General features: G+C 70.0%; 173 protein-coding genes, 4 tRNA genes and 10 pseudogenes. 99 read left to right on the top strand and 88 right to left on the bottom strand.

Going from position 1 to position 212,644, the window contains the following annotated elements; genetic code table 11:
- Positions 1-126: 126 nt before the first annotated feature.
- The gene (gene grpE, locus ACGF2V_RS02000; protein WP_362630931.1) at positions 127-780 is read right to left on the bottom strand and encodes a nucleotide exchange factor GrpE; all 654 of its coding nucleotides are present in this window, start codon (positions 778-780) and stop codon (positions 127-129) included.
- Positions 777-2,618 (bottom strand): molecular chaperone DnaK, encoded by a 1,842-nt coding sequence (gene dnaK / locus ACGF2V_RS01995; protein WP_389043444.1) that lies wholly within the window; start codon positions 2,616-2,618, stop codon positions 777-779. Before dnaK ends, grpE begins: the two co-directional genes overlap by 4 nt.
- 516 nt (positions 2,619-3,134) lie before the next feature.
- Here dnaK and ACGF2V_RS01990 point away from each other — a divergent pair.
- The 3 genes from ACGF2V_RS01990 to ACGF2V_RS01980 all read left to right on the top strand — a co-directional run bounded on the left by ACGF2V_RS01990 (position 3,135) and on the right by ACGF2V_RS01980 (position 7,624).
- Positions 3,135-3,866, top strand: coding sequence for a sugar transferase (locus ACGF2V_RS01990; protein WP_392910419.1), 732 nt, complete (start codon positions 3,135-3,137; stop codon positions 3,864-3,866).
- 102 nt (positions 3,867-3,968) lie between these two features.
- Complete coding sequence (locus ACGF2V_RS01985; protein WP_362629640.1) at positions 3,969-6,251, top strand: (Fe-S)-binding protein; 2,283 nt, start codon at positions 3,969-3,971, stop codon at positions 6,249-6,251.
- 398 nt (positions 6,252-6,649) lie between these two features.
- On the top strand, positions 6,650-7,624 hold the full coding sequence (locus tag ACGF2V_RS01980) for a Yip1 family protein (RefSeq protein ID WP_362629643.1): 975 nt from the start codon (positions 6,650-6,652) through the stop codon (positions 7,622-7,624).
- Positions 7,625-7,765: 141 nt separating this feature from the next.
- Here the strand turns inward: ACGF2V_RS01980 and ACGF2V_RS01975 are convergent, their stop codons facing one another.
- The 3 genes from ACGF2V_RS01975 to dcd form a co-directional block, all read right to left on the bottom strand.
- Complete coding sequence (locus ACGF2V_RS01975) at positions 7,766-8,371, bottom strand: DUF2690 domain-containing protein (RefSeq protein WP_362629646.1); 606 nt, start codon at positions 8,369-8,371, stop codon at positions 7,766-7,768.
- A 500-nt stretch (positions 8,372-8,871) separates the two neighbouring features.
- Positions 8,872-9,372, bottom strand: a complete 501-nt coding sequence (locus ACGF2V_RS01970; RefSeq protein ID WP_362629649.1) for a phosphoribosyltransferase — start codon at positions 9,370-9,372, stop codon at positions 8,872-8,874.
- A 6-nt stretch (positions 9,373-9,378) separates the two neighbouring features.
- Entirely contained in the window at positions 9,379-9,954 is a 576-nt protein-coding gene (gene dcd, locus ACGF2V_RS01965; RefSeq protein ID WP_362629652.1) for a dCTP deaminase, read from the bottom strand.
- Between the two features lie 513 nt (positions 9,955-10,467).
- Between dcd and ACGF2V_RS01960 the strand changes: the two genes are divergently transcribed.
- The 5 genes from ACGF2V_RS01960 to ACGF2V_RS01940 all read left to right on the top strand — a co-directional run bounded on the left by ACGF2V_RS01960 (position 10,468) and on the right by ACGF2V_RS01940 (position 15,326).
- Positions 10,468-10,541, top strand: a tRNA-Gly gene (locus tag ACGF2V_RS01960).
- A 340-nt stretch (positions 10,542-10,881) separates the two neighbouring features.
- Positions 10,882-11,130, top strand: coding sequence for a type II toxin-antitoxin system CcdA family antitoxin (locus tag ACGF2V_RS01955; protein WP_362629655.1), 249 nt, complete (start codon positions 10,882-10,884; stop codon positions 11,128-11,130).
- Positions 11,127-11,528 (top strand): DNA-binding protein, encoded by a 402-nt coding sequence (locus tag ACGF2V_RS01950; protein WP_362629657.1) that lies wholly within the window; start codon positions 11,127-11,129, stop codon positions 11,526-11,528. The genes ACGF2V_RS01955 and ACGF2V_RS01950 overlap by 4 nt, the downstream gene beginning before the upstream one ends.
- A gap of 333 nt (positions 11,529-11,861) precedes the next feature.
- Positions 11,862-14,027: an AAA family ATPase gene (locus ACGF2V_RS01945; protein WP_362708808.1), complete on the top strand. Its 2,166-nt coding sequence runs from the start codon at positions 11,862-11,864 to the stop codon at positions 14,025-14,027.
- Positions 14,028-14,051: 24 nt separating this feature from the next.
- A complete protein-coding gene (locus tag ACGF2V_RS01940) occupies positions 14,052-15,326 on the top strand; it encodes a PE-PGRS family protein (RefSeq protein ID WP_362629663.1) in 1,275 nt (424 codons plus the stop codon).
- 164 nt (positions 15,327-15,490) lie between these two features.
- Here the strand turns inward: ACGF2V_RS01940 and ACGF2V_RS01935 are convergent, their stop codons facing one another.
- The 3 genes from ACGF2V_RS01935 to ACGF2V_RS01925 form a co-directional block, all read right to left on the bottom strand.
- Positions 15,491-17,539 (bottom strand): fibronectin type III domain-containing protein, encoded by a 2,049-nt coding sequence (locus ACGF2V_RS01935; RefSeq protein WP_362708811.1) that lies wholly within the window; start codon positions 17,537-17,539, stop codon positions 15,491-15,493.
- A 585-nt stretch (positions 17,540-18,124) separates the two neighbouring features.
- Positions 18,125-18,835, bottom strand: coding sequence for a DUF4232 domain-containing protein (locus tag ACGF2V_RS01930; protein ID WP_362708814.1), 711 nt, complete (start codon positions 18,833-18,835; stop codon positions 18,125-18,127).
- 581 nt (positions 18,836-19,416) lie between these two features.
- Complete coding sequence (locus ACGF2V_RS01925) at positions 19,417-19,887, bottom strand: GNAT family N-acetyltransferase (RefSeq protein ID WP_362629672.1); 471 nt, start codon at positions 19,885-19,887, stop codon at positions 19,417-19,419.
- Between the two features lie 697 nt (positions 19,888-20,584).
- Here ACGF2V_RS01925 and ACGF2V_RS01920 point away from each other — a divergent pair.
- From ACGF2V_RS01920 to ACGF2V_RS01890, 7 genes are all read left to right on the top strand, one after another.
- Entirely contained in the window at positions 20,585-21,817 is a 1,233-nt protein-coding gene (locus ACGF2V_RS01920) for an ATP-binding protein (RefSeq protein WP_362629675.1), read from the top strand.
- On the top strand, positions 21,814-22,218 hold the full coding sequence (locus ACGF2V_RS01915; RefSeq protein ID WP_362629678.1) for a roadblock/LC7 domain-containing protein: 405 nt from the start codon (positions 21,814-21,816) through the stop codon (positions 22,216-22,218). The genes ACGF2V_RS01920 and ACGF2V_RS01915 overlap by 4 nt, the downstream gene beginning before the upstream one ends.
- Positions 22,215-22,589, top strand: a complete 375-nt coding sequence (locus ACGF2V_RS01910) for a DUF742 domain-containing protein (RefSeq protein WP_362629680.1) — start codon at positions 22,215-22,217, stop codon at positions 22,587-22,589. The genes ACGF2V_RS01915 and ACGF2V_RS01910 overlap by 4 nt, the downstream gene beginning before the upstream one ends.
- Positions 22,564-23,154 carry an ATP/GTP-binding protein gene (locus ACGF2V_RS01905; RefSeq protein WP_362629682.1) on the top strand — a complete coding sequence of 197 codons (591 nt, stop codon included), beginning with the start codon at positions 22,564-22,566 and terminating at the stop codon, positions 23,152-23,154. The genes ACGF2V_RS01910 and ACGF2V_RS01905 overlap by 26 nt, the downstream gene beginning before the upstream one ends.
- 233 nt (positions 23,155-23,387) lie before the next feature.
- Complete coding sequence (locus ACGF2V_RS01900) at positions 23,388-24,788, top strand: cytochrome P450 (RefSeq protein WP_362619685.1); 1,401 nt, start codon at positions 23,388-23,390, stop codon at positions 24,786-24,788.
- 533 nt (positions 24,789-25,321) lie between these two features.
- A complete protein-coding gene (locus ACGF2V_RS01895) occupies positions 25,322-26,452 on the top strand; it encodes a cytochrome P450 (protein ID WP_362619713.1) in 1,131 nt (376 codons plus the stop codon).
- Positions 26,449-27,270 carry an enoyl-CoA hydratase/isomerase family protein gene (locus ACGF2V_RS01890; RefSeq protein ID WP_362619683.1) on the top strand — a complete coding sequence of 274 codons (822 nt, stop codon included), beginning with the start codon at positions 26,449-26,451 and terminating at the stop codon, positions 27,268-27,270. The genes ACGF2V_RS01895 and ACGF2V_RS01890 overlap by 4 nt, the downstream gene beginning before the upstream one ends.
- A 271-nt stretch (positions 27,271-27,541) precedes the next feature.
- Here ACGF2V_RS01890 and ACGF2V_RS01885 read toward each other — a convergent pair whose 3' ends face one another.
- On the bottom strand, positions 27,542-27,994 hold the full coding sequence (locus tag ACGF2V_RS01885) for a VOC family protein (protein ID WP_362619681.1): 453 nt from the start codon (positions 27,992-27,994) through the stop codon (positions 27,542-27,544).
- A gap of 416 nt (positions 27,995-28,410) precedes the next feature.
- Here ACGF2V_RS01885 and ACGF2V_RS01880 point away from each other — a divergent pair, with 416 nt between their 5' ends.
- The 4 genes and pseudogenes from ACGF2V_RS01880 (at position 28,411) to ACGF2V_RS01865 (ending at position 33,593) form a co-directional block, all read left to right on the top strand.
- Complete coding sequence (locus ACGF2V_RS01880) at positions 28,411-29,895, top strand: sensor histidine kinase (RefSeq protein WP_362708817.1); 1,485 nt, start codon at positions 28,411-28,413, stop codon at positions 29,893-29,895.
- A gap of 286 nt (positions 29,896-30,181) precedes the next feature.
- Complete coding sequence (locus ACGF2V_RS01875; RefSeq protein WP_362708820.1) at positions 30,182-30,979, top strand: VOC family protein; 798 nt, start codon at positions 30,182-30,184, stop codon at positions 30,977-30,979.
- Between the two features lie 216 nt (positions 30,980-31,195).
- A pseudogene (locus ACGF2V_RS01870) lies at positions 31,196-31,822 on the top strand (phosphoribosyltransferase); the annotation flags it as partial.
- 922 nt (positions 31,823-32,744) lie between these two features.
- Positions 32,745-33,593 (top strand): GNAT family N-acetyltransferase, encoded by an 849-nt coding sequence (locus ACGF2V_RS01865; protein ID WP_362708823.1) that lies wholly within the window; start codon positions 32,745-32,747, stop codon positions 33,591-33,593.
- Positions 33,594-33,751: 158 nt separating this feature from the next.
- Here ACGF2V_RS01865 and ACGF2V_RS01860 read toward each other — a convergent pair whose 3' ends face one another.
- Positions 33,752-34,024 (bottom strand): DUF1876 domain-containing protein, encoded by a 273-nt coding sequence (locus ACGF2V_RS01860; RefSeq protein ID WP_362619674.1) that lies wholly within the window; start codon positions 34,022-34,024, stop codon positions 33,752-33,754.
- A 186-nt stretch (positions 34,025-34,210) separates the two neighbouring features.
- Between ACGF2V_RS01860 and ACGF2V_RS01855 the strand changes: the two genes are divergently transcribed.
- On the top strand, positions 34,211-34,564 hold the full coding sequence (locus tag ACGF2V_RS01855) for a hypothetical protein (protein ID WP_362619672.1): 354 nt from the start codon (positions 34,211-34,213) through the stop codon (positions 34,562-34,564).
- A gap of 207 nt (positions 34,565-34,771) precedes the next feature.
- On the opposite strand, the pseudogene ACGF2V_RS01850 reads toward ACGF2V_RS01855, so the two are convergent.
- A pseudogene (locus tag ACGF2V_RS01850) lies at positions 34,772-35,497 on the bottom strand (alpha/beta hydrolase); the annotation flags it as partial.
- A 233-nt stretch (positions 35,498-35,730) separates the two neighbouring features.
- Here ACGF2V_RS01850 and ACGF2V_RS01845 point away from each other — a divergent pair.
- From ACGF2V_RS01845 to ACGF2V_RS01830, 4 genes and pseudogenes are all read left to right on the top strand, one after another.
- Positions 35,731-35,895, top strand: a pseudogene (locus tag ACGF2V_RS01845) (flotillin family protein); the annotation flags it as partial.
- A 203-nt stretch (positions 35,896-36,098) separates the two neighbouring features.
- Entirely contained in the window at positions 36,099-36,569 is a 471-nt protein-coding gene (locus ACGF2V_RS01840) for a TrkA C-terminal domain-containing protein (protein ID WP_362619671.1), read from the top strand.
- 2 nt (positions 36,570-36,571) lie between these two features.
- Positions 36,572-37,840 carry a cation:proton antiporter gene (locus tag ACGF2V_RS01835; protein WP_362708825.1) on the top strand — a complete coding sequence of 423 codons (1,269 nt, stop codon included), beginning with the start codon at positions 36,572-36,574 and terminating at the stop codon, positions 37,838-37,840.
- Positions 37,841-38,121: 281 nt separating this feature from the next.
- Positions 38,122-38,577, top strand: a complete 456-nt coding sequence (locus ACGF2V_RS01830; RefSeq protein WP_362619667.1) for a TerB family tellurite resistance protein — start codon at positions 38,122-38,124, stop codon at positions 38,575-38,577.
- Positions 38,578-38,737: 160 nt separating this feature from the next.
- Here the strand turns inward: ACGF2V_RS01830 and ACGF2V_RS01825 are convergent, their stop codons facing one another.
- Positions 38,738-39,808, bottom strand: coding sequence for a helix-turn-helix domain-containing protein (locus tag ACGF2V_RS01825; protein WP_362619665.1), 1,071 nt, complete (start codon positions 39,806-39,808; stop codon positions 38,738-38,740).
- Between the two features lie 290 nt (positions 39,809-40,098).
- On the opposite strand from ACGF2V_RS01825, the pseudogene ACGF2V_RS01820 reads away from it, so the two are divergent.
- From ACGF2V_RS01820 to ACGF2V_RS01810, 3 genes and pseudogenes are all read left to right on the top strand, one after another.
- Positions 40,099-40,722 (top strand): annotated as a pseudogene (locus ACGF2V_RS01820) (hypothetical protein); the annotation flags it as partial.
- Between the two features lie 489 nt (positions 40,723-41,211).
- A complete protein-coding gene (locus ACGF2V_RS01815) occupies positions 41,212-43,485 on the top strand; it encodes a flotillin family protein (protein ID WP_362619663.1) in 2,274 nt (757 codons plus the stop codon).
- A 142-nt stretch (positions 43,486-43,627) separates the two neighbouring features.
- On the top strand, positions 43,628-48,646 hold the full coding sequence (locus ACGF2V_RS01810) for a DNA repair ATPase (protein WP_362708827.1): 5,019 nt from the start codon (positions 43,628-43,630) through the stop codon (positions 48,644-48,646).
- Positions 48,647-48,719: 73 nt separating this feature from the next.
- Here ACGF2V_RS01810 and ACGF2V_RS01805 read toward each other — a convergent pair whose 3' ends face one another.
- Positions 48,720-49,124: a hypothetical protein gene (locus tag ACGF2V_RS01805; RefSeq protein ID WP_362619660.1), complete on the bottom strand. Its 405-nt coding sequence runs from the start codon at positions 49,122-49,124 to the stop codon at positions 48,720-48,722.
- Positions 49,125-49,385: 261 nt separating this feature from the next.
- On the opposite strand from ACGF2V_RS01805, the gene ACGF2V_RS01800 reads away from it, so the two are divergent.
- Positions 49,386-50,288 carry a winged helix-turn-helix domain-containing protein gene (locus tag ACGF2V_RS01800; RefSeq protein ID WP_362619659.1) on the top strand — a complete coding sequence of 301 codons (903 nt, stop codon included), beginning with the start codon at positions 49,386-49,388 and terminating at the stop codon, positions 50,286-50,288.
- 24 nt (positions 50,289-50,312) lie between these two features.
- On the opposite strand, the gene ACGF2V_RS01795 is transcribed toward ACGF2V_RS01800, so the two are convergent.
- Positions 50,313-50,471, bottom strand: coding sequence for a hypothetical protein (locus ACGF2V_RS01795; protein ID WP_362619657.1), 159 nt, complete (start codon positions 50,469-50,471; stop codon positions 50,313-50,315).
- A 51-nt stretch (positions 50,472-50,522) separates the two neighbouring features.
- Here ACGF2V_RS01795 and ACGF2V_RS01790 point away from each other — a divergent pair, with 51 nt between their 5' ends.
- Both ACGF2V_RS01790 and ACGF2V_RS01785 read left to right on the top strand, forming a co-directional pair.
- Positions 50,523-52,589 (top strand): NAD-binding protein, encoded by a 2,067-nt coding sequence (locus ACGF2V_RS01790; RefSeq protein WP_362708830.1) that lies wholly within the window; start codon positions 50,523-50,525, stop codon positions 52,587-52,589.
- A 384-nt stretch (positions 52,590-52,973) separates the two neighbouring features.
- On the top strand, positions 52,974-54,320 hold the full coding sequence (locus ACGF2V_RS01785; RefSeq protein WP_362708832.1) for a hypothetical protein: 1,347 nt from the start codon (positions 52,974-52,976) through the stop codon (positions 54,318-54,320).
- Between the two features lie 273 nt (positions 54,321-54,593).
- On the opposite strand, the gene ACGF2V_RS01780 is transcribed toward ACGF2V_RS01785, so the two are convergent.
- Complete coding sequence (locus ACGF2V_RS01780; protein ID WP_362708835.1) at positions 54,594-55,193, bottom strand: hypothetical protein; 600 nt, start codon at positions 55,191-55,193, stop codon at positions 54,594-54,596.
- A 334-nt stretch (positions 55,194-55,527) separates the two neighbouring features.
- Here ACGF2V_RS01780 and ACGF2V_RS01775 point away from each other — a divergent pair, with 334 nt between their 5' ends.
- Positions 55,528-56,142 carry a 3'-5' exonuclease gene (locus ACGF2V_RS01775; protein WP_362619651.1) on the top strand — a complete coding sequence of 205 codons (615 nt, stop codon included), beginning with the start codon at positions 55,528-55,530 and terminating at the stop codon, positions 56,140-56,142.
- Between the two features lie 45 nt (positions 56,143-56,187).
- Here the strand turns inward: ACGF2V_RS01775 and trpS are convergent, their stop codons facing one another.
- Positions 56,188-57,318, bottom strand: a complete 1,131-nt coding sequence (gene trpS, locus ACGF2V_RS01770; protein ID WP_362708904.1) for a tryptophan--tRNA ligase — start codon at positions 57,316-57,318, stop codon at positions 56,188-56,190.
- A 474-nt stretch (positions 57,319-57,792) separates the two neighbouring features.
- Here trpS and ACGF2V_RS01765 point away from each other — a divergent pair, with 474 nt between their 5' ends.
- The 3 genes from ACGF2V_RS01765 (at position 57,793) to ACGF2V_RS01755 (ending at position 60,348) form a co-directional block, all read left to right on the top strand.
- Positions 57,793-58,956, top strand: coding sequence for an LLM class flavin-dependent oxidoreductase (locus tag ACGF2V_RS01765; RefSeq protein WP_362619649.1), 1,164 nt, complete (start codon positions 57,793-57,795; stop codon positions 58,954-58,956).
- 32 nt (positions 58,957-58,988) lie between these two features.
- Positions 58,989-59,639: an FMN reductase gene (locus tag ACGF2V_RS01760; RefSeq protein WP_362708906.1), complete on the top strand. Its 651-nt coding sequence runs from the start codon at positions 58,989-58,991 to the stop codon at positions 59,637-59,639.
- A 286-nt stretch (positions 59,640-59,925) separates the two neighbouring features.
- Positions 59,926-60,348, top strand: a complete 423-nt coding sequence (locus tag ACGF2V_RS01755; RefSeq protein ID WP_362619647.1) for a universal stress protein — start codon at positions 59,926-59,928, stop codon at positions 60,346-60,348.
- Between the two features lie 184 nt (positions 60,349-60,532).
- Here ACGF2V_RS01755 and ACGF2V_RS01750 read toward each other — a convergent pair whose 3' ends face one another.
- Positions 60,533-60,943 (bottom strand): hypothetical protein, encoded by a 411-nt coding sequence (locus ACGF2V_RS01750; protein WP_362619645.1) that lies wholly within the window; start codon positions 60,941-60,943, stop codon positions 60,533-60,535.
- Positions 60,944-61,142: 199 nt separating this feature from the next.
- Between ACGF2V_RS01750 and ACGF2V_RS01745 the strand changes: the two genes are divergently transcribed.
- The 4 genes from ACGF2V_RS01745 (at position 61,143) to ACGF2V_RS01730 (ending at position 65,810) form a co-directional block, all read left to right on the top strand.
- The gene (locus ACGF2V_RS01745; RefSeq protein WP_362619707.1) at positions 61,143-62,174 is read left to right on the top strand and encodes a hypothetical protein; all 1,032 of its coding nucleotides are present in this window, start codon (positions 61,143-61,145) and stop codon (positions 62,172-62,174) included.
- Positions 62,175-62,186: 12 nt separating this feature from the next.
- Positions 62,187-63,314 (top strand): NADP-dependent oxidoreductase, encoded by a 1,128-nt coding sequence (locus ACGF2V_RS01740; RefSeq protein WP_362708838.1) that lies wholly within the window; start codon positions 62,187-62,189, stop codon positions 63,312-63,314.
- 134 nt (positions 63,315-63,448) lie between these two features.
- Positions 63,449-63,679, top strand: coding sequence for a DUF2630 family protein (locus ACGF2V_RS01735; RefSeq protein ID WP_362708908.1), 231 nt, complete (start codon positions 63,449-63,451; stop codon positions 63,677-63,679).
- A gap of 82 nt (positions 63,680-63,761) precedes the next feature.
- A complete protein-coding gene (locus ACGF2V_RS01730) occupies positions 63,762-65,810 on the top strand; it encodes an FUSC family protein (protein ID WP_362708840.1) in 2,049 nt (682 codons plus the stop codon).
- A 194-nt stretch (positions 65,811-66,004) separates the two neighbouring features.
- Here ACGF2V_RS01730 and ACGF2V_RS01725 read toward each other — a convergent pair whose 3' ends face one another.
- The gene (locus tag ACGF2V_RS01725) at positions 66,005-66,406 is read right to left on the bottom strand and encodes an RNA-binding S4 domain-containing protein (RefSeq protein ID WP_360115895.1); all 402 of its coding nucleotides are present in this window, start codon (positions 66,404-66,406) and stop codon (positions 66,005-66,007) included.
- A 552-nt stretch (positions 66,407-66,958) separates the two neighbouring features.
- Here ACGF2V_RS01725 and cseB point away from each other — a divergent pair.
- From cseB to ACGF2V_RS01700, 5 genes are all read left to right on the top strand, one after another.
- Entirely contained in the window at positions 66,959-67,711 is a 753-nt protein-coding gene (cseB, locus tag ACGF2V_RS01720) for a two-component system response regulator CseB (protein WP_362619641.1), read from the top strand.
- A 14-nt stretch (positions 67,712-67,725) separates the two neighbouring features.
- Positions 67,726-68,973 (top strand): HAMP domain-containing sensor histidine kinase, encoded by a 1,248-nt coding sequence (locus tag ACGF2V_RS01715; RefSeq protein ID WP_362619639.1) that lies wholly within the window; start codon positions 67,726-67,728, stop codon positions 68,971-68,973.
- Between the two features lie 244 nt (positions 68,974-69,217).
- A complete protein-coding gene (locus ACGF2V_RS01710) occupies positions 69,218-70,198 on the top strand; it encodes a D-alanyl-D-alanine carboxypeptidase (protein ID WP_362619636.1) in 981 nt (326 codons plus the stop codon).
- Between the two features lie 81 nt (positions 70,199-70,279).
- Positions 70,280-71,323 (top strand): endonuclease/exonuclease/phosphatase family protein, encoded by a 1,044-nt coding sequence (locus ACGF2V_RS01705; RefSeq protein WP_362708842.1) that lies wholly within the window; start codon positions 70,280-70,282, stop codon positions 71,321-71,323.
- A gap of 859 nt (positions 71,324-72,182) precedes the next feature.
- Complete coding sequence (locus tag ACGF2V_RS01700) at positions 72,183-74,270, top strand: VWA domain-containing protein (RefSeq protein WP_392910367.1); 2,088 nt, start codon at positions 72,183-72,185, stop codon at positions 74,268-74,270.
- Here ACGF2V_RS01700 and ACGF2V_RS01695 read toward each other — a convergent pair.
- Complete coding sequence (locus ACGF2V_RS01695) at positions 74,204-75,430, bottom strand: sensor histidine kinase (RefSeq protein WP_392910413.1); 1,227 nt, start codon at positions 75,428-75,430, stop codon at positions 74,204-74,206. The genes ACGF2V_RS01700 and ACGF2V_RS01695 overlap by 67 nt on opposite strands.
- A gap of 215 nt (positions 75,431-75,645) precedes the next feature.
- The gene (locus tag ACGF2V_RS01690; protein WP_362619700.1) at positions 75,646-76,299 is read right to left on the bottom strand and encodes a response regulator transcription factor; all 654 of its coding nucleotides are present in this window, start codon (positions 76,297-76,299) and stop codon (positions 75,646-75,648) included.
- Between the two features lie 192 nt (positions 76,300-76,491).
- Here ACGF2V_RS01690 and metG point away from each other — a divergent pair, with 192 nt between their 5' ends.
- A complete protein-coding gene (gene metG / locus ACGF2V_RS01685; RefSeq protein WP_362619631.1) occupies positions 76,492-78,096 on the top strand; it encodes a methionine--tRNA ligase in 1,605 nt (534 codons plus the stop codon).
- Positions 78,097-78,203: 107 nt separating this feature from the next.
- Here the strand turns inward: metG and ACGF2V_RS01680 are convergent.
- Both ACGF2V_RS01680 and ACGF2V_RS01675 read right to left on the bottom strand, forming a co-directional pair.
- Positions 78,204-78,383 (bottom strand): annotated as a pseudogene (locus tag ACGF2V_RS01680) (Uma2 family endonuclease); the annotation flags it as partial.
- 11 nt (positions 78,384-78,394) lie between these two features.
- Positions 78,395-79,276, bottom strand: coding sequence for a L,D-transpeptidase family protein (locus tag ACGF2V_RS01675; protein ID WP_392910364.1), 882 nt, complete (start codon positions 79,274-79,276; stop codon positions 78,395-78,397).
- Positions 79,277-79,384: 108 nt separating this feature from the next.
- Here ACGF2V_RS01675 and ACGF2V_RS01670 point away from each other — a divergent pair, with 108 nt between their 5' ends.
- The 4 genes and pseudogenes from ACGF2V_RS01670 to ACGF2V_RS01655 all read left to right on the top strand — a co-directional run bounded on the left by ACGF2V_RS01670 (position 79,385) and on the right by ACGF2V_RS01655 (position 81,701).
- Positions 79,385-79,897, top strand: a complete 513-nt coding sequence (locus ACGF2V_RS01670; protein ID WP_362619698.1) for an amidase domain-containing protein — start codon at positions 79,385-79,387, stop codon at positions 79,895-79,897.
- Between the two features lie 44 nt (positions 79,898-79,941).
- A complete protein-coding gene (locus ACGF2V_RS01665) occupies positions 79,942-80,412 on the top strand; it encodes a hypothetical protein (RefSeq protein WP_362619626.1) in 471 nt (156 codons plus the stop codon).
- Positions 80,413-80,660: 248 nt separating this feature from the next.
- Positions 80,661-80,973, top strand: a pseudogene (locus ACGF2V_RS01660) (ATP-binding protein); the annotation flags it as partial.
- A 131-nt stretch (positions 80,974-81,104) separates the two neighbouring features.
- Positions 81,105-81,701 (top strand): dihydrofolate reductase family protein, encoded by a 597-nt coding sequence (locus ACGF2V_RS01655; RefSeq protein WP_362619624.1) that lies wholly within the window; start codon positions 81,105-81,107, stop codon positions 81,699-81,701.
- An 83-nt stretch (positions 81,702-81,784) separates the two neighbouring features.
- Here the strand turns inward: ACGF2V_RS01655 and ACGF2V_RS01650 are convergent, their stop codons facing one another.
- From ACGF2V_RS01650 to aspS, 3 genes are all read right to left on the bottom strand, one after another.
- Positions 81,785-82,192 (bottom strand): PIN domain nuclease, encoded by a 408-nt coding sequence (locus ACGF2V_RS01650; protein WP_362708847.1) that lies wholly within the window; start codon positions 82,190-82,192, stop codon positions 81,785-81,787.
- The gene (locus ACGF2V_RS01645; protein ID WP_362708850.1) at positions 82,189-82,422 is read right to left on the bottom strand and encodes a type II toxin-antitoxin system VapB family antitoxin; all 234 of its coding nucleotides are present in this window, start codon (positions 82,420-82,422) and stop codon (positions 82,189-82,191) included. Before ACGF2V_RS01645 ends, ACGF2V_RS01650 begins: the two co-directional genes overlap by 4 nt.
- A gap of 161 nt (positions 82,423-82,583) precedes the next feature.
- A complete protein-coding gene (gene aspS, locus ACGF2V_RS01640; protein ID WP_362619616.1) occupies positions 82,584-84,368 on the bottom strand; it encodes an aspartate--tRNA ligase in 1,785 nt (594 codons plus the stop codon).
- Positions 84,369-84,647: 279 nt separating this feature from the next.
- Here aspS and ACGF2V_RS01635 point away from each other — a divergent pair, with 279 nt between their 5' ends.
- Positions 84,648-86,969 (top strand): SpoIIE family protein phosphatase, encoded by a 2,322-nt coding sequence (locus ACGF2V_RS01635; RefSeq protein WP_362619613.1) that lies wholly within the window; start codon positions 84,648-84,650, stop codon positions 86,967-86,969.
- Between the two features lie 114 nt (positions 86,970-87,083).
- Here ACGF2V_RS01635 and ACGF2V_RS01630 read toward each other — a convergent pair whose 3' ends face one another.
- The 3 genes from ACGF2V_RS01630 to ACGF2V_RS01620 form a co-directional block, all read right to left on the bottom strand.
- Positions 87,084-88,196 carry an AI-2E family transporter gene (locus tag ACGF2V_RS01630; RefSeq protein WP_362619610.1) on the bottom strand — a complete coding sequence of 371 codons (1,113 nt, stop codon included), beginning with the start codon at positions 88,194-88,196 and terminating at the stop codon, positions 87,084-87,086.
- A 228-nt stretch (positions 88,197-88,424) separates the two neighbouring features.
- Positions 88,425-89,381, bottom strand: coding sequence for a pirin family protein (locus ACGF2V_RS01625; protein ID WP_362619607.1), 957 nt, complete (start codon positions 89,379-89,381; stop codon positions 88,425-88,427).
- Between the two features lie 268 nt (positions 89,382-89,649).
- A complete protein-coding gene (locus ACGF2V_RS01620) occupies positions 89,650-90,090 on the bottom strand; it encodes an SseB family protein (protein WP_362619604.1) in 441 nt (146 codons plus the stop codon).
- Positions 90,091-90,261: 171 nt separating this feature from the next.
- On the opposite strand from ACGF2V_RS01620, the gene ACGF2V_RS01615 reads away from it, so the two are divergent.
- The 4 genes from ACGF2V_RS01615 (at position 90,262) to ACGF2V_RS01600 (ending at position 94,789) form a co-directional block, all read left to right on the top strand.
- Positions 90,262-92,088 carry an acyl-CoA dehydrogenase gene (locus tag ACGF2V_RS01615; RefSeq protein WP_362619601.1) on the top strand — a complete coding sequence of 609 codons (1,827 nt, stop codon included), beginning with the start codon at positions 90,262-90,264 and terminating at the stop codon, positions 92,086-92,088.
- Positions 92,089-92,211: 123 nt separating this feature from the next.
- Positions 92,212-92,835, top strand: coding sequence for a Uma2 family endonuclease (locus ACGF2V_RS01610; protein WP_362708853.1), 624 nt, complete (start codon positions 92,212-92,214; stop codon positions 92,833-92,835).
- A gap of 119 nt (positions 92,836-92,954) precedes the next feature.
- A complete protein-coding gene (locus tag ACGF2V_RS01605) occupies positions 92,955-94,253 on the top strand; it encodes a M18 family aminopeptidase (protein ID WP_362619595.1) in 1,299 nt (432 codons plus the stop codon).
- A gap of 299 nt (positions 94,254-94,552) precedes the next feature.
- Positions 94,553-94,789, top strand: a complete 237-nt coding sequence (locus tag ACGF2V_RS01600) for a hypothetical protein (protein ID WP_362708855.1) — start codon at positions 94,553-94,555, stop codon at positions 94,787-94,789.
- A 109-nt stretch (positions 94,790-94,898) separates the two neighbouring features.
- On the opposite strand, the gene ACGF2V_RS01595 is transcribed toward ACGF2V_RS01600, so the two are convergent.
- The 3 genes and pseudogenes from ACGF2V_RS01595 to ACGF2V_RS01585 form a co-directional block, all read right to left on the bottom strand.
- Complete coding sequence (locus ACGF2V_RS01595; RefSeq protein ID WP_362619589.1) at positions 94,899-96,734, bottom strand: NHL domain-containing thioredoxin family protein; 1,836 nt, start codon at positions 96,732-96,734, stop codon at positions 94,899-94,901.
- Between the two features lie 252 nt (positions 96,735-96,986).
- Positions 96,987-97,178: pseudogene (locus ACGF2V_RS01590) on the bottom strand (hypothetical protein); the annotation flags it as partial.
- A 238-nt stretch (positions 97,179-97,416) separates the two neighbouring features.
- Positions 97,417-98,217 carry a carbon-nitrogen family hydrolase gene (locus ACGF2V_RS01585; protein WP_362708858.1) on the bottom strand — a complete coding sequence of 267 codons (801 nt, stop codon included), beginning with the start codon at positions 98,215-98,217 and terminating at the stop codon, positions 97,417-97,419.
- 170 nt (positions 98,218-98,387) lie between these two features.
- On the opposite strand from ACGF2V_RS01585, the gene ACGF2V_RS01580 reads away from it, so the two are divergent.
- A complete protein-coding gene (locus ACGF2V_RS01580; protein ID WP_362619580.1) occupies positions 98,388-99,212 on the top strand; it encodes a maleylpyruvate isomerase family mycothiol-dependent enzyme in 825 nt (274 codons plus the stop codon).
- Positions 99,213-99,551: 339 nt separating this feature from the next.
- On the opposite strand, the gene ACGF2V_RS01575 is transcribed toward ACGF2V_RS01580, so the two are convergent.
- Together ACGF2V_RS01575 and ACGF2V_RS01570 are read right to left on the bottom strand one after the other, a co-directional pair.
- On the bottom strand, positions 99,552-100,862 hold the full coding sequence (locus ACGF2V_RS01575; RefSeq protein WP_362708860.1) for an MFS transporter: 1,311 nt from the start codon (positions 100,860-100,862) through the stop codon (positions 99,552-99,554).
- Positions 100,859-101,611 carry a GntR family transcriptional regulator gene (locus ACGF2V_RS01570; protein WP_362708862.1) on the bottom strand — a complete coding sequence of 251 codons (753 nt, stop codon included), beginning with the start codon at positions 101,609-101,611 and terminating at the stop codon, positions 100,859-100,861. Before ACGF2V_RS01570 ends, ACGF2V_RS01575 begins: the two co-directional genes overlap by 4 nt.
- Positions 101,612-102,044: 433 nt before the next feature.
- Here ACGF2V_RS01570 and ACGF2V_RS01565 point away from each other — a divergent pair, with 433 nt between their 5' ends.
- Entirely contained in the window at positions 102,045-102,944 is a 900-nt protein-coding gene (locus ACGF2V_RS01565; protein WP_362619570.1) for a serine hydrolase, read from the top strand.
- Between the two features lie 240 nt (positions 102,945-103,184).
- Here the strand turns inward: ACGF2V_RS01565 and ACGF2V_RS01560 are convergent, their stop codons facing one another.
- Positions 103,185-103,526 carry a DUF5713 family protein gene (locus ACGF2V_RS01560; RefSeq protein ID WP_362619567.1) on the bottom strand — a complete coding sequence of 114 codons (342 nt, stop codon included), beginning with the start codon at positions 103,524-103,526 and terminating at the stop codon, positions 103,185-103,187.
- A gap of 297 nt (positions 103,527-103,823) precedes the next feature.
- Positions 103,824-104,855 carry a hypothetical protein gene (locus tag ACGF2V_RS01555; protein WP_362708865.1) on the bottom strand — a complete coding sequence of 344 codons (1,032 nt, stop codon included), beginning with the start codon at positions 104,853-104,855 and terminating at the stop codon, positions 103,824-103,826.
- A gap of 343 nt (positions 104,856-105,198) precedes the next feature.
- On the opposite strand from ACGF2V_RS01555, the gene ACGF2V_RS01550 reads away from it, so the two are divergent.
- From ACGF2V_RS01550 to ACGF2V_RS01530, 5 genes and pseudogenes are all read left to right on the top strand, one after another.
- Positions 105,199-105,504, top strand: coding sequence for a hypothetical protein (locus ACGF2V_RS01550; protein ID WP_362708867.1), 306 nt, complete (start codon positions 105,199-105,201; stop codon positions 105,502-105,504).
- A 134-nt stretch (positions 105,505-105,638) separates the two neighbouring features.
- Entirely contained in the window at positions 105,639-106,331 is a 693-nt protein-coding gene (locus tag ACGF2V_RS01545) for an ATP-binding cassette domain-containing protein (RefSeq protein ID WP_362708869.1), read from the top strand.
- A gap of 71 nt (positions 106,332-106,402) precedes the next feature.
- Complete coding sequence (locus ACGF2V_RS01540) at positions 106,403-107,590, top strand: hypothetical protein (protein WP_392910348.1); 1,188 nt, start codon at positions 106,403-106,405, stop codon at positions 107,588-107,590.
- Positions 107,587-108,156, top strand: a complete 570-nt coding sequence (locus tag ACGF2V_RS01535; protein WP_362708874.1) for a hypothetical protein — start codon at positions 107,587-107,589, stop codon at positions 108,154-108,156. Before ACGF2V_RS01540 ends, ACGF2V_RS01535 begins: the two co-directional genes overlap by 4 nt.
- Positions 108,157-108,386: 230 nt before the next feature.
- A pseudogene (locus ACGF2V_RS01530) lies at positions 108,387-108,605 on the top strand (methyltransferase domain-containing protein); the annotation flags it as partial.
- A gap of 83 nt (positions 108,606-108,688) precedes the next feature.
- On the opposite strand, the gene ACGF2V_RS01525 reads toward ACGF2V_RS01530, so the two are convergent.
- The gene (locus ACGF2V_RS01525) at positions 108,689-108,871 is read right to left on the bottom strand and encodes a DUF397 domain-containing protein (protein ID WP_362708876.1); all 183 of its coding nucleotides are present in this window, start codon (positions 108,869-108,871) and stop codon (positions 108,689-108,691) included.
- Positions 108,868-109,755, bottom strand: coding sequence for a helix-turn-helix transcriptional regulator (locus ACGF2V_RS01520; protein ID WP_362708879.1), 888 nt, complete (start codon positions 109,753-109,755; stop codon positions 108,868-108,870). Before ACGF2V_RS01520 ends, ACGF2V_RS01525 begins: the two co-directional genes overlap by 4 nt.
- A 226-nt stretch (positions 109,756-109,981) precedes the next feature.
- On the opposite strand from ACGF2V_RS01520, the gene ACGF2V_RS01515 reads away from it, so the two are divergent.
- Positions 109,982-110,725, top strand: coding sequence for an ATP-binding protein (locus ACGF2V_RS01515; protein WP_392910343.1), 744 nt, complete (start codon positions 109,982-109,984; stop codon positions 110,723-110,725).
- Positions 110,726-110,859: 134 nt separating this feature from the next.
- On the opposite strand, the gene ACGF2V_RS01510 is transcribed toward ACGF2V_RS01515, so the two are convergent.
- The 5 genes from ACGF2V_RS01510 to pdhA (ACGF2V_RS01490) all read right to left on the bottom strand — a co-directional run bounded on the left by ACGF2V_RS01510 (position 110,860) and on the right by pdhA (ACGF2V_RS01490) (position 115,888).
- Positions 110,860-111,249, bottom strand: coding sequence for a VOC family protein (locus tag ACGF2V_RS01510; protein WP_362708884.1), 390 nt, complete (start codon positions 111,247-111,249; stop codon positions 110,860-110,862).
- A 168-nt stretch (positions 111,250-111,417) separates the two neighbouring features.
- A complete protein-coding gene (locus ACGF2V_RS01505) occupies positions 111,418-111,924 on the bottom strand; it encodes a DUF2004 domain-containing protein (protein ID WP_392910340.1) in 507 nt (168 codons plus the stop codon).
- A gap of 223 nt (positions 111,925-112,147) precedes the next feature.
- Entirely contained in the window at positions 112,148-113,647 is a 1,500-nt protein-coding gene (locus ACGF2V_RS01500) for a dihydrolipoamide acetyltransferase family protein (protein WP_392910337.1), read from the bottom strand.
- Positions 113,648-113,666: 19 nt separating this feature from the next.
- Positions 113,667-114,647, bottom strand: a complete 981-nt coding sequence (locus ACGF2V_RS01495; protein ID WP_362708890.1) for an alpha-ketoacid dehydrogenase subunit beta — start codon at positions 114,645-114,647, stop codon at positions 113,667-113,669.
- A 2-nt stretch (positions 114,648-114,649) separates the two neighbouring features.
- Positions 114,650-115,888, bottom strand: coding sequence for a pyruvate dehydrogenase (acetyl-transferring) E1 component subunit alpha (gene pdhA / locus ACGF2V_RS01490; RefSeq protein WP_362708892.1), 1,239 nt, complete (start codon positions 115,886-115,888; stop codon positions 114,650-114,652).
- Between the two features lie 341 nt (positions 115,889-116,229).
- Between pdhA (ACGF2V_RS01490) and ACGF2V_RS01485 the strand changes: the two genes are divergently transcribed.
- The 3 genes and pseudogenes from ACGF2V_RS01485 (at position 116,230) to ACGF2V_RS01475 (ending at position 118,879) form a co-directional block, all read left to right on the top strand.
- On the top strand, positions 116,230-116,889 hold the full coding sequence (locus ACGF2V_RS01485) for a response regulator transcription factor (RefSeq protein WP_362619693.1): 660 nt from the start codon (positions 116,230-116,232) through the stop codon (positions 116,887-116,889).
- A gap of 213 nt (positions 116,890-117,102) precedes the next feature.
- A pseudogene (locus ACGF2V_RS01480) lies at positions 117,103-117,498 on the top strand (pyridoxamine 5'-phosphate oxidase family protein); the annotation flags it as partial.
- Between the two features lie 370 nt (positions 117,499-117,868).
- Positions 117,869-118,879 (top strand): phosphotransferase, encoded by a 1,011-nt coding sequence (locus ACGF2V_RS01475; protein ID WP_362708894.1) that lies wholly within the window; start codon positions 117,869-117,871, stop codon positions 118,877-118,879.
- 171 nt (positions 118,880-119,050) lie between these two features.
- Here ACGF2V_RS01475 and ACGF2V_RS01470 read toward each other — a convergent pair whose 3' ends face one another.
- The gene (locus ACGF2V_RS01470) at positions 119,051-120,697 is read right to left on the bottom strand and encodes a protein kinase (protein WP_362708896.1); all 1,647 of its coding nucleotides are present in this window, start codon (positions 120,695-120,697) and stop codon (positions 119,051-119,053) included.
- Between the two features lie 310 nt (positions 120,698-121,007).
- Here ACGF2V_RS01470 and ACGF2V_RS01465 point away from each other — a divergent pair, with 310 nt between their 5' ends.
- From ACGF2V_RS01465 to ACGF2V_RS01440, 6 genes are all read left to right on the top strand, one after another.
- The gene (locus tag ACGF2V_RS01465) at positions 121,008-122,717 is read left to right on the top strand and encodes a protein kinase (RefSeq protein ID WP_362619540.1); all 1,710 of its coding nucleotides are present in this window, start codon (positions 121,008-121,010) and stop codon (positions 122,715-122,717) included.
- 654 nt (positions 122,718-123,371) lie between these two features.
- Entirely contained in the window at positions 123,372-123,926 is a 555-nt protein-coding gene (locus ACGF2V_RS01460; RefSeq protein ID WP_362619537.1) for a hypothetical protein, read from the top strand.
- Between the two features lie 216 nt (positions 123,927-124,142).
- Complete coding sequence (locus tag ACGF2V_RS01455; protein ID WP_389043551.1) at positions 124,143-124,781, top strand: PadR family transcriptional regulator; 639 nt, start codon at positions 124,143-124,145, stop codon at positions 124,779-124,781.
- Positions 124,782-125,154: 373 nt separating this feature from the next.
- The gene (locus tag ACGF2V_RS01450; RefSeq protein ID WP_362619530.1) at positions 125,155-125,946 is read left to right on the top strand and encodes an ABC transporter ATP-binding protein; all 792 of its coding nucleotides are present in this window, start codon (positions 125,155-125,157) and stop codon (positions 125,944-125,946) included.
- Positions 125,943-128,795: an FtsX-like permease family protein gene (locus ACGF2V_RS01445; RefSeq protein WP_362619528.1), complete on the top strand. Its 2,853-nt coding sequence runs from the start codon at positions 125,943-125,945 to the stop codon at positions 128,793-128,795. Before ACGF2V_RS01450 ends, ACGF2V_RS01445 begins: the two co-directional genes overlap by 4 nt.
- A 158-nt stretch (positions 128,796-128,953) precedes the next feature.
- Positions 128,954-129,499 carry a bacterial proteasome activator family protein gene (locus ACGF2V_RS01440; RefSeq protein ID WP_362619525.1) on the top strand — a complete coding sequence of 182 codons (546 nt, stop codon included), beginning with the start codon at positions 128,954-128,956 and terminating at the stop codon, positions 129,497-129,499.
- 454 nt (positions 129,500-129,953) lie between these two features.
- Here the strand turns inward: ACGF2V_RS01440 and ACGF2V_RS01435 are convergent, their stop codons facing one another.
- The 7 genes from ACGF2V_RS01435 to pdhA (ACGF2V_RS01405) form a co-directional block, all read right to left on the bottom strand.
- On the bottom strand, positions 129,954-130,940 hold the full coding sequence (locus tag ACGF2V_RS01435) for an NAD(P)H-quinone oxidoreductase (RefSeq protein ID WP_362709876.1): 987 nt from the start codon (positions 130,938-130,940) through the stop codon (positions 129,954-129,956).
- 186 nt (positions 130,941-131,126) lie between these two features.
- The gene (locus ACGF2V_RS01430) at positions 131,127-132,263 is read right to left on the bottom strand and encodes a potassium channel family protein (RefSeq protein WP_362619519.1); all 1,137 of its coding nucleotides are present in this window, start codon (positions 132,261-132,263) and stop codon (positions 131,127-131,129) included.
- Complete coding sequence (locus ACGF2V_RS01425) at positions 132,221-134,062, bottom strand: molybdopterin molybdotransferase MoeA (RefSeq protein ID WP_362619516.1); 1,842 nt, start codon at positions 134,060-134,062, stop codon at positions 132,221-132,223. Before ACGF2V_RS01425 ends, ACGF2V_RS01430 begins: the two co-directional genes overlap by 43 nt.
- A gap of 485 nt (positions 134,063-134,547) precedes the next feature.
- Positions 134,548-135,396 (bottom strand): DUF6457 domain-containing protein, encoded by an 849-nt coding sequence (locus ACGF2V_RS01420; protein WP_362709928.1) that lies wholly within the window; start codon positions 135,394-135,396, stop codon positions 134,548-134,550.
- 281 nt (positions 135,397-135,677) lie between these two features.
- A complete protein-coding gene (locus ACGF2V_RS01415; RefSeq protein ID WP_362709878.1) occupies positions 135,678-137,237 on the bottom strand; it encodes a dihydrolipoamide acetyltransferase family protein in 1,560 nt (519 codons plus the stop codon).
- Positions 137,237-138,268, bottom strand: coding sequence for an alpha-ketoacid dehydrogenase subunit beta (locus tag ACGF2V_RS01410; RefSeq protein WP_362619507.1), 1,032 nt, complete (start codon positions 138,266-138,268; stop codon positions 137,237-137,239). Before ACGF2V_RS01410 ends, ACGF2V_RS01415 begins: the two co-directional genes overlap by 1 nt.
- Positions 138,265-139,449 carry a pyruvate dehydrogenase (acetyl-transferring) E1 component subunit alpha gene (gene pdhA / locus ACGF2V_RS01405; RefSeq protein ID WP_362619505.1) on the bottom strand — a complete coding sequence of 395 codons (1,185 nt, stop codon included), beginning with the start codon at positions 139,447-139,449 and terminating at the stop codon, positions 138,265-138,267. The genes ACGF2V_RS01410 and pdhA (ACGF2V_RS01405) overlap by 4 nt, the downstream gene beginning before the upstream one ends.
- 263 nt (positions 139,450-139,712) lie before the next feature.
- Between pdhA (ACGF2V_RS01405) and ACGF2V_RS01400 the strand changes: the two genes are divergently transcribed.
- Positions 139,713-140,219: an Lrp/AsnC family transcriptional regulator gene (locus tag ACGF2V_RS01400; protein WP_389043702.1), complete on the top strand. Its 507-nt coding sequence runs from the start codon at positions 139,713-139,715 to the stop codon at positions 140,217-140,219.
- A gap of 145 nt (positions 140,220-140,364) precedes the next feature.
- On the opposite strand, the gene ACGF2V_RS01395 is transcribed toward ACGF2V_RS01400, so the two are convergent.
- Positions 140,365-140,961, bottom strand: coding sequence for a TetR/AcrR family transcriptional regulator (locus ACGF2V_RS01395; protein ID WP_362619499.1), 597 nt, complete (start codon positions 140,959-140,961; stop codon positions 140,365-140,367).
- A gap of 123 nt (positions 140,962-141,084) precedes the next feature.
- Here ACGF2V_RS01395 and paaN point away from each other — a divergent pair, with 123 nt between their 5' ends.
- Positions 141,085-142,785 (top strand): phenylacetic acid degradation protein PaaN, encoded by a 1,701-nt coding sequence (paaN, locus tag ACGF2V_RS01390; protein ID WP_362619497.1) that lies wholly within the window; start codon positions 141,085-141,087, stop codon positions 142,783-142,785.
- A gap of 287 nt (positions 142,786-143,072) precedes the next feature.
- Here the strand turns inward: paaN and ACGF2V_RS01385 are convergent, their stop codons facing one another.
- Genes ACGF2V_RS01385 through ACGF2V_RS01375 form a run of 3 tightly spaced genes read right to left on the bottom strand, consistent with a single transcriptional unit; the run spans position 143,073 to position 145,962 of the window.
- Positions 143,073-143,816 carry a TrmH family RNA methyltransferase gene (locus tag ACGF2V_RS01385; protein ID WP_362709930.1) on the bottom strand — a complete coding sequence of 248 codons (744 nt, stop codon included), beginning with the start codon at positions 143,814-143,816 and terminating at the stop codon, positions 143,073-143,075.
- A gap of 47 nt (positions 143,817-143,863) precedes the next feature.
- Complete coding sequence (locus ACGF2V_RS01380) at positions 143,864-145,180, bottom strand: HTTM domain-containing protein (RefSeq protein ID WP_362709880.1); 1,317 nt, start codon at positions 145,178-145,180, stop codon at positions 143,864-143,866.
- On the bottom strand, positions 145,177-145,962 hold the full coding sequence (locus ACGF2V_RS01375) for a DUF5819 family protein (RefSeq protein ID WP_362709883.1): 786 nt from the start codon (positions 145,960-145,962) through the stop codon (positions 145,177-145,179). Before ACGF2V_RS01375 ends, ACGF2V_RS01380 begins: the two co-directional genes overlap by 4 nt.
- Before the next feature lie 118 nt (positions 145,963-146,080).
- Between ACGF2V_RS01375 and paaA the strand changes: the two genes are divergently transcribed.
- From paaA to ACGF2V_RS01345, 6 genes are all read left to right on the top strand, one after another.
- A complete protein-coding gene (gene paaA / locus ACGF2V_RS01370; RefSeq protein ID WP_362619488.1) occupies positions 146,081-147,094 on the top strand; it encodes a 1,2-phenylacetyl-CoA epoxidase subunit PaaA in 1,014 nt (337 codons plus the stop codon).
- Entirely contained in the window at positions 147,091-147,381 is a 291-nt protein-coding gene (gene paaB / locus ACGF2V_RS01365; RefSeq protein WP_073790700.1) for a 1,2-phenylacetyl-CoA epoxidase subunit PaaB, read from the top strand. The genes paaA and paaB overlap by 4 nt, the downstream gene beginning before the upstream one ends.
- Positions 147,378-148,079: a 1,2-phenylacetyl-CoA epoxidase subunit PaaC gene (gene paaC, locus ACGF2V_RS01360; protein WP_362619485.1), complete on the top strand. Its 702-nt coding sequence runs from the start codon at positions 147,378-147,380 to the stop codon at positions 148,077-148,079. Before paaB ends, paaC begins: the two co-directional genes overlap by 4 nt.
- Positions 148,073-148,603, top strand: coding sequence for a 1,2-phenylacetyl-CoA epoxidase subunit PaaD (gene paaD, locus ACGF2V_RS01355; protein ID WP_362709885.1), 531 nt, complete (start codon positions 148,073-148,075; stop codon positions 148,601-148,603). Before paaC ends, paaD begins: the two co-directional genes overlap by 7 nt.
- Positions 148,604-149,662 carry a 2Fe-2S iron-sulfur cluster-binding protein gene (locus ACGF2V_RS01350; protein ID WP_362709888.1) on the top strand — a complete coding sequence of 353 codons (1,059 nt, stop codon included), beginning with the start codon at positions 148,604-148,606 and terminating at the stop codon, positions 149,660-149,662.
- Positions 149,663-149,892: 230 nt separating this feature from the next.
- Entirely contained in the window at positions 149,893-151,116 is a 1,224-nt protein-coding gene (locus ACGF2V_RS01345) for an acyl-CoA dehydrogenase family protein (protein ID WP_362619477.1), read from the top strand.
- 297 nt (positions 151,117-151,413) lie between these two features.
- Here ACGF2V_RS01345 and ACGF2V_RS01340 read toward each other — a convergent pair whose 3' ends face one another.
- The 7 genes and pseudogenes from ACGF2V_RS01340 to ACGF2V_RS01310 all read right to left on the bottom strand — a co-directional run bounded on the left by ACGF2V_RS01340 (position 151,414) and on the right by ACGF2V_RS01310 (position 158,111).
- Positions 151,414-151,758 (bottom strand): rhodanese-like domain-containing protein, encoded by a 345-nt coding sequence (locus ACGF2V_RS01340; protein ID WP_362619475.1) that lies wholly within the window; start codon positions 151,756-151,758, stop codon positions 151,414-151,416.
- Positions 151,759-151,805: 47 nt separating this feature from the next.
- Entirely contained in the window at positions 151,806-152,807 is a 1,002-nt protein-coding gene (locus tag ACGF2V_RS01335) for a hypothetical protein (RefSeq protein WP_362709890.1), read from the bottom strand.
- 59 nt (positions 152,808-152,866) lie between these two features.
- Positions 152,867-154,306 (bottom strand): DUF2252 domain-containing protein, encoded by a 1,440-nt coding sequence (locus ACGF2V_RS01330; RefSeq protein ID WP_362619470.1) that lies wholly within the window; start codon positions 154,304-154,306, stop codon positions 152,867-152,869.
- 307 nt (positions 154,307-154,613) lie between these two features.
- Positions 154,614-155,098: pseudogene (locus ACGF2V_RS01325) on the bottom strand (hypothetical protein); the annotation flags it as partial.
- A gap of 144 nt (positions 155,099-155,242) precedes the next feature.
- On the bottom strand, positions 155,243-155,902 hold the full coding sequence (locus ACGF2V_RS01320; protein ID WP_362619467.1) for a response regulator transcription factor: 660 nt from the start codon (positions 155,900-155,902) through the stop codon (positions 155,243-155,245).
- Positions 155,903-155,936: 34 nt separating this feature from the next.
- Entirely contained in the window at positions 155,937-157,658 is a 1,722-nt protein-coding gene (locus ACGF2V_RS01315) for a histidine kinase (protein WP_362709893.1), read from the bottom strand.
- A gap of 370 nt (positions 157,659-158,028) precedes the next feature.
- Positions 158,029-158,111: transfer RNA gene (locus ACGF2V_RS01310), tRNA-Leu, on the bottom strand.
- Positions 158,112-158,427: 316 nt separating this feature from the next.
- Between ACGF2V_RS01310 and ACGF2V_RS01305 the strand changes: the two genes are divergently transcribed.
- The 6 genes from ACGF2V_RS01305 to pknB all read left to right on the top strand — a co-directional run bounded on the left by ACGF2V_RS01305 (position 158,428) and on the right by pknB (position 166,473).
- Positions 158,428-159,288 carry a DUF3662 and FHA domain-containing protein gene (locus ACGF2V_RS01305; protein WP_362619462.1) on the top strand — a complete coding sequence of 287 codons (861 nt, stop codon included), beginning with the start codon at positions 158,428-158,430 and terminating at the stop codon, positions 159,286-159,288.
- Between the two features lie 10 nt (positions 159,289-159,298).
- On the top strand, positions 159,299-159,814 hold the full coding sequence (locus ACGF2V_RS01300; RefSeq protein ID WP_362619460.1) for an FHA domain-containing protein: 516 nt from the start codon (positions 159,299-159,301) through the stop codon (positions 159,812-159,814).
- A 129-nt stretch (positions 159,815-159,943) separates the two neighbouring features.
- Entirely contained in the window at positions 159,944-161,449 is a 1,506-nt protein-coding gene (locus ACGF2V_RS01295) for a Stp1/IreP family PP2C-type Ser/Thr phosphatase (protein ID WP_362709896.1), read from the top strand.
- Positions 161,450-161,471: 22 nt separating this feature from the next.
- Positions 161,472-162,872 carry an FtsW/RodA/SpoVE family cell cycle protein gene (locus ACGF2V_RS01290; RefSeq protein WP_362619456.1) on the top strand — a complete coding sequence of 467 codons (1,401 nt, stop codon included), beginning with the start codon at positions 161,472-161,474 and terminating at the stop codon, positions 162,870-162,872.
- Entirely contained in the window at positions 162,869-164,323 is a 1,455-nt protein-coding gene (locus tag ACGF2V_RS01285; RefSeq protein WP_362619453.1) for a penicillin-binding protein 2, read from the top strand. The genes ACGF2V_RS01290 and ACGF2V_RS01285 overlap by 4 nt, the downstream gene beginning before the upstream one ends.
- A gap of 167 nt (positions 164,324-164,490) precedes the next feature.
- Positions 164,491-166,473 carry a Stk1 family PASTA domain-containing Ser/Thr kinase gene (pknB, locus tag ACGF2V_RS01280; protein WP_362619449.1) on the top strand — a complete coding sequence of 661 codons (1,983 nt, stop codon included), beginning with the start codon at positions 164,491-164,493 and terminating at the stop codon, positions 166,471-166,473.
- 129 nt (positions 166,474-166,602) lie between these two features.
- Here the strand turns inward: pknB and ACGF2V_RS01275 are convergent, their stop codons facing one another.
- Genes ACGF2V_RS01275 through ACGF2V_RS01250 form a run of 6 tightly spaced genes read right to left on the bottom strand, consistent with a single transcriptional unit; the run spans position 166,603 to position 171,373 of the window.
- Entirely contained in the window at positions 166,603-167,331 is a 729-nt protein-coding gene (locus ACGF2V_RS01275; RefSeq protein ID WP_362619448.1) for a class E sortase, read from the bottom strand.
- A gap of 27 nt (positions 167,332-167,358) precedes the next feature.
- Positions 167,359-168,978 carry a class E sortase gene (locus tag ACGF2V_RS01270; RefSeq protein ID WP_362619445.1) on the bottom strand — a complete coding sequence of 540 codons (1,620 nt, stop codon included), beginning with the start codon at positions 168,976-168,978 and terminating at the stop codon, positions 167,359-167,361.
- Positions 168,975-169,613, bottom strand: coding sequence for an aminodeoxychorismate/anthranilate synthase component II (locus ACGF2V_RS01265; protein WP_362619443.1), 639 nt, complete (start codon positions 169,611-169,613; stop codon positions 168,975-168,977). The genes ACGF2V_RS01270 and ACGF2V_RS01265 overlap by 4 nt, the downstream gene beginning before the upstream one ends.
- The gene (locus tag ACGF2V_RS01260; RefSeq protein ID WP_362619441.1) at positions 169,610-169,792 is read right to left on the bottom strand and encodes a hypothetical protein; all 183 of its coding nucleotides are present in this window, start codon (positions 169,790-169,792) and stop codon (positions 169,610-169,612) included. The genes ACGF2V_RS01265 and ACGF2V_RS01260 overlap by 4 nt, the downstream gene beginning before the upstream one ends.
- Before the next feature lie 58 nt (positions 169,793-169,850).
- On the bottom strand, positions 169,851-170,579 hold the full coding sequence (locus ACGF2V_RS01255) for a class E sortase (RefSeq protein WP_362709900.1): 729 nt from the start codon (positions 170,577-170,579) through the stop codon (positions 169,851-169,853).
- A gap of 26 nt (positions 170,580-170,605) precedes the next feature.
- A complete protein-coding gene (locus tag ACGF2V_RS01250; RefSeq protein ID WP_362619437.1) occupies positions 170,606-171,373 on the bottom strand; it encodes a DUF881 domain-containing protein in 768 nt (255 codons plus the stop codon).
- Between the two features lie 141 nt (positions 171,374-171,514).
- On the opposite strand from ACGF2V_RS01250, the gene crgA reads away from it, so the two are divergent.
- Complete coding sequence (gene crgA / locus ACGF2V_RS01245) at positions 171,515-171,769, top strand: cell division protein CrgA (RefSeq protein WP_362709902.1); 255 nt, start codon at positions 171,515-171,517, stop codon at positions 171,767-171,769.
- 354 nt (positions 171,770-172,123) lie between these two features.
- Here crgA and ACGF2V_RS01240 read toward each other — a convergent pair whose 3' ends face one another.
- Together ACGF2V_RS01240 and ACGF2V_RS01235 are read right to left on the bottom strand one after the other, a co-directional pair.
- A complete protein-coding gene (locus tag ACGF2V_RS01240) occupies positions 172,124-173,026 on the bottom strand; it encodes a rhomboid family intramembrane serine protease (protein ID WP_362619432.1) in 903 nt (300 codons plus the stop codon).
- 153 nt (positions 173,027-173,179) lie between these two features.
- Positions 173,180-173,707: a peptidylprolyl isomerase gene (locus ACGF2V_RS01235; RefSeq protein WP_362619430.1), complete on the bottom strand. Its 528-nt coding sequence runs from the start codon at positions 173,705-173,707 to the stop codon at positions 173,180-173,182.
- Between the two features lie 546 nt (positions 173,708-174,253).
- Here ACGF2V_RS01235 and ACGF2V_RS01230 point away from each other — a divergent pair.
- A complete protein-coding gene (locus tag ACGF2V_RS01230; protein WP_362619427.1) occupies positions 174,254-174,997 on the top strand; it encodes a DUF5324 family protein in 744 nt (247 codons plus the stop codon).
- Positions 174,998-175,109: 112 nt separating this feature from the next.
- On the opposite strand, the gene ACGF2V_RS01225 is transcribed toward ACGF2V_RS01230, so the two are convergent.
- Positions 175,110-175,182: transfer RNA gene (locus ACGF2V_RS01225), tRNA-Ala, on the bottom strand.
- A 172-nt stretch (positions 175,183-175,354) separates the two neighbouring features.
- Between ACGF2V_RS01225 and ACGF2V_RS01220 the strand changes: the two genes are divergently transcribed.
- Positions 175,355-175,903, top strand: a complete 549-nt coding sequence (locus ACGF2V_RS01220; protein WP_362619425.1) for a DNA-binding protein — start codon at positions 175,355-175,357, stop codon at positions 175,901-175,903.
- Between the two features lie 183 nt (positions 175,904-176,086).
- Entirely contained in the window at positions 176,087-177,553 is a 1,467-nt protein-coding gene (locus ACGF2V_RS01215) for a protein kinase (RefSeq protein ID WP_362709905.1), read from the top strand.
- A gap of 165 nt (positions 177,554-177,718) precedes the next feature.
- Here ACGF2V_RS01215 and ACGF2V_RS01210 read toward each other — a convergent pair whose 3' ends face one another.
- Together ACGF2V_RS01210 and ACGF2V_RS01205 are read right to left on the bottom strand one after the other, a co-directional pair.
- Entirely contained in the window at positions 177,719-179,113 is a 1,395-nt protein-coding gene (locus tag ACGF2V_RS01210) for a hypothetical protein (RefSeq protein ID WP_362709908.1), read from the bottom strand.
- 429 nt (positions 179,114-179,542) lie between these two features.
- On the bottom strand, positions 179,543-179,677 hold the full coding sequence (locus ACGF2V_RS01205; RefSeq protein ID WP_003958712.1) for a DLW-39 family protein: 135 nt from the start codon (positions 179,675-179,677) through the stop codon (positions 179,543-179,545).
- Positions 179,678-180,059: 382 nt separating this feature from the next.
- On the opposite strand from ACGF2V_RS01205, the gene ACGF2V_RS01200 reads away from it, so the two are divergent.
- Positions 180,060-180,431, top strand: a complete 372-nt coding sequence (locus ACGF2V_RS01200; protein WP_362709911.1) for a DUF6344 domain-containing protein — start codon at positions 180,060-180,062, stop codon at positions 180,429-180,431.
- Between the two features lie 312 nt (positions 180,432-180,743).
- Here ACGF2V_RS01200 and ACGF2V_RS01195 read toward each other — a convergent pair.
- From ACGF2V_RS01195 to dnaA, 9 genes are all read right to left on the bottom strand, one after another.
- Positions 180,744-180,817 (bottom strand) — tRNA-Ile (locus ACGF2V_RS01195).
- 70 nt (positions 180,818-180,887) lie between these two features.
- Positions 180,888-181,490, bottom strand: coding sequence for a DUF3566 domain-containing protein (locus ACGF2V_RS01190; RefSeq protein WP_362619416.1), 603 nt, complete (start codon positions 181,488-181,490; stop codon positions 180,888-180,890).
- Between the two features lie 93 nt (positions 181,491-181,583).
- Entirely contained in the window at positions 181,584-184,256 is a 2,673-nt protein-coding gene (gene gyrA / locus ACGF2V_RS01185; protein ID WP_362619413.1) for a DNA gyrase subunit A, read from the bottom strand.
- Positions 184,257-184,302: 46 nt separating this feature from the next.
- The gene (gyrB, locus tag ACGF2V_RS01180) at positions 184,303-186,444 is read right to left on the bottom strand and encodes a DNA topoisomerase (ATP-hydrolyzing) subunit B (RefSeq protein ID WP_362619410.1); all 2,142 of its coding nucleotides are present in this window, start codon (positions 186,442-186,444) and stop codon (positions 184,303-184,305) included.
- Between the two features lie 452 nt (positions 186,445-186,896).
- Entirely contained in the window at positions 186,897-187,481 is a 585-nt protein-coding gene (locus ACGF2V_RS01175; RefSeq protein WP_392910298.1) for a DUF721 domain-containing protein, read from the bottom strand.
- Positions 187,478-188,605 (bottom strand): DNA replication/repair protein RecF, encoded by a 1,128-nt coding sequence (gene recF, locus ACGF2V_RS01170; RefSeq protein ID WP_362619408.1) that lies wholly within the window; start codon positions 188,603-188,605, stop codon positions 187,478-187,480. Before recF ends, ACGF2V_RS01175 begins: the two co-directional genes overlap by 4 nt.
- Positions 188,606-188,696: 91 nt before the next feature.
- Positions 188,697-189,575 carry a phosphogluconate dehydrogenase (NAD(+)-dependent, decarboxylating) gene (gene gnd, locus ACGF2V_RS01165; protein WP_362619405.1) on the bottom strand — a complete coding sequence of 293 codons (879 nt, stop codon included), beginning with the start codon at positions 189,573-189,575 and terminating at the stop codon, positions 188,697-188,699.
- Positions 189,576-189,737: 162 nt separating this feature from the next.
- On the bottom strand, positions 189,738-190,868 hold the full coding sequence (dnaN, locus tag ACGF2V_RS01160; RefSeq protein ID WP_362619689.1) for a DNA polymerase III subunit beta: 1,131 nt from the start codon (positions 190,866-190,868) through the stop codon (positions 189,738-189,740).
- A gap of 1,150 nt (positions 190,869-192,018) precedes the next feature.
- The gene (dnaA, locus tag ACGF2V_RS01155) at positions 192,019-193,824 is read right to left on the bottom strand and encodes a chromosomal replication initiator protein DnaA (protein ID WP_362709914.1); all 1,806 of its coding nucleotides are present in this window, start codon (positions 193,822-193,824) and stop codon (positions 192,019-192,021) included.
- Between the two features lie 381 nt (positions 193,825-194,205).
- On the opposite strand from dnaA, the gene rpmH reads away from it, so the two are divergent.
- The 9 genes from rpmH (at position 194,206) to ACGF2V_RS01110 (ending at position 201,075) form a co-directional block, all read left to right on the top strand.
- The gene (gene rpmH, locus ACGF2V_RS01150) at positions 194,206-194,343 is read left to right on the top strand and encodes a 50S ribosomal protein L34 (RefSeq protein ID WP_073790753.1); all 138 of its coding nucleotides are present in this window, start codon (positions 194,206-194,208) and stop codon (positions 194,341-194,343) included.
- A gap of 18 nt (positions 194,344-194,361) precedes the next feature.
- Positions 194,362-194,733: a ribonuclease P protein component gene (gene rnpA / locus ACGF2V_RS01145; RefSeq protein ID WP_362709917.1), complete on the top strand. Its 372-nt coding sequence runs from the start codon at positions 194,362-194,364 to the stop codon at positions 194,731-194,733.
- Positions 194,730-195,089 (top strand): membrane protein insertion efficiency factor YidD, encoded by a 360-nt coding sequence (gene yidD / locus ACGF2V_RS01140; protein ID WP_073790757.1) that lies wholly within the window; start codon positions 194,730-194,732, stop codon positions 195,087-195,089. Before rnpA ends, yidD begins: the two co-directional genes overlap by 4 nt.
- A gap of 3 nt (positions 195,090-195,092) precedes the next feature.
- On the top strand, positions 195,093-196,364 hold the full coding sequence (gene yidC, locus ACGF2V_RS01135; protein WP_362619396.1) for a membrane protein insertase YidC: 1,272 nt from the start codon (positions 195,093-195,095) through the stop codon (positions 196,362-196,364).
- A gap of 14 nt (positions 196,365-196,378) precedes the next feature.
- Positions 196,379-196,888 (top strand): R3H domain-containing nucleic acid-binding protein, encoded by a 510-nt coding sequence (locus tag ACGF2V_RS01130; RefSeq protein ID WP_362619393.1) that lies wholly within the window; start codon positions 196,379-196,381, stop codon positions 196,886-196,888.
- 109 nt (positions 196,889-196,997) lie between these two features.
- On the top strand, positions 196,998-197,714 hold the full coding sequence (gene rsmG, locus ACGF2V_RS01125; protein ID WP_362619390.1) for a 16S rRNA (guanine(527)-N(7))-methyltransferase RsmG: 717 nt from the start codon (positions 196,998-197,000) through the stop codon (positions 197,712-197,714).
- 283 nt (positions 197,715-197,997) lie between these two features.
- A complete protein-coding gene (locus tag ACGF2V_RS01120) occupies positions 197,998-199,074 on the top strand; it encodes a ParA family protein (RefSeq protein WP_362619687.1) in 1,077 nt (358 codons plus the stop codon).
- Complete coding sequence (locus tag ACGF2V_RS01115; RefSeq protein WP_362709919.1) at positions 199,071-200,159, top strand: ParB/RepB/Spo0J family partition protein; 1,089 nt, start codon at positions 199,071-199,073, stop codon at positions 200,157-200,159. Before ACGF2V_RS01120 ends, ACGF2V_RS01115 begins: the two co-directional genes overlap by 4 nt.
- Before the next feature lie 298 nt (positions 200,160-200,457).
- Positions 200,458-201,075, top strand: a complete 618-nt coding sequence (locus tag ACGF2V_RS01110) for a GNAT family N-acetyltransferase (protein WP_362619383.1) — start codon at positions 200,458-200,460, stop codon at positions 201,073-201,075.
- Between the two features lie 91 nt (positions 201,076-201,166).
- Here ACGF2V_RS01110 and trxA read toward each other — a convergent pair whose 3' ends face one another.
- The 7 genes from trxA to ACGF2V_RS01075 all read right to left on the bottom strand — a co-directional run bounded on the left by trxA (position 201,167) and on the right by ACGF2V_RS01075 (position 210,839).
- Positions 201,167-201,499 carry a thioredoxin gene (gene trxA, locus ACGF2V_RS01105; RefSeq protein ID WP_362619380.1) on the bottom strand — a complete coding sequence of 111 codons (333 nt, stop codon included), beginning with the start codon at positions 201,497-201,499 and terminating at the stop codon, positions 201,167-201,169.
- 46 nt (positions 201,500-201,545) lie between these two features.
- Positions 201,546-202,508, bottom strand: a complete 963-nt coding sequence (trxB, locus tag ACGF2V_RS01100) for a thioredoxin-disulfide reductase (protein ID WP_362619377.1) — start codon at positions 202,506-202,508, stop codon at positions 201,546-201,548.
- Positions 202,509-202,641: 133 nt separating this feature from the next.
- Positions 202,642-203,589, bottom strand: a complete 948-nt coding sequence (locus tag ACGF2V_RS01095; RefSeq protein WP_362619374.1) for a hypothetical protein — start codon at positions 203,587-203,589, stop codon at positions 202,642-202,644.
- On the bottom strand, positions 203,586-204,290 hold the full coding sequence (sigM, locus tag ACGF2V_RS01090; RefSeq protein WP_362619371.1) for an RNA polymerase sigma factor SigM: 705 nt from the start codon (positions 204,288-204,290) through the stop codon (positions 203,586-203,588). Before sigM ends, ACGF2V_RS01095 begins: the two co-directional genes overlap by 4 nt.
- A 165-nt stretch (positions 204,291-204,455) precedes the next feature.
- The gene (locus ACGF2V_RS01085; protein WP_362619368.1) at positions 204,456-206,171 is read right to left on the bottom strand and encodes a protein kinase family protein; all 1,716 of its coding nucleotides are present in this window, start codon (positions 206,169-206,171) and stop codon (positions 204,456-204,458) included.
- Between the two features lie 125 nt (positions 206,172-206,296).
- The gene (gene murJ, locus ACGF2V_RS01080; RefSeq protein ID WP_362709922.1) at positions 206,297-208,450 is read right to left on the bottom strand and encodes a murein biosynthesis integral membrane protein MurJ; all 2,154 of its coding nucleotides are present in this window, start codon (positions 208,448-208,450) and stop codon (positions 206,297-206,299) included.
- A gap of 49 nt (positions 208,451-208,499) precedes the next feature.
- Positions 208,500-210,839, bottom strand: coding sequence for a DUF6049 family protein (locus tag ACGF2V_RS01075; RefSeq protein WP_362709924.1), 2,340 nt, complete (start codon positions 210,837-210,839; stop codon positions 208,500-208,502).
- Between the two features lie 183 nt (positions 210,840-211,022).
- Between ACGF2V_RS01075 and ACGF2V_RS01070 the strand changes: the two genes are divergently transcribed.
- Complete coding sequence (locus tag ACGF2V_RS01070; protein WP_362709926.1) at positions 211,023-212,465, top strand: CCA tRNA nucleotidyltransferase; 1,443 nt, start codon at positions 211,023-211,025, stop codon at positions 212,463-212,465.
- The last annotated feature ends 179 nt before the right edge of the window (positions 212,466-212,644 follow it).

The raw sequence follows: 212,644 nt of genomic DNA, 5'->3' as shown, positions 1-212,644 counted from the left end.
CCCCCCCCCCCCCCCCCCCCCCCCCCCCCCCCCCCCCCCCCCCCCCCCCCCCCCCCCCCCCCCCCCCCCCCCCCCCCCCCCCCCCCCCCCCCCGGGCGGTGCGCCGCGAGATGGTCGGACGGGACGTCAGACCTCCTCGGTGCCACCGCTCTCCTCGTCGCTTGCCTTCTCTTCCTTGGACGCGCCCGGCGTCGCGCCCGGCTGCGGCTCGGCCACCGCCACCCGCGCGGGGCGGATCGTGCGTTCGCCGATCCGATACCCCGGCTGCAGGATCGCCACGCAGGTCGTCTCCTTGACGTCCGGCGCGTACGAGTGCATCAGGGCCTCGTGGATCGTCGGGTCGAAGGGCTCGCCCTCCTTGCCGAACTGCTGGAGGCCCAGCTTGGCGACGACCGTCTCCAGCGATTCCGCCACCGACTTGAACCCGCCCACGAGCTCCTCGTGGTCCCGGGCCCGGCCGATGTCGTCGAGCACGGGCAGGATCTCGGACAGGAGGTTCGCGGTCGCGATCTCCTTGACCGTGGCCCGGTCCCGCTCGACGCGGCGACGGTAGTTCTGATACTCGGCCTGGAGCCGCTGGAGGTCGCCCGTGCGCTCGTTGAGCGCGGTACGGACCTGGTCCAGTTGGGCCGTCAGACCGACTGTCTCTACTGCGTCCCCGGCCGGGGACGCCTCTTCCTCCTTGGAGGAGGAGGCGGCGTCCTTCGGCTCAGCTCCATCAGGGGTGGCGCCGGAGGGGACGTCGGGCTTCTCCTCGAAGCCCGAGTTCTCCTCGGTCACACCGCACCGCCCTTGGCGTCCTTCTCGTCGTCCACGATCTCCGCGTCGACGACATCGTCGTCGGCCTTGGCCTTCTGGGCGCCCGGCTGCGGGTCGCCGTCGGCCTGGGCACCCGCGTACATCGCCTGGCCCAGCTTCTGGGAGACGGCCGCGACCTTCTCGGTGGCGGTACGGATCTCGGCGTTGTCCTCGCCCTTGAGCTTCTCCTTCAGCTCGTTGACGGCGGTCTCCACCTCCGTCTTCACGTCGGCGGGAACCTTGTCCTCGTTGTCCTTGAGGAACTTCTCCGTCTGGTAGACGAGCTGCTCGCCCTGGTTGCGGGTCTCGGCGGCCTCACGCCGGCGGTGGTCCTCCTCCGCGTACTGCTCGGCCTCCTCACGCATCCGGTTGACCTCGTCCTTCGGCAGCGAGGAGCCGCCGGTGACGGTCATCTTCTGTTCCTTGCCGGTGCCGAGGTCCTTGGCGGTGACGTGCATGATGCCGTTGGCGTCGATGTCGAAGGAGACCTCGATCTGCGGCACGCCGCGCGGGGCCGGCGGCAGGCCCGTCAGCTCGAACATGCCGAGCTTCTTGTTGTACGCCGCGATCTCGCGCTCGCCCTGGTAGACCTGGATCTGCACGGACGGCTGGTTGTCCTCCGCCGTCGTGAAGATCTCGGAACGCTTGGTCGGGATCGTGGTGTTGCGCTCGATGAGCTTGGTCATGATGCCGCCCTTGGTCTCGATGCCGAGGGACAGCGGGGTGACGTCGAGCAGCAGGACGTCCTTGACCTCGCCCTTGAGGACACCGGCCTGGAGCGAGGCGCCGATGGCGACGACCTCGTCCGGGTTCACACCCTTGTTGGCCTCGCGGCCACCGGTCAGCTCCTTGACGAGCTCGGCGACGGCCGGCATGCGGGTCGAGCCACCGACGAGGACGACGTGGTCGATCTCGGACAGCTGGATACCCGCGTCCTTGACGACGTTGTTGAACGGCGTCTTGCAGCGCTCCAGGAGGTCGGCGGTCAGCTGCTGGAACTGCGAGCGCGTGAGCTTCTCGTCCAGGTGCAGCGGGCCCTCGGCGGACGCCGTGATGTAGGGAAGGTTGATCGTGGTCTCGGTCGAGGAGGAGAGCTCGATCTTCGCCTTCTCCGCGGCCTCGCGCAGACGCTGGAGCGCCATCTTGTCCTTGGACAGGTCCACGCCGTGCCCGTTGGCGAACTGCTTCACCAGGTAGTCGACGACGCGCTGGTCCCAGTCGTCACCACCGAGGTGGTTGTCACCGTTGGTGGCCTTCACCTCGACGACGCCGTCGCCGATCTCCAGCAGCGAGACGTCGAAGGTGCCGCCACCGAGGTCGAAGACGAGGATCGTCTGGTCGTCCTTGTCGAGCCCGTACGCCAGCGCTGCGGCCGTCGGCTCGTTGACGATGCGCAGGACGTTCAGGCCCGCGATCTCGCCGGCCTCCTTCGTGGCCTGGCGCTCGGAGTCGTTGAAGTACGCGGGAACGGTGATGACCGCGTCGGTCACCTTCTCGCCCAGGTACGCCTCGGCGTCACGCTTCAGCTTCTGCAGGATGAAGGCGCTCATCTGCTGCGGGTTGAAGCTCTTGCCGTCCAGGTCGATCTTCCAGTCGGTGCCCATGTGGCGCTTGACCGAGCGGATGGTCCTGTCGACGTTGGTCACCGCCTGGCGCTTGGCGACCTCACCGACCAGCACCTCGCCGTTCTTCGCGAAGGCGACGACGGACGGCGTGGTCCTGGCGCCCTCTGCGTTGGTGATGACGGTGGGCTCGCCGCCTTCGAGAACGCTGACGACGGAGTTAGTCGTGCCCAGGTCGATGCCGACCGCACGTGCCATTTCGATTCCTCCAGGATGACTACTTGAGTGGAACTGACTCAAGGATGCACGACACGCATTCCAGTGTCAACAGAGTTGAGTCGGGCCGACTCAACTATCGTGCATCCACCGCACGCGGCAGCCATCCCGGGACAACACCCGCCCACCCCGCGGGCCGCACAACCTCCCCCCATCATCACGCCATGGGATCGTTCTGCCATAAACCGCCGCGAGTCATACAAACCAGACACTCCGGCCCGGCCGACCCCACCAGGCAGGTGCGAACCGATGCAGAGACAGAGGCAGCAAAGGCAGAGGCAGACACAAGGACAGGCATGGGGGCGGAAGCAACAGGGAGACGGGCGAGAACAGGGGCAGGCACAAGGGTGGGAGCAGGGGCGGGGAGAGGGATGGGAGCAGGGGCGGGGAGAGGGATGGGAGCAGGGGCGGGGAGAGGGATGGGAGCAGGAGCAGAGGCCGGGGCGGCAGCGAGCCCCCCGACGCCCCGGACGACCCCGTCGCCGGTCCGCCGACCGGCTGTCGACGGCAGCCCTCGCCGGACTCCTGCAGCACTTCTCGCGTCGGCGCCCTAGACACCTCCCGGAGTGGCGCCCGGGGCGTCGCCCGTCGGCCGAGCGCATCCTGGACCTGACCCTCGGATCGGTCCTGCTGGCCCTGGCCGCCCCGGTCCTCGCCGCGGGCACCCTCGCCCTCGCGGTACGAAGGCCGCCGGGCGGCATCATCGAGCGCTCGCCCCGGGTCGGGCAGGGGGGCAGGGTGTTCATCCTGCGCACGCTGCGCACCCGTCGGCTGCGGCTGGACGTGCTCTCCCGCCTGCCGCACGTCGTACGCGGAGACCTCTCCCTCGTCGGCCCGGAGCCCCTGTCACCGGACGACCCCCGGTCCCGCCCGCCGAACACCACAAGCCCCAGAGACTCCGCGGACCCTACGAACTCCACGGGATTCGCAGGCCCCGCGGGAACCACCGGCCCCGTCGTCGCCGTCGGCGCGCGACACTGGCGACAGGAACTGAAACCGGGCCTCACCGGCCTGGCACAGATCCGCTGCCGGTCCGGAATGCCGTGGGACGAACCCGCTCTGCTCGACCAGCACTACGCCGAGCACCGAGGAGTGCGCCTCGACCTGGCCATCCTGGTGCGAGCCGTACGGATTCCGCCGCTCCGGGGCCTCCCCTGGTCCGCCCGTCCCGCAAAGACGCACCCGAGCGACACAGATCACCGCCGGTCCGGCTACAGCGCCGCGGAATAAGTGGGTAATGTCAGCACGGACTGATTAAGTTACTGCTTAGTAGATGCCAGTATTCCCTCGTAGACGCTGGATCCCACCCTCGCAGGCCCGAGGAGCCCTCACATGCAACTCGCCGCGATCATCGTGTCGCTGGTGCTGACTGTGGTCGGCGTTGCGCTCATCGCCCGAGCCGTCGCGCAGATCTACCGGTTCGTCACGCTCGGACAGCCGGTCCCGGCAGGCAGCCGTACCGACCATCCGAAACAGCGCACGCTCACCCTGGCCAAGGAGTTCCTCGGCCATACCCGGATGAACCGGTGGGGGATCGTCGGCTTCGCGCACTGGTTCGTCGCCGTCGGCTTCCTGACGCTGCCGCCTACCCTGCTCCAGGCGTACGGCCAGCTCTTCAAGGCCGACTGGGTGCTGCCGATCATCGGTGACTGGGCGCCGTTCGAGATGTACACCGAGTTCATCGGCCTGATGACGACGGTCGGCATCCTCGTGCTGATGGCCATCCGGCTGCTGAACCTGCCCTCGCGGGCCGGCCGCAAGTCCCGCTTCGCGGGCTCCAAGGCGTGGCAGGCGTACTTCGTCGAGTACGTCATCCTCATCATCGGCCTGGCGATCCTGACCCTGCGCGGTCTCGAAGGCGCGATCCACCACGTCGACGGCTACGAGGCCAGTTACTTCATCTCGTACCCCCTGGTCCTCGCGTTCCAGGGCCTCACGCTCGGCACGCTGCAGAACCTCATCTACCTCGTCGCGGCGATCAAGATCAGCACCTCGCTGATCTGGATGATCACGGTCTCGCTCAACACCAACATGGGTGTCGCCTGGCACCGCTTCCTCGGCTTCCCGAACATCTGGTTCAAGCGGAACGCGGACGGCGAGCCCGCCCTCGGCGCGCTGCAGCCGATGACGTCCGGCGGCAAGGAGATCGACTTCGAGGACCCGGGCGAGGAGGACGTCTTCGGTGTCTCCCAGGTCGAGCAGTTCTCCTGGAAGGGCATCCTCGACTTCTCCACCTGCACCGAGTGCGGTCGCTGCCAGTCGCAGTGCCCGGCCTGGAACACGGGCAAGCCCCTCTCCCCCAAGCTCCTGATCATGTCCCTGCGCGACCACGCGCACGCCAAGGCCCCGTACCTGCTGGCCGGCGGCGGCAAGACGATGGAGGGCGAGGAGAAGGCGTCCGCGGAGCAGCTGGAGGACGTCCCGGCCATGGCGCTGGCGGAGGCCGAGCGGCCACTGATCGGCACGGTCGAGGAGAACGGCGTCATCGACCCGGACGTGCTGTGGTCCTGCACCACCTGCGGTGCGTGCGTGGAGCAGTGCCCGGTCGACATCGAGCACATCGACCACATCGTCGACATGCGCCGCTACCAGGTGATGATCGAGTCCGCGTTCCCGTCCGAGGCGGGCACGATGCTCAAGAACCTGGAGAAGAAGGGCAACCCCTGGGGGCTCGCCAAGAAGCAGCGCGTCGAGTGGACCAAGGAGGTCGACTTCGAGGTCCCGATCGTCGGCAAGGACGTCGAGGACCTGACCGAGGTCGACTACCTCTACTGGGTCGGCTGCGCGGGCGCCCTGGAGGACCGGGCCAAGAAGACCACGAAGGCGTTCGCGGAACTCCTCCACATCGCGGGCGTCAAGTTCGCGATCATGGGCGGCGACGAGAAGTGCACCGGTGACTCGGCCCGCCGCCTCGGCAACGAGCCGCTGTTCCAGCAGCTCGGCCAGGAGAACGTGGCGATGCTGAACATGGCGTTCGGCGAGTCCCTCGACGAGGACGGGGGCGTGGACGACCCGACGAAGAAGGCCAAGTCCTCGAAGAAGATCGTCGCGACCTGCCCGCACTGCTTCAACACCATCGCCAACGAGTACCCGCAACTCGGCGGAGAGTACGAGGTCATCCACCACACCCAGCTGCTCCAGCACCTCATCGACGAGGGCCGGCTGATCCCGGTGACCCCGGTCGAGGGCCTGATCACCTACCACGACCCGTGCTACCTGGGCCGTCACAACAAGATCTACACGCCGCCGCGCGAGATCATGGACAAGGTCCCCGGCCTGCGCCAGCAGGAGATGCACCGCCACAAGGAACGCGGCTTCTGCTGCGGCGCGGGCGGCGCCCGGATGTGGATGGAGGAGCGGATCGGCAAGCGCATCAACGACGAGCGCGTCGACGAGGCCCTGTCCCTCGACCCGGACATCGTCTCCACCGCTTGCCCGTTCTGCCTCGTCATGCTGACCGACTCGGTCAACGGCAAGAAGAACGACGGCAAGGCGAAGGAGTCGGTCCAGGTGGTCGACGTCTCCCAGCTGTTGCTGGACTCCGTGAAGACCCCGACCGACCCGGCGGGCCAAGCCGAATCGGCGGACGAACCGGAGCCGGAGCCGGTGAAGTAGACCGCCCGGACCGCCGTGCGACGGAAGCGGCCGGACCTGCCTCGGGGCGGGCCCGGCCGCTTCCGCGTTTCGTACGAGGCCATCCAGCTCTCCACGCAGCTCCGCCTCCGTACCAGCCGCTTCCGCACCAGTCCACTCCCGCACGGCCGGCTCGCGCACGCTTCGCCGGCGCACGGGCTGCGGCCGGGAGTACCGGGGTACCGGGAGTGCGGCGTGAGCCGCGCCGGCCTCTCAGACGTTTCCACGCCCCCCGAGAGCCCCCAGATGGCCGCAGGGGCTCCCCCAGAGCCCCGGAGCTCCCCCAGAGTCCCCTAGGGGATGTCACAGCTCGGCCGCAATGGCGGTCAGGTTTCCCCGGCCCTCTCACCACACCCGCGCGGACCAGGTACGTTCGACGCGTGGCTGGATTCAGGATCGGACGCGGCCGGGACAACCGCACCCCGCAACAGGCGCAGCAGCAACCGCAGCAGCAGCCGTACGGCACACAGGCACCACCGCCGTACGGGCAGCAGCCTTGGCCGCCGGCGGGTGGCAACGGCGCCCCTCCCCCGTACAACCACGGCGGCTACCCCAACGACGGCAACGGCTACCAGGGCGGCTACAACAACGGCGGCCCGCGGGCCGGCCACCACGCCGGCCACCACGCCGGTGGTCACGGCGAACCGGAGTACTTCGGCGACCCGTACCAGCAGCCCCACCCCCAGGGAGGCCCGCCGCAGCGCGACCCGTACGCCAACTCGCCGGGCCACACCCAGGCGTTCAGCGTCGGCGAGGCCCCGTACGGCGACGGCAGCACCTACCACGCCGGTCAGGCCCCCGCCCAGCCCGCTGGCCCGCGGCTGCACTGGAAGGACATGCTCAGCGGCATCGTGCTGCGCCCGGGGCCGACGTTCTTGCAGATGCGCGACTACCCCGTCTGGGGCCCGGCGCTGATCATCACGTTCCTGTACGGCCTGCTCGCGCTCTTCGGCTTCGACAAGGCCCGGGAAGACGCGATCAACGCGACGATCTCCACGGCGATCCCCTACGTCGTCGTCACGGGCGTCTGCTTCGTCCTCGGCGGCCTGGTCCTGGGCGCGGTCACACACACGCTCGCCCGCCAGCTCGGCGGCGACGGCGCCTGGCAGCCGACCGTGGGCCTCTCCATGCTGATCATGTCGATGACGGACGCGCCCCGCCTGATATTCGCCCTGTTCCTCGGCGGCGAGAACTCCCTGGTCCAGATCCTCGGCTGGGGCACCTGGCTGGCCTCGGCCGCGCTCTTCACCACGATGGTGAGCAAGTCGCACGACCTGCCGTGGCCGAAGGCCCTGGGCGCGTCCGCGATCCAGCTGATCGCCCTGCTGTCGATCATCAAGCTGGGCACGATCTGACCACGCATACGGGACGAACGCGCGAAGCGCGAGAACCAGAAGAACGGCAGGAACGGAAGGGCCCCGGCACCGCGTCGCGACGGTGCCGGGGCCGTCGCGTACGGGCCCGGGGGCGCCGGCATACGCACGGGCACCGCCCGCTCAGACGGCCTCCGCCGCGCCCGCTGCCACCCCGGGTTGTCCTGTCACGGACTGCGCCTCCGCAGGCTGCGCCTTCGCAGGGGGCACCGTCGCCGTGGCCGACGGAAGCGATGTCCGGTCCGCTCCGACCCGGAGGGTGTAGCCCTTCGGGATCTCCTCGCTCGGCTTCCCGCTGACCGCGACCGCGGTCGCCTGGGCGGAGAAATCGTCCTCGACGGCGAGCATCGGCGTGTACTTGGTCTGCCCGGTGCGTACGGACGCGGACTGCCGCCGGGAGGGCGTGGTGTTGATCGTCACCGTGTCCCCGGGCTGTGCGCCGGTCAGTTTGCCCCACACCGTTGCGCACCGCTCGCTGTACCGGATCTCCAGGTGCATCGTGCCGATCCAGTCCTCCTCCAGCGTCCGCGCTCCCACGCCGCACCCTGTCTTCTCGGGATCCAGCCCCGCGCACGCCTCCGCCGTGCAGGAGGGCGAGGCGACGGCGCCGGGCGTCACCGTGCCCTGCGTCGCGGACGCGGCGGGAGGCGAGCCCTTCGCGTTCTCGTCGCCATCGCCCTCGAACACCGAGGTGAGGACCACGGAAGCGACCGCGCCGACGACGGTCACGACGAGCGCGCCGATCAGCGTCTCGGGCCCGTGGCGCCCAGCCCAGCCGCGCCATCGGGATCTTGAGGAGCCACCTGCTCTCTCAGGTGGGCCGCTCGTTCCTCCGGGCGACGGCGTACCGTTCCCTTCTGCCATCTCTCCCCCAGTTCCGCCACGGATCATGGCAAGACCTGTCCGCATGGAAGGAGAGTGTTCCCCGCCGGGGCTCACGCCTACCCCGAACGGGCGGCGGCCCCGCGCCTCGAACGCGGAACAGCCGATTCAGGAACAACCCAAAACGGGACGGCCGAATGGAAAGCGACGGATCAGAGAGCGACCGCCCAGGGACGGCCAAGCAGAAACAACCAGCCGGGCGACAGGCCAGCCGGAAAGGACCGACCCGAAAAGGACCGGCCCGGAAAAGACCGAACCCGCGCCGCCGGGCCTCAGACACACCGCCGAGCCTCAGACGCCCACCGAATCTCAGGCACCCCGCAAGGTCTCAGGCGCCCCACCAGATCTCAGGCGTCGAGGACCTGTCCGCCACGCCGTACGACGGGCTTGTCCACGCTCCACGGGAAGTTGATCCAGCGATCGGTCTTCTTCCACACGTACTCGCACTTCACGAGCGAATGCGGCTTCTCGTAGATGACCGCGCTGCGCACCTCGGCCACGTGATCGACGCAGAAATCACGTACGAGCTTCAGCGTCTTCCCGGTGTCGGCGACGTCGTCGGCGATCAACACCTTCTTGTCCGAGAAATCGATCGCATTCGGAACGGGTGCCAGCATGACCGGCATTTCCAAGGTGGTCCCCACCCCGGTATAGAACTCGACGTTCACCAGGTGAATGTTCTTGCAGTCCAGCGCGTAGGCGAGACCGCCCGCGACGAACACCCCACCGCGCGCGATGCTCAGCACGATATCGGGCTCGAATCCGTCGTCGGCCACGGTCTGCGCCAGCTCGCGCACGGCATGACCGAATGCCTCGTACGTCAGATTCTCCCGCACGTCATCACTCATCCGGCGTCACACCTGGGTCCGATGGAAATTCACGTACGAGCGCGAAGCGGTCGGCCCGCGCTGGCCCTGGTACCGGGATCCGTACCGCTCGGAGCCGTACGGGAACTCGGCCGGCGAACTCAGCCGGAACATGCACAACTGCCCGATCTTCATGCCCGGCCACAGCTTGATCGGCAGGGTCGCGAGATTCGACAGCTCCAGCGTCACGTGCCCGGAGAATCCCGGGTCGATGAACCCGGCGGTCGAGTGCGTCACCAGGCCGAGCCGCCCAAGCGAACTCTTCCCCTCCAGCCGCGACGCGAGGTCGTCGGGAAGCGAAATGATCTCGTACGTCGAGGCGAGCACGAATTCGCCGGGGTGCAGGATGAACGCCTCGTCCCCGTCCGGCTCGACCATGCGCGTCAGATCCGTCTGCTCGACGGCCGGGTCGATATGCGGGTAACGGTGGTTCTCGAACACCCGGAAGTAGCGGTCGAGCCGCACATCGATACTCGATGGCTGCACCATCGACGCATCGAATGGATCAATGCGTACACGTCCGGCGTCGATCTCGGCCCGGATGTCCTTGTCTGAGAGAAGCACTCCCCGAGGATACGCAGAACGCGCGGGCCCGCCCCAACCAGGGACCGCCCCGCGCGCCTGTCACCGCTCCCGCCGCGTCACCCGCGGCCTTCCGCTACCGCTGCTCGAACGCCACGGGCACGGCATGCCGCAGCCGCGCGCAACGAGGACAGCGAATGAGCCGCCCGGGGCCGATCCGTCCGGACCCGAGCTGCTGCATCGGGAACGAGGCGGTAGCGAAAATGTGCCCTTCAGCACAGCGGACGACGGTGCGCTCCATGGAGTCCATCAAGTCCCTTCCCCATCAAGCCGTGGACGAGACCGCCACATTAGGGGATGAACGGGACGCCGCTCCAGGCGACGCTCCGACGCCCTACGCTACGCCCCCAACTCCCGCCCACAGCACCCGCATCCGCCTCCGCACCGACCCTCCGCACACCAAAAAAGACCCACGGCATCGCCGGGGGTCTGGCATGGGGTAGAGTGTGGAACGCTGCACAAGGAGTTGATCGAGGACAATGATCACTGTGCTTCGCGGGTGTAGTTTAATGGTAGAACATGAGCTTCCCAAGCTCAGAGCGCGAGTTCGATTCTCGTCACCCGCTCCACGAAAAGCCCCAGGCCAGCGGTCGGGGGCTTCTTTGTTGTCCGGATGTGGCGGCACGGGGGAAGCTGGCCGAGGGCGGAGACAGGAAGCATGTTCTCCTGCTCATCCACGCCGATGACCCCAACCATGCGCCATCACCCCTGGCACACGAAGCGCGCGCCTTGCCTGTCGACGGAGAGGCTGCCACGGTTCCTACAGGTCGCACCGCTCGTCGAGGCCGAAGAGGAGGCAACGTCGCGACGTGTGGCGCCCCATCCACACTGTGTGGCCAGCGTCACGGAGAGTGGCGATGGGGCAGTAATGCACAAGCCCTTGCACGCATACTCCAGCGTGCTTGCCATATGTCTTCGACGACTCGCATCACCGTCACGCTCCCCAGCGACCAGGTGGCGGAGCTCCGCAAGCTCACGGACAACGTCTCCGGCTACGTGGCGGAAGCCGTGGCCCGCCAGATCCGGCACCAGCTTCTGGGCGAGGATCTTCGCCGGCACGAGGAGCAACACGGGCCCTTCAGCGACGAGGAGCTCGCCGAAGCCCGTTCCAAGATCTTCGGCGCCGATGGCTCCGCCACGGGCGTGGACGCCGCGTGAGCGAGCGCATCGAGACCGTCGTCCTGGACTCGGAAGGGCTCTCCGCGTGGATCGCGCAGGACCGCCAACTCCTCGCGATGTTGCAGGTCTTCCACGACATGGGGGCCGACCTCGTGATCGGGGCGAACACCATCGTGGAAGTCAGCCACGCCCGCACCAACATCCCCCGCCCGAACTGGGCCCTCTCCCGCATCAGGGTGGAGCCGGTCACCGAACAAGCGGCCAAAGCGGCAGCGCAGCTCCTCAAGGATGTTGGCCTGCACGGACACAAGTACGCCATCGACGCCACGGTCGCCGAGGTCGCCCTGCGCCAGCCGAAACCGGTCGCCCTCCTGACGTCCGACAGCGACGACATGACCAAGCTCTGCGGCAACCAGGTCCGCATCATCCCTCTCTGACCCGCCAGCCCATCCGGAGCACGCACCCTGGCAGGGCCCGCTGCACTGCCGGGGTGCGTGCCCCATCCGTGCCCAGCAGAGCGGGCAACAGCGGTCAGATACGGCGACCAGAGACCGTAGCCATCCACCTGCCCAACGCGAAAGCGCAGGTCAGAGCCCCTTCAACGGCCCAAGCACCGTTGATTCCCAAGCTCAGAGCGGGAGGGAGTGCGGGAGCGGGTGCTCCGCGCTCCGGCCGCCCACCGGGATGCGTGCCCCTCGGCCGACAGTCACGTGTCCCTCGTCCTGCGCATCGGCCGCCCTTCGGTGCTCGGGGTGCGGAAGAATGCGCCCATGGCTGAGGGTGGGGACTTCTGGGACGGCCTCGCGGGGCGCGTCGTGAGCTTCGATCGGGAAGCGGCCGGGCGGGCCGCGGTCAGGGCGGAGGAGGAGCGAGGGCGTGTGCGGGAGGAATTCCCGCTGGACAACTGGCCCGAGCTGTCGCTGGAGCGGTACGCACTGGGGCCGGCCGCCTATGGGAATGCGCAGTACTCCTTCTGTCGCCTGCTCGAATACGGCACCAGCGCGCTCGGCAGCATCCGCGGCGGCAGCGCGGCCAAGCACATCGTGTACCAGCACCGGACGGGTGAGTGGCGAGTCGTGCCCAGTGCTCTGCGCGGACTCGATGTGCGACACGCCTGGACGAAGGTCCGCGCCGAGTTCGTGACCGCCTTCGCCGCGGCGGCCCAAGGGTCCTACGAACGCATCGACGAGCTGGAGTCGCTTTCGTACGGTCAGGCCCTGACCACCAAAGCCCTGGCGGTCTACTTCCCGGGCGATTTCCTGCCGATCTTCTCCGCCTCGCACGTCCGCCACTTCACCGCGCTGCTGGGCGGCCGACCGCACCAGTACTCCTCGGGCGTGCGAACGTGGCGGGCCAATCGTGAACTGCTCGATCTCGTGCGGAAGGTTCCGGAGTTCGAGGGCTGGCACCCGCACGAGGTGATGCAATTCCTGTACACCTTCCACGATCCACGGCCCCGGGACCGGGTGATCTGGAAGATCGCGCCAGGGGAACGCGCCAGTCTCTGGGGCGACTGCCTCGCGAACCGTCGCATCCGGATCGGCTGGGACGAGGTCGGCAGCCTCGGCCAGTACGAGAGCGACCTGGAACTCAAGGAAACCCTGGACCAGTACTGGCCGCACAGCACCGGCGGGAACCTGCGGCTCGCCCGGCAGATGCTCGCCTTCCGCGACCTCGAACCCGGCGACCTGGTCGTCGCCAACCGGGGCAAGTCGGAGGTGCTGGCGGTCGGCACCGTCGCCGACGGCTACGCGTACGACCAGGACAGGGAGAAGTACCGGCACACGGTGGGCGTGGACTGGGACACGTCGTACGCCCAACTCTTCGATTCACCACGTCACGCCTGGCAGCCGACGCTCGCCAAGGTTCCCGCCACGCTGTGGCGGGAGATCCGGCGGGGCCGAACGGCAGCCGCCACCACGGCGGTCGAGCCGGCTGCCGCGATCGACGCCGAGCTTCCTGATTCCGTACGAAAGGTACGGGAGCTGCTCGACCACAAGGGACAGGTCGTGCTGCAGGGACCACCCGGGACCGGCAAGACGCGACTGGCACTCAGCGTCGCGCTCGCCCTAACGGGACACGGGGACAAGATCGAGGGCCTGCCGGAGGAACGCGCCGCGGCACTCGCCGAGTTGTCCGAAGTTCCCGAGAAAGCCGAGGCGGCCCGCCTCACCATGGTCACTTTTCATCCGTCCTACGGGTACGAGGACTTCGTCGAGGGGTTCAAACCGGACGCGGCGGCGGAGGGGGCCGGGCTCAACCTGACGATGACGGACGGCCTCTTCCGCCGGGTCTGCCGGGCAGCCGACGCGGCGCCCTCCGACACCTTTCTCATCGTCGTCGACGAGATCAACCGCGGCGATCTTCCGCGCATCCTGGGCGAGTTGATCACCCTGCTGGAGCTCGACAAGCGCGGCTCCGTCTCCGTCACCCTGCCCACCAGCGGCCGTTCCCAGACCGTGCCGCCGAACGTACGCATCATCGGCACCATGAACTCCGCCGACCGCAGCGTGGGGCACATCGACGCGGCCATCCGGCGCAGATTCGCCTTCCTCGACGTACCGCCGGACACGGACGTCCTGGACGGCGAGGTCGAAGGGCTCGGTCTGGCCGAATTCCTGGAGGGTCTGAACGCCAAACTCGACACCGCCTTCGGACCGGACCACCTTCTCGGCCAGGCGTATCTGCTCGCCGGCGACCGGCCCCTCGTCACCGCGGAACAGCTCTCCAACGCCTTCTACCACGAGATCGTGCCGCTCGTGGCCGACTACTGCCTGGGACAACCGGACCTGCTCAGGAGTGTGCTGGGCACTCTGGTGGACGACGGCACCGGTCGGGTCGTGCAGACCAACCCGCAGGACCTGCCCAAAATGCTGGCCGACGAGTTCGTGTCCGCCGATGCCAGAGGTGAGGGGACCGTCGGTGCCGCGTCCTGAGACCACGGAACCGTGAGGAGACAGATGCCCGCGGACGCCACCCCGCACGAAGTGGTTCTCAAGGAGTACGAGCCCGTCACCGTCCCCCACGCACGCTTGTACGGCGACGACCTCGACAAGCTCCGCGCGACCAAGGCAGTCACCGTCACCGAAAGCCGCAACGGCTATGTACTGAAGGCGAACACGACCACCGGCGTGCTCCAGCTCGACCGGATACGGCTGGTACTGAGACCGAAGTTCCCGATCCACGGGAAGCGGCTGATCGACTGGCTCTGTTACGCCAACCACCGGCAGGACCCCGACGAGACACTACGGAACTGGCCCATCGGCAGCGACGGGTACGCGGGGCTGGTGCCCGCCGCGCTGCTGCACGAATGCCGCCTGCTGCTCCGGCGCGGTCTGCGCAGGGAGTACGTACGCCGGAATCGTGTCGACACGGCCCTGCGGGGGCGGCTCGATGTGGAGGCGCAGGCGACCCGGTGCTACGGCACGGTCGACCGGCTCCACCTCCAGAGCTTCGAGTACGAGGACGGCGGCTGGGAGAACCTGGTGTGCGGGGCCGCGCTGACCGTCGCCGCCCGGAGGTCCACCGACCTTCGGCAGACCATGTGGCTCCTGGACGCCTCGGCGCGGTTCCCGTGCCCGCAGCGACCGCTCGACGCGCTGTCCCTGCTCGCACGGGGTCGGTACACCCGGCTCAACAGCCACTACCGGGCCGCGCACGCCTGGGCCCGGATGGTGCTCGGCGGCGGCGGGGTGAGCGATCTACTGGAACCGCACGGGTTCGGGGCGAAGAGCCTGCTGCTCAAGCTGGACGTGCTGTGGGAGAACGTGGTGCGGCGGATGGCCATCGAGGCGGCAGCCGATCTCGGCGGCAGAGGAGCGCGGAAGGGGGAAGGAGACATCCGGACGCACGGAGGGCTCGGGGCCAAGGCCCCGTCGTTCAGGCCCGATGCGCTGCTGGTCTTCCCGCCGTCGGCCGGGAAATCCACCACGCCGCGTTTCCTCGTCGTGGACGCGAAGTACAAGGGATACGTGGAGAAGAACGTCTCCGCCGACGACCGCCACCAACTCCTCACCTACATCGCCGGGTACACCGACCCCGACGCCCCGCTCGCCCTCGTGGTCCATCCCTCGCCGGACGGCCCCACCCAGCGGGTCCTGCGCGTCGAAGGGCCGCGTGGCCGTCTGGGGCTCATCGAGGTACTGGGTCTCGACACCCGCGCCGCGCCGAAGGAAGCGGCCGGCCCGTTGCGCGAGGCAATCGCCGGATTCGCCGGTTCGGCCACACCGCCCTGACCGCTGCCGCAGAGCATGCGGCAGGATGCGACGGCCTCCCGCAGCCGAAGAGCGCAGCGCCAGTACCGCCGGTCGGCCTGCGCCCGCCCTCCGGGAGGTCAGGTCCGCCCTCCTCCGCGCTCCGCCTTCGGTCGGCGCCATGCGGAGGAGGCCGGAACGCGGGCTCAGTAGGTGACGGCCGCCGTCTGCGTCGCGCCGGACTCGGTGCCGTCGGCGTAGCGGACGGAGAGGCGGTAGTACACCGTGGTCGCGGGCAGTCGGGTGGTGTCCCAGTACGAGGAGCCGGAGTCGTGGGGCGAGGTGTTGATCAGGTCGAACTCGCTCGTCCGCGGGTTCCAGCGGCGGATGACGATGTCGGTGGCCGGGCTGCCGTTCTCGTTGGCGGTGCCGACGAAGCCCCAGGTGATGTAGCCGTCCGAACCGGAGCCCACGTAGGAGAACGGGCCGCCGGTGGCGGGCGGGGTGGTGGGGCGCAGATCCAGTGCGGTGACGGCGACGACGCTCGCGCCGGTGTCCGGGGCGAGCTGGTTGCCGTACTGGTCGACGGCGACGACGGCGTAACGCGCCTCCTGTCCGTCGGCCGGCACCATGTCGTGGAACGTCGTCTCCTTGATCTCCTTCGGCCGCAGGGTCCAGGTGTCCTTGACCGGGGCGTACGTCCACTGCCCGTCGGCGAGGGTGCCGCGCAGCACGCGGTAGTGCGCGAGGCCGGGGGCGTCGCTCGCCTCCCAGGAGAGGGTGACGCCGTTCTCCTTCGGGGTGGCGCTCACCCCGGTGAGCGCGGCGGGGGCGGTCGTGTTGCCGGTGACGGCGACGGTGACCTTGTCGGAGGCGGGGCCCCCGTTCCCGGCGTGGTCCAGGGCGACGACCCGGTAGATGTACGTGGTGCCGGGCGGCGGGGCGGCATCGGTGAAGGTGGTGCCCTTCACGCCCTTGCCGACTTCCTCGGGCGCGGTGCCGGTGGCCGTGGCGCGCGTCCGGAAGACCGAGTAGCCCGCGAAGTCCTCGCTGGTCCGCTCGGAAGGGTCCCAGGTCAGCGTGACGCCCGCCTCGCTCTCGGCGGCCGTTGCGTTGAGGGCGGTGTCGACCGGGCCGGTCAGGTCACGGGTGTAGTACATCGCCGGGGCCGAGGCCGGGGATTCCAGGCCGTGCGTGTCGACGGCGGTGACGACGTAGTAGTGGATGTCGCCGGTCTGCGGCAGCGGTCCGGTGTAGCCGCCGCCCGACAGCTTGTCCCCGTTCAGGAGGTTCTCGGGAGTGAGGGCGACCGGCTTGGACGTCGATCGGTAGACGCGATAGCCGGCGAGGTCGGGCTCCGTGTTGCTGTCCCAGTAGAGGGTGATCTCCTCCGGGTAGCCCATGGCCCAGTTCTCGTCGACGCCCTTCGGGGCGGCGGGGGCGGTCCGGTCGACGGTGGTGATGCCGAGGTCGGCGGTGCCCGACGAGGTGTTGCCGGCCTTGTCGTAGGCGCGGACCTCGTAGTAGTGGACGTAGCCGTCCTTCGGGACGGTCGTGTCGGTCCACGAGGTGGACGTCGTCGTCGCGATCGGCTTCGTGGGGAAGGACGTGCCCTTCAGCCGCCGGTACACGCGGTATCCGGCGAGGTCCATCTCCTTGTTCCTGGCCCAGGAGACCTTCGTGGACATGGTCGCCGTGCTGTACGTGACGGCGGTACCGGCCGGGACGAGCGGCTTGACCTTGTCGACGCTCGCCGACGTGCGGGGCGCGTAGGCGAACTTGACGTTCGCGGAGCCGGTCCAGTTGACGTAGTCGACGCGGAGGCTGTGCCTGCCCGACGGGATGGTCACGTTGACGGTCTTGGTGACGGTGGTGGAGACGTCCTTCCACACGTCGACCTTGCGGACGCCGTCGAGATAGACGCGGATGCCGTCCCGGGCGGAGACGGTGAACGAGAAGGGTCCGCCGGAGCCGAAGTCGCGGCTCATGGCCCAGCGCACGCCGAACTTGTTGGCGGGCATGCCCTTGTAACCGGGCGCGCGGGTGCCCCAGTTCTCGTCGACCGTGGAGTCGCAGTCCGTACGCTTGGGCGTCCCGGAGAAGGTGGTGTTCGCGTAGAACGTCCGTTTGAAGACGGGCGATGCGCAGGTCACAGCGGCGGCGGAGGCGGACGGGGCCACGCTGAGCAGGCCGCCTGCGGTGGCGAGCACGACGGCACAGGCCGCGGCAATCGTCGTGCTTCTGGGTCGGTTCATGCGTTCCCTTTTGTGCTGATCGGTAGCCGAGAGATCCGGCCAAGGAGCATGACTCACGAAGGTCTTGCCTGGTTGTAGGGATTGTTGTAGGCGACCGCCGGGCCGGTCCCCCGGGCGCCTGCCATTCCCTTCCGCCCGCGCCCACTGCCGCTTTCTTGCTTGCCGCCCCTTCCGGACCTTCGGTGCCTGCCGCTGCTTCTGTGCGTGCCGCTGCTTCCGCGCGGTGCGCGGCGCGCCGGGCGCGGGCTCAGAACGGGCGGGGGCGCGGGTGGGCCCGCACCCGGTCATGGATCTCGCGCAGCCACGGGCGGCGCACCGCCCGGCAGCCTCGCCAGCGTGTCGAGGAATACGCGCGAGTCGGGGCGAAGGAATCCCATGGGACGCAGCGGCAACGGATCGTCGCGCATTACGTCGTCGGGCAGTACGCCCGAGGCGGGCACCAGCGACCGTTCGTCGTGGAAGGCGAGGTACTGCCGGACACATTGTCGCGGTCGGGCGGAAAGGAGTCCAGTCATCGCGAAAGCCCAGGCCGTCGGCCTGGGCTCTGCATCGTCGGGTACGCCGGTGGTCGGCTCGCGGCGTGGGTCAGCCAACCTTGTGGACCGGGCTGATCTCCAGCTTGGTGCCGTCGGGGCTGTCGCTCGCGGGCAGGCTGCCGGCAGGCCAGGAGACGGTGACGGACTTTGTCTCGTTCGGCGGCGTGACCACGATCTTGGTCGGGCGGACACCGGAACCGCCGGAGTCGTTGACAGGGAAGTAGATGTTGAAGGCCGCCAGTTCGCCCGTCTTGATGACGTCTCGGCTCGTGGCCTCGCCGTTGCGGTCCAGGGAGATCGAGGATCCGTCGGCCGTCTTGAGGTCGGCACCGGCGAAGCCGTTCACGACGCAGTCACCGCCGGTGTTCTTGAAACTGACGGTCACGACCCCCTCCTTCTTGCCGGTGGTGTTGTCGGCGGCTTCGACCTGGAGCGCGTCGGTACGGCAGGTGCCGGCCTTGGCGTCGCCCGCGCCCTGCCCGGCGGAGGAGCCGGAGGACCCGGAGCCGGAGGACCCGGAGCCGGAGGACCCGGAGCCGGAGGACCCGGAGCCGGAGGACCCGGAGCCGGAGGAGCCCGTGGGCCCCTTGGACCCGGAACCGGAGGAACCCGTCGCGTTCGACGATCCGGCGCTCTGGCCCTCCGAGGAGGCGGCCGGGGCGGCGCCGTCGTCGCCGTCGCCGTTGCATGCGGTGAGCGAGAACGCCGCGGCCAGACCGATGGCGACGACGACAGTCTTACGAGCACGCTTGCCGAGCATTTCTTTTCCCTCTGCCGAATTGGTGGCCGCACCGATTTTCGCGACAGGGGAATTTATACAGAGCATCCGGTCACGGAACCATCCACGATGTGTTCGCGTTCTGTCACCAGAACTCTTCGGCGCGCCGACTTGACCTGAGCGAGGTACCCGCAGGTCGCAACGGACCCGGCACGCCTCTGGCGCGCCGAGGGGCTGTCGGCGCCGCCACTCCGGCCCTTCGATGCAGGGCGCGTGAATCCCCCATTCCATCGTCGACTCAATATCCACGGCATGTGAAATATTTGCGCATCAATTCGCCGGATTCCGCGAACGAACCCGGCCCCGGCGCACTTCGCACCCGGACCCGTCCGAGTTCAGGGGTAGGGGATGACGACGGGCTCGCCACTCAGCGCCGCCCCCGCCCGACGGAGCTCGTTCATCGCGGTGAGTGGTGAGAGCGGTGGAGTACGCGGCGGTCAGTCCGTGGCATCGGCACGATCCGCCGGCAACCGTGCCCCGGCATGACCCACCACACCCGAACCGTCGGCTCGGCGAGAACTACCGCGACCCCGTCAAGGCCGTCCGCGGCTTCCCGTATGAGTTCAGCGGGCGGGGAAGGTGAACCGCAGACGGATCTCGCCGTCGTCGATCTCCCCGGTGGGCTCGAAGCCGAACTTCTGGTAGAAGGGCCACGGTTCGCCGTCGCCCGGATCGTAGCTGGTCAGCAGCTCGGTGGCGCCGTCCGCGCGAACCAGGGCGGCGATCTGCGTGAGCGCCTCTCGGCCGATCCCTCGCCTCTGGTACCGCTTGTCGACGAGGAGGCGCCAGAGGAAGTGCCGCCCTTTGAACGGACCAGTCGGCGGTTTCCACGACAGCATCACGAAGCCGACCGGCTCGTCACCACGGTAGACGGCGCGGTACCAGGGATTGGCCTCCGGCTTCTTTGCCGCCTCCTTGAGCGACTTGGACACGGAGGCGACGAACTGCTTCTGGTCACGTCGGACGCGGAGGGCGCGAACGGCATCCCGGTTGTCGTCGGTGATCTCCCGTAGGTGCACGCCTGGGGACCTCATGCCACACCCCTTCCTGCATCCGACAGCTGCGCCGTCCGGGCCGACGGGAAGAGCTGCCACCGGGCGGCATTCCCTCGTGCGGACGCGGACGTCTTCGCACCGTATTCGACTCAGGTGATTCGGAGCGGGACTGGCACGCCGGACCGTGACCGGGCGTTGGACCTCGACCCACGGGCCCCGCTCGGACGGCCAGAGGGCAGCAGCGCGCGGCGTCGGATGCGGTGCATCGCAAGGCGGAGGGGCGCCCGCATACTGGATGTATGTGGGCGTTCCGACAACGCGGCGAGGCGCCGTAGCTGTCGTCGTGCGCCCGCCAGGGATTACGGGACAGCCCTTACGCGACCTCGAACAAGGTGACGTCCCGGAAGGCCCGGCCGTCGCCGCGGAGCGCGAGCCAGGGCCGCGCCAACCACGCCGGCGGGAGCGTCGGCTCCGACACCATACGTGAACATTCTGCACCAATAGCGCAACTGGCGTGTCGGCCTTGACATTTACCCAAGCGCCCGATGCTAAGATCATCTTACTTCCAGTGGGCTGATGGCATGTGGGGGCATTCCGGGAGGAATGAATTCCTCGGCCCCGCTTTCGGAGGGGCCTTCCCCTGCGTGACCCGACCGTGGCTCGACCAGCCAGGACCACGGGGCTCATGAGGGAGCGTCAAGCCGTTTCCACAGCCATGGCACTTGAAGTGAGTCTCATGACATTTGTACAGGGCCCGATCTTCTGGGCGCTGGTTGTCGTAGCACTGGTCGCCGTCGGCGCCGTCCTGCGGGCTCGTAAGACCAACATCGGTCTTCGCAGACAGAACTCCCAACTCCGTGGCGAGCGCGACGCGCTGCAACGGCAACGGGACGAAGTCCACGCCGCGCACACCGGTCTGCTGCACCGCCAGACCTCCGAACTCGCCGAGGTCCGCAAGGACGCCGAGGAGGAGACCAAAGCCGTCCTGAAGGCGGCCGTCCGTACCCTCCAGGGGCTCGCGGACGAGCAGCAGGTGGTCATCGAGAACGCCCAGAAGAAGTACGGCGACGACCCCGGCATGCTCGCCGACCTGATGGCCATCGACCACGCCAACAGCCAGCTCGGCCGCCGCGCGCAGGGCATCGCGGTGCTGTGCGGCGGCTGGCTCGGCCGCCGGGAGACCTCTGCCTCCGTCTTCGACGTGGCCCGCAGCGCCCAGGGACGCATCCGGCACTTCGACCGGGTCCGGGTCAACGGCCAGGTGAACTTCTCGGTGGTCAGCAAGGCCGTGGAGCCGGTCGCGGTGGTCCTCGCCGAGCTGCTGGCCAACGCCACCAACTACTCCGCACCCGGCACCCCGGTCGAGATCAACATCCAGGCCGTACCGAAGGGCGTCTGTCTCATCATCGATGACGCGGGTCTCGGCATGGGGCAGGAGGAGAAGGACCGCGCGGCGGCCCTCCTCGCCCCCCAGGCCGCGATCAGCGTGTCCAGCCTGGGCATTCCGCCGCAGTTCGGCTTCGCCGTGTCCGGTGTGCTGGCCGCCCGCTACGGCTTCAAGGTCTCGGTGGACTCCGTTTCCCCCTATGGAGGTGTGCGCGCGGTGGTCCTGCTGCCCGACGAGCTGCTCACCGCCGACGCGCCCGTTCCCGCGCCGGCCGAGGCGGCCCCCGCCGCTTACGACGCGGGGGTGTCGACGCTGCAGCGCCGCCCGGTGTCCGCACCGGCCCCGACCCCGCTGTTCCCGCCGTCCCCGCAGCCTGCCCCCGCCCCTCAGCCCGCGGCGCCCTTCACCACCGCGGGCGGCCTGCCCAAGCGTCGTCGCAAGAGCCCTGTTTCGGTGGTGCCGTCTACCGAGCCCGCGCCGGTCCGCAGCAATGAGGAAACGGCTTCCCGTCTGGGCGCGTTCCAGCGCGGAACGCGGTCCGGACGTGACATGACGACGATGGAAGGACCCGAGATCCAGTGAACCCCGATCTTTCCTGGGTGCTCAACGATGTGCTCCAGGTACCCGGAGCGCGGCACGCGATCCTCGTCTCCGCCGACGGTCTGCTGCTGGCCAACTCCAGCGAGATCGGCCGCGACGACGCGGAGACCGTGGCGGCGGCGATGAGCTCCATGCAGTCGCTGAGCCGCGCCGTCGCTCCCTTCATCGGGGCCCAGGCCCCCGGGCGCTGGCGCCAGACCCTCCTGGAGTACGAGCACGGCTGGATCTTCCTGATCGCTGCCGGAACCGGCGCCTATCTGGCGGCGGCCGCCGCGGCCGACGTGGACATGGAAGCCATGTCGTTCCGCATGCAGCAGCAGGTCACCGCGCTGGGGAAGGCGATGACCACGCCTCCCCGTCTGAACGCCGGAAGCGACATATGACGGCCCCGGGTGAGGAGCAGTCGGTCAACAGCGGGTTCGTCCGTTCCTACGTCATCACCGGAGGACGCGGGCTGCCCGACGCGGAGGGTCTCTCCCTCGTCACCCTCGTCACCATCGCCCCCGACCGGCAGCTGCCGCCGAACCCGAGCCCCGAGGTCAGGGCCATCTGGGAGCTGTGTTCGGGCGGGTACCTGTCGGTGGCCGAGGTCGCGGGCCGCCTCGGGCTGCCCGTCGGAGTGGCGCGTCTGCTGCTCAACGATTTAGCGGAACAGGGTCATCTGATGCGCCGCAAGGCGCCCCCGCCGGCTCAGCTCGTTGACAGGAAGATCCTCGAAGAGGTGTTGCATGGACTCCACGTCCGGTTCGGCTGAGAACATCTATGTGTCGGACGCGGTGCGGCGTGCGGCGAAGATTCTCGTCGTCGGACACTTCGCCGTGGGCAAGACGACGCTCATCGGCACTCTCTCCGAGATCACTCCGCTGCGCACCGAGGAGCGGATGACGCAGGCCGGCGCGCACATCGACGATCTGCGCGGCGCGCCCGACAAGGTCACCACGACGGTCGCGCTGGACTTCGGCCGACTGACCCTCAGCGACGAGCTGGTGCTGTATCTGTTCGGTACGCCGGGCCAGCAGCGCTTCGTCGAACTGTGGGAGGACATGGCGCGCGGCTCGCTGGGCGCGCTGCTCCTCGTCGACCCGGCCCGGCTCGCCGACACCTTTCCGGTGATCGACCTGGTCGAGACGTACGGGCTGGAGTACGCGGTCGCGGTCAACAGCTTCGACCCGTACTCCAAGCACGCCGAGGAAGAGCTGCGCGAGGCTCTCGACCTGCTGCCGGACACCCCGGTCGTGTACTGCGACGCCCGGGACGAGAAGTCGTCCGCACAGGCCCTGATCACGCTGGTCCAGCACCTTCTCGCGCGCGTGGCCTGACACAGGTCCACCGGTGCCGGCGGGGCGTCCCCCGCCACCCGTGCCAGTGGGCGTCCCCCGCCACCCGTGGCGGGGGACGCACCACCGTGTGGCCGGCCCGTCGTCCGGCGCCTCTGGGCCCGGACGCGCGGCCGGTCCCCGCTCCGACCACCGCCCTCCGGTACGGGTGGCCGAGCCCTCATCTCCTTCCACCGTGCGGGCCCACCGGCCCGCGATCACATCGAGGTATCAACATGGACTCTCAGCCGGGAGCCACCCCGTACAACGCCCCCAGCGGGTGCCCGATGCGCGGTGAGCGGCAGACGTCGCTCTACGGACCGGAGTTCGCGGCCGATCCGCAGCGCGCCTACGACGCGTTCCGGGCACATGGGCCCGCCGCCCCGATCGAGCTGGCCCCCGGCGTGGACGCCACCCTGGTCGTACAGCACGAGGCCGCGCTCCGGGTGCTGCAGAACCCCTCGTACTTCGCCCGCGACTCGCGGCGGTGGGCCGCGCTCCGGGAGGGGCGCATCGCGCTCGACAGTCCGGTGCTGCCCATGATGGCGTACCGGCCCAACTGCTTGTTCACGGACGGCACCGAGCACCTGCGGCTGCGCAAGGCGGTCACCGAGAGCCTCGCCCGGCTCAACACCACTCGGCTGAGCCGTGACGTCGAGCGCATCGCCGACTACCTGATCGACCAGTTCATCGAACGCGGCTCCGCCGACCTGCTGGGCGACTACGCCAAGCTGCTGCCGCTGCTGCTGTTCAACCAGCTGTTCGGCTGCCCCGGTGACATCGGCGACCGCCTGACCCGCACCATGGCCGCGATCTTCGACGGCGAGGACGTGGTGCGGGCCAATGCCGAGATGACGGAGTGCCTGATGGAGCTGGTGGCGCTCAAGCGCCGGCAGCCCGGTGAGGACATCACTTCCTGGCTCATCCAGCACCCGGCCGGTCTGCGGGACGAGGAGCTGAAGGACCAGCTCGTCATGCTGATGGGCGCGGGCATCGAGCCGGAGCGCAACCTCATCGCCAACGCACTGCTGCTCCTGCTGTCCGAGGACGCGAGCAGCGCGCAGCGGCGCGGAACCGGGATGCTGGTCGAGGACGCCCTCGACGACGTGCTCTGGAACAACCCGCCGATCGCCAACTACGCGACGCACTACCCCGTCCAGGACATGGACCTGGGCGGCGTGACGCTGAAGGCGGACACGCCCGTACTGATCAGCTTCGCCGCCGCGAACACCGATCCGGCGCTCACCGACGCCCGCCAGACCCTGAGCAAGGGCGCCCACCTGGCCTGGGGCGCCGGCCCGCACGTCTGCCCGGCGAAGTCCCCGGCCCAGCTCATCGCCCTCACCGCGATCGAGCGCGTCCTCAACAGCGTTCCGGACCTGACCCTCGCCATACCCGCCACCGGCGTCGAATGGCGACCGGGCCCGTTCCACCGCGCCCTGGTGTCGCTGCCCGTGCGGTTCAGCCCGAGTGCGCCGCGCCGGGTCGCGAACGTGACGAACACCGCCGCCGCGTCCCCCGTGTCGCCCCGTATCTCGTCCCTCGACGACGTCACCACGGCGCGCCACGACACCGGGGAGTCTCAGAAGAGGCACAAGGGCTGGTGGAGTTCCTTCCTGGACGTCTTCCGGGTGTGAGCCGGACTCCTCGGCCTGTCGGGACACCGGTGCGCCCGGTGTCCCGAGAGACCGGTGCGCCGGTGTGCCGACAGGCCGGTGTACCGACAGACCGGTGTACCGACAGCGGTGAATGGTGAGCGGTTCGCGATCCGTGTTCGCGATCCGTGTTCGCGATCCGTGTTCGGATACCGGTCGGCAACTTCCGCCCGCCGACTTGGTGAAAACTCGTCTCTCGACGACCGGAATCAGCCGACTTTCGCGTATAACTCGCCCTTTTAAAAAGGGTATTGGGTATCGCTCACCATCTGACAAGAGGTCACCGGGGCATTTCTCTGTGACGGGGGCAACAGGGATTGGCGCTTCGCGAACATATACGGAGGGGTAGGTTCTGGCCGTAACCATGAGCCCGGATCAAGGAACTCTGCGTGAGCGCTGCAAGTGGTGCCAAAAGGCCCGCCGATGACCGCCGTGCCCTCATCTCTCTCATACGGCGCCTCAAATCGCCGGAGGGGCAGGCTGATCCGTACGGGCTGCTCGCCGAGGTGAGGGCCATGGGGGACGTCGTGCGCGCGCCCTGGGACGCGTACTTCGTCACGGGCTTCGACACCTGCAGCGAAGTGCTCCGCGGCCGCAACTGGCTGGCACCGGACTTCGCCTGGCAGGAACGCCAGGACGACCCCGAGCGCTGGAGCGCGGTCGCCACGCAGGAGATGACCAAGACGCTCTCCCGCCTCAACGCTCCCGAGCACACCTGCCAGCGCCGCAGCCTCGGCAACCTCTTCGACCGCTCGACCATCCAGCGGCTGACCCCGGTCATCGAGGAGCACAGCGCCCGCCTGCTCGACGACCTGGCCGGGAAACTGCGTTGGGGCGAGGCCGACTTCGTCAGCACGGTCAGCGAGCAACTTCCCATCAGCACCATCGGCTCCTGGCTGGGCGTCCCGGCCGCCGACCACCCCCACATCCTGGAGATCACCCACAACCAGGTGCACGCCCAGGAACTGCTCCCCACCAAGAGCGAACTCGCCGTGTCCGCCGAGGCGACCGGGCATCTGCGCACCTACTTCACCGAGATGGTGCGCCGGCGCCGCGCGAACCCCGGCAACGACATCCTGACCGGATGGATCCACCACTGGGACGCGCGGGAGCCCGACCGCGAGGCGGCCGACGAGATCCTCTACCGTCTCACCATGTTCGTCACCATCGCCTCGCTGGAGACCACCGCGACGCTGCTGTCGGCCATGGTGGGGCTGCTGCTCGGCGAGCCCGGCCGGTGGGCATGGCTGAGGGAACACCCAGGGCACGTCGACGCGGCCGTCGACGAGGTGCTGCGGTACGACCCACCGATCCAGATCAACACCCGGGTCGCCGCCGAGGACACCGTCCTGGCCGGTGTCCCGATCGCGAAGGACAGCATGGTCCACGTCCTGTACGGCGCCGCCAACCACGACCCGCGGCGCACCGAGAACCCGGACGTCTTCGACATCGAGCGCCGCGGCACCCACCTCACCTTCGGCGGCGGGGTGCACTACTGCCTGGGCGCGGCCCTCGCCCGGCTCGAGGCCCGAACGCTTCTCATTCAGTTGCTGGAACGTTTCCCCACCCTGCGGGTCACCACACCGCCCGTGTACGCGTCCCGTCTGGTCTTCCGGCGCGTGACCTCGATGGGCGTGGCGATATGAAGCTCTCGCTCTCGGAGCCACTGTCCGCGTATCGGCGCCCGAGCACGGTGCGCGTCCTGCACGAGGGCCCGGTCCTGCGCGTGGAACTGGACCGCCCCGAGTCGGGCAACGCCGTCAACGAGGCGATGCTGGACGACCTGCTCGCGATCCTGACCGTTCCGGATCCTGATGTCCGGGTGCTGGTGCTCAGCGGGGCCGGGGACAACTTCTCCCTCGGTGGGGACCGCGGCGAGTTCGCGGACTGGCTCGAAGAGGACCAGGAGGGCCGGGGCATCCGGATCGCGGGCGACAAGGCCCGCCGCGTCTGCGAACTGCTCTCGACCGGCCGGATCGTCACCATCGCCCGGGTCCACGGCAAGGCGATCGGCGCGGGAATGGCCCTGGCGCTCGCCTGCGACCTGCGGGTGGGTGCCAAGACGGCCAGTTTCCGGCTGCCGGAACTGGCGCTCGGCCTGCCCACCGCCTGGGGCGGCATGCTGCCGCGGCTGATCCACGAGCTCGGCGCCGCCCGGACCAGGGAGATCATCCTGACCGGACGCCCCATCGGCGCCGCCGAGGCGTACGAGCTGTCGGTCCTCCAGCGCGTCGTGCCCGAGGACGAACTGGACGCGGCCGTCACCATGTGGGCCAAGCCCATCGCGCGCCGCCCGGAGTCCGCGGTACGGATCACCAAGGCCCTGCTCAACTCCTACATGGCCGCGAACCGGATGGCTGATCCCGCGATCCTGGACTCCGAGCTGATGGCCGCGGTCGCAGCCGCGAGCCGCCGGGCCCGGGACACCGGCGAGAGCGCGACGGACGCGGTACCCGTGCGCTGATCCCTCGCACGACATCCGTACGGCGTCCGCGCGGCGCCCGTACGGCCGTCCATACCGCGTCGGCGTCCGCGCGGCGCCCGTACCGCGTCGGCGTGGGTCCCGTCGGCCCTTGTACGGGGTCCGAACGCACGACAGGTGATCGAACGTACGACACGTGCCCGTGCGCGTCCCCCGGCCCCCCTCGAACGAGACCCGTGCTGTGCGTACGAGGCCGTTCCCGGCCCGCGGACGTCCGGCGGCCGACTTGCCCGCGGCGCAAGCCCGGCGGCCGTCAGGCCGCGCAGAATTCGTTGCCCTCCGGGTCCCGCATGAGCCACCAGCGCCCGGCAGGGCCCTTGTCCACCTCGTGGACGCGGGTCGCCCCCAGGCCCTCCAGCCGGGCCACCAGGGCGTCGAGGCCGCCGGGGCCGGCGTGGACGTCGATGTGCAGGCGGTTCTTGCCGGACTTGCCCTCGGGCACGTCCTGGAAGAGCAGCCGACGTCCGCGCCCCACACCGCTCGTCCCGTCGAACGGATCCTCGGGGTGGCGGATCGCGGCGTAGCCGCGGAAGGTCCTGCGGCCGGCGTGCTCGACGACCGCGTCCTCACCGATGTGCCCTGCGGCCAGTAGTCGCTCGATCAGGGCGCTGGGGTCCTCCACCTCGTACTCCAGGGCCGCGGCCCAGAAGTCCGCGAGAGCCGACGCGTTCGTGCTGTCGATGACCAGCTTCCAACCCAGTGCCATGTAACCGATTTTATCGGTTACCCCATCACTCGACAAGCAGGGAGTCGGCGACCGGGGAGTCGGCGCCGCGCTCGCGCACCGGACCGACCCGTACCGCACCGGCTGCCCTCCGGAGCCGCCCGCACGTTCCGCCTCGTCACGCTGTGCGCCTGTCGGCGTCCTGCGCGAGAGGGAAGACGGACATGCCGCGTACCGCGTCGACAGTTCGCAGGAGTCCATGCGGGCGAACGACGACGATGACGCCCCCGTTCACGAAGGATCGGGTCACCCCTCCGGCCGCACCGTGCACCCGGGATGAGGCACGGGATGTCCGGAGGCCGTTCGCCGTACGTCACGACGGACAATTTCGGATATCTTGCGCGAATCGGGCGGCTCTGTCGGTGACCATGGTGGCAACGAGAAGGAAAGAAGAGCACATGTTCACCGACTGGCGGCTGTGGACCCGGCGCCACCCCCGGGCTGTCGACGCGGCGGTGGCCGTGCTGCTGTGGGCCTTCGCGGTCTTCTCCAGCACCGTGACCGATGCCCGGATCGTCCGCGGCCCGGCCCCCTCCTTCGCCCTGGCGGCCGCCGTGCCCTCCGCCGTCCTGCTGCTGGGGCAGCGCACCTACCCGCGCACCGTGGTCGTGGTGACCACGCTGTGTGGAAGCGCCCTGAGCCTGATGGGCAACAGCATGGGTTTCGATCCTTCACCGAGCCTGACCGGCGCGGCCCTGGTCGCCCTGTACCAGTTGGCCCTGCTCACGGACCTCCGTACGACCTCGGTGTACACGCTCGGGGCGGTCGCCACCCTCGCCGCCGTGTCGGTCGTCTGGGGCAACGGCGCGCTCCTTCGGCCCGACCGGATCGGCATCCTCTCCTGCGTCTTCCTGGCGGGCGCGGTCGGCGAGTCGGTGCGCAGCCGCCGCGACTACGTGGCCGCCGTGGAGGCACGGGCCGAACTCGCGGAACGGACCCGCGAGGAGGAGGCGCGCCGACGGGTGAGCGAGGAACGGACCCGGATCGCCCGCGAGCTCCACGACATCGTCGCGCACCACATCGCCCTCGCCCACGCGCAGGCGTCCACCGCCTCGTACCTGCTGCGCAGCCGGCCGGAGCAGGCACGGCAGATGATGGACCAACTCGCCGGAACCACTTCCTCAGCACTGCGCGAGCTGAAGACGACCGTGGGACTGCTGCGCAGCGAGAACGACCCCGAGACCCCCCTGGAACCCTCCCCCGGGCTCGCCCAGCTCCCGGAGCTGATCGCCTCGTTCGAGCAGACGGGTCTCACCGTCCACGTGTCGGTGGAGGGGACGGTGCGGCCGCTGTCCCCGGGCGCGGACCTCACCGCGTACCGGATCGTGCAGGAGGCGCTGACCAACGTCACCAAGCACGCGGGATCCGCGGCGGTCTCGGTCCGGCTCGGCTACTCGCGCCGGTTGCTCACGCTCACCATCACCGACGACGGACACGAGCCGCAGACATCGGGCACGCCCGGGTACGGGCTCATCGGCATGCGCGAACGGGCCCTGTCCGTCGGCGGCCGGCTGTCCGCCGGACACCGGGCGACCGGCGGCTTCGAAGTGACCACGGAGCTCCCCTTGGAATCGCAGGCCGAACCGGAGAAGGACGCGGAGACGGAGACGACCGCGGGAAGCGAGACGGCCGTGGAAACGAGGACGACTGCGAGGACGACTGCGGGAGCAGGGCCGGAGGCAGAGGCGGCTGCGGAGACCGGGGCGAGGACGGACACGGTGGCGGGAACGGGGACGGAAACGGGAACGGGAACGGGAACGGGAACGGGGACGGAAACGGGAACGGGGACGGGGACGGCGGAGCCCGGACCTCTCCGGAACGATGACGACACGGACGGAACGAGGGGACCATGCGGTGACCATCCTGGTACCGCCGGCCGATGACCAGGCACCGCTCGCCGGCACCTTCCGGCTGCTGATCGACGCGACCGAACGCACGCATGTCGGGCGGGCACAGGACGAACGACGCGCATGCACGATCGTCCAGCGGGAGATCTCCAGTCCGTCACGGACCACGTGCCCGAGGCCGTCGAGGGCCGGTACGGGCGTCTCCGGCGCGCGGCCCCGCGGCCCGATGGCTAGCGTGAAACTGCGGACAATCCCGTCGCTGACGGGACAGACGCACAGAGAGCGGACGGACGAACCCGCAAAGGGCGAAGGAGCCGGAGCCATGGCTGTACGACCGGAGGGCACACCGTGCTGGGCCGACGCAATGTTCCCCGACCTGGAGGCGGCGAAGCGCTTCTACGGTGACGTACTGGGCTGGACGTTCGGCGAGTCCACGGAGGAGTACGGCAACTACACGCAGGCGTACGCCGACGGCAGGGCGGTCGCCGCCGTCGTGCCCCCCATGCCCGGCCAGGAGGGCCCGGCGGCCTGGTGCCTGTATCTCGCCTCGCCGGACGCGGCCGCCACCGCCGCGAAGATCCGTGACAACGGCGGCGAGACACTGATGGACCCGATGCAGGTCGGTGAGTTCGGCACGATGCTGCTGGCGCGCGACCCCGCGGGCGTCGTCTTCGGTGTGTGGCAGGCGGGCTCCCACGAGGGCTTCGAGGCCCAGAGGGTGCCCGGCGCGTTCTGCTGGGCCGAGGTCTTCACCCGGGAGCCCGGGAAGTCCGACGCCTTCTTCTCCGCCGTCTTCCCGTACTCCATGGCGAAGCTGGAGGACGAGCACGTCGATTTCAGGCTGTACACCATCGGCGACGAGACGGTCATGGGGCGGATGCGGATGGGCGACGACTTCCCGCCCGAGGTGCCGTCGCACGTGAACGTGTACTTCACCGTCGCGGACTGCGACGCGGCCGCGGCGAAGGCGACCGAACGCGGCGCGGTCCTCCGTTTCGGCCCGATGAGCACGCCGTTCGGCCGCTTCGCCGCGCTGACGGACCCGCAGGGTGCGGCGTTCTCCGTGATCGACGTCCACACCACCGAGGGCGAGATGCCCACGATGTCCCCGGTGTCCTGACCTGCCTCGACGACGCGACCTCGACCCCGCTGCCCGCAGTGGTTCCGCCCGAGTTGCGGGGCCGTCGCGCATGGGGTTGTTTCGAAGGGGGAGGCGGGCGTGCGTGCGTGCCCGGGGAGGCGGGCGTGCGTGCGTGCCCGCGTGGTCCCCGGCCGCCCGGCCGGGCTCCCGGCTCCCCCGGTCAGTTCCCCGGCTCCCTGGTTGGGGGTGACAACCGTGCTGTTCGTCGACCGCGCGGACGCGGGACAGCAGCTGGCCGAGGCGCTCCGTCATCTGGAGCGTGAGAACCCCGTCGTCCTGGGGCTGCCGCGCGGTGGGGTCCCGGTCGCCTTCCAGGTGGCGCGGACGCTCGGTGTTCCGCTCGATGTGATCGTGGTCCGCAAACTCGGCGTGCCCCATCACGAGGAGGTGGCGTTCGGCGCCATCGGCGAGGGCGGGACACGGGTCCTCAACGAGGACGTGGTCAGCCGTCTGCGGTCCGGGAAGCAGGATCTCGCGGCGGTCGAGCGGGTCGAGGCGGCGGAGCTGGTGCGCCGCGCACAGGCGTACCGCGCGGGCAGGCCGCGGATACCGGTCGAGGGCCGGACCGTGATCGTCGTGGACGACGGTGTCGCGACCGGCGCCACGGCCGAGGCGGCCTGCCGGGTGATACGGGCCCAGCATCCGGCCCGCGTGGTGGCGGCGTTCCCGGTGGCGCCCCCGGACGCGGTGGCCCGGTTGCAGGAGTGCGCGGACGAGGTGGTGTGCCTGTCCGTGCCGCCCCTGTTCTACGCCGTCGGGGAGTGGTACCGGGACTTCTCACAGACCTCCGACGAGGAGGTCGTCGCCCTGCTGGCGCGCGCCCGGTACGGCGGGCATGTGACACCGGGCGGCGACTGCGGCAAGTAATGCCACGACGACGCTGCGGGCCGGAGTCGAGCCGGGCCTTTTTCGGCGATTCTCCGCACGTCTCCGCGACTTCTCCCCGGTCTTCCCCCGGATTCTCCGGGTGATCTCCGGGTGATCCACGGATGCTGCCCCGCACGGGATCGCGCGAGCCTGGCATCCGGGATTCCTCGGGCCGGTCGCGGAAGCGTCCCGGAATTCGTCGCGCTTTTTCGTCGGGCATCCGTCGGGCATCCGTCGGGCATTTATCGGTGCGGTGGAAAGCGCGCGCGGGTACAGGTTGAGAACACGCCCGAGTTTCGGACGGCGAGGGTGCGCACGGGCCCCCGCCTGGCCGGGCCGGAGCCGGAAACACCGCAGGTCCGGACGGAAGAGGTACGGGCGGGGGCCGGGCCGCCACGCACGAAAGGGACCGACGCGGTCACGGCCGACGCCACGTCCGTCCCGTGCCGGGCCACACCCTGCTGTACGGGGCCACGCCCTGCTGTGCCGTGCACGTCGGCGCCCCCCGCCGTTGCGATGCGAGGCGACGGCGGGGGAACGCCGTTGAGGAGGAGCCGTCACCGGCGTCGGGCGATTCAACCCGCGACACGCCGACAGCGGTCCGTCAGCCGACGACTCTAAGCACCCGCGCCCGCCCGCCTCGCGCACCATGCCGACAGCCGCACCGCGCCCCACTCCGACGGCGGGCGGCCGGAACGCCGCGGGCCCGGCGGCCGGCCATCTCCCGGGCCGTGGCCGTCCACGTCCGGCCACGGGCGTCGGTCGCCCGACGTCCCGGTCCAACGGCCCTGCACCCCGTCCGACGACCGCCTCCCCCGGACGAGCGGTGGCGGAAAAACCGCCGTTGAACCAATCACCCTTGGGGTACAGGTGCCCCGTGCCGAACTTCGAGATCACCACCGCGAGCGCCGACGACCTCGCCATGCTGGCCGACTGGGCCCACGCGGAGAGCTGGAACCCCGGACTGACCGACCGCCACGCCTTCTTCGCCACCGACCCGCGCGGCTTCCTGATCGGCCGCCTCGACGGCGATCCGGTCTCCTGCGTCTCCGTGGTCCGCTACGGCTCCGGCTTCGGGTTCCTCGGCTTCTACCTCACCCGGCCCGAACTCCGCGGCCGGGGCTACGGGATCCGGACCTGGCGAGCCGGCCTGGCGCGGCTCCAGGGGCGCAACGTCGGGCTGGACGGCGTCGTGGCCCAGCAGGACAACTACCGCACATCCGGGTTCCGTTCCGTCTGGACCAACATGCGCTACGAGGGCCGTCCGGCCGATGTGCCGCCCGCCCCACCCGGCACCGCGCTCGTCGACGCCCGCGGTATCCGGTTCGATCAACTGGCCGCCTACGACCGGCGCTTCTTCCCCACCGAGCGCGACAGCTTCCTCGCCTCCTGGATCGCCGGACCGGCCCACGTCCCGCTCGCCGCCCTCCGCGACGGGGAGTTGCGGGGCCTCGCCGTGCTGCGCCCGTGCCGCACGTCGTCACGGATCGGCCCGGTGTACGCGGAGTCGCCGGAGGTGGCCGGTGCCCTGGTCGGCGCGCTCGCGGCCGGCGATCCGGACACTCCCGTGGCGATCGACGTGCCCGACGTCAACCCGGCGGCCGTCCGGCTCGCGCAACAACTGGGCCTCACCCCGTCGTTCGAGACGGCCCGGATGTACACGGGCCCGTCACCGGATGTCGACCACGCCGGGCTGTACGGCATCACCAGCCTGGAACTGGGCTGAGGCGCCGCCCCCGCGGCGCGCGGCGCGGCGGCCCCCGCCGTAAGGCCGCCGCGGTGGAGCCATCGCCGGCCATCGCCGTGAGGCGGTCGCCTCTGGACCCGGGGCGCGCCCCCCGGGGGCTCCGGAGCCGCCGAGCCCCGGAGCCCCCGGAGATCGGCTCAGGTGAGCGGGTGCGATGTCCGACCGGACGCCTCGTCGATCTCGTCGTGCGCCTTCGTCAGCATCTTCATCGCCAGTTCGTTGAGAGCTCTGGCCCCCGCGATCTCCTCGCCCACCCTCGGCTGCTCCTTGTCGGAGGGGTGACGGCTCGCGTATCCATGGGCGCGCACCTCGGCCCCGTCCGGCAGCCTCACCAGGGCGGCGGCGCGGGTGCGGTGACTGTCCTCCTCGAATTCCAGATCCACATGCCACCCGACAACTGTGTGCATCATCTCGATCACCTCCCTACCAGGGTGCGCCCGTTCCGTCGCCCCTGCACCACGGCACACCCCCGCGAACGGGCGTGATACCCGTGCCCCGATCCGTCGCGTGCCCTGTCACGGTCATGTCCCTTTTCCCGCCGGTCGCGTTCCTCCGCGTGCCCGGCTTCCGGGCCGCCCGTCCGTACGCTCCCCGGCATGAGCGTCGATGTGGAGATCGTCCGCGAGGCGAGTCCGCAGATCGTGGCCGCCATCGGCCGCCTGCTGCCCCAACTGTCCGCGAGCGCCCCGCCCCCGGACCGCGCGGCACTCGACCGGCTGGTGCGGTGCGAGACGAACACGGTGCCCGTCGCGCATGCCTCGGGTGCTGTCGTGGGAACGCTGACGCTGCTCCTGCTCCCCGTGCCGACTGGGCTGCGGGCCCGTATCAAGGACGTCGTCGTCGATGCCGAAGACCCGGGAGGCCGGCGCCCGGACCGTCGACCTCACCTCCCGGCCGGACCGTGCCGCCGCGAACCGGCTGTACGAGCGCCTCGGCTTTCGCGCCCGTGAGTCGACGGTCTACCGGTTCTCGATGGACGATCCGGGGCCGGCACCGGAGTCGGGGACGGGGCCGCGCCCGCCGCGGCGCGCAAAACCCGCGTAGGGCGGGCGGATGAAGGCCAACCGGTCCGTGACCGACCGGTCCGGAGCGGGTCGGCCGGGGACGGACAGGCGGCCCCGGGCGATCGGACCGGGAGCGAAACCGTCGGGAGCGAAACCGTCGGGAGCGAGCCGGTCCAGGTCCAGGATGCCGTGCGTCGCCGGGGCGGCCGGCGGGAGCCGGAGCGCCGTCGCGATCTCCTCGGGGAGCGGGCCGAGGCCCAGCAGGCCGGTGACGACCCGGGCCGTGAGCGCGTGCCAGGCCCCGGCGCGGCGCAGCATCGCGTGATCGCTGTTCCGGATCGCGACCAGGCAGGAACGGGCCCCGGCGCGGCGGGCACGGGCGGTGAGGGACCGGGACTCCCCGGGGCTGGTGACGCGGTCGCGGGTGCTGTGGAGGAGCACGACGTCCCGGTCGGCGAGCTGGGCGACCGGATCGTCCGCCGGACACCAGGGAGCGAGGCCCACCACCGCGCGTACCAGCGGATGACCGGCGGCGCGGAGCGCGGCGCGGGCACCCATCGAGTGCCCGACCAGGACCACCGGGAGCTCGCCCGCCTCGCGCCGCAGCGCGTCGAGGGCGCGCAGCGCGTCGTGGAGCGGGTCCTCCCGGGAGCCGTTCCAGCCCTGACGGGCGTAGCGGGCGGTGCGTACCAGGACGTCCCCGGCGGCGCCGTGCGTGGCTCCGTCGTCGCCGACGGTCGCGCGGGTGACGGCCCGCGCGAACGGCCTCATTCGTACGGCGGGCAGGTTCAGGAGGCCGGGCGGCGGCGCGCCCAGGCCCGTCTCGCGGCCGCCGTGCAACAGGAGCACGGCCGCGGACGGCGGTCGACTGCCGGTCATACGCACCTCCCTTCGCACCTTCACACGTATGCCTGTGCGGTACCCCCGCTCCACGACGAGCATGCGGCGCGGAACGCGGCAGTGTCGCCGTGCGGGCGGGAGTCGCCGGTCGGCCGGATGCATCCGGGGGTGCGGCGGTTCGCCGTCCACAGGGTGTGGACAGCGGCGGGGCGCCCCGAGCCGCAGGCGCGTACGTACTCCGCACACCGCCCGGCAGCGATCCGGCATGAAGCCAGGACATCACCACCGAGGGCTCCTGCCTCGAAGACCTCGGCCGTCCCGAGGCCGCCCGCGCCAAGCAGGAGGCGGACATCGCCGAGGCGAACGCCAAGCGCGCCTGGGAACAGGCCCGGCTGAAGGCCGCCGGGGAGATCGCCATCGCCGAGCGGACGTTCTACCGCGCCGCAACGAGAAGGCCCGCGCCAGGACGGGGGACGTACGACACCCCGGTCCGGACGGTTCGCCGATCCCGCCCCCGTGTCCCGCACCCCGCACCCCGTACCGAGGCGCCAGAGGCGGCGGAACCCTCCGGATAAGGTAATGCGCGGATAAAGAGTCACCAAGTGTGTCGATATGTCGCCACTTCCCTCGGGAGGAAGTCATGGGAACCCACCGCACCACGCTGCCCGGAGTCGGCGTCCAGTACGACTACACGACCGAGTCGGGTCAGCACATCTCCGTCGTCGTCCACCACGACGGGCGTCGGTTCATCGGCTTCTACGACCAGGACGATCCTGATTCGTGTTGTCTCTCGGTACCGCTGACACCGCAGGAGGCCACCGGCCTCGCGCACCTCATCGACGCGGCGCCCATCGACGCGGTACGCACCGAGGGCATCGACCTGGTCACCGAGCACATCCCGCTCGGGACGCGCTCCCCCTACGGCGGACGGCTGCTCGCGGACACCCGGGCGCGCAGCCGCACGGGGGCCTCGATCGTGGCGGTGCTGCGGACGTACAGCGCGCATCCGTCGCCCGGGCCGGACTTCCGGCTGGCCATCGGGGACACGCTCGTCGTCGTCGGAACCAGGGAGGGCGTCGACGCGCTCTCCGAGATCATCGCGGAGGGCTGACAGTGCATGACACGACCGCTTTGCTGGTGGAGCTCGGCTCCGTCATTCTGGGGCTGGGAATCATCGGGCGGTTCGCCGGGCGTATAGGTCTCTCGCCCATCCCTCTGTATCTGCTGGCGGGGCTCGCCTTCGGGGAAGGCGGGCTCCTGCCCCTCGGAGCCAGCGAGGAGTTCACCGCCGTCGGCGCCGAGATCGGCGTCATCCTGCTGCTGCTCCTGCTGGGCCTGGAGTACAGCGCCTCGGAGCTGGTGACCAGCCTCAAGACCCAGTACCCCTCCGGGGCCGTGGACTTCCTCCTCAACGCCACCCCCGGAGCGGTGGCCGCGCTGCTGCTCGGCTGGGGACCGGTCGGGGCGGTCGCGCTCGCCGGGGTCACCTGGATCTCGTCGTCCGGGGTGATCGCCAAAGTACTCGCGGACCTCGGACGGCTCGGGAACCGGGAGACGCCCGTCGTCCTCGGCGTCCTGGTCATCGAAGACCTGTCGATGGCCGTGTACCTGCCGCTGCTGACCGCGATGCTCGCGGGCGTGGGCTTCGCCGGGGGCAGCATGGCCCTGCTCATCGCACTCGGCACCGTCGGGTTCGTGCTCTATCTGGCCCTGCGCCACGGACGGCTGATCAGCCGGGCCGTGTCCTCCGAGAACCCGGAGATGCTGCTGCTCGTCGTGCTCGGGCTGACGGTCCTGGTGGCCGGTGTGGCACAGAAGTTGCAGGTGTCCGCGGCCGTCGGCGCGTTCCTGGTCGGCATCGCGCTCTCCGGTGAGGTCGCCGAGGGGGCACGCAAGCTGCTGACGCCGCTGCGGGACCTGTTCGCCGCCGTCTTCTTCGTGTTCTTCGGCCTCTCCACCGATCCGGCCGAGATCCCTCCGGTGCTGCTCCCGGCCGCGCTGCTGGCCGTCGTCACCGTCTTCACCAAGATCGCGACCGGCTGGTACGCGGCCCGCAGGGCCGGAATCGGTTCGAAGGGACGCTGGCGGGCCGGCGGAACGCTCGTCGCCCGCGGCGAGTTCTCCATCGTGATCGCCGGACTGGCCGTGGCGACCGAGCCCCGGATCGGCCCCATCGCCACCGCGTACGTCCTCATCCTCGTGATCGTCGGCCCGCTCACCGCCCGCTGGACCGAGCCGGTCGCGACCAAGGTCCGCAGTCGGCTCGGCCGTACCACCGACGCCCCGGCCACCGCGGGCGCCAGGAGCGGGAGCGGCGACGCCCCGGCGGCACCGGCCACCGCGCCCACGACGCGGGAGGGCGTCAGGGCCTGCGCCGAGTAGGAAGCGCGGCCGGAGGGCCGGCCGGGAATCATCCGGCACGACGAGGGCGGTGCGGCGCGGGGCGTCGCACCGCCCCCGCGCGTACGGCCTCGGACGGCGGGCCGTGCGCCCCCGGAATCCGAGCGGCCGCGGGGCACTTCCCCCGAGGCTCACTCGTTGCACTCAGTGCTGTTCACGGAACACGGAGAACACTCCGGTGAGCACCCTCCTGCTAACTTCTACACGCCTGTAGAGTTCAGTTGGTTCCGGCAACACAACGCAACGCAACATATGGAGACGACATGGCCCTGTGGGATCGGATCAAGGAATCCGCTTCGTCGATGCAGTCGCAGCTGGAAGCGAAGAAGAACGACCTGAAGAGCGGGGCATTCCGTGACGCGAGCATGGCCATGTGCGCCCTCGTCGCGGCCGCCGACGGTTCCGTGGACCCCTCCGAGCGCCAGCGTGTCGCCTCGCTGATCGCCTCCAACAACGTTCTGCAGAACTTTCCGGCGGACGACCTCCAGCGTCGATTCAACGACTACGTGAACAAGCTCACCGCCGACTTCGACTTCGGCAAGGTCTCCCTCCTCCAGGAGATCGGCAAGGCGAAGAAGAAGCCGGCCGAGGCGCGTGCCGTCGTCCAGATCGGCATCGTCATCGGCGGCGCCGACGGCGACTTCGACGCGTCGGAGCGGGCCGTCGTGCGCGAGGCGTGCTTCGCACTCGACCTCCCGCCGCACGAGTTCGACCTGTAGGGCCCGACTTCGGCCCTCTCCCCGGCGGACCGGTCACCCCGGCCCGCCCCGCGTACCGCCGGACGACCGCGGACCGGACGATCACCGGTCCGCGTCCGGCAGGCCGGGGGTGTTCAACTCCCCCGATGGGCACCCCCGGCCACTTTCCTCCGCGCCCGCGTCACAGCTCCTTGGCCGGCCAGTCCAGCAGCCGGGCGCCGATCACCGCCGTCTGCAGCGTGTAACGGTGCATCGGGTCCGCCGGATCGGCCCCGGTCAGCTGGTGGATCCGCTCCAGACGGTAGGTCAGCGCCCGCACGCTCAGCGACAACCGCCGGGCCGTCTCGGCGGCCACGCAGCCCGCGTCGAAGTAGGTGATGAGCGTGTTGAGCAGTGGCTCGGCCCCGCCGCGCGCCCGCTGGAGCGGGCCCAGCTGACCACGCACCAGGTCGGCCATGGCCTGCCGGTCCCGGGTCAGCACCGGGTAGACCAGCAGATCGGCGGCGTACAGCACCGGATCGTCCAGATCCATCCGCTCCGCGAGATCGAGCGCTTCGAGCGCCTCGTCGTAGGAGTGGACCACGCCCCCCGGGCCCGGATGCGGGCGGCCCACCGCCACCCGGCCGCCATCCGTCGCCGCGTGCGCCTGCTTGGCGAAGTGGCGCAGCACATCGGGCTGGCCGGCCGGCGCGATGCAGACCAGCCGCCCGTCCTTCGTCGTGATCAGGATCTTCCGTCCGCTGAACCGCGCGAGCAGCGCCGACTCGACCGTGCGGGGCACGGAGTCGGTCTCCGTGTACGCCTCCGGGCCGGTGGCCACCGCGACCGCGTGGGCACGGGAGAGCCGCAGCCCGAACCGGGTGGCGCGCTCGGCGAGCCGGCCCAGGTCGCTGCGCCCGTACAGCAGGTCGTCGATGAACTCCCGGCGCGCCGCCTCCTCCCGCCGCACGGTCAACCGCTGGGCCCGCTCGAACCCCTCGGCGAAGGCGTCGACGGCCTGCTCGACCGCGGCCAGCACGGAATCGGTCGTCGCGGCGTCGACGGAGGGGCCGCACGGCCAGTGGGCGCGGGTCGCCGCGAGATGAAGGCCGACCAGGGCGCGTATCTGAAAACCCGCCTCGGCGGCCCGTCGCCCCATGACCCGACGGGCGTCCAGCTCGTCCCGGGTCAGCCGACGGCCGGTGGCGGCGACCTCGGCCAGGATGCGGGCATACTCACCCAGATATTCGTCGGGAATCTCCGGCGCGGTCACACGTACCCCTCACTTCTTGCCACTTCTTGCACTTCTTGACGAGACTCTGGCGCTCATCGAACACCACGCGACCCTGCCGGTGCCCGGCATCAGGAATGCATAAAGATTGCCGGATTCCGGCAGTGCGATCCCGAGGCCCCGACTGGCACGATCGGCCCCAGCACCACGGGGGAACACGGGGGAACCACGGGGGACGGCCCGGCCGTCGCGGCACCGCCATGCGCGGGCCGCGGCGCCGAGGTCACCCCTCGCCACCACCGGGCCCCGCCAGGACACACAAGGGTGGACCGATGCAGGAATTCCTGAGCGCGGCGACTGCCTTTCCGGCCGTACTGTTCGCAACCGCGCTGGCCGTGGTCGTCTTTTTCTGGCTGCTCGTGCTGGCGGGTGGCGCCGACCACCACACCTTCGACGGGGACCTGGACACCGGCCTGGCCGGGATCGGCGGAGTGCCGGTCACCGTCTCGGTGTCCGTGATGGTCGTCGTCGGCTGGTTCACGAGCCTGACCGGTACCGTCCTGCTGCATCGCGGCGGGGCCACCGGCACCCTCCGCGCGGTGCTCGCCTGCGCCGTGCTCGTCGGGTCGCTCCTGATCGCCTGGACCGTCACGCGGGCACTGGTGAGTCTGCTGCGCCGCCGCCTGCCGGAGGCGCCTCCTCCGTCGCGGCAGGACTTCCTCGGCCGGGTCTGCACGATCCGTACCGGCTGCGTGAGTTTCGACTTCGGTCAGGCCGAGGTCGTGGCGGACGACGGTTCCACCGCGATCGTCCAGGTCAGGCTGTTGAGTCCGCCGGACGGGCCGCTGCTCGTCGCGGGCAGTGCGGGGCTGCTGTACGCGTACGACGACGACGGCGAGTTCTTCTGGGTCTCGCCGTACGACAGGGCCCTCGATCCGGGCCCGCCGGGTCGGCCCGGGCAGCCCGAGCAGCCGAGGCGGCTTGAGCGGTTGGAGCGGCCGGAACGGCCGAGGTCGCAGGTTCCGCCCGGATCGCGCGGCGCCGGTCGCCCGGTCGCCCTGCCCGGTGCGTGTCGTACCGCGCCCCACTCCGGCTGACAGTTCGGCCATACCTCCGACGAGTCGTCCGGTCCGCCGGCCGTACGGTCCGCCGCTGCGCCGCGCCCGAGCACGCCCGGGGCCTGACGCGCAGGATGACTCGCGGGATACCTCGCAGGATGCCTCGCGGAACGCCGTGTCGACCGCGACCGTCCACCGCCGGACTCGTTCCGACGAGACCGCACCGCACCGAACGTAACCGAACACCACCGAACGTGACTGATTGAAAAGAACGCAAGGGACCGACCGGGACTGAACGGGCCCGCACGGGGCCACCGGCCGAACGGGCCGGTCCGTCCCCCTCCCCTCTCCTCCCTCCGCCTTCCGCACCAGCCGTCAAGGACTGCCATGGATGCCATCACCCTGGGCTTCGGCGTACTCGTAGCCGTCGTCCTGCTCATCGCCGTCGCCCTCCTCCTCGTCATCAGCCGGCTCTTCCGCAAGGTCGAGCAGGGCAAGGCGCTGATCATCTCCAAGACCAAGAAGGTCGATGTCACCTTCACGGGGGCCGTCGTACTGCCGGTGCTGCACAAGGCCGAGTACATGGACATCTCGGTGAAGACGATCGAGATCCGCCGTACCGGGCGCGAGGGCCTGATCTGCAAGGACAACATCCGGGCCGACATCCACATCAACTTCTTCGTACGCGTCAACAAGACCGTCGAGGACGTCATCAAGGTCGCCCAGTCCATCGGCACGCAACGGGCCAGCGACAAGGTCGCGATCCAGGAGTTCTTCGGCGCGAAGTTCGCCGAGGCGCTCAAGACGGTCGGCAAGCAGCTGGACTTCGTCGACCTGTACACCAAGCGCGAGGAGTTCCGGGACCGGATCATCCGGGTCATCGGCACCGATCTGAACGGCTACCACCTGGACGACGCGGCGATCGACTTCCTGGAGCAGACGCCCATGGCGCAGCTCGACGGCGCCAACATCCTCGACGCCCAGGGCATCCGCAAGATCACCGAACTGACGGCGATCGAGCACGTGCGCACCAACGAGTACCAGCGCACCGAGGAGAAGGAGATCACCCGGCAGAACGTCGACTCCCGGGAGACGATCCTGGAGCTGGAGCGCCGGCAGGCCGAGGCCGAGATCAAGCAGCGCCGCGAGGTCGAGACGCTGCGGGCCCGCGAGGAGGCGGCGACCGCGAAGGTCCAGGAGGAGGAGCGGCTGAGCGCCCAGGCCGCGTTCATCCGTACCGAGGAGCAGCTCGGCATCCAGCGCGAGAACCAGGCCCGGGAAATCGCCGTCGCGCAGAAGAACCGCGAGCGGGTCATCGCCGTGGAGAACGAGCGCATCGAGAAGGACCGGCTGCTCGAGGTCATCGGGCGCGAGCGGCAGACGGAGCTCGACCGGATCGCCGCGACCAAGGAGGTCGAGGCCGAGCGCCGCGAGGTCGCGGACGTGATCCGGGAGCGCATCGCCGTGGACCGGACGGTCGCGGAGCAGGAGGAGTCCATCAAGACGCTGCGGGCCGTCGAGGAGTCGGAGCGCACCCGCAGGTCGGTCATCATCGCCGCCGAGGCGGAGGCCCAGGAGAAGCTGGTCAAGGACATCAAGGCCGCCGAGGCGGCGGAGGCCGCGGCCGCCCACCTGGCCGCCGAACAGCTCACGCTCGCCGAGGCCCGGCTGAAGACCGCCGACCTGGACGCCCAGGCGAAGCTGCGGCTCGCGGAGGGTGTCCAGGCGGAGTCCGCGGCGGCCGGACTCGCGGAGGTCCGGGTGCGGGAAGCGGCGGCCGAGGTCATCGAGAAGACCGGTCTCGCGGAGGCCGAGGCCACGTCCGCCCGGCTCAGGGCCGAGGCGGAGGGCGCCAGGCTCAAGGCCCTCGCGGAGGCGGAGGGCACCCAGGCCCGGGCGACGGCCGACGCGGCGATGATCGGCGAGAAGCTGAAGGCCGAGGCGGCCGGGCTCACCGAGAAGGCGGCGGCGATGGCGGCGCTGGACGACGCCTCGCGCGGGCACGAGGAGTACCGGCTGCGGCTCGCCGCCGAGAAGGAGATCCGGCTGGCCGGGCTCGACGTACAGCGGCAGGTCGCTCAGGCGCAGGCGACGGTGCTGGCCACGGGACTGGAGAACGCCGACATCGACATCGTCGGCGGGGAGTCGGTCTTCTTCGACCGGCTGGTCTCCTCCATCTCGATGGGCAGGAGCCTGGACGGGTTCGTCGAGAACTCGGACACGGTGAAGGCCCTGGCCGGGCCGTGGCTGGACGGCACGTCCTCGTTCACGGACGACCTGACCCGGATGGTGGGTTCGGTGACCACGGGGGACGTACGGAACCTGACGGTGTCGGCGCTGCTGACGCGGCTGATGCGGGCACCCGGGGCCAAGATCGCGCCGGAGCAGGTGCGTCACCTGCTGGCCGCCGCCCGGGAGTCGGGCCTCGCGGACCTGCCGGTCGCGGCACTGACGGGGGCCGTCGGGGCGGCGGGGACCGCGGGTACGAATGCCGGGGGCGCCCGGACCGGGGAGGCCGGCACGGATGCCGGGGCCAAAGTGGCCCGTACGGGTGCTGCGGAGGTCGGTACGGGTGCCGGAGGCGCCGTGAGCGCCACGGAAGCCGGGGCGAGCGGATCGGACGTACGCGCCGCGCGGAACGGGGCGGCTCCGGTCGCGTAGCCCGCTCGTCCGGATCCCGCCGGTCGGGCCCCGCACACCGCACCGACCGGCCACCCCGCGCCACCGACCGCACCCGCACCACGGGCGCTCGGCCCACACACGGACGCCCCGCACACCGCACACCTCACAGGGAGCCGTACGCATGGACACCGACACCACGACCGCATCGCCCGCCGGCGGCCCCGTGGACGCGGGGACGTACGACGTGCTGCGGCGCCGGCTCCACGACCGGGCCGCCGCTCTCGCGGCCCGCGCCGAGGCGCTCAACGCCCGCCGCACCGAGGAGTTCGGTTCGACCGAACTCCGGCTCACCGGCACCGAGCGGATCCACACCGCTCAGGCGTGCGTGCCCCGCGACCTGGTGGCCGTGGGCGGGCGACTCCTCTTCGGCTTCGAGCGGGGCCCCGGGGCGGCGGACCCGGCCGGGGTGAGTGACGTACTGACTCTGTACGGCCCCGAGTTGACGCATCCGGACACGGCCCGTGACCCGGTCTCGGACGCGAAGGCGGACCGGCCCCCCGGCTCGACGCCCGTCCCGTCCCCGGCCCCGGCCACGGCCGGCCTGCTCGACGACGAGGGCTTCGTCCGCGAGTTCACCACCCTGCACCGCTACTACCGCGACGCCCGCCTGCTGCGGCTGCGCCGCGTGGACGGGAAACTGCTCGCCGTCTTCCGTACCGGCGAGAACGCCGACGGCATCCGGGTGCTGCGCTGGGCGCTCGGCCCCGACGGCTCGCCCGGCGCGTTCCTCGACGCGCGCGGCGACCGCGACCATGTCTTCCCGCCCTCGCACGGCTTCACCTGGACGGTCGCGGGACGCGAGTCCCACGTCCCGGGCCGGCATCCGCACATCGCCATCGGCACGGACGCGGACGGCCCGGGGGGCGGCGTCCTCTTCGTCGACACCCTCGGCGGCACCCTCACCGTCAAGACGGTCAACGACACCGACACCCCCGACGGGATCTACGAGGAACCGGTCGCCGAACCCCTCCAGTCCCTCGCCGACGCCGACGTCGAGCACGCGACCATCGGTCCCCTGGTCCTGCTCCGCGTCCGCCCGTACAACGAGGAGCACTGGCGGTACCTGGTCTTCAACACCCTGCTCGGCAGCGTGACCCGGCTCGACGGCATCGGTCCCGCCTGCCACCGGCTCCCGGAGGACCAGGGGATCATCTTTCCCGGCGGCTACTACCTCACCACCGGCACCGCGAAGACCTTCGACGTCGCCGACCCGCTCACCGACCCGGTCTTCGAGGGCGCCGTCCGCTCCCCCAACGGGGAGGACGTCCTCTACGTCTTCCGCTCCCCCGACGACGGCCGCAGCCTGCTCCTCCCGTACAACCTGATCCGGCAGGAGGTCGCCACCCCGCTCCAGGGGCGCGGCCACGCCCTGCTCGACGACGGCACGCTGATCCTGCTGAAGGCCGGTGCCGGGGGCGACGAACCGGCCCGCGTCCACCCGGTGCAGCGCTGGCGGACCCCGTACGTCTCCGACACCCACGCCGCCTCCCGCCCCGCCGGGACGGGCCCGCTCGCCCGGATCGGCAATGCCGATCTGGTGCGCGGCGTCTCCGACCTGCTGGCGCTCGCGCACAGCACCGAACAGATCACCGGCACCACTCCCACCACCGCCGGATACGCGCGACTGGTCGCCGACTGCACCCGTGCCGCCGACCGCTACCACTGGCTGGCCGACCCCGAACTGGGCGGGCTGGACGCCCCGTTGACCGAGCTGCGGGAGACGGCGCAGCAGATCGTCGGAGAGTTCGAGACGGTACGGGAGCTGACCCGGCAGGCCGCGGACGCGCTGACCGAGACCGCCGACCGGATCACCGCGCTCGTCCGCCGCGTCCGTGGCGAGGCCCCGCGCTCGGCCGCCGACTGGGTCGAGCAGCTCACCGAACTCCGGCGCGTTCAGGGACACGTGGCGACCCTCGCCGAGATGCGGTACGCGGACACCGAGCGGATCGCCGAACTGACCGCCGCCACCGCCGAGGACATCGAGTCGGCGGGACGGCGCGCCGTCGCGTTCCTCGCCCGGGACGACGCGTTCGCGGGCCACCACGCCGACATCGCCCGTCTGACCGACGAGGCGTCCGCGCTCACCACCGTCGTCGACGCCGCCGCCCTGGGCGACCGGCTGACCGGGATGACGGAGGGACTGAGCACCGTCACGGACGTGGTCGCCGGGCTCGACATCGGTGACGCCACGGTCCGTACGTCCATCCTGGAGCGGATCGCGGAGGTCCTCGGCGGAATCAACCGGGCCCGGGCCACCCTCGACGCGCGCCGCCGCGAACTCCTGGAACACGAGGGGCGGGCCGAGTTCGCCGCCGAGTTCGCCCTGCTCGGACAGGCCGTCACCGGGGCCTTGGCCGCCGCCGACACACCGGACGCATGCGACGATCAACTCTCCCGATTGCTCCTCCAGTTGGAGAACCTGGAGTCGCGGTTCGCGGAGTTCGGCGACTTCCTCGCCGAGCTGGCCGAGCGCCGCACGGAGGTGTACGAGGCGTTCTCGGCCCGCAAGCAGACCCTCCAGGACGCCCGGGCCCGCCGGGCGGAGCGGCTGGCGGACTCGGCGGCCCGGGTCCTGGAGACGGTCTCGCGGCGGGTGGCCGCCCTGCCCGACCCGGACGCCGTGCACACCTACTTCGCCTCCGACCCGATGGTCGCGAAGATCCGCCGCACCGCGGACGAGCTGCGGGAACTCGGCGATCCGGTGCGCGCCGAGGAACTGGACGGGCGGTTGCTGGCCGCCCGGCAGGAGGCCGGACGGGCGCTGCGCGACCGGGGTGAGCTGTACGCGGACGGCGGCTCCGTGATCCGGCTGGGCCGGCACCGGTTCGCGGTGAACACCCAGCCGTTCGACCTGACGCTCGTCCCGCACGGGGACGCGCCGGCGTTCGCGCTGACCGGCACCGACTACCGGTCCCCGGTCGCCGACCCGGACTTCGCGGCGGCCCGTCCGTACTGGGACCAGACGCTGCCCTCCGAGTCCCCGCGCGTCTACCGCGCCGAGCACCTGGCCGCCCGGCTCCTCGACGAGCACGGCGCGGACGCCCTGACCGCCCTGGACCCGGCCGAACTCACCGCGCTGGTACGGAAGTCGGCGGCAGTCGCGTACGACGAGGGTCATCAGCGCGGGGTTCACGACGAGGACGCCGCCGCGATCCTCACCACGCTGCTCGAACTCCACGCCGGGGCCGGGCTGTTGCGTTTCCCGCCCGCCGTACGGGCGGCGGCCCAGCTGTTCTGGGCGTACGGCACGGACGAGGCCCGGCGCACCTCCTGGACCCGGCGTGCCGTCTCACTGGCCCGCGCCCGGGAGACGTTCGGACTCGCGCCCGCCGTCGCGGCCCTCCAGGAGGAGTGGGCCGATGTCATGGGCGCGGCGTCCGAGTCCGCTACCGGCCCCGGCACGCCCGCTCCCCGGGCCGTGGCCGCGTATCTCTTCGAGGAGCTGACCGGCGGCCCCGACGGATTCGTCACGAGCGCCGCCGTCCGCACGTTCCTCGACACGTTCCGCCGCGCCGTGGGCTCCTCGGCGTACGACGAGGACCTGGCGGCCCTCCACGACGACCTCCCCGCCCGCCGCCAGCTGGCCGAGGGCTGGCTCGCCTCGTACGCGGCGGCGAGCGGCGCCGGCATCGAGCCGGGCGACCTCGCGGAGGCCGTCGCCGTGGAACTGTGCCCGGAGCCGGTGCTCGCCCGCTACGACTGCGCGGCGCCGCTCAGCGCGACCGTGGACGGCCTGCGTGGCACCCATCCTCGTGTCGACCGGGGCCGGCTGACCGTACGGCTGGACGAACTCCTCGCCCGTACCGCCGAGTTCCGCGCCACCACCGTCCCCGGCTTCCGCGCCTACCAGCGCCTGCGCACCGAACTCGTGGCCGCCGAACGCGCCCGGCTGCGGCTGGACGACCACCGGCCGCGCGTGATGTCGGCGTTCGTGCGCAACCGGCTGCTGGACGAGGTGTACCTGCCGTTGATCGGTGACAGTCTCGCCAAGCAGCTCGGCACCGCCGACGCCGACCGGCGCACCGACTCGCAGGGCCTGCTGCTGCTCGTGTCACCGCCCGGCTACGGCAAGACGACACTCATGGAGTACGTCGCCGACCGGCTCGGGCTGGTCCTCGTCAAGGTCAGCGGGCCGAACCTCGGCCACGACGTGACCTCCCTCGACCCGGCGCAGGCCCGGACCGCGACCGCCCGCCAGGAGGTCGAGAAGATCAACTTCGCGCTGGAGGCGGGCAACAACACCCTGCTCTACCTGGACGACATCCAGCACACCTCGCCCGAACTGCTCCAGAAGTTCATTCCGCTGTGCGACGCCACCCGCCGCGTCGAGGGCGTGCGGGACGGCGAGCCGCGCACCTACGACCTGCGGGGCAAGCGGTTCGCGGTGTGCATGGCGGGCAACCCGTACACCGAGTCGGGGGCACGGTTCCGGATCCCGGACATGCTCGCCAACCGGGCCGACGTGTGGAACCTCGGCGAGGTGCTGACCGGCCGCGAGGACGTCTTCGCGCTGAGCTTCGTCGAGAACGCGCTGACCGCCAACCCGTTGCTGGCCCCGCTGGCCGGGCGCTCCCGCGAGGACCTGGCGCTGTTCGTGCGGCTCGCCTCCGGGGACGGGGCGGCCCGCCCGGACCGGCTCGAACACCCCTACGCGCCCGCCGAGGTGGAGCGGATCACGGCGGTGCTGCGCCATCTGCTGACCGCCCGGGACACCGTGCTGGCCGTGAACGCCGCGTACATCGCGTCCGCCGCGCAGACCGACGAGTCCCGCACCGAGCCGCCGTTCCGGCTCCAGGGCTCGTACCGCAACATGAACAAGATCGCCGAGCGGATCCTGCCGGTGATGAACGACGCCGAACTGTCGGCCGTCATCGACGACCACTACGCCGGGGAGGCCCAGACGCTGACCACGGGCGCCGAGGCCAACCTGCTGAAGCTCGCCGCACTGCGCGGCCGGCTCACCGCGCGTCAGGCCGCGCGCTGGGCCGAGATCACCGCCTCCTACGTCCGTACGCAGAGGCTGGGCACCCCGGACGACGACCCCCTGGGGCGCGCCGTCGCCGCGCTGGGGCTGCTCGCGGACCGGATCGCGGCGGTGGAGTCGGCGATCGTCCGCGTCGCCGACCCGGGGTCGCCGTAGTAACGGCCGCAGAAACAAGGGGCGCGTAACGGTCCGCCGACGGAGTCGGTCGGACCGTTACGCAAGATCGAGGTCAGGGGATCGTCACGTACGGGCTGCTGTAAGCAGTGCCGCCGCTGTGCATTACCACCTTGCAAGACCCCTGGTTGCCCACCGAGAAGACGAAGCTCTTCCTCTGGCCTGCCGAGATGGAGAAGGAGCCGTTATCCCATTTCGTGTAGCCATTCGCGCACACCAGTTGGAACCGTGCGGTCACCGTGGGACCGGCCCACTTGTTGTAGGCCGCGTCATAGCCGTTGGGAGAACCCGAGATGCCGGTAGCGCACACTTCGCCATTTCCGATGTTCGTACACTTCGTCGGGCCGTAGCCGAGGGCGCTGCTCGTTCCGGCCTGAGCCTCGGCCGCGGAGAAGGCGGTCAACGACACGGCGGCACAGACTGCGAGCACCAGAGAGCTGAATCCACGACGCGCAATCACTCGTTGGTCCTTTCGTTGGTGGGATCTCGCGTGCACTGATTGAGACGGCCTCTCGCTCATTGCGATACAGATTGGCCTCAGGCGAGAGCCGTCGCCAGTTTTTTCCGTTCTGGCGTAAAAGTGCTGGTCACGAGGGTGTGGGCCGTGCAGACTGGCCGAAAGCGGGGTGTCGAATCGGAGGCCGTGGTGCTTCGGGTGCATTTCACTGGTGATGACCTGTCACGGGTTCGATTCACCGAAGGACCTGATCCGTTGTGGGAGATGGTGCTCAGCCTCACCCTGCTGGGCACGGCCCGGGGCCGGGCCGTCTTCGACCCCTGGCGCGCACGAGCCCGAGTGGGACTGAGCCGATTACCCCGGTGGCAGTTGCAGGTGCTGCGCTACCTGGCCCCTCCGATCGGCGACTTCCCCGACTTCCTCACCCCGCAGGAGGCATCCCAGGGAGTGGAGGCGGGCATCAAGGCAGTGCTGACCACACCGCGTCATCGACTGCGCCAAGAACTGGCGATTCTGCCTGGCAGGCCGTCGTGGGCCCGGCCGCTGGCCGACGGTCAGCCGGAGGCACTCGCCGACCTCGGGCGGGCGCTCCGCGGCTACTACCAGACCGCGATCGCTCCCTACTGGCCACACATGCAGGCCCTCGTCGACGCTGAGCGGGCCGTACGCGCCCGGGCTCTGCTCGACCACGGAAGCCAGGGACTGCTGAGCACCCTGGGACCGACCATGCGCTGGAAGCCGCCCGTACTGGAGGTGGACTACCCCCGCGAGCGCGACATCCACCTGGACGGACGGGGCCTGGTGCTGGTGCCCTCGGCGTTCTGCTGGCGCACCCCGGTCACCCTCATAGACCCCAGCCTCCGCCCGGTACTGGTCTACCCGCTCACCCTGGGACCGGGCTGGACCGGTCTCACCAACACTCCCGGTCCCAGGTCCCTGGCCAATGTCCTCGGACCCACCCGAGCCGCCTGTTTACGTGTGATCGAGGACGGCTGCACCACCGGAGAACTGGCCCGCCGTATCGGCGCCGCCGCACCCACGGCCAGCCGGCACACCACCGCCCTCCGCGAGGCGGGCCTGATCACCTCCACCCGCCACGGCAACACCGTTCTCCACACCCTCACTCCCCTGGGAGCAGCCCTCCTCCGAACCAACCCCACTCCATAGCCGCCCGTCCCTCCTCTGGTCAGGTCAGGTCCGGTCCGGGCGGCGAGGCCGCAGGGGCCGGTAGCCGGCCCGGTCGAGCTCGGCGCGTTCGGTGTCGACCTCGATGGTGACCGTGCCGAAGCAGTTCACGTTCTCGCTGTGGGCCGGGCCCCGCAACGCGCCCCGCGCCGGGCCCTGTGTCACACGAAGATCACTGACTGCCCGAACGGGTCGAACGACGGAGGCCGGCAAGGCATGCTGGGGCGCGTGTCCACACTTCCCCAGCAGACCCAACGCACCTGGTCCGGCGGCCACATGGTGGTCTGCGGCGACGACACCCTCGCCCGTCGGCTCGCGGTGGAACTGCGGTACGTGTACGGCGAACGCGTCACGCTGCTGCTCCCGCCGGGACGCGACGCGCGCCGCCCGGAGCTGCCGCTGACCGGGCGCGGGCGGGCCGCCACGCTGTTCGGCCGGATGTCGGCGGCGATGAACCGCAACCTGGGCGGCCTCGGCGGCGCGAGCGCCCCGGGCGGCGATCCGGCCGGCGACAGCGACAGCTCGGGCGCTGTGACCATCGGCGGCTCCGGTGTCCTGACCGTCGACAGCTCCGACACCAACGCCGGGGTCGAGGCCGTGCGCATCCTGGAGACGTCGGAGCCGTCCGACGAGGCGTTCGAGGAGGCGGGCGTCGACTCGGCCGCCGCGCTGGCCCTGGTCTACGACGACGACGAGCGCAACATCCGCGCCGCGCTGACCGCCCGCCGCCTCAACCCCCGCCTCCGGCTGGTGATCCGGCTCTACAACCGCAAGCTGGGCCAGCATCTGGAGACTCTGCTCGACCAGGCCGCCGCCGTCGCCGTACCCGGCCTCGACCCGGCGGAGCTGGACACCTCCACCACCGTCCTGTCCGATGCCGACACCGCCGCGCCCGCCCTCGCCGCGACCGCGCTCACCGGCTCCAGCAAGATCATCCAGGCGGAGGGCCTGCTGCTGCGCGCCGCCGAGCGCACCCCGCCCGGGGACGGCGGGATCGCCGACCCCGGCCTGTGCACCCTCGCCCTGTTGTCCTCCACCACCCACAACCCGGCGGGCACCGAGGGCTCCGACAGCAGCGGCGCCGAAGGGCCTCAACTCCTCCCGGACGCCCGCCAGGTGGCGACGGCCACGGGCCGCGGCACCGTCGTCCTGGAGACGGTGAGCCGGGCCGACCCGGCCGCACCGCCGCCCCGGATGGGGGGCAGGGGCGCGCCGCTGAGCCGGATCTTCTCGCGGCGGCTGCGCTGGTCCGCGCTGGGTGTCGGCCTGTCCGTCGTCGCCCTGGCCGTCGCCTCGACGCTCACCACCGGCGACGACCCACTGCACGCCGCGTACCTCACGCTCCTGGACCTGTTCGCGATGGGCGACCCGGCGACCGGTGCATCGACCGCCCGTCAACTCATCCAACTGCTCTCGGGCGTGGCCGGGTTGATGCTGCTCCCGCTGCTCGTGGCGGCCGTCCTGGAAGCCTTCGGCTCGCTGCGCACGGCATCGTCCCTGCGCCGCCCGCCCCGGGGGCTCTCCGGCCATGTGGTGCTGCTCGGCCTCGGCAAGATCGGTACGCGGGTCCTCGTCCAACTGCGCGAGATGGGCGTCCCCGTGGTGTGTGTGGAGGACGACCCCGACGCGCGCGGAATCCCCGTGGCCCGGCGGCTGCACGTGCCGGTGGTCATCGGCGACGTCACGCAGGAGGGCGTGCTGGAGGCGGCGAAGATCCACCGCTCCCGTGCCCTGCTGGCGCTGACCAGCATCGACACCACGAACCTGGAGGCGGCTCTCTACGCCCGCTCGGTCAAACCGGATCTGCGCGTGGCGCTGCGGCTGTTCGACGACGAGTTCGCGACCGCGGTCTACCGCACTCTGCGCACCGCCCACCCCCATGCGGTCACCCGTTCCCGGTCCGTCTCGCACCTGGCCGCCCCGTCCTTCGCGGTGGCCATGATGGGACGTCAGATCCTGGGCGCCATACCGGTGGAACGCAAGGTCATGCTGTTCGCGGCGGTCGAGGTGGCGGGGCATCCCCAACTGGAGGGCCGCACGGTGGAGGAGGCGTTCCAGGCGGGCGCGTGGCGGGTGCTGGCCCTGGACGCCACGCCGCCCCAGGACCGCCGACCGGACCTGGCCTCCCCCTTCGCCGACGACCCGAGCCGCCCCTCGGGGCTGGTGTGGGACCTGCACCCCGGGTACGTGCTGCGCCCCGAGGACCGGGTGGTGATCGCGGCGACCCGCCGCGGGCTGGCCGAACTGCTGCGCAGGCGGCGCCCCGTGGCACCGCGGTCATAGCCGGGGTGTGAGCGCCGGCCCAGCAGATGCGATGCGGGGCGCCGACCGCCCGGAGCGGGTCCGGCGGTCGCCGGCCCCGTGACGCGCGAACCGGTCGGCCCGCGCCGTACGCACCCCATGTCCCGCGCGCGCTCCGCCCGGCACCCGTGGTGCCGCCGCTGGTCGAGGTGGGGATCGAGCACTTGACGACCGGCGTCGGCCGGGCGCTGCCGCACGTCTGCCCGGCCGCGGTACTCGCCGCCGCGGCAGGGCCGCCCTGTCGAAGCGGGCTCGGCGCGGTCCACATCCCCTCCTGCGAAACCACTGCCCAGGGGGTGTTATAACGACGTTTTGTTGATCTTGTGGGGGCCGGATCACGGGCACCCCCATACCTGAGGGGCACGGATGAAGTCTGTGACGAAGGCCGTCGTCACCGTGGTGGCGGCCGGGATGCTGGCAGCCTGCGGTGGAAGCGGCGGTGGAGGCAGCGGTGACAGCGCGGGGAAGGGCTCCACGCCGAGCGCCGAGAAGTCCCCAAAACCGGCGGTAAGGGCACCGAAGGAGTTCGACACGTCCAAGGGCTGGCACCAGACCGTCAGTTGGCCGGACGACGACAAGACAAAACTGCCGGTGGGAGCCGCGCCCGAGGCGGGCGTCGTCGCCTTCCTCCAGAAGAAGGGCGAGAAATACGTCGTCGAGACCCGCGAGGCCGCCACCGGCGCGCTGCGCTGGAGCAGTCAGCCCTGGCAGCCTCCGGCCCCGGGCAAGAACGTGGCCCCGGACTCGTCGCACCTCCCGCAGCTCCTCGTCGTGAACCAGGACGACCGCGAGTACATCGCCGTCTGGGCGTGGGCGCCCTCCTTCACGGAAGACGACACGTTCTCCCTCCTCCTCTTCCCGGCGGACTCCTCCGGGAAGGAGATCTCTCCGGCCCGCACCTTCTCCATACCGATGCCTTCCCATGGCAAGCCGAGGGTCGTCGACGGCGGGAAGGGGATCCTGGTCCTCTGGGAGGAAAGAATTCCAAACGCAGACCGCACTACGGCGATCGACTTGTCGAAGGGCCGCATCACGAAGTACGACACGGTGGAACTGCCTTGCGGTGACGACGACCCCTTGCCCTGCAAGGGCCCGGTGGAAGCACTCTCCCCGGACGGTCCGGTCGTGCAACTCCCGGTCTACGGTGGTTTCGGTGTCCCCGGCGCCTGGCGCTCCGGCGACGCCGTTCCCCCGGGCAGCAAGATACAGACCAACAAGTATGAAAGCGGCCACATGCGGGAGGTCCTCGACAGGTACGTCCTGTCCAGTTGGTTCTCCGAGAGTGGGCACGGATCGGTGGATGCCGTGCATGACCTGAAGTCCGGAAAACTGCTGGCGTCCGTGGTGTGCTCATCGGATTCGGACGGCGACTCCGCCGGTGACGCCCTGTCGCCCGACGGTCGCTACGTCGTTTCGGACACCGTTGCCCTGGACCTCGAACAGGGCAAGGGGTACTGCTTCGAGGAGAACGACGACAGGAAGGACATCCACCTGGCGTCCATAGCCGACGGCATCGCATACGGCTACACCCGGCCGACCGGCGAATCCGAAAAGGTGCCGGTCACCGTCACGATCGACACCGGACAGGTCAAGGCTCTGCCCCAGGGCACCGAGATCCCGTCCCTGTTGCTGCCGGACGTCGGAGGGTTCTCGCTGAAGCTGGCGGACGGCAAGGGGCAGGGGCGGCAGTTCATCTTCCACCCTCGCCGCTGACCTCACCGCGCGGATATCCCGCCCGAACGCAGGTGGGCGCGGCCGGAGGCCCGGTTGCGCCCACCATCGACAGCCAGGGCCTGAGTGGGCGGACCGCAACCGGGCATGCCGCGTTCCCCGGCCGGTTCCGCACCCCCGGCCGGCCCGCCCCCTCCGCACTGACCACTCAGCCGATCCGGCAGCGGCCCGATCCGCCGTCGTACACGAAGCGGGCCGTCCGCCGGGTCCGGCGCCGCAGTGCGCTGCGCGGCTCTCGGGCCTCGCGGAACAGCTTCAGTTGACTGCCTCTCCTCGGGCCTTCAGCCTGTAAGAGGTGGCCTGGTCGTTCATCGCTTCGCCGACCCAGTCCGCCTGGTCATACGTGTTGTGTATCCCTTTGAAATTGGCGCTTGCGTACAGCTCGACATAACAGTTGCCCCACGCCCTCACGGAGCTGGTGATGTCGTCGAAGTTCCGGTCGTCGAGGTCACTCATCTGGACATCCCACTGGCCGTCGTTCTTGCACGGCTCGTCAAGCGCGAATCCGATGGCACGGCCACCGTAGTGGCCGTTCTCGTAAAGCTCGACGCCAGCCACTTCGTGGGCGCTAGGGGCGGTGGCAAGCGCGTTCAGCCGGGCCTGGAACTTCTTGTCCGTGGCAGCCTTCTCCAGGGCCGGGGCGTCGGTGATCCGGCCGCCGGTCATCGCGGCCATGTATGCGCGGTAGGTGTCGTAGCAGGTGGTTTTCCCTGTCTTGACCTTGACGACGCAGTAGGAACCAACCTTGGCCAGAGAGGCTTCGGGAGCCTGGGCCGCGCCGGCCGGGGACGGTGCCAGGAGGACGCCCGCGCAGGCAGCGGCCATCAGCCCGGTCACGCCAGTTCTCACTCTCATGCTTTTCCTCATTTTCAGCGGGGTAGGCCACAACCACCCACACCGGTATGGCCGTTCACCCTGTGACCTTGTCGGAACAGGAGAGGGGGTGCATGCTCGGAAGGTTGCCTTGTAACCGCGTGATATCCGCCCGCCGAAGCCCACCAGGAACGCAAGCTCGCTGTCGACTCCGTGCTGCGCCCCGAGGACCGCGTGGTGATCGCCGCAACCTGCCGGCGCCTGGACGAACTGGTGTGCAAGCGCGGCTCGTTCACTTTTCGGTGAGCCACGGGTGGCCGTGTGGCCCGCGGAATCCGGGTGCCGGACCGCATCCCCGGTATCTACCCTCACCCCCATGGAAACAGGACCGGAACCGGAACTCCTGAACGTCATCGACATCGAGGCGACCTGCTGGGACGGACAACCGCCGCCCGGGGCGGTCAGCGAGATCATCGAGATCGGGCTGACCGTCGTCGACCTGCGCGCGGCCACTGGGGTCTCCCCTGCTCGAAGGGAGTTGAGAGCTTGGGGAAGGGTCGCCCGCCACCGGATTCTGGTCCGGCCCGCCCGGTCCTCAGTCAGCGCCTTCTGCACCGAACTGACCGGCCTCACCCAGCCCGAGGTAGACACGGGCGTGTCCTTCGCCGAGGCCTGCCGGCTGCTGGCGGCCGAGCACGAGTCGGGGACACGCCCGTGGGCGAGCTGGGGCGACTACGACCGCAACCAGTTCACCCGCCAGTGCCGGGCCACCGGAACCCGATACCCGTTCGGCCGCCGCCACGTCAACGCCAAGCTCCCCTTCACCGAAAGCTACGGCCTGCGCAAGCGCCCCGGCATGGCCGAGGCCCTGCGCATCGCGGGTCTTCCCCTGGAGGGCCGCCACCACAGCGGCGCGGACGACGCCTGGAACATCGCGGCATTGATCCTGGAGGTGGCGGCACGGGGCGCCTGGCCGGAAGGCACCGCCTGACCGCGCGAGCCCGGCCAGGCCCGGCCACCGCCCGGCCGTGCGCCGCTACAGCACTCCCCCCATCACCCCCCGCACCTCGTCCAGCGTGGGCCCGGCGATCTCGTTGGCGCGCGCGTTCCCGGCCCGCAGCACGGACCGTACGTAGCCCATGTCCCGCGCATACTCGGCCCGCCGGGCCCGGATCGGCGCCATCCGGCTGTTGACGGCATCGGTCACGGTCCGCTTGAGAGCGGCCGCGCCCCCGCCGCCGATCTCCTCGGCCAGGGCGCGCGGGTCGCGGTCCAGACAGAGCGCGGCCAGCAGCACCAGCGAGGACACCCCGGGCCGGGTCGCCGGTTCGTACGTGATGTGCCGCTCGGCGTCCGTCTTCGCCCCCTTGACCAGCCGCGCCGTCTCGTCGGCGGTGGCGCCGAGCGCGATGGAGTTGCCCCGGCTCTTGCTCATCTTGGTGCCGTCGGTGCCGAGCAGCAGCGGCGCGGCGGAGAGCAGCGCGTCAGGCTCCGGGAAGACCTGCCCGTACCGCTCGTTGAAGCGACGGGCGACTGCCCGGGTCACTTCGAGGTGCGGCAGTTGGTCCCGCCCGACCGGCACCAGATTGCCCTTGCAGAACAGGATGTCGGCGGCCTGGTGCACCGGATACGTGAACATCAGCCCGCTCACCGCCGACTGCCGGGAGTGAGCGATCTCGTCCTTGACGGTGGGGTTGCGGCTCAGCTCGGCCACGGAGACGAGGCTGAGGAAGGGCAGCATGAGCTGGTTGAGTGCGGGCACGGCGCTGTGGTTGAAGATCGTCGAGCGCTCGGGGTCGATACCGATGGCCAGGTAGTCGAGGACCATGGCCTCCATGTGCTCGGTGAGCCGGTCGGCGACGTCCCGGTCGGTGAGCACCTGGTAGTCGGCAATGATCACGAAGACGTCCACACCGAGGTCCTGGAGCCGGGCGCGGTTGTGGAGGGTGCCGAAGTAGTGCCCGAGGTGCAGCGGCCCGGTGGGCCGGTCACCGGTCATCACCCGGAACCGTGCCGGGTCCTGCCGGATCAGCACCTCCAACTCGGCGGTGCGTCGCAGGGCAGTGTCGTCGGCGGCGGCAGGCCCGTCGACGGCAGGCCCGTCGGTGACGGACGCGTCGGTGACGGGGGCGTCGGCGGTCGCGGTGACGGCGTTCACCGGGTTCATGGGGTTCATGGGGTTGTCTCTCCTCGCGGTGCTGCGGTCCTGGCTGGGTGGAGGACGGCCCGCCGGTATCACCGGCATCCGCACCCGTACGAGGCAGAGAGAAGGGCCGTCCGTTTCGAACGGCCCTGGTTCCGTGCGCGTGGGGTGGCCGCTCCTAGGAGGAGCGCCACCAGTTCCGGCACGGTGCGTAGGTCATGGGCCGATGCTAACGCGCCGGTGCGCCCGGCGGTACGGCTACGCCCACACGCCCCCGGCCCTGCCGGGGAACCGGCCGACGGACCAGAAGCGCGCCGGCCGATGGCCAAAGGCCCACCGGCCGGCCCCAGGCCTCCGCCCGAGAGGCGGGGCACCCACCCATCCCGCCCTGGGGACGCGCCGCCCCGGAACCCTCCGGGGACACGGAATAGCCCGGGGGGCCGTCCCGTTGTAGAGTGCGCCCATATAGTTCAATGTTCAATAAACCGGAGGCGGGTCATGGAGTTCGGGATCTTCACCGTCGGGGACGTCACCACGGACCCGACGACCGGCAGGACACCGACCGAGAACGAGCGGATCAAGGCGACGCTCGCCATCGCGCAGAAGGCGGAGGAGGTCGGCCTGGACGTGTTCGCGACCGGCGAGCACCACAACCCGCCGTTCGTCCCGTCCTCGCCGACGACCACGCTCGGCTACCTCGCCGCCCGCACCGACCGCATCATCCTGTCCACGTCCACCACGCTGATCACCACCAACGACCCGGTGAAGATCGCCGAGGACTACGCGACGCTCCAGCACCTCGCGGACGGCCGCGTCGACCTGATGATGGGCCGCGGCAACACGGGCCCGGTCTACCCCTGGTTCGGCAAGGACATCCGCCAGGGCATCCCGCTCGCCATCGAGAACTACGCCCTGCTGCACAAGCTGTGGCGCGAGGACGTCGTCGACTGGGAGGGCAAGTTCCGTACGCCGCTGCAGTCGTTCACCGCGACCCCGCGCCCGCTGGACGGCATCCCGCCGTTCGTCTGGCACGGCTCCATCCGTTCCCCGGAGATCGCCGAGCAGGCCGCGTACTACGGTGACGGCTTCTTCCACAACAACATCTTCTGGCCCATGGAGCACACCAAGAAGATGGTGAGCCTCTACCGCCGCCGGTACGCGCACTACGGGCACGGCACCGCCGAGCAGGCCATCGTCGGCCTCGGCGGCCAGGTGTTCATGCGGAAGAACTCGCAGGACGCGGTACGGGAGTTCCGCCCGTACTTCGACAACGCACCGGTCTACGGGCACGGGCCCTCGCTGGAGGACTTCACCCGGGAGACCCCGCTGACCGTCGGTTCCCCGCAGCAGGTCATCGAGCGGACCCTGACCTTCCGGGACGCCGTGGGCGACTACCAGCGCCAGTTGTTCCTGATGGACCACGCGGGGCTGCCGCTGAAGACGGTCCTGGAGCAGCTCGACATCCTCGGCGAGGAGGTCGTCCCGGTGCTGCGCAAGGAGTTCGCCGCCCTGCGGCCGGCCGGGGTCCCGGACTCCGCTCCCGTCCACCCGGCCGTCGCCGCCGCCCGTGGCGTCGCGGCCGACGCCCCCGGTGCCGACGGCACCACGACCGGCACCACCGTCACCGCTGCCACCGCCGCCACCGCTGCGAAGGAGGTCTGATCACCGTGTCCACCACGTCCGGCACGTCCCCCCTGCCCACCTCCGAACCGCTGCGGATCGTCGCCGTGTCGGCGGGACTGAGCAGCCCCTCGTCGACCCGGCTGCTGGCCGAGCGGCTGGCCGGCGCGGCCCGCGAACGGCTGCTGGCCGAACAGGACCGCACGGTCGAGGTCCGGCTGATCGAACTGCGCGACCTGGCCGTCGACATCGCCAACCACCTGGTGACCGGCTTCCCGCCGGCCGCCCTGGAGAAGGCGATCAAGGAGGTGACGGAGGCCGACGGTCTGATCGCCGTCTCGCCCGTCTTCACCGCGTCGTACAGCGGACTGTTCAAGTCGTTCTTCGACCTGATCGACAACACCGCGCTCGCCGGCAAGCCCGTCGTCATCGCGGCGACGGGCGGCACCGCCCGCCACTCGCTGGTCCTGGAGCACGCGATGCGCCCGCTCTTCGCCTACCTGCGGACCAGTGTCCTGCCGACCTCCGTGTACGCGGCGTCGGAGGACTGGGGCTCGTCCGGCGACGAGCACACCGAGGGCCTGCCGTCCCGCATCCGGCGGGCGGGCGGCGAACTCGCCACCGTGCTCACGGGCGGCCGGGCGGCCTCCCGGGCACCGAAGACGCTCGGGCTCGACGAGGTCGTACCGTTCGAACAGCAGCTCGCCGACCTGCGGCTGGACTGATCCGTTCCTTCGTCCGGTTCCCTCTCCGGGGCCCGGGAGAGGGAACCGGACGACCGGCCTGGGACGACTGGCCCGGGACCATCGGCCCCATCGGTCCGGACGGTTCGGGCCGAACGGCCGGACAGCCGGGACTGACAGGCCCACGCCCCAACGCATCTGTCCTGTTTGATTAGATTGGCGCGAAAGATGCGGCATGCGAAGCAGCCCGTACCGGGTGTCCCCGGGTGTACGAAGTTTCTTCGCATGCCGCCTCTGCGCACTGAGCCGAACCGAGCTGGAGGCAGAGATGGGCAGGATCGTGGTGGGCGTTGACGGCTCCGAGCCGTCGATCAAGGCACTGCACTGGGCCGTACGCCAGGCGGAGCTGACCGGCGACACGGTGGAGGCCGTCAACAGCTGGGAGTACCCGGCGACCAGCTGGGCGTCCATGATGCCCGGCATGCCGGAGGACTTCGACCCGCAGGCCCTGGCGACCGTGTCGCTCACCGAGGCGCTGGAGGAGGCCCTGGGCGCCGAGGGTGCGGCCAAGGTGAGCAAGGTCGTGGTGATCGGCAACCCGGCCCAGTCCCTGCTGGAACGGTCCAAGGGCGCGAACCTGCTGGTCGTGGGGGCACGCGGCTACAGCGGTTTCAAGGCGACCCTGCTCGGCTCGGTCAGCCTCCACGTCACCCAGCACGCGCCGTGCCCGGTGACGGTCGTACGCGACTGACGCACCGCCGACACGTCGCGGACGGACGGGCGGGCGCGGACGCGCCCCGGACACCGCGCACGCGTCACCGCGGAACACCGCGCACGCGTCACCACGACGACGGGCCCGCACGCTTCTCGTGCGGGCCCGTCGTCGTGCCGGGGAGGATGCCGGACGAAAGACGCTCCAGCCCCCGCCGCCGCGGTCACGTCTTCTCGTGCGTGTAGAAGAGGTAGAACGTCGTGACGAACATCCCGAGGCCGACCGACAGCCCCAGGGCCGACGACCGCAGCACGCTCGACCCGGTCAGCCCCACCAGCAGCCCGATCGCCGCCCAGGTCAGCGCCCCGTAGGCCACCGCCCGCACCAGGGGAATCATGCCGTGCTGGATCCGGCCCAGCACGAAGCAGAGTGCCCCGAGGACCACGGCCGTGATCAGGCCGTACCAGAACTGCCGGCCGCCGCTCGCGCCGTTGTTGCGGAGGATGAACGACGCGTACAGGCCGTACGCCGCGCCCAGTACGGCGGGTATCGCCCAGGCGAGCGTGCCGCGCCGACGGGCGTGTGCCCCGCCCCGGCCCCGTCCGCGTGTCGGACTCGCTGCGTGAGTGGCCATGGTGGAGAACTCCTTCCGCCGCCTTCCCTCCAGGGCACGCCGCCCCCGTTTCCTCCAGGACGCGCCGTCCCCTTTTCCATCCAGGGCACACCCGGCCGCCCCGCCCGGCAACTCGGACGGCCTATGGCCCGGGGCACGGCGCCGCCGTACGGGATTCCCTGGAGGGGTGCGGACTTATCTCTCGGTGACGCTGTCGGTGATGGTGCCGGTGCTGCTCGCCGTGCTCGTCCCGCTGAGCGCGCTGTCCGCCTGGGTGGATCTGGAGATCGACGACACGAACCGGTACGTCGCCGCGGTGGCCCCGCTCGCCTCCGACCCGGAGGTGCGCACCACGGTCGCCGACCAGATCACCGACGCGACGATGAAGCAGATCGACGCCGGGCCGCTCCAGGACGTCGTCCGGGACTTCTTGCACCAGGCGGTGCTGTCCTTCACCACCACCGACGCCTTCCAGACCGCCTGGAACGCCATCAACCGCACCGCCCACGAGGCCGTCACCGCCGCCCTGCACGGCAACGCGGGCGAGGCCGTCACCATCGATCTGGCACCCGTGACCGAGCAGGTCAAGAAGAACCTGGAGAAGAACGGGGTGCCGTTCGCCGACCGGATCCCGGTCCAGCACACGCAGATCACGCTCATTTCCGCCGACCGCGCCGACCAGTTGCGCCAGACCTTCCGCCTGCTGCGGGCCGGAAGCGTGCTGCCCGCCGTGGGCACGGTGGTGTTCGCCGTCCTGGCCGTGGTCGTGGCCGGGGTCACGGCCCGTGCGCGCGGCGGGCGGCCGGGAAACGGGCACGACACGGCGGGCGCGGGGGACACGGGGAACACAGGGGACCCGGGACACGCAGGGAACGCAGGGAACGCAGCGGGCAGGACGAGCGCACGGGGCACGGCGGGCGCGGAGGCCGCGCTCGCGGCCACGGCGCTGGTCGGGCTCGGATTCGCGCTGGGGGCGCTGGTGCTGCGCGCGGTGCTCGCGATTGCCCGCAACCGAATCCTGGCCGAGGTACCGTCCGGCGATACGGGCGGTGCGGCGGCGGTGTACGACGCGCTGACGGGTTCGCTGCGCACGACGGCGTGGACGGTGCTCGGTGCGGGGCTGGCGGTGACCCTGTGCGCGATGCTCGCCCGGCGGGGCGGCGGCCCGGCCGGGGCGTGGCGGGCTCGACGTGCGGCGGGGGACGGGCCGGGACACAGTGGTTCCCGTGACTGCCGTATCGGGGACGACTGAGAGGTCATCCACATGCGAGCGATAGCCGTCAACGCGTTCCGGGCCACGCCCGAACTGGTCGAGTTGCCCAAGCCGGAACCGGGGGCCGGGGAGGTACGGGTCAGGGTCGAGTACGCCGCGCTCAACCCCTGCGACTGGCAGACCGTGCCCGCCTCCGCCGAAACACCCGGCTCCTGCCTCGACACACCCGGCTCCCCCGGCACCCCCGGCACCGCCAGCCCTGGCAGACCCGCCGACGCACCCGTCGCCGCCCCTGCCCTCCCCCTGGTCGTCGGCGTGGACTTCGCCGGGTGGGTGGACAAGATCGGCAGCGGCCCGAACCGCTTCCGGGTCGGCGACCAGGTCTTCGGCCGTACCACCCCTGTACCGGGCACGACGGACGGGGGCACGGGCACGGACGGGAGCGTCAACGCGGGCACGAACGGGGGCGCGAGGAAGGGAAACGGGTTGAGGACGGGGGCGGGAGTCGGCCCCGCCGTCACCGGCACCTACTGCGACTACATGACCGTGTCGCAGGACTCCGCCGTCACGCTCGTCCCGTCCGGCCTCCCCCTCAAGGTCGCGGCTGCACTGCCGTCCGCCGGGATGGCCGCAGCCCAGATCCTGGAGACCGTGGCGCTCCGCGGCCACGAAAGCCTGCTGGTCATCGGGGCGGCGGGCGGCGTCGGCTGCTGCCTCACCCAGCTCGCGGCGGCCCGGGACGTCCGCGTGATCGCGGCTGTACGCGGCGACGAGCGCGGGCGCATGGCCGCCCTGGGCGCGGCCGCCACCGTCGACACCCTGGCCCGCCTCCTCGAAGAAGCGATACGGGAGGTGTGCCCGGACGGCGTCGACGCGCTCGTCGACCTGGTCTCCACCACGCCGGACGCCTTCACCGCCCGTGCCGCGCCGGTACGTGTCGGGGGCATCGCCCTCACCACGCGCGGCGTCGCCGCGAAGGCCGCGCTCCCCATCGGCGTGACCGGTATCGACTTCCGGCTCGAACCCACCCCGGTCCTGCTCGACGTCCTGGCGGCGGGCGTCGTCGAGGGCGTGCTGCGCGTGCCCATCGACGTCGAACTCCCCTTGGAGAGGGCCCCGCAGGCCCTCGACCGGAACCGGGCGGGGGGCGCACGCGGCAAGACCGTGATCGCGCTCTGAGCCGGGCCGCCGCAGGAGGCACCGTGAACAACAAGACCGACGAGGCCAACAAGGACAATAAGAGAAACAAGAACAACAAGAACAACAAGGGTGACAAGGGCGACAGGCACAACAGGAACAACGAGGAGCGCGACATCATTGATGCCATCGGAGCCCTCGTCGCGGAGGAACGGACCCTGCGCGACCGCTCCCTGCGGGAGACGGGCCTCGCCCCGGACGAGAGGTCGAGGCTGCGCGCGGTCGAGATCCGGCTCGGTCAGTGCTGGGATCTGCTCAGGCAGCGCCGCGCACTGAGGGAGGCGGGCGAGGACCCCTCCGCCGCGAGAGTCCGGCCGACCGACGAGGCCGAGGGCCACCAAAGCTGAACGCGCCCAAAACACGACCGACAACGCGACCAAAACGCGACCAAAACGCGACCAACGCTGAACGTACGACCGAGGGGAATCGTTGATCCAGACGGAGACCGGGAACGGCCGCAGGCGCACGACGCCACCCACCTGGCTGCTGAGCGGGCTCCGCCCCCAGTCGACCGCTGCCGTGCCCTGGGCAGCGGTCGTCCGCGCCTCCATCGCCCTGGCCGTACCGCTCGCCGTCGGCTTCGCGCTCGGCCGACCGGCGTACGGCGCGCTCGTCTCCATGGGCGCGCTCTCCGGCGTCATCGGCGACACCGCCGACGCGTACCGCATGCGCATCATCAACATCGCCGTACCGCAGCTCTTCGGCGCGCTCGGCATCATGCTCGGCACGCTGGTGTACGGCACGGGGTGGGTCGCGGTCGCCGCGCTGACGCTGCTCGGTCTGGTCTCCGGGATGATGTCGACGATCGGTGCGGTCGCCTCCGTGTCCGGGCTGCTGCTCCTGCTCAACGCGGTGGTCGGCGCCGGTCTGCCGATGCCGGAACCCTGGTGGGTGGCCCCGCTGCTGCTCACGGTCGGCGGTCTGTTCGTCCTCGCCCTGACCCTGCTGGCCTGGCCGCTTCGGGGAAAGCTGCCGGAGCGGGTCACGGTCGCGGGCACCTATCTCGCGGTCGCCGATCTGCTGGCCGCCGCGGGCGGCGACGCGTACGAGGAACGGCGCCAGGCCGTCACGCAGTCCCTCAACACCTCGTACGACCTGATCCTGGCGCGCCGTGCCCGCTACCACGGCCGCAGCAACGCCATGGTGCGGCTGCTCGCCCAGCTCAACGTCGTCATCCCGCTCGTCGAGGCGGCGCCCGCGGTCCATGTGCGCGGGATCCGGCTGCCGGACGCGATCCCCGAGGCGGTACGCGAGCTGGCCGCCGCCGTTGAGGAGAGCCGCACGGGCCACCCCGAACTCAGCCTGCCCGCCCCGGACTCGCCTGCGACCCGGGCCGTGGACAGCGCGCTGCGGCACGCCGCGACCGTGGTGCACAAGGCCGATCCCGACCCGTACAACGTCGACGACCGGCTCGGACGCCCCGCGGCGCTCGGAGTACGTGTCCGGCGGACCGTCCGCAGCGTGCTGTTCACCGGGGCCTCGTGGCGCTACGGACTGCGGCTCGCTCTGTGCCTCGGCCTGGCCCAGGCGCTGACCTCACTGATCCCGGTGCCGCGCTCCTACTGGGTCGCACTGACCGTCACATTCGTCCTCAAGCCGGACTTCGGTTCGGTCTTCTCGCGGGCCGTGCTGCGTGCGGTGGGCACTGCGGCCGGCCTCGTGATCGCCGCGCCGGTGCTCGCCGCGGTGCCGATCGGCTGGTGGGACGTGCCGGTGATGGTGCTGCTCGCGGCGCTGATCCCGACGTTCACGGCGAAGGGATACGCCTTCCAGACCGCGGCCATCACCCCGGTCATCCTGCTTCTGTCCGACCTGCTGAACCGCGGGGGCTTCGACCTCGTCTGGCCGCGCTTCCTGGACAGTCTGATCGGCTGCGCCATCGTGCTCGTGGCGGGCTACCTCCTGTGGCCGGAGAGCTGGCACGCCCGCGTCGGGCACCGGCTCGCGGACGTGGTGGCGGACGTCGCCGACTACGTGGCATACGCGTTCGAGCCGGGCGGGCGCCGCGGGGACGGCGGGCGCCACGGGGACGTCGGGCGCCGCGGGGACGGCGGGCGCCACGGGGGCGCCCAGGGCCCCGGGAGCGGCGGTGAGGGCGACCGGGCGGAGCGCTTGCGGGCCCGGCGCCGTATCTACCGTGATCTGTCGGTCGTACGGTCCGAGTTCCAGCGCGCGCTGACGGAACCGCCCCCGGTCGGCACCCGGGCCACTGCCTGGTGGCCGCTGGTCGTCGCGGTCGAGCGCATCGTGGACGCGACGACGGCGGCCCGGGTCCGGGTCGACCACGGAGCCCCGGAGCCACCGGCGGAGGAAGTGGCCGAGATCCGGCGGCAGTTGCTACAACTCGCCGACGGGATCCGGGCGAGCGAGATCCTGGTGGAGGTGCGTGCCGAACTGCCGGGGGACGAGGAAGGGGTGCTGGCCCCCCTGCGCCGGGAGGTGGCGGCGGCACGGGCCATCGCGTCGCCCCAGCCGTAACGGCCACGGGCCCGTTCCCCCAGCCATAGCAGCAGGGGGAACGGGCCCGCAGTCGTGAGAGGGGCCGTTCGGCCCGGGACAGACGCGGAACAACGGCCCGACGGTCCGGGGCGGAAGCGGCCGGCGGCCCGGAGCAGAATCGGCCGGCGGCCCAGAGCAGAAGCGGAGCGACGGCCCGGCGGCCCGGTCGGCGGTCAGCGCGTGGGTCCGTCGCCCCGCAGCCGCTCCATCTCGCGCCGGTCCCGCTTCGTCGGCCGGCCCGCGCCCCGGTCCCGTACCGGAACCTGGATCGCCATCTCGCGCGGCGGCGGGGGCGGGCTGTTGTCGACGAAGCACTCCGCCGCCACCGGCGGGCCGACCCGCTTCTTCACGATCTTCGACACGACCACGATCCGGTCCCGGCCCGCGTGCCGGAGCCGTACCTCGTCGCCGACGCGCACTGCCTGAGCGGGCTTGGCACGCTCACCGGCGACCTTCACATGACCCGCGCGACAGGCGGCAGCGGCCTGCGAACGGGTCTTCGTCAGCCGGACCGACCAGATCCAGACGTCGACCCGAACGCTGCCCTCCGCCTGCGGCGCCTCACCGGAAACCATGGGTCCGACTGTAGTGCGGCGCAGGCGTCGAGTCAGGCCGGAGGGAGGCCGTCACGCTGCCCGCGGACATGCCCGGCCGCCGACGACGGAATGACGCGTTGACGGCGTGATGGTTCTCGTCCCGACCCGCGCGAGGCCGTACGGGGCGTGTGTGAGGCACAGCCGTCGGCCGGAACATCCCGAGCGACATGGACGATGCGCGCGACATCCTCACCGAGAACGTGAACGACGTGAACGACCTGCTCAGCGACGACGACCGGGATGCGGATGAAAGGACGACGAGGCATACGACCAGGGCCCGTAGGACGACACCTCACGCCGCAGCCCGGGCCGCGCCCCCATGAGCTCCGGGGCGTTTCCACGGGGGCGCAACTGCGTGTCGGCTGCCGCGCGACTGTGTATCACCCGGGTATCAGCGCCTGCTGTATCACCCGGGTATCGGCGCCGGTCAGGCCACGGTGACTGCCTCAAGGACTCTCGGACTCCGGCGGCTTTCCCCTGTCCGGCACGGCATGATGGAGTTCCGGCCGGCACCTCGCACGATGGATGTACATGTCTGATCCCACCCACGTGACCCCTGAGACCGCACAAACCACGGCGACCCCACCGACCTCGGTGACCATCCTCCTCGTCGAGGACGACGAGGTGATCCGCAGATCCGTCGCGATGGCCCTCGAACGCTACGGCTACCACGTGACCGTGGCAGGCGACGGGCTGACCGGTCTGGAGCTGTTCCGCGAGGCCCACCATGACCTGCTTCTGCTCGACGTGATGCTGCCGGGCCTGGACGGGATCGGACTGTGCCGCCGGATCAGGGAGACCAGCATGGACCCGATCCTGATGATGTCCGCGCGTGGCGACGCCCTCGACGTGGTCTCGGGCCTGGAAGCCGGCGCCGACGACTACGTGGTCAAGCCCGTCGACACCGCCGTCCTGGTGGCCCGGATCCGCGCGCTGCTGCGCCGTGCCACCGCCGTCCCCACCGCACAGGCCGGCGGTGCCGAGCGCCCCACTGCGGCCGGCCTGCTGGTCTTCGGCGACCTGACCATCGACCCCGCTGCTCTGGAGGTCCGCCGGGAGGGCGAGGAAATCGCCCTGGCCCCCACCGAGTTGCGGCTGCTGCTGGAGTTCGCGGCGCACCCCGGCATCGTGCTGGACCGCCAGACCCTGCTGCGCGAGGTGTGGGACTACGGCTGGGACGGTGACACGAGGGTCGTCGACCTGTGTGTGCAGCGGTTGCGCAAGAAGGTCGGCGCCCACCGCGTAGAGACGGTCCGCGGTTTCGGTTACAAGCTGCGGCGCTGAACCGGGGAGCCGAGATGCCGACCGCACGCATGATGCTGAACCCCCGCTCGATGCGCTGGAAGATCGTCCTCCTGGTCGTCCTGGCCTGTTCCGCGATGGCCCTCACCGTCGGTGTGCTGGTGCACGAGTCCACGCTGAACCGGTCCCTGAACGAAGGCGCGGGCCGGGCCGAACAACAGCTCGATAAGGAAGTGAGGGACGCCCGGAACTCCGGTCGGCAACCGCCTCTCGCGAACCCCGGCGAGCTCCCGGACTCATTGCTGCGGCAGGTCGAACTCCACGGCCGGGGCACCCTCTACGAGAACAAGCCGCCGGCCCCCACCTTCTGGGCCGCGAAGAAGCAGGACGGCCGGCTCTACGCGACCGAGGTCGACATGACGGCCGACCTGCTCACCAGGCAGGCCCTGGACCGCCACGTGTGGAAGTACTCACTGCTCACCCTTGCCGTCGTGATCCCGGCCACGGCCCTGGCGACCGCACTGCCGACCAGGCGGCTGCGCCGGGTTGCCCGCACGGCCCGCCGAATCACGGCGGGCGACCTGGACGCCCGTACGAACATGGGCAGCCGCGCCGGCGACGAGATCAACGAGATCTCGGCCACGGTCGACTCGATGGCGGACAGCCTGCGCGAGCGGATCGCCACCGAGCAGCGCTTCACCGCCGATGTCGCGCACGAGCTGCGCACCCCGCTGATGGGACTGGTCACCTCGGCCGGCCTGCTCCCCGAGGGTGAGGCCACCGACCTGGTCAGGGACCGGGCCCGGGTACTGCGCGACCTCGTCGAGGACCTGCTGGAGATCTCCCGTCTCGACGCGAATGTCGAGCGGCCGCAGTCACGGCCGGTGGACCTGGCCGAACTGGTCAAGGAGTCGGTGGTGAAGACCGGCCTGACGGCGCGGGTGAGCGCCCACGGCGCGCCGGTGGCCGAGACCGACCCGCGACGCCTGGACCGGATCATCGCCAACCTCGTCGTCAACGCACACCGCCACGGTGCCGGCCCCGTGGAGATCACCGTCTCCGGAGCGACGATCACGGTACGGGACCACGGGCCCGGCTTCCCCGCCGGCCTCTTGGCCCACGGCCCCCAGCGGTTCCGTACCGGCGCGACCGAGCGGGGCCGCGGGCACGGCCTGGGCCTCACGATCGTGTGCGGTCAAGCGAAGGTGATCGGGGCGACCCTGGACTTCGCCAACGACCCGGGGGACGGGGGAGCGGTGGTGGTGCTGCGCCTGCCCGCGGACGGGCCCGCAGCCACCCAGTGACCCGGACGATCCCGCCCCGCCCCGGGCTCAGCAGCCTTTCCTCTCCCTTGCCTTGCCCTTCCCTTGCCTTTCCCCACCCCCTGCCTTGCCCCTCCCTTGCCCCTCCCCATCCCCGGCCCTGATACACGGCTGATGGGTTCCTGAGGGCCCGTGGCGCTCCGCTGTCCGTCGTCCGGACGAACCGCCCCCGCAGCCTTGCCTACGTACCGATCACGTACCGCGGCCCCCGGAGGTGGCTTTCCTGATGCTTCTTCGCCCTGCCTCACGCCATCGCGTCCCGATCGGTCTGCTGGCCGTGTTCCTGCTGGTAACCCTGACCATCGCCGTGATCGTCACCATGCCGGACAACGCCTCTCGCGCCACCCTCACCTCTGCTTCCGGCACCGGCGGGGTGGGCGGCGCCTGGCGAGCCGCCGTAGGCGACGGAACGATCCCCTGGCCCAAGGAAGGCCAGGCCGCAGTCGGACTCGAGGGAACGGCGTTCACGGAAACACGGGGCGAACAGCGCCCGGTGCCGATCGCGAGTCTGACGAAGGTGATGACCGCCTACGTCATTCTCAAGGACCACCCGCTCGAACCGGGCGCGCCGGGCCCGCGGATCGAGGTGGACCGGCAGGCCGCCGACGAAGTGGGCGTCGGTGACGAGTCGACCGTCCCGGTCCGGGCCGGACAGAAGTACTCCCAGCGCCAGCTCCTGGAGCTGCTGCTGCTCCCCTCCGCGAACAATGTCGCCCGCCTCCTGGCCCGCTGGGACTCCGGTAACCAGGGCACCTTCGCCAGGAAGATGCAGCGCACCGCGGACGAACTGGGAATGGGCCACTCGACCTACACGGGGGCGAGCGGCATCGAAGCCGGCACCACGAGCACCGCGGCCGACCAAGTGAAACTGGCCCGGCAGGCGATGAAGAACCCCGTCTTCCGCGACATCGTGGCCAGCCGCACCGTCACCGTCCCCGGCATGGACCCGGTCCACAACTCCAACTCCCTGCTGGGTACTTCAGGCGTCGTCGGCATCAAGACCGGTTCCAGCACCCCGGCGGGCGGCAACCTCCTGTGGGCCTCCGAGGTCCGCATCGGTGACCGGACCCGACTGCTTCTCGGTGCGGTCCTGCACCAGCGAGCGAACACCACGCCCGTCGAAGGTCTCCAGGCAGCCCTGGACAGCAGCCGCGTACTGATCGACGGACTCCGCGACCAGCTGGTCTCGGCGCGGACGGAGAGCTGACCGACGATGACGACAACACGGGCAGAGAGCGGCGAGCGAACCCAGGTGGCGGCACCAGAGGGACCGAGCGGTGCGACGGTGATGAGCGCCGGGTCCTCACCCCAACAGCTTGCGCCCCCACAGCCCCTGCTCCGACGGCTCAGGTCGCAGCGGTCCCGCCGCCGCCGGGGCACGCTGACCACGACCGGCTGCGTCCTCCTCGCGCTGGTCCTCCAGGGCCATCGCTGGATCCCCAACACACCGGGCCACCTCGGCAGCCTGATCGAGACTCTGCTTCCCTGGACGGCCCTCGCCCTGCCCGTCCTGCTGACCACGGCGCTGCTGCGCAGATCGCCGGTGGCCGCGTGGGCCTGCGTCCTGCCGATCGCCATCTGGCTGGCGGCCTTCGGCCCCATGCTCACCGACAAGGCGTCACCCGGCGGGGACCTCACCGTGGTCAGCCACAACGTCAACCAGAACAACCCCGATCCGCGCGGCACCGCCCGCAGCCTGATCGCGTCCAAAGCGGACGTCCTGGCACTTGAGGAACTGAGCCCCGACACGGCACCCGCGTATGAGCGCGCCCTGGCGTCCTCCTACCCGTACCACTTCTACGACGGCACAGTCGGCCTCTGGAGCACCTACCCCCTGCGCGACGCGCGCGCGGTGCCGATCATGCCGTGGACGCGGGCCATGCGCGCCACGGTGGACACCCCCAAGGGCCCGCTGGCCGTCTACGTCGTTCACCTCGCGTCCGTTCGCGTCCGCCCCGACGGCTTCACCACACTCGCGCGCAATGACTCCCTCGACCGCCTCGTAGCACATCTGCACGGCGAAAAGGTCCAACGTGTCATCGTCATGGGCGACTTCAACGGAGCGCTCGACGACCGCGCGCTGCGCCCGCTCACCACGCGTATGACCTCGGCCCAGTCGACGGCAGGCAAAGGCTTCGGTCTCACCTGGCCATCGAGCTTTCCGGTCGTCCGGATCGACCAGATCCTCCTCAAGGGCGTGAAGGCCACCTCGGCCTGGAACCTGCCGCCGACGACGAGCGACCACATACCGGTGGCGGCCCGCATCCACCTCGGACGCGAGAAGAACACCGCAGTCCGACAGCAGGGGGCTGCCCGCCGCAGCGGTCTGTGATGAGCTGCACGCGCGGTTTGCGTCGTCGGCATCTACCGGGCGCTGGCCGAAACGCCAAGCGTGAGGCATACCCCGAAGCCGTCGAGCAGGCCGCGCCGACTTCGCCGTTCGCCGTCCTCCAGGCCGGCGAAGTTCCCGAACCCCGCCTCGTGCGCCCTCACCGGTCGTCACTCTGCTAACAGGGAGTCACTTGTCACGTCACCGTAGCTTCGGGAGCACGGGACCGTCGGCGCAGTCATCGGATACGTGCCGACCCGGCCGGGGCTCGTACCGCCGTTGTTGGTATAGCGGCACTCACCGAGGTCCCCGCGAAATCGTCCTGCCCGCCCTCGGATTCGTGGTCGAAACCGTCGTCCGGCATGCCCTCGTCGCCCGGTGCCAGATCGTCCGCGGCCAGCGCGGCGGACGGCCGCGGGGTCGCCGGAACGGCGATGACACCGGCCGCAGGAGCAAGTCCCGGAAAGCAGCGATCCGGCCTCGACGACACAAGCCGCAATACGTTTTCAACGAGAGAGTTTCCCCATATGGAGGCCCTTCTTGGAAACCCAGGTGAATAACGGACAACGGTGCACCTGACTTCGTGTCACGCACACCGGCCGATCACGCCGACAAGGCAATTCACGGCCGCGTCAGCACAGGTGAACGAAGCACATCAGACCCGCACGGCATGCACACCGGACTCGGTACGGACTCGGTACGGACTCGACGAAGGATCGTTCGCGGATCGGCTTTCCCACGGGCGGGCCGTGCCGACGAAGGGCTGGATCCGGCCGCTAACCTTACATATCCGCCCTGGCCAGGGATCGATTCCCGCGGGTCGGACATTCATCGCACCCCACTCACGCGAAAGGCCTCGCCCATGGGCATTCGGAGCTTGCTGCGGAAGGTGTTCGGCCGTGACCGCGCGGAGCAGGACGCGCCGACGGCCACGGTCCCGCCCCAGACCGAACGCGCCGCGCCCGCGGAGTCGGAGCCGATCGCGGCGCCGACGGACGAGCCGGCGGACGAACCAGCCGCGGAGAAGGCCCCGGCGCGCGAAGCCGACTCGTCCCCCAAGGCCACGATCCCGGCCCCTGCCTCGCCCCTGTCCGCCGAAGGCGACGGCAGCATCGGCCTGGCCTCGGACCTGGTGGCTGCCGCCTTCGACAAGGCGTCCTTCCCCACGGTCCCGTCGCAGGGGGCGACCTCGAAGCCGAAGACGGAAACGGAGCCCGAGCCGAAGGCGGAATCGGTCGAGCCGAAGGTAGAAGTAGAGGCACAAGCAGAGGCACAGCCAAACGCGGAGTCCAAGCCGGACGAGCCGGACGAGCTGGACGAGCCGGAGGTCGTGGAGCCGAAGTCGGACACGCCGAAGGCCGATTCGGAGGCGGGCGCACCGAAGGCCGCAGAGCCGGAAGCCTCGGAACCGGAGGCGGCGAGGACCGGTGCGGCGCAGGCGGCGGAGACGGAGCTTTCCGAGCCGAAGGCTGTCAAAGCCGAAGTTCCCGCCGAGCCCGAGCCGGCCGCCGCACAGCCGGAACCGGCAACCGCACCCGGCGCCAGAACCGAGCCGCAACCCGTAGCCGAACCGGCGACGACGGCGCTTGAGGCCGAGACCGAAGCCGCGCCCGAACCCGAGGCCGAGGCCGACGTCAAGCACGAGACCGAAACCGCACCCGAACCCAAAGCCGACGTCAAGCACAAGACCGAAACCGCCCCCGAACCCGAGACCACCACCGAGAGCCCCGAACCGGCCGCGGAACCGGAAACTGAAGCGACGACCAAGCCCGCCCCGGAACCGGCCGCGGAACCGGAAACCGAAGCGACGACCAAGCCCGCCCCGGAACCGGCCGCGGAACCGGAAACCGAAGCGGCAACCAAGCCCGCCCAGGAACCGGCCGCCGCCCAGGCCCCCACTCCGGAAGCAGCCCCCGCGGCAGCCCCCGAAGCCGCCCCGGCTACCCCGACCACCACCACCGCCACCACCGAAGAACCTGCGGCCGCCTCGCCCGCAACCCCCGAGCCCGCTCCGGCACCCGATCCGGAACCCGTAGCGGAACCGGAACCGACCCCCGCTCCGGCCGATGTCACCGCTCCGGCCGATGTCACCGCCCAGGCCGATGCCACTCGGACCCCCGAACCGCCCGCCGAGCCCACGCGGGCTCAGACGCCTGAACCGGCCACCGAGCCCACCCCGGACCAGGCCCCCGACGCGGCGGCTGAGCCCGAGCAGGAACCGGCCCCCGTGGTGACGGCCCCCGTGGCGACGGCCGCCCCCAAGCCGGCCCTCTCGCTCGCCCGTCTCAAGACCCGTGCGCCCGGCCTCGTCGGCGCGTACAAGGCCGCCCAGGCCGGGCTGAAGGCGCACGGGCTGACCGGGCTGCGCGCCACCGTCTACCTCGTCCTCGACCGTTCCGGCTCCATGCGGCCGTTCTACAAGGACGGCAGCGCCCAGCACCTCGGCGACCGTACCGTCGCCCTCGCCGCGCACCTGGACGAGACCGCCACCGTCCACGTCGTCTTCTTCTCGACCGACATCGACGGCACCGGCACGGTCGAGCTCGCCGGCCACGAGGGCCGCATCGACGAACTGAACGCGGGCCTGGGCCGCCTCGGCCGTACGAACTACCACCGCGCCGTCGAGGAGGTCGTCACGCACTACGAGAAGTCGGGGGCGACGGGACCCGCCCTGGTGGTCTTCCAGACGGACGGCCCGCCGGACGCCAGGCAGGCCGCGAAGCAGGCGCTCGCCGACGCGGCACGGCTGCCGCTGTTCTTCCAGTTCGTCGCGTTCGGCGACGAGGACGCGAAGGGCTTCGACTTCCTGCGGAAGCTGGACGCCCCGAACGCCGGGTTCTTCCACGCGGGCCCCGCCCCCCGTGAGGTCCCGGACACCACCTTCTACCGCGAGGCCCTCGCCGCCCTGCCCGCCTGGATCGCTGACCGGGCGGCGGCCACCGAGGGCTGATCGGCGGGCAGACGTACGGTCACGGCGAGGCCGCCCCCGGGGCCCGGCACCGCCGTGACCGTACCGCCGTGCGCGACCGCGATGGAGCGCACGATCGACAGTCCGAGCCCCGACCCCCGCCCCATCCGGTCCCGGCCCTCACCGCGCCGGAACGGCTCGAACAGCCCGGGGATGTCCTCCGCGTCCACCACCGGCCCGGTGTTGCGCACCTCCATCAGCACGCTGTCACCGGCCGTCACCGCCGACACCTCCACCGTCCCGTCGGGCACGTTGTACGTGACGGCGTTGGCCAGCAGGTTCGCCACCATCTGGGCGAGCAGCATCCGGTTCCCCCGTACCGCGCAGGGGCCGGCGTCGACCTGCACGCCGGCGTGCCGGGCCGCCTCCTCGGCCACCACCCGGGCGAAGTCCACCTCCTCCCGCTCGCCCGCCGCGAGCCCGCGTTCGCTGCGCGCCAGGACCAGCAGCCCCTCGATGAGCCTTTCGCTGCGCCGGTTGTTGTCCAGCAGCGTCTGCCGGGTCCGTACGAGATCCTCCGGGGACGGGTCGTCCAGGCCGATCTGGATCGCGGCTCGCTGAGTGGCGAGCGGGGTCCGCAGCTCGTGCGAGGCGTTGGCGATGAACCGCCGCTGGCTGTCGAACGCCTTCTCCAGCCGGGCCAGCAGGGCATCGAGGGTGTCGCCGAGTTCCCTCAGCTCGTCGTCGGGCCCACTGGCCGCGATGCGTTCGTGGAGGGTGTGTTCGGAGAGCCTGCGCGCCTTGGCGGTCATGGCGTGGACGGGGCGCAGGAACCGCCCTGCGGCCCACCATCCCACCCCGACCGCGCACGCCGTCATGACGAGCAGCGAGGCGACGGACCAGATGAGGAGCTGGTGGCCGGCCGCGTCGCTGACGTCGTCGGTGAGGTCGTAGACGGTGAGCGGGCCGAGCGTGCGCCGGGTGACGAGCGGGCCGTTGACCGCGTAACCGGGCTGGACGACCGCGGCCGTGCGCGCGATGTCCCGCGCCTGGGAGTCCGTACCCGCGCGCGAGGCGAGGTTGACGGTGGTGAGCAGGGCCGTCCCCAGCACCAGGAAGGCCCCGCCGTACACGAGCGCGATCCGCGTCCGGATCGTGGAGTGCCGGATACGCCGCGGGCAGCGCAGGAGCGGGGCGCGCAGGACATGCGGAACGCGGAACACGGCGCCCGGAACACGGGTCGCTCGCGGCACACGCGCGGCATCTCGCCCCACACGCGACTCACGCAGCACGCGCGACATACGCAGCCCGCGCGGCACACGCAATGGACGCAACGGACGGGGCAGGCACGACGGACGGGACAGGTACGACGGACGGGACAGGCGCGACGGACGGGGCGGGCGGGAGGTCCGGCCTTTCACAGTGCGTACCCCACACCCTGCACCGTGCGGATCAGCGCAGGCTCCCCGAGCTTCCCCCGCAGCTTGCTCATGCAGACCCGGACAGCGCCGGTGAAGGGGTCGGCGTTGGCGTCCCAGGCCCGCTCCAGCAGCTCCTCCGCGCTGACGGTCCCGCCGTCGGCCTCCAGCAGCAGTTGGAGCACCGAGAACTCCTTCGGCGAGAGGTCGAGTTCCCTGCCGTCCCGGTGAGCGGTGCGCCGCACGGTATCGAGCCGGATGCCGTGCCGTTCGAGCTGCGGCGGCACGGGGCGCGCGCTGCGCCGCCGCAGCGCGCGTACCCGTGAGACCAGCTCGGGGAACTCGAAGGGCTTGCCCAGGTAGTCGTCGGCACCGAGATCGAGCCCGGCGACCCGGTCCTCCATGGAAGCGGCGGCGGTGAGCATCAGGATCCTGGTCCGTGAGCCGGTGGCGACCAGTTTCCGCGCCACGTCGTCGCCGTGCACCCGTGGCAGATCGCGGTCGAGGACGACGACGTCGTAGTCGTGCAGCCCCAGGTAGGCGAGGGCGGCGTCACCGCTGTACACGGTGTCGACGGCGAATCCGGCCCGTCGCAGCCCGGTGGCGACCAGCTCCGCCAGCATCTCCTCGTCCTCGGCGACGAGTACCCGCATCGTCATGTCCTCTGCTTCGTGTGCCCCGTGCATGCGTGTCTGCTCCCTCCCAGGATGCGTCTTTGTTAGGGGAAGGCACGTTTCGCAGAGGTCTCGGCACGGCCCGGCACGGCCCGGAAGGCTCCCGGCCCCGACAGCGACCGGTCGTAATAGATGTGAGTCGATCTTCAGCAGGCCGTTAGGATTTTGCCCATGGCGGCCACTGGATCCGAGAAGCAGGGGGCGACGGCGTACTACGTCTCGACCCCCATCTACTACGTCAACGACGCTCCTCACCTGGGCCACGCCTACACGACCGTCGCAGGCGACGTGCTCGCGCGCTGGCACCGCCAGCGCGGCGAGAAGGTGTGGTACCTCACCGGCACGGACGAGCACGGTCAGAAGATCATGCGCACTGCCGAGGCGAACGACGTCACCCCGCAGGAGTGGTGCGACAAGCTCGTGGAGGAGGCGTGGAAGCCCCTCTGGAAGCACCTGAACATCGCGAACGACGACTTCATCCGTACGACGGAGAAGCGGCACACCGACCGGGTGCAGGAGTTCGTGCAGGACCTGTACGACAAGGGTGAGATCTACAAGGGCGGCTACGAAGGCCCGTACTGCGTGGGCTGCGAGGAGTACAAGCTCCCCGGCGACCTGATCGAGGACGAGGACGGCGTCAAGCTGTGCCCGATCCACAAGAAGCCGGTGGAGATCCTCAAGGAGGAGAACTATTTCTTCAAGCTGAGCGCGTACGGCCCGAAGCTGCTGGAGTTCTACGCGAACAACCCCGGCTTCGTGCAGCCCGAGTCCGCCCGCAACGAGGTCGTGAACTTCGTCCGGCAGGGCCTCCAGGACCTGTCCATCTCGCGCTCCACCTTCGACTGGGGCGTCCCGGTGCCGTGGGACGAGAAGCACGTCATCTACGTGTGGGTCGACGCGCTGCTGAACTACGCCACGGCGGTCGGCTACGGCGCCAACCAGGAGAAGTTCGACGGGACGTTCCCGGCCAATGTGCACCTGGTGGGCAAGGACATCCTCCGCTTCCACGCGGTGATCTGGCCCGCGATGCTGATGGCGCAGGGCCTGCCGCTGCCGGGCAAGGTCGCGGCCAACGGCTGGCTGATGGTCGGCGGCGAGAAGATGTCGAAGTCGAACCTGACCGGCATCAAGCCGCAGGACCTGACCTCGCACTTCGGTGTGGACGCATACCGCTGGTACTTCCTGCGCGCCATCGCGTTCGGCAGCGACGGCTCGTTCTCCTGGGAGGACTTCTCCGCCCGCTACACCTCCGAGCTGGCCAACGACTACGGCAACCTCGCCTCGCGCGTCGCCGCCATGGTCGGCAAGTACTTCGACGGGACGCTCCCGCAGGCCACCGCCGCGGGCGACGCCGAGAAGGCCGTCCAGGACGGGCTGGCGAAGGCCGTCGCCACGGCCGACCACAAGATCGGCGAGGAGCTGGACTTCCAGGCCGGCATCCTGGCGATCTTCGACTTCGTGAAGCAGGTCAACGGCTACATCACGGAGCAGGAGCCCTGGAAGGTCGCCAAGGACGCCTCTCCGGAGGGCCGGGCCCGCCTCGCGACGATCCTGTACACGGCCGCCGAGTCGCTGCGCGGCGTCGCGGTGCTGCTGAACGCCGTGATGCCGGAGACCTCGCAGAAGCTGTGGGACTCACTGGGCGCCGAGGCGTCCCTGGGCGCCCTGTGCGACCAGCGCGTCCAGGAGGCGGGCGACTGGGGCCGGCTCCCGGCGGGCGTGACGGTCACGAAGGGCGCGGTGCTGTTCCCCCGCCTGGAGGAGAAGCCGGCGTAACCGCGCTTCCGCCCCACTCCGTACGGCCGAGGGCCGGGACCCGCTTCACGGCGGTTCCGGCCCTCAACCGTGCACGCAACGCCACCGTGCACTCTCGTGCGCTCGATTCAGCGAACCCGGTCCGTCAGCGGCTCGGTGTCCAGCTCGATGCCGACCGGGTCGGGCAGCTCGACGGTCTTCCCGTACGGCACCGTCACCACGCGCTCGTACCGCACGCCGTCGGGCTCCGAGTGCACCTTGACCTCACAGCTGTCGCGGTCGATCAGCAGGTAGACGGGGGGACCGGCCGGGGCCCGGTTCACCGCTCCAGCCACTCCGCGTCCCCCATCACCACCACCGGGTTCTTCCGCGGGTCGAGCAGCCTCAGCAGCTCCTTCATGTGCTCCACGGGCAGCGAGACACAGCCCTGCGTCGGGCCGCCGTGGTCCACGTGGAGCCAGATGCCGCCGCCGCGTTCCTGGCCGAGCGGGCGTTCGCGGTCCAGGGGCGAGACGCCGGGGGTCCGGTTGTAGTCGATCGCGACCACATAATCGAAAGAACCTTCGAGCGGTTCGCCGTCGAAGCCTTCGCCACTCACGGTGTAGGCCGGGTCCTGTTCGTACGGGAAAACGGTCTCCGGCGGCTTGAACAGCCCGCCCGCCGCCGTCAGCCCGTAGATCCCGACCGGGGTACGAAGGTCGCCCTCCCGGTGCTCGTCGGCCCACCCGTTGAGGCCGTTGTGGGCCGGCCAGCGGGAGGTGACCGCCCGCCAGCCCTGGGCGGGGTCGTCACGGGTGTACAGGACCGCGGTGGACAGGCTGGAGTCGTACGCGTCACCGGTGACGACGAGGGCCTGGCGGGTTTCGGCCGGAATCCTGCCCCTGGTCCGCAGCCCCAGCCCGGGAATCAGGGCCGGGCGGACACCCGGGGCCCGCGGCGCGGGTGCGGCACCCCGCCCCGGCGGCCCGTCCGCCTGCGACCCGGCGGACGGCTTCCCACTACCCCGCCCGTCCCCGGCCTGCGTCCCGGCGAGCCCGGTGGAGGAGGCGGACGGCACCGGGGTGGCCCGGGAGGCGGTGTCGGTGACGCCCGTATCGCCGCAGGCTGCGAGCGCCAGAATCGCGGCAACGCAGGTACCGGCCCGGACGGCGTACGGGAGGCGACGCCGGGCGGCCGACGTACGGGACACGGACACGGGCACTCCTCAGCGGTCGTGGGTGAACGCGGCACGGGCGAGCTCGCCGTCACGCCTCGCCCCGCTGAACCCAGTTAACGCCGCGACACGCGAGCGCGAACCCGCACGGGGGCCATACGGCTGTACGTCCCGCCGGATACGTCGCAGTACAACTACAGCGCCATGGTGCGCTACGCCAACAAGTACTGGAAGAAGCCGAGCAACGACTATCGCACCTACGGAAACGACTGCACGAACTTCGTCTCCCAGGTGATGCGGGCCGGCGGCTGGAAGGCAACCTCCGGCAGCTTCGCCAGCCGCAAGGACAACAAGAAGTGGTTCTACGCAAGCCACACTTGGACCACCAGCTACACGTGGGCGGGTGCCGAGAACTGGTACTGGTTCGCGGTGAAGCACTCCAAACGGACCAAGTCCCTCAACAATGTCTGGAAGCTCGCTTCCGCCGACGTGCTCCAGGCGAACTGGAAGCCTCGGAACGACAACATCATCGATCACACCATGGTCGTCACCAAGCTCTACAAAGGCACCCCATATCTCACCTATCACACGGGAAACACCCACAACAAGAGCCTCCGCAAGCTGCTCGCCGACCACCCGAACGCTGCCTGGTACGCACACCGGACCTGAAGACCCCTGCCTGGCATCCAGGCTGAACCACCTGTGAGGGACACATGAACAGGCGCTACTTCGCCGGCGTCACTTTCGCCGCGCTGCTCGCCCTGGCCGGGTGCGACAGCGGCGACTCCGAGCCGAAGGCGAGCGGTGACCGCGAGACGGTCGAGGCGTACATCACCGCGCTCAACGAGCGTGACACGGAAGCCCTGTTGAAGCTGGACGGGGCAACCGACCCGGCCGCTGAGCGGGATGCCGAGAAGGTCATCGAGGAAAAGGGTGGCCGCGGCCTCAAGGTCGACGACATCCAGATCAACTACGATCTCGGCCCCGATGTCGGGTCCGCGAAAATCACCGCCAAGGACAGCAAGGGTGCCGACTACAACGAGAGTCTCACAATCACCCGCGAGGGCGGGAAGTGGCACCTCACCATTCTGCCGGCGCCGAAGCAGGACCAGAGCGGAAAGACACCGGCCGAGACGGGTAAGCCGTCCGACGGCGCCGGCCCGTCGAAGTCCGTGTCCGGCTGACCCCAGCACCCACGAGGGGGCGGGATGCCCGCTCTCCAACTGATGGCCCACCTCAGCACGTCCGAGGTGGGCCATCACGCTGACGACCTCGTCCACGATTCGCAGTGGGAGAAGGAGCGGCATCTGGGGCCTTCGAATCCAAGGCGGAGGAGGGAGTCGGATGGGGTCTCCCCTGCTCGAACGCAGCTGAGAGCTCGGGGAAGGAGCGTCGGCGACTGACGACAACGCCGGAGGCGGAGGTCCCAGACCTCACCCTGCACGGACTGCTCCCCCCTCTCCGAGACCGCCGAGCTCGTCGCCACCGAGCTGGTCGGCAACGCGGTACGCCACACCAAGGGCCCGGCCGCGTTACGCCTGCGCTGGGCGGGCCGCGTACTGCGCATCGGTGTCTGGGACGCCGACCCCACCCCACCGGCGCCACCGCTGCACTCATCCGCAGAAGCCGAGAACGGGCGCGGTCTCGACCTGGTCCGCAACAGCACGGACGGCTGGGGCTGGTATCCGCTCGATGCGGCAGGCGATTTGGGAAAGTTCGTGTGGTGCGAACTCCTGGCCGCGTAACGGGACATGGCACCGCCGTTGCGAGCAATCCAATGGCCGTGGGCCAGATCCGCAATTTGCCGCAATCGCCACACAGACATCGCCTGTGTGGCGCATCCTGATCACCAACCAACACTATGAAGGGACACGGCGTGCGCAGACTCGTCCACTACATCGCCACCACTCTCGATGGCTTCATCGCGGGCCCGGATGGCGCGGACCCCACCGGTCCGAACGGCTTCTGGCCCATACCGGAGGACTACATTCAGCACCTCGTGGCCGAGTACCCGGAGACGCTGCCCGTCCAGGCCCGGCAGGCACTGTCCGTCACGGCGGGGGGCACGCACTTCGACACCGTGCTCGAGGGGCGGCGCAGCTACGAGATCGGTCTTGCGGCCGGGATCACCGACGCCTACCCCCACCTGCGTCACCTGGTATTTTCCCGGACCCTGACCGAGAGCCCGGACCCGGCCGTCGAACTGGTCGCCGACGACCCGGTGGCGACCGTACGGGAGCTCAAGCAGCTGGACGGCAAGGACATCTGGCTGCTCGGCGGCGCCGAGCTGGCGGGCTCCTTGTACTCCGAGATCGACACACTGATCCTCAAGGTCGGCCCGCTGACCATCGGCGACGGAATCCCTCTGTTCTCCCGCAAGGCTGCCTTCGACCCGCGCACCTGGACGCTCACCGACCACACCGCCCTCAAGAGCGGCGCGGTGTTCCTCACCTACACGCGCGTCACCAGCTGAGCGCTCCGGGCGGGCGGCGCGGAACATGCCCGCGAACTCGTGCTCGACGGTCTCGCGGTCGTAGCCGGCGACTGCCGGACGGGTCAAGCTCGTACGTCCCGCTGCCGCACTTCCTTGAGGACCGCCGCCACTGTGGTGAAGTCGTTGTCCACGTGGAGCACGGTGTGACCGTGATGGACCGCTGTCGCACACACCAATAGATCGATGGCTCCCGCCGCGCGGTGCTCTCCTTGCTGCGTGAGCTTGTACTGGGCTGCATCGACCCAGCGCCACGCATTCTTGGGAACGGGCGAGAGCTGGCAGAGATCATCCAGCTCTCCGGCCAACTCGTCGCGGTGAGCAGGGCTGGTGGCCGAGTACAGGAACTCAGTGCGCGTGGGCTCGCACATGCGGAACACTCCCGCGGCGATGTGCCCCTCCCAGGAGCGCAGCGCCCCTGGGGTACGAAAAAGGTGCCACAGTGCAGAGGTGTCAACAAGATACGTGATCATTCAAAGCCCGCCCGCTGCGCGCGCTTAGCAGCGTCGTGCGCGGCTGCGGCCTTCTCGAACTCACCACGCTCACCCCGCTGGGCCAGCTTCTCGGCAGCCTCGAGCCTTCTGATGCGAGCCACATAATCCCGCAGAGCCGTGTTGACGGTCTCCTTCTTCGTCGTCACACCCATCAGACGCATCGCCTCGGCCAGCGCCTCGTCATCCAGGTCGATCTGGGTTACGGACATGCTCACCATCCCCACTCGAACACACCATGTACATAGACAAGGCACATCACCAACATTTGTACGGCTGCCGCCTACGCCCCCGCATACAGGCGTGAAACAGCCCCCGGCCGGACGGCCGGGGGCTGTTTCACGTGGAACACAGAGAAGTGCCGGTACAGAGGCTACTTCTCCGTCTTGTCCTTGGCCGTCGCGACCGGCTTGCGGAGCTGGATGTGCAGCTCGCGCAGGCGGGACTCGTCCAGCTCCGTCGGGGCGCCCATCATCAGGTCCTGGGCGTTGCCGTTGAGCGGGAAGGCGATGGTCTCGCGGATGTTGGGCTCGTCCGCCAGGAGCATCACGATGCGGTCGACGCCCGGGGCGATGCCGCCGTGCGGCGGGGCGCCGAGGCGGAAGGCGCGGAGCATGCCCGCGAACTCGTGCTCGACGGTCTCGCGGTCGTAGCCGGCGATCTCGAAGGCCTTGAGCATGACCTCGGGCTCGTGGTTGCGGATGGCGCCGGAGGACAGCTCGATGCCGTTGCAGACGATGTCGTACTGCCAGGCCAGGATGTCGAGCGGGTCCTTCTCCTCCAGGTCCTTCATGCCGCCCTGAGGCATCGAGAAGGGGTTGTGCGAGAAGTCGATCTTGCCGGTGTCCTCGTCCTTCTCGTACATCGGGAAGTCGACGACCCAGCAGAACCGGAAGACGTCCTCCTCGAAGTGGCCGGCACGCTTGGCGGCCTCGACGCGGACGGCGGACATGATCTTGGAGACCTCGTCGAACTCGCCCGCACCGAAGAAGACGGCGTGGCCGGGGACGAGGGACAGGCGCTCGGTGAGCGTCTTGACGTCGTTCTCGGTGAGGAACTTGGCGATCGGGCCGGTGAGCGCCCCGTCCTCGCCGACGCGGACCCAGGCCAGGCCCTTGGCGCCGTGCTGGACGGCGTAGTCGCCGAGGCCGTCGAAGAACTTCCGGGACTGGCCCGCGGTGTCCGGGACCGGGAGGGCGCGGACGTGCTTGCCCGCGAACGCCTTGAACTCCGAGTCGGCGAAGATGTCGGAGATGTCGACCAGTTCCAGCTGGGCGCGCAGGTCCGGCTTGTCGTTGCCGTACTTCAGCATCGCCTCACGGAACGGGATGCGCGGGAACGGCGAGGTGACGTGGCGGCCGTTGCCGAACTCCTCGAAGAGCTCGGTCATCAGCTTCTCGATCGGCTGGAAAACGTCCTCCTGCTCGACGAACGACATCTCGACGTCGAGCTGGTAGAACTCGCCGGGCGAACGGTCGGCGCGGGCGTCCTCGTCGCGGAAGCACGGCGCGATCTGGAAGTAGCGGTCGAAGCCCGAGATCATCAGCAGCTGCTTGAACTGCTGCGGGGCCTGTGGCAGGGCGTAGAACTTGCCCGGGTTCAGGCGGGACGGGACGACGAAGTCGCGGGCGCCCTCGGGGGACGTCGCGGTGAGGATCGGGGTCGCCATCTCGTTGAAGCCGAGGGCCACCATCTTCGAGCGGATGGAGGCGATGACGGCCGAGCGCAGCATGATGTTGCGGTGCATGCGCTCGCGGCGCAGGTCGAGGAAGCGGTACTCCAGGCGCCGCTCCTCGTTGACCCCGTCCTCAATGTTGATCGTGAAGGGCAGCGGGGCGGCCTCGCCCAGCACCTCGACCTCGGTGACCTCGATCTCGATCTCGCCGGTCGGCAGCTCCGGGTTCACGTTGTCGGCGCCGCGCGCGGAGACCTTGCCGTCGATCCGTACGACGGTTTCCTTGGTGAGCTTCGCCAGGGCCTCGTTGCCGGGGGTGCCGGGACGGGCGACGAGCTGCACCAGACCGTAGTGGTCGCGCAGATCGATGAAGAGGATGCCACCCAGGTCTCGGCGATTGTGCAGCCAGCCGCTCAGCCGGACGTCGGTGCCGACGTCAGAGGCGCGGAGCTCGCCGCAGGTGTGGGACCTGTACCGATGCATCGTCGTTCATCCAGTCTTCGCGGTTCGGGGTGGATTCAACCACCCCAGGCTACCGCCCGCGCCCGCACCGATTCATTGACATTGACATTTCAAGATCGTCCGGAGGTCGGGCGGGCACCGACGTACCGCGCCCCGGACCACCCCGGCGGGGCCGCACCCCGAACCCCGCCCGGGCCCCGCCCGCAACCGAAGCCCCTCCGGGCGCGCCCGCTCCGAGCAGCGTTCCTGGATGGCCGCCCACAGTGGCGTTTATCGAGCAGATCTTCTTAAAGTGGGGCAATGCGCACCGAGGATGTCCTGGCCGCGACCGCGACCGGTCTGTGGCGCTGGGAGAGCGGAGCCCGGACCGTGACGCTCGACGCGGAGGCGGCCCGGCTGCTCGGGCTGCCCGCGACGGCCGGCGTCTTCCGCGAGTCGGCGGTGCGTTCCCTTCTTCACCCGGTGGACTGGACCGAGATCCATGGAGTGGTGAACCTCGCACTCGCCGAGGGCACCCTCGCCGAGGCCCGGCTGCGGGTCGTGGACCCGCAGGGACGGGTGCTGCGCACGGTACGCAGCCGGTCCAGGCCGCTGACACACAGGAACGAGCCACTGCCGCCCACGAACGGGTCGGGGTCGCCCGGGAGCCCACTCGCGGACTCCGCGAACCCTGCGGACCGCACGACGGACCGCACGGTCCGCACAGACCCCGCGGGCCCCGCAAACCCTGTGGACCTCAAAAATTCCGCAGGGCCCCCGAGTCCCACAAGCACCACCAGCCCCACGAGTCCGACGAGTCCGACGAGTCCGAACGAGTCAGTGCCGTCCCGGAAGCCGGGCGACGTCTCCTTTGTCATGGTCGGCACCCTTCAGGAGGTCGCCGAGCACCAGCCCGGCACCACCGTCACCGGGGACTGGCACCGCTCCCGCGAGGCGTTCCTGCTGGACGCAGGCCGTGCGCTGGCCGAGGCCCGGTCCACCGAGGAGGTGCTGCGGGTCGCCGCCTCGCTCTCCATGCCCGGGTTCTCGCCGGACGGCCTGGCGGTGTTCGGCGTCGCGGGCGACCGGCTGACGGTCACCGGGCATCACGGACACAAGGCGGGCGACGAGCGTCCGTTCAACGGCATGTCGCTGGACGCCGACTACCCGGCTGCCGAGGTCATACGGACGGGGCGGGCGATCTATCTGCCCTCGCCCGAGGAGTACCGACGCAGGTACCCGGACACCTGGGCGCTCGCCAGCGCGTTCGGCCGCCGGTCCTGGGCCTTTCTGCCGCTGACGGTGGCGGGGCGGACCATGGGCGCCTGGCTGGCGGCGTTCCGCCAGCCGGTCGCGTTCACGACGGACGAACGGTCGGTGCTGACAACGGTGGCCCGGATGCTCGCCCAGGCGCTGGCCCGTGCCGGCGTCGCCGAGACCGAGCGCGAGCTGTCGCTGGGGCTGCAACGCTCGATGATGCCGTCCCTGGGCCCCGGGGTCCCTGGGATGACGGTCGCCGCCCGCTACGTCCCGACCGGCGGCGGGCTCCAGGTCGGTGGCGACTGGTACGACATGATCCCGCTCCCCAACGGGCGCATCGCCCTCGTGATCGGTGACGTCCAGGGCCACGATGTGCGCGCCGCGGGGCTGATGGGACAGTTGCGGATCGCCCTGCGCGCGTACGCCGCCGAGGGGCACCGGCCGGACGCGGTGCTCTCCCGCGCCTCCCGTTTCCTCTCCGGGCTCACCGATGCCTACGAGGACGGGGAGGAGCCCGGACCCCGCTTCGCGACCTGCCTGTACGCGGAGGCCGACCCGGAGACCGGAACCCTCGACATCGCGCGGGCCGGCCACCCCCACCCCGTGGTGGTGACGGCCGACGGGACCGCGACGATCCGCTTCACCGAGGGCGGGTTGCCGCTCGGCGTCGAGGCGGACTCGGACTACCCGACGAGTCGGCTCACCCTGGAGCCCGGGGAGACGATCATGCTCTGTACGGACGGGCTGATCGAGACCGGCGGTCACGACATGGCGACCGGCTGGATCCGGCTGCGGCCTCTCCTGGAACAGCAGACGGCCGACCTGGAGAAACTGGCCGACGCCCTCGTGCAGGCCGTGCACGGGCCGGCGTCCCACTACACGACGGGACCGCTGGCGGACCGCCGCGAGGACGACCTCGCCGTACTGCTGCTGCGGCGCGACGGCGAACCGTCGCGGGAGACGACGACGCGCCGGGCCGCGCTGACCATCGCGCAGGCCGAGCCGGAGCAGATCTCGACGGCTCGGCAGCAGTTGCGGGAGCTGCTGCACGACTGGGCGGATCCGGAGCAGGTCGACGCGGCGGTGCTGATGGTCTCCGAGATGACGACCAACGTCCTCGTCCACACGGACGGGGACGCGCTGCTGATCGTCCGGGCGACCGGAGAACCGGGTGAGCGCCGTCTCCGGGTCGAGGTGGCCGACGGCAGCGACGAACTGCCCCACAAACGATCCCCGGGGGAACTGGCGTCCAGCGGGCGGGGGCTGGTGCTGCTGGAGATGCTCGCCGACGCGTGGGGGGTGGACCCCCAGGGCGGAGGCAAGCTGATCTGGTTCGAGCTGTATGAACCAGATGCCGGCCCGGGTCCCGGGGCGAACGGATGATTCAGCCTGTCGGCTGAACGGTTCCATCCCGCCCCTTTTCTCCCCTTCTCACCGCTCCTCAGACCTCGGGAGAACCAGGGGAGTTCTCAGACCCCGGAAGGACCAGGGGAGTTCTCAGACCCCGGAAGGACCAGGGGAGCCGAAGGGGGAGGAACCAGGGGAATCAGAAGGCGGGGAACCGGCCGGACCGGGGCGGTCCCCGCGCAGCTCGCCGAGGATCCCGAAGGCCGCCGCACACGCCGGCACCGCGAGCAGCATGCCCAGCAGCCCCGCCACCCCGGCACCCGCGGTGAGCGCGATCATGATCATGGCCGGGTGCATCTGAACGGTACGGCTCTGGATCATCGGCTGCAGAACGTGGCCCTCCAGCACCTGCACGGCGAGCACGACGCCCAGCGCCCACAGCGCGATCACGAGCCCCCGATCGGCGAGCGCGACCAGGACCGCGACCGCACCGGAGAGGAACGCTCCGAGATACGGGATGTACGCGCCGACGAAGACCAGCGCCCCCAGCCCCACCGCACCGGGCACGCGCAGGATCAGCAGACCGACGGTGATGCAGACCGCGTCGATCAGGGCGATGAACGTGGTGCCGCGCATGAAGCCCTGGACCGCTTCGAAGGCCCGCCGCCCCATGGCCTCGACCAGGTCGCCCGTCCCGCGCGGGGCGACCGCGTGGGCGAGGCCCGCGGCCCGGTCGGAGTCGCGCAGGAAGAAGAAGGTCAGCAGCAGGGCAAGGATGCTGGTCGCGAGCAGCGAACCGATCAGGCTGATCCCGGAGAGAAGCCCGCCCGCGGCGCTCGCACCGAATTTCTCCAGGATCTTCTGGGCATTGGCGGCGAGGGCGTCCACATCGGTCGTCTGGCTGATCCCGAGGTGGTCGATGAACCACTGCCCCGTGCGCTTGAGCGAACGGAGGATCTGCGGGCCGGTGTCCACGAGCGCGGTGACGACGATGTATCCGGCACCGCCGACCACCCCGACGAGAAGGACGCAGGTGAGCCCCGCGGCCAGCGAGCGGTTCACGCCGCGCGCGGTCAGCCTGTTGTGGACCGGGCCGAGCAGGGCCGTACCGAGCAGGGCGAGCAGTACGGGTGTGATGGCCGTCTTGAAGGTGATGCACAGCCAGACGGCGACCGCCGCGACCCCGGTGACGAGGAGGACGACACCGCACCAGGCGGCGGTGCGCCGAGCACCGTCGGGCAGGAGGGGCTTCTGGGTCTGCACGCTCCCACCCGATCACGTCGTGAATGCAATGTCTCGCCCGTGCCGCCGTACAGGTGACGGGCCGCCACGTTCCGGCGGCGACGTGCCACCTTGCGGCGGTCATATGCGATGTCCTGGTAATCATGCATGATATGCGGCGAAAGGTCACCCCCTGGAGAGCGGACGACCCGGAGGGCGACCCGGTCAAGGGCCGCTCCGGGCGGGGCGACCCGCCCGGAGCAGGACGGTTCACATGCCGTGGACGGCGGGGATCCGGCCGAGCCGACCGGCCTGGAAGTCCTCGAACGCCTGCTTGAGTTCGGCCTGGCTGTTCATCACGAACGGACCGTAGTGCGCCATCGGCTCACGGATCGGACGGCCGCCGAGCAGCACGACCTCCACGTCCGGGGTGTTGCCGTCCTGCTTCTCGTCCGCGCGGACGGTCAGCGAGGAACCGGCGCCGAAGACCGCGGTCTGCCCCAGGCGGATCGGACGGCGGTCCATGCCGACGCTGCCGCGCCCGGCCATCACGTACGCGAGCGCGTTGAAGTCCTCGCGCCAGGGCAGGGTCACCTCGGCACCGGGACGGATGGTGGCGTGGACCACCGTGATCGGGGTGTGGGTGACACCGGGGCCCTCGTGCCCGTCGAGCTCACCGGCGATGACGCGGAGCAGTGCGCCGCCGTCCGGGGAGGCGAGGAGCTGGACCTGGCCGCCGCGGATGTCCTGGTAGCGCGGGTCCATCATCTTGTGGGACCTGGGCAGGTTCACCCAGAGCTGGAGGCCGTGGAAGAGGCCACCCGACATCACGAGGGACTCCGGCGGAGCCTCGATGTGCAGGAGGCCGGAACCGGCGGTCATCCACTGGGTGTCACCGTTCCGGATGGTGCCACCGCCACCGTTGGAGTCCTGGTGGACGAAGGTGCCGTCGATGATGTAGGTGACGGTCTCGAAGCCGCGGTGCGGGTGCCACGGGGTTCCCTTCGGCTCCCCGGGCTGATACTCCACCTCACCCATCTGATCCATCATGATGAACGGGTCGAGGTGCTTGTAGTTGATCCCGGCGAACGCGCGGCGAACCGGGAAACCCTCGCCCTCGTAACCGCTCGGCGCCGTCGTGACGGCGAGCACGGGACGGGCGACGGCGTCGCCGGAAGCGGCGACCTTGGGCAGGGTCAGCGGGTTTTCGACAGTCACTGCGGGCATGGGAGCCACCTCCGGGTTGTCCTGCCCTCAATTTAGTTGAACAGTGAACATCTTGCAAGGCGGGCCCCTTCCCCACACCGCAATGGCCGCACGGAAAGCCCCCGCACGGGAACGGCGAACCCCGCACCGCAACGACGAGGAGCCCGTACCGCACCCGGATGCCGCCGGTTGGTCACCGGCGGCGTCCGAGCCCGGTACGGGCTCCTGGAAGAAGGAGAAGAACTCCCGGACGAAGGAGAAGCGGGAGAAGCGGGAAATGGAGAGGGCGTCAGCCGTACATGCGGCGCATCGCGAAGTCGACCATCTGCTCCACGGCCTTGGCGTCGAAGACCATGCGGTGCTCGCCCTCCATGTCGAGGACGAAGCCGTAGCCGGTCGGAAGCAGGTCGATCACCTCGGCCCCGGTGATCACGAAGTACTTGGACTCCTTGCCCGCGTACCGCCGCAGCTCCTTGAGGGTCGTGAACATCGGGATCACCGGATGCTGCGTGTTGTGCAGCGCGAGGAATCCCGGGTTGTCGCCGCGCGGGCAGTAGACCTTCGACGTCGCGAAGACCTGCTGGAAGTCCTCGGCGGACAGCGAGCCGGTCGTGAAGGCGCGTACCGCGTCCCGGAGGGACGGCGGCGAGGGCTCGGGATACAGCGGCTGCTCGCCGTAGCCGCCGCCCATCTGCTGCTGCGCGCCCGGGTTCTGGTCGTAGCCGTACATGCGCCAAAGAGTAATCGGACACATCGACCCCTTGAGGGGTTGCGTCTTATTACTGGCGGGTAGCATCATCGGAGAGGTCAGCTGATATGCGCACCGCCAGCTCGTCGCCCACCCGGCCCGCACGCCGCGCCCGAGGTGTCGCGCGCCACTGCTATTGATTACGGAGCTTCCATGGGGCACTACAAGTCGAATCTCCGCGACATCGAGTTCAACCTCTTCGAGGTGCTCGGGCGCGACAAGACGTACGGCACCGGACCGTTCGCCGAGATGGACGTCGAGACGGCGAAGAGCATCCTCGACGAGGTCACCCGCCTCGCGGAGAACGAGCTGGCCGACTCCTTCGCCGACGCCGACCGCAACCCGCCGGTCTTCGACCCGGAGACCAACAGCGCGCCGGTCCCGGACACCTTCAAGAAGTCGTACCAGGCGTTCATGGACTCCGAGTACTGGCGCCTGGGCCTGCCCGAGGAGATCGGCGGCACCACCTCTCCGCGCTCCCTGATCTGGGCGTACGCGGAGCTGCTGCTGGGCGCGAACCCGGCCATCTGGATGTACTGCTCCGGCCCGGCCTTCGCCGGCATCCTCTTCGAGGAGGGCAACGAGGCCCAGAAGAAGGTCGCGCAGATCGCCGTCGAGAAGCAGTGGGGCTCGACGATGGTGCTGACCGAGCCGGACGCCGGTTCGGACGTCGGCGCGGGCCGCACCAAGGCCGTCGAGCAGGAGGACGGCTCCTGGCACATCGAGGGTGTGAAGCGGTTCATCACCTCGGGCGAGCACGACATGTCCGAGAACATCATCCACTACGTGCTGGCCCGCCCCGAGGGCGCCGGCCCCGGCACCAAGGGCCTCTCGCTCTTCCTCGTCCCCAAGTTCCACTTCGACTGGGAGACCGGCGAGCTGGGCGAGCGCAACGGCGTGTACGCGACGAACGTCGAGCACAAGATGGGCCTCAAGGCGTCCAACACCTGCGAGATGACGTTCGGCGACAAGCACCCCGCCAAGGGCTGGCTGATCGGCGACAAGCACGACGGCATCCGCCAGATGTTCCGCATCATCGAGTTCGCCCGCATGATGGTCGGCACGAAGGCCATCGCGACCCTGTCGACCGGTTACCTGAACGCGCTGGGGTACGCCAAGGAGCGCGTCCAGGGCAGCGACCTGTCGCAGTTCATGGACAAGACCGCACCCAAGGTCACCATCACGCACCACCCCGACGTGCGCCGCTCCCTCATGACGCAGAAGGCGTACGCGGAGGGCATGCGCTCCCTCGTCCTGTACACCGCGTCCGTCCAGGACGCGATCCAGGAGAAGGAGGCCGCGGGCGAGGACGCCAAGGCGCTGCACGGCCTGAACGACCTGCTGCTGCCGATCGTGAAGGGCTACGGCTCCGAGAAGTCGTACGAGCAACTGGCCCAGTCCCTCCAGACGTTCGGCGGCTCCGGGTACCTCCAGGAGTACCCGATCGAGCAGTACATCCGTGACGCCAAGATCGACACGCTGTACGAGGGCACGACGGCGATCCAGGGCCAGGACTTCTTCTTCCGGAAGATCGTCCGGGACCAGGGTGCCTCGCTGAACGCCCTGTCCGAGGAGATCAAGCAGTTCCTCACCGACGCCCAGGGCGACGAGGAGCTGTCCGGCGCGCTGAACTCGCTCGCCAAGGCGGCCGTGGACCTGGAAGCGATCGTCGGCACGATGATCACCGACCTCACCGCGACCGGCGAGGACGTCAAGAACATCTACAAGGTGGGCCTGAACACCACCCGTCTGCTGATGGCCTCCGGCGATGTCGTCGTCGGCTACCTGCTGCTGAAGGGCGCGCACGTCGCGTCCCAGAAGCTGGCGACCGCCGCCGCGAAGGACGTCGCCTTCTACCAGGGCAAGATCGCCGCCGCGAAGTTCTTCGCCGCGAACGTCCTGCCGGGCGTCTCCACCGAGCGGGCGCTCGCCGAGTCCGTCGACAACTCGCTGATGGACCTGGACGAGGCCGCGTTCTAGCCAGGCGTTCTCGTCAGGCGCTCCCCAGGATCGTCCACCGGCACCGCCACCCGTACGCGCTTTCGGGTGGCGGTGCCTTCGTGCGGGCTGGGTACGCTGAGGGCACGGCCGTGAATCCCGCTCATGGGAGGAACCATGACCGCCGAGGCACTGCCCGAAGCGTCGCGATCGCGGCGCGACGATTCCCCGTGGCCGGTCCCGCCTGAGGACGGCTACACCGCGGACGACCTGTTCACGCTTCACGGCCTCCCGCCGCACACTGAGCTGATCGACGGGAGCCTGGTTTTCGCGAGTCCGCAACGGAAGTTCCACACGCTGGCGATGTATCTGCTGGAGCAGGGGCTGCGCGGTCACGTTCCGGAGGACCTGCGCGTTCGCCGCGAGATGGCCGTCGTGCTGGGCAAGCGCAACGTCCCGGAACCCGGCCTCGTCGTGGTGACGGCCGAAGCGGACGGGGACCAGCGTCAGACCCGCTGCCAGGCCGCCGATGTCCTGCTCGCCGTCGAAGTCGTCTCGCCCGATTCCGAGGCCCGCGACCGCGACACCAAGCCGCACACGTACGCAGGGGCGGGCATCCCGAATTTCTGGCTCGTCGAGATGGCGGAGAACGACCGTCCCGTGGTCTGGACGTATCAACTGGACCCCGTCGGCAAGAAGTACGTCTTCACCGGCGTCCACCACGACCGGCTGAAGGTCTCCGTCCCGTACGACATCGACATCGACCTGACCGCCATCGACAAGCTGTAGCCGGGACGGGGACGAGTACGGAGCCGACTGACGGCGAGCCGCCGTCGCCGTGCAGCGGCGCGTGCCGACTGCTGGACGACGGTGAAGCGCGCCGGTCCCGCCTCGTTACAGTGAAGAACATGAGTTCCTCCCTCCGCTTCGACCGCGGGCACACCGACGACCTGATGGCCTTCCTGATGGCCTCCCCCTCCCCGTACCACGCGGTGGCCACCGCGGCGGCGCGGCTGGAGAGGGCCGGGTTCCGGCAGGTCGACGAGACCGCGGCCTGGGACGGCACCGGCGGCGGGAAGTACGTCCTGCGCGGCGGCGCGATCGTGGCCTGGTACGTGCCGGACGGCGCCGAGGCGCACACCCCGTACCGGATCGTCGGGGCGCACACCGACTCGCCGAACCTGCGGGTCAAGCCGCTGCCCGACACCGGGGCGCACGGCTGGCGCCAGGTGGCCGTGGAGATCTACGGCGGGACGCTCCTCAACACCTGGCTGGACCGCGATCTCGGCCTCGCCGGGCGGCTCTCGCTGCGCGGGGGCACGCACCGGCTGGTGAACATCGACCGGCCGCTGCTGCGCGTGCCGCAACTGGCCGTGCATCTGGACCGCTCGGCCAACCCGGACGGTCTGAAGCTCGACCGGCAAAAGCACATGCAGCCGATCTGGGGCCTCGGGGACGTCGAGGAGGGCGACCTGATCCGGTTCGTCGCCGAGGAGGCCGGGGTCGACGCCGATGACGTCATCGGCTGGGACCTGATGCCGCACCCCGTCGAGCCGCCCGCCTACCTGGGCAGGGACCGCGAGCTGCTGGCCGGCCCGCGGATGGACAACCTGCTCTCCGTGCACGCGGCGACCGCCGCGCTCGCCGCCGTCGCCGGGCAGCCGGACGCCGAGCTGCCGTACATCCCGGTCATGGCTGCCTTCGACCACGAGGAGAACGGCTCCCAGTCCGACACCGGCGCCGACGGGCCGCTGCTGGGCACGGTGCTGGAGCGCTCGGTGTTCGCGCGCGGCGGTTCGTACGAGGACCGCGCACGGGCGTTCGCCGGAACGGTCTGTCTCTCCTCCGACACCGGCCACGCCATCCACCCCAACTACGCCGAGCGCCACGACCCGACCCACCACCCGATGGTCAACGGCGGACCGATCCTCAAGGTCAACGTCAACATGCGGTACGCGACCGACGGCAGCGGCCGGGCCGTGTTCGCGGAGGCGTGCCGGAAGGCGGACGTGCCGTGGCAAACGTTCGTCTCCAACAACTCGATGCCGTGCGGCACCACCATCGGGCCGATCACCGCCGCCCGGCACGGCATCCAGACCGTGGACATCGGCGCTCCGATCCTGTCGATGCACAGCGCCCGCGAACTGTGCGGTGCGGACGACCCGTACCTGCTGGCCAACGCGCTGTCGGCGTTCCTGACGGGCTGATGCGGCAGCCGTACGGGCTGATCCGGCAGCCATGAGGAGTCCCGGCCGACGGCCCCGCGGCCGACCGGGACTCGCCGCTCTTGGCTCCCCAACACCCCCGATATCCTGGGCCTGTTCCCGTGCCCCGGCCGGGGCACAACCCGCCCGGAAGGGGAGCCGCCCGTGGAGTTCCGGCTGCTCGGCACCGTCTCCGTCGAGACGCTCACCGGACCGCTGCCGCTCGGCCCCGCGAAACGCCGCAGCCTGCTCGCCGCGCTGCTTTCCCGGCGATCCGGCTCCTGGAGAGCCACAAGCAGAACGTGCCCGCGGTCGCGAAGAGCAAGCCGGCCGCGCCCGTCGTGCTCGACTCCGGCGCACCGGCCTACGCGCTGGTGCGGGTGTCGGACGGCGGCAAGGGCGAGGACGGCGAGCCGGTCACGGCCTTCTCCGTCGTGCTGCAGGGCGGCGGCGAAGACCGGCTACTGGACGCCCGAGCTGCGCAACGGCGCGGACGACTTCTGAGACGCCTTCCGACCCGTCGCGCCGCCCGCCCGTAGACCGGTTGCAGGCGTACGGCTCGGCGCTGCGCGCGTACGACTAGGCCCCGTACGGTACGGCTGACCCCCGCAACGCGTGCCGCTCGCCCCCGCACGCACCGGCAGCGGTTCAGCCCTGCTCGTCCGTCCCCTCGTCCATCCCCGCCAGGACCAGCGGCAGCCGGGGCGTTCCCTGCGCGCGCACGCGGACGGGGACGCCCCAGTCCTGTTGGTGGACGTGACAGGCCGGATATTCGTTCGCCGGGTCGTCGTCGCAGGACGCCGCCATCGCGGACACGTGCAGAACGCCCTCGGTGACGCCGTCGGCCAGGACCAGGTCGCGGAACAGGTCGGTACCGGCGCCGGAGCCCTCCGCCAGCAGCCCGGGCGGGGTCGAGGAGACCAGCAGTCGCGTCGAGGGGCCGTACCGGGTGTCCAGCTTCTGCCCTGCGGGGGCCTGGAAGACCACGTCGAGCCGGAGCGTGCCCGGGGCGATCTCGGTGGCCGCGCGCCGGGTCCGGTGGGCCCGGTCGGCGACGCGTACGGCCTCCTCGGGCAGCCGCAGCCGGGTCAGCCGGTGCCGGGCGGACTCGACGACGACGAGATCGCCGTCGGCCAGTACGGCGTCGCTGGGCTCGCGCAGGTCCGTGGCCAGGGTGGTGACCTCGTCGCTCGCGGGGTCGTAGCGCCGCAGCGCGTGATTGTACGTGTCGCAGACGGCGACGGACCCGTCGGGCAGCGCGGTCACGCCCAGCGGGTGCTGGAACAGCGCCTGGCCGGCGGCGCCGTCGCGGTGCCCGAAGTCGAAGAGGCCGGTGCCGACGGCCGTACGGACGGCGAAGCCGGTGCCGTCCCGTTCGACGTACCGCAGCGCGGACGTCTCCGAGTCCGCGACCCACAGCCGCTCCCCGTCGGCCGACGCGGCGAGCCCGGACGGCTGGGCGAACCACGCCTCCCCGGCCGGTCCGTCGACCAGGCCCTCGTTGGTCGTGCCCGCGGCGACCCGGACGGTATCGGCCACGGGGTCGTACGTCCACAGCTGGTGGACCCCGGCCATGGCGATCCACAGCCGGTCCGCGAACCAGGCGACGTCCCAGGGCGAGGAGAGGTCGACCTCACGGGCCGGGCCGCTCGTCGGTGACCCCTGCCACCACTGGCGGCCGGTACCGGCGAGAGTCGTCGTCTCCCCGGTGGCGGGGTCGAATGCCCGGATGGCGTGGTTCACGGTGTCCGCGACCGCGATCCGCCCGTCCGGCAGCGCGGCCAGCCCCTGGGGTTCGGAGAACCGGGCCTTGCCGGGACCGCCGTCCACGAACCCCCGGTCCCCCGTGCCGACGTGACGGCGAACCGCTTCCCCGTCATGTTCCATCTCGACCAGACGGTGCCGGGTGGTGTCGGAGACGAGGAACCCACCGTCCGGCAGGAGCAGCGCCTTTCCGGGGAACCTCAGATGCGTGGCGACCGGCTCCGGCGGAACGTACGGGCCGTCGCCGCGCCGCAGCGTGCCCTTCGCCGCGTGCTCGGCCTCCAGCTCCTCGACCAGCTTCTCGATGGCGTGCGCATGGCCCTCGCCCGCGTGCTGGGCGACGACGTAGCCCTCCGGGTCGATGACGACGAGCGTGGGCCAGGCCCGTACGGCGTACTGCTTCCAGGTCGCCAGCTCCGGGTCGTCGAGGACCGGGTGCCGGACCTCGTACCGCTCGACCGCGTCGACGACCGCCTCGTGCTCGGCCTCGTGGACGAACTTCGGCGAGTGGACGCCGATGATCACGACGGTGTCGCGGTGCTTCTCCTCCAGCTCGCGCAGCTCATCGAGGACATGCAGACAGTTCACACAACAAAAGGTCCAGAAATCTAGCACCAATGTGCGACCTCGGAAGTCCGCGAGGGACAGCTCCTTGCCACCGGTGTTGATCCAGGACCGCCCTTGCAGCTCGGGGGCGCGGACGCGGGCACGCTTGCTCATGCGTCCAAGCGTGCCACCACCACCACGGTGGCCACGACGCCCCGCCCCCGCTACGCCCGCCTCACCTGCTCCGGCGACACCAGCCATTCAGCACCCCCGCCCACGGGCCCGAGGAACGGCGTAGGACGCTTGCGGCGCAGCCCCGGGGACTGGGCGGGGTCCCCTCATAGTCGGGGATCACGTCGCGCAGGATGCCGACACGCCCCGCCGCATCCTCCACCCGTGCGCCGATGTCCTCGCGCGCGTTCCCCCGTGTCCCTCCGGGTGACGACGCAAGTAGACGTTGCAGTCGGTCACCGTGGTCATGTCGCCCCCCGCACGCGCACGGTCCCGCACGTTCGCGAGTTCGGTACAGCCTGGACACCCCTCCACCGGGGTCGGCTCCCACTCTGTGCGCAAGGGCAGCTCAACGGGGGCGGTCTGGTACCTCGTCGGTTCGGTCATTGCGCGATCGTGGCGCGCCCTCATGGGCGTATCCACTCCGAAGGAACGACAGTTGGGCCGTTCTTCGCTACGGTCACGGAAAGGCCCAAACTACTCTGGAACAGTGCGGTACCCAAGCGTCCTTAAATCAGCGCCCGGACACGAGAAAGACCGTCCACCCATCGGTGAACCAGCCCAGTCCCGTCCGCTCCGGCCCGTGCGCGTGCGCGCGCGGTGGTCGTACGCGTGCGGTGATCTGCTACGCGCGGGCTGCGGGCGGGGTCGGTCCGAGCCGGCGGTCCTTGAGCGCGGGGAACTGTTCGCGGGTCGTCGTCACTGTCCCCGGGTCGAACTCCACGCTCAGCACCTCCTCGTCCGCGCCCGCCTCCGCGAGCGTCTCGCCCCAGGGGTCGACGACGATGCTGTGGCCGGCCTGCGGGACGCCGCTGTGGGTACCGGTGGTGGTGACGGCCAGGACGTACGCCTGGTTCTCGACTGCACGGGCCCGGGCCAGCAGCGTCCAGTGGGCGCGGCGCCGCTCGGGCCAGCCCGCCACGACGACCAGGGTCTCGGCGCCCGCGTCCACCAGGCCCCGGAACAACTCCGGGAAGCGCAGGTCGTAACAGGTGGCGAGGCCCAGCGTGGTGTCCGGCAGGCCCACCGTGACCAGTTCCTCGCCCGCGCCCATCATGACCGCCTCGCCCTGGTCGAAGCCGAAGCGGTGGATCTTGCGGTACGCGGCTGCCCGCTCGCCCTCGGGCGTGAAGACGAGCGCGGTGTTGTAGAGCGTGCCGTCGGGCGCGCGCTCGACGAAGGAGCCCGCGTGCAGCCAGACGCCGGCGTCGGCAGCGGCCTTCGCCATGATCGCGTGGGTGGGCCCCTGGAGCGGTTCGGCCTCGCCCTGGAAGGAGTCGTACGCGAAGGCCCCGACCGGCCAGAGCTCGGGCAGGACCACCAGATCCGCGCCGCGCTGGGCGGAGACCAGCGAAGCCGCGCGCTGCCTGCGGGAATCGACGGATTCGTCCGGATCTACTGCGATCTGGATGAGGGAGGCGCGCACACTACCACCGTCCTGGCATTCGAGTCTTCAACACGGGCCTACGATCGTCACACGAAAGCACTGCCGGGGTGCCTGGTCGCAGCGTAACTTAGCGATCGAACCTCCCACGCAGTCCGCCGCCCGCGCCCAGCACTCCAGCCCATGCACCGCAGAACCGCACGAGGGGTCCCGTGACCGTCCATCCCAGCCTTCAGAACTACGCCGATGCCTGGACCCACTCCATCGAGGCGATAGCCGAGCTGGTGAAGCCGCTCGCCGAAGGGGAGTGGAACGGCCGTACGCCGTGTCCCGCCTGGTCCGTACGCGACATCGTGTCGCACATCATCGGCATGGAGTCCGAACAGCTCGGCGATCCGCGCCCGATCCACTCCCTGCCCCGCGACCTGTACCACATGCAGAACGACCTGGCCCGCTACATGGAGATGCAGGTCGACGTGCGGCGCCACCACACCTCGCCGGAGATGCTCGCCGAACTGGAGTACACGATCATTCGGCGCGCCCGTCAGCTCCGCAACGAGAACCGTGCCCCCGAGACCATGGTCCGAGCCCCGCTCGGCACCGAGCAGACCCTGGAACTGGCCCTGCGGATGCGGGCGTTCGACGTCTGGGTGCACGAACAGGATCTGCGGGTGGCGCTGGGCCGGCCCGGCAACCTGGACTCGCCCGGTGCCACCATCGTCCGGGACGTCCTGCTGGAGGCGTTGCCGAAGGTGGTCGCCAAGGACGCGGGGGCGCCGCCGAATTCGGCGGTGGTGATCGATGTGAACGGCCCGGTGGAGTTCCTGCGCACGGTCAGGGTCGACGCGGAGGGCCGGGGTTCGGTGGACGGTTCGCCCTCGCTCGGGCCGGCCGTGACCCTGGCGATGGACTGGGAGACGTACTCCCGTCTGGCCTGCGGGCGGATGCGCGCGGGCGCGGTGGCGGAGCGCATCAAGGTCGAGGGCGAGCAGGACCTGGCCGACGCGATCCTGCGGAACTTCGCCGTGACGCCGTGACGCGGTGAGCGGCGCTGTGACGCTGTGATGCCGTGACGCTGTGACGCCGTGACGCCGTGACGTTGTGCGTAAGGCCGTGACGCCTCCGTGCGGCACCACCCGTAGCACCTCGCGCCACCGAGGTCGGCGGCGCCCGTCGAACGAGAACGGGCGCGCCGCCGACCCGGCGCGACGAGCGCCGTACGGGCGGAAGACCGGGTGGGCAAGCCGGTCGCACGGGCCGACCACCGCACACCAGGCGAGTCGCACGAGCCGACGACCGCACACCAGGCAGGGCGCACGAGCCGACGATCACTCGGCAGACGGGCCGCCGCACGAGCCGACGTCACACCAGGCGGGTCACACCGGCACGTGCACGGCCTCCACGCGGCTGATCACGTGCTGTTCGCGCTCGCGGTGCGTGGCCCGGGAGTGCAGCCGCAGGATCTGTACGACGCCGAGCGCCTCCAGCACGAAGACAGAGGCGAACGCGATCCGGTAGTCGTCACCGGTGCTGTCCAGCAGCACGCCTATGGCGAACAGCGTGGTCATCGAGGCGATGAAGCCGCCCATGTTGACGATGCCCAACGCCGTGCCCTGCCGCTCCGGCGGGTTCGCGGGCCGCGCGAAGTCGAAGCCGATCATCGACGCGGGACCGCAGGCGCCGAGCACCACGCACAGGACGATCAGCAGCCACATCGGGGCGTGGTCGCCCGGGAAGAAGATGACCGACGCCCAGAGCAGGGCCGTCACCGCGACCGTCCCCAGGGCCAGCGGGGCACGGGCCGCGTGGTGCCGGGCGATGACCTGCCCGTAGACCAGCCCGAACATCATGTTGGAGAGCACCACCAGGGTCAGCAGCTCACCGGCGGTGGAGCGGCTCAGCCCCTGTGCCTCCACCAGGAACGGCAGCCCCCACAGCAGCAGGAACACCATGGCCGGGAACTGCGTGGTGAAGTGCACCCACATGCCGAGCCGAGTACCCGGTTCCCGCCAGGCGGCGGCGATCTGCTTACGCACGAAGGCCGCACCCGCGTGCGTGACGGGCGGCGGCTCGTGCCCCTCGGGGTGGTCCCTCAGGAACAGCAGCAGGAGCACCAGGACGACGACCCCGGCGACGGAGCTGCCGACGAAAGTGGTGGTCCAGCCGAATCCGTTCAGGGCCCGCGCGATGAAGAGCGTCGAGACGAGGTTGCCCGCGACCCCGAACAGCGCGGCGACCTGGCCGATCAGCGGACCGCGCCGGGCCGGGAACCAACGGGCGCCCAGCCGCAGCACGCTGATGAACGTCATCGCGTCGCCGCAGCCGAGCAGGGCCCTGGACGCCAGCGCCATGCCGTAGGACGGCGAGAGCGCGAAGCCGAGCTGTCCGAGCGTGAACAGGACGGTTCCCAGGGCGAGGACCTTCTTGGTGCCGAGCCGGTCGACCATCAGGCCGACGGGTATCTGCATGCCCGCGTAGACGAGCAGTTGGAGGATGGAGAACGTGGAGAGCGCGGAGGCGTTGACGTGGAAGCGGTCGGCGGCGTCGAGTCCCGCGACGCCCAGACTCGTACGGAAGATGATGGCGACGAAGTAGACGGCGACCCCGATGCCCCACACCCGCACGGCACGTCGCCCGCCAGGGGGATCGCCGGGCAGGGGCAGGGTGGGAGCGGCGGCCGAACTCACCGGTCCTCACCCCTGACCAGCACCTTGACCCGGCCCACGTGACGCCGCACGACCTGTGCCGCGCCGTCCGCGTCACCGGACCTGATCGCCTCCAGCAGCTCGCCGTGCTCGGTGATGTTCGCGGCGATCCTGTCCGGATGCGCCTCCATGACGGCGACGCCCATCCTGAGCTGACGATCCCTCAACTGGTCATAGAGTCGGGAGAGAATGTCGTTGCCCGCGTTGCGCACGATCTCCGCATGGAAGCAGCGGTCCTTCACGGACACCGCGGCCAGGTCCCCGTCCCGGGCCAACTCCCGCTGCTCGTCGAGCAGTTCTTCCAGCCGCCCGATCAACCGCGCCGAGGCGGGCACGGCCTTGCGGGCCGCGAACTCCTCGACCAGCAGCCGGGTCTCCACCACGTCGGCGATCTCCTGCGCGGAGACGGCCAGCACGAGGGCGCCCTTCTTCGGGTAGAGCTTGATCAGCCCCTCGACCTCCAGCCGGAGCAGCGCTTCGCGCACCGGGGTGCGGGAGACCCCGACGGCCTCAGCGAGATGGCCCTCGGTGAGGAGCGTGCCGCCCTCGTAGCGGCGGCCCAGCACCGCTTCCTTGACGTGGGTGTACACGCGCTCGGCGGCGGGCGGCTGCTTGACCTCCCTCGTCGACTTGACCTCCCTCGTCGACTTGGCCGACTTCGCGGCGGTCTTCACGGTGGACTCGGTTGCGGGCGCGGCAGAGATCTTCACGACCGGGAGAGGGGAAGGCATGCACACATGATAGATACAACATGCGTACATCATGAAAATCGTCCAATCCGTGGAAACGACTGGCGGTCCCGCATGTCGGTCACGGAGGACGTGTGGGCCGTCGCCGTCAGCATCGCGCCCGTACTGGCGACGAAGGGCGAGCTGTCCCAGTCCCTCGAATCCCTCCCCGACCGCACGGGCCTCACCGTGCACCGGGTCAACGAGTGTCTGCGGTTCATGCGCAAGCACGCCTGCCTGCGCCCCCACGGCCTCACCCCGACGGCTCGCCCATCTACCTCCTCAATCACCCTTGCCCCTTCCCCGACACGCTCTCGACCCGAAATTGCCCCAGAAATCCCGGGAATCAGCGCATCCTTTCCCGCCTGCCGTGAGTCACATCACCGAGCGGCACCTTCATGTGGCCGCATTTCAGGGGCATTTGGGAGCACTCAAGTTGAAGATCGGCATTAAGGACATACACCGCGTTTCTGCCACTGCCACCGTGGCCCTCACCGCAGGTGCCGTCATCGCGGGCAGCGTGTTCGCCTCCACCGCACAGGCCGCCACACTGCCCACCCCCTCGATCACCGCCAAGGGCGGTTTCGTGATGAACAACGGGACCGGCAAGGCCCTGTACAGCAAGGCCGCGGACATCCGTCGCTCCACCGGTTCCACCACCAAGGTCATGACCGCCAAGGTCGTCCTGGAGCAGAAGAACCTCAACCTGGACTCCAAGGTCACGATCCAGAAGGCGTACAGCGACTACATCGTCTCCAAGGGCGCCTCGTCGGCCCGTCTGATCGTGGGCGACAAGGTCACGGTCCGCCAGTTGCTGTACGGCCTGATGCTGCCGTCCGGCTGCGACGCCGCGTACGCGCTGGCCGACAAGTTCGGCTCCGGTTCCACCCGTGCGGCGCGCGTGAAGTCGTTCATCGGCAAGATGAACGCGTCCGCCAAGTCCCTCGGCCTGAAGAACACGCACTTCGACTCGTTCGACGGCATCGGAAACGGCTCGAACTACTCGACGCCGCGCGACCTGACGAAGATCGCCTCCAGCGCGATGAAGAACTCCACGTTCCGCGCGATCGTGAAGACCAAGTCGACCAAGCAGAAGGTCACCACGAAGTCCGGTGGCTACCGCTACATGTCGTGGTCCAACACCAACGCGATGCTCGGCAGCTACAGCGGCGCGACCGGCGTGAAGACCGGCTCCGGCCCGACCGCCAAGTACTGCCTGGTCTTCTCCGCGACCCGCAACGGCAAGACGATCATCGGCACCGTGCTCGCCTCCACGAGCGCGACCACCCGCTCCGCGGACATGAAGAAGATCATGGACTACGGCTTCAAGAAGTAGCCCGGTCCGGCGTCACAGGCGCCGGCCGACGGCCCCGCACGTGGAGGGGCCCCGCGCCGTGCGGGGCCCCTCCACGCTTGCGTTCCAGGTTCGACGGGCACTGGCGGGCACGGAACTCTCCAGCACGAGATCCCGCCACGCGCGACATCGTCCGGTGTCCGGGGCCCGGATCAGCGCTCGGTTGATCCGGGTCCCGCAGGGGCCGGTGCCCTGGCGCCTGTAGGACCCACCGGTCGTCGCTCACCACTCCCTGGGGGCGATCAGCTCCTCCACGTCCGCGTCCGTGAATCCGTAGGCCGACGCGACGATCCAGAAATCCTCGGCGATCTCCTCGCGGGCGACCGTCTCGATCTCGCTCCCGGCTGCTTCGAACTCCGCCTCCAGAAGGTTGAACTCCTCCGTCGCGGCGTGGGTGAGCGCATACAGGGCCGTCAGATCCGACGGCTGCTCGGCCTCGATCCGCTCGCACAGCCGCAGCAGGATCGCCCTGCCCTTGTCGACGATGTGATCGGGGAAGTACGGGTCCTTGTACAGCAGCCTCAAAAACGCGTGCTCTGCTATCTGCTGGTTCGTGATCGGCATGGCGCCCCGCCCTTGTAAAAGCCCCGCCCTTGTGGAAGGGCTGGAAGAACTGACGTGCCGATCATGCACGACACCACTGACAACGCCGCACTGCTGACAACGCCGCACTGCCGCACGATGGCCCGACGTCTCCTCTTCCTGGGGTCCGGATGACGCCGAACGCATGCCGGAGCAGGCACCAACGAACCTCGCCTGCGCAGCCGAAGTCGGATCGGGGCGACGGTGCCCATCCCGTGGAAGACGCAGGCGGCCTCTTGTCGTAACGGCCGCAGTCGCGGCCGGGCGTGACGGTCGCGGTCAGGCTCCGCCGGCTGCGGGCAGCTCCGCATGGTCCGGCGTTCGAAGCGCGGCGCGTACCAGGGCGCGGCCTCTGGCAGCCGTACGGGAACGGATCGCGGTGTCGTGGTCGGAGCGGGGCCGGTCGGGTCCATCCACCGGAGCCGCGCAGTCGCGGCAGAGACCGTTGTCGCGGATCGGGCGGCGGCAGTCGTCGCACTCGGCCCAGCGGGGCAGGCCGGAGCCGGGCGGGGGCTGGGGCATCGCGTACCCGGGGAACGAGGGCTCGGGCGACGGGGGCAGTTTCCGGGTCAGGCGGTCGCGCAGGAACTCCCGGGCGCAGTACACACGCGCGGGCAACCCGTCCAGAAGGGCCCCGGCAAGATCACGCTGGTCGTACCCGCGCTCCAGCCAGGCGGAGACGAGCGGCGCCAGGCCGAGCGCCTCGACCGCACCCAGCCGCAGACGCCTTTCCGAACCGATCACCCGGAACAACGTGGCGACGGCCACGCCATGGGCCTGGGCAGCCGACGGATCGACATCGGCAAGGTCCCGACCGTCCCCGGGCCCGGCACCTGTTCCGAAGACCTCCTTGGCCGTGAGCACGTCGTCCCCAGCCGCGGACCGCTTGGGCACCACGGGCGCCCCCGACGCCACGGGCGGCTTCGACGCGGCGGGCGGCTTCGACGCGGCGGGCGGCTTCAAGGGCTCGCCCGTACCCGTCGTGGGTACGGGGGCCGCGTCGCCCGTACCCGCTCGCCGACGCCGACCGGGGAGGGAGGGTGTTTTCTTTCGGTTCTTTACGGGGTTGGAGCCCGCGCCACCGGAGGGCGGCTCGCCGGAACCCGGACGGTTGATACCCGGTACGGCCTGGCGGTTGATACACGAACCCGAACCCGGGACGGGCTGCTGCGGGGTGTCGTAGACATGAGCCTCGCTGACGAAAGTCCCGTCCTCGCGACGGATCTTGTGGACCCGGTAGTACCCGAAGGCCGTCAGCTCCCGCAGCGCCTTCGCCACCGCCAACCGACCCTGCGGACTCGAATCTGCCATCCGACGGCCGTCCTCGGACCAGCCGTCCGGACGGGAAAGAAGATCGCCCAGAAGACCACGGGCGGTGTACGACAACCGCCGGTCCTGCAACAACGTGTTGGGCAGAACGGCGAAACCGCACGTAAAATGGCTACGATGAATCTGCATGAGGAGCCCTACTCCTTGTGCCAGACCCCGGGGCGTTGGCCCGCCGCCGGGGTCACCTTATTGAGTTTCAGGGTCACAGAAAGTACCACGTTCGACACATTGGGTTGTCCCTCGCGTCAACACCCGGGGTTACGCTGCCGCCACTGCTCTTGGAGTCATCACCTCTCCCGCTCAAGCGGCAAGCTGGTCCGGCTCGTTGTCGAATGCTGGCCCTGGCTTCGAGTCCCGTCGCTGGTACGACTCCGGCGGCACCACCACGATCAAGTTCACCGGGTGTCGTGACAACGGCAGCAACAAAGTGGTGAACGTCCTTCTCCGCAAGGACACCGTCGGGCCGGACCCGTCCTACGTGAACGCCGCGTTCGCGAAGTGCTTCGAAAGCGGGTCCTCCACCTCTACCGGCAACTGGGATGACCACGGCTCCGGTGACTACTACTTTGCCGTGAACGTGGGCGCGGCCGGCCTGAACGTCTGGGTCAATTCGCTGGCTGTCTCATACTGATCGCATGTCGTTCTTGAGTCGCCCCCGCTAAAAGGGGGGCGACTCAAGCACCCCTCTTTTCTGCCAACGAGGTCCCTGAAATGCCCTTGTGCTACCAGTCCTGCACCTTCCGATACGCACGCCGTTCGCGCCCTGTGCTGGACGGACTTGATCTGAACTTCTCACAGGGCCATACCGTCCTTCTCGGACCGAACGGCGCGGGAAAGAGCACGTTGCTCACTCTTGGCGCAGGTGTGGAGCTTCCGAAATCTGGACATGTTCAATATGGCCGCCTCGATCCGGCCAATCGCAGGCATTTACGGGACTATCGACGCAGGATCTCTTGGCTCCCCCAACGCCCTAGCTTTCTTCCCGGGCTGACATGCCGGGAGCACGTTGCCTATGTCGGCTGGCTCAAGGGCATGGGGGAGCGTGACGCCTGGCACGCCGCTCCAGCGACACTCGAGCGGGTCGGGCTCATCGACAAGATCGACAACAAGATCAAGACGCTGTCGGGCGGACAACAGCAGCGGGTCGCCATCGCACAAGCACTCGTTCACGACGCCGAACTTCTGCTCCTCGACGAGCCCACCGTGGGTCTGGACCCGCACCAGCGTCGCCGGTTCCTGGACTTGCTGATCTCGCTTCGCGGGACGGTCAACGTGATCGTTTCGACCCACGACATCGGCGATCTCGACCAGGCATTCGACGAAGTCGTGGTACTGGAATCCGGGCAGTGCCGTTTTCGCGGGACGGTTGAGCAGTTCGCCTCGCACGCCGAACCCGATCACGCGCCCGGGCAGCAGCTGGTAAGTGCCTATTCGACCCTGCTCGGGGTGACGGAGTGAGGGTCACCCTAGCGGATCTGCGTGCCTCGTCGGCACCCTGGCTTGCCATACCCATCCTGCTCTACGCCGGGTTGTACATCACCGACGCCTCTCACACCGTCCCGTCCGAGTACGGCGTGGAGTCAGGTGAACTCGCAGGCTACGGCATGGCTGTAATCGCCCCCGCTATAGCCGGTGCCGCCGCATGGGAAGCCGGCCGCCACCGTCTGGCCGAAGCACTGCGCGCAGCCAGCACACGCAGCTTTCTACGCAAACTGATCCAGGCCACCACACCCGCCCTGGTACTCCTCCTGATCCTCGTCGCCGGATCCCTTGTTCTTGCTCGTAACGAGGTCGGAGTCTGGCCAGGAGGCGCAGGCTGGCTGGCTGTTGCGCACCTGATTGTGCTTCCTCTCGCCTGGCTGGGCATCGGCTGGTCGCTCGGGCTGATCATGCCCAGAAGCACTGCAGCGCCCATCGTCAGCATTGGCTGTTGGGCATGGCTTTCCATGCCGCATGCGACGTCCAACGCGACCGTGCGGCATCTCGGAGGATTCATCGACGGAGCTTCGACGGTGACCGACCTACGCAGCCCTGCCGCGTATCTCGTCCCGTGGCTGGTCGCTGCCGGGTTCGCGGTCGCTGCCCTGCTCCTTGCTCGGGTGCGGAAGCGCCCCGTCACAAGCGTGGTCGGGAGCGTCCTGGTCGCTTCCATTACGTTCACCAGTGGCCTGGCTCTGGTGAACGACTGGGGTTTTCACTCGCCCACACGAACCCGCACTGTCGCCCTGGTATGTATCGGGGACGCACCGAAGGTATGCGTGCCGCCGGAATACGAGCCCTATGCAGCGACACTTCACCGAGACGCGCTCACTCCGATCGGCCGACTGAAGGCTGCCGGACTGGAGCCTCCCGAGGAACTGCGCATCGCCTCCGCGAAGCAGCCCCTGCCGAAAGGAACGTGGCCTCTCTACTGGTCGCTTCCTTCTCCCGGTGCTGAAGGCGACATCCGCAGTCAGTACGCGGCTGACCTGGCAGAGTCAGCGGTGACAGGTGTTGCTGCGGCCCACGGTGTACGTGATTGCCGGCAACCAGGCTCTCTCACCGCCGCGTGGGCCGCCTTGGTGATAGGAGTGGACGAACTATCGATGAAGCAGGCAATGCTTGAGGCTGACTGGGCAGCCATCCAGAAGATCAGGCATCTGCCCCCTGCTGAGCAGGCCGACTGGTTCACCCGTAACGTGACCGCGCAAGATCACTGCGGGACTGTGATCCCATGAGGCTCTACACGATCACCGTGCGCCGTTGGTGGGCCGTCCTCGTGGCGATCAGTGCTCTCGTTGTGGTCTGCTGGTCACTCGGGACCACTGAAGTGCCAGTCCCGAGTCTGATCGGCGGCATGACGGGAGCGCGCCTCGCGTACTTCACTCCGCTTTTCGTCGTCGTAGCCACGTTGTACTGCCTCGAAAGACGGCTCAACCACGTGGAGAGTACAGCGGTGATCGGAATCGCCCGCCTCGACCTCGGCGCCGTACTGCTCGTTGTAGCCCTCGCCCATGCCGCCGGGTTGATAGTGGGAATGGACATTGCGCGCAATGTAACTCTCCTCCTTTCCTTGGCCCTTCTCATCCGGTGGTTCACGAACGAGGCTGCTGCCGCGATCGCAGGACTGATGTGCTTGATCGCCAGTCTTATGCTCGGCCGCACCTACCAACCCAGTGGCGAGGCGGGACACGCATGGTGGGCTCTGCCGCTCTACCCGGCCGACAGCTTCGCCGCATGGCTCGCTGCCACTGCCTCCTTGGCCGTCGTTACAGGTTTGGGTCTGGCAAGACGATCTCGTTAGGCGAGTGAAGTGCCAAACGCTGAGGGCCACACCGACGTTTCGATGTGGCCCTCAGCGTTGCAGGAAGGTCAGCTTCGGCTGCTGTCCTTCGGCAGCCCACCCTGGAATTCGCAGCCAGGGCACCCACCTCGTACCGCATCAGACAACGTTCGCCCTGCTCACGGCCTCGCGAAAGCGTTCGTCGGTGGCGCGCTTGTTCCGCCAGATGATGTAGCGCGGATCATGCCGCCCTGCTCGCTTCCGCCTTCAAGGACGACGCGCAGCCGGTCTTCTGCTGGACCCGGTACGCCGGTCACGGCCCCGGCCCGGAGCTGCTCGGCCACCCGCGTGCGGTGTGGAGCTCGGCTGCGGCACCGGCCGCGCCCCTCGCCCACCTGGCTCAGCACGGTATCGCCGCTCGGGGCATCGATCCGTGTCCCGTCATGGTCGAGAAGACCACCACGAAATTTACACGGGAGGCTCCGCGGGCAGGGCGATGCTCACGTACCGCTACGGCTACCGCCCCGCCCTGTGGGTGGTAGGCCGTTTCAGGTCAATGCGACCGAACCAGGTCGGCCCGGAAGGAGTCCCACGCGGCGGGCGCGACGATCAGGACCGGGCCGGCGGGGTCCTTGGAGTCTCGGACGGCGACGGAGCCCGGGACGTTGACAGCCACCTCCACGCATTCGCCGTGCAGTTCGCTGTAACTGGACTTCCTGAAGCAGAACTCAGTCATTCGCTCATTCCTTTGGCGATACTCGCGATGAACCGCGCCGAATCGTACGGCGACAGACTCCTGGCACAGGTGCGCGCGAACAACTCTGAGTACGCCGCGCTCTCCTCCACGCCTTCCACCCAGTTGGTGGTGCGCAGCCCATCCATGTGCACCACATCCACGGCGTCCACCTCAGCGAACGAGAGGATGTTGAAGGATCCGCCACTGCAGGGATTCACCTCCACCCGGAAGGGAAGCACCTGCACGTCGATGTTCGGCTGCTCCGCAAGCTCGCACAAGTGCTCCAACTGCCGCCTCATGACCTGCGGGCCGCCGACCATCTGGCGCAGCGCGGCTTCCCAGATCACTGCGTGCACACGTAGAGGCTTCTCGCCCCGCAGGCGCCGCTGCCGATGGACTCGTACATCAACGATACGCTCGATCTCGTCAATCTTGTCCGGCGAAACGGCCGGGACTGCAAGGGCTCTGGTGTACTCGGTTGTCTGGAACAGGCCAGGGATCAGGGCCAGTTGCCAGGTCCGCACCCTGAGCGCGACATCTTCCATCGCAATGTACTCGCGCAGGCTTCCCGGGGTGAGCGAGGTCGTCCACCAGCCCTTTGCCTTACGCCGCTCTCGGTCGAGCTTGGCCAGCCGAAGCAATCCCTCAACCACTTGCGGGTCATCGACGCCATATGCCCGGCAGAGCGCCGCAACGTCCGGATCTCTGACCGGAACCCACCCGTGTTCCATCTTGGCGATCTTGGCCGCCTGGGCACTGAGGGCAGCCGCAGCCTGCGTCTGATTCAGCCCTGCGGCCTCTCGGAAGGCCAGCAACTGACCGCCCAACTGGCGGGCGAGGACCGTAGAAACCCGATTCCCCAAGCCCGCACGCGCTTTTGACACCGTTCAACACCTCCCGTGCGCGCTCAGTCTGCACCGGCGTAGCCGAGCAGTCACAATCACCCGTTGGAGATAAATATCTCCAAGCAGGTTGTGCCGCAACTTGCGATTCACTACGTTCAGTGCCCGACCGCTCACCCAGCGGCGTACCCATCGGCGGAAGCGCACCGCCCTGCCCGTTCGCGCAGGCGCGGCATGCCACCGCCCGCACCCGAGGGAGCTCGCGCCCATGACCGCAGCCCAAGAGGTTCCGACGCCCGGACCCGGCCCGACCGGCCCCGTGCGGGCCTGCCCCGTGCCGTTCTGTCCCGGGCCCGACTGGTCCACCCCCACCGGGTCCGGCCCCGTTCTCCGCGAGGACCGGCTCGACTACACCCCGCACCCCCACAACATCGCGTTCAGCCGCCGGCGCGCCGCCCGGCTCGTCGCGGAGTGGGGGTACCCGGAGCTGTCCAGCGACGCGGCGCTGCTGGTCAGCGAGTTGGCGACCAACGCGCTGCTGCACGGCGCCGTGCCCGACCGGCTGTTCCGGGTCCGGCTCGCGCTCATGCCCGGCCTCCTGCGGATCGAGGTCAGCGACGCGTGCGACGAGCGGCCGACCGGGGCCGGGGCGCGTGTGGGTGCCGGTGACGAGACCGGGCGCGGGCTGCTGATCGTCGACCGGCTGGCCGACCGGTGGGGCGCCGAGTCCCGTACCGTCGGCAAGACCGTCTTCGCCGAACTCGACCTCGCGGCAAGGGACATGAAGACGCCGGGGGGGGGGGGGGGGGGGGGGGGGGGGGGGGGGCCGGCCGGGGGGGGGGGGGGGGGGGGGGGGGGGGGGGGGGGCGGGCGGCGGGGGGGGGGCGGGGCGGCCCCCCCCCCCCCCCCCCCCCCCCCCCCCCCGCCCCCCCCCCCCCCCCCCCCCCCCCCGCCCCCCCCCCGGCCGCCCCCCCCCCCCCCCCCCCCCCCCCCCCCCCCCCCCCGGCGGTGAGTGAACCGTAAGGCTGTCGGGCCCAGGTGATCAGGCGCTCGATTCACGTGGCCGCCGAAGCGCCTCGATCACGAGGGGCGCGACGAACACGTCGTCCGAGGACGGCTTTCGGCCTCGCCGTCCGCGAAGAACGCTCAGTCGAGACAGAACTCGTTGCCTTCGATGTCCTGCATCACGATGCACGACTCGTTTTCTTCATCGGCATACAGCACCTCCACGCACACCGCGCCGAGCGCGATCAGCCGATCGCGTTCGGCCTCAAGGGTGGCCAGGCGCTCCGCGCCCACGAGCCCGGTGCCGGCCCGCACATCGAGATGCACCCTGTTCTTGGCGACCTTCCCCTCGGGAACGCGCTGGAAGTACATGCGCGGGCCCTCGCCCGTGGGATCGGAGCACGCGGCCCATGAACCCTCCCCCTCGGAAGGCAGCGTCACGGTGTACCCCAACACCTCGCACCAAAAACGAGCCACGCGCTCGGGTTCCGCACAGTCGAAAGTGACCTGGAACTTCTTGACCGATGTCATTGGACCACGTTAACAACCCGCCGCCGAGGCCCGGTTCCCGGTGAGGATCGGCATATTGGCCGGCGCATGAACGGCAATCGGCCCCCGCTGCTCGCCCCACGCCGTGCCGGCACGGGTTGTCGCCTCGCGCGGCGATGAAATCGTCAGCTCCCCCAGTTGACGGAAACCTCAGCTCTCCCAGTCGACGGAAACCACCGTCCCGTCCAGGGCCGACTTGACGGCGAGTATTTGATCACTGAGATCGGGTTCAAACACGTAGTCCAGAACGACGGGTGACCCATCGGACAGGTCGCTCAGCCACACGCCGACACCACTCAGGCGCATGGCGGCGACGAAGGAATCGGCTCCGACCGCGTCGCCGGCCGCGTCCCGTACGAGACGAGCGACCGTCTCGCTGTCTTCAAGCGCCTCGACGTGGAAGTCGATGAAGTAGCGGTCCTCACGCAGGTACGTGCGCAGCGCCGCGCGAGCCGCTGTGTCGAGAGCCGACAGGCCGGTGATGCATGCCGCGCATCCGTCCAGTTCTTCGGCGTCCGGCTCGCTGGACGGCCCGGCCCACAGCCGGACCTCCACCTCACCGTCCCCAAGTCGTGAGGTGCTTTCCCAGACGACATCCACGCCATCCAGCGCGCCTGTTTCCACGCGCCCGAAGTAGGCATGCTCCATGGCTTTCACGAAGGACCACCGACCTCTTTCCGCGCCGAATGCGAGCGATTCTCCGGATCGGTCCACCGTAGCGGGGGCCTCTGACAGCGGCAGCCGACGCCCGGGGGCTCCGACGGAGTTGCGCCCGTGACAGGGCCCGAACGGAAAGTGGGTCCGCGCGAACTCCGCGCGGACCCACCTCATACCGCTGAAGGCACCCGTGCTGCCGAAGGCAGGCGTACCGCCGAGCCCCCTACGCCCAGGTGATCAGGCGCTTCGGCTGCTCCAGGATCGCGGCGACGTCCGCCAGGACCTTGGAGCCGAGCTCGCCGTCGACCAGGCGGTGGTCGAACGACAAGGCCAGCGTGGTGACCTGACGGGGCTTCACCTTGCCCTTGTGGACCCACGGCTGGAGCTTGATCGCGCCGACCGCGAGGATCGCGGACTCGCCGGGGTTGAGGATCGGCGTGCCCGTGTCGACGCCGAAGACGCCGACGTTGGTGATCGTCACCGTGCCGCCCGCCATGGCGGCGGGGGACGTCTTGCCCTCGCGCGCGGTGGCCACCAACTCGCTCAGCGCGGCGGCGAGTTCGGGCAGGGTCTTGTCGTGCGCGTCCTTGATGTTCGGCACGATCAGGCCGCGCGGGGTGGCGGCGGCGATGCCCAGGTTGACGTAGTGCTTGCGCACGATCTCCTGGTTCGCCTCGTCCCAGGCGGAGTTGATGTCCGGGTTGCGGCGGATCGCGACTAGGAGCGCCTTGGCGATGATCAGGAGCGGGTTGACCCGGACCCCCGCGAGGTCCTTGTCCCCCTTGAGCTCCGCGACCAGCTTCATCGTCCGCGTCACGTCGACGGTCACGAACTCCGTGACGTGCGGCGCGGTGAAGGCGCTGCCGACCATCGCCTGCGCGATGGCCTTCCGTACGCCCTTGACCGGGATCCGGGTCTCCCGGGCACCCGCGGCGGACGGTTCCTCTCCGGAGACGGGAGCGGCGGCCGGGGCCGGAGCGTACGCCGCCGGGGCGGGCTCGGGCTCGGCAGCCGTCGGCGCCGCCGCGGCGACCGGCGGCTGTGCGGGCGCCTGGGCCGTTACGGGCGTGGCCGCGGCGTGCACGTCCTCGCGGGTGATGATCCCGCCCGCGCCCGTCGGGACGACCGTCGCCAGGTCGATGCCCAGGTCCTTGGCCAGCTTGCGCACCGGCGGCTTGGCCAGCGGCCGGCTCTCCCGGACGGCCGCCTTCGCCGCAGGGCCCTGGCCGTTCAGCTCGCCCTGCACCGCGGCCGCCGCGGTCGGGGCGGCCGTACGGGCCGCCGCGCCATCGCCCTTGCGGGCGCGCCGCTTGGTGGACGTCTCGGCGACGCCGTACCCCACCAGGACGGGCTTACGGCCCGAGCCCGTCGCGGGCTCCGAAGGCTCGGGGGCCGGCTCGGTGACCGGCTCGGCAGCCGGTGCGGGCGCGGCCGGAGCCTCGCCGCCCGGCGCCACGTCCACCGCGATAATCACCTCGCCGACGTCGACGGTCGTGCCCTCGGGGAAGCGCAGCTCGTGCACCACCCCGTCGAACGGGATCGGCAGCTCCACGGCCGCCTTCGCCGTCTCGACCTCGCACACGACCTGGCCGTCGGTGACGGTGTCACCGGGCTGGACGTACCACTTGAGGATCTCGGCCTCGGTCAGACCCTCGCCCACGTCGGGCATCTTGAACTCGCGGACGCGAGCGGCGCCGGCGGCGTTGGAAGTGTCGGTCGTCATCGTTGTCACGCCCCAGTTCTCAGTACGCCAGCGAGCGGTCGACGGCGTCGAGCACACGGTCGAGACCCGGCAGGTATTCGTCCTCCAGTCGCGCCGGCGGGTACGGGGCGTGGTAGCCGCCGACCCTCAGCACCGGTGCCTCCAGGTGGTAGAAGCACCGCTCCGTGATGCGGGCGGCGATCTCGGCCCCGGAGCCGTAGAACACCGGCGCCTCGTGGACGACCACGAGCCGGCCGGTCTTCTCGACCGACGTCTGGATGGTGTCGAAGTCGATCGGGGACATCGAGCGCAGGTCCAGGACCTCGATCGACCGGCCCTCCTCCTGAGCCGCCTCGGCCGCCGCCAGGCAGACCTTCACCATCGGCCCGTACGCGGCGAGCGTGAGCTCGGAGCCGGTGCGCGCCACGGCGGCGCGGTGCAGCGGGCCGGGGATGGCGTCGGTCGCGACCTCGCCCTTGTCCCAGTAGCGGCGCTTCGGCTCGAAGAAGATGACCGGGTCGTCGCTCTGGACGGCCTGCTGCATCATCCAGTACGCGTCGCTCGCGTTCGAGGGCGAGACCACCTTCAGGCCCGCGACGTGCGCGAACAGGGCCTCGGGGGACTCGCTGTGGTGCTCGACCGCGCCGATGCCGCCGCCGTAGGGGATCCGCACGACGACCGGCATCTTGACCTTGCCGAGCGCGCGGGCGTGCATCTTGGCGAGCTGCGTGACGATCTGGTCGTACGCGGGGAAGACGAAACCGTCGAACTGGATCTCGACGATCGGCCGGTAGCCGCGCAGGGCCAGACCGATGGCGGTGCCGACGATGCCGGACTCGGCGAGCGGGGTGTCGATCACCCGGTCCTCGCCGAAGTCCTTCTGGAGCCCGTCGGTGATCCGGAAGACACCGCCCAGCTTGCCGACGTCCTCGCCCATGATGAGGACCTTGGGGTCGGTTTCGAGGGCCTTGCGCAGCGACTCGTTGAGCGCCTTCGCGATCGACATCTTTTCCACGGCCATGGCTACTTGCCCTCCTCGGCGTCCGCGAACGATGCCTGGTACGCGGCGAACTGTGCGCGCTCCTCGTCGACGAGCGGGTTCCCGTCGGCGTAGACGTGGTCGAACATGGCCATCGGGTCCGGATCGGGCATCGACCGCACCGCCTCCCGCACGCGCTTGCCGAGGGCCTCGCTCTCGGCCTCCAGCTCGGTGAAGAACGCCTCGTCGGCGGCGCCCTCCTTCTCCAGGTACGTGCGCAGCCGCAGGATCGGGTCCTTGGCCTCCCACGCGGCGCGCTCCTCGTCCGCCCGGTACTTCGTCGGGTCGTCGGAGGTGGTGTGCGCGCCCATGCGGTAGGTGAACGCCTCGATGAGCATGGGGCCCTCGCCCCGCCGGGCCCGCTCCAGCGCCGCCCTGGTGACGGCCAGACAAGCGAGCACGTCGTTGCCGTCGACCCGGACCCCGGGGAAGCCGAAGCCCTGCGCGCGCTGGTAGAGCGGGACGCGGGTCTGCTTCTCGGTCGGCTCGGAGATCGCCCACTGGTTGTTCTGGCAGAAGAAGACGACCGGGGCGTTGTAGACCGCGGAGAACGTGAAGGACTCGGCGACGTCCCCCTGGCTGGAGGCGCCGTCGCCGAAGTACGCGATCACGGCCGAGTCCGCGCCGTCCTTGGCGATGCCCATGGCGTAGCCGGCGGCGTGCAGGGTCTGCGAGCCGATGACGATCGTGTACAGGTGGAAGTTGTTGCTGTTGGGGTCCCAGCCGCCGTGGTTCACGCCGCGGAACATGCCGAGGAGGTTGGTCGGGTCCACGCCCCGGCACCAGGCGACGCCGTGCTCGCGGTAGGTCGGGAAGACGTAGTCGTCGTCGTTCAGGGCCCGCCCGGAGCCGATCTGAGCGGCCTCCTGACCGAGCAGCGAGGCCCACAGGCCCAGTTCGCCCTGGCGCTGGAGGGCGGTGGCCTCGGCGTCGAAGCGGCGGGTGAGGACCATGTCCCGGTACAGACCGCGCAGTTCCTCCGCGGTCAGGTCCACCTGGTAGTCCGGGTGCTCCACGCGCTCGCCCTCGGGCGTCAGCAGCTGTACGAGCTCGAGCTCGGAATTCCGCGGGGCCCTGGCGGACGCCTTGGCCGGCTTCTTCGCGGTCGCCTTCGCAGGCGCCTTGGCGGTCGCCTTGGTGGGCTTGTTCGTGGTCGTCTTCACGGCGCTGGTCCGCTTGCTGCTGCGTCGCGGTGTGCGCGCGGCAGTGCTCTCCACGGTCACGTGCGTGCTCCTCCGTCGGTCCGGCCCCCGGGGTCTGCCGGGAAGCCAGTGCGGCTCGCCTGCGCCCGTACCCGTGCACGGGGTGGGTGCCGCTCGGTTCGGGAGACAGGCGTGACAGGTGCCCCGGCGAGCGCCCTGTCAAAAGCACGTTACCCAGTACGCCGCATAACTGCGAAACCCTATCTGACCTGCGATTTTGCTTGGATTTCCAAGTAAATCGAAAAAGTCGGGAACTCTCGCTGGTCACAGCGCCGGGAACAGCCTTGTGGGCTGCCGGAACACCGGCACGTTATCCCGCCGTTCGGCGGCAGGGAAGGGGTGAGTGTGTGAGACTTCGTTTTGTGCGCGAACAAGGAAAAATCACCGTTTTTCTGCTGGACGACCACGAAGTGGTCCGGCGCGGGGTCCACGAATTGCTCTCCGTCGAGGACGACATCGAGGTGGTCGGCGAGGCCGGTACGGCGGCGGACGCCCTCATCCGCATTCCCGCCACCCGGCCCGACGTGGCCGTGCTCGACGTGCGACTGCCGGACGGGAGCGGGGTGGAGGTCTGCCGGGAAATCCGCTCCCAGGACGACGGCATCAAGTGCCTGATGCTGACCTCGTACGCCGACGACGAGGCGCTCTTCGACGCGATCATGGCGGGCGCCTCGGGATACGTGCTGAAGGCGATCCGCGGCACCGAACTGCTGAGCGCGGTACGGGACGTGGCGGCCGGGAAGTCGCTGCTGGACCCGGTCGCGACCGCCCAGGTGCTGGAGCGGCTGCGCGAGGGCAAGAAGGGCGGGGGCGACGAACGGCTCGCCTCGCTCACCGAGCAGGAGCGCAAGATCCTCGACCTCATCGGGGAGGGCATGACGAACCGCGCGATCGGAGAGCGGCTGCACCTCGCGGAGAAGACCATCAAGAACTACGTCTCCAGCCTGCTCTCCAAGCTGGGCATGGAACGGCGCTCGCAGGCCGCCGCGTACGTGGCCAGGCTCCAGGCGGGCAAGCGCTGAGCGGCCCGGCAGCCGCCCACCCCCGCCCCGCGCGTACCGGTCGCCGGTGATCCTCCGGTGGCGCCTCGGTGACCCCTCGTCGAACCCTTGAAGCTCCCCGGTGATCCAGGTGATCCATCGACGTCCCCTTGGTGATCTTCGGGACTTTGGTCCCGGGGCAACCGGGGCAGGGGCCTCTTCCCGCCGCCACGGCGATGCCGGGAAAGTGGGCGCATGCCCTCTGAGGATCTCCACGCGCTCGAACTGCTCGGCCGCGTCGCGTACGGCCGACTGGCGACGAGCATGCGGGCCCTTCCGATACTGGCCATGGCCCGTCACATCGTGGCCGACGGCCGGGTCATCCTGCGGATGCACGAGGGCCTCGGCCATCACGGCGCCTGCGACGGCACGGTGGTGGCGTACGGGGCGGACAACTACAACACCGCGCCCTCGGCGGACGACGGCGAGCTGTGGTCCGTCCAGTTCACCGGCCCCGCGCAGATCGTGCACCCGACCCCCGGGCAGCGTGAACGCTTCGGTTCCGCGCCCGCCCTGGTCAACGGGGAGCCCTTCGCCCCGGCCTACCTCGCGGTCGCCCCGCACTTCGTCACCGTGCACACGCTCGGCTTCCACACACGCTCGGCTTCCACACACGCTCCGGACTTTCACACACGCTCCGGACTTTCACGCAAGTCACCCGATCCGCAACACAGCGTGATCTAACATCTGGCGGGTGCCGCGCTCATCTGTACCCCTTTCACCCGTTTCTCCGGATCCGTCGGTTCTTGCCGCCGCTCCGTCGGTTCTGGCCGCCGCTCCGTCGGTTCTTCCTTGCGCTCCGGCGGCCGTTCCCCGGGCGGTCGTGTGCCGTCCGGTCCCCCGTCCGGCCGTACCGCGTCCGGCCCCGAACCGCCCGAGCGGAGCGGACCGCCCGGCGGCGAACCGTGCGAGCGGGACGGACCGGCCCGCCCCGAGCCGCCCCGCCGGGCCGCGCCCGCCCGTGCCGCCGGTCGAAGAGGTACTGCGCCGCTACCCGGACGCCGGTGCGCCACTCGCCTGCAAGCCCGTCACACAGGGTCTGCTCAACCACGGCTACCACGTCTCGACCACGCGCGGCTCCTACTTCCTCAAGCACCACCTCGACACCTCCACCGGCGACCGCGCCACGATCGTCCGCCAGCACCGCGCCACCCAGCGCCTCCAGTCGCTCGGTCTGCCGGTCGCCCCGCCCGTCGAGGACGTCGAGGGCGACACGGTCACGGAGATCGGCGGCCGGTGCTACGCCCTCCACCCCTGGGTCGACGGGCTGCACCGGACCGGTGACCAGCTGACCCGTGCCGAGTCGCGGCGGCTCGGCGCCCTGCTCGGGACCGTGCACACCGGACTGAAGCAGGTCATGGGCGCGGCCGCGGAGCCTGCCGGGCGGTCCGGCGGACACCCGAGCCCGGACCCCGTCGACACCTTCGCGCTGATCGACGAGTTGCTGGCCGCGGCGCGCGGGCGGCGGCGCCGCGACTGCTTCGACGAACTGGCCGAGCACCGCCTGCTGGAACGGCGCGCCCTGCTGGAACGGTACGCGGACCGACGGCCGCCCGCCCCCGACGTCCCGGCCACCGGCTGGGTGCACGGCGACTTCCACCCGCTGAACGTCCTCTACCGGGGCACGGACCCGGTCGCGATCCTCGACTGGGACCGGCTGGGCGTCCAGCCCCGCGCGGAGGAGGCGGTGCGGGCGGCGGCGATCTTCTTCGTGCGGCCGGGTGGTGAGCTGGAGCTGACGAAGGTACGGGCGTACGCGGGGGCCTATCGGCGGGCGGCCGGGGCGGGGGCGGCCGAGCTGGCCGCGGCGGTGCACCGGGTGTGGTGGGAGCGGCTCAACGACTTCTGGATGCTGCGCTGGCGGTACTGCCTGCACGACCGGAGGGCCGACCCGCAGTTTCCGGCGGTGTCGGCCCTGGTGGTCTGGTGGACGCGCGAGTACGAGGCGGTGGGCGAGGCGTTCATGGGGTGACCTCGGCGGACCGCTCACGGTGAGGCCGCGCATCCCCCGTGAAGTCCGGCGGCCTCCTGCGGAGCCGCCCCGGGCCCATGTTGGGCCACTCCGGGCTCGCGCTGAGCGTCTCTGGGCTTACGCGGGGCCGCCCCGGGCCGGGAGGTCATCGACCCGGGGCGGCCCGGACGGTCACTGACCGGTACCCGTCGAGGCCCCCAGGGGACCGGAGGCGTTTCCGCCCGGCCCGGCCGTGCTGCCGGTACCGCCGTCGCCGCCCGCGGTGCTGCCGTCCGTGGTCCCCGTACCACCGTCGTCGCCCGCGGTGCTGCCGTCCGTGCTGCCGGTACCACCGTCGTCGCCCGCGGTGCTGCCGTCCGTGGTCCCCGTACCACCGTCCGCCGCCCCCGTACCGGAGTCGGTGTTGCCGCCCGTCGCCGGGGTCGACGGCTCGCCGGAGGACGGGTCGTCCGGCTCGCTCGACCGGGGCGGCGGGGAGTAGGGCTGGCGGGGCCATGTGCCCTGCTGGCCGCCGCTGGAGTTCTCCGGCTTCTGGTTCTGCTCCGTCTCCTCCTCCTTCGGCTTCTGCGAACTCTTCGGCGAGGACGTCGAGCTGGAGGCCGGGAGCGGCTGCTTCTTTCGCTGGTCGTCGCCGTTGCTCGCGGCACTGACCGCGAGGGCCACTCCCGCACCGATGGCGATCAGCGCGAACACGACGAAAAGCCACAGCTTGCCGCGCCCGCCACCGCCCTGGTGCCCGCCCTCGTAGCCGCCGTCGTCCGGGTTCATCGGCGGCAGGATCGGCCCCTGCGAGGTCTCGCCGTGGCGGGGGTGGTTCATCGCCATCGTGCCGCCGGTGACGCCCATGGGCGGAGTGTGCCCGCCCTCGAACATCGTGGCCGGGCCGGTGTTCCACATACCGGTGTGCCCGCCCTGCGTCTGGAGCATCTGCAGGCTGTACTGGATGAGTCCGCGCATCTCCTCGGCGCTCTGGAACCGGTCGTCCGGGTCCTTCGCCAGCGAGCGCATGACCAGCCCGTCCAGCTCCGGCGGGGCGGCGTCCAGCACCTGCGACGGCGGGACCGGCATGTCCTGCACATGCTGGTACACGACGGACAGCGGGGTCTCGCCCGTGAACGGGGGCCGCAGCGCGAGGAGTTCGTACAGCAGGCAGCCGGTCGCGTAGAGGTCGGAGCGGTGGTCGACGGCCTTGCCCAGCGCCTGCTCCGGGGAGAGGTACTGGGGCGTGCCCATGACCATGCCGGTCTGCGTCATCGTCGACTGAGCGCCGTGCAGCGCGCGGGCGATACCGAAGTCCATGACCTTGACCGCGCCCGCGTTCGTGATGATCACGTTGGCGGGCTTGATGTCGCGGTGCACGATGCCGTGCTGGTGCGAGTAGGCGAGCGCCTCCAGCACCCCCGAGACGATGATCAACGCCTGCTCGGGCGGCGGGGCCTCGGCGCTGAGCAGCAGATCGCGGATGGTGCGGCCCTCGACGAGCTCCATCACGATGTAGGGGACCGTCTGGCCGCCCACGACGTCCTCGCCGGAGTCGTACACGGCGACGATCGCGTGGTGGTTGAGACCGGCCACCGACTGCGCCTCGCGCGTGAACCGAGCCTTGGAAACCGGGTCCTCGGCGAGATCGGAACGCAGGAGCTTCACCGCGACCGTGCGTCCCAGCCTGACGTCCTCGGCCGCGAAGACCTCTGCCATGCCGCCCCGGCCGAGGCGGTGGGTCATCCGGTAGCGCCCGTCACCGACGACGCCGCCGATGCCCCAGGAGTCGGTGCCATCCGAGACTCCGCCGCCGTTTGCTTCGGAATCGGGTGCCATCAGTCCTCGCCGTCGTATCTGTCCGCGCGTCCGCGGATTCTCACGGTGTAGTGCCGTGAGGGGCACTAGCTGCATTGCCACGTCACGCTACAGCCTTTGGCGGACACACCGTTCCCGAGCGCGACCGGTCGGCGAACGGGACGGTGGGGGGTCCGCGCGGATTCCATGCGGTTCCTGTGACGCTTCCGGAACGCTTCTTGTGCGGAGGGTCACGGAAAGAGCACGCGGCTTGACGTCTCGTACCCCTGGGGCAGACTTGGCGCGTAATAGGGATCACCGCGTGAGTCGCGCGCCGAGGGGGAAGCAAGACATGAGCCAGGACGGCGCACACGGCGCACACGGCGCGCGGGGCGCGCAGGGCCGCTATGCGGGCGTCTCGGTCGCCGGTGGCCGCTACCAGCTCCGGGACCTGCTCGGCGAGGGCGGAATGGCGTCCGTGTACCTGGCGTACGACACCGCGCTGGACCGGCAGGTCGCGATCAAGACGCTCCACACGGAGCTGGGCCGCGAGCAGTCGTTCCGCGAACGGTTCCGCCGCGAGGCGCAGGCTGTTGCCAAACTGCAGCACACCAACATCGTCTCGGTCTTCGACACCGGCGAGGACGAGCTCGGCGGCGCGCTGATGCCGTACATCGTCATGGAGTACGTGGAGGGGCAGCCGCTCGGCTCCGTGCTCCACGCGGACATCCAGAAGTACGGGGCGATGCCCGCCGGCAAGGCGCTCAAGGTGGCGTCCGACGTGCTGGCCGCGCTGGACACCAGCCACGAGATGGGGCTGGTCCACCGCGACATCAAGCCGGGCAACGTGATGATGACCAAGCGCGGCGTCGTGAAGGTCATGGACTTCGGCATCGCCCGCGCCATGCAGTCGGGCGTCACGTCGATGACCCAGACCGGCATGGTCGTCGGCACCCCGCAGTACCTCTCCCCCGAGCAGGCCCTGGGCCGCGGGGTCGACGCGCGCTCCGACCTGTACTCGGTCGGCATCATGCTGTTCCAGCTGCTGACCGGCCGCCTCCCGTTCGACGCGGACTCGCCGCTCGCCATCGCGTACGCGCACGTCCAGGAGGAGGCGGTCGCGCCCTCCACCATCAACCGCGCGATCACCCCGGCGATGGACGCGCTCGTGGCCCGCGCGCTGAAGAAGAACCCCAACGAGCGCTTCCCGAGCGCGGCGGCGATGCAGGACGAGATCGCGCGCGTGCTGAGCGCGGGCGGGCAGCAGGGCGCCCCGGTGATCGTCGCGGGCGGCGGGCCGGTGAACAGCGGCTCGGGCGTCGGCTCGACGGTCTTCCCGCCGGTCGACCAGGCCGTCCCGGCGCCGCAGAACGTCCAGACGCCGTACCAGCCGGGTCCGTACCAGCAGGGTCCGTACCAGCAGGGCGCCCAGCCGGGCCCGTACGGTCCGGCGGCCCCGGCACCCGCGCCCGGGCCGTCGTACGGCTACCCGCAGTCGCCTCAGGCGTATCAGAACCAGGCGGCGATGTCATCGGTGCCGACGGCACCGCCGATGCAGCAGACCCCGCCGCCGTACGCGGTCGGACCGCAGACGCAGCCCGGCTCGGCCGGAGGCGGGGGCAGGGGCGGCTCGAAGCGGAGCGTCCTGGTTGTCGTCGGCGCGATCGTGGTCGCGCTGATCGCGATAAGCGGGCTGTTCGAGCTCCTCTCGCCGAACGACTCGGACACGGGCCGGGACACCAAGGCCGACGAGACCCCGGCCGCGACGGGCGAGCACAGGCCCCCGGAGCGGAACCGGACGATGAGGACCGAGGACTGCACGGACGCCCTGGAGAGCACCGACGACCCGGCGAAGGTCGACGCGCCGAAGTTCCTCTACAAGGACTTCCTCTCCGCCAAGGCATGCGCGGCCGCGGCCGGCTGGGTCGTCAAGAAGGTCGAGGTGCCGGGGAACACGTACGCCGAGGACCAGATCATCGACCAGTTCCCCTCCGCCGGAACCGCCGTGGACAAGGTGGGCGCCAAGTTCGAGCTGCGCGTCGCGACGGGCGACCCGGCCTGAGCGGGTCCGGCTCCCCGGTGGCCGGGGGCGGCGGCACGCCGGTCCGGCTGCCCGACGGCGGGCGGCTGCCGGGCGCGGCTGCGGGTGAAGTCCGGGCGCGGCTTCCCGCCGAGTGGCTGCGGATGAGGTCCTTGTGACGACGTTCCGTATGCAGCGCTTGTGTGGACAAGCACCGCTCCGCAGGTCCGTCACATCCTTGACTGCGCGGCGTCTGCGTCCAGGACGTCGCGGCGTCTACGTCCGAGACATCCGCGACATCGAGTGCGAGGCATCCGAGATGCCGGACATATCACCGCGTGTGACTCTGACCTCATGGCTCAAGGACTTCTGCCTTCCCGATCCACGAGGTGCGTGGCCTGCCTCATACTCTCGGCGGGCGCGGCACTGGGGGCCACGTCCGGTGAGGTGCACGCGGGCCGACGCCCGACCGGCGACATACCGGGTACGGCCGACGCCCCGGTGACGACGGCGACGGTCGCGATGTCCGCGCCCCTCACCCGCCCGTCACCCGCCCCCGGCGCCGAACCGTCGGCGAGGGACCTCACCTCTTCGGCCGAACCGTCCGCCCTCCCTGCAGATGCGCCCCCCGGCCACAGCCCGTCCGCCCCGGCCCCCCCGGGGTCCGGACCGCCCCCGTCGCGCCCGGCCCCGCCCATGTCCCTCTCCGCCCTCTCCTCCCCCTCCGCGCCCCTTCCGTCCGCGTCCCCGGACCCCGTCGCCCCCGCTCCCGCGGGCGCCACGACGTCCCCGGACGCCGGCGCGTCCCCGGCCCGCCCGGCTGCCTCGGATTCCCCCGGCCCCACACCTTCCGCCCCCTCCGTCGACGCCTCATCGACGGATCCGGAAGCGCAGCCCACACTCGCCGGGCGCGAGGCCGCAGAGGGGCGGCGCCGGCCCGGCCGAGCGCTCTCACCGCAGGGGTTCTCGCAGGAAACCGCACCGGACCCCGCAGAGGATTCCACGCAGGCGGACGAATCGCTCGACGGACTCACCGAGCCCGACGCGCGCCCCGCGGCCATCGATCCGGCGCCGGCGATGTCCGACGGGAAGCAGGTGCCGAGCACGTCCCACGGAGCCGGCCGGAGCACCTCGCAGGCCCTCGACGGTCCCTCCGCACGACAGGTCCGGCGGGTCTCGATGGGAGCGGGAATCGCGCTGATAGGGCTGGGCCTGGGCTTCCTGGCCCTCCGCTTCCGACACCCGAACTGACCTCTTCCGCCCTATGAAACCGGTCACCTCCACGCGTGGAACGGCCATCGCAGCCTCTGCTCACCCCAAGCCCCGGCCACTGTTCCACCCCAGGTCCACCCCTGCTCCGCTCTCCGCCCCATCCCGCCCCGCGCCTCCTCCACCCGCCTCTCACCAGGGGACTTGCTCACCACAGACGACTTGCACCCATGAACATACTCGGTATACATACTCAGTATGTCGATCCGTCACGGGCTCTTGGCCCTGTTGGAGCGGGGCCCCAGATACGGTTCCCAGCTCCGTTCCGAATTCGAGTCGCGCACCGGCTCCACCTGGCCGCTCAACGTCGGCCAGGTGTACACGACGCTGAGCCGGCTGGAACGCGACGGCCTGGTCGTCCAGGACGACGAGGACGACCAGGGGCACGCCCTCTACGCGATCACCGACGAAGGCCGTACCGAGCTGCGGAACTGGTTCGAGACGCCCGTCGACCGCAGCAGTCCGCCGCGTGACGAGCTGGCCATCAAGCTCGCCATGGCGGTCGGTGCGCCGGGCGTGGACATCCGGGCCGTCATCCAGTCCCAGCGCCACCACACCGTCAAGGCGATGCAGGACTACACCCGTCTCAAGGCGCAGGCGCTCGCCGACGTCCCGGCCAACCGCGACGAGGTCGCCTGGCTGCTCGTGCTGGAACAGCTGATCTTCCAGGCGGAGGCCGAGGCGCGTTGGCTGGACCACTGCGAGTCGCGGCTGGTCCGTCTCTCCGAGGCCGCCGCCACCGAACCGGAGCCCCAGCCGCGCGCCCCGGGCCGCGGCCCGGGGCGCGCCCTGGCCCGTACACCCGCCCGCGTCGGCCGCTCGCGCGAGCGGGCCTGAGCGCACCACCGGCCGGGCCGCACAGCTGCCCGGCCGCGCCGCCCCGGCCACCCGGCACCCCCGGGATCGCCGAGGCCCGCTGGGACCGACCGGGGACACCCGGGACCAACCGGGGAACACCCGGAGCCGACCGGGACCGACCGGAGACACCCGGGGAACCCCCGGACCGACCGGGGAACACTGGGCCGCAAAGTCCACGAGAACGCCGCTGAAAGCCATCCCGGCGCAGCCCGCGGAGGCCACTGACCGCCATCCCGGCGCGCAGCCCGCCACCGGGCGGCCCCGCGCACACACCCACACACCCTCACCGGCGAACGGACCGCCTCGGCGTCCGGCGCCGCACCACAGAACCGTCACAGGGGGAACCACCACCATGTCCTCACACACCCCGTCCCGCTCCGGATACACGGCCGCCGTCCCACCGGGCTCCCCGGCACCGGGCGGCGCACCCGTGCTCGAACTGCGGGCCCTCACCCGCACCCACGGCAGCGGCGTCGCCGAGGTGCACGCCCTGCGCGGCATCGACCTGTCCGTGTACGCGGGTGAACTCGTCGCGGTGATGGGCCCGTCGGGTTCCGGCAAGTCCACCCTGCTGACCATCGCCGGCGGGCTCGACACCGCGACCAGCGGCCAGGTGATCATCGAGGGACAGGACATATCCGGTCTCGGCCGCAAGGGGATCGCCGCCCTGCGCCGCCGCAGCGTCGGCTACGTCTTCCAGGACTACAACCTGATCCCGGCACTCACCGCTGCCGAGAACATCGCCCTGCCACGCGAACTCGACGGGGTCTCCGTGCGCAAGGCCCGCAAGGAAGCACGCGCGGCGCTGGAGGAGATGAACCTCCTCCAGGTCGCCGACCGGTTCCCCGACGAGATGTCCGGCGGTCAGCAGCAGCGTGTGGCGATCGCCCGCGCCCTGGTGGGCGACCGGCGCCTCGTACTCGCCGACGAACCGACCGGGGCACTGGACTCCGAGACCGGCGAGAGCGTGCTGGCCCTGCTGCGCAGCCGCTGCGACCGGGGGGCCGCGGCCGTGATGGTGACGCACGAACCACGGTTCGCGGCCTGGGCGGACCGGGTCGTCTTCCTGCGGGACGGCTCAGTCGTCGACCAGTCGCTCACCGTCGGGGCCGACGCGCTGCTGACCGGCGAGGGCGCCAAGTGAGCGTGTTCACGGGCTGGCGCGCCGCCCTCCGCATAGCCGGCCGCGACGCGATGCGTGCCAAGGGCCGCAGCGCGCTGGTGGTCGCGATGATCGCGGTGCCGGTGCTGGGCGTCACGGCCCTCGACGTGACGTACCGCAGCATGACGCAGACCACCGCCGAGAAACTGACCAGCCAGATGGGGTCGGCGGACGCCCTCTTCGTCGACCAGCAGATGGGCCCGCTGGCGCAGATGCCCGACGGGGAGATGTACCAGCCGGCCGACTCGGACACCCCGGCGTCCGCCGAGCCCCCTGCCCCGGTCGATGTCACGACCACGTTCCCCAAGGGCTCGCGCGCGCTCAGCATCCAGTCCGTACCGGCGAGCGTCACCACCGAGTACGGCATCGCCAACACGGACATCTACGAGTTCCGCACCTCGGACGGGATGGCGCGGGGCAAGACCGACCTCGTGCGCGGCTCCTACCCGCACGGCGCGGGGGAGATGGCCGCCACCGAGCTGTTCCTCGAGGAGACCGGCCTGAGCGTCGGCTCGACGACCACCGTGCGCAACTACGGCGCGAAGTTCACGATCACCGGGGTGATCGAGCAGCCGGGCGACCTGAACAGCAAGGCCCTGTTCGCCGACCCGGGAACGGTCATCGCCCCGTGGAAGGCAAAGGCCGACCACGACAAGAAGGTGCTGCCGCCGAACACCACCCCCAAGGAATGGCTGGTCACGGGCCCCGACGGGGTGGGAGTGACCTGGCCTGACGTCATGAAGGCCAACAAGTCGGGCGTCCTCGTCACCTCCCGCCAGGTCGTCCTCGACCCGCCGCCGGACTCCGAGGTCCCGCTGCTCAAGAAAATGGAGCGTCCCAACTTGGGCAGCTCCGTCGAATGGAGTGCCTCCCTCCTCACCGTGGTCTCCATGACGGTCCTGGAGATCGTGCTGCTCGCCGGGCCCGCCTTCGCGGTCGGCGCGCGCCGCTCCCGCCGCCAGCTCGGCCTGCTGGGCACCTGCGGCGGGGACCGGAGGCACGTCCGGGCCGTGGTGCTCGGCGGCGGTCTGGTACTCGGCGGTGTCGGCGCCGTGACCGGTGTGGTGCTCGGCATCGGGCTCACCGTGGCGTTCCGGCCCATGCTCGAGAACTGGGCCGGACACCGCTTCGGCTCCCTCGTCATGCGGCCGACGGAGCTGCTCCTCATCGCCGCGATCGGCCTGGTCACCGGCCTCCTGGCGGCGTTCGCCCCGGCCATCGTTGCGAGTCGGCAGTCCGTTCTGGAGTCGCTCACCGGCCGCCGCGGCGTGCGGCGCTCCTCCCGGGTGCTGCCCGTCGTGGGTGCCTGCGTGCTGGCGCTCGGCTGCGCCGCCGCCGTGTACGGCGCCACCAGCGGGGACGCGTCCTTGGTCGCCGTCGGCTCGGTCATCGCCGAACTGGGAATGCTCGGCTGCATCCCGGTGATGGTCGGCCTCCTCGGGCGGCTCGGCCGCAAGCTGCCGCTCTCGCCCCGCATGGCGCTGCGCGACGCGGCCCGCAACCGAGGCCGCACCGCCCCGGCGGTCGCCGCGGTAATGGCGGCCGTGGCCGGATCGGTGGCGATCGCCACCTACATGTCCAGCAAGATCGCCGAGTACGAGTACGAGTACACCCCCTCGCTCGCCCAGGGGACCATCGCCGTCATGTCGAACGGTGACGGATCGGCCGAACGGCTGCCGCTGGCCCGCGCCGCCGTCGAGCGGAACATGCCCGTCAGCGGCGGGCACGCCGACTTCAAGCGGGTCTGGGCCGGCAGCGACTGCAACGTCTACTACGAGGAGGAGAACGGCTGCGGCACCCTGCGACTGGTCAAGCCCACCGGCAAGGGCCACTCCTGCCCGCTCAAGGGCAAGGGCGCCCAGGAACTCGCCGCACGGCTCTCCGCGGACGAGCACAAGAAGCTGATGAACACCCCGGCCTGCCTGGGCGAGCACATGCTCGTGCACGCATTCCCCACCGACGAGAACCAGATTGTCGTGGCCGACGCGAACATGCTCAGCACGTACGTGAAGCTCGACGACCCCGCGGCCGCCGATGCCCTGGCCGCGGGCACACCGGTGCTGCTCAACCCGGCGTACGCCAAGGGCGGTGAGATCACCCTCACCTCGGTCCACACGTACAACGACCGCGACAAGGAGAACCGGAAGCTGCACCCGGGCAAGGCACGGACCACCACGGACCGGCTGAAGGTGTACGTGGCTCCGGCGAAGTACGCGGCGACCCCCGGCGTCCGTCTGATCCTCCCGCAGAAGACCGCGGACCAGCTCGGTCTGCACACCGAACCGGTCGGCAGCGTGTACGCCGTCTCGCAGCCGCCGACGAGCGCCGAGCACCAGCGGGTCGACGCGGCGCTCGAACAGGCCGGTGGCGGCCTCTGGGTCCTGGCCGATTCCGGCCCCGACCAGCAAGAGGACACGATCATGTTGTTGATCCTGACGCTGTTCGCCGGAGTAGTGACGCTGGGCGCGGCCGCGATCACGACCGGCCTCGCGAAGGCGGACGCGGAGGCGGACCTGACCACGCTGAGCGCGGTCGGCGCGCCCCCGGGCGTGCGGCGGACACTGACCGGCTTCCAGTGCCTGGTGGTGGCACTCACGGGTGTGGTCCTGGGCACGATCACGGGCCTGGTGCCCGCGGTGGCGCTGCGCCTCGTCGACCTGCGCGAGGCACTGGCGGCGATGCGGAGCGAGCCGATGGAGTCGGCGTACACGCCGATCGTGCTGCCCTGGGGCACGCTCGCCGTGCTGGTCGTGGGCGTTCCGCTGCTCGCCGGGGCGCTCGCGGCGGCGATCACCCGGTCGCGTCAGACTCTGGCCCGGCGGGCCGGCTGACGACAGGGCCGGGAGGCGCGGTCAGGGCCGGCGAACCGGTCGGGCCCGAGCGGCACGCCCCGGCCCTAGCGGTCGGTCCGGTGCCCTCGCAGACGGTGGATCAACCGTTTGCGGGGGCACCACCGTGTGGCACGGCGGGTGTGGGAGACAATGACGCCATGGAGATGCCGAGGAATGAACGGTCGCAGGAGCACCCCCAAGTCCTCGTGGTGGGGCAGGACGGCATGGCGATCGGCGGCGGTGGTACTGACGACGAGTCGCGTGAGGTCCCGGTGACGGAGATGGTCGAACAGCCCGCGAAGGTCATGCGCATCGGCAGCATGATCAAGCAGCTCCTGGAAGAGGTCAGGGCGGCTCCTCTCGACGAGGCGAGCCGGGTCAGGCTCAAGGAGATCCACGCCGGTTCCGTGAAGGAGCTGGAGGACGGTCTCGCACCGGAACTGGTGGAGGAGCTGGAGCGGCTCTCCCTGCCGTTCACCGAGGACTCGGTGCCGTCCGAGGCGGAACTCCGGATCGCGCAGGCCCAGTTGGTGGGCTGGCTGGAGGGCCTGTTCCACGGCATCCAGACCGCGTTGTTCGCCCAGCAGATGGCGGCGCGGGCCCAGCTGGAGCAGATGCGCCGCGCACTTCCGTCGGGTGGCGGGCACGAGGAGCAGGACGGCGTCGAACAGAGCGGAGCCATCCGGACCGGGCCGTATCTCTAGCCCGTGAGCCCGTGAGCCTCTGGCCCGTATGCCCGCAAGCCCGTAACCGTGGTCGGTGCTCCGTGGCCGGAGGCCCGTAGGCCGATCGTCCGGTCCGCGCCGCTCGCTCACACGACGCACGCACGCACCACAACGATCACACGAAGCACAAGGCCCGACGCACAAGGTCGACGACCGGCGCGCCGGGCCTCTTCGTGTACGCACACGCGTGCACGCGTCCGACGCGAGCGGGGACGCGTCAGACCCGGCGCTCTGCGCACACGTGCCGCGCAGAGCGCCGTCAGACCGCAGAGCGCCGTCAGACCGCAGAGCACCGTCAGACCCGCAGAGCCCGGTCGCCGGTCAGGCGTTCCGGGCCGCCGTCAGCCATGCGCGGCACGGATGCCGTGAACCATGCGGGGCGGGAAGCCGTGAGCCAGGCGGGTGGCCGTGAACCATGCGGGGCGGGGGGACGTCAGGCCGCCGGGTTCCGCAGCAGCACCTTCCCGATGTGGGCGCTGGACTCCAGCACCCGGTGGGCCTCGGCGGCGTCCGGCATCGGCAGCGAGCGGTCCACGACCGGCCGGACGATCCCACCGGCGATCAACGGCCAGACGTGCTCGCGTACGGCGGCGACGATCGCCGCCTTCTCGGCGAGCGGACGGCCTCGCAGCGAGGTCGCGGTGATGGCAGCTCGCTTGCGCAGCAGGGCGTTCAGGTTCAGGTCGCCCTTCACGCCGCCCTGGAGACCGATGATGGTCAGTCGGCCGTTGACGGCGAGCGCCTTCACGTTCCGGTCCAGGTACTTCGCGCCGACGATGTCGAGGATGACGTCCGCGCCCGCCCCGTCCGTCGCCCGGCGCAGTTCCTGGACGAAGTCCTGCTCCCGGTAGTCGATCAGGATGTCGGCCCCGAGCTCCGCGCAGCGCGCCAGCTTCTCCGGCCCGCCCGCGGTCACCGCGACCCGCGCGCCCACCGCCTTGGCGAGCTGGATCGCCATCGTTCCGATGCCGCTGGACCCGCCGTGCACCAACAAGGTCTCGCCGGGGCGCAGATGGGCCACCATGAACACGTTCGACCAGACCGTGGCCGTCACCTCGGGCAGCGCGGCGGCCGTCACCAGGTCGACTCCGTCCGGCACCGGCAGCAGTTGTCCGGCGGGCACGGCGACCTTCTCCGCGTAACCGCCGCCCGCGAGCAGCGCGCACACCTCGTCGCCGACCGACCAGCCGCTGACGCCGGGCCCGACCGCCGAGACACGGCCCGCGCACTCCAGGCCCGGGTACGGTGACGCCCCGGGTGGCGGGTTGTAGAACCCCTGCCGCTGCAGCACGTCCGCGCGATTGACCGCGCTGGACACGACATCGACGAGGACCTCGCCCTCGCCGACCACCGGATCGGGCACCTCGGCCCATACGAGCGCCTCGGGGCCACCGGGTTCGGGGATCGTGATCGCATACATGGCCGCGAGGCTACTCCGTGCCCCGGGCCGGGCGGTCTTGACGCGAGCCGATCAACCCCGTCACGCGCCCGGACGACCTGCTCACGTGGACAGGGGCACCATCTCACGGCCCGGACAACACCCCCTCACGGGACTCCGGACAGACCGCCTCGCGGGAGGGCAAAATACGGTGCGTGCGTGCGCCGACTACGGGCGCGGGCCGCCGGGCGTCGGGTTGCCGAGCGACTGTTCGTTGGCGGCGCGCACGATGGTGATCAGGCGGTCCGTCAACTGCAAGGGGCTCGCCGCCGGGTCGTCGTACGCAAGCAGCCGGTGCCCGCGCAGCACGCTGACCACGAGATCGTCCGTCTCCCGGACAGTCTTGCCCACCTCGGCCTTTATCACCGGCCGTTCGACGAGGTCCAGACCGCTGCCCTGCTGGATGAGGTCCTCCATCACCGTGCCCGCACTGGGGCTGAGGACGGAGAGCCCGAGCAGTCGTCCGGCCGCACTGGCGCTGGTGATCACGGCATCGGCACCGGACTGCCGCAACAACGGGGCATTCTCCTCCTCGCGCACCGCTGCGACGATTTTCGCTCCCCGGTTGAGCTGCCGTGCAGTCAACGTCACCAGCACCGCCGTGTCGTCGCGCTGCGTGGCGACGACGATCTGACGTGCCTTCTGGAGCTCCGCCCGCAGCAGCACTTCGCTGCGCGTCGCGTCGCCGACCACCCCCACGAATCCCTCTGCATTGGCGATCTCTATCACCTTGCTCGCCGGGTCGACGACGACGATCTGGTCGTTCCTCAGGCCGGAGGCACGCAGGGTCTGGATGGCCGAACGGCCCTTCGTGCCGAAACCGACGACGATGGTGTGGTCACGCAAGTTGGTTCTCCAACGCTTCAGCCGGAAGTCCTCCCGGGTCCGTTCGGTGAGGACCTCAAGGGTGGTGCCGACCAGGATGATCAGAAAGAGCACCCGCAGCGGCGTCACGAGCAACACATTGGCGAGCCGGGCGCTGTCGCTGTACGGAGTGATGTCGCCGTATCCGGTGGTGGAGAGGCTGACCGTCGTGTAATACACCGCATCCAGCAGGTCCACCTTGTCATCGGCGCCGTCGTGGTATCCGTCACGGTCCACATAGACGATCACCACAGTGATGGCCAGCACCAGCAGCGCCATCAACAACCGTTTGGCCACCTGCCGGGCCGGACGATCGACGACCCTGCGCGGTAGCTGCACCCTCGTGGGGACGACATGCTCGTCAGCGCGCCTGGCCATCGCATCGTGGCCGGGAAGTTTCACGTGAAACACCCTTCCGTCCACGGCGTCGCCGACGCCCACGGTAGTTCGAGGATCTCCACCTCGGTGCCGGACCGTACCCCGCCCGGCGGCACAACGGCCAGCCCGTCCGCCGCAGCGACCCCCCGAAGCATCGCCGGACCGTCGTAACGCAGTGGTGCAACGAACTCGGCAACGCCTCCGGTTCCCGCACCACCGACCGGGCGGTCGACTCCCCGGCTACGGGTTCCCCGGCCGCCGGTCTCGTGCCGGGGAGCCGACACACGGTGCACGACGGGCACCAGCCGGGTGTCGTGCGGGTGCCCGGGCATCTCGTCGCGCACGACAGCCCAGTACGGCTCGTACGGAACATGGCCGGCCAGACCATGGAGCAGCGGCTCGGCGAGCGTGAGGAGACCGGACACGGCGGCCAGCGGATTGCCGGGCAGACCGACGACGTACGGTCCGGTATCCAGCCGCTCCGGCCCCTTGAGCCCTTCTGCCCCGGATCCGGTTCCCCCGGATCCGGTTCCCCCGGATCCGGCTGCCTTGGGTTTGGCTGCCTTGGGTCCGGCTGCCTTGAGCCGGGCCAGCAGCATCGGGTGACCCGGACGGACGGCGACCCCGTCGACCAGCAGCTCGGCCCCGAGCTCGGAGAGCACCGGATGGAGGTGGTCGACAGGGCCCGCGGCCGTGCCGCCTGTGGTGACGATCAGATCGGCGCCGGAGGAGATGAGAGCGCGCCGAAGGGCCGCCGCGTCGTCGCCGAGACGCTGAGGGGCGGAGACGACGGCTCCCAGCGCTCGCAGCCAGGGACCGATCATCGGTCCGAGCGCGTCCCGGATCAGTCCGCCGTGTGGCAGACCACTGGTCAGCAGTTCGTCGCCGAGGACGAGGACATCGACGCGGGGACGCGGAACGGTGGCCAGTCCGTCGTATCCCGCGGCGGCCGCCAGTCCGAGGACGGCGGGGGTCACCACGGCCCCTGCGGGCAGGAGCAGATCGCCGGAGCGGCACTCCTGACCGCGGGGCCTGATGTCCTGTCCGGGGTGCACCCGGTACGGAGCGTGAAGCAGTCCCTTGGCCTCGTCGACACGGCCGTGTTCGCTGCGGATCACGGCGTTGGCGTCCCGCGGGATACGCGCTCCGGTGGCGATACGTACGGCGTCCCCGTCAGGGAGCCTGGCGGGAGCACGGTGACCGGCGAGGATCCCCCGATCCCGCCCCGGGCGGGATTTCGCGCCCGGGGCTGGACCCGGACCCGAGGCCGGACTTGCAGCCGTCCCCGCTTCCCCGGCTCCTTCGAGGTCTTCCCCGCACTCCGCCGCCTCGCGGACGGTCCACGGCCCCGGCCCGCTGACGACCCAGCCGTCCATGGCGGAGGTGTCGAAGGGCGGCAGATCGGTGAGTGCCACGAGCGGTTCGGCGAGTACGTGCCCGAGTGCCTGGTCGAGGGGAAGGCTCCGGACACGCACGGGAGCGCTGCGGCCCGACCGGGCGGCGAGGGCGCGCGCCTCCCGCCAAGAGGTGCTCCGCCCGCGCCGATTCCCCCCATGGGGCTGGTCGGCACGCTGGTCCGGGTCCGAGATCCGGTCGGCACGCTGATCCGTGGCTGAGGCCGAGGTCGAGGACCGGACCGCGTCCACGTGCTCCGACGCGGGGCCGGGCCGACCGGCCGCACGCCCTTGCCCGGCGGAGACGGTCCGACAAGCGTCGGGGCTCTGGTCCAGCGAGGAGCGCCGACCGGCCGAGCCGGGCTCACCCGACGACTGACTCCTGACCAGGGCGAGGGCCTGCTCGACGGCCAGGTCCTCCTCGGCGGCCCGCACATCCTCCGCACTCGTACCCGACTCTGAAGTCACGCCCGGACCCGCACTCGTACCCGACCCTGAAGTCACGCCCGGACCTGCACCCGTACCCAGCCCTGAAGTCACACCCGGACCCGCACTCGTACCCAGCCCTGAAGTCACACCCGGACCCGCACTCGTACCTGACTCTGAAGTCACCCCCGGACCTGCACCCGTACCCGACCCTGAAGTCACACCCGGACCTGCACCCGTACCCAGCCCTGAAGTCACACCCGGACCTGCACCCGTACCCAGCCCTGAAGTCACCCCCGGACCTGCACCCGTACCCAGCCCTGAAGTCATACCCGGACCCGCACCCGTACCTGACTCCCTGCTCGGAGCCGGGCGCGCCTCAGGCCCCGTTCCCGGCCTCGGGCCAAGCCCCGGCCCCAGTCCCGGAGTCGGCTCCGTTCCTCTTCCTGGACTCGCTCCCGTTCCCAGGCTCGGGCCCGGCCGCGGGCCTCGGCCCGGGAGCGGGTCGGGCCCGTCGTCCGGGGCCTTCATCGGCTCTCGTTCTCGTCCGCCCACCGCTGAGCCAGCTCGGCAGCCCTGCGAGCCGCCTCGGCCACCGCTGCCGGTCCGTCGCCGTCACCGCTCGCCTTAGCCGCCGCGTATCCGACCAGGAAGGTCGTCAACGGCGCTGCGGGCCGGGCGACGCCGTGGGCGGCATCACGGGCAAGATCGAGCAGGACATCGGTGTCCACATCGAGTTCGATGCCCAGTTCGTTCTTGACTGCTTTGATCCATTCGTCCAGCACGGTCCCATGCTCCCTGATGCGGGCTCGGGCCTGCGCAATGTCCTCCCAGGTGTCGCAGTCGAAGGACGCGAGAGGGCCGGCCGACACCCGCGCAAGATCCAGTTCATCGGTCAGCAGCCGCAGCGGCAGTCCGGACAGACCGCCGTGCTCGACGGCGATCAGGGCGAGTTCACGACGCAGCGGCTCGGCCCGGTAAACAGCCACGAGAGGCTGGTCCCGCCCTTCCTCATCCGTGCACAGGGCCCCCTCCCGCTCCCCGTCGCCGACGGCGTCCCACAGCGCCGCGACGGTGCTCTGCGCAACGAACGGCAGGTCGGCGGAGAGCACGAGCACCCGTTCCGCTCCGGTGCACCGGACTCCGGCGTCCAGCGCGGCCAACGGCCCGCCGCCCTGAGGGACCTCACGTGTCCAGGTCACCGCACGTGCCGTGGGCCGGCGCCCGCCCACCACCACGGTGGTCGAGGCACCCGCACAGGCCGCGAGCACCCGGTCGAGCAGCGTGCGGCCACCGACCCGGATCCCGGGCTTGTCCGCTCCGTCGAGTCGTGCGGCGGCCCCTCCGGCAAGGACGATGGCGTCATACGGGGTCATGCATCCGAGTATGCGGGCCACGGCGTGCCAGCGGTCCTCCCGGTCCTCCCGGTCGTCCCGGCCCCACTCCTCCTCACTCCTCCCCACGCCCGGAGCTCCCCTCCTCCCCACCCCTCACCCCAGCCCCGCACCGAGCCGCGTGTCCATGCGCACACGCTGACGCGGACACGGATGAAGCGGGGCAAGGCGGGGCGGGGAGGGCCGGGCAGGCGGGGAGAGGAGGGAAGGGGCGAGGCGTACGGAGAAGGACGGAATCCCGGGGCCGTGCCCCGACCGTCCGGCTACACCGTGCGCAGCAGAACCGCCGGTTGCTCCACGCAGTCGGCCACGTAACGCAGGAAACCGCCCGCCGTACCGCCGTCGCAGACCCGGTGGTCGAAGGTCAGCGAGAGCTGGACGACCTGGCGTACGGCGAGTTCGCCCCGGTGCACCCACGGCTTGGGCACGATCCGGCCGACGCCGAGCATCGCCGCCTCCGGGTGGTTGATGATCGGAGTCGAGCCGTCGACGCCGAACACTCCGTAGTTGTTCAGCGTGAACGTGCCCCCGGTCAGCTCCGCCGGGGTGAGCCTCCCTGCCCGCGCTGCCTCGGTCAGCCGACCTATCTCAGCCCCGATCGACTCCACGTTCCGGGCCTGCGCGTCCCGTATGACGGGGACGACCAGCCCACGATCGGTCTGTGCCGCGAACCCGAGGTGGACCTCCGGCAGCCGCACTATTTCCCGCGCGTCCGGATCCACCGTGGAATTGAGTTCGGGGAACCGAGCCAGCGCGGCGGTACAGATGCGCGCCAACAGAGCCAGCACCGACACCTTGGGCCCCGCCGCGGAGCCGCCCGCGCTGTTCATCGCGGCCCTGGCCGCCATCAGCTCGGTGGCATCCGCGTCGACCCAGCACGTGGCGTCGGGAATCTCCCGGCGGCTGCGCGCCAGCTTGTCGGCGACCGCGCCCCGTACGCCCCGCAGCGGGATCCGCTCCGCAGCCGGAACCGCCCCTCGGCCCCCCGAGGAGGGCCGCACCGACGGCGCCGATACCCCAGCCGGCTCCGCCGACTGCGCGGCGGCGCCAGTGGCAGCGGCAGCACCTGATTCCGGGGCCTCCGCCGAAGCTCTGATCGCGGACTCGACATCGGACCGGAGAATCAGCCCATCAGGCCCGGACCCCACCAGCCGACGCAGATCGAGTCCGTGCTGTCGCGCCAGCTTCCTCACCAGCGGCGAGACAACGGCCACCGGCCCCTGCGCCACATAGGGAACGGCGGCGGAGGACGCCACCGGAGCGGCCCCGGCCGACGCGGCTGTCTCCCGCGCGACGCCCGGCACTGCCCCCGCTGCCGGACGCACACGGCGACGGCGAGCCACGGGCGCGCCAGTCCCGTATCCGACGAGTACGTTGCCGGACGACTCCGCCTCACCAGGTCCGGACCCGGACCCGGCCTCAGCCCCAGCCCCAGCCCTGGCACCCGCACCCGCACCCGCACCCGCACCCGCACCCGACAGCCCACCAGATCCCGCAGACCCCGCACCCCCCACGGATCCCTCAGCCTTCACTGCCCTTCCGGACCCGGCGGACGCCTCGGTCCCCGCTTCTTCCCCGGATCCCACCGCCACGGTCAACAGGGGTGCCCCGACCGGCAGTTCCGCACCCTCCTCACCGAAACGAGCCGTCACCACGCCCCCATACGGGCACGGCACCTCCACCATCGCCTTGGCCGTCTCGACCTCGACGACCGGCTGGTCGATGGCGACGACATCGCCGACCTCCACCAGCCAGCGCACGATCTCCGCCTCCGTGAGCCCCTCGCCGAGGTCCGGCAACCTGAATTCGAGTACCTGGGCCATCAGCTCTCCGCCTCCCACTGCAGGCGGGCGACCGCGTCGAGCACCCGGTCCACGCCCGGCAGATGGTGCCGCTCCTGCATCGGTGGCGGGTACGGGATGTCGAACCCGGCCACCCGCAGCACCGGCGCCTCCAGGTGGTGGAAACACCGCTCGGTGACCCGGGCCGCTATCTCACCGCCCGGACCGCCGAACCCGGAGGACTCGTGGACGACGACCGCGCGTCCCGTACGCCGTACGGAGGCGCTGACCGTCTCGTCGTCGAACGGCACCAGCGAACGCAGGTCGACGACTTCGAGGTCCCAGCCCTCCTCGACCGCCGCTTCCGCGGCCTCCATGCAGACCGGCAGCGAAGGGCCGTACGTGATGAGCGTCGCGCTGCGCCCCTGCCGGCGCACGACGGCCCGCCCGATCGGCTCGACGGCCGCGGGCGCGTCGGGCGACCAGTCCGCCTTCGACCAGTAGAGCCGCTTCGGCTCCATGAAGACGACCGGATCGTCGGACGCGATCGACGCTCTCAGCAGCCCGTACGCGTCCTCGACCGTGGCGGGGGTGACGACATGGAGGCCGGGCGTCGCCATGTAGTACGCCTCCGAGGAATCACTGTGATGCTCGACCCCGCCGATCCCGCCGCCGTAGGGCACCCGGACCGTGATCGGCAGCGGCATGGCACCGCCCGTCCGGTTCCGCATCTTGGCGACATGGCTGATGAGTTGCTCGAACGCCGGATAGGCGAACGCGTCGAACTGCATCTCCACCACGGGCCGCAGCCCGTACATCGCCATGCCGACGGCCGTGCCGAGAATGCCCGCCTCGGCCAGCGGCGTGTCCGTGCAACGGTCCTCGCCGAACTCCTTCGCCAGGCCGTCGGTGATCCGGAAGACCCCGCCGAGCGTGCCGACGTCCTCACCGAGGACGTGCACCGCGGGATCCTCGGCCATCGAGTCGCGCAGCGCCCGCCCGAGAGCCTGCGCCATCGTGGCGGGTCTGGCCTTCGCGGTCCGCTCGCCGGCCGGCGCCGCTGCGGTGGTCATCGGCCCTCCTCCGCTCCGTCACGGGTGTCCTGGCCGTGCCGCTCGTGGTGCTGGTCCTGCTCGGTTTCCCGCTCGGCGCGCAACAGGGCCTCCTGCTCACGCAGTTGGGTGGTCCGCTCCGCGTAGACGTGGGCGAAGAGATCCATGGGGTCCAGCACCGGATCGGCGTTCATCCGCTCGCGCAGCGACGCCGCCATCCGCTCGGCGGACGCGCGCGCTTCTTCCCTCCCGGCGTCGTCGAGCAGACCCCGCCCGGTCAACTCCCTTTCCAGGAGCTGGATCGGATCGTGCGCGCGCCACGCCTCCACCTCGCTGTCGGTGCGGTAGCGCGTGGCGTCGTCGGCGTTCGTGTGGGCGTCCATGCGATACGTCACCGCCTCGATCAGCGTGGGACCGCCACCGCTCCGCGCCTGTGCGACCGCCTCGCCGAGGACCTGGTGCACGGCCACCGCGTCATTGCCGTCCACCAGCCGGCCCGGCATCCCGTACCCCACGGCCTTGTGCGCCAGGGACGGGGCCGCGGTCTGCTTCGCCAGCGGCACGGAGATCGCGAAGCCGTTGTTCTGCACGAGGAAGACGACCGGGGCCCGCCAGACGGCCGCGAAATTGAGCGCCTCGTGAAAATCCCCCTCGCTGGTGCCGCCGTCGCCGACCATGGCCAGCGCCACGACGTCGTCGCCCCGAAGGCGGGCCGCGTGCGCCAGGCCCACGGCATGCGGCAACTGGGTGGCGAGCGGGGTGCAGAGCGGTGCGATGCGGTGCTGACGCGGGTCGTAACCGGTATGCCGGTCACCACGCAGCAGCGTCAGCGCCTCGACCGGGTCCAGACCACGCGCCACGGCCGCCAGCGTGTCGCGGTAGCTGGGAAAGAGCCAGTCCCGGTCCTCCAGCACCAGCGCGGCCGCTATCTCGCACGCCTCCTGCCCGGTGCTCGACGGGTAGACGGCGAGCCGCCCCTGCTTGGTCAGGGCGGTGGCCTGCGCGTTGTACCTGCGGCCACGGACCAGCTCCGCGTAGAGCCGGAGCAGCAGCCCGGGATCGGCATGGCCCACGGCGTCCGTACCGAGCACGCGGTACGGCTCGGGGTCCGGGAGCAGCGGCGCGGGATCGGTGAGCGGCTTCCAGGCCGGGGGCGGCGTGGGACGGTAAGCGGCCGCGCCGGGCAGCTCTTGGACCGTCATGACAAGCACCTCCTGGCATCGAGGGGTTTCGAGCGGCGTCTGTCGGCGTCGGGGATCGTCCGATGCCGAGGGGTGTCGAAATACATCGAAATGTCGAGCGCTGTCCGAGGCGCGGCTGCGGCGTGCCTCACCTACCGATTGTTCGGTCGCGAACGCATTTTGGCTACAGGCACCTTCAGCCTGTGGACAAACGGTTATCCACAGCCTGGGATAGGGGCAGGTCGTCCAGGACGAGGAGGCGCGGGCACATGGCAGCTGAACAAATGGCCGACGGGACCGAGGGACCCGACCGGATTCCGCCGGCACGCCCGCTCGACGCCATCGACCGCGACATCCTGCGGCTGCTCCAGACGGACGGCCGCGCCTCGATACGGTCGGTGGCCGATCGCGTCCACGTGTCCCGCGCCAACGCGTACGCGCGGATCAACCGGCTCATGGACGACGGCGTGATCCGCGGATTCAGCGCCCGTGTCGACCACGAGCGGGCGGGCGAGGGCGCCTCCGCCTACATCACGCTCAAGATCGTCCAGAATTCCTGGCGCACCGTGCGCGAGCAGCTCCAGGCCCTGCCGGGCGCGACCCACATCGCGCTCGTCAGTGGCGACTTCGATGTCCTGCTGCTGGTGCACACCCCGGACAACCGGTCGCTGCGCGAGCTGGTCCTGACGAAGATCCAGTCCATTCCGGAGGTGCTCTCCACCCGCACGCTGCTCGTGTTCGAGGAGACGGACCTGGCCCCTGGCCCGGAGCGGCCCACCGAGCTCACCTGACCGACGCCGGGCCGCGGCAGTCATGGCCTCGGAGCCCGCAGCGGCGGACCGCAACAGGCAGTGCCAACGGCAGACGGAGCGGCAACAGACCGTGCCAACGGCCGACGGGCCGGTGCCTGGGCCAGCGCCCGGGCCAGTGCCGGTCTCAGCGGCTGGTGGACCGCATCCCCTCGAAGGCCACTCGGACGAGTGTGTCCGCCAGCCGCTCGCCGTCGGCGCCGCCGTCCGGCTGCGGCCGGTACCACTCCACGAGGGAGTTGACCATTCCGAACAGCAGCCGCGTCACCAGTCGTATGTCCACATCCGAACGGAGATCTCCCTCCGCGACGGCCGCCCCGAGCAGATCCGTCACCCGCTGGTCGAACTCGCGCCGCCGCTCCAGCGCCCAGCGCTCCGTCCTCGTGTTGCCCCGCACGCGCAGCAGGAGAGTGACGTAGGGAAGTTCGGCTATCAGCACATCGACGGTACGACGCGTGACGTATTCGACGCGCTCGACCGCCCGCCCCTGCGTCGCGCCGGATTCGTCGAGAATCCCGAAGAGCCCCTCCAGCGCCCGGCTCACCGCACGGTGGAGCAGGTCTTCCTTGCCCGTGACGTGGTGGTAGATGGAGGACTTGGAGATGCCCGCCGCCTTGGAGAGGTGCTCCATCGACGTGCCGTCGTAGCCGCGCTCGTTGAAGACCCGGACGGCGACGGTGAGCAGGGTCTCCGGGGTGTACGTGTCCCGCTTGGCCGTGGTCATGTCCGTGATCCTCCCCTACAAGTTGTCCACAGGTTTGGCGGGCCCCCTTGTCCCGACCGATCGTTCGGTTACTCTAACTCTGTCCACCTGTCCCTGCCCAGCTCGACGAGGAGTTGGTCCGTCATGGCCGCCGAGCTCACCCCGCATCTGCTTTCCGAGAAGCACCGCCCCACGCTCGACCAGGCCCTCGACGCGATCCGTAGCCGCGCGTACTGGTCCCCGCACCCCGAGCATCCGAAGGCGTACGGCGAGGGCGGCGCCCCCGGCAGCCTGGGCGCCGCCGAGGGCAAGGCGGCATTCGACGCAGTGCTGCACTCCCGCCTCGACCTCGGCCAGCCGGGCACCGACGGCTGGACGGGCGGAGAGGTCTCTCCGTACGGACCGGAGCTGGGCGTCGAGTATCCGCACGCCGACCTGGACGTGCTGCTCCCGGCGATGCGTATGGGCATGGCCGCCTGGCGGGCTGCGGGCCCCGAGACCAGGGCGCTGGTGTGCCTGGAGATCCTTTCGCGGATCAGCGCCAGGACCCACGAGTTCGCCCACGCGGTGATGCACACCAGCGGCCAGGCGTTCATGATGGCGCTCCAGGCGGGCGGGCCGCACGCCCAGGACCGCGGGCTGGAAGCCGTGGCGTACGCGTACGCGGAGCAGGTCCGTACCCCTGGCAACGCCGACTGGACCAAGCCGCAGGGCAAGCGCGATCCGCTCCGGCTGCACAAGTCGTTCACCGCCGCTCCGCGCGGCATCTCGCTGCTGGTCGGGTGCAACACGTTCCCCACGTGGAACGGCTACCCGGGCCTGTTCGCCTCGCTGGCCACAGGCAACCCCGTCCTGGTCAAGCCGCATCCGCGTGCGGTGCTCCCGCTCGCGCTCACGGTCCGGCTGGCCCGCGAGGTGCTCGTCGAGGCGGGCTTCGACGCCAACCTGGTCGCCCTGGCCGCCGAGCGACCCGGCGAAGGCATCGCGAAGACCCTCGCCGTACGCCCCGAGATCAAGATCATCGACTACACCGGGTCCACCGCCTTCGGCGACTGGCTGGAGACAAACGCCCGCCAGGCACAGGTCTACACGGAAAAGGCCGGGGTCAACACGATCGTCCTCGACTCCACCGACGACTACCGGGGCATGCTCTCCAACCTGGCCTTCTCCCTCTCGCTGTACAGCGGACAGATGTGCACCACCCCGCAGAACCTGCTGATCCCCCGCGACGGCATCTCGACCGACGCCGGAGACAAGACGTACGACGAAGTCGTCGCCGACATCGCGACCGCGGTCGACGGTCTGCTGGGAGACGACGCCCGGGCGAGCGCCCTGCTCGGCGCCCTCGTCAACCCCGATGTGAAGGCCCGGCTGGAAGCAGCCGCGGGGCTGGGCGAAGTCGCCCTGCCCTCCCGTGCGGTGGTCAACCCGGAATTCCCCGACGCCGTGGTCCGCACGCCCGTCATCGTCAAACTGGACGGCAACAAGCCGGACGACGCGGAGCACTACATGTCGGAGTGCTTCGGACCGGTCTCCTTCGCCGTCGCCGTCGACTCGACGGCCGACGCCGTAGAGCTTCTCCGCCGGACGGTCCGCGACAAGGGCGCGATGACCGTCGGCGCCCACACCACCTCACCGGAGGTGGAGCGCGCGATCGAGGACGTCTGCCTGGACGAGTCGGCCCAGTTGTCGCTGAACCTCACGGGTGGCGTGTACGTCAACCAGACCGCGGCGTTCTCCGACTTCCACGGCTCGGGCGGTAACCCGGCAGCGAACGCGGCCCTGTGTGACAGCGCCTTCGTGGCAAACCGCTTCCGTATGGTGGAGGTCCGCCGCCAGGCGTGACACCGCCCGGCCCCCGGCCCCTGGCGCTCCGTGTCCCCGAGTCTCCCCGGCCACAACCGCCGCGAGCTACTCCCGACTGAACCGGACTGCTCGGTCCTTTCCGAACCGCCGGGGCCCTCTTCGCATCGCTCCGAAGCGAAGAGGGCCCGGGGCCAGGGGCCGAGGCTGGGCCCGAGACCCGAGGCCCAGGTCCGATGCCGGGGCGGGGCCGATGCCGGGGAACTCGCCACGGGACCGCTGTTCGCCGACACCACATCCCTGTCCGCGCCGGATGCTCTCCACCCGCGTCAGAGCTCCTTCCCCGGCTCCTTCCCCGGCTCCTGTCCCGCCTCCGGAATCTCCGCGTACCGCTGCACCCACGCATGCATGGCAATCGCGGCGGCGGCACCTGCATTGATCGACCGCGTCGACCCGAACTGCGCGATGGAGCAGACCATGGCCGCGTGCTCGCGGGCCTCCTCGGTCAGCCCGGGCCCTTCCTGTCCGAAGAGCAGCACGCACCGACGCGGCAACTCGGTGCGTTCGAGCGGGACCGCGCCCGGAAGGTTGTCGATGCCGATGATCGGCAGCCTCTCAGCGGCCGCCCACTCCGTCAGCGACTCCGTGTCGGGGTGGTGCCGCACATGCTGGTAGCGGTCGGTGACCATCGCACCGCGCCGGTTCCAGCGCCGTCGCCCGACGATGTGGATCTCCTTGGCGAGGAAGGCGTTCGCGGTCCGCACCACAGAGCCGATGTTGAAGTCGTGGCCCCAGTTCTCGACCGCCACATGGAAGTCGTGCCGCCGCAGGTCCAGGTCGGCGACGATCGCCTCCCGCGTCCAGTAGCGATAGGCGTCGCCGACGTTGCGCCGGTCCCCGTGGGCGAGCAGCTCGGGGTCGTACTGCTCGCCCACGGGCCAGGGCAGGGCGTGCGGCCCGACCCCGACCTGCGTCCCGTACCCGTCGTCGTACTGCACCGGCTCCGCCGCCGGTTCGGGCCCATCGGGCGTTCCGGCTCCCGGCGGCTCCTCGGTCGGCGTTTTCCCGCCGATGCTGCCGGTGTGGCCGATACCGCCGGTCCTGCTCCCGCTCTCACTACTCACCCGACGAGCGTATGACCCTCGCCGCCACTTCGCTGCGGGGCCTCCTCTACCTCGACGGAACGTCGCTGACCAGGCAGCACCCTCGCTTCCCGCCCGAACAGCAGCCTCCGCCCGAGGGCCAGCCGGTCGCCGAGCCACACCAGAAAGACGGTGGGCAGGAACACGGCATCGGCGGCGATCATCGCCATGGAGAAGAACGGCAGCCCGAGCAGCAGCGCGATGCCGACGTGCTCACAGATCATGACCGCGAGCAGAACGTTCTTGACCTTCCGGTTGAACAGGGTGAAGGGGAACGCGACCTGCACGATCACCGTGCCATAGCTCACCAGCATCACGATCACACCGCTGGACGCGAGGATGTCCGACAGCGCGGGCCATGGCGCAAAGTAGTCGAGCTTCAGCGGGTAGTACAGCGCCGTGCCGTCCTGCCACCGAGAGCCCTGAACCTTGTACCAACCGGCCGTCGCGTAGATCACACAGACCTCGGCCATGATCACGACGAGGGTTGCGTTGTGGGCGAGGTTGGCGACGACATCGAGCAGGGTGCGTACCTCGCTGTGCGGGGCGCGCCAGTTCACGATCCACCAGAGCCCCTGCCCCGCCCAGAGGATCCAGAGAAGCGCCGGGAACCACCAGGTGCCCCCGAGGCCGTCGGTCAGCGTGGCCGCGATCAGGACCAGTCCCAGTGCCCCCCAGAGAGCCGGACCGATCACATCCCGCCGTACCGGCCGCACCGAGTCGTCGGCCTCCGACCCCGCGGCCGCGCCCTCCTGCCCCGGCGCCTCGGCGCCCGCCGGACGCGCGAGGACCGCGAGACCGGCGGCGCGCGCCGTGCGGGCCGCGCGACGCGCGTCCAGTGACCAGACCTGTCCGCAGCGTGTCAGTACGAGGTAGATGGCCATCAGGTGGATGACGTTGTCACCGCCGTCGCCCATGAAGATGCTGCGGTTCTGCAGGGAGAGCACACCCACCATGAAGAGGACCGACACGGCGCGGGTGTGCCATCCGACCATCAGCAGCGCGGCCGAGAGCAGGGCGACTGCGTAGACGACCTCGAACCAGAGCGTGCTGTCCGACCACATGAGCGCGGTGAACGCCTGGTTGCCCGATATGAGCTGCTGCGCCATGTCCCAGCGCCACGGGGCGTCGGGGCCGTACATCTCGTGGCGGTTCGGTATCTCGCGCAGCAGGAACAGCAGATAGGTGGCGGAGAAACCGATCCGGATGACGGCGCTCTGGTAAGGGCCGAGGGCTGTGGACGTGACGCGCTGGATGGCGTGGGCGAGCCTGCGGTCGAGGGAGAACGTGCTCACTTGTCGTCTCCCTGGGCGCTCTCGGGAAGATCGTCGGAGGTCACGGTCCACCACGGCAGCACCCGGTAGGACGGCTTGGTGTTGATCTTCTCATTGCTCCAGTCGGGTGCCCCGACGGACCGCACCTCGGAACGGATCTGTATGCGCTCGATGGTGCCGCCGTAGTCGTGTTCGGCAAGGCGCCGCATCGCGATGCGGCGGATGTAGCGCTCGGACAGCTCACCGCGCAGGCCGTTCGCCCGGTTCTCGTCGTCGTGGGAGTTGAGGTAGAAGTCCCAGGCTCGTCGCAGCTCGTTCTGGTGGATGTGGCTGGGTATGACGTTGCCGCGTATCGCCTTGATGTCCTCACCGGTCAGGCTCATCCAGGCGGTGGTGCGCCGGCCGTCGTCCCCCGCAACCTCGGCCCGTACGTGCACGGCCACGTTCTGCTGGAGTGGGTTCGGGGCGAACAACTTCCAGTTCTGCTCGAACTCCGGGTAGATCCAGTCGTCGACCGCTTCGCCGTGCTGCTTGGTCAGGGTGTTGGACGGTGCGACGTGCAGGAACACCATGGCCAGGTGGCCACAGACGACCAGTCCGATGACCGAGAGCGCGATCGCCGCGACGGCCTGGTACGGAAGCGAGAGTGCGGCCATGCCGCCCGGGGAGGCGTGACCCGGTCCCGGACCGGCGCCGGGCGGCGTGCCCTCGCCCAGCCCCGCTCCGCGGCACTGCCGCCGGACCTGCCCCGGCCCGGCTCCCCCGCTTCCGTTCTCGCCGTCCGTTTCGTCGTACGAATCCATCGCGCCCCGATCCCCGTCGATCCCGGTGAGTTGTCCACAGGGTTGACACCCTACGGGCCGCCGACCCACCATTGTAGACAGCGAACCGAACGATCGGTCGGTCGGTAGGGAGTCCGGAATGACGGCAGTGACTGCGGCCCAGACGACGCAGACGGGAGCAGGCGGGCCCCAGGGGGCCGACGGAGCCGACGAGGCGCTCGAAGCGACCTTCGACGCCGCGGTGGCGGCGGACGAGCGCATCGAGCCGCGCGACTGGATGCCCGACGCCTACCGTGCCTCACTGATCAGGCAGATGGCCCAGCACGCCCACTCCGAGATCATCGGCATGCAGCCGGAGGCCAACTGGATCTCGCGAGCGCCCTCGCTGCGCCGCAAGGCGATCCTGATGGCCAAGGTGCAGGACGAGGCAGGGCACGGGCTCTATCTGTACAGCGCGACCGAGACACTGGGCGTCGGTCGCGAGGAACTGCTCGACAAGCTTCACGCGGGTCGTCAACGGTATTCGTCGATCTTCAACTACCCCACGCTGACCTGGGCGGACGTCGGAGCGATCGGCTGGCTGGTGGACGGTGCCGCGATCACGAACCAGGTCCCGCTCTGCCGCTGCTCCTACGGCCCCTACGCCCGGGCGATGGTCCGTATCTGCAAGGAGGAGTCGTTCCACCAGCGCCAGGGGTACGAACTGCTGCTCGCCCTCAGCCGCGGCACCCCGGCCCAGCGCGAGATGGCACAGGACGCGGTGAACCGCTGGTGGTGGCCGTCCCTGATGATGTTCGGTCCGCCGGACGACGCGTCGGCCCACTCGGCGCGGTCGATGGCCTGGAAGATCAAGCGGCATTCCAACGACGAGCTGCGGCAGCGTTTCGTGGACATATGCGTGCCGCAGGCCGAGGCCCTGGGACTCACCCTCCCGGATCCGGACCTGCGGTGGAACGAGCAGCGCGGACGCCACGACTTCGGCGCGATCGACTGGACGGAGTTCCAGGAGGTGCTCAAGGGCAACGGCCCGTGCAACGAACAGCGTCTCGGCCAGCGCCGCCGGGCGCATGAGGAAGGCGCCTGGGTCAGGGACGCGGCGACCGCGTACGCCGCGAAGCACACACCGGTACGGAACGGGGAGGCGACAGCATGAGCAGCTCGACCGAATGGCCGCTGTGGGAGGTGTTCGTGCGCTCGCGCCGCGGACTGTCCCACACCCACGCGGGCAGCCTGCACGCCCCGGACGCGGAGATGGCCCTGCGCAACGCACGCGATCTGTACACACGCCGTTCCGAGGGCGTCTCCATATGGGTCGTCCCGTCCGCCCAGGTGACGGCGTCGTCGCCGGACGAGAAGGACTCGTTCTTCGAGCCGGCCGCCGACAAGCCGTACCGCCACCCGACGTTCTACGACATCCCCGAAGGGGTGAAGCACCTGTGAACGCGGCTCTCGCCCTGGGCGACGACGCGCTGGTGCTCTCGCACCGGCTGGGAGAGTGGGCCGGCCACGCCCCCGTACTGGAGGAGGAAGTGGCACTGGCCAACATCGCCCTGGACCTGCTGGGGCAGGCCCGTGTGCTGCTCTCCCTCGCGGGCGACGAGGACGAATTGGCGTATCTGCGCGAGGAACGCAACTTCCGTAACGTCCAGTTGGTCGAGCAGCCGAACGGCGACTTCGCCCACACCATCGCCCGGCAGCTCTGCTTCTCTGCCTATCAGCACCTTCTGTACGAGCAACTCGCGGCGGGACACGGCCCGTTCGCCGGGCTGGCGGCGAAAGCGGTCAAGGAGGTCGCGTACCACCTGGACCACGCGGAGCACTGGACCCTGCGGCTCGGCGACGGCACGGACGAGAGCCATGAACGGATGCAGCGCGCGGTGGACGCCCTCTGGCGGTTCACCGGTGAACTGTTCCAGCCCGTCGAAGGAGTGGAGGTCGACTGGCCCTCGCTGCGGGACGGTTGGTCGCAGTCCATCACCGCCGTGCTGGAGCGGGCGACACTGACCGTGCCGGACGGCCCGCAGTCCACGGCGTGGACGGCGGGTGCGGGACGCCGGGGCATCCATACCGAACCCTTCGGCCGGATGCTCGCCGAGATGCAGCATCTGCATCGCAGCCACCCGGGGGCGACATGGTGACCGAGACCCTTCTCGAAGCGGAACTGCACCGGCTGGCGGGCTCCGTGCCCGATCCCGAGATGCCCATGCTGACACTGGACGAACTGGGGGTGCTGCGGGCCGTGGAGGTTGTCGCGCCCGGACGGGTCACCGTGCGTCTCACCCCGACCTACACCGGCTGCCCGGCGATCGAGGCCATGTCCGCCGACATCGAGCGAGTGCTGAACGACCACGGCATACCGGACGTCTCCGTGGTCACCGTGCTCTCCCCGCCATGGTCCACGGACGACATCAGCGCGGAAGGACGACGCAAGCTCGCCGAGTCCGGCATCGCGCCCCCGCGACCGCACGACGCCGCGTCCACGGCTTCCCAGAGTGATGCGGCCTCTGGCGGCGGGCCGGTGCCGCTCACACTCTCGGTGCGCTGCCCCCACTGCGGCTCGACCGACACGGAGCTGCTGAGCCGGTTCTCCTCCACCGCGTGCAAGGCACTGCGCCGATGTGTGACGTGTCACGAACCGTTCGACCACTTCAAGGAGTTGTAGATGTTCCATCCGCTCCGGGTCCACGTGATCGAACGGCTCACGGACGATTCGGTGGCCGTCACCCTCGCCGTGCCGTCCGGGCTGCGCGACACCTTCCGCCACCAGCCTGGTCAGCACCTCAATGTGCGCTATACCGTCGGCGGCGAAGAGATCCGCCGCTCGTACTCGATCTGCTCCCCAGCCGTCGCGGAACCGGCCGATCCGGTGCTGCGCGTGGGGATCCGGCTCGTCGACGGCGGCGTGTTCTCCACCTACGCGCTGAAAGAGCTCTCCGTGGGCGACGTGGTCGAGGCAATGCCGCCGATGGGCCGTTTCGTGCTCGTGCCGCGCCCCGGGCGCTTCGCGGCGATCGTCGGGGGCAGCGGGATCACCCCGGTGCTGTCGATCGCGGCGACGCTGCTGGAGCGGGAGCCCGACGCCCATTTCTGCCTGATCCGGAGCGATCGGACGGCCGGATCGACGATGTTCCTCGACGAGGTCGCCGATCTGAAGGACCGCTACCCGGACAGATTCCAACTGGTCACGGCGCTCTCCCGGGAGGAACAGCAGGCGGGTCTGCCGTCCGGCCGGCTGGACCGGGACCGGCTCGGTCGGCTGCTGCCCGCGCTGCTTCCGGTGACGGAGGTGGACGGCTGGTATCTGTGCGGACCGTTCGGCCTCGTGCAGGCGGCGGAAGGCGCGCTGCGCGGCCTGGGCGTCGGCCGGACACGCATCCACCAGGAGATCTTCCATGTGGACGACGGCCCGGAACCGGCCACCCGGCCCCGGCCCGAAGGACCCGTCCACAGCAGACTCACGGCGACCCTGGACGGCCGTTCCGGCACCTGGCCGGTGCAGGAGGGCGAGTCGTTGCTGGAAACGGTCCTGCGCAGCCGCTCCGACGCGCCGTACGCCTGCAAGGGCGGTGTGTGCGGGACATGCCGGGCGTTCCTGGTGTCGGGCGCGGTCCGGATGGACCGCAACTTCGCGCTGGAACCCGAGGAGACGGACGCGGGATACGTGCTGGCGTGCCAGTCGCATCCGGCGACACCGGAGGTGGAACTGGACTTCGACCGCTGATCGCGCCGCAGCGACCCGCGCCTGCGCCCACGCTGCTTCGCACCGCTCCGCTCCACCCCCGTTTCCCCCACCCTGCCCCCGCCTCGCTCCGGTTTCCTGCCGGCCTGCCTGCCACCCACCCCGCCGCACACACTCGCGTGCTCTCCTGTTCCCTTCTCGTAGAACCTGTTCTATCTTGACGGGCCGTCAGTCACCGGAGCAGAAGCGGCGTTTCGCGGGAGGCAGGGACGATGGACTTCACCTTCACCGAGGAACAGCGGGCGGCCGCGGAGGCGGCGGAAGCGGTCTTCTCGGGTGTCGCACCCGACGGTGTTCCCAGCCCCGCTCTCGTGCCGGGCGCGGTGGCCGACGACATCGACCGCAGTCTGTGGGCCCGGCTCGCCGCGAGCGACCTGCTGAGCCTGACCCTGTCACCGGAACACGGCGGGGCGGGGCTCGACCTCGTCGCGCTCTGCTTGGTGCTGCGGGAGTCCGCCAAGGTGCTCGCGCGGGTGCCGCTGCTGGAGACGTGCGCGGTCGCGATGGCGCTCCAGCGCTACGGTGACCCGGCGTCGGCCGCCGGTCTTCTGCCCCGGGTCGGCCGAGGGGAACTGCTCCTCACCGTCGGGGCCAACGGCCGCTCCGGCCACGACCCGGCGGAACTCGCCGTCACCGCCCGAGCCGTCCCCCGAGAAGTCGCGGGACGAGGCACCGGTGACGCCTTGGGCGACGCTCCCAGTGGTGACCGCCGTGATGCGTCCGGCCATGGGGATCACGACGACGTACGGGTGCTGAACGGGGTGCAGACGGCAGTGCCGTGGGCGGCCTCCGCGGACCGGATCGCGATACCTGCCCGTACGGAAGAGGGCCGGACGGTCATCGCCCTCGTCCGCCCCTCCCAGGAAGGCGTCACCCTGGCCGAGCAGTTCTCCACCAGCGGTGAACTGTTCGCCGAGGTCCGGCTGGATGCGGTGCGCGTCGACGGCGACGCCCTGATCGACACCGCCGGGGCCTGGGAATGGCTGCGCGCCCTGCTCACCACCGGGACGTGCGCACTCGCGCTGGGACTGGGCGAAGCCGTGCTCGACATGACGAGCGAATACGCGGGCAGGCGCGAGCAGTTCGGCCATCCGATCGCGACCTTCCAGTCCGTCGCCGTACAGACCGCGGACCGTTACATAGACCTTCGGGCCATGGAGGTCACGCTCTGGCAGGCGGCCTGGCGCCTGTCCACCGGGGCCGACGGCGCCCTGCCGGTCGAGGGCGACATCGCCGTGGCGAAGATCTGGGCCTCGGAGGGCGTCCGCCGGGTCGTTCAAACGGCACAGCATGTGCACGGTGGGTTCGGTGCGGACACCGACTACTCCCTGCACCGGTTCCATGCCTGGGCGAAGCAGGTGGAGCTTTCCCTCGGCCCGGCTGCCGCGCACGAGGAAGCACTGGGCGACCTGCTGGCCGGGCACCTTCTCGGCTGACCCGACCGGCGCCTGGCCCGGCCGAACGGCACCGGCACCGGCACCGGCACGGGCACCCAAGTCTCAGTGGGCACCCGAGGCTCAGTGGGGCCGAACCGCACCGGGTCCGAGCCGAGCCGGGGTCCAGGCGTCCCCGTGTTTCCAGGAGCCGACCCGGGAAGGCCGTGCGCACCCTCCGGTTCAGGAAACGGGGGGCGGGAGCTGCCTCGGAACCTTCTCGGGCTCCTCAGGCCGCCCCGGGACCTTCTCGGGGCTCCTCGGGCCCCTCAGCGGCCTCGGGACGCGCCCAGGACCGTTTCAGAGCACGACGGCCGCGTTGCCGTTGTCGGTGACCATCGGGCGCCCGGCACCGTCCCAGGCGAGCATGCCGCCGTCGACGTTCACGGCGTCGATGCCCTGTCCCACCAGGTACTGGGTGACCTGGGCGGACCGACCACCGACCCGGCACATCACATGCACGCGCCGACCGTCCTCGACGGCTTCGGTCAGCTCACCGAAGCGCCCCACGAAGCCACTCATCGGAATGTGCAGGGCGCCTTCCACGTGGCCGGCCGCCCATTCGTCGTCCTCCCGGACGTCCAGCACGAAGCCGTCCGACGGGACCGCCGCAGCATCCACCGAGGGCAGCGGGGCGAAGTTCATGGGGTGTGCCTTCTCTCGTACGTGCGCTCCTGAGTCACCAGGAAACGCTACTGCACCAGTCCCGTCAGCTCCTCCTCGCGCCGGGCGACCTCGGCCAACAACTGCTCGGCGATCTCGTCGAGCAGTCGGTCGGGATCGTCTGGCGCCATCCGCAGCATGGCCCCGATCGCACTCTCCTCGAGCTCCTGCGCCAGAACCGTCAGGAGTTCCTTGCGCTGGGTCAGCCAGTTCAGCCGGGCATAGAGCTCCTCGCTCTCGCTCAGCTCCGCCTCCGGCACCACCGGACCCGCCGCCCACTCCCGCGCCAGCTCCTCCAACAGCGCCTCGTCACCGCGCCCATAGGCGGCGTTGACGCGGGTGATGAACTCCTCCCGGCGTGCCCGCTCCGTGTCGTCCTGTGCCAGGTCCGGGTGGGCCCTGCGTGCCAGCTCGCGGTAGAGCCTGCGCGCCTCGTCGGTCGGCCGGACCCGCTTCGGGGGCCGGACCGGCTGCTCGGTCAGCATCGCCGCCGCCTCGGGGGACAGCCCGTCGGAGTCGATCCAGTCGTGGAACAGCTCGTCGACGCCCGGCATCGGCATCACGGCCGCCCGGGCCTCACGCGCCTTGCGCAGGTCCTCGGGGTCCCCCGTTCTGGCGGCCCGGGCCTCCGCGATCTGCGCGTCGAGTTCGTCCAGGCGTGCGTACATCGGGCCGAGTTTCTGGTGGTGCAACCGGGAGAAGTTCTCGACCTCGACCCGGAAGGTCTCCACCGCAATCTCGAACTCGATCAGCGCCTGCTCCGCCACCCGCACGGCCTTGGCGAGCCGAGCCTCGGGACGTGCCTCCTCGGCCGCCCCGTCCGTGGCTCCACCGCTCCCGGTGGCGGTTCCGGTCCCCGGACCGCCACCGGCCGACCGACTGTCCCGCTCGGGCTGCTCGGGCTGCTCGGGCTGCTCGGGCTGCTCGGGCTGCTCGGGCTGCTCGGGCTGCTCGGGCTGTGCATGCTGCTCGTTGTCCTGCCGGTCATCGTCGTTCCGGGTGGTCGGCACCCCGGCGGCTTCGTGCGTCACCCGTCCAGCGTATGGCCACCACCACCGCCCCGAGGACGCACGGTGGCGGAACGCCCCGGCTACACACCCGGTTCGGCGGCTATCCGCCCCGACGCCACGGCCCGCAGCAGCTCCGCGTGGTCCGCCTCGGTACGGTCCGCGTACGTCACCGCGAACGCCGCCACGGCCTCGTCCAGTTCGTCACTCTTGCCGCAATATCCGGCGATCAGTCTCGGGTCGGCGCTGTGCGCGTGGGCACGCGCCAGCAGCGCCCCGGTCATCCGGCCGTAGTCGTCCACCTGGTCGGCCGCCAGGGCCGCCGGGTCCACACTGCCCTTACGGTTCCTGAACTGCCGTACCTGGTACGGACGTCCGTCCACGGTCGCCCAACCCAGCAGGATGTCGCTCACGACCTGCATCCGCCTCTGCCCGAGCACCACCCGGCGCCCCTCGTGCGCCGCCTCGGGCACGTCGAATCCGACGGCCGACAGATACGGCGCGAGCGCCGAGGGCCGCGCCTCCTTCACCTGGAGCACCAGGGGTTCGCCCCGGTGATCGAGCAGGAGCACCACATAGGAGCGGGTGCCGACGCTCCCCGTGCCGACCACCCGGAAAGCCACGTCGTGTATCGCGTACCTGCCGAGGAGGGGCACCATGTCCTCGGAGATCGTGCCCAGGTAGTCACCGAGCCCCGCCGCGACCGCCGCGGCCTCCTCGTCCGGCACCCGCCGCAGCACGGGAGGGGCGTCGACGAAGCTGCGACCGCCGTCACCGGACTTCTCGGTGGACCTGGCGGCGAACCGGGCGCTGGTGTTGCTGCGGGCCTTCTCCGAGACGCGTTCCAGCGTGCCGAGCAGATCCCGCGCGTCCGTGTGCGAGACCAGTTCCTCGTCCGCGATGGCGTTCCAGGCGTCGAGCGCGGGCAGCCCGGCCAGCAGCCGCATGGTCCGCCGGTACGCGCCCACCGTGTCGTACGCACCCCGGCGGCAGGTGTCCTCATCCGCCCCGGCCTCCCTCCCGGCCAGCACCAGCGAGGTGGCGAGGCGCTTGAGGTCCCATTCCCAGGGGCCGAACACGGTCTCGTCGAAATCGTTCAGGTCGATGACGAGGCTGCCCCGCGCATCGCCGTACAAGCCGAAATTGGCCGCATGCGCGTCGCCGCAGAGCTGGGCGCCCACCCGGGTGACCGGCGTGCCCACCAGATCATGTGCCATCAATCCGGCCGAGCCGCGCAGAAACGCGAACGGCGTGGCCGCCATCCGCCCCACCCGTATCGGCGCGAGATCGGGCACCCTGCCCAGATTCGACTGCTCGACCGCCTCCACGGCGTCCGGCCGCCCGGGCGGAATGACCAACGAGGAATGCGAGGCCCTGGACACCCGCTCCCGCAGCGCCTTGCCCGCCGCCTTGGGCGACCGCGACGCCTTCCCGGAGCCCTGGGCCGCCGCATCCGCCCGAGGCGCGAATCCCGGCACGACCGGGATGCGCGGCCCCCTTGTCGCGGCCCACTGATCCGACATCACAGCTCGATCCAGCGCTGTCCCTCGCCCCGCCGCTGTCACTCGTCCCAGAGCCGTCGGTTCGTTTTCACACATGGGCGCGCAGCCTCCCCCGACTCCGTCCTGCGCACCGGCCCGGTGCCCTGTCGCAGACCAACCGCGACGACGCTACCTCTGTCGGCCGAAGATCGTCTCCCCCTGTGGAAAACTCTGTGGAAACCGCCTGCCGGCCTGTGGACCCTCCAACAGCCGAGGGCCTCCGGCAGCCTGGGGCCGCCCCTCCGGCCGCCGTAGACGAACAGCGGACCGCCCCAGTCGGCCGCCCTTCGTGATCCACCAGGCCGAACAGCGGCCCGTGAACACCACCCCTGATCAGGCTCACCACCAGGGACGCGGCCATCGTCAGCGCGGCCCTGACCGCAGTGCGAGCCCCGCGCCCACGCCACCTATCACCGCGACCGACGCGTAGGAGCCGATGCTCGCCGCGACCAGCAGGAAGAAGGTGGCCTGCCTGGTCGGATCGCCGTTCGCGGTCGGGGCCGTGTCGGTCACCTTGCAGGGGGTGCCCGTGTTCGGCGGCGACCTTCGCGCAGACCTGCTCGACCGCCATGGCACTGGTGTCAAAGGACGCGCTCGCCACAACAGCTCGGAGTGCTTCCCCGGCAGGTAGGCGCCGTAACTCGCCTGTGTCGCCAGGTGGTTCACCGCGCTCGCGCAGTCCGGGACCGCCCGTACGCTCAGCGCGCCGTCGCCCTTGTCCTGCAGCGTCTGCGCAAGCACCTGGGCACTCGTCCCCGACCCGACCACGTCGACCGCAGACCGTCCACGGCAGCAGCGGTGGAGCCGACGGCGGCACGCGGGCCTGTTTCACGTGAAACACGGCGTCATGACTCAACGGTTTCGCCATGGATCGAACGGGGTTCACCCCGCCACGCCCTATCGCGCCGGACGGCCTCTCTACAGCCCCGCGTCCCTCGCCAGCAACGCGGCCTGCACGCGGTTCTCACATCCCAGTTTCGCCAGAATCCGGCTCACGTACGTCTTCACCGTCGCCTCGCTCATATGCAGGCGTCGGCCCGCGTCCGCGTTGGAGAGCCCTTCCCCGAGCAGTCCGAGGACCTCGTGCTCCCGTTCAGTGAGCGCCGCTACCCGCTGCCGCGCCTTTTCGCCCCGGACGGCGGCCCGCCCCAGCGTCAGCTGGTCCACCACATGCCGGGTGGCGCCGGGCGAGAGATAGGCGTCCCCGGCCGCCGCCGCCCGCACAGCCTGGATCAGTTCGGCCGGGGCGGTGTCCTTGAGCAGGAAGCCGGCGCCGCCCTGCTCCAGAGCCCGCAGGACGTTCTCCCGCTCACCGAACGTCGTGAGCACGATCACCCGTGCCTTCGGTGCCGCGGTGCGTAGTTCCGTCAGCGCCGTGAGCCCGTCCATCACCGGCATCTGCAGATCGAGCAGCACCACGTCCGCAGCGTGGGCGCGGGCCAGCTCGACGGCCTCACGCCCGTTCGGAGCCTCCGCGGCCACCTCGATGGACGGATCGGAGGTGAGGATCATCCGTATCCCGGCCCGGATGAGGGGCTCGTCGTCCGCGATGACGACCCTGATCGGCTGCCCCGTCACTTCACTCGCACCCCCGCGGTCGTCCCGGGACGCCTCATCTGCTGGCGACCTCGTAGGACCTCTTCTCGATCAGCTTGCCGTCCCGGAAACAGAACCGGAACACGGGCTCGGTGTTGAGGTCGTCGCTCAGCTCGGAGGACATCAGGACCAGGCACCGCGCCCCGGCCGGCTTCTTGGGCCCCTCACGGTCCAGGTCGGCCGCCATGAATGTATCTCCGTCGGGCAACTGCTCCCGCACCTCGTCCTCAGCCGTCCCGACCTTGATCGACTGGTACTGATTCGGGTCGATCATCGCCTTGTTCGCCTCCGTCATCAGGAAGTACAGGCCGAACCCGCAGGCCAGCACCAGCAGCACCAGCGCTCCCACGCCTATGCCGCAGCCCAGCGCGATCCCGCTGCCGGTGCTTCTCCTGTTGCCACCCATCGCCAACTCCCGCTCGGAAACCGTCCAGTCCATGACCGGACCACCGTTCCCCCGCGGGGCGTTCCGCGACTGCTGCCGAAAGTCGTCCTCCACATCAACCATCGGCGCACCCACCGCGGCACCGGGCGCGCCCTCGGTGCCGTACGGAAGCACTCCGGCCACCCGGAATCCCCCGTCCTCGGTCCGGCCGGTGTGCACCATGCCGCCGACCAGCCTGGCCCGCTCGTGCAGTCCGGGCAGTCCTTGCCCGCCGCTGACCACCTCCACTGCGGGCCCGGCATCGATCGGCGGTCCGTTGACGATCTCGACGACGCAGGAATCCGGCTCGTAGCGCAGCTCGACCGTGATCGTCGCACCCGGCGCGTGCTTGTACGCGTTGGTCAGCGCCTCCTGGACGATGCGGTAGGCCGCACGGTCCGAGGGCCCCGCGAGCTCCCGCACCTCGCCGGTCCGGCGAAATTCCACCGCGCTCCCGGCGACCCGCGCGGCCGCCGTCAGTTCCTCGATGCCGGCCGTCCCGCGCGCCGTCGGCTGCCCGCCCTCGGCGCCGTGCGCCGGTGCCTCGACGCCGTCCCGGAGAATGCCGACGACCTCGCGCAACTCGTGCATCGCGTGCACCGAGGCGTCCCGCAGCACCCCGACCACTTCCCGCTGCCGCTTCGTCAGCTCCCGGTCGACCTCCAGCGCGCCCGTATGGACGGAGATGAGAGCCAGTTGATGACCGAGGCTGTCGTGCATGTCCTGAGCGATCCGCTGGCGCTCCATGAGCCGCGCCTGGCCCACGATCATGGCCCGCTCCCGGATGAGCTGGGCATTGCGCTCCTGGAGGGCGTGCAGCAGGGTCCGGCGCTGCGTCCAGTACCGGCTGGCTAGGCCGGGCACGAGGGTCGTCGCCAGAAAGTAGAGGGTGGTGAACAGCACCTGTGTCAGTGGTCGCAATGTCGACCAGTTCACCGCGACGGTCAGCCCGACGTAGAGGGCGTACGAGGCGGTGAAGGCGCCCAGGGCCCGCCCCGCCCCCGCGATCCTGCGCCCGGAACTCCATGCCACGACCATCAGCAGCAGCGCGAAGCCCTCGGACAGGCCGGCCAGGGCGGACGTCACCACCAGCACCGTCACGGGCAGTCGGCGCCTCATCAGGGACAGCACCACGACCGCGGCCGACACCGTCCACAAGCGCAGTTCCCCGCTGCGCAGCAGCTCCTGCGTACCGGCCGCGAGCAGCCCCAAAACCACGGCCAGTACCACTTCGCCGGCCGTCCTGCGCCGGGACCACAGCTCGGGCGCGGCCCACCATCGCCACCCGGCCCGAAGCTTCGATATCGCGTCCACGCTCAGCACCCTAGACAGCCCCGTATGTGTACGACGCCCCACTTTCGTCGCACCGCCCCCAACGAAAGTCGTCGACCGTCGCACAAACCCCAGAAACGCCCTCAGCCCCACGAACCGTATGTAGCCCCTAGAACACCAGAAGGCACTGGAAAGGTCTGAAACGCCACGAAGCAACGGACACACAGCGAACACCGGGAACGCCTCGAACCCAGCAGCCCCAGCAAGCACAGCAGCCAACGACCTCCGTGAACCACTGAAAAGCATCGGGAGGCGCTGGAAGCGCTGGAAACCACTGGAAGCACCGAAAAGTCCCGGAATGCCGGGAACGAAGAAGCCCCACAGGTCGTTGACCTGTGGGGCTTCTCCCCTGTGCGCGAGGGGGGATTTGAACCCCCACGTCCATAAGGACACTGGCACCTGAAGCCAGCGCGTCTGCCGTTCCGCCACTCGCGCATGAGTGGTGTTTCCGGGCTCTCTCACCGTTTGGTGCGATTGCCTGGCGACATCCGGAAGATTAGCACGCTGGACAGGGTGGATTCACATCCGTTGTTTTCATCGAAGGCATGGCGGGAACCGGGAACGCCGAACGGCGGCCCCCACTCCTCCTCAGTACCCCCCTTGTGCGGGACACTGTCAGGAGGCCGCCTCTACGATCCGTGTGAGAGGTGACACTCATCCACAGGGCAGACAAGGGGAACCAGCCGATTTCCCGACGCGTGGATACGATCAGTAAGCAGTACCGGGCCGACCACAACGGAGGAGGTGCCCCATGGGAGTCATGAAGCGTTTCGAGCAGCGTCTCGAGGGTCTGGTCAACGGCACCTTCGCCAAGGTCTTCAAGTCCGAGGTCCAACCGGTGGAGATCGCGGGAGCCCTCCAGCGCGAGTGCGACAACAACGCGACGATCTGGAACCGCGAGCGGACCGTCGTGCCCAACGACTTCATCGTCGAGCTCAGCACTCCCGACTACGAGCGACTCAGCCCGTACTCGGGCCAGTTGGGCGACGAACTCTCCGGGCTGGTCCGCGACTACGCCAAGCAGCAGCGGTACACCTTCATGGGCCCCATCAAGGTCCACCTGGAGAAGGCCGAAGATCTCGACACCGGTCTCTACCGGGTACGCAGCCGTACCCTGGCGTCGAGTTCGTCACAGCACCAGGACTTCGGCCGACAGGGATCGCCGAACCACCCGGGCCAGGGACGGCCGCCGCAGCCCACCGGCGGCTACGGCTACCCGCCCACCTCCGCCCCGCCCATGCCCACGGCCCCGCCGCCGGGCGGGTCCAGGCCCGGAGCACCCGGCGCCGACCGCCAAGCGCCGGGCGGCCCCGGCCCCCTGTCGAACGCGCAGGTTCGACGCTGGGTCGAGATCAACGGCACTCGCCACCAGATCTCCCACCCGACGCTGGTACTGGGGCGCAGCACCGACGCCGACGTTCGGATCGACGACCCCGGCGTATCGCGCCGGCACTGTGAGATTCGGACGGGAACGCCCTCCACGATCCAGGATCTCGGGTCCACCAACGGCATCGTGGTGGACGGGCAGCACACCACCCGCGCTACGCTCCGCGACGGCTCGCGGATCGTCGTGGGCAGCACCACCATCGTTTACCGGCAAGCCGAAGGGTGAAGCGGGGGCAATGTCAGAGCTGACCCTGACGGTCATGCGGCTAGGTTTCCTGGCTGTTCTGTGGCTGTTCGTGATCGTGGCCGTCCAGGTCATCCGCAGCGACCTGTTCGGAACGCGCGTCACGCAGCGCGGCTCACGCCGCACCACGAACGACGCACGACCGCAGCAGGCACGCCAGAGTGCGGCGCCGCCGCCGCAGCAGCGCCAGCAGTCCGGCCGCCAGCGCCGGGGAGCGCCCACGAAGCTGGTCGTCTCCGAGGGGTCGCTCACCGGCACCACGGTCGCCCTTCAGGGGCAGACCATCACGCTGGGACGGGCCCACGATTCGACGATCGTGCTGGACGACGACTACGCGTCCAGCAGGCATGCCAGGATCTACCCCGACCGTGACGGTCAGTGGATCGTCGAGGACCTCGGGTCCACCAACGGCACGTACCTCGACCGGACCCGGCTCACCACCCCGACGCCTGTTCCGCTGGGCGCGCCGATCCGTATCGGCAAGACCGTCATCGAGCTGCGGAAGTAGTACGACAATGAGCGAGCGGAGCGAGCGAGCGGCGGCGGCCCGGACAACGGACCCGGCCCGGCTCCCGACCGGAGGGTGGGCAGTGTGGCTCGAGACCGGCGGTACCCCGAGCCGACGGGAGAGGTGCGCATGAGTCTTTCCCTGCGCTTCGCCGCCGGATCGCACAAGGGCATGATCCGGGAGGGCAACGAGGACTCCGGCTATGCCGGTCCGCGCCTGCTCGCCATCGCCGACGGCATGGGCGGCCAAGCGGCCGGCGAGGTCGCCAGCTCCGAGGTGATCTCCACGCTCGTCCAGCTCGACGACGACGTCCCGGGCTCCGACATCCTCACTTCGCTCGGCTCGGCCGTCCAGCGGGCCAACGACCAGCTGCGCATGATGGTCGAGGAGGACCCCCAGCTGGAGGGCATGGGCACCACGCTCACCGCCCTGCTCTGGACCGGGCAGCGCCTCGGTCTCGTCCACGTCGGCGACTCCCGCGCGTACCTGCTGCGCGACGGCGTGCTCACTCAGATCACCCAGGACCACACCTGGGTGCAGAGGCTGGTCGACGAGGGCAGGATCACCGAGGAGGAGGCCACCACCCACCCGCAGCGGGCCCTCCTGATGCGTGCGCTGGGCAGTGGTGACCATGTCGAACCCGATCTCTCCATTCGTGAGGTCCGGGTCGGCGACCGCTACCTGATCTGCTCCGACGGGCTCTCGGGCGTCGTCTCCCACCAGACGATGGAGGAGACCCTCGCCAGCTACCAGGGCCCCCAGGAGACCATTCAGGAGCTGATCCAGCTCGCTCTGCGCGGCGGCGGCCCGGACAACATCACGTGCATCGTCGCCGACGTCGTCGACGTCGACAACAACGACACCCTGTCCGGGCAGCTCAGCGACACCCCGGTCGTCGTCGGCGCGGTCGCCGAGAATCAGGCCGCGCAGATGACGGCCGCCGAGAGCACGGCCGCCATGCAGACCCCCGCCGGGCGGGCGGCCGGCCTGGGCCGCCCCGTACCGCCTCCCGCGGGCGGGTTCGGCCCGCCCGGGAGCGGTGACGCCGCCGGGTACGGAGGAATGCCGGAAGGCTCCTTCGACACATACACGGACGAGGACTTCGTGAAGCCGGGCGGCGGCCGGAAGTGGCTCAAGAGGTCCCTCTACACCGTCCTGGCACTGGCCGTCATCGGCGGTGGCGTCTACAGCGGATACCGCTGGACGCAGAACCAGTTCTACGTCGGCGCGAACAACGAGCACGTCGCACTGTTCCGAGGCATCAGCCAGGACCTGGCGTGGGTCTCGCTCTCGAAGGTCGAGAAGGACCACCCCGAGATCGAACTCAAGTACCTCCCGGCCTACCAGCGCAAGCAGGTCGAGGCGACCATCGCCGAGAGCGATCTCGCCTCCGCCCGCGAGAAGATCGGCGAACTCGCCGTCCAGGCATCCGCCTGCAAGAAGGACGCCCAGCGACGCGCGGCCGAGAAGGCTCGCTCCGACGAAGCACAAGCCGGCGGTACGGACTCGGACGCCGTCAAGCCGCCCGACGCACCGGGCACCGCCAAGACCAAGTCGACCGCAGCGACCCCCACTCCTGGTCCCAGCCTCTCGGCGGAAGAGAAAAAGCTGGTCCCGCAGTGCGGTAAGCAGTAAGCCGTAGGGGGCCTTCAGCACCATGAGCGTTGTCACCAATACGACCACGATCGGCGCGATCGGCGCACCGAGCCGCCGCAACACAGAGTTGGCGTTGCTTGTCTTCGCCGTCTTCATCTCGGCTTTCGCCTACGCGAACGTGGGCCTCGCCCTCAACGGCGAACTGCCCTCCGGCATGCTCGGATACGGCCTCGGGCTCGCCCTGCTCGCAGGCATCGCGCATCTCGCCGTGCGCAGATTCGCGCGCTACGCGGACCCGCTTCTCCTGCCTCTGGCCACGCTGCTCAACGGTCTGGGCCTTGCCCTCATCTGGCGCCTGGACCAGTCGGAGAGATTCCAGGCGCTGACGAGCTTCGCACCCGCCGCGTCCAAGCAGCTGATGTTCTCGGCGATCGGTGTCGGACTGCTCGTGGTCGTACTGCTGGCCCTCAAGGACCACCGCATCCTGCAGCGCTACACCTACATCTCCATGGTCGTAGCGCTGTTCCTGCTGATCCTTCCGATGTTCTTCCCAGCGGTGAACGGTGCCAAGATCTGGATCCGCATCCCGGGTATCGGCACCCTTCAGCCCGGCGAGTTCGCCAAGATCATCATCACGGTCTTCTTCGCGGGCTACCTGATGGTCAAGCGCGATGCCCTGGCCCTGGCCAGCCGTCGCTTCATGGGCCTTTACCTGCCGCGGGGCCGTGACCTCGGCCCCATCCTGATGGTCTGGGCCTTCTCGATCCTGATTCTGGTCTTCGAGACCGACCTCGGTTCTTCCCTGCTGTTCTTCGGCATGTTCGTCGTCATGCTGTACGTGGCCACGGAACGCACCAGCTGGATCGTCTTCGGTCTGCTGATGTCCGCTGCGGGCGCCGTCGGCGTCGCCTCGTTCGAGCCACACGTCCAGCAGCGCGTCACCGCCTGGCTCGACCCCTTCGCGGGCTGGGGCAAGGAAGCCGCGAGCGAGCAGGTGGCCAAGTCCCTCATGGCCTTCGGTTCCGGCGGAACTCTCGGCACCGGACTCGGCCAGGGCAACTCGGACCTGATCGGCTTCGCCGCCAACTCCGACTTCATCCTTGCCACCGTCGGCGAAGAGCTCGGCCTTGCCGGAATGATGGCCATCCTCTTGATCTACGGTCTCATCGTGGAGCGCGGCATTCGCACCGCCCTCGCCGCACGCGATCCCTTCGGCAAACTTCTCGCGATCGGTCTCTCCAGCTCCTTCGCCATTCAGGTCTTCGTCGTCGCCGGTGGTGTCATGGGACTCATTCCGCTGACAGGCATGACCATGCCATTCCTCGCGGCAGGCGGTTCTTCCGTGCTCGCCAACTGGATGCTGATCGCCATCCTGATCCGGATCAGCGACACCGCCCGCCGCCCCGCACCGGCACCCGCACCGTCCCCCGACGCCGAGATGACCCAGGTGGTCCGAACGTGAACAAGCCCCTGCGCCGGATCGCAATCTTCTGCGGCGTCCTCATCCTCGCCCTGCTCGTGCGCACCAACTATCTCCAGTTCGTACGAGCCGACGAACTGAACAGCCGGGAGGAGAACCGCCGGGTCCGCATCGAGCGCTACGCGCACGAGCGCGGCAACATCATTGTCGACGGCAACCCGGTGACCGGCTCGGTCGAGACCAAGGAAGGCGACTTCAAGTACAAGCGGGTCTGGAAGAACGGCCCCATGTGGGCCCCCGTGACCGGGTACTCCTCCCAGGCGTTCGACGCCTCCCAGATCGAAAAGATCGAGGACGGCATCCTCACCGGAAACGACGACCAGCTCTTCTTCGACCGGACGCTGGCGATGTTCACCGGTGAGAAGAAGCAGGGCGGCAACATCGTCACCACGCTCAACTCCGCCGCCCAGAAGGCCGCCTTCAAGGGACTCGGCAGCAAGAAGGGCGCCGTCGCGGCGATCGACCCGCAGACCGGTGCCATCCTGGCCCTCGCGAGCACCCCCTCGTACGACCCCTCGACCTTCGCGGGCAACTCCGACGACGACTCGAAGGCATGGAAGACGCTCCAGGAGGACAAGGACAAGCCGATGCTCAACCGGGCATTGCGCGAGACCTACCCGCCGGGCTCGACCTTCAAGGTCGTCACCGCCGCCGCGGCCCTGGAGAACGGGCTGTACACCGACATCGACGCGAAGACGAACTCGCCGCTGCCCTGGCAGCTGCCCCAGTCGACACTCCCTCTGAAGAACGAGGGCAACATCCCGTGCGAGAACGCCTCGCTCCGGGAAGCGCTGCGGTGGTCCTGCAACACCGTCTTCGGCAAGATCAGCGACGACCTCGGCAACCAGAAGATGATCGACCAGGCCGACAAGTTCGGCTTCAACGAGGAGATCTTCACTCCGGTACGGGCCGACGCCAGCGTCTACCCCAAGGACAACCGGCCGCAGAACGCCATGGCCGGCATCGGCCAGGCGTCCAACCGCGCCACCCCGCTCCAGATGGCCATGGTCGCCGCCGCGGTCGCCAACGACGGCAAGCTGATGCAGCCGTACATGGTCGCCGAGCGTCAGGCACCCAACCTCGACGTCATCTACACCCACAAGAAGGAACAGCTCAGCCAGCCCCTCTCCGCCGAGAACGCCCAGAAGCTCCAGCAGATGATGGAGACCGTCGTCCAGGACGGCACCGGTAAGAACGCCCAGATCCCCGGCGTCACCGTCGGTGGCAAGACCGGTACGGCCCAGCACGGCCTCAACAACAGCGAGAAGCCGTACGCCTGGTTCATCTCGTACGCCAAGGCCGACAACGGCTCGCCGGTCGCCGTGGCCGTGGTCGTCGAGGACGGCGAGGCGAACCGCGGCGACATCTCCGGTGGCGGTCTGGCCGCCCCGATCGCCAAGGCAGTGATGAAGGCGGTCATTGAAAAGAAGTGATGACCGTCACACCAAGTGTCATACCTGCGCCTTCGGATACCGGTCAGGTATCAGGTCCGGTCTCCGGGCCGATCGGGTAGTGCGCGGCCGGTAGCGTAGGCGCGAGCAGCACACCGCCGGACCGCGCACCGGTGCGGTCGGGACTGACGGAGAGGGCTGGAACAGTTATGGAAGAGCCGCGTCGCCTCGGCGGCCGGTACGAGCTGGGCTCGGTGCTCGGCCGTGGTGGCATGGCCGAGGTCTACCTCGCACACGACACCCGGCTCGGCCGCACCGTAGCTGTGAAGACACTCCGGGCCGACCTGGCCCGCGACCCGTCCTTCCAGGCCCGGTTCCGCCGTGAGGCCCAGTCCGCCGCCTCGCTCAACCACCCGGCGATCGTCGCGGTCTACGACACCGGCGAGGACTACGTCGACGGGGTCTCCATCCCGTACATCGTGATGGAGTACGTCGACGGATCGACGCTCAGGGAGCTTCTGCACTCCGGCCGCAAGCTGCTGCCCGAGCGCACCCTGGAGATGACCGTCGGCATCCTCCAGGCGCTGGAGTACTCGCACCGCGCGGGCATCGTCCACCGCGACATCAAGCCGGCGAACGTCATGCTCACGCGCACCGGCCAGGTCAAGGTCATGGACTTCGGCATCGCCCGCGCCATGGGCGACTCCGGCATGACGATGACCCAGACCGCGGCCGTCATCGGCACCGCCCAGTACCTCTCGCCGGAGCAGGCCAAAGGCGAGCAGGTCGACGCGCGCTCCGACCTGTACTCGACCGGTTGCCTGCTATACGAACTGCTGACCGTCCGGCCGCCGTTCGTCGGGGACTCCCCCGTCGCCGTCGCCTACCAGCACGTACGGGAAGAACCGCAGCCGCCCAGCAACTTCGACCCCGAGATCACGCCCGCCATGGACGCGATCGTGCTGAAGGCCCTGGTCAAGGACCCCGACTACCGCTACCAGTCGGCCGACGAGATGCGCGCCGACATCGAGGCGTGCCTCGACGGTCAGCCGGTCGCCGCCGCGGCGGCGATGGGCGCACCCGGTTACGGCGGCTACGAGGGCGGGTACGGCGACCAGGCCACCACTGCGCTGCACTCCGCCGACCAGAACGGCGCGGGCGCCACCTCCATGCTGCCCCCGGTCAATCCGGACGACGGCGGGTTCGGCTACGACGACCGCCCGGACCGCCGCCGCCAGAAGAAGAGCAACACCTCGACGATCCTGCTGGTCGCCGCCGGCGTTCTGGTCCTGATCGGTGCGATCCTGATCGGCAAGGCGTTGTTCGGCGGCGAGGACAGCAACCAGATCAGCGTGCCGAACCTGGTCGGTTTGACCGTGGACGAGGCCCAGACACGCGCGGAGAGGGCCGACGTCGTCCTCAAGGTCGGTGCGCACGAACCCTGCGAGGACCAGCCCAAGGACAAGATCTGCAGCCAGACCCCGACCACCGACGACAAGATGGTCGAGAAGGACACCATCACGGTCGTCGTCTCCGCCGGTCCGCCGAAGGTCGAGGTCCCGGACGTCACGGAGAAGTCCGAGGCCAGCGCCCGCAAGTACCTTCAGGAGAAGGGCTTCACGGTCAACGTCACCACGGTCGAATCCGACAGCTCCCCGGGCACGGTCATCAAGCAGGACCCCCAGAGCGGCACGAAGGCCGAGAAGAACTCCGAGGTCACGATCACGGTTGCCAAGCAGGCCACTCAGCAGCTTCCGCCGGTGACCGACCGGAGTTACGACGACGCGGTGGCTCAGCTCACCGCCCTGGGCTTCAAGAACGTCTCCAGGACGGACGTCGATTCGGACAAGCCCGCGGGTACGGTCATCAGCCAGAACCCGCCGGGGAACTCGGCGCAGCCGCTGGACGCCCAGATCGTCCTGACGGTCTCGAAGGGCCCGAAGCAGCCCGAACAGACCACGGTTCCCGACATCCAGGGCAAGACCCTCGGAGAGGTGAAGAACCTGCTCGCCGGGGCGGGTCTCCGGCTCGGTCAGGTACAGGGCGCGAACGACGACAACGCCCGGGTCGTCACCTCCCAGCCGGGACAGGGACAGCAGGTCGACAAGAACAGCGAGGTCGCCGTGATGACCATTCCGGGTGGAGGAGACGGCAACAGCTTCGGCGGCCCGAACGGCCACCGGAAAGACTGACCCGGGCCGGCCTCATTCGGGCCCCGGCACCCGACAACGGGTGACCGGGGCCCTTTGCCGTCCAGTCAGGGCCGTGTTCGCACACCGCCGGGGCCGTACGACGCGCGGCGCACGGTGCCCGAAGGGGCGTCAGCGCAGCTCCGCCGGCTTCGTACGGTCCTTGTCGACCTTCTCCGTGCGCACCAGCTCGCCCCACACGATGTAGCGGTAATTCGACGTGTAGACCGGTGTACAGGTCGTCAGCGTGATGTAGCGGCCGGGCTTCTTCGCGCCCGATCCCTTCGGGACCGGCAGCAGCACGTCGACGTTGTACTTCGACGTCTCGGGAAGCTCCTTGAACACCTTGTAGACGTACCAGGTGTCCCTGGTCTCGAAGACGATCGAGTCGCCCGTCCGCACCTTGTCGATGTTGTGGAACTTGGCGCCGTGCCCGTCGCGGTGCGCCGCCAGGGTGAAGTTGCCCTCCTTGTCCCACGGCAGGGCCGACTTCACCGGCTCCGTGTAGTAGCCGGCGATGCCGCTGTTGAGGGTCTCGGTGTCGGTGCCCTTCTTGATGAGCACCTCACCGTTCTTCATCGACGGAACGTGCAGGAAGCCGATGCCGTCCTTGATGTCCAGCGCACCCGGCCCGTCCGCCCAGCGGTCGCGGACGGTGTCGCCCTGCTTCGTCGCCTCGCGGTCGGCGAGCACATTGGTCCACCAGAGGGAGTACGCCACGAAGAGCCCCAGGACCAGGCCCGCGGTGATCAGGAGTTCACCGAAGACGCTGATCGCGGTCGCGACGGGATGGCGACCCGCACGCCGTGGCGGGGGCGCGGACTCACCGGTCAGCTCTTCGTACTCGGTCCTCGTTGTCACCGCACCCGTCCCTGTGGTGATGATGTGTCAGTCGAGAAGCGCGTCGGGCTTCCCCTTGCTGCGCGGTCGTTCGTCGACCATCTTGCCCCAGACGATCAAACGGTACGTACTCGTAAATTCCGGTGTACACGTCGTCAGCGTGAGGTATCGGCCGGGTCTGGTGAAACCCGACTCCGGCGGCACCGGGCCGATGACCGAGATGTTGGACGGCGAGGTCTGCGGCAGCAACTTCGTCATCTCGTACGTGTAGTACGTGTCCTGCGTCTCGACCACGATCGGGTCGCCGGGGTCCAGCTGGTTGATGTAACGGAAGGGCTCGCCGTGCGTGTTGCGGTGCCCCGCGATCGCGAAGTTTCCCTGCTTGTCCGACGGCATCGCGGTGCGCAGCGCGCCCTCGGCGTAGTGGCCGACCATCCCCCGGTCGAGGACCTTCTCCTTGCTGATGCCCTCCGCGATCGGAGCGACCACGTCCAGTTTGGGGATGTGAAGGATGGCGAAACCCTGCCCCGCCTCGAAGGCACCGGGAGTGCGGTCGCCCTTCGTCTTCGCCCAGCCGTCCTGGATCTTGTCCGTCTCCTTGCCGGCGTACTGACCGGCGCGTACGTTCGTCCACCACAGCTGGTACGTGACGAACAGCAACATCAGCACACCGAGCGTGATGAACAGTTCCCCGACGACCCGGCTGGCGACGACGGCCGGGCTCTCCTTGGCCGCGCGCGCCGCACGCCGCGCCTCGACGCGCGACATCGGCCTGCCGGGCGTCGGCGGGGCGGGATTCGCGGACTCCTGCGGCGGTTCGGCACGTCGGCGGCCCCGCCCCTTCGCGGCCCGTCGGCGCTCGGCTCGGCCTCCGGTACTCGGTTCCTCCGAGTCCGGGTCCGAGGCCGCCTCCGGGTCCGACGCGGCCTTTAGGTCCGACGCCAACCCCAGGTCCGACGTCTGCTCCAGGTCCGGCGTCTGCTCCGGCCCGGAATCAGGGACGGGGACAAAAAGGGCAGGCATCTTCCGGGTCGACGCCAGCGAGTCGTCCGCGCCCACAGCCCCGGTGGTCCGTGTCCCGGCCGCCTCGTCGTTCGCGGCAGGGGAGGCCACGGACGGGGGGGACACGGGAGAGGGGGCGGTCGCGGGGGAGGAGGCCCGGGAGGAGGGCAGGGGTACGGCTCGCGCCACGGGCTCCGGTGCGGGGTTCCGCGGTCCGTACCAGTCCCGTTCGAAGCCCTCGGGGTCGTACCACTCCGCCGGCGTCTCCTGGGAACCACGCCCCGGCCGTGACGGCTGTGACAGCCGGGCCGACTGCGGTGGCTGCGACGGCTGTGCCCCGTCCGGGGCCGGGGCCTGCGCCCGATGGTCCGGAGCCCGGTGCTGCCCCCGTCCCCGTCCTCGTTCCTGTCCGTGCCCCGGCCCCGGTTCCTCCTGCGGCGCGACGTCCGCCCTGAACCATGGCGACGTGTGCTGTCCCGGAACCGGCCCCGGCAGCGGATCGTTCAGTGGATCGGACAGCCGCCCGACCGCCTCCTCGAACGCGCCCGCATCCTCGAAGCCCGCCACCTCGAACGCGCTCGCCGTCCCGGAGGCACCCGCCTCGTACGCACCTCGTTCGTACGGACTGCCCGGGCCGGCGTCGGGTTCGGGGCGGAGGTCGGTCACGCGACTGCCTTGCCCACCACCGGCGCGAGCCCTGCCGATCTAGCGACGGCTCCCGTGTCGCCGCACTGCGCCAGCCAGTTGGCCAGCATCAGGTGGCCGTGCTCGGTCAGCACCGACTCCGGATGGAACTGCACGCCCTCCACCGGCAGTTCACGGTGGCGCAGCCCCATGATGATGCCGTCGGCCGTGCGGGCCGTCACCTCCAGCTCCGGCGGAATCGTGTCCGGTTCGGCGGCGAGCGAGTGGTAGCGGGTCGCGGTGAAGGGGGAGGGCAGGCCGGCGAAGACCCCCCTGCCGTCGTGGACGACCGGCGAGGTCTTGCCGTGCAGCAGCTCCGGGGCTCGGTCCACCACACCGCCGTACGCCACCGCCATCGACTGCATCCCGAGGCAGACCCCGAAGACCGGGACGCCCGTCGCCGCGCAGTGGTGGACCATTTCCACGCATACACCCGCCTGCTCGGGGGTGCCGGGGCCGGGGGAGAGCAAGACTCCGTCGAAGCCGTCCTGGGCGTGCGCCGTGGTCACCTCGTCGTTGCGGAGCACTTCGCAGTCGGCGCCGAGCTGGTAGAGGTACTGGACGAGGTTGAAGACGAAGCTGTCGTAGTTGTCCACGACGAGGATGCGGGTACTCATCGTCCGGCCCCCGATCCGGTCTCACCGTCGACCGTCACGTCGCCGAACGGAAGCAGTGGTTCCGCCCACGGGAAGACGTACTGGAAAAGCGCGTAGACGACGGCCAGCACCAGCACGAGCGAGATGAGCGCACGCACCCATACGTTGCCCGGCAAGTGCCGCCAGATCCAGCCGTACATGCAGTCCCCTCCATTCGGTACGGGAACCAGACTAAAGGGGCCGAGGCGCGCACGGGGGTCAGCTGTGGAAAGCCGCCGGTCTGCCGTCGGTCACGGGCTGGGTCGCGTCGAGGTAAGCCCAGGCGATCAGCCGGTGACTGCTCCCCCACTCGGGCTCGCAGGTGGTCAGCGTCAGATAGCGGCCCGGTCCGTCGAAGCCGGACTTGCGGGGGACGGGATCGATGACCCCGATGTCGCTCGGCACCGTCCGGTAGGGCTTCTTGTCGACACGGTACGTGAACCACGTCGTCCCGTCCGTCAACAGCACCGCGTCCCCTGGGCGGAGCTTCGGGAAGTCCTTGAACGGGTCGCCGTAGGTGCGGCGGTGCCCAGCCAGCGCGAAATTGCCCCGCTCGCCGAGGCGGGCGGTCCCGGAGTAGTGGCCGATTCCCGTCTGCAGGGTTCCGGCCTCGGTGTTCTCCAGGACGGGCCACTCCCACCCCTTGCCGAAGCGGGGTATGTACAGCATCGCGAACGGCTTGCCGTCCCGGTACGACGCCGCGGGGGCGGGCTCCGGCGCCGCCGTCGGGGACGAGGAAGGTCCGGCGGACACGGAGGGCACCGGGGCCCCGGAGGCGGACGCCTTTCCGCGTGTCCACTGGTCGCGCAGAGTGCCGATCTGGTCCTCGGCCGCGCCCGCGGCCCGTACCCCGGTCCAGAACAGCACATACACCACGAAGAGCACGATCAGGGCGCCGACGGTGATGCAGAATTCGCTGAACGTCCGCACGATCAGTCGCACCGACACCGCGTCGGCCTCCCCACAGCAGCTCGCTACTTCGCCGGCTCCGCCTGGTGGAGGTCCACTGTGCCCGAGTAGCCGGGAAGAGTCACCGCCTGTTGCTCGTCGACTTTCCAGCCGAGCCCGTACGCCTTCACGTACAGCAGGTAGTTTTTGATCGCCGGGGAGTCGTCGAGCGCCTGCTTGAGGGCGGCCGGGTCGCCCACCGCGGTGATCTTGTACGGCGGGGAGTAGACGCGGCCCTGGAGGATCAGGGTGTTGCCGACGCAACGGACCGCGCTGGTGGAGATGAGCCGCTGGTCCATGACCTGGATGCCTTGGGCGCCACCCTGCCAGAGCGCGTTGACGACCGCCTGGAGGTCCTGCTGGTGGATCACCAGGTCGTTGGGCTGGGGATCGGGGTAGCCGGGGTTCGCGGTGGCATCGGGCGGGGCGTCATCGAGGGTGACGGACACCGCATGGCCGGAGAGCTTCGTGGTGCCCGCCGCCCGCTCCAGTTGCTTGAGCCGGGCGTTCTCCGCCTCGGTGGCGCTGTCGTCGCGCCGGACGAGGGCGTCGATCTCCTTGCGCACGGACGCGTTGGTCTCGTCGAGCTGGGCGTTCTTGCCGCTGCGCTGCTGGATGAGGTCGGAGAGCTTCAGGAGGGACGCATCGGTGCGGATGTTGGTGCCCTTGGCCGTATTGGCGCTGGTGACGAAGATCAGTCCGGCGAGGGCGAAAACCGCAGCGGTGAGCACCCGGGCCGAGTGCCGGAAGACGCGGCGGGCCGGTGATCGGGGAGAGTCGGCGGAATTGCTCAACGTACCCTTATCTCCTTCTAAGCCACGGAAGCACTACGCTAACGGACGCCCGGGGGAGGCAGTACTCCCCCTCGCACCCCGCCCCGGCGCCAGCCACAGTTACCTGCGCGGTCACGCAGCGCATCGACAGGAGAGTTCCTCGTGCCGAAGTCACGTATCCGCAAGAAGGCCGACTTCACGCCCCCTCCGCCGAAGCAGGCGAGCAACATCAAGCTGACCAGTCGCAGCTGGGTGGCGCCGGTCATGCTGGCGCTCTTCCTGATCGGCCTGGCCTGGATCGTCGTCTTCTACGTGACCGACGGCGAACTTCCGGTCACGTCGCTGGGCAACTGGAACATCGTCGTCGGCTTCGGCTTCATCGCCGGTGGCTTCGGCGTCTCCACACAGTGGAAGTGAAGTAGGGCAGCGGCCGGTCCGACCCGCTCCGACGACGAGCGCCGTGCCACATCGGGCCCCGCTCGCACAACCCTTGCCCCGAGTTACCCACAGCGTTATCCACAGGCAGGGGAAAAGGTCAGACGATCTGTGGATAACTCACCGACTGTTGACACCGATGTGACTACGGCCCCCCTCCTCCAGGGGTGGCACGCCCCTTGTCTTCGCTGGAAAAGCCCAGCTCAGTGACAAGGGGCTCAGTTGTTCCCACGGAACGCACAAGATCCGACACACGCTGTGGACAACCAGGCCGGTCGCGGCCCACGCACGGCAGCCGCCCCCTCAGGCCGACGCGGGGCGAGTCAGGGCGGCGGCTCAGGTCAGCGCGGCCGTCCGGGCGAGGACGATGCCGATCACCGCCACCAGGACCAGCGCACACGTGCCGTACTGCACCAGCGCACGCCGCTTGCGAGGCGCGTGCACCATGCCGATCGCTATCAGCGTGCCCGCGATCAGACCGCCCACATGCGCCTGCCAGGCGATTCCGCCCCAGGGGTTGAAGGTGATGATCAGGTTCACGGCAAGCAGCGCGAAGACCGGGCGCATGTCGTAGTTGAGTCGGCGCATCAGCACGGCGGTGGCACCGAGCAGGCCGAAGATCGCGCCGGAGGCGCCGAGCGAGCCCTGCCCCGGCGCGGAGAGCCAGTAGGTGAGCGCCCCTCCCGCCAGGCCGGAGAGCATATAGAGGGTGAGGTAGCGGGCGCGGCCGAGCGCGGCCTCCAGCGGGCCTCCGAGCCACCACAGCCCCAGCATGTTGAAGAGGATGTGCCAGATCTCCTGATGCAGGAACATCGACGTCACCAGGCGGTACCACTGCCCCTCGGCGACGCCCTCCAACGGTCCGCCCTCGTAGGTGGGCGCGCGGCCGAACAGCAGCAGTTCGTTGACCAACTCGTCGCCCTTCGCCAGGACGGCGACGAACACGGCGACGTTGATCCCCAGAAGAATCTTGGTGACGAGCCGGGGATCGGCCGTGAGGGTACCGCCGGCGATGGTACGCGGACGGGCGGCGGCCGGGTCGTGCCCCGTACCGGCCCCCCGGCGGACGCAGTCCGGGCACTGGAAGCCGACCGAGGCGTCGACCATGCAGTCGGTGCAGATCGGACGGTCGCACCGGGTGCAGCGGATGTGCGCCTCGCGGCCGGGGTGGCGGTGGCAGCCGAGCGAACCGTCCGCGGCGCCCGGCCGCTCCCGGCCCTCCGGCGACTGTTCGTCCATCGGTCCCCTCACTCCCGGTCACCTCGGTCCTGGTCGCGGCGGCGGCACGTACAACACAGCCCTGCCCGTCCGCCATGTAACAAGTACGGACGAGCAGGGCAATTGGTTCCCGACCGGACGATCAGAATGTGATCACCCGGTGACCGGAGGTGATCAGCGGTTCTCGATAACGACCGACTCGATGACGACGTCCTCCACCGGACGGTCGGTGCGGGGGTTGGTTTGGGTGGACGCGATGGCGTCGACGACCTTCTGGCTGGCCGGGTCGACGACCTCGCCGAAGATGGTGTGCTTGCCGGTCAGCCAGGCGGTCGGCGCGACGGTCACGAAGAACTGCGAGCCATTGGTGCCCGGACCGGCGTTGGCCATGGCCAGCAGGTACGGCTTGGTGAAGGCCAGGTCGGGGTGGAACTCGTCACCGAACTCGTACCCCGGGCCGCCGGTTCCGTTGCCCAGCGGGTCGCCGCCCTGGATCATGAAGCCGCTGATGACACGGTGGAAGACGGTGCCGTCGTACAGCCTGTCCGTGGACTTCTTGCCGGTCTCGGGGTGCGTCCACTCGCGCTCGCCCTTGGCGAGCTCCACGAAGTTCTTGACCGTCTTGGGGGCGTGGTTCGGCAGGAGCCGGATCTCGATGTCGCCCTGGTTGGTCTTCAAGGTGGCGTAAAGCTGCTCGGCCACGATCTGCCTTCCGTGAGTCCTCGGTGACGTCAGATGTTCAGTGACGCCCGCCGATCCTCGCACGGACCGCCCGTTCCGGCGCCCGAGGCCGCCACCCCGCGCGCGCCCCGCTCACCTCCTTGCCCGATCCCCGCGCGCCCCGCCCACTCCCCTGCCCGATCCCCGCCCGACGGCAGGCATCGTCCCTGGCAGACGTCCCCGCCCGCCTCACGCGCCTCGGCCCGCCCATGGCCTGGCCCGGACTCCCCTGGCCCGCACCGCGCACCGCCGGCCCGCACCGCGTGCGGCTCCCCGCAGGAACACATGCGGCCAAGCGCGTGACGGACCGGCGCGGGCTGAACCGAACCCCGGCACCGTCGTCGGCAAGCTCCCCTTGCACCACGTGAACACGACCAGCCGGATGCAACGGCCTTCCCGGACGACCCGGACCGGTCGGACGCCTGCCCCGGATGGCCGCCCCACATGCCGGGCCCGCCTTCGGCAGGCATGATCTCTGAATGGGTGGAAAGGCGGACCAACCACCCGCCACCAAGGAGGAGGAATCCCGTGACCCGCATCGACAGCGTGCGCGCCGCAACCGGCTCGGCCAAGGACAGCGTGCAGCACGCCGCGGAAGTGGTGGCGCCCTACGCCGACACGGCCAAGGACCAGGCCGCGCATCTCGCGCACGAAGCCCGCGCACGGCTCGTACCGAAGGTGACGAAGGCGGCCCAGCAGGCCCGTGTCCAGTACGGCGCGCATCTCGCACCACGCATCGAACAGGCCCGCGCCCATGTGCCCCCCAAGGTCGACGAGGCCGCGCAGCGCGCCGCGCACCGCACCCGCCGGGCCGCCCGCACCGCCGCGGACTACACCGTGCCGCGCGTGGAACAGGCGATGGCCGTGGCCCAGCCCATGGCCGAGGAGGCGTCGGCCCGCGGCGCGGCGGCGCTGGCCGCACTGCGCAGCCAGGTCACCGCGAAGGAGATCAGGCAACTGGCCAGGAAGCACGAACGGCGGGCGAAGGCCGGCCGGCTGTGCAAGGGCTTCCTCGTGACGGGCATCGTGGCGGGTGCCGCCTACGTCGCCTGGAGGTGGTGGGACAAGCAGGCCAACCCCGACTGGCTGGTCGAGCCGTCCGCTCCCACGGAGGTCTCCGAAAGCGCCCCGCTGTCCTCCGTCGACGGCTCCGGTCCGACACCGCTCGACCCGGAGGCCCGGGAAGCCGGGGAGAACGGCGAGGCGGGGAGGAACAGGGGCGCGGACGGCCCGGAGGGCATGAACGGCACCGGGCCCGACGATCGCGGCTGAACCGCTCGGCCGTCGCCGGACCGCCGAACCTGCTGTCGCCGGGCGGCCCGCGTACGGCGAAGCGGCTGCCGGAGGATCCTGGGATCCTCCGGCAGCCGCTTTGTCGTGTGCGTGGAGCCTAGGAGATTCGAACTCCTGACATCTGCCTTGCAAAGGCAGCGCTCTACCAACTGAGCTAAGGCCCCGGAAAAGGCGGACAACACCGGACGTTTCTGCGCCTCGGCCACCGCCGCAGACCAGAGTACCGGGTACTTCCCGGAATCTCGCAAAAAGATGGGGACTCCCGGTCGGCAACCACTCTCCGTAAGATGCACGACGAGGTTCGCAGCAGCGAAGCGGCAGCGAAGGGGAGACGCCATGGATGCAGCTCAGCAAGAGGCGACGGCCAGAGCCAGGGAGCTTCAGCGCAGTTGGTACGGAGAGCCCCTCGGGGCGCTGTTCCGCCGCCTGATCGACGACCTCGGCCTGAACCAGGCCCGGCTCGCCGCAGTCCTCGGGCTGTCCGCACCCATGCTCTCGCAGCTGATGAGCGGTCAGCGCGCGAAGATCGGCAACCCCGCGGTCGTCCAGCGCGTCCAGGCCCTCCAGGACCTGGCCGGTCAAGTGGCCGACGGCAGCGTCAGCGCGGGCGAGGCCACCGACCGCATGGAAGAGATCAAGAAGTCCCAGGGCGGCTCCGTCCTCACCGCCACCAGCCAGACCTCCCACACCGGCGGTGCCCCGACGGTCCGGCGCGTGGTGCGCGAGATCCAGTCGCTACTGCGGTCCGTCGCGGCGGCCGGCGACATCATCGACGCCGCGGACGCCCTCGCCCCGACCCACCCAGAACTGGCAGAGTTCCTGAAGGTGTATGGCGCGGGACGCACCGCGGACGCGGTGGCGCACTACGAGGGACATCAGGGCTGACGCGGCTCGTCCGCAGAACGCCGAAACGCGCGAACGCACGAAACGTACGAACGCACGAAACGTACGAACGCGCGAGATGTACGAATCGCAGATACGCGACAGAGCGCGGGAAGCGGGTGCGCGGGGGCATGAGCCGGGCGTGGGCCGGGCCGGAAGTCAGGGACGGGGAGCGGACGCAGCGCAATGGGTGAGGTCTTCGCCGGTCGGTACGAGCTGATCGATCCGATCGGACGGGGTGGAGTCGGGGCCGTCTGGCGTGCCTGGGACCACCGCCGCCGCCGCTACGTGGCGGCCAAGGTCCTGCAGCAGAGCGACGCCCACACGTTGCTGCGCTTCGTCCGCGAGCAGGCGCTGCGGATCGAGCACCCGCATGTGCTCGCCCCGGCCAGCTGGGCCGCGGACGACGACAAGGTGCTCTTCACCATGGACCTGGTGAGCGGGGGTTCTCTCGCCCATCTGATCGGTGACTACGGACCGTTGCCGCCACGCTTCGTGTGCGTGCTGCTCGACCAGTTGCTGTCCGGTCTCTCCACGGTGCACGCGGAGGGCGTGGTGCACCGCGACATCAAGCCCGCCAACATCCTCCTGGAGGCCACCGGCACCGGCCGGCCGCATCTTCGGCTGTCCGACTTCGGCATCTCCATGCGGAAGGGCGAGCCGCGCCTCACCGAGACCAACTACGTGGTGGGAACGCCTGGTTACTTCGCACCCGAGCAGATGATGGGCGCGGAACCCGACTTCCCCGCGGACCTGTTCGCCGTCGGCCTGGTCGCGCTGTACCTGCTCCAGGGGAAGAAGCCGGACGTCCGGGCCCTCGTCGAGCACTTCGCGGCGTACGGCACTCCCGGCGCCCCGGAAGGCATTCCCGAACCCCTGTGGCAGGTCCTCGCCGGGCTGCTGCAACCGGATCCCCACGCCCGGTTCCGTACGGCGACGGGGGCGCGCAAGGCGCTGTCGGCCGCGGTCGAGATGCTGCCGGAGCCCGGCCCCGACGACGAGCCGGTGGAGGTCTTCGACCAGATCGGACCGCTGCCCACCGGGTTCGGCCCCGACGGGCCGGTCGCCGAAGTCCCGACGGCCGTACGGGACGATCCGCCCGCGTCGCCGGCCCCCGAGGCCGTACCGTCGGCCGTATCGCCGGGGTCCGGGACCGCGTCGGCGGGCCCCGCGGCACCGCCCTCCACCGAGCGGGGCCGACCGACCGAGCAGGGACTGCCGACCGGCCTGGGGCGGCCGTTCGCAGCACCGCCCCAGGCACAGCCGCCCGTATCGATGTCGGAGACGGGCAGCTTCCATCTCCCGCCGCCTCCCCGGCAGCCCGCGCCGCCGGCCTCGGGAGAACCTGCGGGCACACCCCCCGCACCGCACCCGCCGCACTCGGCCGCCGCCCCCCTTCCGGCGCCCGCGCTCGCACCGGACGCCTCGCAGTTCCCCACCGCCGGGGTGCGGAGCGATCCGCCTCTCACCCGCGCGTACACCGCTGGACAGCCGCCGTTGCCCGGATCGGGGCCGACGGGGGCTCCGGCCGCCCGCGCCGCTGCTCCGGCGCCGACGAGGCGTCCGGGACCGTCCCCGAAGGTGGCGGTCCCGATCCTGGTGGTGGCGCTGCTCTGTTTCGCCGTGGGCATCTGGGCGCTGAACCAGAGCTGAGGGCGAGGCGCCGGACCCTTCCCGTACGCCTTCGCCCGTCGCGGGCACCGGAGCCCGTCCCGTACGCCTTCGCCCTTCCCGTGTACGGGAGCCCCTCCTGGTGTACGGGAGCCCCTTCCCGTACCCGACGGGAACCGCCCGGCCGCCTCCCCCTGCCCGCGGCCGCTACCAGCCCTGCGGCGGCGGCCCTCCGTACGGCGACCGGCCGTCCCCCGCCGGCCCACCCGGCACGGCTCCGCCCTGGACCGCCCCGGCCCCCGCCGGTCCGGCAGAGGCGGGGACCGTCGTGGCGCGACGCCGGGCCAGCAGCGTCCACGCCCCGAGTCCGAGCAGCAGCACGACGCCCGCGCTGATCCCGGCCACGCCGACCGTCCTCATGGTGCCGCTCCGGGCGGCCTCGGCGGCGCTCTTCCCGCTCCTCGCCATGTCCTTGTCGCTGTCGGTGACCGAGAAGATCCCCGCGTCCCCCGCGTACGGCGACTTCTGCGGCGTCCCCTTCACCGCGACCTTGAGACTGATCGGAACCGCCTTGTCGCCGTACGCCTCCGCCACCTTGGGGCTGAGCGTGACCGACAGGTAGTACCACCCGGCGAACCGCATGGCGCTGACGCTTCCGGTGGAGGAATAGCGGTTCTCGTACGCCACTGGGGGCAGCGGGTCCAGCGACACCGACGTGGACTTGCCGGAGTACGACAGCGGCGACGCGTCGTCGACGTGGCCGTGTGCCGGATTGTCCAGGGACAGCGTGAGCGCGCTGCCGACGAACTCGGTGGAGGCGTTGTTGTTCCCCAGGTCGACGGTGGCGAAGAGCTGCTGTCCCCAGTCGACCGGCACCCGGTAGAAGCGGGTCTGTCCCGGCGCGACGACATCGCGCCACTCGCCGGTCTCCAGGCCCGTCGCGTCGTTGTAGCTGGTGCCGCCCGAGCGCTTGTGCGGGGTGGCGGTGGGCGGCGCGGGCGACTTCGACGGCCAGTTCTCCGGCGCCTCGGTCGGCATCGAACCGCCCGTCCTCGCCTGCGGCTCCGACGCATGGCGCAGCTCCAGGTCCCATGCCTCGGGTGACGAGGTGTCCTTGCTCTCGCGCTCGATCAGGACGCTGTAGGTCCCGGCCTCCTGACAGGCACTGCCGTCCTTGTCGACGGTCCGGTAGGCGTACGCGGCGATCGGGCGCGGGAACTCCGCCGACTGGAACCGGGCGCTCTCGTAACTGCACTGCCGGTCCGTGCTGTCCCGGACGCTGACCGTGAAGCCGTCGCCGTAGGCGACCTGGCCGCCGCCCTTGGGCACGGCCACGACGGAGACGTACGCGTTCGTTTTCGCGTCGAGGTCGAGGCGGTAGTAGAGCTTCTCGCCGCCCTTGATCGAGCTCCGGTAAACCGACCCGGCCGCGAGCGGCGACGCCTCGATGCTGACCTCGGCACCCGTGATCTTCTCAGCCCCGGGATCGAAGGTGTACGCGGTGGCCTCCCCGGCCGCGTACGCCTGCCCCGGCAGCGCCGCCACCGCGCACATCGCCGCGACCGCGGCCAGCGCCACCCGGCCCCTGCTGCGCTGCCTCATCACGCGCTTTCCCCTCGTCGTCCGTGCGGCCCGCCCGCGACGCCGGGGCGTACGAACACGGGCCACGCGATCACTGCCACGGCGCCCGCCCCGGCAGCGGCCGCGATGCCGGTCCATCCTGCCCCGCCCGCACCGCCGCTGTCTCCGGCGCCGATCCGATTGCCCGTCTTGTCCGCGTCGCCGCCGCCCGTACCCCCACCGTCGCTCCCGCCGGGAGTCCGGCCAGTCCGCGGTCCGGACTCCCGCCGTCCGCGTCCGACGTCGGCCGCGCTCCCACCGGATTCCGCGCCCCAACTGGATTCCGCACCCGGCCGATTCGCACCCCTGCGGATTCACGCGGGGGAAACCGGGGACACGGTTGTCCCACCGCCGCAACAGCACGAAGCCCCGGCCGCTCAGCGACCGGGGCCCGCAATCAGGCTGTCTGTCTCACACACCCGAACCTGCGGGCACGGAGTCAGTCGCCTCCGTCCACAGATCCTGCTCGGCGCGATCCGCCTGGATCTGGCGGTACACGAGGAGCCCGCCGATGGCGGCCAGTGCGACCAGGAGAAGCTTCTTCACCGCGCGACCTCGTCTTTCCTTGACGTAGGGGACTTCTGCCGCCCGACTATACACACCGGCCGATATCGATCGGTGACCTACCCGTGCCCCAACTGGCGTCACAGGAAAAGCGATCACTTCGGGCTTCCTGGGCCGGTGGCCGCCCGGTGAATCGTTCCGGTGACGCCCCGGAGGCCGCCCCGGGGCGCCCGCCGAGGGCTGGTACGGCCCGAGGGGCATGGCCGCGCCGATCGCCTCGCAGAAGCCCGTCGAGGCCGGTTGCACCGGACGAGTGGTGTTCATCTGAAGATCGACGGATTCAAGGCGTCGGTCCACGGAATCAAGGAGCACGTCCACATCATCGGAAAGGTAAGCAAAACGGACCGCCCGAAAGCGAGGGGCCATGAGCACCTTCACGCCCAAGAGCATCTGGACCGCCTTCGTCACCGCCTTCTTCGCGCTCCTCGCCGCCCTGGGATTCATGAACACCCCCGCGGCGGCCACGCAGCAGAGCGCCGCGGAGCCGACCGCCACGAACCAGGAGCACGCGGGTGCGACCGCGACAACCGCGACCGCCCCCTCCGTCCGATGGACTCTTCCGCGTGACAGGTCGCTGCCACCGACGATGAAGCAGCGCATCCGGGCCGAGGCGCACGGCTCCTCGCCCGCCGCAAGACGCCTGTCCCCGGGCACCACGCACGCCGCGACGACCATGAATCCGGCCCGTAGCACCCTCCGGGCCCCGGCGGGGGACGCGTCCCTGCTGCCGCCCTGAGACGTCTCGAGATCAGCGGCGGCCGACCGCACGAGCCCCCGGAACCGGTTCGCACCGGACGGGGGCTTCTTCACGCCCTCCGGCCCCGCCCCGGCTCCTGCTCCCGGCCTCCGCCCACTCGTCGCCCGCTCGTCGACCGCGGCCATCCGCGGCGACAACGCGTACACATACCGACAGCGCGCGCCCGACCTATCCCGCCGACCAGCCGCGCCGATCCGCCCGGCACCCCGGCGCCCATCCCGACGCACGCACGGCGCTCACACGCCGAAGGCCCGGTTCCTCCGAAGAGGAACCGGGCCTTCGACTTCACTGTGGGGCTAACAGGATTTGAACCTGTGGCCTCATCCTTATCAGGGATGCGCTCTAACCAACTGAGCTATAGCCCCGCCGCGCTGCGCGCTGACCTCTGAAGATTAGCGCACGTCGGGGCCAGTCCCAAAATCGATACCCCTGGCGCTACTCGTCCTCGGCCAGCGTGAGCTCGACCCCGCCCACGAAGCCCGCCGACAGGTTGTAGATGAACGAGCCGAGCGTCGCCAGCGCGGTCGCCAGCACCACGTCGATCAACGCGATGACCGAGGTGAAGAGAAGGACCCGCGGCAGCGACAGGAACGACTGGAGGTCGAAGCCGTTGTTCCCGTTCGAGCCCGTGGCCTCGCTGATCGTGCCGCCCACGGCGGAGAAGACGCCCATCGCGTCCATCACCATCCACAGCACCGCGGCCGCCACGACGGTGCAGATGCCGAGCGCGATCGACAGCAGGAAGCTCACCTTCATCACCGACCACGGGTCGGCCTTCGCCACCCGCAGGCGGGCCTTGCGGGTACGCGGAGTCGTCCGCGCCCCCGTCCGAGCCATCCGGGCGGCCTGCGCGGCGTCGGCGCCCTGTATGCCACCGCCCTTCGGCCGACCGCCCTCGGTCCCGCCCGCGGGCGACGCGTACGCCTGCGGCGGGTGGTACGGCCCGCTCGCCTGCCCCGGTGCGGGCTCGCCCTCGCCGGACGACGGCCCGGTCGCGTAGCCCTTGTACTGGGGCCGAGGGCCCCGGGTCTCCGTCACAGTGCCCCCTTGGGAGTCCGTGGCAGGGCCACGGGCACCGTTCGCTCCAGCTCCGGAAGCGGCCGAACCGGCGCCCGTGGCTCCACTCACGCTCTACTCCTCGTGCTCCCCTGCCGGGGACGACGTGTCCTCGGCGTTGCCCTCGGCCGTGCTTGCGGCCGTGTTCGCGGTCGTGCTCTCAACCGTGTTCTCGGCAGCCTCCGCCGTCGCGGCCCCGGTGTCCTCCGCGGACTCCTCGACCTCTTCGGCCTCCCGGCCGGCTTCGGCGTTGCGTGCGATACCGACGACGGCATCGCGCTTGCCCAGATTGATCAGTTGGACGCCCATGGTGTCACGGCCCGTCTCCCTGACTTCATTGACTCGGGTACGGATCACGCCGCCGCCGAGCGTGATGGCGAGGATCTCGTCCGATTCCTCCACCACCAGCGCACCGACCAGCGAACCACGGTCCTCCACGATCTTCGCAGCCTTGATGCCGAGGCCGCCACGACCCTGAACTCGGTACTCGTCGACGGCAGTCCGCTTCGCGTAACCGCCGTCGGTGGCAGTGAACACGAACGTGCCCGGTCGGACAACATTCATCGAGAGAAGTTCATCGCCCTCGCGGAAGCTCATGCCCTTGACACCCGAGGTGGCACGGCCCATCGGGCGCAGCGCCTCGTCCGTCGCCGTGAACCGGATCGACTGCGCCTTCTTGCTGATGAGCAGCAGATCGTCCTCGGCCGACACCAGCTCCGCGCCGATCAGCTCGTCGGCAGCGCCTTCGGCACCCTCACCCGTCTCGCGGAGGTTGATGGCGATGACACCGCCGGAACGCGGGGAGTCGTAGTCCTTCAGCGCGGTCTTCTTCACCAGACCGCCCTTCGTGGCCAGGATCAGATACGGCGCGGCCTCGTAGTCACGGATCGCCAGGATCTGAGCGATCCGCTCGTCCGGCTGGAAGGCCAGCAGGTTGGCGACGTGCTGGCCACGCGCGTCCCGTCCGGCGTCCGGCAGTTCGTACGCCTTCGCGCGGTACACCCGGCCCTTGTTGGTGAAGAACAGCAGCCAGTGGTGCGTCGTCGACACGAAGAAGTGGTCGACGATGTCGTCTTCCTTGAGCTTCGTGCCGCGCACCCCCTTGCCGCCGCGCTTCTGCGAGCGGTAGTCGTCCGTCTTCGTGCGCTTCACATAGCCGCCGCGCGTGATCGTGACGACGATGTCCTCCTCGGCGATCAGGTCCTCGATGGACATGTCGCCCTCGAAGGGCACCAGCTTGGAACGTCGGTCGTCGCCGAACTTGTCGACGATCGCGGCCAGTTCCTCGCTGACGATCTTCCGCTGCCGCTCCGGCGACACCAGGATCGCGTTGTACTCGTTGATCTTCGCCTGGAGTTCGTCGTGCTCGGCGGTGATCTTCTGGTGCTCCAGTGCGGCCAGCCGGCGCAGCTGCATCTCCAGGATCGCGTTCGCCTGGATCTCGTCGATCTCCAGCAGGCCCATCAGGCCGTCGCGCGCCACCTCGACCGTCTGGCTGCTGCGGATGAGCGCGATGACCTCGTCGATCGCGTCCAGGGCCTTGAGCAGACCGCGCAGGATGTGCGCCCGCTCCTCCGCCTTGCGCAGCCGGAACCGCGTGCGCCGGACGATGACCTCGATCTGGTGCGTCACCCAGTGGCGGATGAACGCGTCGATCGAGAGCGTGCGCGGCACGCCGTCGACCAGCGCCAGCATGTTGGCGCCGAAGTTGCTCTGGAGGTCGGTGTGCTTGTACAGGTTGTTCAGCACGACCTTGGCGACGGCGTCCCGCTTCAGCACGACGACGAGCCGCTGACCGGTGCGCGAGGAGGTCTCGTCGCGGACGTCCGCGATCCCGCCGATCTTGCCGTCCTTCACCAGGTCGGCGATCTTCTGCGCCAGGTTGTCGGGATTGGTCTGGTACGGGAGTTCCGTGACCACCAGGCACTGGCGGTTCTGGATCTCCTCGACCTCGACGACCGCCCGCATCGTGATCGAGCCGCGGCCGGTGCGGTATGCCTCCTCGATGCCCTTGCGGCCCACCACGAGCGCGCCGGTCGGGAAGTCCGGGCCCTTGATCCGCTCGATCAGGGCGTCCAGGAGCTCCTCCTGCGAGGCGTCCGGGTGCTCCAGGTACCACTGCGCGCCGTCCGCGACCTCGCGCAGGTTGTGCGGCGGGATGTTGGTCGCCATGCCGACCGCGATCCCGGCGGAGCCGTTGACGAGCAGGTTCGGGAAACGGGCCGGCAGGACCGTCGGCTCCTGGTTGCGGCCGTCGTAGTTGTCCTGGAAGTCGACGGTCTCCTCGTCGATGTCCCGGACCATCTCCATGGACAGCGGCATCATCTTGCACTCGGTGTACCGCATGGCGGCGGCCGGGTCGTTGCCCGGAGAACCGAAGTTGCCGTTGGAGTCCACCAGCGGCATGCGCATCGACCACGGCTGCGCCAGGCGCACCAGCGCGTCGTAGATCGACGAGTCGCCGTGCGGGTGGTACGTGCCCATGACGTCACCGACAACACGGGCACACTTGTAGAAGCCCTTCTCGGGCCGGTAGCCGCCGTCGTACATCGCGTACAGCACCCGGCGGTGGACGGGCTTGAGACCGTCCCGCACGTCCGGCAGCGCACGCGAGACGATCACGGACATCGCGTAGTCGAGGTAGGAGCGCTGCATCTCCGTCTCGAGCCCCACGGGCTCGACACGCATGCCCACACCGGCGACGGCGGGCTCCTCTTCAGGTGTCACAGGGGTGTTCTCGTCGGCCATTGCTGGTCAAAGTCCTTTCGAGCGGCGGCTGGCTGGTGCGGCCGACTCAGATGTCGAGGAAGCGGACGTCCTTGGCGTTGCGCTGGATGAACGAGCGCCGCGCCTCGACGTCCTCGCCCATGAGCACCGAGAAGAGGTCGTCGGCCTGCGCCGCGTCGTCCAGCGTGACCTGGCCGAGGACCCGGTGGTCGATGTCCATCGTGGTGACGCGCAGTTCCTCGGCGTTCATCTCGCCGAGACCCTTGAAGCGCTGGATCGAGTCCTCCTTGATCCGCTTCCCGTTCTGCTTGCCCAGCTCCACCAGGGCGTCGCGCTCCCGGTCCGAGTACGCGTACTCGAAGTCGTCCCGGCCCCACTTGATCTTGTAGAGCGGTGGGCGGGAGAGGAACACGTGTCCGGCCTCGACCAGCGGACGCATGAACCGGAAGAGGAACGTCAGCAACAGGGTGTTGATGTGCTGGCCGTCGACGTCGGCGTCCGCCATCAGAATGATCTTGTGATAGCGGAGCTTCTCGATGTCGAAGTCCTCGTGGACCCCGGTGCCGAAGGCCGAGATCAGCGCCTGGACCTCGGTGTTCTGCAGGATCTTGTCGACGCGGGCCTTCTCGACGTTCAGGATCTTGCCGCGGATCGGCAGGATCGCCTGGTACATCGGGTTGCGGCCGGACTTCGCCGAACCACCGGCGGAGTCACCCTCGACGATGAAGATCTCGCACTTCGTCGGGTCGTTGGACTGGCAGTCGCTCAGCTTGCCCGGCAGCGAGGCGCTCTCCAGCAGCCCCTTGCGGCGGGTCAGGTCGCGCGCCTTGCGGGCGGCGACCCGGGCGGTGGCGGCCGCGATGCCCTTGCGGACGATGTCGGCGGCCTCGTTCGGATTGCGGTCGAACCAGTCGGTGAGGTGCTCGTGAACGGCCTTCTGGACGAAGGTCTTCGCCTCCGTGTTGCCCAGCTTGGTCTTCGTCTGGCCCTCGAACTGGGGCTCGCCCAGCTTCACCGAGATGATCGCCGTCAGACCCTCGCGGATGTCGTCGCCCGTGAGGTTGTCGTCCTTGTCGCGGAGCAGTTTCTTGTCGCGCGCGTACTTGTTGACCAGCGCGGTCAGCGCCGCGCGGAAGCCCTCCTCGTGCGTACCGCCCTCGTGCGTGTGGATCGTGTTCGCAAAGGAGTACACGCCCTCGGTGTACTGCGTGTTCCACTGCATCGCGATCTCGGCCGAGAGCATGCGCTCCTTGTCCTCGGCCTCGATGTCGATCACCGACTGGTGGATGACGTCGCCCTTACGGGAGTTGAGGTACTTCACGAAGTCGACGATGCCGCCCTCGTAGTGGTACGTGACCGTGCGGGCCTGCTCCTCCTCGGCGACCTCGGCCACCTCGGCGACGTCCGCGCCCGCCGTCGCCTTGGCCGACTCGCGCTCGTCGGTGAGCCGGATCGTCAGGCCCTTGTTGAGGAAGGCCATCTCCTGGAAGCGACGCGACAGCGTCTCGAAGGAGTACTCGGTGGTCTCGAAGATGTCCCCGTCGGCCCAGAAGGTGACCGAGGTACCGGACTCGTCGGTCGCCTCGTTGCGGGCCAGCGGGGCCGTGGGCGCGCCGAACTTGTAGTCCTGGCTCCAGCGGTAACCGTCCGTCTTGACATCCACGGACAGGCGCGTCGACAGCGCGTTCACCACGGAGACACCCACACCGTGCAGACCGCCGGAGACGGCGTAGCCGCCGCCGCCGAACTTGCCGCCCGCGTGCAGGACCGTCAGCACGACCTCGACCGCCGGCTTGTTCTCCGACGGCACGATGCCGACCGGGATGCCGCGGCCGTTGTCGACCACGCGGACACCGCCGTCGGCGAGGATCGTGACGTCGATGGTGTCCGCGTGCCCGGCCAGGGCCTCGTCGACCGAGTTGTCGACGACCTCGTACACGAGGTGGTGGAGGCCGCGCTCACCGGTCGAGCCGATGTACATGCCAGGTCGCTTGCGGACCGCGTCCAGGCCCTCCAGGACGGTGATCGCGCTGGCGTCGTACGAGGCCGCGGCCTCGCCGGAGGCGGGCGCCCCGACGGTGGCCACGGCCTCGGCGAGGGCAGCGGCCCCGGTGGGAGCGCCGCCCCCGCCGTTCTCACCGGATGCGGACGGAATGTTCTCGTTGGGGTTGCCGGAATCGGCCACGAAGCGCCCTTTCTGGCACAGCACAGGCCATCCTCCGGACAGTCCGGAGCGGCTGCGTCGTTCGGCTTGTAATCGACGACTCCCGCGAAATGCGGGATTGTCCACCAGTCTACCGGTAGCGCTGACACTCATGGGGGTTTGCCGGTACCTGAGTACGCATGTGCCGCCCTCAACCAGCGGCTGACGACTCCCCATATTCGGGACGGGCCCCCAGGAGGCTCACGCGGGCATTGTGCGCTTCGGGCTGTCAACCACCCGCTACCGTGAGGGACGCCCCACTCCCACCTCATGGTTTCGACCGCCGCACAGTCGTACGACACGGGCGCGACGAACGGCACACCGAGCGGCCATGGAGCGGATCCGATACGGCCATGGGCCGGTATCTCCCCAGGTCCGCGACCCGGTCCGACGCCCGCCCGCGCGCGGGCCCGCCTCGGTACGGATCAGGACCGGGGCCGAGGCCCGGACGGGGCACGTCAGCCGTAGGTGTCGCCGGGCCCCCTGCTCCCCGGCGCCCGCAGCGGACCGAACCGGCGCTGCGGGCCCCCCGGCCCCAGCACCTTGATCATCCGTACCGTGCCCTGCCCCAGATCCGCGTTCAGCCGGGCCACCAACTGGGGCGCCAGCAGCCGCAGCTGCGTCGCCCACGCCGTCGAGTCGCACTGCACCGTCAGCACCCGCTCGTCCGGGTCCTCGTCGTACCGCAACGGCACGCAGTGCTTGGCCAGGTCCTCGCCCACGATCTGCGGCCAGCGCCCCATCACCCCGCCCACCGCGGCGGGGGTCTCCCAGCCCCGCTCAGTGATCAGGCGGTTGATCGCGGCACCCAGCGGCAGCGGATCACGCCCGTCGGCCCGCGCCCCGGAACGCAGCCCTCCACCACGCCGGGCCTGCTTGCGCTGCTGCACGGCGGCACCGCGCGCCCGCGCCTGCTCCTTCGCCGCCCGCAGCGCCACCCGGGCCAGATCGACGCCCGACGGCTCCGGCAGCCCCGCCCCCACCGGACGCGGGCCCTCCCCGGAAACGCCGGAGGCCCCGGGAGCCTCGCCCCGGCCGATCACAGCCGCTCCACCTCGCCTGCGGACACCGCGTACCGCGCCCCCGCCAGCACACCGGGCACGTCGTCGTCCACCGCGGCCGTCACCAGCACCTGTTCGCCCGGCGCGACCAGCTCCGCCAGCCGTTCCCGCCGACGGGCGTCCAGCTCGGCGAAGACGTCGTCCAGCACCAGCACCGGCTCGTTGCCCTCGCCGCGCAGCAGCTCGTACGAGGCCAGCCGCAGCGCCAGCGCGTACGACCAGGACTCGCCGTGGCTCGCGTACCCCTTGGCCGGCATCCCGCGCAGCCCCAGCAACAGATCGTCGCGGTGCGGACCGACCAGCGTCACGCCCCGCTCGATCTCCTGCTTGCGGGCCTGGGCCAGGGCCTCGATCAGCCGCTCGTAGAGCTCCTCACGCGTCCCCGCCCCCACGTCCGTACCGACCGAGCTGCGGTACTCCAACGTCACGGGACCGCCGCCCGGAGCCACGTCCCCGTACGCCTTGTCGGCCAGCGGCTGCAGCGTGGCGATCAGATCGAGCCGCCGCGCCAGCAACTCCGCGCCCACCCGGCCCAGATGCTGGTCCCACACGTCGAGGGTGGACAGGTCCATCGACCGGCCGCCATGCCTGCGCGCCATCGCCGCCGACTTCAGCAGGGTGTTGCGCTGCTTGAGCACCCGCTCGTAGTCGGAGCGCACGCCCGCCATCCTCGGCGAACGCGCCGTGATCAGCTCGTCCAGGAAACGCCGACGCTCGCCGGGGTCCCCCTTGACCAGCGCCAGATCCTCCGGCGCGAACAGCACCGTACGCACGATCCCCAGCACATCCCTGGGCCTGACCTGCGACGATCTGTTGATCCTGGCGCGATTGGCCTTGCCGGGATTGAGCTCCAGCTCGACCAGCTGGGAACGCTCGCCCTGCGTGACGGCGGCCCGGATCACCGCCCGGTCCGCGCCCATCCGCACCAGCGGCGCGTCGGAGGAGACCCGGTGGCTGCCCAGCGTCGCCAGGTAGCCGACGGCCTCCACCAGGTTCGTCTTGCCCTGGCCGTTGGCCCCCACGAACGCGGTGACGCCCGGATCGAGAGGCACCTCGACCCGGGCGTACGAGCGGAAGTCGGCCAGCGAGAGATGCGTGACATGCATGGGTGTGCGCCGACCTTCCCGGCTTACTGCTCCGTACTTCGTGCTTCGGGGCACGGGCCGGGGTGCGGCCCCACTCCGTACCCCGGCGCGGCTACTTCTTGGTCTCGACCGCGTGGCCACCGAACTGGTTGCGCAGCGCGGCGATCATCTTCATCTGCGGGGAGTCCTCCTGTCGCGAGGCGAACCGCGCGAAGAGCGACGCCGTGATCGCGGGCAGCGGGACCGCGTTGTCGATCGCGGCCTCCACCGTCCAGCGTCCCTCACCGGAGTCGGCGGCGTAACCGCGGAGCTTGTCGAGGTGCTCGTCCTCGTTCAGCGCGTTGACCGCCAGGTCCAGCAGCCAGGAACGGATGACCGTTCCCTCCTGCCAGGAGCGGAAGACCTCGCGCACGTCGGTGACGGAATCGACCTTCTCCAGCAGCTCCCAGCCCTCGGCGTACGCCTGCATCATGGCGTACTCGATGCCGTTGTGGACCATCTTCGCGAAGTGGCCCGCGCCGACCTTGCCGGCGTGGACGGAGCCGAAGTCCCCCGCGGGCTTCAGCGCGTCGAAGACCGGCTGAACCTTCGCCACGTTCTCGGCGTCGCCGCCGTACATCAGCGCGTAGCCGTTCTCCAGACCCCAGACGCCGCCGGAGACCCCGCAGTCCACGAAGCCGATGCCCTTGATGCCCAGCTCGACGGCGTGCTTCTCGTCGTCCGTCCAGCGGGAGTTCCCACCGTCCACGACGACGTCGCCGGGGGACAGGAGCCCGGCCAGCTCATCGATGGTGGCCTGGGTCGGGGCACCGGCCGGCACCATCACCCACACGACCCGCGGGCCCTTCAGCTTGCCCACCAGCTCTTCCAGGCCGGCTACATCCGAGAGGTCCGGATTGCGGTCGTATCCGATGACGGTGTGGCCTGCGCGGCGGATGCGCTCGCGCATGTTGCCGCCCATCTTGCCGAGGCCGACGAGACCGAGCTCCATCAGAGATTCCTTAAGCGTTGTGCCGATTCATACCCGTGACCGAGCCTACGCCCGGAAGGGGACGGACCGGCGGGCGTGCCCGGCGTCGGAGACACGCGTCGTGGCCGGCGCCCTGGTCCCCGACGGTTCCGACCGGGGACCAGGGCGTCGCCGAAAAGCCGGTCAGCCGGAGAGACGCACCGGCATGATCAGGTACTTGTACGCCTCGTCGGCATCGGCGTCGACGGCCGGACGGCCGCTCAGCAGCGCGGGCTTGGTCGACGTCGTGAAGGACAGCTGGGCGACCGGGGAGTCGATCGCGCTCAGACCGTCCAGCAGGAAGGTCGGGTTGAAGGCGATCGAGATGTCGTCGCCCTCCAGCACCGCGTCGACCCGCTCCACAGCCTGTGCGTCGTCGCTCGAACCGGCCTCCAGGATCAGCACGCCCTGCTCGAAGCTGAGCCGCACCGGGGTGTTCCGCTCGGCGACGAGGGCGACGCGCTTGACGGCCTCGACGAAGGGGGCGGTCTCGATCACCGCCACCGAGTTGAACTCGGTCGGGAACAGCGTGCGGTACTTCGGCAGGTCGCCCTCGAGCAGCCGCGTGGTGGTGCGCCGGCCCGCGCCCTCGAAACCGATCAGGCCCTCACCGGCACCCGAACCCGACAGCGCCAGCGTCACCGTATCGCCGCTGGTCAGCGCCTTGGCGGTGTCCAGCAGCGTCTTGGCGGGCACCAGCGCGACGGCCGAGGCGTCCGGGTTCTCAGGCTTCCACAGGAACTCACGGACCGCGAAGCGGTACCGGTCGGTGGAGGCCAGGGTGACCGTCTCGCCCTCGATCTCGATGCGCACACCGGTCAGGACCGGCAGCGTGTCGTCACGACCCGCGGCGATGGCCACCTGGGCGACGGCGGAGGCGAAGACCTCGCCGGGAACCGTCCCGGTCGCCGTCGGCATCTCCGGGAGCGTCGGGTACTCCTCCACAGGAAGGGTGTGGAGTGTGAACCGCGAGGAGCCGCAGATCACGGTCGCCCGTACACCGTCTGTGGAGATCTCCACCGGGCGGTTGGGAAGGGCGCGGCAGATGTCGGCGAGCAGGCGACCGGAGACCAGGACCGTGCCGTCCTCCTCGACCTCGGCGTCGACCGAGACCCGGGCCGAGACCTCGTAGTCGAAGCTGGAGAAGCTGAGGGCGCCGTCCTCCGCCTTCAGCAGAAGGCCCGCGAGAACGGGCGCCGGCGGACGGGCCGGGAGGCTGCGGGCCACCCAGGCCACCGCCTCCGCGAGTACATCGCGCTCCACCCGGATCTTCACCGGAACCGCCTCCTGCTGTTGCTCGCTCGCCCTGCCGGCCTTCGACATCTGATCGGGTCCCCCGTCCACGACGACGGGAGGACGCCGGGGACCAGTCTGACGTACGGCACCGACACTCGGTGCTGCTCGGGGTCAAGTCGCGGCGAGGCGCCCGGCGAGTGTCGGCCCCGAGTTGTGCACAGCCCCTGCTTCGAAACGGATTCCGAGCTAACTCTATGTGGGAGTAGTAGTAGGGCTTGTGGAAACCGTGGATAACGCCGTTGCTGCAGGTCAGGGCCAATTTTTTGTCCACTGCCCCTGTGGGCGCCGCGGTGGAGAACCCGGCGCTTCTGTGGACACGCGAAAGTTCTGCACAACGGATACACAGGGCAGGGGGGTTTCTCCCCAGAGCCGTCCCCAGTTTTACCCGCGTTCCCCACAGCCCAACCGCCCCTCTTGGTGTGACGCCTTTCACTCGCCGCAGCGAGAAGCGGTGTCGCGTTGCCGAACAGTGGACAGGGGTGTGGAGAAGCCCGGGTTGGCTGGGGACAACGGGCTCGTAGCTGTGGGGTGTCAGTGGACAACGGCAGCGACGCCCTGTGGGCAAAGATTTTTTCCACAGGCTGTGGATCATCGTTTGCCACAAATCCCCAGGTCCCTGAGCTGGGCTGATGAGGCATCGGACGCCACTGCTGTGGAAGCAGTATGGACAACTTCTGGATCCCCAGGCTGTGGAGGGGAAAATCTCCCCAGATCTGTGGAGAACAGGCTGCGGGCGGCAGGTATTCGAACACCGCGACCGTGCCGACGCCGGGGACGGCGGGCCCGGAAGGGCCGTGGAGCGGCCATGAACAGGCGTCGGCGGGACTGAGCAGCATCGTTCGGGCTTCCCTCAGGCTTCGGGCGGCCCTTGGCCGGGACTCGTGCGGGACCGGACAGGCTTGGGCCGGTCCTGAGGGCGGCTCCCGGAGGCGACGCGAGGTGGCGGAGGGCCCCGGGGCGACGCGTGCGGGCCGTGAGCCGTCAGCGCCCACCTGCCGACGCGCAGGGGCGCCCGCGACGAACCCCGCTGAGGTTCCGCGGGCGCCCCTGCGGCACGTAAGGCGTGGTTCAGACGGCGCGGTCCCGGCAGCACGGCCCGGGTCCCGAGGGTGGCGGGGCAGGCGGCCGGTCAGCCGTTCTTGATGCGGTTCGTGAGCTCGGTGACCTGGTTGTAGATGGACCGTCGCTCCGCCATCAGCGCGCGGATCTTTCGGTCCGCGTGCATCACCGTCGTGTGGTCGCGGCCGCCGAACTGCGCCCCGATCTTGGGCAGCGAGAGATCGGTCAGCTCACGGCACAGGTACATGGCGATCTGGCGGGCCGTCACCAGCACACGGCTGCGGGAGGTACCGCAGAGGTCGTCCACCGTCAGACCGAAGTAGTCCGCGGTCGAGGCCATGATGGCCGTCGCCGTGATCTCCGGCGCCGTGTCCTCGCCGCCCGGGATCAGATCCTTCAGCACGTGCTCGGTCAGCCCCAGGTCCACCGGTTGGCGGTTGAGGCTCGCGAACGCCGTGACCCGGATCAGCGCGCCCTCCAGCTCCCTGATGTTCCTGGAGATGCGGGAGGCGATGAACTCCAGTACCTCCGGGGGGGCGTTGAGCTGCTCCTGGACCGCCTTCTTGCGGAGGATCGCGATCCGCGTCTCCAGCTCGGGCGGCTGCACATCGGTGGTCAGACCCCACTCGAAGCGGTTGCGCAACCGGTCCTCCAGGGTCACCAGTTGCTTGGGCGGCCGGTCCGAGGACAGCACGATCTGCTTGTTCGCGTTGTGGAGCGTGTTGAAGGTGTGGAAGAACTCTTCCTGCGTCGACTCCTTGCTCGCCAGGAACTGGATGTCGTCGACGAGCAGGATGTCCACGTCGCGGTACCGCTTGCGGAAGGTGTCGCCCTTGCCGTCGCGGATCGAGTTGATGAACTCGTTGGTGAATTCCTCCGAGCTCACGTACCGCACCCGGGTGCCCGGGTAGAGGCTGCGGGCATAGTGCCCGATGGCGTGCAGCAGGTGCGTCTTCCCGAGCCCGGACTCCCCGTAGATGAAGAGCGGGTTGTACGCCTTGGCGGGGGCCTCGGCGACCGCTACCGCCGCGGCGTGCGCGAACCGGTTGGACGCGCCGATCACGAAGGTGTCGAAGAGGTACTTCGGGTTCAGACGCGCAGCCGGCTCCCCCGGGCCGGGCGCGGCCGCGGGCTGTGCGCCCATCGGCCCGGGCCCGCCACTTGGCCTGCCACCGGGCCTGCCGGTACCGGGGGCGGAGGGCCGGTGCGGGCCCTGGGGGTCCGGCAGCTCGTGGCGCTCGGGACGCTGCTGCTCGTAGCCCTGGCGCTCCGGTGGCTGGGCCCGGTAGTCGTGCTGCGGATGTCCACCGGAATACGGCTCGCGCCACTGGTCCGCGGCGGTGTCGCGGTCCTGGAAGGCGCCGAGCCGGGGCTGCTGCCAGGAGAGGTCCTCCTGGGTGCGCGGCCACGCACCGGGGTCGGGACGCTGCTGCTGGTAGTCGGGATAGGCGGGCCGGGCGGTCGGCATGCCGTCGTCCGAGGGCCGGTGCCCATAACCGTCGTAGACGTCACCGTGCTGACGTTCGTCGTGCTGGGGCCCCGTATAGCGCGGCGGCTGCGGCGGCTGGTGCATCGGTGGCGCGGGCGGGCCCGGAGGCTCCCCCGCAGAGTCGTCGACGGTGATCGCGATACGGATCGGACGGCCGCACTCGCGGCTCAGCGTCTCGCTGATGAGCGGCGCCAGCCGACCCTCCAGCACACGCTTGCCCCACTCGTTGGGGACGGCGAGCAGTGCCGTGTCGGCCACCAGCGCGAGCGGCTGGCAGCGCTCGATCCACTGCTTGTCCTTCGGCTCGATGCCCTGCTGGCCCTCCCCGAGGAGCTGTTCCAGCACGCGTGGCCACACTGCGGCAAGATCGGCAGGTACGTCAGCCACAAAGCACGCTCTCTCGCTGGTCCCACGAATGTGTGGTTCTCGGGACGGGATGGGTCGGTATGGGTGAGGACCGGCAGGCAGGAAGAAAAAGAACCGGAGTTCGGCCACGGTAGTCAGGGCGACCCGCGTCGTTCAAGTTGTTGTCCACAGCCTGTGCACAATGATGGGCGCCGTGGAGCTGGTTTGACCGGACGGCGCAGCCGCGCGTACCGTGACCAGGTCGAGTTGTCGATGGCTGCTGCCGCCTGCCTCCGATGGGCAAAGATCACGATCTGTGGTCGTGAAGCGGTGCACTTGAGCGTTTACGCGAGTCTCTCGTGGGCGCACGGTGACAGCCAGACGACGTCCCGCCAAAACCCGAGTCATTTCTGGAGCCCCCGAGTGAGCAAGCGCACCTTCCAGCCGAACAACCGTCGTCGCGCGAAGACCCACGGCTTCCGGCTGCGGATGCGCACCCGTGCCGGCCGCGCGATTCTCGCGTCCCGCCGTGCCAAGGGTCGCGCCAACCTGTCCGCCTGATCGCGTACAGGTCATGACGTGCTGCCTACCGAGAATCGGCTGAGGCGGCGCGAGGACTTCGCGACCGCGGTACGCCGAGGGCGCCGGGCCGGCCGCCCGCTCCTCGTCGTTCATCTACGCAGCGGTGCCACGGACCCGCACGTGACTGGGGGGGATGCTCCCCCGCCGCGTGCGGGTTTCGTCGTCAGCAAAACCGTGGGCGGAGCGGTTGTGCGCACGGCGGTGAAGCGCAGGCTTCGCCATCTGGTCCGTGAACGGCTGGCCCTGCTGCCCCCCGGTAGCCTGGTTGTCGTACGAGCGCTGCCCGGAGCGGGCGACGCCGATCACGAACAACTGGCCCGAGACCTGGACGCCGCACTCCAGCGGCTGCTGGGAGGGGGCGCGCGATGAAGTACCCGCTGCTGGCTCTCATCAAGCTCTACCAGTGGACGATCAGCCCGCTTCTCGGGCCTGTTTGCCGTTACTACCCGTCGTGTTCCCACTATGGATATACGGCGATCGACCGGCACGGAGCGATCAAGGGGACTGCGCTGACGGCCTGGCGCATCCTGCGGTGCAATCCGTGGTCACCCGGTGGCGTGGACCATGTTCCGCCACGCAAACGTCCGCGTTGGCACGAACTGCTGCGCAACGCCATGCGCGGTGGCAAGGGCGGGGACTCCGCCGCTGATGTGCCTCCCGGAGGGTCGGTTTCCGAACCTTCGAGTCCGGCCGCAGAGACTTCGCCCAATGCTCAAGGAGCCTGATTAGTGGACACGATTGCCAGTCTGTTCAGCTTTATCACCTGGCCCGTCTCATGGGTCATCGTTCAGTTCCACAAGTTGTACGGAGCGATCTTCGGCGACGACACCGGCTGGGCCTGGGGCCTGTCCATCGTGTCCCTGGTTGTACTGATCCGGATCTGCCTGATCCCGCTCTTCGTGAAGCAGATCAAGTCGACCCGGAACATGCAGGTGCTCCAGCCGAAGATGAAGGCGATCCAGGAGCGCTACAAGAACGACAAGCAGCGTCAGTCCGAAGAGATGATGAAGCTGTACAAGGAGACGGGCACCAACCCGCTCTCCTCGTGCCTTCCCATCCTCGCGCAGTCGCCGTTCTTCTTCGCCCTGTACCACGTGCTCTCGTCCATCGCCTCGGGCCAGACGATCGGTGTCATCGATCAGCCGCTGCTCGACAGCGCCCGTCAGGCGCACATCTTCGGGGCGCCGCTCGCCGTCAAGTTCATGGACAGCGAGGAGAAGGCCCAGGCCCTCGGCGCCTCACTGACCGACGTCCGGATCGTCACCGCGGTCATGATCGTGCTGATGTCGGCGTCCCAGTTCTTCACCCAGCGCCAGTTGATGACGAAGAACGTCGACCTCACGGTCAAGACGCCGTTCATGCAGCAGCAGAAGATGCTGATGTACATCTTCCCGGTGATGTTCGCCGTCATGGGCGTCAACTTCCCCGTCGGTGTCCTCGTGTACTGGCTGACCACCAACGTCTGGACCATGGGCCAGCAGATGTACGTGATCAACCAGAACCCGACCCCGGGCAGCAAGGCGCAGGACCAGTACCTGGGACGGCTGCTGAAGAGCATCAGCACTCATGGCGAGGTGCGCGGCAGGGCCAAGCGGAACGTGATCAAGCGCATCGTGGCCAAGGGTCCGGACCGCAATGACATCGAGCGAAAGTTCATCACGGGCCTGGCGAAGCAGGGCTACGCCGCCCAGGAGGACGGCACGGTGATCAAGAGCGACACGGCTCTCGCCGAGGCCGAGGGCGCAGCCGCGCAGCGGCGCCAGCAGCCCAAGCGCCAGACCAAGGCCCAGCGTCAGACCGGTGCCGGTACGGCCCAGCAGGCGGGAGCCAAGGCTGCCGGCACCACTCCCGCACGGGCCAAGGCTTCCCAGCAGAAGTCGGACACCTCGCGGGACGACACGTCCAAGCCGGAGGGCCAGGCCGCGTCCGGCTCCTCACGCCAAGCCAAGTCCGGACAGCGCAAGGGCCCGCAGCGGCCCAAGCACCCGTCCAAGAAGTAAGAAGGAGTCCATCCGTGACGGAAGGCACCACCTCCACGGCCGCTGAGGGCAGCGACACCCTGACCCGCCTCGAGCAGGAGGGCGAGATCGCGGCGGACTACCTCGAGGGCCTGCTCGACATCGCCGATCTCGACGGCGACATCGACATGGACGTCGAGGCGGACCGGGCCGCGGTCTCGATCATCAGCGATTCGGCACGTGATCTGCAGAAGCTCGTGGGCCGCGACGGTGAGGTGCTGGAGGCGCTCCAGGAGCTGACGCGGCTCGCCGTGCACCGGGAAACCGGTGACCGCAGCCGTCTGATGCTGGACATCGCCGGCTTCCGGGCCAAGAAGCGGGCCCAGCTCGCCGAACTGGGCGCCAAGGCCGCGGACGAAGTCAAGAGCACCGGTCAGCCGGTGAGGCTGGACCCGATGACGCCGTTCGAGCGCAAGGTCGTGCACGACGCGGTCGCGGCCGCCGGTCTGCGCAGCGAGTCCGAGGGCGAGGAGCCGCAGCGCTTCGTCGTCGTTCTCCCGGCCTGACCGGACCCTTGTTCTGTCGGCCCCGTCTGTTCGCAGACGGGGCCGATCTTTGTCAGCCTGATAGTCAGCCGGCCGCAGCGCGGTCGAGCGGTATGGAAGGACGGTTTCCGTGACGGCGGAAGTAGAGCTTCCCCAAGCGCCCGCAGGCGCGCGGGCGGTATTCGGTGACTTCTTTCCGGAGGCTGTCCGGTACGCGGAACTGCTGGCGGACGCCGGGGTGACGCGGGGGCTGATCGGTCCGCGCGAGGTTCCCCGGCTGTGGGAGCGGCATCTGCTGAACTGCGCGGTGCTCTCCGAGGTCGTGCCCGAGGGCGTCACGGTCTGCGATGTGGGCTCAGGTGCCGGCCTCCCGGGGATTCCGCTGGCACTGGTGCGTCCCGACCTGAAGATCACCCTGCTGGAGCCCCTGCTGCGACGCACCAACTTCCTCCAGGAAGTTGTCGAACTGCTGGGGCTGGATCATGTGACGGTGGTGCGTGGCCGGGCCGAGGAGGTGCTGGGAAAGGTTCAGCCGGTCCACGTGGTGACGGCTCGCGCCGTGGCGCCGCTCGACCGCCTGGCCGGCTGGGGTGTTCCGCTCCTGCGTCCGTACGGAGAGATGCTGGCCCTCAAGGGGGATACCGCCGAGGAGGAGCTCAGCGGTGCGCGCGCTGCGTTGAGCAAGCTCGGTGTGGTGGAGACCGAGGTGCTGCACGTCGGTGAGGGCATCGTCGATCCCATGTCCACGGTCGTGCGTGTGGTGGTCGGGGAGAGCCCGGGCGGTGTGAGGTTCGCTGCGAAGAGGGCCAAGGCCGCGAGGACGAGCCGTACGAGGCGTCGTCGCTGACACCCTCGGACGTGCGTCGGGTGCCCAGGCTCCGAGCAGCTTGAAGCTGATGGTCCGGGCACATGGCCATGCGCACGCGATGCGGAGTGTCGTGCCCCTGTATCCATGCTGCAGGGGCATCGTGTTTCACGTGAAACGTCGCTCTCTGCTGCAGGGGATCATCAGCCGCGGTCGCGCCGCTGCCGCGCCGCGGCATCGCAGGCCCGTTAGGGCTACGGAGTTGTCCACAGACGTGGAGTCGTCCACAGAAGAGCGGGCCTCGCTGGTTCACGACCCCGAAAGCATGGCAGGCTCTGTTCATTGCGAGCCTGAAGTCGAGGAGAGTGAATCCTTGCGGTCCGACGCCAACATCGCGGGACCGATGACCGACCCGGTCCCCGGTCCCAGAACCGAATCGGCGGGGGAGGGTGTTTCACGTGAAACACCGCCGCCGATGGACGACACACCCATCGGTCGTGCGGCACAGCTGGCGGTCGAGGCCATCGGCCGCGCCGGCGAGGGGCTGCCCCGCCCCGACCGGACACGCATCATGGTGGTGGCCAACCAGAAGGGCGGCGTGGGCAAGACGACCACGACGGTCAACCTCGCTGCTTCGCTCGCGCTTCACGGCGCGCGCGTTCTGGTGATCGATCTCGACCCGCAGGGGAATGCCTCTACGGCTCTGGGGATCGATCACCACGCCGAAGTTCCCTCCATCTATGACGTCTTGGTGGAGAGCAGGCCCCTCTCAGAGGTGGTTCAGCCCGTCCAGGACGTCGAGGGCCTCTTCTGCGCCCCCGCCACTATCGATCTCGCCGGTGCGGAGATCGAACTGGTGTCGCTGGTGGCGCGGGAGAGCCGACTCCAGCGAGCGATTCAGGCGTACGAGCAGCCGCTGGACTACATCCTGATCGACTGCCCGCCCTCGCTGGGTCTGCTGACGGTCAACGCCCTGGTCGCCGGTGCCGAGGTGCTGATCCCCATCCAGTGCGAGTACTACGCGCTGGAAGGGCTCGGCCAGCTGTTGCGCAATGTGGACCTGGTACGGGGACATCTCAATCCCGAGCTGCATGTGTCGACGATTCTGCTCACCATGTACGACGGCAGAACCAGGCTCGCTTCGCAGGTCGCGGAGGAGGTGCGGAGCCACTTCGGCAAGGAGGTGCTGCGCACCAACATTCCCCGGTCGGTGCGCATTTCGGAGGCACCGAGTTACGGGCAGACCGTGCTGACCTATGACCCAGGTTCGAGTGGGTCGCTGTCTTACCTCGAAGCGGCGCGTGAGATCGCCCTACGAGGTGTTGGGGTGCAGTACGAGGCCCGGCATGCCCATACGGGCAGCGGGAACAGCCAGCAAAACATTTCGGAGGGGATTCAGTGAGTGAGCGTCGTAGAGGGTTGGGGCGTGGGCTGGGTGCCCTGATCCCCGCCGCTCCGCAGGAGAAGCAGATGCCGGGCGCGGCCTCTGCCGGTGCGGGCCCTGTTGTCGCGCCGGGGCGCGGGGTGGCCGCCGCGAAGGTGGCCTCTCTGGCGTCCGCTCCGGTTGTGCCGGAGCCCAGCGCGCCGGCGTCGGAACCCGTCGCGGCCGTGGAAACGGTGGGCGTCGCAGGAGCGTACTTCGCCGAGATTCCGCTCGGAGCCATTACGCCCAATCCGCGGCAGCCCCGTGAGGTGTTCGACGAGGACGCGCTCGCCGAGCTGGTGACGTCCATCAAGGAGGTGGGCCTTCTCCAGCCCGTCGTCGTCCGGAAGGCGGCAGCGGACCGCTATGAGCTCATCATGGGTGAGCGACGCTGGAGGGCGTGCCGCGAGGCGGGGCTGGAGCGGATCCCCGCCATCGTCCGGGCCACGGAGGACGAGAAGCTTCTCCTGGACGCTCTCCTGGAGAACCTTCACCGGGCTCAGTTGAACCCCCTGGAGGAGGCGGCGGCGTACGACCAGCTGCTCAAGGACTTCAAGTGCACGCATGACCAGCTGGCCGACCGCATCGGGCGCTCCCGCCCGCAGGTCTCCAACACCCTGCGTCTGCTGAGGTTGTCGCCGCAGGTTCAGCGGAGAGTCGCGGCCGGGGTGCTGTCGGCGGGACACGCGCGGGCGCTGCTTTCCGTGGACGACTCGGAGGAGCAGGACAAGCTGGCGCATCGCATCGTGGCCGAAGGGCTGTCGGTGCGCGCGGTCGAAGAGATCGTGACGCTGATGGGCTCCACGTCCTCGAGTTCAGCCAAGTCCAAGAGGCCGAGGGCCGGTGGCCGGGTGTCACCGGCGCTGTCCGAGCTCGCTTCCCGCCTGTCGGATCGCTTCGAGACCAGGGTGAAGGTCGACCTCGGGCAGAAGAAGGGGAAGATCGTCGTCGAGTTCGCGTCGATGGAGGATCTCGACCGCATTCTCGGCAGCCTGGCACCGGGCGAGGGCCGGGTGCTGGGCCAAGGAGCGGCCGAGGAGCGCACTGAGGGCGACAAGGACTGAGCCGACAGAACAGAAGTAAAGGGCGGGCTGTGCTCCGGCGGACACCGGAACACGCCGGCCCTTTGCTTTCTCACGGTGTCGGCTTGGTGCAGGGCTGGATACGATGCGTTGGTACGGCCCATCCGACTTGAGCAGCCTCGGCGGAGCGGGATCCGCGACCGGTGAGTCGCGGCCGATTGGTGGGGCTGGGCTCGGAGGCTGTCGCAGGACTCGCCGGTGGCCCGCTCCCGTTCCGCAAGCGTGGCGCACTGGCGGCCGTATGCGATGCGGCAGGCGAAGAAAGCGAGGAACAGCTTTTATGGGGCGTCGGCTCGTACCGCTCACACTGGACAACCTTTCCGATCTCCCCAAGCGCTGCCGCTCGTGCGTCTTCTGGGAGCTTGATCCGGTCAGCGGAGATGCCGCGATGAAAGCGGGAACGCCCGAGCTGGAGAAGGAGGCATGGATCTCGGCCGTTCTGCTGGAGTGGGGATCCTGCGGCCGTGTGGTCTACGTCGACGATGTGCCGGTGGGCTTCGTCCTCTACGCTCCGCCGGCCTATGTCCCGCGCTCGATGGCGTTCCCCACGAGTCCGGTCTCTCCTGACGCCGTACAGCTGATGACCGCGTGGATCACGCCCGGATACCAGGGGCAGGGGCTGGGCCGGGTGATGGTGCAGACCGTCGCCAAGGATCTGCTGCGTCGGGGATTCAAGGCGATCGAGGCTTTCGGGGATGCTCGTTGGAAGGAACCGGCCTGTGTGCTTCCTGCGGATCATCTTCTCGCGGTCGGCTTCAAGACCGTGCGACCTCATCCCGTTCATCCGCGGCTGAGGCTGGAACTCCGGGCGACACTCTCCTGGAAGGAGGATGTCGAGCTGGCACTCGACCGGTTGCTGGGAGCCGTTCAGAAGGAGCCGGCTCTCCGGCCGCTGTGATCCGCTGCCGCGATCCGGGATCTCGGGGCAAAGCGAAACGGTCCGTCCCCTCGGGGGCGGACCGTTTCACGTGAAACGACGAAAAGCTGTCTTACTCGCCGATGAAGCTTTCGAGGTCACGGAGGATCGCGGCCTTCGGCTTGGCGCCGACGATGGTCTTGGCGACCTCACCGCCCTGGTAGACGTTCAGGGTCGGGATGGACATGACGCCGTACTTGGCGGCCGTGGTGGGGTTCTCGTCGATGTTGAGCTTGACGATCTCGATCTGCTCGCCGTGCTCGGCGGCGATGGCCTCCAGGGACGGCGCGATCTGGCGGCACGGACCGCACCAGGCAGCCCAGAAGTCAACCAGGACGGGCTTCTCGCTCTTCAGGACGACCTCGTCGAAGGTGTCGTCGGTCACGTTCTTCAGGGCGCCGGCCACGGCGGCCTCCTTCTAACTACTCGGGGTGTGGGGTGTGGGGACGGGATCAGACGGTCGCCGCTGCGGCCTTTTCCTCATCGGCGAGCGCGGCGAGGAAGCGCTCGGCGTCGAGAGCGGCCGAACAACCCGTGCCGGCGGCGGTGATCGCCTGCCGGTAGGTGTGGTCGACGACGTCACCGGCGCCGAAGACACCGGTCAGGTTGGTACGGGTCGAGGGGGCGTCGACCTCGAGGTAGCCCTCGTCGTCGAGGTCGAGCTGTCCCTTGAAGAGCTCGGTGCGCGGGTCGTGGCCCACCGCGATGAACAGGCCAGTCACCGCGATCTCCGAGGTCTCGCCGGTCTTGGTGTTCCGCAGGGTGAGGCCGGAGAGCTTCTGATCGCCATGGATCTCGGCGACCTCGCTGTCCCAGGCGAACTTGATCTTCGGGTCGGCGAAGGCACGCTCCTGCATGGTCTTGGACGCGCGGAGCGTGTCGCGGCGGTGGATGATGGTGACCGACTTGGCGAAGCGGGAGAGGAAGGTTGCTTCCTCCATCGCGGTGTCGCCACCGCCGACCACGGCAATGTCCTGGTCCTTGAAGAAGAAGCCGTCGCAGGTGGCGCACCAGGAGACACCGCGCCCGGAGAGGATGTCCTCGTTGGGGAGGCCGAGCTTGCGGTGCTGGGAGCCAGTCGCCACGATGACGGCCTTCGCACGGTGAACCGTGCCCGCCGTGTCGGTGACCGTCTTGATGTCACCGCTGAGGTCCACGGAGACGATGTCGTCGGGGACGAGTTCGGCGCCGAAGCGCTCGGCCTGGGCGCGCATGTTGTCCATGAGCTCGGGGCCCATGATCCCGTCCTGGAAGCCCGGGAAGTTCTCTACATCGGTGGTGTTCATCAGCGCGCCGCCTGCGGTGACGGCGCCCTCGAAGACCAGCGGCTTCAGCGAGGCACGTGCGGTGTAAAGGGCGGCCGTGTAGCCCGCAGGGCCGGAGCCGATGATGATCACGTTACGGACGTCGCTCACGGGTTTCTTCCTCGTCTCTGCAGACTGCCTACTGTCCACGCCTAGTGGGGTCGGTTCAACGACTCTCACCCCACCCAACGGATCCTACGGGGGATGCATTCCCCTCGCGGTGGGGCCGCGTCGGGCGCTGTTCTCAAGGGCGTGCGTAGGTGTGGGTGAGCAGCAGCTTTCCCTTGGTGGCGCCCTTGTCCCGGGTGCAGGCCGCGTCGACGACGTATGCCTGGACGCGGGTCGACTCGGAGCGGTGGGGCAGGACGACGAGGAAGGCGTCCTGCCCTTCGTAGGTTCCCGCTTCCACTGCAAGGGCCGGGGCGTCGCGGCCGATTCCTTGCCGGATGCAGTCAGGGACGGAAGCGGCCGATGTGCGCAGGGGCGTTTGGGGCGCCTCGGAGGCGGAAGGGGCGTTCCCGGGCGGCGACTGAGCCATGACGGAAGGCGGCTGCTTCTCGGCGTCGACGCCGTCCGGGGCTGACGGCCTCCTGTCGGCGTGCCGCAGAAGCGCGCGCACACGCCCTTCGAGGGCGGACTCCGAGAAGATCGGCGTCCCACTCGCCGTGGAGTTGGAGTCGCGGTTCGCCGCCTTGGTTGCCGCAGTGTCGTGGGACGTCTGGTCGTTCTGCAGCAGGAGGATGCCCAGGCCGATGACGGCCGCGCCGAAAGTGGCACCGAGCACGGCCGCGCCGCGCCGGCGCCGGGTGGGGCGACGTCCCGGGCCGGTGGCCGCCCCGGGACGTCCTGCGGGGCGGACCGGGGCGGGGCTCTCCCTTTCGGGTTTCGTCGTTGCGCCCGCTTCTGTTTCACGTGAAACACGCGCCGAGGGATCGGAAGCCGTGGTGTCGACAGCCGCAGCGGCGAGTGCGGCGTCGATACGGTCCACGACGTCGTCGGGCATGCGCTGCGGTGCAGGAACAGTGCCGAGCAGTTCACGGATCTCGATGAGCGAGGCATGGACGTCGCTACAGAGTTCGCACCCGTTCACGTGCTGTCGTACCTCGTCCGCGCGTGACGGCGGGAGAAGCCCCTCCGTGAGGTCGGAGAGCTCCGAGACATCCGTGTGCCTGCTCGTGTCGGTCGATGTCATGCGTGTCCACCTCCGCCCTTCACCGCAGCGGGATCACTTGCGTCCGTATCTTTCGGCCCCGATGCGGGTGGGACGGACGCACGTGGCGTCCGGTTCCTTTCCGCGGCGGGCCCAGCCACTGCCACGCCTTCGTCGCGCAGATGCGTGAGCAGGGGAGCGAGTCGGGCCCTGCCGCGGGCACAACGACTCTTCACCGTGCCGGTGGGCACGTCGAGGATGCGCGCGGCCTCGGCGACCGGATATCCCTGCATGTCCACGAGGACGAGCGCCGCGCGCTGCTCTGCGGGAAGGGTGGACAGGGCGGCCAGGAGCTCTCGGTGCAGATCCTGACGCTCCGCAGGCGCCTCTGCGGACTCGTGCGGTTCGAGGAACTGCTCGAACCGTTCCGCGTCGTCGACCGGCGAGGTCTTGCGGGAGGCCGCCTTGCGCACCCGGTCGAGACAAGCATTGATGGTGATGCGATGCAGCCAGGTGGTGACGGCGGACTGACCACGGAAGCTATGGGCGGCACGGAAAGCGGAGACCAGGGCGTCCTGGACGGCGTCGGCCGCTTCTTCGCGGTCGCCGAGGGTACGCAGCGCCACGGCCCACAGCCGGTCCCGATGGCGGCGGACCAGCTCACCGAAGGCATCGGGTTCACCAGCCACATGGCGAGCGAGGAGGTCTGAGTCGCTGAGTGGTTCAGACGGCTCCGTGGCCACCTCCCCCTCCTCCCTCTCCGTATCAAGATCCGTCTGTCTATCACGATTCGAAGGAACAGCGGCAGAGGGCGGACGAGGCGGGGTTCGTCGGGGTGCGGTGGTGCGCGGCATCTGGGGCGCGGCACGGAGCAGCCCGGTGGGAGAGGATCCCACCGGGCTGCTCCATCAGCCGAGTACCGAGATCTCTGAGATGCCGCCCCGGTAGCCGTCGGACGTGCCGTCCGACGGCAGCTCGGTGATATGAACCAGGACGAAGCGGGCCCGCACCGGCTTGTCCAGGGTCTGCTTCAGCTCGCTCCCCACGGTTTCGAGCTTCGTGAGGTGCTGGGGGAAGTCCGCGAGTGACGACGGGGCGGTGGCGTCCGGGGCGGCCGCGAGTACCTCGGCCTTCTGCCCGCCCCGGAACATCTCGATCTCCACGCCTCGGATGTTCTGCACACTTCCGAGGTCGACGACTATGCCGCTGCCATCCCTGCGGGGCGAGAGGTTGCCGAAGTTCGCGTAGCCCACGTACCGATGGGTGATCCAGGCGGACCCGGGATCACCGTCGACTGCCTTCGAAGCGTCCTCCGGGCTTATCCCGGAACCACTGGGCATGAACTCCAGGGCGCTGTCGAGCCGCAGCGGCTTGGGCGCAGCCAGAGGCTTGTTGTCAGGGCTGGGCGAAGTGGTCTGCGTGCTGTCGGTCCCCGAGTCGTCTCCCTGGCCGAGGAACTTCTCCGCCAGCTGCCAGCTGCCGAGTCCCAGGGCGGCGATGAGCAGGGCGGAGACCGCCCACTTCAGGGCCTTGCCGGTGCGGCTCTGCAGCGGGGCCGGCGGTACGGGGACGGGCGCGGTGGCGGCCACACCGGGACCTGCGGGAGGCCGTCGGTAGGTGCCCTGCTGGTAGGTGGTGCGCTGGTACTCGGGGGGCGCGGTGAAGGCGGGCTCCGGGGGCCGGATGCGGGGCATCGCGGACACGGCCTTGGCCAGCTCGTCCGGCGTGGTGCACGGCTGTTCCTGCCGGGAGGCCGTGGCCCCGTCATTGGCCAGGGCGCGCATGGCGAGCTCGGAGAGACCGCGGTGCACACCGGCCCGCACCTGGTCGGGGGCGATCAGACCCATGCCCTTGGGCAGTCCGGACAAGCCGTAGGCATCGGTCTCGTATGGCCAGCGCTGGGTCAGCGCGGCGTAGAGCAGGGCTCCGATCGCCTCCGTGTCCGCTCGCTGCGGCTTGTCGGAGGTGATGCCACGCAGGGCCGCGTTCACTGTGAGGCCGCGGATCCGGTACTGGCCGGTCGAGCTTCGCAGCACCGCCCCCGGCGTCAGCCTCAGATGGGCGAGGCCCTCCCGGTGTGCCGCTGCCATGGCCTGGGAGACCTGGCTGACGAGCTGGTACGCGTCGTGCGCCTCCATCGGCCCGGCCGCCAGCAAAGAGGTCAGCTCGGTGGCGTCGGGAAGCCACTCGTGGACGACGTAGACGAGGTCGTCCTCCTCCACCGCGTCGAGAACCTGGACGAAACGCGGGTCGCCGAGCAGCGCGGCGGACCGGGCTGCCGCCAGCACGGAACGCGCGCGGGGGTGGTCGGCGGGAAGGACATGGACCCCCACCGCGCGGCGCAGCTTCTCGTCGACAGCGCGCCAGCTGCTGAATCCGTCCAGACGGGTGATGCACTCCTCGAGCCGGTAGCGTCTGGCGAGTTTGTGCCCGCTGTGCAGGTCGGGGGTCGGCAGGGAGGACTCGGAAGGGTGGAGCCTGCCGTCCGCGTCCTGTGACTTCCTGTCCGTCGAGTCCTGCGCTTCTGCCGTACCGTCGGCCGTGGCCTCGTCCGCCTTGGCGGCCAGCAGCTTCTCACCGCTGTTGTCGGCCACGTCGACGGCAGCCGTGCTACGTTCCGCCACCGTCGTTCCTGCCTCCCCATCCGTTGCGCGATGCCAGCCAGCTCTGCACAGTCATGCCAATTGTGCCCACACTCCGGCGCTATGCACGACACGCCAGAGGCGGTGATGGTTGTGCACCGGGATCCTCAGCGCCCGAGCCGCCCGCGGACCATCCCGACCAGCCCGTTGATCTCCTCGATCCGCATCCGCTTGCCCGCGGCGACGAAGACGCCCAGCAGAACGGCCCCCCCGCAGACCAGCGCGACGAGCGATCCCAAGGCGCCGTCACCGAGGCCCCTGAGTACGGCGAAGCCGATCCCGCCACCGAGCACCGCCGCCGGGACGGCGGCCAGGCACAGACGGGCGTAGGTGCGCACGACGTGCGCTCCGTCCAGATCACCGCCCAGCCGGTTGCGCAGCCGCCGCCAGGCGACGCCCACACCGACGGCATAGGCGAGCCCGTACGAGGCGGCCATGCCGACCACGGCCCACTGGGCGGGCAGCACCACGTAGCAGAGGGCCGAGGCCGCGGCGTTGACCGCGGCGACGATGACCGTGTTGTAGAAGGGCGTGCGGGTGTCCTCGTAGGCGTAGAAGCCGCGCAGCACCACGTACTGCACGGAGTACGGGATCAGGCCGAGGCCGAACGCCATGAGGATGAAGCCCATGGAACGGGCGGCCTCGGTGCCGGCGGAGGAGTACAGCAGGGTGCACATCGGCAGGCCGAGCGCGAGGAACATGAACGCGACCGGCACGATGGCGACGGCCGAGTTCCGCAGCCCGTGGGAGATGTCGTCACGGACGGCACCCGGGTCGTCGTCGTGGGCGGCGCGGGAGATGCGGGGCAGCAGGGCGGCCATGACCGACACGGTGATGATCGCCTGCGGCATGCCCCAGATCAGCTGGGCGTTGGAGTAGGCGAGGAAGCCGGTGCCGTCCTTGCCGGACAGCTTGCCCGCCGAGGTCGCGAGCTGGGTCACGACGATCACGCCCGCCTGGTTGGCCAGGACGAACAGGACGGTCCACTTGGCCAGCTTGATCGTCTTGCCGAGGCCGTGTCCCCGCCAGTCGAAGCGCGGACGGAAGCGGAAACCGGCCTCGCGCAGATACGGGACCATGGCCAGGGCCTGGACGACCAGGCCGAGCAGTGTGCCGATGCCCAGCAGCCGGATGCCCTCCGGCGGAATCGTCTGGACACCCATCTGGGATTCGGCGGACGTGCCGTAGACCCAGATGAACATGCCGAACGTGAAGATCATGACGATGTTGTTCAGGACCGGGGTCCACATCATCGCGCCGAACCTGCCGCGGGCGTTGAGGATCTGGCCCATCACGACATGGATACCCATGAAGAAGATGGTGGGCAGGCAGTACCGGGCGAACGTCACGGCGACGCTGTTGGCCGCCGCGTCCCGGGCAATCGTCGGCGACATCATGTGGACCAGCCACGGAGCGGCGAGGACCACGAGCGCGACGATCACCCCGAGCGCGACCATCACCAGGGTCAGCAGCCGGTTGGCGTAGGCCTCGCCGCCGTCCTCGTCGTCCTTCATGGAACGGACGAGCTGCGGAACGAAGACCGAGTTCAGACCGCCACCCACGGTGAGGATGTAGATCATCGTCGGCAGGGTGTAGGCGATGGTGTAGCTGTCGCCGAGCAGGGCCGCGCCGAGTGCGGCGGTCATCACGAGCGTGCGGACGAAGCCGGTGAGCCGGGAAACGAGCGTGCCGGCCGCCATCAAGGCACTCGACTTCAGGAGCCCGGAGGCCCGGCCGCCGGACTTGCGCGGTGCGGGCGCCGGGGCGGCCTCGGGCTCGACCGCGACGGGGGAAGCACCCGTCGGCCCCTCCTGGTCGCGGAGCAGATGCGCGAAGGCATCCGGCTGCTCCCGGTCCTGGGGTGCCTGGGCGACGAGATGGTCCCCGACGAACTGGTTCGCCGCCGAGGCGTCGCCGTACGGCAGATGGTGCGACGGACCCTCGGGCTCCGGCGGAGGCGTCTGGGCCCAGACGCGCGGATCGGTTGCGTACGGTGCCGGGGGAGGCTGCTGGTAGAGCGGCTGGGGCTGCGGGTGGGTGCCGGGTGGTGGGGGGTGCGCGGCGCGGTCGTACAGTGCCTCGTTCACCGGGTCCTGGGCGGAAAGGTCCTGGGCCCGGTAGGCATCGTGGTCGTACGCGGCTTGCAGGTACGGGTCGGGCGCCGGCGGACCCCCGCCCGGCCCGGTAGGCGCCGGGGGGCCGCCGGAAGACCCGGGCCCGCCCGTACCTCGACCGTGGTCACCGTCGTACGGCGCGTTCATCGAAACCCCACCTCATCGTCCCCGGCCGACCGGCCACCACAGACATCGCTCAACGTTCCACTTTCTCACCCGAGCCCGATGCCCCCCGACCGTCCGGACCGGTGTCCGGCGCAGGGTCACTCGGGTGCTCCGGTCCGCCGTCGCCGTTCCCATCCGTGACGTCGTCGTTCTCGTCCGTTTCGGGGGCGTTCCCGTCCGTGTCGGCGGCGTTGGCGCGCTTGCGTTGGGTGTACATCCTGATGCCGGCGAGGACCAGCAGCAGCAGTCCGCCGGCGATCACCAGCAGTACGGTCGGGGTGAGTTCCGAGACCTTCACGGTGAAGGCCATCTCCTCGCCGTACGGGGTGCCGTCCTCGGTGTAGAGCTGGGCCGTCATCTGCACCTGGCCGTTGACGTTGGCCGCGGCATCGAACTTCACGGACTGGCTGTGGCCGCCGGAGATCCGGACCGGCTGCTCCGCCACGGCTCCGTCGTCATTCAGCCTGAGCCGGGTCGCGTTGTCCGACTTCAGGCGGAGAACCAGGTTGTCCACACCCTGCACCAGCCGGTTCTGCACGGTCACGGGGATCGTGGCGCTGCGGCCGGACAGGGTGACGTCCGACTTCGGGATGAGCTGTACCTCGCCGACGAGGCTCTGAAGATAGGTGCGAACGGAATCCCGGTACTGCTGGGCCTCCAGGGGCCTGCCGCGCCACGACGTCGACACGGACCGGTTCACCGCGTTACCGAAGGGGGTGACCACCCGCTCGGGCTGGGTGAGGATGACCTGGAACTTGTTGAGCGAGACCTGGGTGGACTTGATGTCCTGGAACGCCTGGGTGGGCAGTTCCTGGTTGCGGAGCTTCTTCGGGTACCGGGAGGAGCTGGGGACGGCGCTCGTCGCGTCCGCGTCGGGCTTCTCCTCGGCCGCGTCCACGAGCCCGAGGGGCCGGGTCCAGCGGTCGTCGTCGAGGGCCTGCAGGGCACGGGCCATCGAATGGGCCTGGGCGACCGACGGCATCCGCTGCGGCGCGACGACGATGCTGCGCTCCGCGTCCGTTTCCTGACCGGTCAGGGCGAGGGTCTGGGCGAGGAACTCCTGCACGGCGAGGGTGGAGCTGCCAGCCTTGGACATGTCGCCCTCGAACGCGGTGGAGAGCCGGGCGTCGGCGACCACCGCGGTGGTACCGCCGCCGATAGGACGGGCCGCGGTGGGGGTGTACGACAGCTCGCTGGTCTCCTGGAGGCTGTCGCTGCGGGCGATCACGTTGTGGGCGCCGGCCGAGGTGGCGACATCGACGATCGCGGGGTCGACCGCTCCGTCGACGGGCCAGGCGAAATCCGTCGACGGTTTCACGTGAAGGATGGTCTGCACGGTCGACTCCGCCATCTCCGTGGCGGTCTGCAGGTGACTGAGGGTGCCGGACACGTTCTTGCCGCGGTGGGCGATGGCCGCCAGGTCGGGGTCGGCGAACGGCAGCGCGACGACCTCGCCATCGGACACCGCGGCCTCCAGGGCGGCGAGCCATTGCTTGGCGACGGCCTGGTTCTTCCCGGCGACGATGGTGTCGCCGGACTTGACCCGGTAGCCCCGCGCCATCGCGTCGACACTGGCCAGCAGGTCCGGATCGACGACCCAGGTCACCGGCAGCCGGCTGCCCAGCGAGACCATCTGTTCGAGGCGACCGCCGGGAGCGAGTTCGTCGGCCAGGGCGTCGTCCGCGAACACCGGAGTCTGTTCGTCGTCGGTGCCGGTCTCGGCAGTGACGTGAGCCGACGCGATGAGCGGCCAGAGATAGGTGATCTTCGTCCGGGACTCGCGTTCGTCCTCCTGCCATGGCAGGAAGGTGCGCTGGATCCCCAGCACCTGGTCGTACCGGGCGCGGGAGGTCTGCCCCGACAGCGAGACCCCGATCGGGTACACGCCGTCGTCGCCGAGCCCCAGTTTGCCCACAGGGACGGAGAGCTCGAAGTCCTGGCTGATCCCGGAGGCGAGCTTCGGGAGCTTCACCACGTACTTTCCGCCGAGCGGGGCGGGGTCGACGCCCGGCACGTACCCGGAGCGTTTTGCGACGTCGTCGATCGACGTCCGGCCGGTGATCCTCGAACCTACCCGGAGATCGACCCTCGCGTCGGTGATCGCGGCTTTGCCCCTGTTCGTCACCGTGCCGGCGATGGTCAGCGTGTCCCCCTTCGCCGGGGCGCTGGGGGACACGGTGTTCAAGGACACCTTCACGGCCTCCGACTCGGAGGGGGCCTTGGCGGGCACGTCGGCGTACGCGACGGGCGCGGCAGGCCCGACCAGCAGAGCCGCGACGAGAGGGGCCCCGGCGATGGACGCGGCTGCGCGCCGCAGCCACCGGCGGGCAGGAGAGGGACCGATCCCCTGATTGTCTGCCGCCTCGGCCACGCGCCTACCCGTCCCTCGTCGTAGTCAGATGGTGTCGATGGTTCTCGGTTGCTGCGTCCACGCATGGTAACGAGGTGCGCGGGTGCCCAGTGCTGCGGAGTGCGCTTCAAGATCGGAAGAGTCTCGCAGGGCGTGCCGGAACTCGGACGACCGGGCCGGTCCGGGCACGTACCCTTTTCTGTTGTGTCGAACGCCAACGAAGACAGCTCCAGCGCCCTGACCCAGGTGCAGCATCGCGCAGTCAGTGAACTGCTGCGGGTGTCACCGGTCGCCGACGACCTCGCCCGCCGCTTCCAGGATGCCGGATTCAGTCTTGCTCTGGTCGGAGGTTCGGTCCGGGACGCCCTTCTCGGCAGGCTCGGGAACGACCTCGACTTCACGACCGACGCCCGCCCCGATGCCGTACTGAAGATCGTGCGGCCGTGGGCAGACTCCGTGTGGGAGGTCGGCATCGCCTTCGGCACGGTCGGTGCACAGAAGGACGGCTACCAGATCGAGGTCACCACCTACCGGTCGGAGGCGTACGACAGGACCTCGCGCAAGCCCGAGGTGTCCTACGGCGACTCCATCCAGGACGACCTCGTCCGTCGCGACTTCACGGTCAACGCGATGGCCGTCGCGCTTCCGCAGAAGGGCTTCATCGACCCCCACGGCGGACTGGAGGACCTGGCCCAGCGGGTACTGCGCACCCCCGGTACACCCGAGGAGTCCTTCTCCGACGACCCGCTGCGGATGCTGCGTGCCGCCCGTTTCTCCGCGCAGCTGGATTTCGACGTGGCACCCGACGTGATCAGGGCGATGACGGAAATGGCCGGACGTATCGAGATCGTCTCCGCCGAACGCGTCAGGGAAGAGCTCAACAAGCTGCTGTTGTCCGCCAACCCCCGCAGGGGGCTGGCGCTGCTCGTCGACACGGGTCTGGCGCGGCACGTCCTGCCGGAGCTGCCCGCCCTGCGTCTGGAAAGTGACGAGCATCACCGTCACAAGGACGTCTACGAGCACTCGCTGACCGTCTTGGAGCAGGCGATCGGCCTGGAAGAGGACGGCCCTGACCTGGTCCTGCGCCTTGCCGCCCTCCTGCACGACATCGGCAAGCCGAGGACGAGGCGCTTCGAGAAGGACGGGCGCGTCTCGTTCCACCACCACGAGGTGGTGGGCGCCAAGATGACCCGGAAACGGATGACCGCGCTCAAATACTCCAACGAGATGGTCAAGGACGTCTCGAAGCTCGTGGAGCTTCATCTGCGCTTCCACGGCTACGGCGACGGCGAGTGGACCGACTCTGCCGTGCGCCGGTACGTACGGGATGCGGGGCCGCTGCTGGAGCGGCTGCACAAGCTGACCCGCTCGGACTGCACCACGCGGAACAAGCGTAAGGCCGCCGCCCTCTCCCGGACCTACGACGGTCTTGAGGAGCGCATCGCGCAGTTGCAGCAGCAGGAGGAACTGGACGCCATCCGGCCCGATCTGGACGGCAACGAGATCATGGCCACCCTGGGTATCGACCCCGGGCCGGTGGTCGGCAGGGCCTACGCCTTCCTGCTGGAGCTGCGGCTGGAGCACGGTCCGCTGGGACACGACGTCGCGGTCGGCAAGCTCAAGGAGTGGTGGGCCGCCCAGAACTGAGCGGCCGGCTCCGGCCCAGGAGAGGCGTTCCAATGCCTCTCACCGGTTCCAGCCAATAGGGGCAAGGGTGTGGTCGCTTTCATGTTTCACGTGAAACACGACGGCAGCGGGTAGGGGGGTGGGGGGGGGGGGGGTGGTTAAAACCACCACCACCCCAAACCCCCCCGGGGGGGGGTGTG

It is taken from the genome of Streptomyces sp. NPDC047982, from assembly GCF_043204165.1.
Taxonomy (GTDB): domain Bacteria; phylum Actinomycetota; class Actinomycetes; order Streptomycetales; family Streptomycetaceae; genus Streptomyces.
The sequence above is the reverse complement of the archived record's forward strand: the minus strand, read 5'-3'. Positions and strand labels throughout refer to the sequence as shown.

Coding starts and splice junctions, on each gene's coding strand:
- dnaK (WP_389043444.1), bottom strand. CDS start 2,618: ATGGCACGTGCGGTCGGCATCGACCTGGGCACGACTAACTCCGTCGTC.
- ACGF2V_RS01985 (WP_362629640.1), top strand. CDS start 3,969: ATGCAACTCGCCGCGATCATCGTGTCGCTGGTGCTGACTGTGGTCGGC.
- ACGF2V_RS01970 (WP_362629649.1), bottom strand. CDS start 9,372: ATGAGTGATGACGTGCGGGAGAATCTGACGTACGAGGCATTCGGTCAT.
- ACGF2V_RS01955 (WP_362629655.1), top strand. CDS start 10,882: ATGTCTTCGACGACTCGCATCACCGTCACGCTCCCCAGCGACCAGGTG.
- ACGF2V_RS01945 (WP_362708808.1), top strand. CDS start 11,862: ATGGCTGAGGGTGGGGACTTCTGGGACGGCCTCGCGGGGCGCGTCGTG.
- ACGF2V_RS01940 (WP_362629663.1), top strand. CDS start 14,052: ATGCCCGCGGACGCCACCCCGCACGAAGTGGTTCTCAAGGAGTACGAG.
- ACGF2V_RS01935 (WP_362708811.1), bottom strand. CDS start 17,539: ATGAACCGACCCAGAAGCACGACGATTGCCGCGGCCTGTGCCGTCGTG.
- ACGF2V_RS01930 (WP_362708814.1), bottom strand. CDS start 18,835: ATGCTCGGCAAGCGTGCTCGTAAGACTGTCGTCGTCGCCATCGGTCTG.
- ACGF2V_RS01925 (WP_362629672.1), bottom strand. CDS start 19,887: ATGAGGTCCCCAGGCGTGCACCTACGGGAGATCACCGACGACAACCGG.
- ACGF2V_RS01920 (WP_362629675.1), top strand. CDS start 20,585: ATGACATTTGTACAGGGCCCGATCTTCTGGGCGCTGGTTGTCGTAGCA.
- ACGF2V_RS01910 (WP_362629680.1), top strand. CDS start 22,215: ATGACGGCCCCGGGTGAGGAGCAGTCGGTCAACAGCGGGTTCGTCCGT.
- ACGF2V_RS01905 (WP_362629682.1), top strand. CDS start 22,564: ATGGACTCCACGTCCGGTTCGGCTGAGAACATCTATGTGTCGGACGCG.
- ACGF2V_RS01900 (WP_362619685.1), top strand. CDS start 23,388: ATGGACTCTCAGCCGGGAGCCACCCCGTACAACGCCCCCAGCGGGTGC.
- ACGF2V_RS01895 (WP_362619713.1), top strand. CDS start 25,322: ATGGGGGACGTCGTGCGCGCGCCCTGGGACGCGTACTTCGTCACGGGC.
- ACGF2V_RS01890 (WP_362619683.1), top strand. CDS start 26,449: ATGAAGCTCTCGCTCTCGGAGCCACTGTCCGCGTATCGGCGCCCGAGC.
- ACGF2V_RS01885 (WP_362619681.1), bottom strand. CDS start 27,994: ATGGCACTGGGTTGGAAGCTGGTCATCGACAGCACGAACGCGTCGGCT.
- ACGF2V_RS01880 (WP_362708817.1), top strand. CDS start 28,411: ATGTTCACCGACTGGCGGCTGTGGACCCGGCGCCACCCCCGGGCTGTC.
- ACGF2V_RS01875 (WP_362708820.1), top strand. CDS start 30,182: ATGGCTGTACGACCGGAGGGCACACCGTGCTGGGCCGACGCAATGTTC.
- ACGF2V_RS01860 (WP_362619674.1), bottom strand. CDS start 34,024: ATGATGCACACAGTTGTCGGGTGGCATGTGGATCTGGAATTCGAGGAG.
- ACGF2V_RS01855 (WP_362619672.1), top strand. CDS start 34,211: ATGAGCGTCGATGTGGAGATCGTCCGCGAGGCGAGTCCGCAGATCGTG.
- ACGF2V_RS01840 (WP_362619671.1), top strand. CDS start 36,099: ATGGGAACCCACCGCACCACGCTGCCCGGAGTCGGCGTCCAGTACGAC.
- ACGF2V_RS01830 (WP_362619667.1), top strand. CDS start 38,122: ATGGCCCTGTGGGATCGGATCAAGGAATCCGCTTCGTCGATGCAGTCG.
- ACGF2V_RS01815 (WP_362619663.1), top strand. CDS start 41,212: ATGGATGCCATCACCCTGGGCTTCGGCGTACTCGTAGCCGTCGTCCTG.
- ACGF2V_RS01810 (WP_362708827.1), top strand. CDS start 43,628: ATGGACACCGACACCACGACCGCATCGCCCGCCGGCGGCCCCGTGGAC.
- ACGF2V_RS01800 (WP_362619659.1), top strand. CDS start 49,386: ATGGTGCTCAGCCTCACCCTGCTGGGCACGGCCCGGGGCCGGGCCGTC.
- ACGF2V_RS01790 (WP_362708830.1), top strand. CDS start 50,523: ATGCTGGGGCGCGTGTCCACACTTCCCCAGCAGACCCAACGCACCTGG.
- ACGF2V_RS01785 (WP_362708832.1), top strand. CDS start 52,974: ATGAAGTCTGTGACGAAGGCCGTCGTCACCGTGGTGGCGGCCGGGATG.
- ACGF2V_RS01780 (WP_362708835.1), bottom strand. CDS start 55,193: ATGAGAGTGAGAACTGGCGTGACCGGGCTGATGGCCGCTGCCTGCGCG.
- ACGF2V_RS01775 (WP_362619651.1), top strand. CDS start 55,528: ATGGAAACAGGACCGGAACCGGAACTCCTGAACGTCATCGACATCGAG.
- trpS (WP_362708904.1), bottom strand. CDS start 57,318: ATGAACCCGGTGAACGCCGTCACCGCGACCGCCGACGCCCCCGTCACC.
- ACGF2V_RS01765 (WP_362619649.1), top strand. CDS start 57,793: ATGGAGTTCGGGATCTTCACCGTCGGGGACGTCACCACGGACCCGACG.
- ACGF2V_RS01755 (WP_362619647.1), top strand. CDS start 59,926: ATGGGCAGGATCGTGGTGGGCGTTGACGGCTCCGAGCCGTCGATCAAG.
- ACGF2V_RS01750 (WP_362619645.1), bottom strand. CDS start 60,943: ATGGCCACTCACGCAGCGAGTCCGACACGCGGACGGGGCCGGGGCGGG.
- ACGF2V_RS01745 (WP_362619707.1), top strand. CDS start 61,143: ATGGTGCCGGTGCTGCTCGCCGTGCTCGTCCCGCTGAGCGCGCTGTCC.
- ACGF2V_RS01740 (WP_362708838.1), top strand. CDS start 62,187: ATGCGAGCGATAGCCGTCAACGCGTTCCGGGCCACGCCCGAACTGGTC.
- ACGF2V_RS01725 (WP_360115895.1), bottom strand. CDS start 66,406: ATGGTTTCCGGTGAGGCGCCGCAGGCGGAGGGCAGCGTTCGGGTCGAC.
- cseB (WP_362619641.1), top strand. CDS start 66,959: ATGTCTGATCCCACCCACGTGACCCCTGAGACCGCACAAACCACGGCG.
- ACGF2V_RS01715 (WP_362619639.1), top strand. CDS start 67,726: ATGCCGACCGCACGCATGATGCTGAACCCCCGCTCGATGCGCTGGAAG.
- ACGF2V_RS01710 (WP_362619636.1), top strand. CDS start 69,218: ATGCTTCTTCGCCCTGCCTCACGCCATCGCGTCCCGATCGGTCTGCTG.
- ACGF2V_RS01705 (WP_362708842.1), top strand. CDS start 70,280: ATGAGCGCCGGGTCCTCACCCCAACAGCTTGCGCCCCCACAGCCCCTG.
- ACGF2V_RS01700 (WP_392910367.1), top strand. CDS start 72,183: ATGGGCATTCGGAGCTTGCTGCGGAAGGTGTTCGGCCGTGACCGCGCG.
- ACGF2V_RS01690 (WP_362619700.1), bottom strand. CDS start 76,299: ATGCGGGTACTCGTCGCCGAGGACGAGGAGATGCTGGCGGAGCTGGTC.
- metG (WP_362619631.1), top strand. CDS start 76,492: ATGGCGGCCACTGGATCCGAGAAGCAGGGGGCGACGGCGTACTACGTC.
- ACGF2V_RS01665 (WP_362619626.1), top strand. CDS start 79,942: ATGAACAGGCGCTACTTCGCCGGCGTCACTTTCGCCGCGCTGCTCGCC.
- ACGF2V_RS01650 (WP_362708847.1), bottom strand. CDS start 82,192: ATGATCACGTATCTTGTTGACACCTCTGCACTGTGGCACCTTTTTCGT.
- ACGF2V_RS01645 (WP_362708850.1), bottom strand. CDS start 82,422: ATGTCCGTAACCCAGATCGACCTGGATGACGAGGCGCTGGCCGAGGCG.
- aspS (WP_362619616.1), bottom strand. CDS start 84,368: ATGCATCGGTACAGGTCCCACACCTGCGGCGAGCTCCGCGCCTCTGAC.
- ACGF2V_RS01635 (WP_362619613.1), top strand. CDS start 84,648: ATGCGCACCGAGGATGTCCTGGCCGCGACCGCGACCGGTCTGTGGCGC.
- ACGF2V_RS01625 (WP_362619607.1), bottom strand. CDS start 89,381: ATGCCCGCAGTGACTGTCGAAAACCCGCTGACCCTGCCCAAGGTCGCC.
- ACGF2V_RS01620 (WP_362619604.1), bottom strand. CDS start 90,090: ATGTACGGCTACGACCAGAACCCGGGCGCGCAGCAGCAGATGGGCGGC.
- ACGF2V_RS01615 (WP_362619601.1), top strand. CDS start 90,262: ATGGGGCACTACAAGTCGAATCTCCGCGACATCGAGTTCAACCTCTTC.
- ACGF2V_RS01610 (WP_362708853.1), top strand. CDS start 92,212: ATGGGAGGAACCATGACCGCCGAGGCACTGCCCGAAGCGTCGCGATCG.
- ACGF2V_RS01605 (WP_362619595.1), top strand. CDS start 92,955: ATGAGTTCCTCCCTCCGCTTCGACCGCGGGCACACCGACGACCTGATG.
- ACGF2V_RS01595 (WP_362619589.1), bottom strand. CDS start 96,734: ATGAGCAAGCGTGCCCGCGTCCGCGCCCCCGAGCTGCAAGGGCGGTCC.
- ACGF2V_RS01570 (WP_362708862.1), bottom strand. CDS start 101,611: ATGCCTTCCCCTCTCCCGGTCGTGAAGATCTCTGCCGCGCCCGCAACC.
- ACGF2V_RS01560 (WP_362619567.1), bottom strand. CDS start 103,526: ATGCCGATCACGAACCAGCAGATAGCAGAGCACGCGTTTTTGAGGCTG.
- ACGF2V_RS01555 (WP_362708865.1), bottom strand. CDS start 104,855: ATGGCAGATTCGAGTCCGCAGGGTCGGTTGGCGGTGGCGAAGGCGCTG.
- ACGF2V_RS01535 (WP_362708874.1), top strand. CDS start 107,587: ATGAGGCTCTACACGATCACCGTGCGCCGTTGGTGGGCCGTCCTCGTG.
- ACGF2V_RS01525 (WP_362708876.1), bottom strand. CDS start 108,871: ATGACTGAGTTCTGCTTCAGGAAGTCCAGTTACAGCGAACTGCACGGC.
- ACGF2V_RS01515 (WP_392910343.1), top strand. CDS start 109,982: ATGACCGCAGCCCAAGAGGTTCCGACGCCCGGACCCGGCCCGACCGGC.
- ACGF2V_RS01510 (WP_362708884.1), bottom strand. CDS start 111,249: ATGACATCGGTCAAGAAGTTCCAGGTCACTTTCGACTGTGCGGAACCC.
- ACGF2V_RS01500 (WP_392910337.1), bottom strand. CDS start 113,647: ATGACGACCGACACTTCCAACGCCGCCGGCGCCGCTCGCGTCCGCGAG.
- ACGF2V_RS01495 (WP_362708890.1), bottom strand. CDS start 114,647: ATGGCCGTGGAAAAGATGTCGATCGCGAAGGCGCTCAACGAGTCGCTG.
- ACGF2V_RS01470 (WP_362708896.1), bottom strand. CDS start 120,697: ATGGCACCCGATTCCGAAGCAAACGGCGGCGGAGTCTCGGATGGCACC.
- ACGF2V_RS01465 (WP_362619540.1), top strand. CDS start 121,008: ATGAGCCAGGACGGCGCACACGGCGCACACGGCGCGCGGGGCGCGCAG.
- ACGF2V_RS01460 (WP_362619537.1), top strand. CDS start 123,372: ATGTCCCTCTCCGCCCTCTCCTCCCCCTCCGCGCCCCTTCCGTCCGCG.
- ACGF2V_RS01455 (WP_389043551.1), top strand. CDS start 124,143: ATGTCGATCCGTCACGGGCTCTTGGCCCTGTTGGAGCGGGGCCCCAGA.
- ACGF2V_RS01450 (WP_362619530.1), top strand. CDS start 125,155: ATGTCCTCACACACCCCGTCCCGCTCCGGATACACGGCCGCCGTCCCA.
- ACGF2V_RS01440 (WP_362619525.1), top strand. CDS start 128,954: ATGGAGATGCCGAGGAATGAACGGTCGCAGGAGCACCCCCAAGTCCTC.
- ACGF2V_RS01435 (WP_362709876.1), bottom strand. CDS start 130,940: ATGTATGCGATCACGATCCCCGAACCCGGTGGCCCCGAGGCGCTCGTA.
- ACGF2V_RS01420 (WP_362709928.1), bottom strand. CDS start 135,396: ATGACCCCGTATGACGCCATCGTCCTTGCCGGAGGGGCCGCCGCACGA.
- ACGF2V_RS01415 (WP_362709878.1), bottom strand. CDS start 137,237: ATGGCCCAGGTACTCGAATTCAGGTTGCCGGACCTCGGCGAGGGGCTC.
- ACGF2V_RS01410 (WP_362619507.1), bottom strand. CDS start 138,268: ATGACCACCGCAGCGGCGCCGGCCGGCGAGCGGACCGCGAAGGCCAGA.
- pdhA (WP_362619505.1), bottom strand. CDS start 139,449: ATGACGGTCCAAGAGCTGCCCGGCGCGGCCGCTTACCGTCCCACGCCG.
- ACGF2V_RS01400 (WP_389043702.1), top strand. CDS start 139,713: ATGGCCGACGGGACCGAGGGACCCGACCGGATTCCGCCGGCACGCCCG.
- ACGF2V_RS01395 (WP_362619499.1), bottom strand. CDS start 140,961: ATGACCACGGCCAAGCGGGACACGTACACCCCGGAGACCCTGCTCACC.
- paaN (WP_362619497.1), top strand. CDS start 141,085: ATGGCCGCCGAGCTCACCCCGCATCTGCTTTCCGAGAAGCACCGCCCC.
- ACGF2V_RS01375 (WP_362709883.1), bottom strand. CDS start 145,962: ATGGATTCGTACGACGAAACGGACGGCGAGAACGGAAGCGGGGGAGCC.
- paaA (WP_362619488.1), top strand. CDS start 146,081: ATGACGGCAGTGACTGCGGCCCAGACGACGCAGACGGGAGCAGGCGGG.
- paaB (WP_073790700.1), top strand. CDS start 147,091: ATGAGCAGCTCGACCGAATGGCCGCTGTGGGAGGTGTTCGTGCGCTCG.
- paaD (WP_362709885.1), top strand. CDS start 148,073: ATGGTGACCGAGACCCTTCTCGAAGCGGAACTGCACCGGCTGGCGGGC.
- ACGF2V_RS01350 (WP_362709888.1), top strand. CDS start 148,604: ATGTTCCATCCGCTCCGGGTCCACGTGATCGAACGGCTCACGGACGAT.
- ACGF2V_RS01345 (WP_362619477.1), top strand. CDS start 149,893: ATGGACTTCACCTTCACCGAGGAACAGCGGGCGGCCGCGGAGGCGGCG.
- ACGF2V_RS01340 (WP_362619475.1), bottom strand. CDS start 151,758: ATGAACTTCGCCCCGCTGCCCTCGGTGGATGCTGCGGCGGTCCCGTCG.
- ACGF2V_RS01330 (WP_362619470.1), bottom strand. CDS start 154,306: ATGTCGGATCAGTGGGCCGCGACAAGGGGGCCGCGCATCCCGGTCGTG.
- ACGF2V_RS01305 (WP_362619462.1), top strand. CDS start 158,428: ATGGGAGTCATGAAGCGTTTCGAGCAGCGTCTCGAGGGTCTGGTCAAC.
- ACGF2V_RS01300 (WP_362619460.1), top strand. CDS start 159,299: ATGTCAGAGCTGACCCTGACGGTCATGCGGCTAGGTTTCCTGGCTGTT.
- ACGF2V_RS01295 (WP_362709896.1), top strand. CDS start 159,944: ATGAGTCTTTCCCTGCGCTTCGCCGCCGGATCGCACAAGGGCATGATC.
- ACGF2V_RS01290 (WP_362619456.1), top strand. CDS start 161,472: ATGAGCGTTGTCACCAATACGACCACGATCGGCGCGATCGGCGCACCG.
- pknB (WP_362619449.1), top strand. CDS start 164,491: ATGGAAGAGCCGCGTCGCCTCGGCGGCCGGTACGAGCTGGGCTCGGTG.
- ACGF2V_RS01265 (WP_362619443.1), bottom strand. CDS start 169,613: ATGAGTACCCGCATCCTCGTCGTGGACAACTACGACAGCTTCGTCTTC.
- ACGF2V_RS01260 (WP_362619441.1), bottom strand. CDS start 169,792: ATGTACGGCTGGATCTGGCGGCACTTGCCGGGCAACGTATGGGTGCGT.
- ACGF2V_RS01240 (WP_362619432.1), bottom strand. CDS start 173,026: ATGGACGAACAGTCGCCGGAGGGCCGGGAGCGGCCGGGCGCCGCGGAC.
- ACGF2V_RS01220 (WP_362619425.1), top strand. CDS start 175,355: ATGGATGCAGCTCAGCAAGAGGCGACGGCCAGAGCCAGGGAGCTTCAG.
- ACGF2V_RS01215 (WP_362709905.1), top strand. CDS start 176,087: ATGGGTGAGGTCTTCGCCGGTCGGTACGAGCTGATCGATCCGATCGGA.
- ACGF2V_RS01210 (WP_362709908.1), bottom strand. CDS start 179,113: ATGAGGCAGCGCAGCAGGGGCCGGGTGGCGCTGGCCGCGGTCGCGGCG.
- ACGF2V_RS01200 (WP_362709911.1), top strand. CDS start 180,060: ATGAGCACCTTCACGCCCAAGAGCATCTGGACCGCCTTCGTCACCGCC.
- gyrA (WP_362619413.1), bottom strand. CDS start 184,256: ATGGCCGACGAGAACACCCCTGTGACACCTGAAGAGGAGCCCGCCGTC.
- recF (WP_362619408.1), bottom strand. CDS start 188,605: ATGCATGTCACGCATCTCTCGCTGGCCGACTTCCGCTCGTACGCCCGG.
- gnd (WP_362619405.1), bottom strand. CDS start 189,575: ATGGAGCTCGGTCTCGTCGGCCTCGGCAAGATGGGCGGCAACATGCGC.
- yidD (WP_073790757.1), top strand. CDS start 194,730: ATGAAGTACCCGCTGCTGGCTCTCATCAAGCTCTACCAGTGGACGATC.
- ACGF2V_RS01120 (WP_362619687.1), top strand. CDS start 197,998: ATGGCAGGCTCTGTTCATTGCGAGCCTGAAGTCGAGGAGAGTGAATCC.
- ACGF2V_RS01110 (WP_362619383.1), top strand. CDS start 200,458: ATGGGGCGTCGGCTCGTACCGCTCACACTGGACAACCTTTCCGATCTC.
- ACGF2V_RS01095 (WP_362619374.1), bottom strand. CDS start 203,589: ATGACATCGACCGACACGAGCAGGCACACGGATGTCTCGGAGCTCTCC.
- murJ (WP_362709922.1), bottom strand. CDS start 208,450: ATGAACGCGCCGTACGACGGTGACCACGGTCGAGGTACGGGCGGGCCC.